This is a genomic window from Pseudomonas sp. WS 5010 (assembly GCF_012985565.1).
Classification (GTDB): Bacteria; Pseudomonadota; Gammaproteobacteria; order Pseudomonadales; family Pseudomonadaceae; genus Aquipseudomonas.
This window is the reverse complement of sequence record NZ_JAAQWQ010000003.1, coordinates 395,825-626,510: the sequence shown is the minus strand read 5'-3', so window position 1 is coordinate 626,510 and position 230,686 is coordinate 395,825. Positions and strand designations below refer to the sequence as shown.

At 61.5% G+C, this 230,686-nt stretch carries 190 protein-coding genes, 1 other RNA gene and 1 riboswitch (2 of these 192 cut by a window edge); of the genes, 90 read left to right on the top strand and 101 right to left on the bottom strand.

The features are described from left to right. Positions 1–588 carry the 3' portion of an ABC transporter ATP-binding protein gene (locus tag HBO11_RS11705; protein WP_169954449.1) on the top strand. 522 nt of this gene lie to the left of the window's left edge, so 588 of the gene's 1,110 nt are visible here — the last part of the coding sequence; the start codon falls outside the window, past its left edge; the stop codon is at positions 586–588. A gap of 157 nt (positions 589–745) precedes the next feature. Here HBO11_RS11705 and ybaK read toward each other — a convergent pair whose 3' ends face one another. Continuing rightward, entirely contained in the window at positions 746–1,216 is a 471-nt protein-coding gene (gene ybaK, locus HBO11_RS11700) for a Cys-tRNA(Pro) deacylase (protein WP_169954450.1), read from the bottom strand. Positions 1,217–1,587: 371 nt separating this feature from the next. Here ybaK and HBO11_RS11695 point away from each other — a divergent pair, with 371 nt between their 5' ends. The 11 genes from HBO11_RS11695 to HBO11_RS11645 all read left to right on the top strand — a co-directional run bounded on the left by HBO11_RS11695 (position 1,588) and on the right by HBO11_RS11645 (position 14,056). Continuing rightward, a complete protein-coding gene (locus tag HBO11_RS11695; RefSeq protein ID WP_169954451.1) occupies positions 1,588–2,442 on the top strand; it encodes an MIP/aquaporin family protein in 855 nt (284 codons plus the stop codon). A gap of 79 nt (positions 2,443–2,521) precedes the next feature. Then, the gene (gene glpK / locus HBO11_RS11690; RefSeq protein ID WP_169954452.1) at positions 2,522–4,027 is read left to right on the top strand and encodes a glycerol kinase GlpK; all 1,506 of its coding nucleotides are present in this window, start codon (positions 2,522–2,524) and stop codon (positions 4,025–4,027) included. 97 nt (positions 4,028–4,124) lie between these two features. Then, positions 4,125–4,880, top strand: a complete 756-nt coding sequence (locus HBO11_RS11685) for a DeoR/GlpR family transcriptional regulator (RefSeq protein WP_038443004.1) — start codon at positions 4,125–4,127, stop codon at positions 4,878–4,880. Positions 4,881–5,173: 293 nt separating this feature from the next. Continuing rightward, complete coding sequence (gene glpD, locus HBO11_RS11680) at positions 5,174–6,712, top strand: glycerol-3-phosphate dehydrogenase (RefSeq protein WP_169954453.1); 1,539 nt, start codon at positions 5,174–5,176, stop codon at positions 6,710–6,712. A 320-nt stretch (positions 6,713–7,032) separates the two neighbouring features. Continuing rightward, positions 7,033–7,965, top strand: a complete 933-nt coding sequence (locus HBO11_RS11675; RefSeq protein ID WP_169954454.1) for a glutamate/aspartate ABC transporter substrate-binding protein — start codon at positions 7,033–7,035, stop codon at positions 7,963–7,965. A 192-nt stretch (positions 7,966–8,157) separates the two neighbouring features. Continuing rightward, positions 8,158–8,904 carry an amino acid ABC transporter permease gene (locus HBO11_RS11670; protein WP_169954455.1) on the top strand — a complete coding sequence of 249 codons (747 nt, stop codon included), beginning with the start codon at positions 8,158–8,160 and terminating at the stop codon, positions 8,902–8,904. Then, the gene (locus HBO11_RS11665; RefSeq protein WP_169954456.1) at positions 8,904–9,575 is read left to right on the top strand and encodes an ABC transporter permease subunit; all 672 of its coding nucleotides are present in this window, start codon (positions 8,904–8,906) and stop codon (positions 9,573–9,575) included. Before HBO11_RS11670 ends, HBO11_RS11665 begins: the two co-directional genes overlap by 1 nt. Further along, a complete protein-coding gene (locus HBO11_RS11660; protein WP_169954457.1) occupies positions 9,572–10,306 on the top strand; it encodes an amino acid ABC transporter ATP-binding protein in 735 nt (244 codons plus the stop codon). The genes HBO11_RS11665 and HBO11_RS11660 overlap by 4 nt, the downstream gene beginning before the upstream one ends. Positions 10,307–10,468: 162 nt before the next feature. Next, on the top strand, positions 10,469–12,370 hold the full coding sequence (locus HBO11_RS11655; protein ID WP_169954458.1) for an ATP-binding protein: 1,902 nt from the start codon (positions 10,469–10,471) through the stop codon (positions 12,368–12,370). Beyond that, the gene (locus tag HBO11_RS11650) at positions 12,367–13,707 is read left to right on the top strand and encodes a sigma-54 dependent transcriptional regulator (protein ID WP_169954459.1); all 1,341 of its coding nucleotides are present in this window, start codon (positions 12,367–12,369) and stop codon (positions 13,705–13,707) included. The genes HBO11_RS11655 and HBO11_RS11650 overlap by 4 nt, the downstream gene beginning before the upstream one ends. A 19-nt stretch (positions 13,708–13,726) precedes the next feature. Continuing rightward, a complete protein-coding gene (locus HBO11_RS11645; RefSeq protein ID WP_169954564.1) occupies positions 13,727–14,056 on the top strand; it encodes a GlpM family protein in 330 nt (109 codons plus the stop codon). Positions 14,057–14,877: 821 nt separating this feature from the next. On the opposite strand, the gene HBO11_RS11640 is transcribed toward HBO11_RS11645, so the two are convergent. The 6 genes from HBO11_RS11640 to HBO11_RS11615 form a co-directional block, all read right to left on the bottom strand. Then, a complete protein-coding gene (locus HBO11_RS11640) occupies positions 14,878–16,275 on the bottom strand; it encodes a sigma-54 dependent transcriptional regulator (RefSeq protein ID WP_169954460.1) in 1,398 nt (465 codons plus the stop codon). Then, positions 16,265–18,043, bottom strand: coding sequence for an ATP-binding protein (locus HBO11_RS11635; RefSeq protein ID WP_169954461.1), 1,779 nt, complete (start codon positions 18,041–18,043; stop codon positions 16,265–16,267). Before HBO11_RS11635 ends, HBO11_RS11640 begins: the two co-directional genes overlap by 11 nt. Next, positions 18,040–19,167 (bottom strand): GNAT family N-acetyltransferase, encoded by a 1,128-nt coding sequence (locus HBO11_RS11630; protein ID WP_169954462.1) that lies wholly within the window; start codon positions 19,165–19,167, stop codon positions 18,040–18,042. Before HBO11_RS11630 ends, HBO11_RS11635 begins: the two co-directional genes overlap by 4 nt. Before the next feature lie 95 nt (positions 19,168–19,262). Beyond that, positions 19,263–20,117, bottom strand: a complete 855-nt coding sequence (locus HBO11_RS11625; protein WP_169954463.1) for an alpha/beta fold hydrolase — start codon at positions 20,115–20,117, stop codon at positions 19,263–19,265. Continuing rightward, positions 20,114–21,508, bottom strand: a complete 1,395-nt coding sequence (locus HBO11_RS11620; protein WP_057438348.1) for an aminotransferase class III-fold pyridoxal phosphate-dependent enzyme — start codon at positions 21,506–21,508, stop codon at positions 20,114–20,116. Before HBO11_RS11620 ends, HBO11_RS11625 begins: the two co-directional genes overlap by 4 nt. Then, positions 21,501–22,199 (bottom strand): MtnX-like HAD-IB family phosphatase, encoded by a 699-nt coding sequence (locus tag HBO11_RS11615; protein ID WP_169954464.1) that lies wholly within the window; start codon positions 22,197–22,199, stop codon positions 21,501–21,503. Before HBO11_RS11615 ends, HBO11_RS11620 begins: the two co-directional genes overlap by 8 nt. Positions 22,200–22,429: 230 nt before the next feature. Between HBO11_RS11615 and HBO11_RS11610 the strand changes: the two genes are divergently transcribed. Next, a complete protein-coding gene (locus tag HBO11_RS11610; RefSeq protein ID WP_169954465.1) occupies positions 22,430–23,194 on the top strand; it encodes a MipA/OmpV family protein in 765 nt (254 codons plus the stop codon). 154 nt (positions 23,195–23,348) lie between these two features. Here HBO11_RS11610 and HBO11_RS11605 read toward each other — a convergent pair whose 3' ends face one another. The 5 genes from HBO11_RS11605 to HBO11_RS11585 all read right to left on the bottom strand — a co-directional run bounded on the left by HBO11_RS11605 (position 23,349) and on the right by HBO11_RS11585 (position 26,982). After that, the gene (locus tag HBO11_RS11605) at positions 23,349–23,747 is read right to left on the bottom strand and encodes an EamA family transporter (protein ID WP_169954565.1); all 399 of its coding nucleotides are present in this window, start codon (positions 23,745–23,747) and stop codon (positions 23,349–23,351) included. A gap of 11 nt (positions 23,748–23,758) precedes the next feature. Beyond that, positions 23,759–24,139: a transporter gene (locus HBO11_RS11600; RefSeq protein WP_169954466.1), complete on the bottom strand. Its 381-nt coding sequence runs from the start codon at positions 24,137–24,139 to the stop codon at positions 23,759–23,761. Further along, positions 24,136–25,056: an arginase gene (locus HBO11_RS11595; RefSeq protein WP_170041821.1), complete on the bottom strand. Its 921-nt coding sequence runs from the start codon at positions 25,054–25,056 to the stop codon at positions 24,136–24,138. Before HBO11_RS11595 ends, HBO11_RS11600 begins: the two co-directional genes overlap by 4 nt. A 191-nt stretch (positions 25,057–25,247) precedes the next feature. Next, positions 25,248–25,901 (bottom strand): DsbA family oxidoreductase, encoded by a 654-nt coding sequence (locus tag HBO11_RS11590; RefSeq protein ID WP_169954468.1) that lies wholly within the window; start codon positions 25,899–25,901, stop codon positions 25,248–25,250. 61 nt (positions 25,902–25,962) lie between these two features. Next, positions 25,963–26,982 carry an alpha/beta hydrolase gene (locus tag HBO11_RS11585; RefSeq protein WP_169954469.1) on the bottom strand — a complete coding sequence of 340 codons (1,020 nt, stop codon included), beginning with the start codon at positions 26,980–26,982 and terminating at the stop codon, positions 25,963–25,965. Positions 26,983–27,164: 182 nt separating this feature from the next. Here HBO11_RS11585 and metR point away from each other — a divergent pair, with 182 nt between their 5' ends. Next, positions 27,165–28,082, top strand: coding sequence for a transcriptional regulator MetR (metR, locus tag HBO11_RS11580; protein ID WP_032859924.1), 918 nt, complete (start codon positions 27,165–27,167; stop codon positions 28,080–28,082). 4 nt (positions 28,083–28,086) lie between these two features. On the opposite strand, the gene HBO11_RS11575 is transcribed toward metR, so the two are convergent. From HBO11_RS11575 to HBO11_RS11560, 4 genes are all read right to left on the bottom strand, one after another. After that, positions 28,087–28,725 carry a LysE family translocator gene (locus HBO11_RS11575; RefSeq protein ID WP_169954470.1) on the bottom strand — a complete coding sequence of 213 codons (639 nt, stop codon included), beginning with the start codon at positions 28,723–28,725 and terminating at the stop codon, positions 28,087–28,089. Positions 28,726–28,750: 25 nt separating this feature from the next. Beyond that, positions 28,751–29,164 (bottom strand): NUDIX domain-containing protein, encoded by a 414-nt coding sequence (locus HBO11_RS11570; protein WP_169954471.1) that lies wholly within the window; start codon positions 29,162–29,164, stop codon positions 28,751–28,753. A 102-nt stretch (positions 29,165–29,266) separates the two neighbouring features. Further along, on the bottom strand, positions 29,267–30,595 hold the full coding sequence (locus HBO11_RS11565; RefSeq protein WP_169954472.1) for an HD domain-containing phosphohydrolase: 1,329 nt from the start codon (positions 30,593–30,595) through the stop codon (positions 29,267–29,269). Between the two features lie 142 nt (positions 30,596–30,737). After that, complete coding sequence (locus HBO11_RS11560) at positions 30,738–31,010, bottom strand: type B 50S ribosomal protein L31 (protein WP_169954473.1); 273 nt, start codon at positions 31,008–31,010, stop codon at positions 30,738–30,740. A gap of 278 nt (positions 31,011–31,288) precedes the next feature. Here HBO11_RS11560 and HBO11_RS11555 point away from each other — a divergent pair, with 278 nt between their 5' ends. Together HBO11_RS11555 and HBO11_RS11550 are read left to right on the top strand one after the other, a co-directional pair. After that, positions 31,289–32,908 carry an FMN-binding glutamate synthase family protein gene (locus tag HBO11_RS11555; protein WP_170058885.1) on the top strand — a complete coding sequence of 540 codons (1,620 nt, stop codon included), beginning with the start codon at positions 31,289–31,291 and terminating at the stop codon, positions 32,906–32,908. A 12-nt stretch (positions 32,909–32,920) separates the two neighbouring features. Then, positions 32,921–33,205, top strand: coding sequence for a putative quinol monooxygenase (locus tag HBO11_RS11550; RefSeq protein WP_169954475.1), 285 nt, complete (start codon positions 32,921–32,923; stop codon positions 33,203–33,205). Between the two features lie 38 nt (positions 33,206–33,243). Here the strand turns inward: HBO11_RS11550 and HBO11_RS11545 are convergent, their stop codons facing one another. From HBO11_RS11545 to HBO11_RS11535, 3 genes are read right to left on the bottom strand one after another with little or no spacing between them, the layout of a single operon-like run. Continuing rightward, positions 33,244–34,737 carry a glucosyltransferase domain-containing protein gene (locus tag HBO11_RS11545; RefSeq protein ID WP_169954476.1) on the bottom strand — a complete coding sequence of 498 codons (1,494 nt, stop codon included), beginning with the start codon at positions 34,735–34,737 and terminating at the stop codon, positions 33,244–33,246. 23 nt (positions 34,738–34,760) lie between these two features. Then, positions 34,761–35,696 (bottom strand): glycosyltransferase family 2 protein, encoded by a 936-nt coding sequence (locus HBO11_RS11540; RefSeq protein ID WP_169954477.1) that lies wholly within the window; start codon positions 35,694–35,696, stop codon positions 34,761–34,763. Further along, on the bottom strand, positions 35,693–36,067 hold the full coding sequence (locus HBO11_RS11535) for a GtrA family protein (protein ID WP_169954478.1): 375 nt from the start codon (positions 36,065–36,067) through the stop codon (positions 35,693–35,695). Before HBO11_RS11535 ends, HBO11_RS11540 begins: the two co-directional genes overlap by 4 nt. A 263-nt stretch (positions 36,068–36,330) precedes the next feature. On the opposite strand from HBO11_RS11535, the gene HBO11_RS11530 reads away from it, so the two are divergent. After that, a complete protein-coding gene (locus tag HBO11_RS11530) occupies positions 36,331–37,467 on the top strand; it encodes an OpgC domain-containing protein (RefSeq protein ID WP_169954479.1) in 1,137 nt (378 codons plus the stop codon). 62 nt (positions 37,468–37,529) lie between these two features. Continuing rightward, entirely contained in the window at positions 37,530–44,012 is a 6,483-nt protein-coding gene (locus tag HBO11_RS11525; protein ID WP_169954480.1) for an NEL-type E3 ubiquitin ligase domain-containing protein, read from the top strand. Between the two features lie 48 nt (positions 44,013–44,060). Here HBO11_RS11525 and HBO11_RS11520 read toward each other — a convergent pair whose 3' ends face one another. Then, positions 44,061–45,479: an amino acid permease gene (locus HBO11_RS11520; RefSeq protein WP_169954481.1), complete on the bottom strand. Its 1,419-nt coding sequence runs from the start codon at positions 45,477–45,479 to the stop codon at positions 44,061–44,063. Between the two features lie 601 nt (positions 45,480–46,080). On the opposite strand from HBO11_RS11520, the gene HBO11_RS11515 reads away from it, so the two are divergent. Together HBO11_RS11515 and HBO11_RS11510 are read left to right on the top strand one after the other, a co-directional pair. Next, on the top strand, positions 46,081–49,212 hold the full coding sequence (locus HBO11_RS11515) for a transglycosylase domain-containing protein (RefSeq protein WP_169954482.1): 3,132 nt from the start codon (positions 46,081–46,083) through the stop codon (positions 49,210–49,212). Between the two features lie 118 nt (positions 49,213–49,330). Continuing rightward, positions 49,331–54,343 (top strand): NEL-type E3 ubiquitin ligase domain-containing protein, encoded by a 5,013-nt coding sequence (locus tag HBO11_RS11510; RefSeq protein WP_170058884.1) that lies wholly within the window; start codon positions 49,331–49,333, stop codon positions 54,341–54,343. On the opposite strand, the gene HBO11_RS11505 is transcribed toward HBO11_RS11510, so the two are convergent. The 6 genes from HBO11_RS11505 to HBO11_RS11480 all read right to left on the bottom strand — a co-directional run bounded on the left by HBO11_RS11505 (position 54,333) and on the right by HBO11_RS11480 (position 60,775). Continuing rightward, complete coding sequence (locus HBO11_RS11505) at positions 54,333–55,076, bottom strand: molecular chaperone (RefSeq protein ID WP_169954484.1); 744 nt, start codon at positions 55,074–55,076, stop codon at positions 54,333–54,335. The two genes, HBO11_RS11510 and HBO11_RS11505, sit on opposite strands and share 11 nt — an antisense overlap. Before the next feature lie 14 nt (positions 55,077–55,090). Next, positions 55,091–55,618 carry a CS1 type fimbrial major subunit gene (locus tag HBO11_RS11500; protein WP_169954485.1) on the bottom strand — a complete coding sequence of 176 codons (528 nt, stop codon included), beginning with the start codon at positions 55,616–55,618 and terminating at the stop codon, positions 55,091–55,093. Continuing rightward, positions 55,618–56,355: a molecular chaperone gene (locus HBO11_RS11495; protein ID WP_169954486.1), complete on the bottom strand. Its 738-nt coding sequence runs from the start codon at positions 56,353–56,355 to the stop codon at positions 55,618–55,620. Before HBO11_RS11495 ends, HBO11_RS11500 begins: the two co-directional genes overlap by 1 nt. A 15-nt stretch (positions 56,356–56,370) precedes the next feature. Continuing rightward, entirely contained in the window at positions 56,371–57,630 is a 1,260-nt protein-coding gene (locus HBO11_RS11490; protein ID WP_262376935.1) for a hypothetical protein, read from the bottom strand. 5 nt (positions 57,631–57,635) lie between these two features. Next, the gene (locus HBO11_RS11485; protein ID WP_169954487.1) at positions 57,636–60,161 is read right to left on the bottom strand and encodes a TcfC E-set like domain-containing protein; all 2,526 of its coding nucleotides are present in this window, start codon (positions 60,159–60,161) and stop codon (positions 57,636–57,638) included. A 119-nt stretch (positions 60,162–60,280) separates the two neighbouring features. Next, positions 60,281–60,775: a CS1 type fimbrial major subunit gene (locus HBO11_RS11480; RefSeq protein ID WP_169954488.1), complete on the bottom strand. Its 495-nt coding sequence runs from the start codon at positions 60,773–60,775 to the stop codon at positions 60,281–60,283. Positions 60,776–61,297: 522 nt separating this feature from the next. Between HBO11_RS11480 and HBO11_RS11475 the strand changes: the two genes are divergently transcribed. Beyond that, entirely contained in the window at positions 61,298–61,870 is a 573-nt protein-coding gene (locus tag HBO11_RS11475) for a PadR family transcriptional regulator (RefSeq protein WP_169954489.1), read from the top strand. After that, entirely contained in the window at positions 61,867–62,634 is a 768-nt protein-coding gene (locus HBO11_RS11470; protein WP_169954490.1) for a siderophore-interacting protein, read from the top strand. The genes HBO11_RS11475 and HBO11_RS11470 overlap by 4 nt, the downstream gene beginning before the upstream one ends. 45 nt (positions 62,635–62,679) lie before the next feature. Here HBO11_RS11470 and HBO11_RS11465 read toward each other — a convergent pair whose 3' ends face one another. Together HBO11_RS11465 and HBO11_RS11460 are read right to left on the bottom strand one after the other, a co-directional pair. After that, positions 62,680–63,306: a Pr6Pr family membrane protein gene (locus tag HBO11_RS11465; RefSeq protein ID WP_170041803.1), complete on the bottom strand. Its 627-nt coding sequence runs from the start codon at positions 63,304–63,306 to the stop codon at positions 62,680–62,682. A 4-nt stretch (positions 63,307–63,310) separates the two neighbouring features. Further along, positions 63,311–63,544 carry a VF530 family protein gene (locus HBO11_RS11460; RefSeq protein WP_057438302.1) on the bottom strand — a complete coding sequence of 78 codons (234 nt, stop codon included), beginning with the start codon at positions 63,542–63,544 and terminating at the stop codon, positions 63,311–63,313. A gap of 296 nt (positions 63,545–63,840) precedes the next feature. On the opposite strand from HBO11_RS11460, the gene HBO11_RS11455 reads away from it, so the two are divergent. The 3 genes from HBO11_RS11455 (at position 63,841) to HBO11_RS11445 (ending at position 70,548) form a co-directional block, all read left to right on the top strand. Next, positions 63,841–65,859 (top strand): TonB-dependent receptor, encoded by a 2,019-nt coding sequence (locus HBO11_RS11455; RefSeq protein WP_169954492.1) that lies wholly within the window; start codon positions 63,841–63,843, stop codon positions 65,857–65,859. 839 nt (positions 65,860–66,698) lie between these two features. Beyond that, positions 66,699–68,036 (top strand): carbohydrate porin, encoded by a 1,338-nt coding sequence (locus HBO11_RS11450; protein WP_169954567.1) that lies wholly within the window; start codon positions 66,699–66,701, stop codon positions 68,034–68,036. 100 nt (positions 68,037–68,136) lie between these two features. Continuing rightward, positions 68,137–70,548: a glucose/quinate/shikimate family membrane-bound PQQ-dependent dehydrogenase gene (locus HBO11_RS11445; RefSeq protein ID WP_169954493.1), complete on the top strand. Its 2,412-nt coding sequence runs from the start codon at positions 68,137–68,139 to the stop codon at positions 70,546–70,548. Between the two features lie 186 nt (positions 70,549–70,734). On the opposite strand, the gene HBO11_RS11440 is transcribed toward HBO11_RS11445, so the two are convergent. After that, positions 70,735–73,071 (bottom strand): bifunctional diguanylate cyclase/phosphodiesterase, encoded by a 2,337-nt coding sequence (locus HBO11_RS11440; protein ID WP_169954494.1) that lies wholly within the window; start codon positions 73,069–73,071, stop codon positions 70,735–70,737. 400 nt (positions 73,072–73,471) lie between these two features. On the opposite strand from HBO11_RS11440, the gene lon reads away from it, so the two are divergent. From lon to cmoB, 5 genes are all read left to right on the top strand, one after another. After that, complete coding sequence (gene lon, locus HBO11_RS11435) at positions 73,472–75,892, top strand: endopeptidase La (protein WP_262376934.1); 2,421 nt, start codon at positions 73,472–73,474, stop codon at positions 75,890–75,892. Between the two features lie 183 nt (positions 75,893–76,075). Next, entirely contained in the window at positions 76,076–76,468 is a 393-nt protein-coding gene (locus tag HBO11_RS11430; protein ID WP_169954495.1) for a protease inhibitor I42 family protein, read from the top strand. A 1-nt stretch (position 76,469) separates the two neighbouring features. Next, positions 76,470–77,126, top strand: coding sequence for a lysoplasmalogenase (locus HBO11_RS11425; RefSeq protein WP_169954496.1), 657 nt, complete (start codon positions 76,470–76,472; stop codon positions 77,124–77,126). 36 nt (positions 77,127–77,162) lie between these two features. Further along, positions 77,163–77,906 (top strand): carboxy-S-adenosyl-L-methionine synthase CmoA, encoded by a 744-nt coding sequence (cmoA, locus tag HBO11_RS11420; protein ID WP_169954497.1) that lies wholly within the window; start codon positions 77,163–77,165, stop codon positions 77,904–77,906. Beyond that, on the top strand, positions 77,903–78,859 hold the full coding sequence (cmoB, locus tag HBO11_RS11415) for a tRNA 5-methoxyuridine(34)/uridine 5-oxyacetic acid(34) synthase CmoB (protein WP_169954498.1): 957 nt from the start codon (positions 77,903–77,905) through the stop codon (positions 78,857–78,859). Before cmoA ends, cmoB begins: the two co-directional genes overlap by 4 nt. A 146-nt stretch (positions 78,860–79,005) precedes the next feature. Here the strand turns inward: cmoB and tadA are convergent, their stop codons facing one another. From tadA to lptF, 10 genes are all read right to left on the bottom strand, one after another. Then, positions 79,006–79,503, bottom strand: a complete 498-nt coding sequence (tadA, locus tag HBO11_RS11410) for a tRNA adenosine(34) deaminase TadA (protein ID WP_169954499.1) — start codon at positions 79,501–79,503, stop codon at positions 79,006–79,008. After that, a complete protein-coding gene (locus HBO11_RS11405; protein ID WP_169954500.1) occupies positions 79,503–80,882 on the bottom strand; it encodes a multicopper oxidase family protein in 1,380 nt (459 codons plus the stop codon). The genes tadA and HBO11_RS11405 overlap by 1 nt, the downstream gene beginning before the upstream one ends. Positions 80,883–81,114: 232 nt before the next feature. Beyond that, the gene (pdxJ, locus tag HBO11_RS11400; RefSeq protein WP_169954501.1) at positions 81,115–81,858 is read right to left on the bottom strand and encodes a pyridoxine 5'-phosphate synthase; all 744 of its coding nucleotides are present in this window, start codon (positions 81,856–81,858) and stop codon (positions 81,115–81,117) included. 51 nt (positions 81,859–81,909) lie between these two features. Then, positions 81,910–82,599, bottom strand: coding sequence for a DNA repair protein RecO (recO, locus tag HBO11_RS11395; RefSeq protein WP_169954502.1), 690 nt, complete (start codon positions 82,597–82,599; stop codon positions 81,910–81,912). 189 nt (positions 82,600–82,788) lie between these two features. Next, positions 82,789–83,691 carry a GTPase Era gene (gene era / locus HBO11_RS11390; protein WP_029297473.1) on the bottom strand — a complete coding sequence of 301 codons (903 nt, stop codon included), beginning with the start codon at positions 83,689–83,691 and terminating at the stop codon, positions 82,789–82,791. Beyond that, positions 83,684–84,373, bottom strand: coding sequence for a ribonuclease III (gene rnc / locus HBO11_RS11385; RefSeq protein ID WP_029297476.1), 690 nt, complete (start codon positions 84,371–84,373; stop codon positions 83,684–83,686). The genes era and rnc overlap by 8 nt, the downstream gene beginning before the upstream one ends. Before the next feature lie 154 nt (positions 84,374–84,527). Beyond that, positions 84,528–85,382: a signal peptidase I gene (gene lepB, locus HBO11_RS11380; protein ID WP_032859965.1), complete on the bottom strand. Its 855-nt coding sequence runs from the start codon at positions 85,380–85,382 to the stop codon at positions 84,528–84,530. A gap of 5 nt (positions 85,383–85,387) precedes the next feature. Then, positions 85,388–87,187, bottom strand: a complete 1,800-nt coding sequence (gene lepA, locus HBO11_RS11375) for a translation elongation factor 4 (protein ID WP_003210439.1) — start codon at positions 87,185–87,187, stop codon at positions 85,388–85,390. A 152-nt stretch (positions 87,188–87,339) separates the two neighbouring features. Further along, on the bottom strand, positions 87,340–88,419 hold the full coding sequence (gene lptG, locus HBO11_RS11370) for an LPS export ABC transporter permease LptG (RefSeq protein WP_169954503.1): 1,080 nt from the start codon (positions 88,417–88,419) through the stop codon (positions 87,340–87,342). After that, positions 88,412–89,530 carry an LPS export ABC transporter permease LptF gene (lptF, locus tag HBO11_RS11365; protein ID WP_169954504.1) on the bottom strand — a complete coding sequence of 373 codons (1,119 nt, stop codon included), beginning with the start codon at positions 89,528–89,530 and terminating at the stop codon, positions 88,412–88,414. Before lptF ends, lptG begins: the two co-directional genes overlap by 8 nt. Positions 89,531–89,812: 282 nt before the next feature. On the opposite strand from lptF, the gene HBO11_RS11360 reads away from it, so the two are divergent. The 5 genes from HBO11_RS11360 to rlmF all read left to right on the top strand — a co-directional run bounded on the left by HBO11_RS11360 (position 89,813) and on the right by rlmF (position 96,509). Beyond that, the gene (locus HBO11_RS11360; RefSeq protein WP_169954505.1) at positions 89,813–91,303 is read left to right on the top strand and encodes a leucyl aminopeptidase; all 1,491 of its coding nucleotides are present in this window, start codon (positions 89,813–89,815) and stop codon (positions 91,301–91,303) included. A 155-nt stretch (positions 91,304–91,458) separates the two neighbouring features. Further along, positions 91,459–91,887: a DNA polymerase III subunit chi gene (locus tag HBO11_RS11355; protein ID WP_169954506.1), complete on the top strand. Its 429-nt coding sequence runs from the start codon at positions 91,459–91,461 to the stop codon at positions 91,885–91,887. A 7-nt stretch (positions 91,888–91,894) separates the two neighbouring features. Next, a complete protein-coding gene (locus HBO11_RS11350; RefSeq protein WP_169954507.1) occupies positions 91,895–92,287 on the top strand; it encodes a DNA polymerase III subunit chi in 393 nt (130 codons plus the stop codon). Between the two features lie 142 nt (positions 92,288–92,429). Then, positions 92,430–95,276 (top strand): valine--tRNA ligase, encoded by a 2,847-nt coding sequence (locus HBO11_RS11345; RefSeq protein ID WP_169954508.1) that lies wholly within the window; start codon positions 92,430–92,432, stop codon positions 95,274–95,276. A 216-nt stretch (positions 95,277–95,492) separates the two neighbouring features. Then, positions 95,493–96,509 (top strand): 23S rRNA (adenine(1618)-N(6))-methyltransferase RlmF, encoded by a 1,017-nt coding sequence (gene rlmF / locus HBO11_RS11340; protein ID WP_169954509.1) that lies wholly within the window; start codon positions 95,493–95,495, stop codon positions 96,507–96,509. Between the two features lie 67 nt (positions 96,510–96,576). Here rlmF and HBO11_RS11335 read toward each other — a convergent pair whose 3' ends face one another. After that, a complete protein-coding gene (locus tag HBO11_RS11335; RefSeq protein ID WP_169954510.1) occupies positions 96,577–96,858 on the bottom strand; it encodes an HU family DNA-binding protein in 282 nt (93 codons plus the stop codon). 396 nt (positions 96,859–97,254) lie between these two features. Here HBO11_RS11335 and yejK point away from each other — a divergent pair, with 396 nt between their 5' ends. Next, the gene (gene yejK, locus HBO11_RS11330) at positions 97,255–98,259 is read left to right on the top strand and encodes a nucleoid-associated protein YejK (RefSeq protein ID WP_169954511.1); all 1,005 of its coding nucleotides are present in this window, start codon (positions 97,255–97,257) and stop codon (positions 98,257–98,259) included. Next, positions 98,259–98,612, top strand: a complete 354-nt coding sequence (locus HBO11_RS11325) for a glutaredoxin family protein (RefSeq protein WP_169954512.1) — start codon at positions 98,259–98,261, stop codon at positions 98,610–98,612. Before yejK ends, HBO11_RS11325 begins: the two co-directional genes overlap by 1 nt. 115 nt (positions 98,613–98,727) lie before the next feature. Here the strand turns inward: HBO11_RS11325 and HBO11_RS11320 are convergent, their stop codons facing one another. The 5 genes from HBO11_RS11320 to HBO11_RS11300 form a co-directional block, all read right to left on the bottom strand. Beyond that, positions 98,728–99,657, bottom strand: a complete 930-nt coding sequence (locus HBO11_RS11320; RefSeq protein ID WP_169954513.1) for a glutathione S-transferase family protein — start codon at positions 99,655–99,657, stop codon at positions 98,728–98,730. An 81-nt stretch (positions 99,658–99,738) separates the two neighbouring features. Beyond that, a complete protein-coding gene (locus tag HBO11_RS11315) occupies positions 99,739–100,023 on the bottom strand; it encodes a GIY-YIG nuclease family protein (RefSeq protein WP_346266476.1) in 285 nt (94 codons plus the stop codon). Between the two features lie 36 nt (positions 100,024–100,059). Beyond that, positions 100,060–100,530: a nuclear transport factor 2 family protein gene (locus HBO11_RS11310; protein WP_169954515.1), complete on the bottom strand. Its 471-nt coding sequence runs from the start codon at positions 100,528–100,530 to the stop codon at positions 100,060–100,062. A 96-nt stretch (positions 100,531–100,626) separates the two neighbouring features. After that, a complete protein-coding gene (locus HBO11_RS11305; RefSeq protein ID WP_169954516.1) occupies positions 100,627–101,262 on the bottom strand; it encodes a response regulator transcription factor in 636 nt (211 codons plus the stop codon). A 194-nt stretch (positions 101,263–101,456) separates the two neighbouring features. Beyond that, complete coding sequence (locus tag HBO11_RS11300; protein ID WP_169954517.1) at positions 101,457–102,266, bottom strand: response regulator; 810 nt, start codon at positions 102,264–102,266, stop codon at positions 101,457–101,459. A 397-nt stretch (positions 102,267–102,663) separates the two neighbouring features. On the opposite strand from HBO11_RS11300, the gene HBO11_RS11295 reads away from it, so the two are divergent. From HBO11_RS11295 to HBO11_RS11260, 8 genes are all read left to right on the top strand, one after another. Further along, on the top strand, positions 102,664–103,284 hold the full coding sequence (locus HBO11_RS11295) for a DUF1120 domain-containing protein (RefSeq protein WP_169954518.1): 621 nt from the start codon (positions 102,664–102,666) through the stop codon (positions 103,282–103,284). Between the two features lie 32 nt (positions 103,285–103,316). Further along, positions 103,317–103,937, top strand: coding sequence for a DUF1120 domain-containing protein (locus HBO11_RS11290; RefSeq protein WP_169954519.1), 621 nt, complete (start codon positions 103,317–103,319; stop codon positions 103,935–103,937). A gap of 25 nt (positions 103,938–103,962) precedes the next feature. Next, positions 103,963–104,583, top strand: a complete 621-nt coding sequence (locus tag HBO11_RS11285) for a DUF1120 domain-containing protein (RefSeq protein ID WP_169954520.1) — start codon at positions 103,963–103,965, stop codon at positions 104,581–104,583. A gap of 90 nt (positions 104,584–104,673) precedes the next feature. After that, complete coding sequence (locus tag HBO11_RS11280; protein ID WP_169954521.1) at positions 104,674–105,300, top strand: DUF1120 domain-containing protein; 627 nt, start codon at positions 104,674–104,676, stop codon at positions 105,298–105,300. A gap of 33 nt (positions 105,301–105,333) precedes the next feature. Continuing rightward, positions 105,334–106,035, top strand: coding sequence for a fimbria/pilus chaperone family protein (locus tag HBO11_RS11275; protein ID WP_169954522.1), 702 nt, complete (start codon positions 105,334–105,336; stop codon positions 106,033–106,035). Positions 106,036–106,228: 193 nt separating this feature from the next. After that, complete coding sequence (locus HBO11_RS11270; RefSeq protein WP_169954523.1) at positions 106,229–108,652, top strand: fimbria/pilus outer membrane usher protein; 2,424 nt, start codon at positions 106,229–106,231, stop codon at positions 108,650–108,652. 11 nt (positions 108,653–108,663) lie between these two features. Beyond that, positions 108,664–109,806, top strand: coding sequence for a DUF1120 domain-containing protein (locus HBO11_RS11265; protein ID WP_169954524.1), 1,143 nt, complete (start codon positions 108,664–108,666; stop codon positions 109,804–109,806). A gap of 17 nt (positions 109,807–109,823) precedes the next feature. After that, the gene (locus HBO11_RS11260; RefSeq protein WP_169954525.1) at positions 109,824–110,471 is read left to right on the top strand and encodes a DUF1120 domain-containing protein; all 648 of its coding nucleotides are present in this window, start codon (positions 109,824–109,826) and stop codon (positions 110,469–110,471) included. On the opposite strand, the gene HBO11_RS11255 is transcribed toward HBO11_RS11260, so the two are convergent. After that, complete coding sequence (locus HBO11_RS11255) at positions 110,468–111,748, bottom strand: CynX/NimT family MFS transporter (protein WP_169954526.1); 1,281 nt, start codon at positions 111,746–111,748, stop codon at positions 110,468–110,470. The genes HBO11_RS11260 and HBO11_RS11255 overlap by 4 nt on opposite strands. Continuing rightward, positions 111,738–112,397 carry a FadR/GntR family transcriptional regulator gene (locus HBO11_RS11250; protein WP_169954527.1) on the bottom strand — a complete coding sequence of 220 codons (660 nt, stop codon included), beginning with the start codon at positions 112,395–112,397 and terminating at the stop codon, positions 111,738–111,740. Before HBO11_RS11250 ends, HBO11_RS11255 begins: the two co-directional genes overlap by 11 nt. A gap of 159 nt (positions 112,398–112,556) precedes the next feature. On the opposite strand from HBO11_RS11250, the gene HBO11_RS11245 reads away from it, so the two are divergent. Both HBO11_RS11245 and HBO11_RS11240 read left to right on the top strand, forming a co-directional pair. Beyond that, entirely contained in the window at positions 112,557–112,868 is a 312-nt protein-coding gene (locus HBO11_RS11245; protein WP_169954528.1) for a type II toxin-antitoxin system MqsR family toxin, read from the top strand. Beyond that, on the top strand, positions 112,865–113,359 hold the full coding sequence (locus tag HBO11_RS11240; protein ID WP_169954529.1) for a type II toxin-antitoxin system MqsA family antitoxin: 495 nt from the start codon (positions 112,865–112,867) through the stop codon (positions 113,357–113,359). The genes HBO11_RS11245 and HBO11_RS11240 overlap by 4 nt, the downstream gene beginning before the upstream one ends. A gap of 56 nt (positions 113,360–113,415) precedes the next feature. Here the strand turns inward: HBO11_RS11240 and HBO11_RS11235 are convergent, their stop codons facing one another. From HBO11_RS11235 to HBO11_RS11220, 4 genes are all read right to left on the bottom strand, one after another. Then, positions 113,416–114,180 (bottom strand): amino acid ABC transporter ATP-binding protein, encoded by a 765-nt coding sequence (locus HBO11_RS11235; protein WP_169954530.1) that lies wholly within the window; start codon positions 114,178–114,180, stop codon positions 113,416–113,418. An 11-nt stretch (positions 114,181–114,191) separates the two neighbouring features. After that, on the bottom strand, positions 114,192–115,289 hold the full coding sequence (locus HBO11_RS11230) for an amino acid ABC transporter permease (protein ID WP_169954531.1): 1,098 nt from the start codon (positions 115,287–115,289) through the stop codon (positions 114,192–114,194). Positions 115,290–115,299: 10 nt separating this feature from the next. Next, on the bottom strand, positions 115,300–116,481 hold the full coding sequence (locus HBO11_RS11225) for an amino acid ABC transporter permease (protein WP_169954532.1): 1,182 nt from the start codon (positions 116,479–116,481) through the stop codon (positions 115,300–115,302). A 72-nt stretch (positions 116,482–116,553) separates the two neighbouring features. After that, a complete protein-coding gene (locus tag HBO11_RS11220) occupies positions 116,554–117,585 on the bottom strand; it encodes an amino acid ABC transporter substrate-binding protein (RefSeq protein ID WP_169954533.1) in 1,032 nt (343 codons plus the stop codon). Positions 117,586–117,929: 344 nt separating this feature from the next. Between HBO11_RS11220 and HBO11_RS11215 the strand changes: the two genes are divergently transcribed. The 3 genes from HBO11_RS11215 (at position 117,930) to HBO11_RS11205 (ending at position 121,431) form a co-directional block, all read left to right on the top strand. Continuing rightward, positions 117,930–118,604, top strand: coding sequence for an alpha/beta fold hydrolase (locus HBO11_RS11215; RefSeq protein WP_169954534.1), 675 nt, complete (start codon positions 117,930–117,932; stop codon positions 118,602–118,604). Positions 118,605–118,682: 78 nt separating this feature from the next. Beyond that, the gene (gene rhlB, locus HBO11_RS11210; protein WP_169954535.1) at positions 118,683–120,158 is read left to right on the top strand and encodes an ATP-dependent RNA helicase RhlB; all 1,476 of its coding nucleotides are present in this window, start codon (positions 118,683–118,685) and stop codon (positions 120,156–120,158) included. A gap of 145 nt (positions 120,159–120,303) precedes the next feature. After that, a complete protein-coding gene (locus tag HBO11_RS11205) occupies positions 120,304–121,431 on the top strand; it encodes an FAD-binding oxidoreductase (protein WP_169954536.1) in 1,128 nt (375 codons plus the stop codon). Between the two features lie 17 nt (positions 121,432–121,448). Here HBO11_RS11205 and HBO11_RS11200 read toward each other — a convergent pair whose 3' ends face one another. The 7 genes from HBO11_RS11200 to HBO11_RS11170 all read right to left on the bottom strand — a co-directional run bounded on the left by HBO11_RS11200 (position 121,449) and on the right by HBO11_RS11170 (position 132,757). Next, entirely contained in the window at positions 121,449–126,332 is a 4,884-nt protein-coding gene (locus HBO11_RS11200) for an RHS repeat-associated core domain-containing protein (RefSeq protein WP_170058883.1), read from the bottom strand. A 90-nt stretch (positions 126,333–126,422) separates the two neighbouring features. Further along, positions 126,423–128,381 (bottom strand): hypothetical protein, encoded by a 1,959-nt coding sequence (locus tag HBO11_RS11195; protein ID WP_169954538.1) that lies wholly within the window; start codon positions 128,379–128,381, stop codon positions 126,423–126,425. A gap of 222 nt (positions 128,382–128,603) precedes the next feature. Then, positions 128,604–129,050 carry a molybdopterin synthase catalytic subunit MoaE gene (moaE, locus tag HBO11_RS11190; protein ID WP_169954539.1) on the bottom strand — a complete coding sequence of 149 codons (447 nt, stop codon included), beginning with the start codon at positions 129,048–129,050 and terminating at the stop codon, positions 128,604–128,606. Positions 129,051–129,052: 2 nt separating this feature from the next. Further along, positions 129,053–129,295: a molybdopterin converting factor subunit 1 gene (moaD, locus tag HBO11_RS11185; protein WP_169954540.1), complete on the bottom strand. Its 243-nt coding sequence runs from the start codon at positions 129,293–129,295 to the stop codon at positions 129,053–129,055. After that, the gene (moaC, locus tag HBO11_RS11180; protein WP_057438233.1) at positions 129,292–129,765 is read right to left on the bottom strand and encodes a cyclic pyranopterin monophosphate synthase MoaC; all 474 of its coding nucleotides are present in this window, start codon (positions 129,763–129,765) and stop codon (positions 129,292–129,294) included. Before moaC ends, moaD begins: the two co-directional genes overlap by 4 nt. A 149-nt stretch (positions 129,766–129,914) precedes the next feature. Continuing rightward, positions 129,915–131,309 carry a PhoH family protein gene (locus HBO11_RS11175; RefSeq protein WP_169954541.1) on the bottom strand — a complete coding sequence of 465 codons (1,395 nt, stop codon included), beginning with the start codon at positions 131,307–131,309 and terminating at the stop codon, positions 129,915–129,917. Between the two features lie 323 nt (positions 131,310–131,632). Further along, entirely contained in the window at positions 131,633–132,757 is a 1,125-nt protein-coding gene (locus HBO11_RS11170) for a polysaccharide deacetylase family protein (RefSeq protein WP_169954542.1), read from the bottom strand. 149 nt (positions 132,758–132,906) lie between these two features. Between HBO11_RS11170 and yaaA the strand changes: the two genes are divergently transcribed. From yaaA to HBO11_RS11105, 13 genes are all read left to right on the top strand, one after another. After that, on the top strand, positions 132,907–133,686 hold the full coding sequence (yaaA, locus tag HBO11_RS11165) for a peroxide stress protein YaaA (protein WP_170058882.1): 780 nt from the start codon (positions 132,907–132,909) through the stop codon (positions 133,684–133,686). Between the two features lie 813 nt (positions 133,687–134,499). Further along, the gene (locus HBO11_RS11160) at positions 134,500–135,816 is read left to right on the top strand and encodes a nucleotide sugar dehydrogenase (protein WP_169954544.1); all 1,317 of its coding nucleotides are present in this window, start codon (positions 134,500–134,502) and stop codon (positions 135,814–135,816) included. A gap of 145 nt (positions 135,817–135,961) precedes the next feature. Further along, complete coding sequence (alg8, locus tag HBO11_RS11155; protein ID WP_169954569.1) at positions 135,962–137,446, top strand: mannuronan synthase; 1,485 nt, start codon at positions 135,962–135,964, stop codon at positions 137,444–137,446. A 37-nt stretch (positions 137,447–137,483) separates the two neighbouring features. Further along, positions 137,484–138,653, top strand: a complete 1,170-nt coding sequence (locus HBO11_RS11150; RefSeq protein ID WP_169954545.1) for an alginate biosynthesis protein Alg44 — start codon at positions 137,484–137,486, stop codon at positions 138,651–138,653. A gap of 164 nt (positions 138,654–138,817) precedes the next feature. Beyond that, positions 138,818–140,197 (top strand): alginate biosynthesis TPR repeat lipoprotein AlgK, encoded by a 1,380-nt coding sequence (gene algK, locus HBO11_RS11145; protein ID WP_169954546.1) that lies wholly within the window; start codon positions 138,818–138,820, stop codon positions 140,195–140,197. After that, complete coding sequence (locus tag HBO11_RS11140) at positions 140,194–141,681, top strand: alginate export family protein (protein ID WP_169954547.1); 1,488 nt, start codon at positions 140,194–140,196, stop codon at positions 141,679–141,681. The genes algK and HBO11_RS11140 overlap by 4 nt, the downstream gene beginning before the upstream one ends. Continuing rightward, complete coding sequence (algG, locus tag HBO11_RS11135; RefSeq protein ID WP_169954548.1) at positions 141,681–143,270, top strand: mannuronan 5-epimerase AlgG; 1,590 nt, start codon at positions 141,681–141,683, stop codon at positions 143,268–143,270. Before HBO11_RS11140 ends, algG begins: the two co-directional genes overlap by 1 nt. Positions 143,271–143,281: 11 nt before the next feature. Further along, positions 143,282–144,730: an alginate O-acetyltransferase gene (locus tag HBO11_RS11130; protein WP_169954549.1), complete on the top strand. Its 1,449-nt coding sequence runs from the start codon at positions 143,282–143,284 to the stop codon at positions 144,728–144,730. Positions 144,731–144,738: 8 nt separating this feature from the next. Next, a complete protein-coding gene (locus HBO11_RS11125; protein WP_169954550.1) occupies positions 144,739–145,839 on the top strand; it encodes a mannuronate-specific alginate lyase in 1,101 nt (366 codons plus the stop codon). 215 nt (positions 145,840–146,054) lie between these two features. Next, a complete protein-coding gene (locus tag HBO11_RS11120) occupies positions 146,055–147,587 on the top strand; it encodes an MBOAT family protein (RefSeq protein ID WP_169954551.1) in 1,533 nt (510 codons plus the stop codon). Positions 147,588–147,598: 11 nt separating this feature from the next. Next, the gene (locus HBO11_RS11115) at positions 147,599–148,789 is read left to right on the top strand and encodes an alginate O-acetyltransferase (RefSeq protein ID WP_169954552.1); all 1,191 of its coding nucleotides are present in this window, start codon (positions 147,599–147,601) and stop codon (positions 148,787–148,789) included. Positions 148,790–148,805: 16 nt separating this feature from the next. Next, positions 148,806–149,459, top strand: coding sequence for an alginate O-acetyltransferase AlgF (locus HBO11_RS11110; RefSeq protein WP_169954553.1), 654 nt, complete (start codon positions 148,806–148,808; stop codon positions 149,457–149,459). 185 nt (positions 149,460–149,644) lie between these two features. Then, positions 149,645–151,096 (top strand): mannose-1-phosphate guanylyltransferase/mannose-6-phosphate isomerase, encoded by a 1,452-nt coding sequence (locus tag HBO11_RS11105; RefSeq protein ID WP_169954554.1) that lies wholly within the window; start codon positions 149,645–149,647, stop codon positions 151,094–151,096. A gap of 111 nt (positions 151,097–151,207) precedes the next feature. Here the strand turns inward: HBO11_RS11105 and HBO11_RS11100 are convergent, their stop codons facing one another. Further along, complete coding sequence (locus HBO11_RS11100; RefSeq protein ID WP_169954555.1) at positions 151,208–153,946, bottom strand: DUF6543 domain-containing protein; 2,739 nt, start codon at positions 153,944–153,946, stop codon at positions 151,208–151,210. Positions 153,947–154,149: 203 nt separating this feature from the next. On the opposite strand from HBO11_RS11100, the gene HBO11_RS11095 reads away from it, so the two are divergent. Further along, a complete protein-coding gene (locus HBO11_RS11095) occupies positions 154,150–154,614 on the top strand; it encodes a multidrug transporter (protein ID WP_169954556.1) in 465 nt (154 codons plus the stop codon). 20 nt (positions 154,615–154,634) lie between these two features. After that, on the top strand, positions 154,635–155,447 hold the full coding sequence (locus HBO11_RS11090; RefSeq protein ID WP_169954557.1) for an SDR family oxidoreductase: 813 nt from the start codon (positions 154,635–154,637) through the stop codon (positions 155,445–155,447). Positions 155,448–155,488: 41 nt separating this feature from the next. On the opposite strand, the gene HBO11_RS11085 is transcribed toward HBO11_RS11090, so the two are convergent. Further along, positions 155,489–156,343, bottom strand: coding sequence for a LysR family transcriptional regulator (locus HBO11_RS11085; RefSeq protein WP_169954558.1), 855 nt, complete (start codon positions 156,341–156,343; stop codon positions 155,489–155,491). 110 nt (positions 156,344–156,453) lie between these two features. Between HBO11_RS11085 and HBO11_RS11080 the strand changes: the two genes are divergently transcribed. Both HBO11_RS11080 and HBO11_RS11075 read left to right on the top strand, forming a co-directional pair. Continuing rightward, the gene (locus tag HBO11_RS11080) at positions 156,454–157,641 is read left to right on the top strand and encodes an MFS transporter (protein WP_169954559.1); all 1,188 of its coding nucleotides are present in this window, start codon (positions 156,454–156,456) and stop codon (positions 157,639–157,641) included. Then, positions 157,641–158,045 (top strand): DUF4440 domain-containing protein, encoded by a 405-nt coding sequence (locus HBO11_RS11075; protein WP_169954570.1) that lies wholly within the window; start codon positions 157,641–157,643, stop codon positions 158,043–158,045. Before HBO11_RS11080 ends, HBO11_RS11075 begins: the two co-directional genes overlap by 1 nt. A 100-nt stretch (positions 158,046–158,145) precedes the next feature. Here the strand turns inward: HBO11_RS11075 and HBO11_RS11070 are convergent, their stop codons facing one another. The 4 genes from HBO11_RS11070 to HBO11_RS11055 are packed head-to-tail and all read right to left on the bottom strand — an operon-like array spanning position 158,146 to position 162,913. Further along, a complete protein-coding gene (locus HBO11_RS11070; protein ID WP_169954560.1) occupies positions 158,146–159,006 on the bottom strand; it encodes an HlyD family secretion protein in 861 nt (286 codons plus the stop codon). 10 nt (positions 159,007–159,016) lie between these two features. Next, complete coding sequence (locus tag HBO11_RS11065; RefSeq protein WP_029297878.1) at positions 159,017–159,217, bottom strand: DUF1656 domain-containing protein; 201 nt, start codon at positions 159,215–159,217, stop codon at positions 159,017–159,019. After that, positions 159,207–161,390 carry an FUSC family protein gene (locus HBO11_RS11060; RefSeq protein WP_169954561.1) on the bottom strand — a complete coding sequence of 728 codons (2,184 nt, stop codon included), beginning with the start codon at positions 161,388–161,390 and terminating at the stop codon, positions 159,207–159,209. The genes HBO11_RS11065 and HBO11_RS11060 overlap by 11 nt, the downstream gene beginning before the upstream one ends. 11 nt (positions 161,391–161,401) lie before the next feature. Next, complete coding sequence (locus tag HBO11_RS11055) at positions 161,402–162,913, bottom strand: efflux transporter outer membrane subunit (protein WP_169954562.1); 1,512 nt, start codon at positions 162,911–162,913, stop codon at positions 161,402–161,404. A gap of 181 nt (positions 162,914–163,094) precedes the next feature. Between HBO11_RS11055 and HBO11_RS11050 the strand changes: the two genes are divergently transcribed. The 5 genes from HBO11_RS11050 (at position 163,095) to HBO11_RS11030 (ending at position 167,613) form a co-directional block, all read left to right on the top strand. Next, positions 163,095–164,063 carry a LysR family transcriptional regulator gene (locus HBO11_RS11050; RefSeq protein WP_169954563.1) on the top strand — a complete coding sequence of 323 codons (969 nt, stop codon included), beginning with the start codon at positions 163,095–163,097 and terminating at the stop codon, positions 164,061–164,063. Positions 164,064–164,299: 236 nt separating this feature from the next. Beyond that, positions 164,300–165,274, top strand: coding sequence for a D-glycerate dehydrogenase (locus tag HBO11_RS11045; RefSeq protein WP_169956325.1), 975 nt, complete (start codon positions 164,300–164,302; stop codon positions 165,272–165,274). A gap of 98 nt (positions 165,275–165,372) precedes the next feature. Beyond that, positions 165,373–166,275: a chemotaxis protein gene (locus HBO11_RS11040; protein WP_057438202.1), complete on the top strand. Its 903-nt coding sequence runs from the start codon at positions 165,373–165,375 to the stop codon at positions 166,273–166,275. Positions 166,276–166,278: 3 nt separating this feature from the next. Further along, on the top strand, positions 166,279–166,761 hold the full coding sequence (locus HBO11_RS11035) for a GNAT family N-acetyltransferase (protein WP_169956327.1): 483 nt from the start codon (positions 166,279–166,281) through the stop codon (positions 166,759–166,761). 108 nt (positions 166,762–166,869) lie between these two features. After that, positions 166,870–167,613: a YkgJ family cysteine cluster protein gene (locus HBO11_RS11030; protein WP_169956329.1), complete on the top strand. Its 744-nt coding sequence runs from the start codon at positions 166,870–166,872 to the stop codon at positions 167,611–167,613. Between the two features lie 71 nt (positions 167,614–167,684). Here the strand turns inward: HBO11_RS11030 and HBO11_RS11025 are convergent, their stop codons facing one another. From HBO11_RS11025 to HBO11_RS11015, 3 genes are all read right to left on the bottom strand, one after another. Continuing rightward, on the bottom strand, positions 167,685–169,259 hold the full coding sequence (locus tag HBO11_RS11025; protein WP_169956331.1) for a PAS domain-containing methyl-accepting chemotaxis protein: 1,575 nt from the start codon (positions 169,257–169,259) through the stop codon (positions 167,685–167,687). 97 nt (positions 169,260–169,356) lie between these two features. After that, positions 169,357–170,565, bottom strand: a complete 1,209-nt coding sequence (locus HBO11_RS11020) for a transporter substrate-binding domain-containing protein (protein WP_169956333.1) — start codon at positions 170,563–170,565, stop codon at positions 169,357–169,359. A 138-nt stretch (positions 170,566–170,703) separates the two neighbouring features. After that, the gene (locus HBO11_RS11015) at positions 170,704–170,937 is read right to left on the bottom strand and encodes a hypothetical protein (RefSeq protein WP_057438192.1); all 234 of its coding nucleotides are present in this window, start codon (positions 170,935–170,937) and stop codon (positions 170,704–170,706) included. A 215-nt stretch (positions 170,938–171,152) separates the two neighbouring features. On the opposite strand from HBO11_RS11015, the gene HBO11_RS11010 reads away from it, so the two are divergent. The 6 genes from HBO11_RS11010 (at position 171,153) to HBO11_RS10985 (ending at position 180,739) form a co-directional block, all read left to right on the top strand. After that, entirely contained in the window at positions 171,153–172,319 is a 1,167-nt protein-coding gene (locus HBO11_RS11010) for an efflux RND transporter periplasmic adaptor subunit (RefSeq protein WP_169956335.1), read from the top strand. Next, the gene (locus HBO11_RS11005) at positions 172,316–175,411 is read left to right on the top strand and encodes a multidrug efflux RND transporter permease subunit (RefSeq protein WP_169956337.1); all 3,096 of its coding nucleotides are present in this window, start codon (positions 172,316–172,318) and stop codon (positions 175,409–175,411) included. The genes HBO11_RS11010 and HBO11_RS11005 overlap by 4 nt, the downstream gene beginning before the upstream one ends. 9 nt (positions 175,412–175,420) lie before the next feature. Continuing rightward, complete coding sequence (locus HBO11_RS11000; protein ID WP_169956339.1) at positions 175,421–176,098, top strand: heavy metal response regulator transcription factor; 678 nt, start codon at positions 175,421–175,423, stop codon at positions 176,096–176,098. Then, positions 176,088–177,452 (top strand): heavy metal sensor histidine kinase, encoded by a 1,365-nt coding sequence (locus HBO11_RS10995; RefSeq protein WP_169956341.1) that lies wholly within the window; start codon positions 176,088–176,090, stop codon positions 177,450–177,452. The genes HBO11_RS11000 and HBO11_RS10995 overlap by 11 nt, the downstream gene beginning before the upstream one ends. A gap of 380 nt (positions 177,453–177,832) precedes the next feature. Beyond that, complete coding sequence (locus tag HBO11_RS10990) at positions 177,833–179,155, top strand: OprD family porin (protein WP_169956342.1); 1,323 nt, start codon at positions 177,833–177,835, stop codon at positions 179,153–179,155. Between the two features lie 84 nt (positions 179,156–179,239). Further along, positions 179,240–180,739, top strand: a complete 1,500-nt coding sequence (locus tag HBO11_RS10985) for a sensor domain-containing diguanylate cyclase (RefSeq protein ID WP_169956344.1) — start codon at positions 179,240–179,242, stop codon at positions 180,737–180,739. A 156-nt stretch (positions 180,740–180,895) separates the two neighbouring features. On the opposite strand, the gene lpxC is transcribed toward HBO11_RS10985, so the two are convergent. From lpxC to rsmI, 18 genes are all read right to left on the bottom strand, one after another. Then, the gene (gene lpxC / locus HBO11_RS10980) at positions 180,896–181,807 is read right to left on the bottom strand and encodes a UDP-3-O-acyl-N-acetylglucosamine deacetylase (RefSeq protein ID WP_029297841.1); all 912 of its coding nucleotides are present in this window, start codon (positions 181,805–181,807) and stop codon (positions 180,896–180,898) included. 112 nt (positions 181,808–181,919) lie between these two features. After that, positions 181,920–183,110: a cell division protein FtsZ gene (gene ftsZ, locus HBO11_RS10975; protein WP_057444456.1), complete on the bottom strand. Its 1,191-nt coding sequence runs from the start codon at positions 183,108–183,110 to the stop codon at positions 181,920–181,922. 64 nt (positions 183,111–183,174) lie between these two features. After that, positions 183,175–184,434, bottom strand: coding sequence for a cell division protein FtsA (gene ftsA / locus HBO11_RS10970; RefSeq protein ID WP_029297837.1), 1,260 nt, complete (start codon positions 184,432–184,434; stop codon positions 183,175–183,177). Between the two features lie 15 nt (positions 184,435–184,449). Continuing rightward, positions 184,450–185,316 carry a cell division protein FtsQ/DivIB gene (locus HBO11_RS10965; protein WP_169956346.1) on the bottom strand — a complete coding sequence of 289 codons (867 nt, stop codon included), beginning with the start codon at positions 185,314–185,316 and terminating at the stop codon, positions 184,450–184,452. A 4-nt stretch (positions 185,317–185,320) separates the two neighbouring features. Beyond that, positions 185,321–186,292, bottom strand: coding sequence for a D-alanine--D-alanine ligase (locus HBO11_RS10960; RefSeq protein ID WP_169956349.1), 972 nt, complete (start codon positions 186,290–186,292; stop codon positions 185,321–185,323). Continuing rightward, entirely contained in the window at positions 186,289–187,740 is a 1,452-nt protein-coding gene (gene murC / locus HBO11_RS10955) for a UDP-N-acetylmuramate--L-alanine ligase (protein ID WP_029297832.1), read from the bottom strand. The genes HBO11_RS10960 and murC overlap by 4 nt, the downstream gene beginning before the upstream one ends. Further along, complete coding sequence (gene murG, locus HBO11_RS10950; protein WP_169956351.1) at positions 187,733–188,803, bottom strand: undecaprenyldiphospho-muramoylpentapeptide beta-N-acetylglucosaminyltransferase; 1,071 nt, start codon at positions 188,801–188,803, stop codon at positions 187,733–187,735. Before murG ends, murC begins: the two co-directional genes overlap by 8 nt. Further along, positions 188,793–190,004 carry a putative lipid II flippase FtsW gene (gene ftsW / locus HBO11_RS10945; RefSeq protein WP_169956403.1) on the bottom strand — a complete coding sequence of 404 codons (1,212 nt, stop codon included), beginning with the start codon at positions 190,002–190,004 and terminating at the stop codon, positions 188,793–188,795. Before ftsW ends, murG begins: the two co-directional genes overlap by 11 nt. An 8-nt stretch (positions 190,005–190,012) precedes the next feature. Further along, a complete protein-coding gene (gene murD, locus HBO11_RS10940; RefSeq protein ID WP_076963501.1) occupies positions 190,013–191,359 on the bottom strand; it encodes a UDP-N-acetylmuramoyl-L-alanine--D-glutamate ligase in 1,347 nt (448 codons plus the stop codon). A gap of 6 nt (positions 191,360–191,365) precedes the next feature. Beyond that, entirely contained in the window at positions 191,366–192,448 is a 1,083-nt protein-coding gene (gene mraY / locus HBO11_RS10935) for a phospho-N-acetylmuramoyl-pentapeptide-transferase (RefSeq protein WP_029297824.1), read from the bottom strand. Continuing rightward, the gene (gene murF, locus HBO11_RS10930) at positions 192,448–193,818 is read right to left on the bottom strand and encodes a UDP-N-acetylmuramoyl-tripeptide--D-alanyl-D-alanine ligase (protein ID WP_169956353.1); all 1,371 of its coding nucleotides are present in this window, start codon (positions 193,816–193,818) and stop codon (positions 192,448–192,450) included. The genes mraY and murF overlap by 1 nt, the downstream gene beginning before the upstream one ends. Further along, complete coding sequence (locus HBO11_RS10925; RefSeq protein ID WP_169956355.1) at positions 193,811–195,274, bottom strand: UDP-N-acetylmuramoyl-L-alanyl-D-glutamate--2,6-diaminopimelate ligase; 1,464 nt, start codon at positions 195,272–195,274, stop codon at positions 193,811–193,813. Before HBO11_RS10925 ends, murF begins: the two co-directional genes overlap by 8 nt. After that, positions 195,274–197,016, bottom strand: a complete 1,743-nt coding sequence (locus HBO11_RS10920) for a penicillin-binding protein 2 (RefSeq protein ID WP_169956405.1) — start codon at positions 197,014–197,016, stop codon at positions 195,274–195,276. The genes HBO11_RS10925 and HBO11_RS10920 overlap by 1 nt, the downstream gene beginning before the upstream one ends. Beyond that, a complete protein-coding gene (gene ftsL / locus HBO11_RS10915; protein ID WP_169956357.1) occupies positions 197,016–197,309 on the bottom strand; it encodes a cell division protein FtsL in 294 nt (97 codons plus the stop codon). Before ftsL ends, HBO11_RS10920 begins: the two co-directional genes overlap by 1 nt. Next, positions 197,306–198,247 (bottom strand): 16S rRNA (cytosine(1402)-N(4))-methyltransferase RsmH, encoded by a 942-nt coding sequence (gene rsmH / locus HBO11_RS10910; RefSeq protein ID WP_169956407.1) that lies wholly within the window; start codon positions 198,245–198,247, stop codon positions 197,306–197,308. Before rsmH ends, ftsL begins: the two co-directional genes overlap by 4 nt. A 2-nt stretch (positions 198,248–198,249) precedes the next feature. Next, positions 198,250–198,705 carry a division/cell wall cluster transcriptional repressor MraZ gene (gene mraZ / locus HBO11_RS10905; protein WP_003171868.1) on the bottom strand — a complete coding sequence of 152 codons (456 nt, stop codon included), beginning with the start codon at positions 198,703–198,705 and terminating at the stop codon, positions 198,250–198,252. 355 nt (positions 198,706–199,060) lie between these two features. Then, positions 199,061–199,414, bottom strand: an RNA gene (gene rnpB / locus HBO11_RS10900) — RNase P RNA component class A. Positions 199,415–199,509: 95 nt separating this feature from the next. Then, a complete protein-coding gene (gene rsmI / locus HBO11_RS10895) occupies positions 199,510–200,382 on the bottom strand; it encodes a 16S rRNA (cytidine(1402)-2'-O)-methyltransferase (RefSeq protein WP_169956359.1) in 873 nt (290 codons plus the stop codon). A 219-nt stretch (positions 200,383–200,601) separates the two neighbouring features. On the opposite strand from rsmI, the gene HBO11_RS10890 reads away from it, so the two are divergent. The 4 genes from HBO11_RS10890 (at position 200,602) to HBO11_RS10875 (ending at position 204,060) form a co-directional block, all read left to right on the top strand. Further along, positions 200,602–202,413, top strand: coding sequence for a penicillin-binding protein activator (locus HBO11_RS10890; RefSeq protein WP_169956361.1), 1,812 nt, complete (start codon positions 200,602–200,604; stop codon positions 202,411–202,413). Then, positions 202,413–202,784, top strand: a complete 372-nt coding sequence (locus tag HBO11_RS10885; RefSeq protein WP_169956363.1) for a YraN family protein — start codon at positions 202,413–202,415, stop codon at positions 202,782–202,784. Before HBO11_RS10890 ends, HBO11_RS10885 begins: the two co-directional genes overlap by 1 nt. 104 nt (positions 202,785–202,888) lie before the next feature. Then, on the top strand, positions 202,889–203,482 hold the full coding sequence (locus tag HBO11_RS10880) for a phosphoheptose isomerase (protein ID WP_003171862.1): 594 nt from the start codon (positions 202,889–202,891) through the stop codon (positions 203,480–203,482). Continuing rightward, positions 203,479–204,060, top strand: coding sequence for a BON domain-containing protein (locus HBO11_RS10875; RefSeq protein WP_169956365.1), 582 nt, complete (start codon positions 203,479–203,481; stop codon positions 204,058–204,060). The genes HBO11_RS10880 and HBO11_RS10875 overlap by 4 nt, the downstream gene beginning before the upstream one ends. A gap of 68 nt (positions 204,061–204,128) precedes the next feature. On the opposite strand, the gene HBO11_RS10870 is transcribed toward HBO11_RS10875, so the two are convergent. The 8 genes from HBO11_RS10870 to HBO11_RS10835 all read right to left on the bottom strand — a co-directional run bounded on the left by HBO11_RS10870 (position 204,129) and on the right by HBO11_RS10835 (position 217,044). Continuing rightward, a complete protein-coding gene (locus HBO11_RS10870) occupies positions 204,129–204,890 on the bottom strand; it encodes an OmpA family protein (RefSeq protein ID WP_029297808.1) in 762 nt (253 codons plus the stop codon). 166 nt (positions 204,891–205,056) lie between these two features. Then, positions 205,057–205,701: an MBL fold metallo-hydrolase gene (locus HBO11_RS10865; RefSeq protein ID WP_169956366.1), complete on the bottom strand. Its 645-nt coding sequence runs from the start codon at positions 205,699–205,701 to the stop codon at positions 205,057–205,059. Between the two features lie 12 nt (positions 205,702–205,713). Beyond that, the gene (locus HBO11_RS10860; RefSeq protein WP_169956368.1) at positions 205,714–207,903 is read right to left on the bottom strand and encodes an OsmC domain/YcaO domain-containing protein; all 2,190 of its coding nucleotides are present in this window, start codon (positions 207,901–207,903) and stop codon (positions 205,714–205,716) included. Between the two features lie 72 nt (positions 207,904–207,975). Then, positions 207,976–210,714 carry a LuxR C-terminal-related transcriptional regulator gene (locus tag HBO11_RS10855; RefSeq protein ID WP_169956370.1) on the bottom strand — a complete coding sequence of 913 codons (2,739 nt, stop codon included), beginning with the start codon at positions 210,712–210,714 and terminating at the stop codon, positions 207,976–207,978. A gap of 257 nt (positions 210,715–210,971) precedes the next feature. Beyond that, on the bottom strand, positions 210,972–212,336 hold the full coding sequence (locus tag HBO11_RS10850) for a DUF1329 domain-containing protein (RefSeq protein WP_169956372.1): 1,365 nt from the start codon (positions 212,334–212,336) through the stop codon (positions 210,972–210,974). Positions 212,337–212,378: 42 nt separating this feature from the next. Next, entirely contained in the window at positions 212,379–214,250 is a 1,872-nt protein-coding gene (locus tag HBO11_RS10845; RefSeq protein ID WP_169956374.1) for a DUF1302 domain-containing protein, read from the bottom strand. A gap of 335 nt (positions 214,251–214,585) precedes the next feature. Further along, entirely contained in the window at positions 214,586–216,268 is a 1,683-nt protein-coding gene (locus tag HBO11_RS10840) for a fatty acid--CoA ligase (protein WP_169956376.1), read from the bottom strand. 146 nt (positions 216,269–216,414) lie between these two features. After that, positions 216,415–217,044 (bottom strand): LysE family transporter, encoded by a 630-nt coding sequence (locus HBO11_RS10835; RefSeq protein ID WP_169956378.1) that lies wholly within the window; start codon positions 217,042–217,044, stop codon positions 216,415–216,417. A gap of 84 nt (positions 217,045–217,128) precedes the next feature. Here HBO11_RS10835 and HBO11_RS10830 point away from each other — a divergent pair, with 84 nt between their 5' ends. The 3 genes from HBO11_RS10830 to HBO11_RS10820 all read left to right on the top strand — a co-directional run bounded on the left by HBO11_RS10830 (position 217,129) and on the right by HBO11_RS10820 (position 219,969). Continuing rightward, on the top strand, positions 217,129–218,094 hold the full coding sequence (locus HBO11_RS10830) for a 2-hydroxyacid dehydrogenase (RefSeq protein ID WP_169956380.1): 966 nt from the start codon (positions 217,129–217,131) through the stop codon (positions 218,092–218,094). 31 nt (positions 218,095–218,125) lie between these two features. After that, on the top strand, positions 218,126–219,124 hold the full coding sequence (locus HBO11_RS10825; protein ID WP_169956382.1) for a class I SAM-dependent methyltransferase: 999 nt from the start codon (positions 218,126–218,128) through the stop codon (positions 219,122–219,124). Positions 219,125–219,175: 51 nt separating this feature from the next. Beyond that, a riboswitch (yybP-ykoY riboswitch) is annotated at positions 219,176–219,295 on the top strand. Positions 219,296–219,384: 89 nt separating this feature from the next. Continuing rightward, a complete protein-coding gene (locus HBO11_RS10820) occupies positions 219,385–219,969 on the top strand; it encodes a TMEM165/GDT1 family protein (RefSeq protein ID WP_057438151.1) in 585 nt (194 codons plus the stop codon). A 126-nt stretch (positions 219,970–220,095) separates the two neighbouring features. On the opposite strand, the gene HBO11_RS10815 is transcribed toward HBO11_RS10820, so the two are convergent. After that, positions 220,096–220,914: a M48 family metallopeptidase gene (locus HBO11_RS10815; protein ID WP_169956384.1), complete on the bottom strand. Its 819-nt coding sequence runs from the start codon at positions 220,912–220,914 to the stop codon at positions 220,096–220,098. A gap of 217 nt (positions 220,915–221,131) precedes the next feature. Here HBO11_RS10815 and HBO11_RS10810 point away from each other — a divergent pair, with 217 nt between their 5' ends. After that, on the top strand, positions 221,132–223,273 hold the full coding sequence (locus tag HBO11_RS10810; protein ID WP_169956386.1) for a methyl-accepting chemotaxis protein: 2,142 nt from the start codon (positions 221,132–221,134) through the stop codon (positions 223,271–223,273). 130 nt (positions 223,274–223,403) lie between these two features. Here HBO11_RS10810 and HBO11_RS10805 read toward each other — a convergent pair whose 3' ends face one another. From HBO11_RS10805 to HBO11_RS10795, 3 genes are read right to left on the bottom strand one after another with little or no spacing between them, the layout of a single operon-like run. Further along, positions 223,404–224,024 carry an SOS response-associated peptidase gene (locus tag HBO11_RS10805; RefSeq protein WP_169956388.1) on the bottom strand — a complete coding sequence of 207 codons (621 nt, stop codon included), beginning with the start codon at positions 224,022–224,024 and terminating at the stop codon, positions 223,404–223,406. Between the two features lie 36 nt (positions 224,025–224,060). Beyond that, positions 224,061–224,321, bottom strand: a complete 261-nt coding sequence (locus HBO11_RS10800; protein ID WP_169956391.1) for a DUF2007 domain-containing protein — start codon at positions 224,319–224,321, stop codon at positions 224,061–224,063. An 18-nt stretch (positions 224,322–224,339) separates the two neighbouring features. Next, on the bottom strand, positions 224,340–224,522 hold the full coding sequence (locus HBO11_RS10795; protein ID WP_029297780.1) for a CPXCG motif-containing cysteine-rich protein: 183 nt from the start codon (positions 224,520–224,522) through the stop codon (positions 224,340–224,342). Between the two features lie 143 nt (positions 224,523–224,665). Between HBO11_RS10795 and HBO11_RS10790 the strand changes: the two genes are divergently transcribed. Next, positions 224,666–225,829: a 1-acyl-sn-glycerol-3-phosphate acyltransferase gene (locus HBO11_RS10790; RefSeq protein WP_169956393.1), complete on the top strand. Its 1,164-nt coding sequence runs from the start codon at positions 224,666–224,668 to the stop codon at positions 225,827–225,829. A gap of 134 nt (positions 225,830–225,963) precedes the next feature. On the opposite strand, the gene HBO11_RS10785 is transcribed toward HBO11_RS10790, so the two are convergent. After that, the gene (locus tag HBO11_RS10785; protein WP_169956395.1) at positions 225,964–226,221 is read right to left on the bottom strand and encodes a hypothetical protein; all 258 of its coding nucleotides are present in this window, start codon (positions 226,219–226,221) and stop codon (positions 225,964–225,966) included. A gap of 183 nt (positions 226,222–226,404) precedes the next feature. On the opposite strand from HBO11_RS10785, the gene HBO11_RS10780 reads away from it, so the two are divergent. Further along, entirely contained in the window at positions 226,405–226,614 is a 210-nt protein-coding gene (locus tag HBO11_RS10780) for a hypothetical protein (RefSeq protein WP_032860067.1), read from the top strand. A gap of 57 nt (positions 226,615–226,671) precedes the next feature. Here HBO11_RS10780 and HBO11_RS10775 read toward each other — a convergent pair whose 3' ends face one another. Beyond that, the gene (locus tag HBO11_RS10775) at positions 226,672–227,259 is read right to left on the bottom strand and encodes a YajG family lipoprotein (protein WP_032860068.1); all 588 of its coding nucleotides are present in this window, start codon (positions 227,257–227,259) and stop codon (positions 226,672–226,674) included. 170 nt (positions 227,260–227,429) lie between these two features. On the opposite strand from HBO11_RS10775, the gene HBO11_RS10770 reads away from it, so the two are divergent. Together HBO11_RS10770 and mqo are read left to right on the top strand one after the other, a co-directional pair. Next, on the top strand, positions 227,430–227,666 hold the full coding sequence (locus HBO11_RS10770; RefSeq protein WP_169956397.1) for a hypothetical protein: 237 nt from the start codon (positions 227,430–227,432) through the stop codon (positions 227,664–227,666). 733 nt (positions 227,667–228,399) lie between these two features. Further along, entirely contained in the window at positions 228,400–229,908 is a 1,509-nt protein-coding gene (gene mqo / locus HBO11_RS10765; RefSeq protein WP_169956399.1) for a malate dehydrogenase (quinone), read from the top strand. A 70-nt stretch (positions 229,909–229,978) separates the two neighbouring features. On the opposite strand, the gene HBO11_RS10760 is transcribed toward mqo, so the two are convergent. Both HBO11_RS10760 and HBO11_RS10755 read right to left on the bottom strand, forming a co-directional pair. Continuing rightward, on the bottom strand, positions 229,979–230,266 hold the full coding sequence (locus HBO11_RS10760; RefSeq protein WP_169956401.1) for a PA4642 family protein: 288 nt from the start codon (positions 230,264–230,266) through the stop codon (positions 229,979–229,981). A 231-nt stretch (positions 230,267–230,497) separates the two neighbouring features. Further along, positions 230,498–230,686, bottom strand: partial view of a WbuC family cupin fold metalloprotein gene (locus tag HBO11_RS10755; protein WP_169950856.1) — the final stretch only. The gene runs 279 nt beyond the window's last position; 189 of the gene's 468 nt are visible here — the last part of the coding sequence; its start codon lies beyond the right edge, outside the window; it ends in the stop codon at positions 230,498–230,500.

Sequence of the window (230,686 nt, the reverse complement as noted above, 5' to 3'; positions counted from 1 at the left end):
CTCAGCCATGAAGTGCGCGACATCCTCAAGGCGCGTGGCACCAGTGCGATTCTGGTCACCCATGACCAGGAAGAAGCGTTTGCCGTGAGCGATCACGTCGGCGTGTTCAAGGAAGGCCGGCTGGAGCAGTGGGATACGCCCTACAACCTATATCACGAACCGCTGACACCCTATGTCGCGAGCTTTATTGGCCAGGGTTATTTCATCCGTGGCCAGTTGAGCACGCCGGAGTCGGTCAGCACCGAGTTGGGCGAGTTGCGCGGTAATCGTGCCTATACCTGGCCGACTGGCTCTGCGGTAGACGTTTTGCTGCGCCCGGATGACATCGTGTATGCACCGGACAGCGCCTTGAAAGCGCAGATTGTCGGCAAGACCTTCCTGGGTGCCTCGACCTTGTACCGCTTACAGTTGCCGACCGGCGCCCAGCTGGAATCGATTTTCCCCAGCCATGCCGATCATCAGGTGGGTGCGCAGGTGGGGATCCGCGTGGCGGCCGAACACCTGGTGCTGTTCCAGGCCTCGGGGAGCACGGCGGCGCAGATTCCGCAGGTGGAGTCCGGCGTGCGGCGCTACAGCACTGCCAGCTGAAGAAACCGAATCCAAAATGTGTGCAGGCTTGTGTGGGAGCCTGGCTTGCCCGCGATGCAGGCGCCTCGGGCTGTCAGCTACAGCGAGGTGATGCTATCGCAGGCAAGCCAGCTCCCACAGAGGCTCGCTCCCACATTTGATCCTACCGTTCTTGAAATCAAGCCCGGCCAATCGGCGCGAATTTGCCCTGGGTGTGCTCGGCCAACACCGCCGCCGCCAACTCCACTTCCAAGCCCCTCCTACCCGCACTGACAAAAATTGTCGCAAAAGGCTGTGCGCTCTCATCGATGAAGGTGCGCAAGCGTTTCTTCTGCCCCAGCGGGCTGATCCCGCCCAACAAATAGCCGGTAGAACGCTGCGCCGCCGCGGGGTCGGCCATCTCGACTTTCTTCACCCCTGCCGCGTGCGCCAGGGCCTTCAAATCCAGACTTCCGACGACCGGCACCACCGCCACCAATAACTCGCTCTTTTCGCTGCTGGCGAGCAGGGTCTTGAACACCCGCGCCGGGTCGAGACTCAACTTCTCCGCGGCCTCCAGGCCATAAGAGGCGGCCTTGGGGTCATGTTCGTAACTGTGGATACGATGTTCGGCGCGAACTTTTTTCAACAAGTCCAATGCGGGTGTCATGGGGGCTCCAGGCTCGGGGGAAACGTGGAAAAGCAGGCCACCGATTCTAGGACAAACCCAGGCAAAACGCTCTAGTGCAGGGCGCAGTGCGACGAATCCGCGCAGATCCTGGCCACGCTCGCCGCCCATTGCGTCGCCTCGTTGCGGCGATCATTCACCGTGTTAATAGTTTGAAAATGACCGGCCGTTCACTTTCGACCTTTGACAGCGGTGTTTCTTGTCTATATTTTTTCGTTTCCGAATACTGTAGGAATCTATCCACAGTGTCCGAGCAGTAAGCCGTGACCAGGATGGGGATCCTCGTCACGGTGAAAATCGCGCACCGCCCGTTGTGGCACCGCGCCAGACAAGAAAAAAAATCGAGGTTTTCAATGACAACTGCTCTTCAACAGCCTTCTCTTTCAAGCCAATGCATGGCCGAGTTCCTCGGCACCGCGCTGCTGATCTTCTTCGGCACCGGCTGTGTCGCTGCGCTCAAGGTCGCGGGTGCCAGCTTTGGCTTGTGGGAAATCAGCATCATCTGGGGGATCGGCGTGAGCATGGCGATCTACCTGAGCGCCGGCATTTCCGGGGCTCATCTCAATCCAGCCGTCAGTATCGCGCTGTGCATCTTTGCCGATTTCGACAAGCGCAAACTGCCCTTCTACATCATTGCCCAGGTTGCCGGCGCCTTTTGCTCGGCCGCGCTGGTCTACACGCTCTACAGCAACCTGTTTTTCGATTACGAACAAACTCACCAGATGGTCCGTGGCTCCGCAGCCAGCCTGGAGCTGGCCTCGGTGTTCTCTACCTACCCCCACGCCTTGCTGAATACAGCCCAGGCGTTCCTGGTGGAAATGGTCATCACCGCCATCCTCATGGGCGTGATCATGGCCTTGACCGACGACAACAATGGCTTGCCCCGTGGCCCGCTGGCCCCGCTGCTGATCGGTTTGCTGATCGCGGTGATCGGCAGCGCCATGGGCCCGCTGACCGGGTTTGCGATGAACCCGGCACGGGATTTCGGCCCTAAACTGATGACGTTTTTCGCCGGTTGGGGTGAAATGGCCTTCACCGGCGGGCGCGATATTCCTTATTTCCTGATTCCGATCTTTGCACCGATTGTCGGTGCCTGCCTCGGCGCTGCGGCCTATCGCGGGTTGATTGCCCGCCATCTGCCCAACGCCACAGCGGCTACAACTGATGCAGCCGAAACCGCCGCCAGCGGTAACACCCGAACTTCCTGAAAGCGGTAGCCTGGGCCCTTCTGCCCCTTTGCGGCCCAGGCTACTTACCCATTCCCTTTTTCCGTCCAAGGCAATCGACATGACCGACACACAGAATAAGAACTACATCATTGCCCTCGATCAGGGCACCACCAGTTCCCGGGCGATCATCTTTGATCGTGACGCCAACGTGGTGTGCACCGCCCAACGCGAATTCGTCCAGCACTACCCGCAAGCCGGCTGGGTCGAGCATGATCCGATGGAAATCTTCGCCACCCAAAGTGCCGTGATGGTCGAGGCCCTGGCACAAGCCGGCCTGCATCACGACCAGGTTGCCGCCATCGGCATCACCAACCAGCGTGAAACCACGGTGGTCTGGGACAAGATCACCGGTCGCCCGATCTACAACGCCATCGTCTGGCAGTGCCGACGCAGCACCGAGATCTGCCAGCAGCTCAAGCGCGACGGCCATGAGCAATACATCAGCGACACCACCGGCCTGGTCACCGACCCGTACTTCTCCGGCACCAAGCTGAAGTGGATCCTCGATAACGTCGAAGGCAGCCGCGAACGCGCGCGCAACGGCGAACTGCTGTTCGGCACCATCGACAGCTGGCTGATCTGGAAATTTACCGGCGGCAAGACCCACGTCACCGACTACACCAACGCCTCGCGCACCATGCTCTTCAACATCCACACCCTGGAGTGGGATGCGAAGATGCTCGAGGTGCTGGACATCCCGCGGGAAATGCTGCCGCAAGTGAAGTCCTCCTCGGAAATCTATGGCCGCACCAAAAGCGGGATTGCCATCGGCGGCATTGCCGGTGACCAGCAAGCCGCCCTGTTCGGCCAGATGTGCGTCGAGCCGGGCCAGGCGAAAAATACCTACGGCACTGGCTGCTTCCTGCTGATGAACACCGGCGACAAGGCCGTCAAGTCCCAGCACGGCATGCTCACCACCATCGCCTGCGGCCCCCGTGGCGAAGTGGCCTACGCGCTCGAAGGCGCGGTGTTCAACGGCGGCTCCACCGTGCAGTGGCTGCGCGACGAGCTCAAGATCATCAACGACGCCCACGACACCGAATACTTCGCCAACAAGGTCAAGGACAGCAACGGCGTATACCTGGTGCCGGCGTTCACCGGCCTGGGCGCTCCGTACTGGGACCCCTATGCCCGTGGTGCGCTGTTCGGCCTGACCCGTGGCGTACGCGTGGATCACATTATTCGTGCAGCCCTGGAGTCGATTGCCTACCAGACCCGCGACGTGCTCGACGCCATGCAGCAGGACTCCGGCGAACGCCTCAAATCCCTGCGGGTGGACGGCGGTGCGGTGGCCAATAACTTCTTGATGCAGTTCCAGGCCGATATCCTCGGCACCCAGGTCGAGCGCCCGCAAATGCGCGAGACCACGGCGTTGGGCGCCGCCTACCTGGCCGGCCTGGCCTGTGGCTTCTGGGGCAGCCTGGATGAGTTGCGTGGCAAGGCGGTGATCGAGCGCGAATTCGAACCGCAACTGGACGAGGCCGCCAAAGAAAAACTCTACGCCGGCTGGAAAAAAGCGGTCAGCCGCACCCGCGACTGGGAACCCCACGAAGGCGCCGAATAAGCCACGCGCCGGACCCACTTAGGGTTGTAACTGGCAGGGAGCAGATTCCTGCGTCATCATGGGCCACTTTTTTGTACGGCAGCCCAAAGGACGCCCCATGAATCTGCCTCCCCGTCAGCAGCAAATCCTCGAACTGGTCCGCGAACGCGGCTACGTCAGTATCGAGGAAATGGCGCAGCTGTTCGTTGTGACCCCGCAAACCATCCGCCGCGACATCAACCAACTGGCCGAAGCCAACCTGCTGCGTCGCTACCACGGCGGCGCCGCCTATGACTCCAGCGTCGAAAACACCGAGTACGCCATGCGTGCCGACCAGATGCGCGATGAAAAACAGCGTATCGGCGAAGCCATTGCCGCACAGATCCCCGATCATGCCTCGCTGTTCATCAATATCGGCACCACCACCGAATCCATCGCCCGGGCGCTGCTCAACCACAGCCACCTGAAGATCATCACCAACAACCTCAACGTCGCCATGATGCTCAGCGCCAAGGACGACTTCGACGTGCTGCTGACTGGCGGCAATGTGCGCCGTGACGGCGGCGTGGTGGGCCAGGCCAGCGTGGACTTCATCAACCAGTTCAAGGTCGACTTCGCCCTGGTGGGTATCAGCGGCATCGATGAGGACGGCAGCCTGCTCGACTTCGATTACCAGGAAGTGCGGGTTTCCCAGGCGATCATTGCCAATGCACGCAAGGTGATCCTGGCGGCGGACTCGAGCAAATTCGGGCGCAATGCCATGATTCGCCTGGGGCCGATCAGCTTGATTGATTGCCTGGTCACCGATCAGCAGCCGGTGCCGGCGCTGGTGCAGTTGTTGAGCCAGAACAAGATTCGCCTGGAAGTCGTCTGATCTGGCCCTGAGATCTCTGGCGCCTGGACCACCTTCATCGCGGGCAAGCCCGCTCCCACAGTTGGAATGCGTTCAACCTGTGGGAGCGGGCTTGCCCGCGATGGCGGCCTAAAGAGCAACAACCCTCTTGAGCCAGCAGCAGGCTCAATGTTCACAATTTTTCCTTTCCCCGCCCTTCGATGAGTTTTTTCAATCGAAGTCGACTGGCTGTGCCCGCGTTTATAGGCTACCATTTTCGCAAATGAACATTAATGTTCGAATTCAAATATAAATAAAGATCGCGAGGCCAGCCGATGACCCCTTCTACCTTGCCTGCTCCACCCCTTGCCGAAGTCTATGATGTTGCCGTTATCGGTGGTGGGATCAATGGCGTGGGCATCGCGGCAGACGCGGCCGGTCGCGGCCTGTCGGTATTCCTTTGCGAAAAGGACGACCTGGCCAGCCACACCTCGTCCGCCAGCAGCAAGCTGATCCACGGCGGCCTGCGCTATCTTGAACATTACGAATTCCGCCTGGTGCGCGAGGCCCTGGCCGAACGCGAAGTGCTGCTGGCCAAGGCTCCGCACATCGTCAAGCAGATGCGCTTTGTGCTGCCCCATCGCCCGCACCTGCGCCCGGCCTGGATGATTCGTGCCGGCCTGTTCCTGTATGACCACCTCGGCAAGCGCGAAAAACTCGCAGGTTCCAAGAGCCTGAAGTTCGGTGCCGACAGCCCGCTGAAAAGCGAGATCACCAAGGGCTTCGAATACTCCGACTGCTGGGTCGACGACGCACGCCTGGTAGTACTCAATGCCATGGCCGCTCGGGAAAAAGGTGCGCATATCCACACCCAGACCCGCTGCGTCAGCGCCCGTCGCAGCAAGGGCCTGTGGCACCTGCACCTGGAACGCGCCGATGGCAGCCTGTTGTCGATCCGCGCCAAGGCCCTGGTGAATGCGGCCGGCCCGTGGGTCGCCAAATTCATCAAGGATGATTTGAAGCTCGATTCGCCCTACGGCATCCGCCTGATCCAGGGTAGCCACCTGATCGTGCCAAAACTGTACGAAGGCGCCCATGCGCACATCCTGCAGAACGAGGACGGGCGTATCGTCTTCACCATTCCGTACCTCAATCACCTGACCATCATCGGCACCACCGACCGTGAGTACACCGGCGACCCGGCGAAAGTGGCGATTACCGAAGGTGAAACGGACTACATGCTCAAGGTGGTCAATGCCCACTTCAAGCAGCAGTTGAGTCGCGACGATATCGTGCACACCTATTCCGGCGTGCGTCCGCTGTGCAACGACGAGTCGGATAACCCGTCGGCCATCACCCGCGACTACACCCTGGCGCTGTCCGGTACTGGCGAGGAAGCGCCGATCCTGTCGGTGTTCGGCGGCAAGCTGACCACCTACCGCAAGCTCGCCGAGTCGGCCCTGGCGCAACTGGCCCCGTACTTCCCGCATATCAAGCCAAGCTGGACGGCCAAGGCCAGCCTGCCCGGCGGCGAAGACATGAGCACCCCAGAAGCCCTGGCCTCGGACATTCGCGGCAAGTTCGAGTGGATCCCCAGCGAAATCGCCCGCCGCTGGTCGACCACCTATGGCAGCCGCACCTGGCGCCTGCTCGAAGGCGTGCAATCGCTGGCCGACCTGGGCGAGCACCTGGGTGGTGGCCTGTACACCCGGGAAGTCGACTACCTGTGCGCCGAGGAATGGGCGACCCAGGCCTACGACATCCTGTGGCGCCGCACCAAACTGGGGCTGTTCACCACCCCCGAGGAGCAGGAAAACCTGCAGCGCTACCTGGTCAAGGTCGAGCAGAACCGCAGCAAGATCGAAGCGGCCTGAATGACAAAGCCCCTGCACCGAAAGGTCCAGGGGCTTTTTTTGGCTCGCACATCGTAAGCAGACTCCTACAAATTCGGTTTTCCGAACGCGATACCTCCCCCTATTCGGTTTGCCGGACTTAAACACCGGATAAACATCGTCACATAAAGTTAATCACCATATAAATCATATAGTTAGATCTTTATTAGCAGTCTGGCACGACTCATGCTCTACACTTGGGACGTGTTTGCCTGAGATGCTTCAGGAGCCGTCACAGGCATTCGCTGTATCGAAAGAGCCGTCCAGGCTTCATAAAAAAAACAAATGTCGAGGAAGTATTGATGCGTATCGTTCCCCATATTTTGGGCGCAGCCATTGCTGCCGCTCTGATTAGCACTCCAGTCTTCGCCGCCGAACTGACCGGCACGCTGAAGAAAATCAAAGAGTCGGGCACCATCACCCTGGGCCACCGCGACGCCTCCATTCCGTTTTCCTACATTGCGGATGGTTCGGGCAAGCCAGTGGGCTACTCCCACGACATTCAACTGGCCATCGTCAAAGCTGTCGAGAAAGACCTCGGCATGAAGGAAGGCGAGCTGAAGGTCAAATACAACCTGGTCACTTCGCAAACTCGTATCCCGCTGGTGCAGAACGGCACCGTGGACGTTGAGTGTGGTTCCACCACCAACAACGTTGAACGTCAGCAACAAGTCGACTTCTCCGTCGGCATCTTCGAAATCGGTACCCGTCTGCTGTCCAAAAAGGACTCGACCTACAAGGATTTCGCTGACCTCAAGGGCAAGAACGTCGTGACCACCGCCGGCACCACGTCCGAGCGCATTCTCAAGTCCATGAACGCTGATAAGCAGATGGGCATGAACGTGATCTCCGCCAAGGACCACGGTGAGTCCTTCCAGATGCTGGAAAGCGGCCGCGCCGTTGCCTTCATGATGGACGATGCGCTGCTGGCCGGTGAGATGGCCAAGGCCAAGACGCCTACCGACTGGGCCGTGACCGGCACGCCGCAATCCTTCGAAATCTACGGCTGCATGGTTCGCAAAGGCGATGCACCGTTCAAGAAGGCTGTGGATGACGCCATCATCGCCACCTACAAGTCTGGCGCAATCAACGACATCTACACCAAGTGGTTCAGCTCGCCGATCCCACCAAAAGGCCTGAACCTGATGTTCCCGATGAGCGACGAACTCAAGGCCCTGATCGCCAATCCGACCGACAAAGCGGCGGACGACAAAACGGCTGAAAAAAAGTCCTGATTCCGAACTAACCTTATCCCCTGGGGGAGCCAACCCTCCCTCAGGTGCCTGTTACTACCTGCTGGCATTATTTGGAACACTCGACCTGGCGGTTTGCGAGCCGATCGTGTGTGTCTGACGTTCACCGTCAGGCGGGAATGGATCTTCCCCAAGCGGGTGCTTGTACATCGATCGATTTCGGGGGAGACCCTAATGAATTACAACTGGGACTGGGGCGTATTCTTCAAGTCCACCGGCGTGGGCAGCGAGACTTATCTCGACTGGTTCATCTCCGGTTTGGGCTGGACCATCGCCATCGCCGTCGTGGCATGGATCGTCGCCTTGCTACTGGGCTCGATGCTGGGTGTGATGCGCACGATGCCTAACCGCCTCGTAGCCGGTATCGCCACCTGCTACGTGGAACTGTTTCGTAACGTGCCGCTGCTGGTTCAGCTGTTCATCTGGTACTTCCTGGTACCTGACCTGCTGCCACAAAACCTGCAGGACTGGTACAAACAAGACTTGAACCCGACCACCTCGGCCTACCTGAGCGTTGTCGTGTGCCTGGGCCTGTTCACCGCCGCCCGCGTATGTGAACAAGTGCGTACCGGTATCCAGGCGCTGCCTCGCGGCCAGGAAGCCGCCGCGCGTGCCATGGGTTTCAGCCTGTCACAGATCTACTGGAACGTGCTGCTGCCCCAGGCCTACCGGATCATCATCCCGCCGCTTACCTCGGAATTCCTCAACGTGTTCAAGAACTCCTCCGTGGCGTCCTTGATCGGCCTGATGGAATTGCTGGCACAAACCAAGCAGACCGCCGAATTCTCGGCCAACCTGTTTGAAGCCTTCACCCTGGCTACGCTGATCTACTTCACCCTGAACATGAGCCTGATGCTGCTGATGCGCCTGGTCGAGAAGAAAGTCGCGGTGCCTGGCCTGATTTCCGTGGGGGGCAAATAATGGACTTCGATTTCAGCGGCATTATCCCAGCCATGCCCGGCCTGTGGAACGGCATGGTCATGACCTTGAAGCTGATGGTCATGGGCGTGGTCGGCGGTATCTTCCTCGGTACCATCCTGGCCTTGATGCGCCTGTCCTCCAGCAAACTGCTGTCGCGCGTGGCCGGCGCCTATGTGAACTACTTCCGCTCGATCCCGCTGCTGTTGGTGATCACCTGGTTCTACCTGGCGGTGCCATTCGTATTGCGCTGGATCACTGGCGAAGACACGCCAATCGGTGCATTCACCTCCTGCGTCGTGGCCTTCATGATGTTCGAGGCGGCGTACTTCTGCGAAATCGTGCGGGCCGGCGTGCAGTCGATCCCCAAGGGCCAGATGGCTGCGGCACAAGCGATGGGCATGACCTACAGCCAGACCATGCGCCTGATCATCCTGCCCCAGGCGTTTCGCAAGATGACCCCGCTGCTGCTGCAGCAGAGCATCATCCTGTTCCAGGACACCTCGCTGGTCTACACCGTGGGCCTGGTGGACTTCCTCAACTCCGCCCGCTCCAACGGCGACATTATCGGCCGCTCCAATGAGTTCCTGATCTTTGCCGGTGTCGTCTACTTCATCATCAGCTTTGCCGCCTCGCTGCTGGTCAAGCGTCTGCAAAAAAGGTTTGCCGTATGATCTCTATCAAGAACATCAACAAGTGGTATGGCGACTTCCAGGTGCTGACCGATTGCAGCACTGATGTCAAAAAAGGCGAAGTGATCGTGGTGTGCGGGCCATCCGGCTCGGGCAAGTCCACCCTGATCAAGTGCGTCAACGCCCTGGAACCGTTCCAGAAAGGTGACGTTGTGGTCGACGGCACCTCGATTGCCGACCCGAAGACCAACCTGCCGAAACTGCGCTCGCGCGTGGGCATGGTGTTCCAGCACTTCGAACTGTTCCCGCACATGACCATCATCAAGAACCTGACCGTCGCACAGGTGAAGGTGTTGGGCCGCAGCGAAGAAGAGGCCAAGAAGAAAGCCCTGCAATTGCTCGAACGCGTGGGCCTGTCGGCGCATAAGGACAAGCATCCAGGCCAGCTTTCCGGCGGCCAGCAACAGCGCGTGGCGATTGCCCGTGCCCTGGCCATGGACCCGATCGTCATGCTGTTCGACGAACCGACTTCGGCCCTGGACCCGGAGATGGTCAACGAAGTGCTGGACGTGATGGTGCAACTGGCCCAGGAAGGCATGACCATGATGTGCGTGACCCACGAAATGGGCTTCGCCCGCAAAGTGGCCGACCGCGTGATCTTCATGGATGCCGGCAAGATCATCGAAGACTGCCCTAAAGAAGAGTTCTTCGGCGATATCAGCGCCCGTTCCGAACGTGCGCAGCACTTCCTCGAGAAAATCCTGCAGCACTAAGCACAACACAGCGTCCACTGTAGAAACCGGGCCCTGTGGGAGCGGGCTTGCCCGCGATTGCGGCGTATCAGTCAACCTGTCTGTGGTTGACCTACCGTCATCGCGGGCAAGCCTGCTCCCACACCGGTCCAGGCAAGCGCTGGTTGACCCAAGGCATCTGTGATGAAATGCGACCCCACCCTCTATCGCGCCGCGCCGCCATCACTTGCCGTGAAGCCTCGTCTGATTCGCCAGTTGTTCCTGCCGCCCCTGATCATCCTGTTGATGATCGGCCTGGGTTTTATCGGCTTCTGGACCAGCGAGCACTACGGCATCCGCACCCTGGGCGAGAACGGCGAGCGTCAGTTGGAGCTGCATGCGCGCACGGTCGAGAGTGAGATCAGCAAATACACCTACCTGCCCAGCCTGCTGGAACTGGAATCCAGCGTCTCCAGGCTGTTGGCCGAGCCAAGCCCGGAACACCGGCAAGCCGTCAACGAATACCTCGAAGGCCTGAACCGGCGTAGCCGCAGTCGGGCGATTTATGTGATGGACACCACCGGCCGTGTGATGGCCACCAGCAACTGGCGCGATGTTGACAGCTACCTGGGTGAAGACCTGTCGTTCCGCGCCTATTTCCAGAATGCCGTGCGTGGCCAGCCCGGCCGTTTCTATGGCATCGGCAGCACCAATGGCGAACCCGGCTACTACCTGGCCCATGGCCTGGAAGAACGCGGCAAGATCATTGGCGTCGCGGTGGTCAAGGTGCGCCTCGAAGCGCTGGAAGAACGCTGGCAGCGCGCGCGCCTGGAAGCCTTTGTCAGCGATGAGAACGGCATCATCATCCTCTCCAGCGACCCGGCGCGCCGGCTCAAGGCCGTGCGCCCGCTGAGCGACGATACCAAGGAGCGCCTGGCTCGCAGCCTGCAATATTACTGGGCGACCCTCAACGAACTGCAACCCCTGGCCCGCGAACAGCTGGATGCTGGTACCGAGAAGCTGACGTTCCCGGCCAACAGTGAAGTGGTGACCGACGACCAGGAAGTCACCTACCTCGCCCAGACCCGACCGCTGAACGACACGCCGTGGAACTTCACCCTGCTCACCCCGCTCAACGACCTGCGCCAGGCGGCGATCAACCAGGGCATCCTCGTCGCCGTGGCCTTTGCCCTGGTGGCGTTCCTGCTGATTGCCTGGAACGAGCGACGCAAGGTGATCGCCACGCGCCTGGCTGCCCGCGAGGCCCTGCAAGAAGCCAACAACCAGCTGGAGCGGCGGATTGCCGAGCGCACCGCCGACCTGCGGGCCAGCAACGAACGGCTCAAGGCGCAGATCCGCGAACGCCGCCAGGCCGAAGAAACCCTGCGCCGGGCCCAGGACGAATTGGTCCAGGCCGGCAAACTGGCGGCCATCGGCCAGATGTCCACCAGCATCGCCCATGAACTGAACCAGCCCCTGGCGGCCCTGCGCACCTTGTCCGGCAACACCGTGCGCTTCCTGGAACGCGGGGCCCTGGATACTGCCAGCACCAATCTCAAGACCATCAACGAACTGATCGACCGCATGGGCCGCATCACCGCCAGCCTGCGCTCGTTTGCCCGACGCGGCGACGACCAGGGCGAAGCCAGCCTGGGCAAGGCCGTGGATGCGGCGTTCCAGGTCCTGGGCAGCCGCCTCGACAGCCTGCCGCTGACCGTCCACCGTGGTTTTAGCCAGGCCCTGTTGCAGATCGACCAGACACGCCTGGAGCAGATCCTGGTCAACCTGATCGGCAACGCCCTGGATGCGATGCACGCCCAACCCGCCCCCGAGTTGTGGCTGGAAAGCGATATCAGCGACGGAAAATATCGCCTGCGGGTGCGGGACAACGGGCATGGCATCGACCCTGAGACCCGCAAGCATCTGTTCGAACCCTTTTTTACCACCAAACCCGGCGAGCAAGGCCTGGGCCTGGGCCTGACCCTGTCGGCCAGCCTTGCAGCGGCCACCGGCGGCAACCTGGCCGTCGAGCACCCGGCCGTTGGTGGTACGGCCTTTGTCCTGAGCCTGCCCCTGGCAGGCCATCAACCCGGCGAATCGATATGAACAGCCAACCCAATACCGAACTGACCGTGCTGATCGTCGAAGACGATCCCCATGTGTTGCTCGGCTGCCAGCAAGCCCTGGCCCTGGAAGATATTCCCAGCGTCGGCGTGGCCAGCGCCGAAGAGGCTCTCAAACGTGTCGGCGAGAACTTTGCCGGCATTGTGATCAGCGATATCCGCCTGCCCGGTATCGACGGCCTGGAGCTGTTGACCCGCCTCAAGGCCCTGGATAAAAGCCTGCCGGTGGTGCTGATCACCGGCCACGGCGATATTTCCATGGCCGTGGGCGCGATGCGCAACGGTGCCTATGACTTCATGGAAAAACCCTTTTCCCCGGAGCGCCTGGTAGACGTGGTGCGCCGCGCCCTCGAACAGCGCGGCCTGGCCCGGGAGGTCTGGGCGCTACGCCGCCAACTGGCCGAGCGTGACTCCCTGGAAGGCCGGATCATCGGGCGCTCGCCGGCGATGCAGAACCTGCGCGAGCTGATCGCCAACGTCGCCGACACCTCGGCCAACGTGCTGATCGAAGGCGAGACCGGCACCGGCAAGGAGCTGGTCGCCCGCTGCCTGCACGACTTCAGCCGCCGCCACGCCCACCAGTTCGTCGCCCTGAACTGCGGTGGCCTGCCGGAAAACCTGTTTGAAAGCGAGATTTTCGGCCACGAAGCCAACGCCTTTACCGGCGCGGGCAAACGGCGGATCGGCAAGATCGAACATGCCCACGAGGGCACGCTGTTCCTCGACGAAGTGGAAAGCATGCCGATGAACCTGCAGATCAAACTGCTGCGGGTCTTGCAGGAGCGCACCCTGGAACGCCTGGGTTCGAACCAGAGCGTGGTCGTGGATTGCCGGGTGATCGCCGCCACCAAGTCCGACCTCGACGAATTGAGTCGCGCCAACCAGTTCCGCAGCGACCTGTACTACCGCCTGAACGTGGTCACCCTGGAACTGCCGCCGCTGCGCGAGCGTCGTGAAGATATCCTGCAACTGTTCGAACACTTCCTGCAGCAGTCCTCCCTGCGCTTTGACCGCATCGCCCCGGAACTGGACAACCAGACCCTGTCCAGCCTGATGAGCCATGACTGGCCTGGCAACGTACGTGAACTGCGCAACGTCGCCGAACGTTTTGCCCTGGGCCTGCCGGCCTTCAAGAAAAGCGGCACCAGCCCCGACAACCATGGCCTGGCCTTTACCGAGGCGGTGGAAGCCTTTGAACGCAACCTGCTCAGCGACGCCCTGCAACGCAGCGGCGGCAACCTGACCCAGGCCAGCCTGGAACTGGGAATGGCCAAGACCACCCTGTTCGACAAGGTCAAGAAATACGGGCTGAGCCATTAAGGAGTCGTGCGTGGACCTAATCTTCAAGGCCGCCCTCGGTGCGGCGGTGGTATTGCTCCTGGCGGTGCTGGCCAAAACCAAGAACTATTACATCGCCGGCCTGGTGCCGCTGTTTCCGACCTTTGCCCTGATCGCCCACTACATCGTCGGCAAGGGCCGCTCGGTAGACGATCTGAAGACCACCATTGTGTTCGGCATGTGGTCGATCATTCCGTACTTTGTGTACCTGGCGACGCTGTACGTGATGGTCGATCGCATGCGCCTGGAGGCCTCGCTGGCGGTGGCCGCAGTGGCGTGGTTGATGGCGGCGACGGTGCTGGTGAGTGTGTGGATTCGAATCCACGCCTGACACTCCACCGCTCCCCTGTGGGAACTGGACCAACTCGATACCCCCATAAAACCGAGCTGCCTGCATCGCAGCCTCGCTAAAGCTCGACAGCTCCCACACTTGCTCAGTGTCCTTCCCCAATCCCTTGTAGGAGCTGTCGAGCCCCGGCGAGGCTGCGATAGGATCAACTCGGTACACCTGCAAAACCGAGCTGCCTGCATCGCAGCCTCGCTAAAGCCCGACAGCTCCCACATTTGCTCCGTGTGCCTCCCCAATCCCTTGTAGGAGCTGTCGAGCCCCGGCGAGGCGGCGATAGGATCGACTCGGTACACCTGCAAAACCGAGCTGCCTGCATCGCAGCCTCGCTAAAGCTCGACAGCTCCTACATTTGCTCCGTGTCCTTCCCCAATCCCTTGTAGGAGCTGTCGAGCCCCGGCGAGGCTGCGATAGGATCGACTCGGTACACCTGCAAAACCCAGTTGCCTGCATCGCCACCTCGCTAAAGCTCGACAGCTCCTACATTTGCTCAGTGTGTATCCCAGATCCCTTGTAGGAGCTGTCGAGCCCCGGCGAGGCGGCGATGGGATCGACTCGGTACACCCATAAAACCCAGTTGCCCGCATCGCCGCCTCGCTAAAGCTCGACAGCTCCTACATTTGCTCAGTGTGTATCCCCGATCCCTTGTAGGAGCTGTCGAGCCCCGGCGAGGCGGCGATGGGATCGACTCGGTACACCCATAAAACCCAGCTGCCCGCATCGCAGCCTCGCTAAAGCTCGACCGCTCCCACATTTGCTCAGTGTGCTTCCCCGATCCCTTGTGGGAGCTGTGTGACTCCCAGGGCTCAGCGCACGATCTTGTCAATCTGGATGCCGAGCTTTTTCAAGCGGTACCAGAAGCTGCGCTCGGAGATCCCGATCCTTGACGCCGCAGCCGCCTGCACCCCATTGCTCTCCTGCAACGCCGCCAGGATGTACGCCTTCTCCACTTCTGCCAGCGCCGCATCCAGGTCCCGAGGCACGCCCGGGCCTTCGCTGAGAATCGTCGTCACATCACCCGCCGTCGGCTGGGACGCAAACAGATAGGCCGGCAGGTCAATGTCCTCGATCACCGGGCTGGCCGCCACAATAGTCGCGCGCTCCACGCAGTTTTGCAGCTCACGGATATTGCCCGGCCAGTTGTAGGCGGCCATGGCCTGCAAGGCATCTGCGCTGAAGCCGGTGATGCGTTTGCCGGCGGTGGCGCTCAGGCTGCGGGCAAAGTGCCGGGCCAGGGGGGCGATGTCTTCGACACGCTCGCGCAGGGCGGGCAGCGGGATCGGGAAGACGTTGAGACGGTAGTAGAGATCCTCGCGAAACTCCTTGTTCGCCACCGCGTCCAGAAGGTTCTTGTTGGTGGCGGCGATCACCCGCACATCCACCTTGCGTTCACGCGGGTCACCCACCGGCTCGATCACCCGCTCCTGCAAGGCGCGCAGGATCTTGGCCTGCAACGCCAAGGGCATATCGCCTACTTCGTCGAGAAACAGCGTGCCCTTGTCCGCCTGCATGAAGCGCCCTACCCGGTCAGCCACGGCGCCGGTAAACGCGCCTTTGCGATGACCGAACATTTCGCTTTCCAGCAAGCCTTCGGGGATCGCCGCGCAATTGACCGCCACAAAGGGTTTGTCTGCACGGTTGCCATGCTTGTGAATGGCGCGGGCGACCATTTCCTTGCCGGTGCCGCTTTCGCCGGTCAGCAAGATGGTGGCATTGCTCTCACGCACCGAATCCACCGCCTGTAACACCCGACGAAACGCCGGGCTGTCACCCACCAGGCTGTCGAACTGGGCGTGCTCATCAAGCTCGGCGCGCAGCCGTGCGTTGTCGCGCATGATGTCGCGAAACTGCAAGGCCTTGGCCACGGTGATGTCCAGCTCGTCGATATCGAAGGGCTTGGCAATGTAGTCGTAGGCACCATTGCGCATCGACTGCACGGCATTTTTCACCGTGCTGTAGGCCGTCATCACGATCACCGGCAACTGCGGGTAGCGCACCTTGATCTCGGCCAGCAGTTGCGGGCCGTCCATGCCGGGCATGCGCCAGTCGCTGATCACCAGGTCGATGTCTTCCTGCTCCAGCACCTTGAGGGCATGCAGGCCGTTGCCGGCGATAAACACCTGGATGTCGTTCTGGCTCAGGGCCGACGCCAGCAAGTCGCAGAGCTTGGGCTCGTCGTCGACCACCAATATGTTATGCGTCATGACTGTCCTCGTCGTCGCCGTCATCTTCACCGTTGGCCGGTATGTACAGGCTGAAGGTAGCACCCGCATCCTTCTCGCTGGTGCACTCGATGCGGCCATCGTGACTTTCCATGATTGAGTAGACTTTCGCCAGGCCCAGGCCGGTGCCCGAGGCCTTGGTGGTGACGAAGGGGGTAAAGATCCGCTCGATCATTTCCGGCGCGATGCCCGGGCCGCTGTCGCTGATGCTGATCACCGTGAAGTGTTCGACGCGGCTGATACCCAACGTCAGGCGCCCACCCTCGGGCATCGCATCGACGGCATTGAGGATCAGGTTCAGGCACGCCTGCTTGATTTGCTTGGCGTCCACATACAGGGTCGCGCCGGGCGCCTGGTCGTCGAGGTGCGCGTCGATGGCATGACTGGCCAGTTCCGGCGCGCAGAAACCGAGGATTTCTTGCGCCAGCGGCCGCGCCAGTTGCTGGCTGCGCAGCGGTTCGCTGGGCTTGGCAAAGTCGAGGAAGTCGGTGATCAGGTCATTGATCCGGCTGACTTCGCTGATCACGTATTCCAGGTGGCGCTTGTCGGTCTCCGGTAGATCGGCGCGGCGGTGCAGCAGTTGGGTCGCCGTCTTGATGATGCCCAGGGGGTTGCGGATTTCATGGGCCAGGCCCATCGCCACTTCGCCCAGGGCATGCAGGCGATCGCGGCGCCGCAGTTGCGCTTCGAGGTGATGCAACTCACCCAGGCGTTCGGTCATGTGGTTGAAAGTGCTGCTCAGTTGCGCCAGCTCGTCACCGCCGGTGACGGCCACGCGGTGCTGGTAGTTGCCGCTGATCACCGCGCTCACGCCCTGGGACAACTCGCGCAGCGGCCGCGTCAGGTGCCGGGAAACCAGCACCCCGGCGCCCAGGGACAAGGCAGAGCTGAGCAGGAAGATCAGCACGAACAGATTGCTCTGGTTCACCAGCCCCACCAGGCTGGTGTGGCGCAGCAGGCCACTGAAGATCACGCCCTGCAACTCGCCGGTGTCATTGAAGATCGGCCAATACAGGCCGCTGTAGTTGCTGGTGAACTGTTCGCTGGGCTGCTTGGTGCTGCGCAGCAGGGTTTCCACGGATTTCGGCACGCGGGTCGGGTGGTCTTCAAAACGCTGGGTAGAGAAGATCTCCGAGAAACCATCGGTATTGGCCAGGTACAGGCGCAAGTCCAGGGAATGCACCTCGGCGACACTGGTCAGGAAGCTGCTGTCCAGGTAGGTGCCGACCAGCAGTTCATAGTCGACGCCATCCTGGCTGGTCTCGAACGACGAAATCACGGCCCCGGTGGCCACGCCGCCGACCTGCACGGTTTGCAGTACGGCATTGGGGGCGAGGCTGATTTGTTTCACCACATCATCGCCCACGGTGCTGAACATCACCTTGCTGTCACTGCTGCGAATCAGCGTCACCACGTCAATATCAGTGGCGCTGGCAATGTCCGCGATCAAACGGTCATGACGCATCGCTTCATGGCTGGAGGGCGGACGCACATACCGCAGGAAGATCTGCGCGACACGGGCGTTGTCGTGCAGGATGTCGCTGACTTCATCCTTGACGATGCGGGTCGACTCTTGCAGCCAGATGCGCACGTTACTGTCGAAAATCTGCGACAGGGTGGTGGCTGCCAGCTCCGCGGCGATCATCGTCGGGATCACCGTCACCAGCCAGAACGCCAACACCAGCTTGCGCTGCAGGCTCCAGCGGGAAATGGCAAACGGGCGGGCTTTCTGGCGGGTTTTGGCAATCATCGGGTTTCGCTTATTGCAGCAGCCATGGCAGGGTCGGATCGGTCCGGGCGAATAAACATTCTTACCAGCTTGAGCAGGGTGTCGAGCAGACGGTTGCGATGCTGGAAGAACAGCGCATTACCCGCGAACTCGCAGCCCAGGCGTAGCTTACTGGCATACCCGGCCTGCCCGCACTCATACAACGCAATATTGTGCGCGATGCAGTAGTCGACGTTGGTCAGCCAACTGCGAAAGTACAGGTTATGTTCGCGGCTGTGGGCCAGGTCGTGGGCAAAGAACTTGTCGATCAGCCGGTGCTGGTCCAGCAGCACCAGGTTGAACGCCACCAGTTGCCCGTCCACCCAGTAAAGTACACAGCGCGCCCGTTGTTCAAGCTGGGCGAGCACCTGGCTGAAATACCCGGCGGGCAGGCGTTCGAATTGCAGGTCAGCGCGGGCCAGCGTGGCCTCGTAGAGGCGCATGATATCCGGCAGCACATCATCGATATTGTCCCGCCACTCCACCTGCGGCCCCGGCGCGCGCAGCTTGCGCCGCAAGTCCTTGCGCGTGGATTTGCCCAGGGAGCCCAGGTAGGCATCCACCGAACCGTAGGGCAGCGGCAACAGCCCGGTAGGCAGGCTCGGCATGCTGTGCAGGCCGGCAGCCTTGCAGCTGTCGGCCCAGTCCGGGTCCAGGGTCGGGGCGTCCTTGACGGCCAGCAAGCCGATGCCAAAGGCATCGGCATCCCCGCGCGCGGCGGCCAGCAGGTGTGCCAACAGCGCGCCACGGCGTGAAGCGGGCACGTGGCTGGCGACACCGGCATGGCATTGCTCGGCCACCGGCGAGCCGATCGCATACAGGCCCAGGCGCAAAACCCCGGGCCGCCAGCGCTCCAGGCGTTGGGTAAAGCGTTTGGCGATGCCCGACACGGTGGTGTCGAGGCGGTAATGGGTGATGAACGCCGGGGCAACGGCCAGCAGTTGCCCATCCTCATAAAGGGCCAGGTAGCGCCATTGGAAATCCTCGATGGCGGCGTTTTCCACGGCTACGTAGTAGTCCCAATCTTCCAGGGCCTGGGGAAAACAGTCATTCCAGGCACTGCGGTCGATGGCTTGGATAGTTGAATAGGCTTTAGTGCTGATCACAGCGTTTCCTTCATCTAAAAACACCGCGTAAACCGGGCCATATGCATCATCGTTCACGACCATCGCGGGCAAGCCCGCTCCCACAGGAGACGGTGTCAAGCCCGGAGATATTCGTCCACAGGGGTGGTGTGTTGTTCAATAAAGTCCGCACTCAGCTCGATCACCCGCCGGTATTGCAGGTCAACGGTGATCATGTGGTAGCAGTTGTCCAACAGGATCTTGGTCACCGGGCCGCCCAGGTGGCGTTCCACGTAGTCGGCGTTCCAGCGGCTGGTGATGTCGTCCTCGATGGAGTGCAGGACCAGCGCCGGGGTCTTGATCGACGGCATGCGTTTTTTCACCACCGCGTTCATCCAGTGCAGCTCGCGTACGGTGACGCCCTCCATGGTCAACAACCCGGCCTCGCTGCTCTCGCCCTCTTTCATCTGCCGCTCGACGATGGCCCGCAAGCGTTCGTTCTTGATGCCGTAGGGCGGCTTCTCGGTAAAACGGAACAGGCGCACGCCGAACGGAATACGGATCAGCAACGGCGTGATGAAGGCAAATTTGTTGATGCTCCAGCCGTCGTACTTGAGGGTCGTGGAGTACATCAGCAACCCGGCGACCTGGCCCGCAAACTCCGAAGCCAGGTACATCGACATCACCGCGCCCATGGACAAGCCACCGACGAACACCTGCGCATGGCGCTGCTGCACGCCGACAAAGGTCTTGCGCACACCCTCGTACCAGTCGCGCCAGCCGGTGGCCTGCAGGTCTTCGTTGCCCCCGCAGTGCCCGGCCAGGGTGGGCACGTACACCGTGCAGTTGCCCGCCTTGGCCAGGCCCTGGGCGACCCGACGCAACTCGGTCGGGGTGCCGGTCAGGCCGTGGATCAACAAGACCCCGACCGGACCGTTGCCGAGAACGAAGCCGGCGTTGCCTTCGCCGAGATCGATATCGGCCAGGCTCACCGCTTCATCGCTCGGGTCAGCAGTTGCTCCAGCAGCTTCAGGCCCAGGTCGATTTCCGGGTAGCTGATTTCCAGGGACGGCGCCAGGGTGATCACGTTCTTGTAGTAGCCGCCCACATCGAGGATCAACCCGAGTTTCTGGCCGTCGACCAGCATGTCGCCTTTCATGCCCTCGTCAACCATGTAGTCCAGGGTCGCCTTGTCCGGGGTGAAGCCATCGGGGCCGCAGATTTCGCAGCGCAGGGCCAGGCCCAGGCCATCGACGTCGCCGATGATCGGGAAGCGCTTTTGCAACTCTTGCAGGCCTTCCAGGAAGTATTTGCCCTTGGCCATGACCATCGCGCCGTAGTCGACTTCGCTGGTCATCTTGAACATTTCCAGGCCCACCGCCGTACCCAGCGGGTTGGAGGCAAAGGTTGAGTGGGTGGAACCCGGCGGGAAGATTTTCGGGTTGATCAACTCTTCCTTGGCCCAAATGCCGCCCAGGGGGTTGAGGCCATTGGTCAGGGCTTTACCGAACACGATCACGTCCGGCTGCACATCGAAGTGTTCGATCGACCACAACTTGCCGGTGCGCCAGAAGCCCATCTGGATTTCATCGACCACCATCAGGATGCCGTGCTGGTCGAGCACCTGCTTGAGTTCGCTGTAGAAGTTCATCGGCGGGATCACGTAGCCGCCGGTGCCCTGGATCGGCTCGACGTAGAACGCTGCGTACTCGCTCTGGCCGACTTTCGGGTCCCACACACCGTTGTATTCAGTCTCGAACAGGCGCGCGAACTGCTGCACGCAGTGGCTGCCGTATTCTTCCTTGGTCATGCCCTTGGGGCCACGGAAGTGGTACGGGAACGGGATGAAGTTGGCGCGTTCGCCGAAGTGGCCGTAGCGACGACGGTAGCGGTAGCTGGAGGTGATGGACGACGCGCCAAGGGTGCGCCCGTGGTAGCCGCCCTCGAAGGCGAACATCAGGCTCTTGCCGTTGGTGGCGTTACGTACGACCTTGAGCGAATCCTCGATGGACTGCGAACCGCCGACGTTGAAATGCACCCGGCCATCGAGGCCGAATTTTTTCTTGGCGTCCACCGCGATCATTTCCGACAGCTCGATCTTGCCCTTGTGCAGGTACTGGCTGGCGATTTGCGGCAGGGTGTCGATCTGCTGTTTCAGCGCATTGTTCAGGCGCGGGTTGGCGTAGCCGAAGTTGACCGCCGAGTACCACATTTGCAGGTCGAGGTAGGCCTGGTCTTCGGTGTCCCACACGTAGGAGCCTTCGCAACGGCTGAAGATACGCGGAGGGTCGATGTAGTGGACGGTGTCGCCGTAGGAGCAGTATTTGGCTTCTTTATCCAGCAGAACCTGGTCTTCGGCGGTAGCGATACGGATATCAGACATGATGAAAGAGTTCCTGATTTTCAAAAGTGAAATGGGTGGCGTTGGCGGCGATGCCCTGGGGCAGCTTGGCCAGCAAGGCCGGCAGTTCGGCAAAGGTGTCGAAGCGCAGATGGGGGATGTCGTGGGCCTGGCAGTACTGCGCCAGGCTGCCCTTGGCGAAGACAAAATCGGCGGTGGTCGAGACGCACATATCGGACTTGCCGTCGCCGATCACCAGCACCCGTTTGTTACGCGGGGTGGACTTGCATTTGCAGTTGCCCGAGGCCGCGCGGCAGGCGTCGCTGGCATGGGGGAAGTCGATGCGCCAGCTGTTCTGGTCGACCTGGCGCAGGCGGTTGGCGATGATCGGCAGCAAGGTCACATAGTTGCGCGAAAGGATCCGCGCGATGCCTTGCTCGATGCCGTCGCTGACCACCTCAAGGGACGCGCCCTGGCCCAGGACATGGTCGACGAAGTCCGGGAAGTCCGGGTCGATCTCGACGGTGTCGAAGTACGCCAGCAGTTCGGCCGGGCTCGCCTTGATCAGCGCCAGTTGGCGGCTCAGGCATTCGCGCGAACCGATATGGCCATCCAGCCATTGCTGCTCGATGGTTTCCCATTCGGGGCCGGCGAAGCGTTGGAGAACATTGTCGATGACATCGGTGGGTGTGATGGTCCCATCGAAGTCACACACGATATGCCAGTCATTCATCTGCGTTTACCTTGGAGATGACAGCGCGGATGCGCTTGTACCAGGGTTAGAGCAGGGACTGTGCCAAGTGTACAAAACCCAGCAGGGCTGGGGCTCGTGGGCATGGATGGGTGATAAAGGCTGCGGCGAAGCTACAAATTTTGTAGGTCGCTACAAACAACATGAGTGCTTGCACAAGCCCCCGCGCCTGCGCGTTCATGCGCGCATGTTTTGCAAGAGGAGCAAGCAATATGTTCAGGGTGACTTCGCTGGTATTCGCCGGCGTCCTGGGGCTGTGGATGGACTCGGCAGCGGCGGCCGGCATCAGCGGCGAGGTGGGCCTGGGCTTGAGCTATCAGCCACGGGAACCCGCCGCCAGTCGTTATCAGACCGTGCCTGTGCCTTACTTCGACCTGGATTGGGGAGATGTCAGCCTCGATACCGATGACGGCCTGACCTGGCGCGTGCTCGACAGCAATGGCTTGAGTGCCGGGCCGTACCTCAATTACCTGCCGGGACGCACGGCCAACGGGCCGCTACAGGGCTTGCGGGATGTGTCGGACATGGCCGAGGTCGGCGGGTTTATCCAGTACGCGCCTGCCGACTTCTGGCGTGTCTATGCGCAACTGGGCCGGGCTGTGGGCGGTGCCCGCGAGCAGAGCGGCGTGCTCGGCAAGTTGGGTGGGGAGTTGGGCTACCCGCTGGGCGGCGCAGTGATTGGCAGCACAGGCCTGGTCGCGCATTTTGCCGACGGCCGCCAGGCCCAGACGTTTTTCGGGGTGGATGAGCATGAGGCGACAGACTCCGGGATCCGTCCGTACAGCGCCAGCGGCGGGTTCCAGAACCTGACCCTGACCCAGAGCGTGCAGATCCCCCTGGCACCGAAGTGGACGTTACTGACCAGTGCCAGTTGGGTGCATCTGCTGGGATCGGCGGCCGACAGCAGCATCGTGCGCCAGACCGGCGAGGTCAACCAGGGACAGGTGCAGACGGCGATCAGCTATACCTTCGATTGATTGTCTCAAGGGCGACACCCATCAAAATGTGGGAGCTGGCTTGCCTGCGATAGCCTCACCGCGGTGTAACTGAGACACCGAGGCGCCTGCATCGCAGGCAAGCCAGCTCCCACACAAGCCCGCTCACACATTTAGTCCGTATTTCACAGGGCACTCAGTTTTCTTCGCCCTCGGCCAGCAGTGCAATCCCGCCAATAATCACCACCACGCCCACCCAATGCAGCAAGCTGATGTGCTCGCCCAACCCCAGCCAGGAGCCGAGCAACACCACCACAAACACCAGCGAGCTCAAGGGGAAGGCCAGGGACAGGCTGCTGCGTCGCAGGATTAGCATCCACACAAAGAACGCGCCGATATAGCAGGCAATCGCCGCCAGGATCCCCGGGTTGACCGCCACCGCCGCCAACCACTGCCAACTGAAATCCATCTGCCCTATCTGATCGCCGGCCACCTTGGTAAACAGCTGCCCGGCGCTTTCGGTGAGGATCAACAACGCCCATAACACGACCGTGCCCAGGCGCCCATGCAGCCAGCCAACCGGACGGATAGTCATCTCTTGCGCACTCATGATTGTGCTCCTGCTACAGCCACCAACATCACGCCGGCGGTAATCACCATCGTGCCCAACCAGCGCCGGCGGCTGACGGTTTCGCCCAGTACCACTTTGCCCGCCAGCACCACCCCGCAATAGGCCAGCGCGGCGGCCGGGAACAGCAGGCTCAACGGCGCACGGGACAAGGCTTCGAGCCAGACGAAAAATTCGATGACATAGGCGCCGATGCCCGCCCACAGCAACGGCGCATTGAACACCTGGCCCCAGAAGGCACTCAGGCGAAACCCGCCGGAAAGCTCCGGCAAGCGGTCCAGGCCCAGTTTGAAACACAACTGGCCGATCACGTCGAGCACGATGGAAATGGCCACCAACAACACCACGGTCAGGGTCACGGAAACAGCTCCTCGAACAGGTTGATCAACGCTTCATTGGTGGTCGCGTTACGCAGCAGGTCGTCGTCGCTCCAGCGTTCGGCCGGTGGCTGGTCGGACTTGGCTTCCCAGCGTTTGAACGCGTTGCTGAACGCAGGCCGGGCAAACTCGCCACACACGTCGATGCCAATAATCCGCTTGCTCGCCGCCAACGCACGCAGGGCTTGCAACAGGTGCGTCAGGCGCATGCCGCCCTGGTCCCAATTGGTGGCCGCGTCTTCGCTGGCCAGCACGTCCTTGTCGAGGGTGATCCATACCGCCTCGGTGGGCAGGCTGGCGATCATTTGCTCAAGGAATGCAGGCCAGTCGAGCTCAGCGAGGTTGCGCCAGTGCAGGTGGTTTTCCTGCTGTGCATGGCCGGCGCCATCCCCAACCCGGCCCCAGACTTTCGACGGCGCGTGCTGCCAGGGAAACAACTGCAGGTGCCCGCGCTTCAGGGCGCCAAGATTGCCGCCACGCAGTTGCGGGTTGTGCAGGTCATCGCTGCACGGGCCGAGGGTGACGATGCGCTTGATCGCCGGCATCTTCAGGGCCTGGTTGACCCACGAGCCGCAGTGCCGGCGCGGGGCCAGGCGTACCCAGTCGGGGTGGTTGTCGAAGTGGATCAGGCTGATCGGCTCTTGCACTTCGGCGAGAAAGGCCGGGGTCAGGTGGTGGTAGTCGCCGGAGCCGACAAAGAAGATTTCCGGCCGCGCCGTGCTCGGCCGGGGCCGTTGGGCCAGGCGCTGGGCAAAGCGTTTCCAGGTTTTTTCGGTGGACCACAGGCGCAGTTTCGGGCCCAGGTCGAGCAAATCCAGGCGCGTGGCCTGACCACTGGCCAGACGCCGGGCGATGGGTGCCTGGGCTGTGAGGCTGTGGTCGAGATCGAGAATATTCAAGGTAATGTTTCACCCCTTGGCAGTGCCCAACCGCACGCCGGCTGGGCTTTAGGGGGGTAATGCAAGGGATGGGCCAGGAGCCAATGTGGAAACGGGCTTGCTCGCGAAGGCGGTGGGTCAGTTAAGAGATACTTAGCTGATATACCGCTTTCGCGGGCAAGCCCGCTCCCACCTTTGGCCGGTGGTGTTTGTTAGCTTTTGGCTTCGTTGATGATCTGGCGGATCGCCCCCACAAACGCTTCAGCCGGCTGTCCGCCGCTGACCGCGTACTGGTCGTTGAACACGATGGTCGGCACCGAACTCACCCCGCGCGATACCCACAGTTGCTCCTGCTCGCGCACCTTTGCGGCGTACTCGTCCGAAGCCAGAATCTCGGCTGCGCGCTTGAGGTCCAGGCCAACGCTCTGGGCAATGATTGCCAGCGTGGCGTGGTCGGACGGGTCCTGGCCATCGCTGAAGTAAGCCTTGAACAACGCGTGCTTGAGGTTGTACTGCAAGCCCTCAAGCCCAGCCCAATGCAGCAGGCGATGGGCGTCGAAGGTGTTGTAGATACGACTTTGGCCATCGGTACGGAACGCAAAGCCCAACGCGGTGCCCAGGTCGCGGATGCGCGCGCGGTTGGCCTGGGACTCTTCGGCAGTGAAGCCGTATTTCTCGCTGATGTGCTCCACGATATTCTGCCCTTCGGCAGGCATGTTCGGGTTCAGTTCGAACGGCTGGAAGTGGATCTCGGCCTGCACTTCGGCGCCCAGCTGGTCCAGGGCCTCGGTCAGGCCGCGCAGGCCGATGACGCACCAGGGGCAGGACACGTCGCTGACGAAATCGATTTTCAGGGAAGTACTCATTCAGGCAACCTCGCAGGCATTACACGCCATAAAGGTCGCACCATACACCTCTACGCGGCCGTCATAAAACCTTGGCGGGGGCCAGCGGTTCAACCTGCGCCCAATGCGCCGCCTCTTCACGGTGGGCTTGCAGGTACGGCAACACCGCCGCCAGCAACGGCGCCTTGAACGCTTCCTGGAACCGATGGGCCAAACCCGGGATCAAGCGCAACTGGCTGCCCTGGATATGCGCCGCCAGGTGCACGCCGTGCATCACCGGCAGCAATGGGTCGGCCGTGCCATGCACTACCAGGGTTGGCACCCGCAGTTGGTTGAGCAATGGCACGCGGCTCGGTTCGGCAAGGATCGCCATGATCTGGCGCTTCACACCCTCGGGATTGAACGCCCGGTCATAGGACTGCGCAGCCTGCTGCAACAACGCCTGGCGATCATCCTTGACCTCGGGGCTGCCCAGGGCCGCCAGCAAGTCGGCCTGCTGCTCCAGGGCCACTTCGCGGTTGGGCGCACTGCGCCGTGACAACAGTTGTACCAGCGCGGCATTCGGTGCAGGCAGGCCTTCGGCACCGGAGCTGGTCATGATCAGGGTCAGGCTTTCCACGCGCTGCGGGGCCATGGCCGCCAGGTGCTGGGCGATCATCCCACCCATGCTCGCGCCCAGCACATGGAACTGGCGCACCTGCAACGCATCCATCAATCCCAGGGCGTCGTCGGCCATGTCGGTCAGGGTGTAGGGCGCGGCCACCGGCAGGCCGAGTTTGTAGCGCAACACTTCAAAGGTCAGGTTGGCGCTGGCCGGGGCCTGGCGCCATGTGGACAGGCCGACGTCGCGGTTGTCGTAGCGGATCACCCGAAAACCTTGTTGGCACAGGGCGACCACCACCTCGTCCGGCCAATGGATCAACTGCCCGCCCAAGCCCATCACCAGCAGCAACGCTGGGTCAGAAGCACGGCCAATGCTCTGGTACGCCAGGCTCACCTGGTCCAGGTCGACCCGCTCAGTCGGGACATTGACATCACATCGAGACGCCGCAAAAGACGGCAGGCCGACCAGTAAGGCAGCCAGTAAAAGCAACACGCGCATGAAAAACACCGAAACGCAGAACCCCAGTAGAGCGCGAGTCTGATGAAGTTTGTTCAAGCGCGCTGCCACAGTTACGTGACAGTTTGATGAAGAGCGCCCAGCGGTCATGGTCGACAGATTTGCCAACATGAGACAAACTCACGCTATCCGAACTTGTCACAAATTGTCTTCATGGAGAGCCCGTGCTCGAAATCCGTCATCTCAAGACCCTGCACGCCTTGCGCGAAGCCGACAGCCTGGTGGAAGCCGCCGAGCGCCTGCACCTGACCCAGTCGGCGTTGTCCCACCAGTTCAAGGAGCTGGAAGAGCGCATGGGCATGCCGCTGTTTGTGCGCAAGACCAAGCCGGTGCGCTTCACCAGCGCCGGCCTGCGCCTGCTGCAACTGGCGGATGCCACCCTGCCGCTGCTGCGCGGTGCCGAACGGGATATTGCGCGCCTGGCCGGCGGTACTGCCGGGCGCCTGCATATGGCGATCGAATGCCACAGCTGCTTCCAGTGGCTGATGCCGACCATCGACCAGTTCCGCGATGCCTGGCCGGAAGTCGAGCTGGACCTGGCCTCCGGCTTTGCCTTCGCCCCGCTGCCAGCCCTGGCCCGTGGCGACCTGGACCTGGTGGTGACCTCCGACCCGCTAGAGCTGGCGGGCATCACCTATGTGCCGTTGTTCACCTATGAAGCGATGCTCGCCGTGGCCAACCAGCACGCCCTGGCGAACAAGCCATACATCGTGCCCGAGGATTTGCTCAGCGAAACCTTGATTACCTACCCGGTGGAGCGCGACCGCCTGGACATCTTCACTCGCTTCCTGGAACCGGCCGACGTCGAACCCGCCCAGGTGCGCACCTCGGAGCTGACGGTGATGATGATGCAACTGGTGGCCAGCGGACGCGGCGTGTGTGGCATGCCCCACTGGGCGCTGCACGAGTACAGCTCGCGGGGTTATGTGAAGGCCAAGCGGCTGGGGGAGAAGGGTCTGTTTGCCACGCTGTACGCCGGGATCCGCGCAGATATGCTGGATGCGCCGTACATGCGCGACTTTTTGCTGACGGCCAAGGACACGTCGTTTTCGACCCTGGATGGGGTCAGCGCAGTGCGGTGACGGCTCACGCGCTACGCCGTTGCTCCAGCATCAGGCGCACCGCCAGGGCGGCCAGCACAAACCCCATGAAGTAACGCTGCACCGCCAACCACGTGGGGTTGTGGATAAACCAGGCGGCGATGCTGGCGGCGCACAGCGAGATCAGCAGGTTGACCACAAAGCTGACGCTGATCTGGGTAAAGCCCAGCATCAGGCTCTGGGTGAAGACCGAGCCGTGCTCCGGGGTGATGAACTGCGGGAATACCGACAGGTAGAACACCGCGATTTTCGGGTTCAGCGCACTGGTCAAAAAGCCCATGGTCACCAGCTTGCGCGGTGAGTCGGCGGGCAGTTGCTGGGCCTCGAACGGCGAACGCGCGCCCGGTTTCACCGCCTGCCAGGCCAGCCACAGCAGGTACAGCGCGCCGGCCCACTTCAGGACTTCATAGGCCACCGGCACCGTAAGAAACACCGCGGTCAAACCGGCAGCGGCGGCAAACAGGTGTACAAAAAACCCCGCGACCACCCCCAGCAACGACGTCACCCCGGCCTTGCGGCCCTGGCAGATCGAACGGGAGATCAAATAGATCATGTTCGGGCCGGGTGTCAGCACCAGTAGCAGCGAGGCGGCGGCAAAAATCAGCAGGTCATTGAGGGGGATCACGGCTCAGTCCTTTGCGCCTGACAGTTCAGGCTGTGGTAGTCAGCGATGCGCGATAGAACGGCAGGATCAGGTCACGTGTCAAGGGCGCCAACTGCAGGCCGCCATCGCCGGCCGGGTCGATCCAGCGCACTTCTTCGATCTCGGCGGCGGGTGTCACCGGCACATCGATCCGTACTTCAAACAACTCGGCCTCCACGGTAAACCCCGGCTCATTGGCCGCTGGCGCCGAGAAGTGGCCAAGGTACTGCGCCGCTGCCGGGTCGATCCGCAGACCAAGTTCTTCGTGCAGCTCACGCGCCAGGGCCTGCGCCGGTTGCTCGCCCGCGTCGATCTTGCCGCCCGGCTGCATGAAGGCCTGGGTGCCGCGCTTGCGCACCAGCAGAGTCTGGCCGTCGCTGCCGATCAACAGGGCGGCGGCGATACGGATGGTCTTGGACATGAAAAAAACGCCTTGGAGTAAAGGGCGCAAAGGATCACACGGCTGCCCTGTTCCTCGCAATGAATGTAGGAACCGGCTTGCCGGCTCCTACAGAGTTTCGGGTTACTCGGCTTCCTTGATGAACACGCTGTACTTGGCGCCCTCCATGGCTTCAAAGGCGATCAACTTGTCCACCAGCGGCAGGTTCAGCACCTTGCCGGCGTTGAGCAGCAGCATGCCGTTGTCGGCATTGAGGTTGCGCGCCAAGACCATGCCTTCGGCCAGCTCGCGAGTGCCGAGCACCTTGACCATCGGGTCGCCCAGGGTCACGTCGCTGAGGAAGGCCGCGCAGGCCTGGACGAAGTCTTCGACCATGTCCGGGTCATACAGGCGCCCGGCGTATTTGCGGATGTACAGCAGCGCCTCGTCGCTGTTCATCTGCCGCTCAAGGATCAGGCCGCGCTGCAGTTCGATAAAGTCCACCGCCAGCTTTAGCAGGCGCGAGCCAAAGGGAATTGCCTCGCCCTTGAGATGGTCGGGGAAACCACTGCCGTCCCAGCGTTCCTGGTGATGGCGGATCAGCCGCGCGGCGTCCTTCATCGGCTCCAGGGTCATCAACAGCGACTCGCTCTGTGTGGAGTACTCGCGAAAGCGCTCGCGGTCGGTGCTGTGCAGCAAGTCCGAGGGCGCGACCATCATGCTGTCGCTCCAGCTCAACTTGCCGATGTTGTACAGCGCCGCAGCCATGGTCAGGTCGCGGCTGCTGGCATCGTCCAGGCCATGGAGCACGCACCAGGTGCGGACCAGCTCGATGATCTGCCGATTGGTCTGCTTGCTGCGCGGCAGGCGCAGGTTGGCCAGCAGCGAGAACACCTCGGTGCCGGTGGCGTAGCTGTGCTTGAGTTCTTCGTAGGCCAGGTCGAGCATGTCGGCGGTCTGCTGCAATTCACTGGTGCGCGAAACCACGCGTTTTTCCAAGGATGCATTGAGTTGCTTGAGCTCCTCGTTCTGCTGGCGGATCAGTTGCTCAAGACGCAGGCGCTCCCGTTCGGAATGCTGGTGGGCCAGGGACTGACGCAGGGCCAGCAGCAGTTCTTCATCCTTCCAGGGTTTGCTCAGGTAGCGGTAGATCTGCCCTTCGTTGATCGCCTTGATGATCAGGGTCAGGTCAGTCTCGCCGGTCAACAACAGGCGCACCGTTTGGGGATAGGCGTGATGGATCTGCGCCAGCAGCGTGGCCCCGTCCATATCCGGCAGGCGTGCGGCACTCATCACCAGGTCCACGGGCTGGCGCGCCAGAATGGCCAGGGCCTCGGCCGCCGTGGTGGCGCTGCACAGTTCAAAGGGCTCCAGGCGCAGCAACTGCGCGAGGCGGTCATGCACGTCCGGGTGGGTGTCGATCAACAGCACCACGGGACGATCGGTTTCAGAAAAGGTAACTGACTCTCCCACGGGACACCTCGGATCTAGTCGCGTCGGTGTGCGCTTCCTACGGTCAAGGTAACAGCCTCCTGGCTATTACCTAGTAGTTTAGTCAGTTTTCAGTCGATAGTGGCTAAATGATGCCATTTGCCACCAGTGTGCCTTAAGCCCCTTAGGCCTCAGCTGCTTTGCCGGACGAACTGAACGAGGCGAAGCGCTTGTTGAAGCCAGCGATCCGTCCTTCGACCTGGGTCTTGCGCTGCTGGCCGGTGTAGATCGGGTGGGATGCGCTGGACACGTCGAGGGCCATATAGGGGTAAGTGTTGCCATCGCTGTGTTGGTAGGTGCGGTCCGTGTCGACTGTGGAGCCGATCAGGAAAAACACATCGGCGGCAGTATCGTGGAACAGCACGGTGCGGTAGTCGGGATGGATACCAGCTTTCATAGGGCCTCCGGGGCGTTTGAGCAGAATCAATACGTTATACAATAACACAAATAATGCACCTAAACGAGAACGTATTGCAATACCGATAGAAGCCCGGGTTCTATGTGGTTGCCCCGGCAAGGAACTCGCCCGTAAGCTGGGACTCCGTGAGAGCACAGGCATCCATAGCCTGGAGATCCTTGCAGGAGCTGGCTTGCCAGCGATAGCGCGATCGAAAACGCCATTGCCGGCCAGCCGGCTCCCGCAGGTTAGAAAGAGTCCGAACCCAAGGAAACCGTATGAGCCTGTCGTTGCTTAGCCGTTTTGCATTCTTTGCCGTGTGTGTGATTTTCACCCTCGCCAGCCTCCCCTTTATCCAACACGAATGGCTGTGGCCCTTTACCCTGGTGACCGGCGTGCTCAGCTTGATCGGCGTGTTCGACCTGCTGCAAAGCCCCCACGCGGTGCGCCGCAATTACCCGATCCTGGGCAATATCCGCTACCTGGTGGAAGGCATCCGCCCGGAAATCCGCCAGTACCTGCTGGAGTCCGACAGCGATGCCCTGCCCTTCTCCCGGGCCCAGCGTTCGCTGGTGTATTCGCGGGCCAAGAATGAAAGCGCCGACAAACCCTTCGGCACCCTGATCGACGTGTATCAGTCCGGCTTCGAATTTATCGGCCACTCCATGCGCCCGGCCCCGTTGAGCGACCCCAGCGCATTTCGCGTGATGGTCGGCGGCCCGCAGTGCACGCAGCCGTATTCGGCGTCGGTGTTCAATATCTCGGCGATGAGTTTCGGCTCGTTGAGCGCCAATGCCATCCGCGCCCTCAACCAGGGGGCCAAGCTCGGCAACTTCGCCCATGACACCGGCGAAGGCAGCATCAGTGCCTACCACCGGGAAAACGGCGGCGACCTGACTTGGGAGCTGGGCAGCGGCTACTTCGGCTGCCGCACCAGCGACGGCCGTTTCGACCCGCAACGCTTTGCCGTGCAGGCGCAAAACCCGCAAGTGCGGATGATCGAAATCAAGATGAGCCAGGGCGCCAAGCCCGGCCACGGGGGGATCCTGCCCAAGCACAAGGTGACCAAGGAAATCGCCGAGACCCGCGGCATTTTGATGGGCGAAGATTGCATCTCGCCATCCCGCCACAGCGCGTTTTCCACGCCGATTGAACTGATGCACTTTATCGCCCAGTTGCGTGAGCTGTCGGGCGGCAAGCCGGTGGGCTTCAAGTTCTGCCTGGGCCACCCGTGGGAGTTCATGGGCATTGCCAAGGCCATGCTGGAAACCGGGATCCTGCCGGACTTTATCGTGGTCGACGGCAAGGAAGGCGGCACTGGCGCTGCGCCCGTGGAATTCACCGACCACATCGGCGTGCCCCTGCGCGAAGGCCTGCTGTTTGTGCACAACACCCTGGTGGGCCTGAACCTGCGCGACAAGATCAAACTGGGCGCCAGCGGCAAGATCGTCAGCGCCTTCGATATCGCCAGCGTGCTGGCCATCGGCGCCGACTGGGCCAACTCGGCCCGGGGCTTTATGTTCGCCATCGGCTGTATCCAGTCGCAGTCTTGCCACACCAACAAATGCCCGACCGGCGTGGCCACCCAGGACCCTTTGCGCCAACGCGCACTGGTGGTGCCGGACAAGGCCCAGCGGGTGTTCAACTTCCACCGCAACACCCTCAAGGCCCTGGCGGAAATGCTCGCGGCGGCCGGCCTGGATCATCCGTCGCAATTGTCGGCCAAGCACCTGGTGCGGCGCATGTCGGCCACCGAGATCAAGCTGTTTTCGCAGTTGCATGTGTTCTTAAAACCGGGGGAACTGCTGACCGGCGAAGTGAACGGCGAGTTTTATTCGCGTATGTGGCAGATGGCGCGAGCCGACAGTTTCGAGCCCCATGAAGTAGAAGCTGCCTAAAGGACCGATCTGATGTTGAAAGTTATTGCTGAAGACTTTATCCAACCCGAACACCTGGACACCGTGCGCCCCTGGTACGCCGAACTGGTGGAAAAAACCCGCCAGGAACCGCTGTGCATTGCCTACGACTTGTTCATCGACCAGAAAGACCCGGGGCACTTTATCTTTATCGAGCAATGGCCCGACCAGGCCGCGCTGGATGCGCACTGCCAGACCGAACACTTCACCCGCCTGGTGCCGCAGATCAATGCGTATCAGGCCAGGCCGTGCCGGGTGTTGTTGATGGATGGGTTTTAAATAATCTCCCGCTGCCGATCATCGATTCGGCAGCGGCTCTAGGGGATGTCATTGTAGTTTTCGGAATCGCGTATTTCTTTCATGACAATGTATCCCCCTTCAGAGGTCACATAAATCGAATAGAACTTACTGTCCACCACAGGCGAACCCACGCCATTTAAAGCAACCAACTTGTTAAAAACATCACGCTTACCGCCAACAACATTATTGATTCCCAACCGAGGAAAAAAGTGAGGATGCAGCAAGACGTTAGCATTACTCAAAATATACCTCAGTGCTGGCATATAGGTCATGGCATCGTGCCCCCGAGGTAGCCAGTTACCCCCCGTTTGTGGACCTACAAAATAAAATACCGGTACCAATCCCAGCTGTTTTTCCGAAACAATGTCTTTTGCAATGTATTGAGCCATCGCCATCTCAAGCTCTTTTTTCGCGATAATTACCTGACCATAGGCATAACAAAAGGCAAACATGAACAACACCGGAACTACCAACACCCATCGAGCGGCTAGCCAAGCTCGCCCCAGCACCTCATAGTTCAAATACAAGACAAGAATCAAGACAGCGGAAAATCCGATGTAATTTCTTGCATCCAGATTTGGTTCCACGAGAAACAGCATGACGCCAGGGATACTTAACAGCAATATTGGAAAACCAAGCAAATACACAGCCAGCACTATAACTCTGCTGAGTACTCCTCCTGGCATATCAACGATATTTTTCATAAATAAAACAAACGCAAACGTCGCGACAACCAGCAACAAAACAGTAAAATAAATTGCCCCAGGGTTAACCAATAGACCAACCTGTTCCATAGCGAAGATCAGTTTTTGACCCGCTACCTCAAGCCATCTAGCGTCAAAAACACTCAAGTTTCCTCGTCCATCCACCGTCAACTGGTAGGCAGTCAGAGCATAGATCAGGCTTCCTACAGTCAGTTGCACAAACCTCTGCGTAGCTAATGACAAAGCTTTAACGGTAGAAATCCTATTTTTTACTCCACAGACGAATTCAACAATGCTCAAGCCAACAAACAGCGACAGGGTGGGCTGGTACAAGCTCAATGAAATAGCTATCAATAATGCGGATGCAAAACCCCGATAAACCACATGCTCAATAGTGCAGGTAATTGCATAAATGATCGCAACAACCGCCAACACCATGCCTGGACCATCAAACTGATAAGTCAGATTGCCCAAGAAAAAGGGGTTGCATAAAATGGGCAACACCACCAGGCAACTTAAAATACAGGGGCGAGTAAAATACCACAGGGTCAACCGCGTCATGGCCAATGCAAGTGCGAATACAGATATCAACAGCGGCAGAGGAAATATATTGGTTGTACCACCGGTAAACGTCAAGACCCTATGCAACACTTCAAGCAAGATCCGGCCTTGATTTTTCCACGCTTCTTGCGCCTGATGCAAAGCTCGCCAATTATCATCGACATAGGCATAGTCCGCATGAACAAGTGGATAAATATAAGCGAAGGAAAGCACTACAAACACTATCATTATTTCTTTTCGGCTCAACTCCCTTTGATTCCACATCGCACCTACCTCCGAGCCATGTTCCGAACTACTTCTTTCACTACATACCTCGGCCGATGCTTAGCCTCCATATAGATCCGCCCCACATACTCCCCCAATATGCCTATTCCGATCAGTTGCACACCCCCCAGAAACAGGATCGCCGTCATCAACGACGGATACCCCGGCACCTCATTGCCAAACAGCAACTTGTCGATGATCAAATACCCCGCATACCCCAGCGCCAGTAACGAAATACCGGCACCGATGTAACTCCATAACCGCAACGGCAAGGTACTGAACGAAGTGATGCCCTCCAGCGCCAGGTTCCACAACTTCCAGGCATTGAATTTGCTCTGGCCAGCCACCCGTGAGGCCCGGTCATATTCGACAATCGCCACGGTGAACCCTGCCCAGGACAACACGCCCTTCATGAACAGTTGCTGCTCTGGCAGCGCCTTGATCACGTCCACCACCTTGCGGTCCATCAGGCGGAAGTCGCCGACGTTTTCTTCGATATGGGTGTAAGCGATGCGATTGAGCAGGTGGTAGAACAGCGAGGCGCTGTGGCGTTTTAGGTAGCCATCGCTGGAGCGGTCGCGGCGTTTGGCCAGGACCACATCGGCGCCCTGCTGCCATTTCTCGATCAGGCAAGCAACCACCTCCACCGGGTCTTGCAGGTCGGCGTCCATCGGCACCACCGCCTCGCCACTGGCGTACTCAAGGCCGGCAAACAACGCCGGTTCCTTGCCGAAGTTGCGCGAAAAGTTGATCAGCACCACGTTGCGATCAAGCAGCGCGATATCCCTGGCGATCTCCAGCGTGCGGTCGGTGCTGCCATCGTTGATAAAGACGATCTCGACCTCATGCTCCAGCAGCGATGGCTCGCGGCGTATGGCCTGGTAGAACGGCTCGATCGCCAGTTCTTCATTGAACAACGGCACGATCAGAGAAAGCCTCATGATTCAGGCCTGCGAAACACCAGGTACTTGGACAGCAGGAAGCCACACAACAGGCTACTGAGGGAAAACACCGCCACCGTGGCCAGGCCGGGCAATCGCCAGTAGTCACCCATCCAGCCGACCACCAGACTCAAGCAGCCCAGGCACAGCATGAATAACAGGTAGCGGCCAAGCGAAGCGGATACCCCAAAGGTGAACGTGGCATTCACAAAAAACGAGAAGCTCGCCGCCACGCAAAACGCCAGGAAATTGCTCAAAGCCTGGCTCAGGTCAAGCGCTGCCCGGAGCACGAAAAAAAGCTGCCAGTGGATCACTGTGTTGGCGATGCCAATCACCGTATAGCTGGAGAACCCTATCCATAGTCTGCTCATGCCACCATCACGCCTCGTTGCCTATCGCAGCCGATAGGCAAGCAAGCCATGCTCACAAAAGCCCGTCTACTGTCAGAAATAACAGGTAGCAGCGCTTATACGACCAACGGCATGACCCTTTCGGGCAATTGAGACATTCAGTAATACCCAACCTTTGCAATTGCTTACAAATACCGCCAACCTGCGCCGGCCCGACGTACGGCGCGTACCATTGCCGACCATCCCGGGTCATTACTTAACGACTTGTTCAAGAGCCCGCAGCCATGCTTAACGGACGCGACCCGCGCATCGATTTTTTTCGGGGCCTGGCGTTGATCTTCATTTTTTGGGATCACGTGCCCCACAACCCGCTCGGTCAGATCACCCTGCGCAATTTCGGTTTCAGCGACGCCGCCGAGGTCTTTGTGTTCCTCGCCGGCTACGCCTCGGTACTGGCCTACAGCAAGGTGTTGCAGCGCGAAGGCTACCCGATGGCCTGCCTGAAAATCCTGCGCCGCGCCTGGGTGTTGTATGTGGTGCATATCTTTTTGCTGGCGATGCTGATGGGCATCGTGTTCTTCGCCAACAGCAAGGTAGAAACCCGCGACCTGGTGCAGGAAATGGGCCTGACCCACTTCATCACCAACCCACAACAAGCCCTGACCGATGAATTGCTGCTGCGCTTCAAGCCCAACCTGATGGACCCGTTGCCGCTGTATATCGTGTTGCTGCTGGGCTTGCCGCTGGTGCTGCCGGTGCTGGTACGCAAGCCCCTGGCGGTGGTAGTGGTGTCGATGGTGGTGTACCTGCTGGCGCCACGGCTGGGCTGGAACCTGGCGGCGATTGCCGATGGCGTGTGGTACTTCAATCCGGTGACCTGGCAGTTCCTGTTCGTCCTCGGCGGTGCGGCGGCGATCCGCGCAGGTATGCCCCGCACACCGCAAACCCGGCCATTGCACAGGCAGCCGCTGTTTCTTGGCGCGGCGGCCTATACGCTGCTGGCTGGGGTGATCACCCTGTCCTGGCGCTGGCCCGAAATCCACGATGCCGTGATGCCGGCCGTGTTGAGCGAGCTGCTGTACCCCATCAGCAAGACCGACCTGTCGCCGGTACGCCTGCTGCACTTCCTGGCCCTGGCCTATGTCACCGCCAAGCTGCTGCCCGGCCGGGGCTGGACGCAAAACTGGCTGGCGCAACAAAGCTGCCGCATGGGGCGCTACTCCCTGGAGGTGTTCTGCCTGGGAGTGCTGCTGGCGCCGCTGGCTGACATGCTCAACGCCCAGGTCGACGACGCCTGGCCGATGCAGATATTCAGTGCGCTGCTGGGCCTGGTGTTGATGGCCGGGCTGGCGGCGTGGCTGGAGTTCAACAAGCAGTTGAACCAGGCCCAACGCAGTGAGGGCCGCCCGTTAAATAGTTAGGCCCCGGGCGCGCATGCGCAGTGCTTCCATCTGCCTTCCACTTATCGTGAAAGGTAGAGCGCATGCCGACTCATCATTTACTCAACGGCCTGTCTGGCAATCTGCAATCGAGCACCTCCTGGGCCCAGCAACAGGCGCTGGAGCTGATCCAGCGCAATGTGACCCAAGCCCTACAGGGCCTGGACACCGAAGAACAACAGCGTTTCGTGCAACTGCAACGCCAGGCCCACGCGGCACTGGCGGCCGTTGAAAGCGAAAAAGAACGGGTGGTGCGTTCCTTCAAGGCCGATGGCCTGGCGCAGTTGCGCAGCCGGATCGGCGGGCGCGATCCCGAGCAGTACCGCTTCGACACCACCTACATTGAAAAAATCGAGCAACCCTTACCCTGGGATCGCCAGCCCGGCAGCCACATCCGCACGCCGCGCCGCTCCGATATCGATTACCGCGAAATCGAACACGTCAAGAGCATGTCCCTGTGGGAAGCAGCCTGTGTGAACTTCGGCTTCACCTCAGGCCTGCGCCAGGACTCCGGCTACAGCCTCGTCGACGCCAGCAAAGTAGTGGGCCCCGACGGCGATCGCAGTCTCAAGGCTCGGGAGTTTATCGCCATCGCCCGCGAGCTGGACCTGGGCCACCAACTGCAAGTGAAGATCAAGGCCACCCTCGATCAGCAGGGTACGCTGCGCCGCTTGATGGGGGTGGCAGCGCAGGCCCTGTTGCAGTTCGATGCCCTGGACGCCTGGCGCAACCGCGCCCATAACGGCCTGACGCAAACGGTGTACGCAAGCCTCACCGCCTCGCTCGATGGCAGCGGGCCGCCACTGGCGGTCGAGAGCCTGAGCCTGACCTCGGGCGTCACCCCGATTGCCGCCGTGCCCTTCGTGCCCTGGGAGAGCGCCATTCCCGTGCCGCTCCTGCTGATCCGCGTGGCCAGCCTCGGGGTGCTGTCGTATTTCCCTTTCCGCCCCGGCGGTGCGTTTCGCTACCACCCCGACGCGCGCGCGGCAGAAGCCGACTTTCGCCGGCAACTGTGCGACAGCCATCGCCAGGACGACCTCGGCTGGTTTGCCCGGCAACTGCCGCTGGTGGGGCTGTCGGTGTTCAAGCCGTTGCTGACCCTGGAGAAGCGCCCCGAAGGCCTGAACTGGCTGGCCGGCAAGCTGTACGACGGGTTTCACGCAGCCTTCCCCGAACGCACCCTCGACGACATCCGCTTCACCGTCGACCCACCCAGAGGCCCCGCCGAAACCCTGCTGCAAACCCTGACTTATCGGCAGGTCCAGCGCTGCCAGGCCGATATGGACACCCTGGCCAACACCCGCTCCGAAGCCGATTGGCAAGCACTCAAGGACGCCGCTGCGGCCATCGCCGCCGAAGTCCTGCAACTGCTGCTCACGCCCCTGCCCGGCGGAGTCACCGGAATGAACCGGGTGATGCAACTGGCGGTGCTGGGCAGCATGACCTACAGCGTCAGCGTGGGCCTGAATGAAGCAGCCAAGGGCGATGCCAGCAGCTTTGCCACGACCCTCAGCGATGTCGCCGACCTGGCCATCAGCGGGCGCCTGATCAGCATCGCCGGCAGGGTCCATCGCCAGCGCATGCTCGAACACCTGCAGCGCCTGGGCAACCCGCGCAAGGTGACGCGGCCCGACGGGGTCGATGAACTGTGGAAGCCTGACGCGCACCCCTACGCCCATGACGAGCCTTACCTGCTGGAGGGCAAGACTGCCGATGCCCTGTGCGTATTCGACGTGCAGGGCAAACAGTACGTCAAGCTGCACCATGAACAGCAGACCCAGGTCGCCGAAGTCACCCACGACCAGCAAACCCAGCGCTACGTGCTCAAGAACGGGCGCAGCAGCTACAAGCCACCCATCGTGTTCGACCCGGCGCTGCAAGCCTGGACCTTCGACCTGCATAACGCCCAGGCCCTGTCGGATACCCAGTTGCTGCAACAGATGCTGCCCGGCGACTCCTCGAACATCACCCAGCTCGACCTCGAGCAAATGTTGCTCTGCACCGCCACCTCCCGTGCAACCCTCGACAAGGTATGGCACGGCGAGCCGGCGCCGTTGAACCTGATCGAAGGTGTGCGGCGCCTGCAAGCCGACCAACTGATCCAGCACATCATCGGGCGCTTCCATCAAGCCGGTTATCTACCGCCCTATGGCGACAGCGTAGTGTTGTGCCTGCTGACCCAGTTGCCCGAATGGCCGGCCACCGCCCTGCTGAGCATCCGCGATCCGCAGCGCAGCGTGATCGAGACCTTCGGCAAAAGCACCCAGCCACTGCTCGAGCCGACGACCATTACGATCATCCGCAACGAAGACGGCAGCTACCAAAGCGAAGAGGATAGCGGCCAGGTGCCTTACCGCGCCGAACCGCTGTTGGGCCTGGTGATCAGCCTGCAACCCGGCACCTCGCAACTGGGCCTGAGCAACCAACCCGATGCCACACCGGCCCAGCGGATCATGGCGGTGCGCCAGGCCGTGGTCACCCTGGCACGCCAGGAGCGCCTGACGCTGTTTGCCGCGCTGGTCAGTTACGCCGGCTATGAAAAACCCGAGCAACTGCCGCCCGCCGCTGTGCGCCGCTTCCTGCCCGTCAAGGCCTCCGCGCCGCTGGTGGCCGTCACACCGCTGCTGAAAAAACTGCGCGACCTCAACCGCCCCTTGTCTGCAGCCCTGCTGGAACGGCTGCTGGAACAACAGCCGCTGACACCCCGCCAACAACGGGCCTACCTGCAAGGTGGGGAACTGCCCGGCGCCTTTCGTGAATTGCTGGACAACCACCGCACTTGCCTGCGCATCGACGCGGCCATCGATGGCCTGTACCACCCACGGTTATTCAACAACGACGCCGACCAATGGGCCAGGGAGTTCGCCTCGGCCCTGGTACGCCAGCGGCTCCAGCGCGGCTTCGTGATTACCGAGGTGCGCGACGGCGGGATCGCCAAACCCTATCGCTCCAGCGGTCCTGACGATCTCACCGTGGAGCTGCGCCACAGCGGCGACGGCCACTATGAAGCCTATGACATGCGCAACGCGGGCACGATCGCCGTAACACCGGCCGTCGACAGTTTCTACCTGGCCATCGGTTCGGTGTTGCAACCCCATGAGCGGGAACTGCTGGGCATGGCCAGCGTGACCGACGCCCCAGGCCTGCGAAACACCCTGGGCAAGTACATGAGCGACCAGCGCAACCCGCAAGGCTATGTGCGCCTGGCCGACGGTTCGCTGAAGCAATACGAGCACACCCTGTCTCTGCCGGCCAAACTGCTGCCCGATACCCAGGGGCTGTTTTCCCATGAGGGCGAGCATTACCTGCCGTTGTTTGGCTCGCTGTACCGCGTCATCTATGACCAGCGGGTTTTCCGGTGGCGGCTCAAGCACCCGGACAAGATTGGCGTCGATACGCCCACCCTGGAACACAACCGTGAAGGGGCCTGGCGTCTGTCCAGCGAGAACCCCATGGAATGGGACGAGCATCGACTGCTGTACCGCCTGGGGGGTGACCACCAACTGGTCGACGAGGGCGAAGCTGCGAAAATCATCGCCCTGACCGACACCCCGGCCCACGTGCTGCGCCAGGTCCACCGCAGCGGCCGGCCGGCCCCGCCGATGCTTGCCGATACCTGTAAGCGCTTCAGGATGGACCAGCAGATCACCCAGTTCATCGTCTCGCTCTATCAGGTGCCCAGCACCTCGGTCGCCAACCCGGACCTGCGCCTGCTGATCCTCACCAGCCTGCCAGGCTGGCCCGCCAGCCACGTGCTGGAGATTGTCGGCAGCGCCAGCCCCCTGCGCTACCCAACAAACCAAGCACCCGGGGCCAAGGTGGTACAAGTCACCGACCAGGACATCAGGAGCCCAGGGCTCCTGGAAAAACTCGTCACCGACGACGACCTTGCCCTGGCCCTGCTCGGCGAGCTGCCGCAAACCCTGGAACAGCGCCTGGTCCAACTGATCAACCGGATGGTCGAATACACTGAGCGCGAGCGTGGGCAAATCCTCGAATCCATGTACCAGCGCAGCGAGGCCGCAACCACCGCCCAGGAGCGCCCCGTCAAGACCCAGTACCCGGCGCTGCCGAACAACGCGGTCAAGGCGATTCTCGGCCATGCCTCGCCGCGGGAACTCAAGCAACTGCATGAAAAAAACCAACTGAGCCTGCGCCTGTCAGAACAGGCGCGCCTGACAACCCATGACTTGCGCCTCAACCGTGCCTTCGAAGGCTTGTATGTGGACGCCTGCGCCAATGCCGACAGCGACCGGATCACGCTGTACCTGCTGCGCCGGCTGCCGACCTGGCCGAAGAACCTGCGCGTCGATATCCGCGAATGGGACGACCAGGGACGCCTGCTGGAAACAGCGGGCCACCTGGCGGGTTCGTCACGCAAGACCGTGGCCAGGACCAACCGTGGATATCAGGCCTATGACGAACACGGCAAGACACTCGGCCAACCGTCGACCCGATTGCTGATGGTCATTCTCAGCACCTTGTCCGCTGCCGAGCAGGTGTTGCTGGAGGCTGACACCGACAGCGCGATTGCCGAGTTGCGCCGCCAGCTCGCCGAGCAGGCCCTGGCTCGCCGCGTGGAGATCAAGGGCCTGCTGGATATCCCGCACTTGCAGCCCTGGATGCAACCGCCCATGGGCCTGGATCGTTCGTTCCTGGTGTACCCGCTGTGGCAGCGCCTCTGGCCGTTTCACGGGCCACGGCCGCCGAACCTGGTAGCCAAGGTCCAGGAGCTGTACCCGCGCTTGGGCAATGCCGATGCACGCAGCTTCCTGAGCGCGTTGAACATGACCGACCCGGAAAAACTGCTCGAACTGGAACGGCTGAAAGCCGAGTACCAGGCCATGGATACGCAACTGACGCGCTGGAGCGAAACCCCTGTGGCGGCCGACAACCCTCTGATCGACCCGTTGGGCACCGGCCGGGGCAGGCGGCGCTATATCGCCTCCCAACTGTGTGCGGCATGGCGCCGGGAAACCTCCACGGTGTACATGGCCGGCCTGTTCAACGTACCGTCACTCGAGTTGCAACTGGACGACGAAGGCTTGCCACCGGCCTCGTTCATAACCGGGACCAGCGGTTTCAATCACATTCAATTCCTGCGGATTTCCGGTAACGCGTTTCCCGCTTCGGGGCCGGACTTTTTGACCAAGTTCACCGGGCTCGCAGTGCTGCGCCTGGATTGTTACCTGACGGAACTGCCCAGCGCGGTCACCGATATGACCACGCTCAACCACCTTGACCTGAACGACAACGACCTTCGCCTGACCGAAGACGCCGTGCAACGCCTGGCCGGCATGGTCAATCTGCAACACCTCGACCTCAACGATAATCCGGACCTGGACCTGACCCCGGATGTCAGCCAAATGAGCCGGCTACGCCGCCTGCGCCTGGCCAACACCGGCATCAGCCAATGGCCGATCGGCGCCGGCGCCCTGCCGGTTTTGGAGGAGTTGCACCTGCAGACCAACTCGATTAGCACCATTCCCGAAGAAGTGTTCACCAACCCGTGGCTGCAAGCCGCCAATCGCAACACCTTTTTGCATGAGAACCCGCTGACCGCCGAGACCCTGGCACGCATCGACCGCTACTACCTCGAGACCGGTATTCGCCTGGGTGGCCAACTGCGCACCCCCGCCCATGCCCCAGCGACGCCCAATGACTTCGACACCTGGCTGACCGACGTCGCCGAGAAGGACGTAACGCCGCGCCGACAATTGTGGGAACAACTCAAGGCCAATGAAACGGCGAGTGCCGATGATGTATTCCGCGTGCTGCGTGACCTGAAGAATACGCACGCCTACCGCAACAAAAAGTTGAGGCCAGGCCTGACCAAGCGAGTCTGGACCTTGTTGCAGGCCATGGGCGAGTCGACGCAACTGCGCAACGCGGTGTGCCTCAACACCTACGGCTCCGGCAACTGCGGCGACAGTGTGCTGCTGGCCTTTACCAACATGGAACTGCACCACCGGATCCATCAGGCCAAGTTGCAACCGCGCAGTTATCTGGCTGACCGGGCGTTGCTGGAATTGGCCGAGAGTTGCTTCTACCTCAACCAACTGGACCACTTTGCCGACCAGTTCATTCTCGAGCGCGAGCGTGCCGGGCTGCCTGTCGATCCGGCCGAGGTCACGGTATACCTGCGCAGCCAATTGGCCAGTGAATTCAAATTGCCGTTTTATCCGCTGGAGCTGCTGTACACCGTGGATGACTATGTCACCGATGAGGTGGTGGGCCGGGCACGCAGCACCCTGCGCAGACTCGGCCAATCACCGGCCGTGCAGGAGGCGATTTTGATGAGTGAGTTCTGGATTGAGTATTTGGCCAACAGTCATCCGGAGCCTTTTATCACGGTCAAGCAAGCCGTGAGCTACAAGGTCAGCCTGTTGAATCGGGAACTCCAGGACAAGCGTTCGCAGGTATTTCTGGAGCGCCGCCAGGCACTGGTTGACCTGGAAACCAGCGAACATAACCGCCTGGTCCGGCAGTTGACGGAGGGCACGCAACGGGCGCTGATGCGCACCTGAACCTGGGCCGGCCTGTCGCAGGTGACAGGCCGGCCAGGGCTCAAGGGTTTACGCCGAACGCTGTGAGCCGACGCCGACCTGGGTCGGTTGCAGCTTGAACACGTAGAACAGCACGGTCAGGAACAGCAGGAACACCGGCCCGACATACAGCGCGATACGGGTATCGGGGAAGTACGCCATCAGGCCCACCACCAGCACCAGGAACGCCAGGGCCAGGTACGAACTGACCGGGTACAGCCACATGCGGTACTTCAGGGCCTTCTGTTCGGCCGGGCTCAGGCTTTTGCGGAACTTGAGCTGGGCCAGCAGGATCATCACCCAGGTCCAGATTGCGCCGAAGGTGGCGATGGAAGTGACCCAGACGAAGACCTTGTCCGGCACCAGGTAGTTGAGCAGCACGCCCAGCAGCAGGGCGAAGATCGACAGCAGCAGCGCATTGCGGGGTACGCCGTTGCGCGAGGTGGTGCCGAAGGTCGCCGGGGCCTGGCCGTTCTGCGCCAGGCTGTAGAGCATGCGCCCGGTGCTGAAGATCCCGCCGTTGCACGACGACAGCGCGGCGGTGATCACCACGAAGTTGATGATGCCGGCGGCAGTCTTGATGCCCAGGCGCTCGAAGGTCATCACAAACGGGCTGCCCTGGGTGCCGATTTCATTCCATGGGTAGATCGACAGGATCACGAACAACGCACCGACGTAGAACAGCAGGATGCGCCAGAACACCGAGCCAATGGCATTGGGGATGGTTTTTTGCGGGTTCTTCGCTTCACCGGCGGTCAGGCCGATCATTTCCACGCCCAGGTAGGCGAACATCACCATCTGCAAGGACATCAACACACCCTGCACGCCATTGGGCATGAAGCCACCGTGGGCCCACAGGTTGGAAATCCCCAGCGCCACGCCGTCGTTGCCGAAACCAAAGGCAATGATACCGACGCCGCCAATCACCATGGCAATGATGGTGACGATCTTGATCAGGGCGAACCAGAACTCGAACTCACCGAAGGCCTTGACCGCGATCAGGTTGATGGTGCCCATGCTGATCAGGGCGGCCAGGGCCCAGATCCAGCGCGGTGTATCGGGGAACCAGACGCCCATGTACACGGCGACGGCGGTGATTTCTGCAACGCAGGTCACCAGCCACAGGAACCAGTAGTTCCAACCGGTCAAAAAGCCCGCCAACGGGCCGAGGTAGTCCTGGGCGTAACGGCTGAAGGAGCCGGCCACCGGGTTGTGTACGGCCATCTCACCGAGGGCGCGCATGATCACCAGGATCGCCAGGCCGCCGATGATGTACGAGAGCATGATTGCCGGGCCGGCCATTTCAATGGCCTTGGCCGAACCAAGGAACAGACCGACACCGATACAGGCGCCGAGCGCCATCAAGCGAATATGCCGTTCGCCGAGTTCGCGTTTGAGCGGGCCGCCGGAAGCGGTCTCGCCGTGGGGCTGATGGTTGCCAACAGGCATAGGGGTACAACCTCATTTTGTTATTGGATTGAACCACCGAGTCTCGGGCGTACCAGCGGGTGGGCTCGTACGCCTGGGTCACCGGGCCTACCTTGTGGGCAGATCCGTCTGACAGGAAAACCGGCCAGATCAGCGGGCGTGCAGTATAAAAAGCTCCCTATAGAGCTTTTCACTCAATAAACGGCAAAATTCAGCGAGAACTCTCGGCAAAAGCCGATATGACGGCGAGGCATCATCTGCCTGGAACGCCGTTCTCCCTGGAAAACGGCGGCGAGTATTGCACAGCATGGGTGCAGCGTCATGCCCCTACCCTGGTCGCATTTACCAATCGCAAAGGCTCTAGAACGGCACTTCGCCCTCAGGCCAGGGCGGCGCGTCAAAGAACAGCTCGCGCGCCATGCGCAAGTGGATTTCGCCGCGATGAATCGCCAGGGTCTGCGTCATGCGCCCGCTCTGTCCGGCCTGGATGCTGCGAAAGGCCGCGCCCGCTGCCGTCGGTGGTAGTCGGTCATCGCCGGCGCAGACAAATTCCTTGCGTGGACCAATCAGCGACTACGCTTGAAACAAGTCCGATCAATCTGCGTGAATGGATCAATCGACTATGGGTGTTTTATGGCAAACCGATTCGACCCAGGCTGCGGTGCCAACCGACAGTGCGGATGAACCGCCTTTGCCACAAAAAAACCGCCCACGCCGCTTCGGCTGGCGCATGTTCTGGCTGTTGCTGGTGATGCTGCTGATCGGCCTGGCCTATGCCGCGTCCCGGGAAATGCGCACCTCCAAGTGGCAGGCCCGGGAATTCAGCCGGATCGCCGCCACCCTCAGTTACCAGGTGCAGCCCGGCCCGAGCGCGGCGATTGTCTACCCCGGCGCCGGCCCCTTCGACAAACGCCTGGGCTACAGTGCCCTGAGTGATTTTCTGCCACGCCTGCTCAAGCGCAATTACCTGATCCAGAGCCAGGCGCAGTTCTCCCAGGCCTTGCTCGACTACAGCCGCCAGGGGCTGTTTGTGCCCTATGACGAGAAGATCCAGGCAGGCCTGTCGATCAGCGATTGCCGCGCCGAGCCGCTGTACCAGTTCAGCTACCCGCAGCAGTTCTATCCGACCTTTGCCGCGATCCCGCCGGTGGTGGTCAACAGCCTGCTGTTTATCGAGAACCGCGAGCTGCTCGACCCCGCCCAGCCCCAGGCCAACCCCGCCGTGGACTGGCCGCGTTTTGCCAAGGCCGCCTGGTCGCAGGTGGCCCGGCTGCTGCACCTGCCGGGCCAGACTGCAGGCGGCAGCACCCTGGCCACGCAGTTGGAGAAATATCGCCACTCGCCCGACGGGCTGACACTGTCGGGTGGCGAGAAGATCCGCCAGATGATTTCCGCCAGCGTGCGCACCTACCTGGACGGCCCCCAGACGCTGGTAGCGCGCCAGGCGATCGTGCGCGATTACCTCAACAGCGTGCCGCTGTCGGCGGTGCCCGGGCATGGTGAAGTGCATGGTATGGCCGAAGGCTTGCGGGTCTGGTACGGCGCCGACTTCAACCGGACCAACAGCCTGCTGGCCAGTGACGACCCCAAGGATCTTGCGCAAAAAGGCCTGGCCCTGCGTGAAGTGCTGTCGCTGACCATCGCCCAGCGCCGTCCTTCCCACTACCTGTCAAAGGGCCGCGACGAGCTGGCCAGCCTCACCGACAGCCATATCCGCCTGCTGGCGCAGAACGCGGTGATCGATCCGGCCTTGGCCAGCGCCGCACTGGCCAGCCAGGTCACTTACCGCAACTGGCAGCAGCAACCGACCCTGCAGCCCATAGAAACCAACAAGGGCATCAGTGTCGCGCGCAGCCGCCTGGCCGCCCTGCTCGATCGCCCGCTGTACGACCTCGACCGCCTCGACCTGGCCGCCACCAGCACCCTGCAAAGCGATCTGCAAAGCCAGGCCACCGCGTACCTCAAGCAATTGGCCGACCCGGCCTTCGCCGGCCAGCTCGGTCTGCTCGGGCCGCGTCTGCTGACCCCCGCCAGCACGGCCCAGGTGCGCTATAGCTTCACCCTCTACGAAATGACCGCCGACGGCGCCCGGGTGCGGGTGCAGACCGACAACACCGACCAGCCCTTCGATATCAATGAAAGCAGCAAGCTGGAACTGGGCTCCACCGCCAAGCTGCGGGTGCTGACCACCTACCTGCAAATCATCAGCGAACTGCACCAACGCTATGCCGACCAGAGCCCGGCGGCGCTGAAAAAAGTCGCCATCGACGAGCAGGACCGCCTGACACGCTGGGCCGTGGATTACCTGGCGCAGAACAGTGACCGCAACCTGCCGACGATGCTCGCCGCAGCCCTGGACCGGCACTACTCCGCCAGCCCCGGCGAAAGTTTTTTCACAGGGGGCGGCCTGCATCACTTCCATAACTTTCGCAACGAAGACAACGGCCGCAACCCGACCTTGCGCGAGGCGCTACGCGAGTCGATCAACCTGCCATTTATCCGCCTGATGCGCGACCTGGTGCGCTACAGCACCTACCAGGGCGCCAACAACAGCGCCGAACTGCTCAAGGACGACAGCGACCCGCGCCGCCAGGAATACCTGGCCAAATTCGCCGATCGCGAGGGCACCACCTTTTTGCTGCGGTTCTGGAAAAAGTACCGTAACAAGGACACCCAGGCGCGCCTCGACACCTTTCTCGACAGCCTGCACCCCACCGCCATCCGCCTGGCCGCCGTACACCGCTACCTGTTGCCGCAGGCCAGCCAGCAAAGTTTCAACAGTTTTGTGCGCGCCCACCTCAATGACCCCACGGCCCGCGCCAAACTCAGCGACGAACGCCTGGCCAACCTCTACCAGAACTACGGCCCCGGTGCCTACGACTTGCCGGACCAGGGCTATATCGCCAAGGTCCATCCCCTGGACCTGTGGTTGCTCGGCTACCTGCTGCAACACCCCGACGCCACCTTCACCCAGGCGGTGGCGGCCAGCACGCACGAGCGCCAGGAGGTCTACAGCTGGCTGTTCAAGAGCCGGCACAAGAGCGCGCGGGACAGCCGCATCCGCACCATGCTGGAGATCGAGGCCTTCCTGGATATCCACCAGCGCTGGCAACAGGTGGGCTACCCGTTCGACCATCTGGTACCGTCCCTCGCCACCGCCATCGGCAGTTCCGGCGATCGCCCGGCCGCGCTCGCCGAACTGGTGGGGATTATTCTCAACGACGGTATCCGCCAGCCGACACTGCGCATCGACAGCCTGCACTTTGCCGCCGGCACGCCTTACGACACACGCCTGGTCAACGACCCCGAGCGCGGCAAGCGGGTGATGCCCAGCGCCGTGGCCACGGCCCTGCGCGAGGCGCTGTCGCAAGTGGTGGATGCCGGTACCGCCAAGCGCGTGGCCGGCAGTTTCAAGCTGGCCGACGGCACACCACTGGCCATGGGTGGCAAGACTGGCACCGGCGACAACCGCATCGAAGCCATCGGGGCCGGCGGGCGCGTGCTCAGCTCCAAGGCCATCAACCGCACGGCGACGTTTGTGTTCTATATCGGCGAGCACCATTTCGGCACCTTGACCGCCTTCGTCCCCGGCGCCACGGCCCAGGGCTTCAGTTTCACCTCGGCCTTGCCGGTGCAGGTGCTCAAGGGCATGGCGCCGATCCTCACGCCTTATCTGCAACCGGGCAGCCACACCTTGTGTGCCCCCGCCTCAATGGCGCTGAACCAGGGCGGTAACCGGCTGTTTTCAAGGTGATGAATTTTGAACGGTTCGCCTGTGTAAGCGGCCTGTTGGACCCAGTATTCAAACTTATTCTCGGCCCCAGCCCAAAATAGACTGAAGCGCTTTCATGGCTCTTTTCAGGATCTGTTGCATGGCTGATTTACTCCCTTCCCCGCGCCCGGCCACGTTTCAAGGCCGGCACTACCCATTGCTTGAAAGTGCCTTGCCGCCGTGGCTGAAAACCACCGCCCCGCACCGCCTGGATGCCTTGCAGGCCGTCGGGCTCCAGGACCCGGCGCCCTACCCGAACGCCGCGCCGGCGCAGCACGCCAACCTGCGGCAGGCTATCGCCGGCCACTGGCAAGCCCTCAACACCCTGGATAAGCGCCTCCAGCCCCTCAATGATCTGTATGCCTACGCCGAGCGCATCCTGGGCGGCGCGCTAAGCGCCGACTATGGTCCGATTGATGTGCGCAACACCTATGTGCGCCTGTATGTCAAAGCGTCGACAGCCTGGTGGGTACATGACTTCAAGTCAGGCGTCACCAGCCATACGCTGTCGCTGCTGGATGCGGCGCTGCATAACTTTGCCGCCACCGACAGCTTTGTCGACTATGCCTTCCTGTCTGGCGCCGATGCCCGTGGGCAGCAGCGCAGCCTGACCTTCAAGCACAAGACCCGCGGCACGCCCCTGACCGCCGAGGGTTTCAAGCAACTGTGCCGCGCACTGAACATCGGCGGGCACTACCGTGAACATCTGAAGATTGTCATGGGTGTCTACAACCCCACGGTGGCCCGCGACCTGCGCCGCCAGGTGATCGCCCAGCACCAAGCCGCGTTGAAGGCCGCCGCCCACCTGGCCCTGGTCAAGGGCGACCTGGCCCAGGATGCCTGTGACGAAGTGCTCGCGCTGATCGCTGGCAACACCGCCCTGCGCCTGGATGGCCAGGTGCTTGCCGGCCACACCCTGGACCTGATGAACACGCGCCTGACCGGCATCCTGCTGTTCTGCGCCACACCCCACTCGGCGGCGCGGGTGATTGCCTATGTGCCGGACGACCCCGCGCACCCCCTCAAGCAATACCCCACGCCCCTGGCCTTCATTCGCGAACTGACCCGCCAGTTGCGTGACAGCGAACGCTATCAGGTGTTCTTCAGCCGCTTTGTCGACCATGATCAGCGCGGCTTTTTTTTCGCCAACCTCAATACCCGCCTGAGCCGGGTACAGTGGCGCGCCAAAGCCGCGACCGATAGCCAACCGACCTGGCAAGACACGCCCCTGGACCATCCCCACCTGCAATTCCATGTGCAGCCCATTGCCGACGACTACCAGAACCGCGCGCATTCAAGCGGCAACAATGACCTGTGGCACTACCGTTACCGGGTGCACCTGAACAAGGTGCTCAATGACGCCCAGGACATTGCCGTCTCGACCAGCCGCGTCGACCGCCTGGCCCGCCAGGCCTGGTGGGACAACCTGGGGCGAATCCTCGGCGATATCCTCAACGCCGCCCTGCAAGTGCTCACCCCGTTTGTGCCGGGGCTGGGGGAAGTGATGCTCGCCTACACCGCCTATCAGCTCACCGACCAGGTGTTCGAGGGGGTGCTCGACTGGGCCCAGGGCCGAGGCACAGAGGCGGCGCAGCATTTGATCGGGGTGGCCCAGGGCCTGGTGCAGTTCGGCCTGTTCGCCGCCGGCATCCAGGTGGCGGCGCCGCTGCGCCTCAAGCTGTCGGCGTTTGTCGAAGGGCTCACGCCAGTGACGCTCGCCGACGGCCGCCGGCGCCTATGGAACCCGGACCTGGCGCCCTATGTCGCCGACCCGGGCGCACCCGCAGATCAACCGTTAATGCGCCACGAGGGTGCGCAGTATCAGGTGCAACACGGGCGCATCGTCCACCCGCGCCGCGCGGATGCCTACCGGCCCCACGTGCATCGGCGCGGCAATGGCATCGTGGTGCATGAAGCCGAGCAGCCGCAAACCTGGGACAGCTCCACCCTGATGCGCCGCCTCGGGCCCAGGGCCGAGGCTTTCAGCGCCGCGCAACTGGAGCAGATCCGCCGCACCAGTGGCTGCGATGACGACCAGTTGCGCAGCCTGTACCTGCATGAGCAGCCTCTGCCGCCGTTGCTGGCCGACACCCTGAACCGCTTCGAGGCCTACGCCAGCGCACAACAGGCCAGCGCGCAGATCCGCGCAGGCATGCCCCTGGCTCCAGACTCCGCCTGGTTCGAGCAAACCGTCACCGAACTGGAGGGCTGGCCCCAGGACAAGGCCCTGCAAGTGTTCCTCAGCGCCAGCCTGAGCGGCGATTCGCACCGCTACGGTAACCTCGCTGCGGCGCCTGCCGACACCCTGCGCCTGAGTGTGGCGCAAGTCATGTCCGGCCAGTTGCCGGAACAGGTACTGGCTTTTCTCGATGAGCCGCAAACCCGTGCCCTGCTCGGCGCCCAGGTGCCCAAGGCCCAGCAAGTGCAACACCTGCGCGAGCAACTGGCGGCCTACGTCACCCGCCAGGCGCCAGAGATCGGCCAGTACGCCCATCATCTGCGCGAGCTGTCCGATGAGCCGGGTGTCCGCCTGCTGCGCGAGCATTTCGCGCAGATGGATTCGAGCGTGGCGCGGGCCTTGCTCGCCACTGCCGATGAAGCCGAGCGCAACCTGATGGCGACCCAGGGGCGCCTGCCGCTGCGCCTGAAAAACCTCGCCCGCGAATTGCACTTCAGCGCCGGCACCAGCCACGCCTATGAAGGTTTCTACTTCCCCTGGCGCCAGAGTATCGACAGCGAACGCATGCTGCTCGGCACCCTCAAACGCCACAGCGATTGGTTTGCCGACCTGCACCTGCAAATCCGCGAGCACAGCGCAGATGGCCGGCTGCGCTGCGAGGCAGGGCCGGCCAACGCCAGTACCCGGCGCATCCTGGTCAGGAAAGACCACCTGGGCTACGAAGTGCGCGATGCCGAGCACCGCAAGCTGCATGACCTCGACACCCTGTACGAAGCCCTGCTGCACGCCGCCCCCCTCGACAGCCGCCGGGCCCTGGGCCTTGGCCCCGGCCAGGGCGAAGGTTTGCGGCATTGGCTGCTGACCACCCTTGAGCCTCTGGCCGAACGCCGCGCCGCCCTGGCCCAACTGCCGGTCCCACGCCACGCCGACCCGCAAACGCTGAAGCTGCTCGGCAAACCCATACCCGTGCGCACTGCGGTACTCAGAAGTGCAGACGCGTTGATCCTGAACGCCTTGAAGACAGTCTTTGCGCACCAGAGCGAAGCGCGCATCCTGGCCTTTATGGACAAGGTCGGCCACGAGCAGATCGGCTCCCGGGTCAACCAGTTAATCGTTGAGCATTACCGTCTGGACGGCGATCTGGCGCACTGGTCGCGCCAGCCGGGGCATCATCCGCCCGCCATGGAACGGGAGTTGCGCAGTTTCATTCAGGGGCAAGTTCTCGAATGCTGGCAGGACCAGATCCGCGCCGCCACCGAGCCCCTCGGCTCGCGCCTGGACCTCAGCGGCGTGACACTGCCCGATACGCTGCCGCCGTTGCGCGCCGACTTCAGCCATGTCACGGAGCTGAACCTGATCCGCAGTCAGTTCGGCCCGGCCCACGGCCAGTTCCTGCAGCACTTCCCGCAACTGTCGGCCCTGTATCTGGCAGAGAACCCGCTGACCCGCCTGCCTGAGGCAATCCGCGAGCTGCGCCACCTGGAAGACCTCGACCTGGCCGGGTGCCCGCTGACGTTGCCGGTCGAAGACATCACCCGCCTGAAAAACCTGCGCTACCTGCGGCGCCTCAAGCTCAACAACACCCGCGCCCAGCAAGCGCCGGACATCGGGCGCATGCGCGACCTGATACACCTGGACCTCAGCCACAGCCCAATCAAGCGCTGGCCCGAGGGGCTGTTCGAGGTGCCGCGACCGGCGCCGTTTTTCTTGAACCTGCAAGGCACCGCGATCACCCGCCTGCCCGCGGTGGCCCTGGGCAGTCGCGAAGCCGCGCTGGTGGCCCGCACCTACCTCAACCGCTCGGCGCTGGACGCCCTGCAACGCGAACAGTTCAAAGCCTACCGCGCGTCGGTCGGCCTGGACCCGGAGCGCACCTATGAACCTCGCGGCGATTGCACGCCGTGGCTGAACTACCTGTCGCCGGCCGCCCGGGAAGAAGCCCGGCAAGTCTGGGACGCGCTGGAGCACGAACATGGCTCCCAGGGTTTGTTCGAGGTGCTCAAGGCCCTGGAGCAGCCGGAGGTGTTCCAGACCCCGCAAGATCAACAACGCTACGCCGCCAACCACCGCCAGTTGACGCAACAGGTGTGGCTCTTGCTGCAAGCGGCGGTGGTCGACACGCCGCTGCGCAAACGGTTGTTCGAGATGGCCAGCTTCCCCAGCAACTGCCCGGATGCGGGGACGCAGATTTTCAATGAACTGGGGGTCGAGGTGCTGCTCTACCAGATCGAGCACCAGGCGCAGACGCCAGAGGCGCATGAACTGCAACTGGCCACCCTGATCAGGGGCCGGGCGCGCCTGCAACAGCTCAACGATGTGATCCGCACCGATGTGCAACAACGCCTGGCGCCGGTCGCCGAGGGCGGCCTGGGCCTGCGGTTTCTCACCGAAGTGGTCGACGGCGTGGCCGGTCAGGTCGATGAGGTAGAAATCTACCTGGCCTACCAGACCGCACTTGCCGTGCGCCTGGACCTGCCGTGGATCGCCGAGCATATGCTGTACCGCAGCACCGCCCGGGTCAGCGCCGCGCAGATTGACGCGGCCTATGCCCGGGTGCAGGAGCTGGGAAACGGCGACGGTCTGGTCAACCGCATGCTGCTGGACCCGCACTGGCGCGCCTGGCTGCAAAAACGCTATGCCGGCCAATACGCCGAACAGCAGCAGTGGCTCAGGACCCAGCATGAGCAGTTGCTTGATCTGCAAGAGATGTGGGAACAGGTGCCGCAGAAAGTACCGTTACCCGCACAGATCGTTGCCCTGGCCAAGGCGCAGGGCATGACCGAGTCGAACCTGGCAGACCCGCTGAAATTCCAAGCTGCCTGCGAAAAACGTGAGGAGGAACTGGGCTACAACGCCGAGGAGTGGATGCGCCAGCGCACCCGCACCGCGTTGATGGCGGCGCGAGAGCTGCGTAATCGCCGGGCTAGCCGCTGATTTCAATCACCCTTTCGGCCGCGCCTTCCACCAGGAAAAACCGATAGATCCGCCCGGCCTGTTTGTCGAAGCTGAACACCCGGCCAGGGAAGATGTGGTTCTTGGTCACGGGCGCGCAGTCCAGGCGATCGGCCACGGCGCAGTCCTTGAACTCGTCTACCACCACCACGGTGTTACCGGCGTTGCGCAAGGTGTAGCGCTGGCCACCGTTCTCGACACGGGTGTCGAAGCGGCTCTGGCTGGGGCGTACGAAGAACACCGTGCCGTAGCCGGACATCACCCGCACCCCGCCCGCCAGCGAGGCCTCATAGGCGGCGCGTTCTTCGTCGCTGACACCGAATTCGTCGTCCTTCTCCGGCGCCACCGGCAGGTAGCGCACGCGGAAGTAACGCTCGCGGTCGCGCTCGCCCATAAACAGCAGGCGCGTGCTCTGCATGGCGTTGGCCGGCACGATCAGGCGCGCCGGGCTGGCCATCAGGCCATCGCGTACCAGGCCAGTGCCGGCCTGGTCCTTGAGCGGCACTTCGTCATAGCTGCCGTCGGGTTTGTAGAGCATTTCGGTGATGTCGACCTTGACGAACGCGGTGCTGGTGCCGCCATTGAACACGCGCTTGAGGTAAGTGTTCTTGTCGCCGTTCATGTAGTCGTAGAAGTCACCGACATTGATCGCCGGTCCCGCCTGGGCATTCAGCGACCACAGGCACATTCCCAGTGCTGCAAACAGGTATTTCATAAGCACCTCATTGATTACGGGCGCAGCGCGTCGAAGATCAGATGCACACTGCCAAAATAGTCGCCGGCCACATAACCGTCCTCGGGCTCGACGGCGGAAATTTCCAGCTGCACACGTTTGCCGGCCCGCGCTTGCTCGGCAGAGACCACTTGGGTATCGGTCAAATCCAGCAACTGGCCGTTGAACTCGACATTGAGCAGGATCAGGCGCCGGCCATTGGACAGGGTCGGCAACTGGCCCAGGCGCGCGACAATGCCGCCACCGCTGTTCTTCACGTCGAACTGTTCGCGCAGCGGCTTGAGCGTGCGGGTCACCAGGTTCCAGGTCATTTCCTGCTGGCGCTCAAGGAACGCGGGGCGGATCGGCAGCACATAAAAGTCTGCGGTGGGAATGCTCACCGTGACGTCAAACACCTGTTCTTCGCGAATCGCCAGGGCCTGGGTACTGAGCAGGGCCACGGCGAGCAGCAGCAGGGTTGCCGTCAGCACCTTGCACAATTTGCCCGAGCGGCGCGGGGGTTCGGGGGCGCGTTGAATGATCATCAGCCTTTGACCTCGTAGTGTTTTTTCGCGCGGCCCTCGACCAGCGTAAAGCGGTAGGTACGCCCGGCCTCTTTGGCAAAGCTGAAGCTGCGCCCCGGCAGGATGTGGTTCTTGGTCACGGGCAGGCACTCCTGGGTCTGGCCAGTGGGGCAGTCCTTGAACTGATCCACCACCACCACGCTGTTGCCGTCGTTGTGCAGGCCATAGGCGTCGTTGCGCTCATCGACACGGGTGGCGAAGCGGCTGTGTTTGGGCCGCACGAAAAACACCGTGCCAAACCCGGCCAGTACCGTGACCCCGGCCGACAGGCTATTTTTGTAGGTCTCGCGCTCTTCACTGGACACCACAAAGCCGTCTTCGGGCTCTGGCATCACCGGCACAAAACGCAGGCGGAAATAACGCTCCTTGTCGCGCTGGCCGAGGTACAGCAGGCGCGTGCCCTGCATGCCGTTGGCCGGTACGATCAGCCGCGCCGGGGTCGCCACCAAGCCGTCACGGGCGGTGTTTTCGGGGTTGCTTTTAAGTTCGACTTCTTCGGAAGTGCCGTCGGCGTTGTAGACAATCTCCATCACCGACACCTTGATAAACGCCGTGCTGTCGCCGCTGTTGAACACCCGCTTGAGGTAGGTGCTCTTGTCCTCAGCCAGGTAGTCGTAGAACACGCCGACATTGATGTTCGGCGCGCCCATCGACAGCGGCAGCCAGCAGAGCGTGCACAGCGCCAACAGATATTTCATACCCATACACCTCATTTAAAGCTCCGAATCCCAGACCACCGTGACCTGGCCCGCATAGGTGGTGCCGCCACGCTCCAGCATCTGGTCGGCGTACTCTTTCTTGACCTCGAAGTGCAACGTGCCGGGCCGGCGGTTGACGTAGAAAGTCGGTTGCAACATCTCGGTGCCGACGCCACTGAGCAACAGCGGTTGGCGGATCACCCCGGCGCCATCTTCACGGTTGAGGCCGTGGGGCAGGCTGACGGCGACATCCACCGGCACCTCGTGACCGTCGCTGGTGTTGCGCAAGGCACAGGTGTCGCCGATCACCCGCTCGCAGGTCATCTGCATTTTGAAGCGTGACGAGGCAGAGATATTGAAGGTCTGGTCGCGAAACAGCCGCGCCGGCTTGCGGCCCTGGTTGACCCAGGCTTGCCAGCCGCCCTGGGGCACCAACTCGACGCGGTTGCCGCCCGGCGGGACCTCCACCTGGAGTTGGTGCTGCACTTCTAGGTTGAAGTTGAAGGTCAATTGGTTGTCGGTGGGGATCAGCACATCACCAAAGTCATAGTCACCCCGTGGCCCCAGGGTGTAGGTCAGGCTGCCGGTGTACTCGCCACTGGACATACCCAAGGGGTTGGGCGTGCGGATCTCATAGGCGTACTCCATTTGGTAGATACGCATGTAGTCAAGGTCCTGGGACGGCTTGCGACTGCACACCCCGGCGCCTTCCGGGACGATCCAGAAGTAGGTCGCCGTTTGCCGACCCGCCGCAAGGTGGCCAGTACTGACGCAAGGGCTTGGGGCCCTGAGCCATTGAGTCGTCCAAAACACCCCCGGTTGGGCCCAGCCCGACACGCCCGGCGGATAGGAAACCTGCCACAGCCCACCGAAGCCGGCGATGCGCATCTGCACGGTCTCCACTTCCCCGGTGCGGGTGTGGGTGACTTGTGCATCACGCCAACTGGAGGGCACCTGCACCATAAAACCCTGGCGCTCATCTTCGTGGTTGGCCTGGATCGGCGCGTTGCTCAGGGCGTCGAACGCCGGGATCCGCAGGCTGAACAAGTTCAGCGCCTTGCACTGGCTGGGAATGTGCGACTGACAGATAGAACTGACCGGCGTGGTATTGCGAAACGTGTTCACAAAAGGGTTGCCAGGGTCCGGGGTAAATACCGCCGTGATGTCCTGGGTCAGGGCCAGCGCCGTGGAGCTGCACAACAGTGCTGCGCCCGCGGCCCCAAGCTGGGTGATCAAGGTGCTGATACGTCTCATGGTGCTAGGCAATCTCGTCATGACCCTCAACCTGCGGTCTGAGTGGTAAAGGTGGAATCGGCCAGGGTGTCCGGCGTGCAGCGCAGGTCGCCGATCATCAGCACGTCGTCGGCCTCCCGCGCGCCGCTGGTGTCGAGGCGGAACTGGCAGAGCAGGCGGTTATCGCGGCGCACTTCGAGGGTGGGCGAGCTGGCGTTCATTTCCAGGGAGAAGAACCCGTCGACCTCGCTCACCCCACGGCTGGCGTGGTTGATGATGTGATGGCCCTTGAGCGGCTTGCCCTCGGGGTCCACCAGGCGCCCGAGCACCGTGACACTGCGCATCACGCTGACCTTGCGGTAGTCCACGCCCCCCTTGTTCAGGTGGTAGGCAGCGCGCGGCGGCTGGATACTGGCCGCAGGCGCGTGGTTGCCGTCGAAGTCGAAGCTGACCGAGCTGCCCTTGTAGGCGGTGATCGGAATAAAGTTGCGCCCCGGACGCAGGACCGTGCTGCCACCGCTCAAGTCATCGGCGCGCAGGACGATGTCATCGACATCGGTTTCTACGTCGACAATCATTCCCGAGCCCGCGCCGGAGTATTGGCTGGTCAGCACCATCCGGTTGCCGCCTAAGGCGAAGGTGCTGTCCAGGTTCAGGCCACCGGTGAGGTCGTTGTTAAACGATGAGCGCTGGACAAAACCATCACCATTGACGCTGTCGGTCTGGAAGCTGGCCATGCCCGACAGGCCCACGCCATAGGTGTCGGCCAGCACCGTGCCCGAGACGCTTTGCAGCACGTGGTCTTGCAGGTCGCGGCGGTAGCTCAGCGAGGCATTGTTGTCACGTTCGCCCTCGCGGGAGGTGCGCGTGCCGATACTCGCCGCCCACTGCTCGCCTGGGCCGCCCAGGGCCAGGCTGACGCTCAGGTCGACCCCACGGTTACGCTTGTCGCCAGTGCTGGCACTGGCCGGGCGGTCGAACAGCGACAAGCGCCAGTTGGCGTCGCTGCCAAACAGATGGCTGCGTTCGTTCCAGCCCAGGTCCAGGCCGGTACCTTGCACATTGCCTTCGCTGTAGGACAGCCGCGCGCTGATGGAGCGCAGGTTGCTCAAGCGATGGCTGAGAGAGACCGACGACAGGCTGGTCTGGCCGACAAACACATCGCGCTGGCGAATGCGCGTACCGTCGGGCAGGGTTTCGTAGGTGTTGCGGGTATCCAGCCAACTGCGGGTGTGGCTGAACACCACGCTGCCCAGGCCGTAGTTATAGAGGCTGTTGAGGTCCACGCCGGTGCCGTAGTCATCGGTCTGGTAGACGTTGGCGTAGAGGCTGAAGTTATTGGCCAGGCTCCAGTCGATGGACGTGCCGTACTGCATGCTGTCCTTGACCTGGCGCCCGGACAGCCCAAGCACCACTCGTGGGTGCGCCAGGTAGTTGACCGAGGCTCCGGCGGTCAGGTCGCCGCTGGACTGGTTGTCCCAGTTGCTCAGCAGCTTGCTTTCCTGGCCGGCAAACACGTTATAGCGCCAGCGGTTGTCGAGGTTGCGCCAGTTGTTGGGCTTGTACACCAACTCCTGGGTGGTGTTGGTGACCTGGCCGTCTTCGAGCAGGCGCACTTCCACTTCATAGATCCCGCCGGGCAACGGCCGCGTATCCAGGCTTTGCAGGCCAGTGCCGACCGCCTGGGTGTTGATCAGCAGGCCGTTGCGGTAGATCTCCACCGAACCCTGGCGGTTGGCGGTGACGTAGATGGGGTAGATGCTCGGCTTGGGGTTGCTGATCATCAGGCTGTCGGAGCTGCCATACATCACGCCTACGGCGGTGTCGGGGCTGGCGCCGAAGGTTCGCAGTTGGCGGGTCAGGCCTTCGGCGTTGGGCGTGAAGTAACCCAGGCGCAGGAATTGCCCGTGCAATTCACGCTGGCCGTAGAGCGAGTACACCGCGTGGTTGAGGTCGTCATCATCCGGCCCGCCCAGGCGCGAGAACTGCATGTTCAAGACCTGGTTCCAGTTACCCAGGCTGCCGCTGGCATCCAGGCCCAGGCGTCCGCCGAGGTCCTGGCCCTGGCCGCCGCTGATATTGAGTTGGTTACGCACGATCAAGCCGCTGCTGCCTGCGGTGGGCAGGGTGTAGTACTGGGATTGGAGGCCATCGCGCTCGGCGTTCTCGGTCAGCAAGGTGACCAGGGACTTTTCCAGGTTGTAGTGCACTGCCAGCAATTGCTCCGGGCAATCAGTGGCGCAGGTGCCCAGGGACACGCCCTGCTTGAGGTAGTCACCCCAGCGGTCGCGGTCGATGTCCTTGATCACACTGCCTTCGTGGTCAGTGAAATCCAGCAGGGTCAGGCGGTCATCGCGGGTCAGGACGATCATCGCCTCGGACACAAACTCCTGGTCCAGTTCGACCCGTACCGCCAATGGCACATCAAAAAAATGTTCTTCAAAGTCCGCCGGTAAACCCTTGGCCTGGGACAGCAAACTTCTTGGGGTTGTGCCAGTTGCCGCGTCAGCTGCAAACGCCCCCGTACAAAACAACAAGGCAAGCGCTGCCGCGATGAGAATCATCGGGAACATGAACGGATACTCTGATTACGCTCAGGGGAAGACTTGAATACCGATCAACCGACAGCGGCTGCCTGTCGATCGGTAGAGGTCAAGCAACAAGCCAGGACTTATTGATCAACGCGCCGCGCTCAAGGGTTGGAGACGCGTGGCACGTGGTCGAACACCACGGTGAAGTCGGTGGTGAACAGGCCCGCATCGGTGTCGGCTGGCTTGGCAGCGGCGACCACCATGTCGGCCTGGGTGCCTGGGGTCGAGCTGGCGTCATCGACAACTTGCTGCGGGTTAGCGGTCAGAGTCACGCCGTTGAAGGTGGTGGTCAGGGGAATGGAGGAAGTGCCGTTAGTCAGGGAAGCCGGGCCACCCTGGATGTAGGCGTTGATCGAACCGTCGGTGTTTTTTACCGCATAAGTGGCCCGCAGCGAGCTCAACTGACCGGTGACGGTGTTGTAGGTCATGGTTTCGTCCTTACCGAAGTCCGGATCCAGCGGCTGGGCGTGGAACTGCTTGGTAGGAATCGAGGCCTTGATGTTGATCACGCTGGTGGCTTCACCGGCAGCAAACACGCTGGAGGAAGCGACGGCCAGCAAGGCCAGTGGCAGGGCGAGAGCAGTTTTTTTCAGCATCGTTAAATACCTGTTGGTGCTTTTTAAGTAAGTTAAAGATTCGAGTCGATCGAAACTTCACGCCGCGCAAAAAACCTAACTTTCAATGAAGAGGTCGAGTCCTAAGACGCAAGTAAATGATCAACCGAATTCAACTTCAGGTAAGCCAGCAAATTCCGTGTAACACGTAGTTTCCAGCCCTTATACACAGGCAGAAAAAAACCTTATTTCTCAATAAATCACGGACTAACTGTCATACATGGAAGACAACTGAAACCTGTTTAACTTACATACTGCAAACATCATTCCGTCAGAAATGTATTACATGCACCCGCACAACTAATCATCACTCGATTTAGAGCAAAGACTCCACGCCTTATTTAAGCCGAGAACTCGTTAGTTTGTAGTGGATATTGCAATTATTTGACGTGGCAGACCGGGTACCGCAGGCAGGAGTGCCAGCCTACCGTTCGTCAGAACACATTGCTCGATCCATAAGATATATCTTACGTTATGTCTTAGATAACCACAGAGAGCAGCACAATGAGAGACCATCATTCCCACCGTGAACCCGGTGACGGCCGCGACGGCTTCGAGAAACGCCCAGGCCGCGAGCGCGGTGGCCGAGGCCCGCGGGTCTTTGCCCCCGGCGACCTGAAAATCCTCCTGCCAGCGCTGATCGCCCAGCAGCCGTGCCACGGCTACGACCTGATCCGCCAGATCGAAGGGCTGTTCGACGGTGCCTACAGCCCCAGCCCCGGAGTGATCTACCCCACCCTGACCTTTCTCGAAGAGAGCGAATTGATCAGCGGCGACGCCGAGGGCGGGAAAAAACGCTACACAATCACCGACGCCGGACGTCTCTTCTTGAGCGAACAGAAAATTGCCCTGGACGGTGTGCGCATGCGCATCGACGTGAGCAAGCGTTCGCTGCGCGGCCATGACCGGCCACCAGAGATCCACGAGGCGGTGCATAACCTGCGCCATGCCTTGCAACTGCACCACGGGCGCTGGAGCCCGGCAGAAATCACGCGTGTCGCGGAGCTGCTCAACAGCACCGCCCAAGCCATTGTGGATGGCCCCGCCGTCCAACCTGTACAGGGGAAAAGTGAATGAACAAGCCCGTCATCCACCGCGTCACCCACGAGATTAAACGCCGCTGCCTGGACGTACTGCGGGTGGTCGATATCACCCCGCGCATGCGCCGCATCACCCTGGGTGGCGAGCAACTGGCCGGGTTTGTCAGCCTGGGCAGCGATGACCATATCAAGCTGCTGTTCCCGCAGAACGCCGCTGAACTGGCTGCGCTGCAAAGCCCGACCTTCGCCATCAAGGGCGAAGGCCCACAACCGGCGATGCGCGACTACACGCCACGGCGTTTCGACCTGGCCATTGGCGAGCTGGATATCGACTTTGTGCTGCATGGCGACGGCCCGGCGTCGACCTGGGCCGAACAGGCTGCCGTCGGCCAACACCTGTACATCGGCGGGCCACGGGGCTCGATGATCGTGCCGGATATCTTCGACAGCTACCTGCTGGTGGGCGACGAAACCGCGATCCCGGCCATTGCCCGACGCCTGGAAGAACTGCCGGCCGGGCGCACGGTGCTGGCGGTGATTGAAATTGCCGATGAGCATGAAAAGCAGGCGCTTGGCAGTGCGGCAAATGTCGAGGTGATCTGGGTGGTGCGCGGGGTCGATGACCTGCTGAGCACCGTGGAGAACCTGCAGCTACCGGGTGGATCGCTGTATGCCTGGGTCGCCACCGAGACCAAGCTGTCGCGCCAGGTTCGGCGGGTGCTGCTGGATAAACATCAGCTTAACGACGAGTTCGTCAAGGCGGTAGGCTACTGGCGGGCCGAGGGCAGCAGCGAAGAATAGGACTTACTCGGTCAAAATGTGGGAGTGGGCTTGCCCGCTCCCACATTAGTTCTTGGTTGCCCTGGGGAGCTTGTCCAGCCCTACTATCGCCAACGCCACCGCCACAAACCCCAGCAATATCCCCCCTGCATTCATAAACACCTGTGGATAACCCAAGGTGCCTACATCAATAAACGGGTACTGATACTGCCCCAGCACATGCCCGCGCAGCAGCACATAAACGAAATACACCAGCGGGTAAATCACCCAGTAGCCGATGTGCCCGAAGCGCAACGTGCCCTTGGGCACGCACCACCACCAATAGCCGAGGAACAGCAGCGGCATCACGTCGTGGAGCAGTTCGTCGGCGATGAACTGCCAGCCCTCGGGGCTCCACAAATGCCGCAGCAGCACACTATAGGCCAGCCCTACGACCACGATGCTCACGGTTACGCCGCTGCTGACCGCAGGCTGTAGGAAGAAACTGCGCCCGGCCGAAGGCCGACTCACCAGTGCATAACTCAGCACCACCGCCGCCAGGGTGTTGCTCAGCACCGTGAAGAAACTGAAGAAATTCACCAACCCGCCCAACAGGCTGGCATCGACCAGCCAGCGTGAGTAGAGGATCAAGTATTGCTGGATCGCCAGGCCTGCCCAACCGGCCAGCGCCGCTGCCGCCACATACCGCTTCATGGGATCAGTCCAGCGGGCGTTTGGTGCGCATTAGCTTGACGTACAGGCCTTCGACCTTCTCCCGCGCCCACGGGGTCTTGCGCAAGAAGGTGAGGCTGGACTTGATGCTCGGGTCGTTTTTGAAGCAGCGGATATCGATGCGCTCGGCCAGGCCTTCCCATTCGTAATGCGCCACCAGTGCGGTGAGCACCTGTTCCAGGGTAACGCCGTGCAGGGGGTTGTTGTTCGATGCGGTCATGCCGGGCCTTTGCCAAGTAAATAAAGAGGAAGCCGCGCACCTTAGCCGAGAGGCCAGGCAGGTGGAAGCATTGCCATGATTGTAGGCCCACTCCCGAACCAATGTAGGAGCAAGCTTGCTCGCGAAAAACGTAGGAGCACTGCGCGTATTCAGGCTGCCCGCGTCATCGTTGACGATCTTCGCGAGCAAGCTCGCTCCTACAGGGGTTTATGAAAAGTTCCGCTTCCCGGAGGAAAAAGAGATGTTATATTGTAACTATTCATATCCAACCTCTCTGCTTTGCCAAGGAACCCCCGATGTCCCTCTCCCCTCTCTGGCGCCTGACCCCGCTGGCCGCTGCCCTGCTGATCAGTACCCAGGCCCACGCCCTGGAACTGCAACCCCAAGTCATCACCGGCAACCCGCTGGGCAGCCAACAACTGGCCTCGCCAAGCACCGTGCTGGAAGGCGATGACCTGACCCTGCAACAAAAAGGCAGCCTGGGCGAAACCCTGAACAAGCAGCCTGGGGTGTCGTCGTCGTACTTCGGCCCCGGTGCCAGCCGCCCGATCATCCGTGGCCAGGATGGCGACCGCATTCGCATCCTGCGCAATGGTGTCGGCGCGCTGGATGCCTCGTCGTTGTCGTATGACCATGCGGTGCCGCTGGACCCGGTCAACGTCGAGCGCATCGAGATCGTCCGTGGCCCGGCCGCCCTGCTCTACGGCGGCAGCGCCATCGGCGGGGTGGTCAATACCTTCGACAACCGCATCCCCACCGAAGCCATCGAAGGCATCCATGGCGCGGGCGAACTGCGCTACGGCGGCGCCGATACCACCCGCAGCAGCGCGGGCAAACTGGAGGCCGGCAACGGCACCTTCGCCCTGCACCTGGATGCCAGCGCACGGCAATTCAACGACCTGAAAATCCCAGGTTACGCCCGCAGCCGCCACGCTGCGGAAAGCGAAAACGGCCCCGGAAAAAACGGCCGCCTGGGCAACAGCGACGGGCGTCAGGACAGTGGTGCAGTGGGCGGTTCCTACACGTGGGACGACGGTTACGCCGGGCTGTCCTACAGCAACTCCGACAGCAACTACGGCTCGCCCGCCGAACAGGACGTGCGCATCCGCATGCAGCAGGAGCACTACGCCTTCGCGTCCGAGATCCGCAACCTGCAAGGCCCGTTTACCTCGGTCAAACTCGACGCCGGCTACACCGACTACGAACACCGGGAAATCGAAGGCGGCGAAACCGGCACCACCTTCAAGAACAAGGGCTATGAAGCGCGCATCGAGGCGCGGCACCAGCCCTTGGGGCCGTTCGATGGCATCGTCGGTGCCCAGGTCAGCCGTAGCGAATTTTCCGCACTGGGCGAGGAAGCTTTCGTACCGCAAACCGATACCAATGCCGGCGCGCTGTTTATCCTTGAAGAAATGCAGGCCACCGAACGCCTGAAACTGAGCCTGGGCGGGCGCCTGGAACACACCACCGTCGACCCGGATGGCAAAGGCAACGAGCGGTTTGCCAATGCCAACAGCTCCAGCAGCTTCACTGCCGGCAGCCTGTCGTCGGGTGCGGTCTACACCCTGACCCCGATCTGGTCGCTGGCCGCGACCCTGGGCTACACCGAACGCGCGCCGACCTTCTACGAGTTGTATGCCAATGGCGCCCACGTCGCCACCGGCACCTATGAAGTGGGCGATGCCAAGCTGTCCAAGGAAAAAGCCGTGGCCAGCGACCTGGCGCTGCGCTTTGACAATGGCACGCACAAGGGCAGTGTTGGCGTGTTCTACAGCCACTTTTCCAACTACATCGGCCTGCTGAACAGCGGTCGCACCTTGAATGACGAGGGCGAAGAGGCTGCCGATGGCATCCCGGAATACACCTACTCGGGTGTGCGCGCACGTTTCGTCGGCTTCGAAGCCCAGGACCACTGGAAACTTGGCGAAAGTGCCTACGGCAAATTTGCCCTGGAACTGTCGGGCGACTACACCCGCGCCACCAACCTGGATACTGGCGAAGCCCTGCCACGGATTGCTCCACTGCGTCTGAACAGCGGCTTGCTGTGGGAACTGGATCGCTGGCAAGCGCGCATTGATGTTGAGCATGCTGCTGGCCAGGGCCGGGTGCCTAGCAACGAAAGCGGCACCGATGGCTACACCACGTTGGGCGCCAGTGCCGGCTATCGCTTCAACCTGGGCGGCAGCCAGTGGCTGGCGTTCGTCAACGGCGAGAACCTGACCAACCAGACCGTACGCTATGCCAGCTCGATCCTGCGCGATATCGCGCCGGCACCAGGCCGTAGTGTGCAGGTGGGCCTGCGCACGACCTTCTAACAGACAGTGATGTTCAGCCTGTGGGAGCTATGTGTTGTCTAGCCAAACCCGTGCTGCAAACGAGCCCCCTGTGGGAGCGGGCTTGCCCGCGATGGCGGTGGGTCAGCCAGCTTATCCGGTGCCGACACAACGCTATCGCTGGCAAGCCAGCTCCCACATTAAATTCTGTTGTCTAGCCAAACTCGTGCTGTAAACGAGCCCCATGTGGGAGCGGGCTTGCCCGCGATGGCGGTGGGTCAGCCAGCTTATCCGGTGCTGACACAACGCTATCGCTGGCAAGCCAGCTCCCACATTAAATTCTGTTGTCTAGCCAAACTCGTGCTGTAAACGAGATCCCCTGTGGGAGTGGGCTTGCCCGCGATGGCGGTGGCTCAGCCAGCTTATCCGGTGCTGACACAACGCTATCGCTGGCAAGCCAGCTCCCACATTAAATTGTGTTGTCTAGCCAAACTCGTGCTGTAAACGAGCCCCCCTGCGGGAGCGGGCTTGCCCGAGATGGCGGTGGGTCGGCCAGCTTATCCGGTGCTGACACAACGCTATCGCTGGCAAGCCAGCTCCCACATTAAATTGTGTTGTCTAGCCAAACCCGTGCTGCAAACGAGCCCCCCTGTGGGAGTGGGCAAGCCTGCTCCCACATCGCTCTGCGGTATCTGCGCCGACTGTTACCAAATCCGAAATAATCCATCTTGCGATTAGCCCTTTCTCTCCCCGAGCCGGCGCTTTATCCTTGCCTGCAACAAACTGAAACGTTTCATCATTCAGCCAGACCTGACGAGCGTCCATCCCCCGGCCGCCGTTTGCGTACTAAAACCAAAAACTATTAAGACCTGCCCTTGCCTATGCCTGCTTTCCCAACACTGCGCCTGTGCGCTGCGCTGCTGCCTTTGTGCCTGATCGACTGCGCCCAGGCCGTCCCTGCCTTTGACCATGAGTCCCCGTGGATGCTGGGTGATCTTGGCGGCTCCCGGACAGCGCTGTCTGAGCAAGGCTACGACTTCAAGATCGACTACACAGGCGAGATGGGCAGCAACCTGCACGGCGGCTCGGACCATGACCGCACCGCTCGCTATAGCGACCAGTGGGCCTTCGGCAGTCACCTGGATCTGCAGAAGATCCTCGGCTGGCACGACGCCGAGTTCCAACTGACGATCACCGAGCGCAGTGGCAATAACATCAGCAACGACCGCATCAACGACCCGCGGGTCGGCGGCTTTACCTCGTCCCAGGAAGTCTGGGGCCGTGGCCAGACCTGGCGCCTGACGCAGATGTGGTACCAGCAGAAATTCTTCGACCAAAAACTGGATATCAAAGCTGGGCGTTTTGGCGAAGGCGAAGACTTCAACAGCTTCCCCTGCGACTTCCAGAACCTGGCGTTCTGCGGCTCCCAGGTGGGCAATTGGGTCGGTGGCATCTGGTACAACTGGCCGGTGAGCCAATGGGCGCTGCGGGTCAAATACCACCTGACGCCCGAGCTGTACGCGCAAATCGGCGCCTTTGAGCAGAACCCGTCCAACCTCGATCGCGGCAATGGCTTCAAGCTCAGCGGCAGCGGCACCCAGGGCGCCCTATTACCGGTGGAGCTGGTGTGGACGCCAACGTTCCACGACCTGCCGGGCGAATACCGCGCCGGCTACTACTACAGCAGCGCCAAGGCCAGCGATGTGTACAAGGACCGCCACGACCAACCCGCCGCCGTCAGTGGCGAGGCCTATCGCAGCGCCTCCAGCAAGCATGGCGTGTGGCTGGGTGTGCAGCAGCAAGTCACCAGCCTGGCCAGTGACCACTCCCGTGGCTTGAGCGTGTTCGCCAACGCGACGATGCACGATAAGAAAACCAACGCTGTGGATAACTATGTGCAGGCAGGTGTGGTCTACAAAGGCCCCTTCGATGCCCGCGCCCGCGACGATATCGGCTTTGCCGTGGCCCGCGTGCACGTCAACCCGGCCTATCGCAAGAACGCCCAGGCCCGCAACCAGGCCCGTGCGCTCTACGATTTTGACGACGGCGCGTACCTGCCGGTGCAAGACACCGAATACAGCGCCGAGCTCTATTACGGCGTGCACGTCAGCAACTGGCTGACCGTGCGCCCGAACCTGCAATACATCCGTCATCCGGGGGCCGTCGCCCAGGTGGATGACGCGCTGGTCGGCGGGATCAAGCTGCAAGCGTCCTTCTGAATCGCAATAAACGCAATTAGCCCTGAACCAAGCCTGTGCGCAAACGTCATCTACAGTGAACAAGCGCGGGACTACCTTAAACGTCACGGAGAATCACACTATGAGCACTGATGGTGCTTCAAGTCCAAGCCGCCTGCTGCCCAGGTTGCTGGGGATCTTGCTGCTGATCATGGGCCTGGCCTTGTTGGCCGGGGGCATCAAGCTGAGCATGCTCGGCGGGTCGCTGTACTACCTGCTGGCCGGTATCGGCATCACCCTGACCGGCCTCCTGCTGCTGGCCACGCGCCGCGCGGCGCTGGGCCTGTACGCGGTGGTGCTGTTCGCCAGTACGGTGTGGGCCCTGTGGGAAGTCGGCCTGGACTGGTGGCAACTGGTGCCGCGCCTGGCCCTGCTGTTCGCCTTGGGCATCGTCATGCTGCTGCCGTGGTTGCGCCGTCCCCTGCTGCGTGGCCAACCCGCCCCGCTGGGCACCGGCGCGCTGAGCGTGGCCGTGGTGCTGGCCGGCGCAACCGCCATCGCCAGCCAGTTCACCAACCCCGGTGAAATCAAGGGCCAACTGGACCGCGACGCGGTACCGGGCATGACCAATGCCGCGCCGGCCCAGGCCGATGGCGACTGGAATTCCTATGGCCGCTCGGCCTTCGGTGACCGTTACTCGCCGCTGGCGCAGATCACCCCGCAAAATGCCCACAAGCTGGTACCGGCCTGGACTTATCGCACCGGCGACCTGCCTGGCCCGGGCGACCCCGGCGAAACCACTGCGGAAAACACCCCGCTGAAAGTCAACGGCATGCTCTACGTGTGCACCCCGCACAGCCAGGTGATTGCCCTTGACCCGGATACCGGCAAGGAAATCTGGCGTTTCGACCCCAAGCTCTCGACGCAAAAAGCCGCGAACTTCAAGGGTTGGGCACACATGACCTGCCGTGGCGTGTCGTATCACGATGACGCAGCCTATGCCGCCACCGAGCAAAGCCCGGCCACCGGCGCCGCTGCGCCAGCCGCCAATGCCTGCCCGCGCCGCATCTTCCTGCCGACTGCCGACACCCGCCTGATCGCCCTGAACGCCGACACCGGCAAGATGTGTGAAGACTTCGGCGACAAAGGCCAGGTCGACCTGGGCGCCAACATCGGCACGTTCGCCCCCGGTGGCTACTACTCCACCTCGCCGCCAGCCGTCACCAAGAACCTGGTGGTGATTGGCGGTCACGTCACCGATAACGTCTCCACCGACGAGCCGAGCGGCGTGATCCGCGCGTTCGACGTGCACACCGGCAAGCTGGTGTGGAACTGGGACAGCGGCAACCCGGACGACACCACGCCGATTGCCGAAGGCAAGACCTACACCCGCAACTCGCCCAACATGTGGTCGATGTTCGCGGTCGATGAAAAACTCGGCATGCTCTACCTGCCGATGGGCAACCAGACCCCGGACCAGTTCGGTGGCTACCGTACCCCGGCTTCCGAGCTGCATGCTGCCGGCCTGACTGCCCTGGATATCGACAGCGGTAAAGTGCGCTGGCATTTCCAGTTCACTCACCATGACCTGTGGGACATGGACGTGGGCGGCCAGCCAAGCCTGATCGACATCAAGACCGCCGCCGGCGTGAAGCAAGCCGTGATGGCCTCGACCAAGCAAGGCAGCATCTACGTGCTCGACCGCGCAACGGGCGAGCCGGTGGTGCCGATCAACGAAATCCCGGTACCGCAAGGCGCGGTCGCGGGCGATCACACCTCGCCAACCCAGCCCAAGTCCGACCTCAACTTCATGCCACCGCCCCTCAAGGAACGTGACATGTGGGGCGTGACCCCGTTCGACCAACTGCTGTGCCGGATCGACTTCAAGTCCCTGCGCTACGACGGCCCGTTCACCCCGCCATCGCTGCAAGGCTCGATCGTCTACCCAGGCAACTTCGGCGTGTTCGACTGGGGCGGCATCTCGGTTGACCCGGTACGCCAGATCGCGTTCGTCAACCCAAGCTACATGGCGTTCAAGTCGACCATGATCCCGGCGGAAAAAATCGCCGCCATGGGCCCGCGTGTCAGCGAGACCGAAGGCGTGCAGCCGAACAAAGGCACCCCTTATGGCGTGGTCCTGGAAGCGATGCTCTCGCCCATGGGCCTGCCGTGCCAGGCGCCGGCCTGGGGTTATGTGGCCGCTGTGGACTTGACCAACAACAAGACCATCTGGATGCACAAGAACGGCACCGTGCGTGACAGCTCGCCAGTGCCCATCCCCCTGAGCATGGGCGTGCCAAGCCTGGGCGGGACCTTCACCACGGCCGGTGGCGTGTCCTTCCTCAGCGGTACCCTCGACCAGTACCTGCGTGCCTATGATGTGAAAAACGGCAAGCAACTGTGGGAAGGCCGCCTGCCTGCGGGCGCGCAAACCACCCCGATGACCTACACCGGCAAGGACGGCAAGCAATACGTGCTGGTCGTGGCGGGCGGTCATGGTTCCCTGGGGACCAAGCAGGGTGACTATGTGATGGCGTTCAAGCTGGCGGATTAAGCGACAGCTGCAACAAAAAACCCCGGGATTCCGGGGTTTTTTATTTGAAATACCGTTCAAATGTGGGAGCTGGCTTGCCTGCGATAGCGCTGGATCAGTTGGCATATGTTGCACTGACCCACCGCTATCGCAGGCAAGCCAGCTCCCACACAAGCCCTCTCCCACATGTTGACCGCGCCGGGCCCGTCACACCGTGCTGCGATCGCGGCGCATCCACATCTCAAAGGCCATGGCATTCAATGGCCGGCTGATCAGGTAGCCCTGGGCGGTGTCGCAATTCCATTGTTTGAGCAGCCTCAGGCTGGGTTCGAACTCCACCCCTTCGGCCACCACCTTGAGCCCCAGGTTGTGGCTCATCTCGATGGTCGAACGCACGATCACCGCGTCGCCGCTGGTGCTGTCGAGGTTGCGCACGAACGACTGGTCGATCTTCAGTTCCTGCACCGGCAAGCGCTGCAATTGGGCCAGGGACGAGTAGCCGGTACCGAAGTCGTCCACCGACAGGCTGATGCCACAGCCGCGCAATTGCTCGAGAATGCGCAACGCCTGTTCCGGGTTGTGCATGATCGCGCTTTCGGTGATCTCGAAAATCAACTGCCCGGCCAGCACCCCGTGCAGTTCCAGCAGCTCGGTGACCCGTGGTGCCAGCCCTTCATCGCCCAGGTCGTCCACCGAAATATTCAGCGACAGCTGCACTTCCAGCCCACGCACGCTCCACTCTGCCAACTGGCGGATCGCCTCTTCGATCACCCAGTGCGTCAGGCTGGCCATGCTGCCGGAGCGTTCGGCCAGGGGGATGAATTCGGCGGGGGACACCAGGCCCAGGGTCGGGTGCTGCCAACGCAACAGCGCCTCGGCCTGGCGCACATAGCCGTGGCGCAGGTCGAGCTTGGGTTGATAACACAGGAACAGTTCGTCTTCGATGGCGGCGCGGCGCAGGTCGCGGATCAGGCTGATCTGGCGTTGATGGGCGAGGTCGCGGTCCTGTTGATAAATCTGTAAATAGCCAGGCAGCGCGGCCGCGTCGTGACGGGCAATGGCGGCGCGGCTGATCAGCTCTTCGACCTGCTGGCCATCCTCGGGGTAGGCGGCAATACCCATGCTCACTTCGTGGCGCAGTTCGTCGCCACCGACCCGCTGCGGCTCGGTCAACAGGCTGTACAGGCGGTCGGCGCGGGCCACGGCGCTGTCGAGCTTGGTGTTTTCCAGCAATACGAGGAATTCGCTGCCGGTAATGCGCGCCGCCGAATCCCCCGCCGCCAGGCTCGACAGCAGGCAGCGGCTGGCCTCACGCAGCATTTCCTCGACGCCCTGGGGGCCAAAGCCTTCGTTGATCACCCGGTAGTTTTCAATCCCCAGGTACAGCACCACCACCGGCCGCCGCGCACTGATCGCACTGCCCAGGCGTTCCATGGCCAGGGCGCGGTTGGGCAGGCCGGTCAGCGCATCGTGCAGGGCGTTGTGCGCCAACTGCCGCTCGCGTACGGCAATGCCGCTTTGCATCGCGTTGAAGGCCCGGGCCAGCAGGCCGAACTCATCTTTGCCGCGCACCGCCACCGGGGTGCGGTAATCCCCGCCGCCAATACGCTCGGCCGCCTGCACCAGGGCATCGAGCGGGCGGGACACGCGGCGCGCCATCAACAGCGCGCCCACCAGCGAGACCAACAGGGCTGCCAGGGCGATGCCGAGAAACTGCCGGTCCAGCGGCGCAAAGGATTGCAAGGCATGGTCCAGCGGGCTTTGCAGTAAGGCCATGACTTGCCCGCCATCACCGGTGTTGGCCAGGGGCACGACCTGGCTGAGAAAACGCTGGCCGTGCAATTCGCTCATCTGCGCCAGCTCGGCGGTACTCGATTCCTGCAGCGCCTGGACGATGGCCGGGCGGTCGGCCGAGGGCTGGGTGCTGAACAGGGTGCCCGGCTGCCCCTGGTCCATGCTCATGAACGACACCTCCAGATTGCTCAGGGAGCGCAATTCGGCGGCAAACACCTCATCCATGGAAAAGCCCATGACCACCCGCGCAATGGGCAGCGGGTCCAGCACCTCTTCCTGCACCAGCAAAAACGGCTGGCCGGCCAGGGCGACGATCAACATTTGCAGGGAGTTGCGCCGGGCATGGCGCAGTGCATCGGCATAGGGGAAGGCTTGCTGCGCCGGCACGCCGGCCAGAGTGCTGACGATGACCTGGCCATCGAGCCCCAGCACAAACACCTCGCTGGAACGGATCCCGCTGCCATGCCGGCGCAGGGCTGCGAGGATCGGTGCCGGCTGGCCCTCGGCGACCGCGCGGCGAAATTGCTCGTCCACCGTCAGCCAGTCCAGGCCGTATTGCAGGCGCCGTCCGCGCAGGTCCAGCAGGCGCTCGAACACCCGGCTGCCGGTCTCCAGTTGCACCTGGGCCTGGTTTTCCACGGCGCGGGTGGTGGCAACCTTCACGGCGAAGTACACCGCGCCCACCACCACTAGCAGCAATAACCCCAACACCCCGACCAGCCGCGTCTGGAAGGCGTGGCGCCACTTCATTCGCTTGCCTCCTGGCAGCGTGCCCGCGCCCCAGCTCAAGCGTCCTTTTGTCATACGCATCCCTCGCGACTGCAGACCCGGTGTCAAATAAATGCCCGTTCTCTAGGGGCATTTGGAAAACCCAGATTAGCCGCAGCCGGGCAGAAGTAAACCTAATAAATGCGGGCGCCTGGCTGACATTATTTTGACGACAGATCACCGTCTAAACCCCGCAGGCAGGCCTCAAATCGCCGTGTTTTTTTGCGCAAGAGAGTGCCGGTGCGCGGTGACTTACCCGTTCCCGCAGCGGCACCGCGCTGACGTCGAAATATCATGCAATTTGTTGCTAACCACCCGCCGCCATTGAAACCACCGCTCACCTGCCCCATCTAACCTCCATACTTCACTATGCAGGTGCCCCATGAGCGACCAGCAAGAATTCCCCGATATCGACCTCAACGACTACGCCGATCCCGAAAACGCACAAACCCCGTCGTCCAACACCGGCCTGGCCCTGCCTGGGCAAAACCTGCCGGACAAGGTCTATATCATCCCGATCCACAACCGCCCGTTCTTCCCGGCGCAAGTGTTGCCGGTGATCGTCAATGAAGAACCCTGGGCCGAGACCCTGGAGCTGGTGAGCAAATCCGACCATCACTCCCTTGCGCTGTTCTTCATGGACACGCCACCCGAAGACCCACGGCATTTCGATACCTCCGCCCTGCCGCTGTACGGCACCCTGGTCAAGGTGCATCACGCCAGCCGCGAAAACGGCAAGCTGCAGTTCGTTGCCCAGGGCCTGACCCGCGTGCGCATCAAGACCTGGCTCAAGCATCACCGCCCACCGTACCTGGTGGAAGTCGAATACCCGCACCAGCCCAGCGAGCCGACCGATGAGGTCAAGGCCTACGGCATGGCGCTGATCAATGCGATCAAGGAACTGCTGCCGCTCAACCCGCTGTACAGCGAAGAGCTGAAGAACTACCTCAACCGCTTCAGCCCCAACGACCCGTCGCCCCTGACCGACTTCGCCGCCGCACTGACCTCGGCCACCGGCAACGAGTTGCAGGAAGTGCTGGACTGCGTGCCGATGCTCAAGCGCATGGAAAAAGTCTTGCCGATGCTGCGCAAAGAGGTGGAAGTTGCGCGCCTGCAAAAGGAAATCTCCGCCGAGGTGAACCGCAAGATCGGCGAGCACCAGCGCGAGTTCTTCCTCAAGGAACAGCTCAAGGTGATCCAGCAGGAGCTGGGGTTGACCAAGGACGACCGCAGTGCCGACGTCGAGCAGTTCGAGCAACGCCTGGAAGGCAAGGTGCTGCCGGCCCAGGCGCAGAAGCGCATTGATGAAGAGCTGAACAAGCTGTCGATCCTCGAGACCGGGTCGCCGGAGTACGCGGTGACGCGCAATTACCTGGACTGGGCCACTTCGGTGCCGTGGGGCGTGTATGGGGAGGACAAGCTCGACCTCAAGCACGCACGCAAAGTCCTGGATAAACACCATGCGGGGCTGGACGACATCAAGAGTCGCATCCTCGAGTTCCTTGCCGTGGGCGCCTATAAAGGCGAAGTCGCCGGCTCCATCGTGCTGCTGGTGGGCCCGCCGGGCGTGGGCAAGACCAGCGTCGGCAAATCGATTGCCGAGTCCCTGGGGCGGCCGTTCTACCGCTTCAGCGTCGGCGGCATGCGCGACGAGGCCGAGATCAAGGGCCATCGCCGCACCTACATCGGCGCCCTGCCGGGCAAGCTGGTGCAGGCGCTCAAAGATGTAGAAGTGATGAACCCGGTGATCATGCTCGACGAGATCGACAAGATGGGCCAGAGCTACCAGGGCGACCCGGCGTCGGCCCTGCTGGAAACCCTCGACCCGGAACAGAACGTCGAATTCCTCGACCACTACCTGGACCTGCGCCTGGACCTGTCCAAAGTGCTGTTCGTGTGCACCGCCAACACCCTGGACTCGATCCCCGGCCCGTTGCTGGACCGCATGGAAGTGATTCGCCTGTCGGGCTACATCACCGAAGAAAAAGTCGCCATCGCCAAGCGTCACCTGTGGCCCAAGCAGCTGGAAAAAGCCGGTGTGGCAAAAACCAGCCTGAGCATCACCGACGGCGCCCTGCGCGCGTTGATCGACGGCTATGCCCGCGAAGCCGGGGTGCGCCAGTTGGAGAAGCAACTGGGCAAGCTGGTACGCAAGGCGGTGGTCAAGCTGCTGGATGAGCCGGACTCGGTGATCAAGATCGGCAACAAGGACCTGGAAAGCTCCCTGGGCATGCCGGTGTTCCGTAACGAGCAGGTACTGTCGGGCACGGGTGTCATCACCGGCCTGGCCTGGACCAGCATGGGTGGCGCCACCTTGCCGATCGAGGCGACGCGCATCCACACGCTCAATCGCGGCTTCAAGCTCACCGGGCAGTTGGGTGAAGTGATGAAGGAATCCGCCGAAATCGCCTACAGCTACATCAGCTCCAACCTGAAGTCGTTTGGCGGTGACCCGAAGTTCTTCGACGAAGCCTTCGTGCACCTGCACGTGCCGGAAGGTGCGACGCCCAAGGACGGCCCAAGTGCCGGGGTGACCATGGCCAGTGCGTTGCTCTCGCTGGCACGCAACCAGCCGCCGAAAAAAGGCGTGGCCATGACCGGCGAACTGACGCTGACTGGGCATGTACTGCCGATTGGCGGCGTGCGCGAGAAGGTAATTGCGGCGCGGCGCCAGAAGATCCATGAACTGATCCTGCCGGAGCCCAACCGCGGCAGCTTTGAAGAGTTGCCGGAGTACCTCAAGGAAGGCATGACGGTGCACTTTGCCAAGCGGTTTGCGGATGTGGCGAAGGTGTTGTTCTGATAGTTCTGTAGCGCCTGCACTGGCCTCATCGCGGGCAAGCACGCTCCTACAGTTGGAATGCGTACTCTGTAGGAGCGGGCTTGCCCGCGATAGGGCCAGCACGGCCAACATCAACCCCCTGCTGTAACACCTTGTCTCATCTTCGGTTATGCTCGCCCTTCGTCGCCAATAAACGGAGCCTTCATGACCGCTGCCCGCCTGCTTCTTGCACTAAGCCTCGCCCTGCTCGGGGCTTGCGCCAGTGCACCGAAGCAAAACGTCACCGTCGAAAAACAGAGCGCCTGCCCGCTCAAGCTCAAGGCCGGGCAAAACCTGACCCTGACCTTGCCGAGCAACCCCACCACCGGTTATCGCTGGGCGATCCAGGATTCGGCCGGCGGCGTGCTGCGCAGCCTCGGCCCCGAGGTCTACAGCAACCCCGAGGACGCCGGCGTGGTGGGTGCCGCCGGGCAATCCACCTGGCGCTTCCAGGCCTTTACCCCAGGTAGCGGCCGCCTGCGCCTGACCTCCCAACAACCCTGGGCCCCGGAAGTGAATCCGGTGGACACCTTTGACTGCGCCATTACGGTGAACTGATATGCCATGGATGATTCTTGCGTTGATGGGTGCCGGTACCTTTATCTACGGTCTGAGCACGCATGCCACCTTGCTTTGCCTGTTGGTCAAGCCGCTACCGGTGCTGGCGATGCTGGGCTGGCTGCATGACGCGCCGCCCAGCGACTATCGACGCTGGATCAGCCTGGGGTTGATTTTCTCCGTAGTGGGCGATGTGTTGCTGGCCTGGCCCGGCGACCTGTTTATCTTCGGCCTGGGCGCGTTTTTGTTCGCGCACCTGGCGTACCTCAAGGCCTACTTCAGCGACTGCCGCCGCCCGGCCCTGTTGCCACTGGCCCTGGCGCTGGGGGTTGGGGCAATTTTGTTGAGCATCCTGATTTCCCACGGCCTGGGCGATTTGCTGATTCCGGTGGTGGTGTACGCGTTGGTGATCAGCGCCATGCTCTGGCGTGCGCTGGCTCGCCTGGGCAGCGACGTGCCCAAGCGCTCGGCACAGCTGGCGGCCATCGGCGCGGCGTTGTTTGTGTTTTCCGACACGCTGATCGGCATCAACCGCTTTGTGGTGACCTTCGATGCCGCGCCGTATCTGTTGATCATCACCTACTGGTTGGGGCAATGGGGCATCACCGCATCGGCTTTCCATCAGACAACCCGCGCATCGCCTCGCCAACCTGGCTAAAATGCCGGCCTTTTCCACTTCGTCGCCGGAACAGCCGTGAGCAAAGAACCCGATCGCCTATTCGCCCAGCCCTTGCCCCAGGTGCCGGACTTCGCCTTTAACGAGGACGTGGTGCGGGTGTTCCCGGACATGATCAAGCGTTCGGTGCCCGGTTACCCGACCATTGTCGAGAACCTCGGCGTACTGGCAGCGCAGTTCGCCCAGCCGGGCAGTGTGCTGTATGACCTGGGTTCGTCCCTGGGCGCGGTGACCCAGGCCCTGCGGCGCCATGTGCGCACCGACGGCTGCCGGGTGATCGCTGTGGATAACTCGGCGGCGATGGTCGAGCGCTGCCGCGAATACCTCAACGGCCAGGACTCGATGTTCCAGGAGCTGCTGCCGGTGGAGGTAATCGAAGGCGATATCCTCGCCCTGCAGTTCCAGCCGGCCTCGGTGGTGGCGCTGAATTTCACCCTGCAATTTATCGCCCCCGAGGAGCGCCTGGCGCTGCTTGGGCGGATTCGCCAGGCGCTGCTGCCCGGTGGCGCGCTGATTCTCTCGGAAAAACTGCGTTTCAATGATCCCGAAGAACATGCATTGCTCACCGATCTGCACGTGGCGTTCAAGCGCGCCAACGGCTACAGCGAACTGGAAATCGCCCAGAAGCGCAGCGCCATCGAAAACGTCATGAAGCCCGACAGCCTCGAGGAACACCGTGAACGCCTGCTGGCGGCCGGGTTCTCGAAAGTCGTGCCGTGGTTCCAGTGTCTTAACTTTGCCTCGTTGATTGCCTTGCCATGATTGATCTGTCTCCCCTCGCCCGCCATCTGGTCGGCACTCCCCTGGCCGTATGGGCCCAGGGCCTGCAAGCACAACTCGATGCAAAGATGGAAAAGGGCCATGGCGACCTGGCCCGCTGGCAAAGTGCGCTGGACGCCTTGCCCAAGATCCAGCCAAGCAAAATCGACCTGCTGAACGGCCTGACCCTGGACACCGATTGCGATGACGCAACCCGTGAGCAGATGCATGCCGCGCTGATGGGCCTGAGCCCGTGGCGCAAGGGGCCGTTCAACCTGTTCGGGGTGCATGTGGACACCGAATGGCGCTCGGACTGGAAATGGTCGCGGGTCGCGCCGCACCTGAACCTCAAAGGCAAGCGCATCCTCGATGTGGGCTGTGGCAACGGTTATTACATGTGGCGCATGCTCGGCGCCGGCGCCGACAGTGTGATTGGCGTGGATCCCAACTGGCTGTTCTTCTGCCAGTTCCAGGCGGTGCAGCGCTACCTGTCGGCCCCCAACGCCTGGCACCTGCCGTTCCCGTTCGAGGACCTGCCGCCGAACATGGAAGGTTTCGACACAGTGTTCTCCATGGGCGTGTTCTACCACCGCCGCTCGCCGATCGAGCATTTGCTGGCGCTCAAGGATTGCCTGGTCAAGGGAGGCGAACTGGTGCTGGAGACGTTGGTGATCGAGGGTGATCAACAACAGGTACTGGTGCCAGAAGACCGTTACGCACAGATGCGTAATGTGTGGTTCCTGCCTTCGGTGCCGGCGTTGATGCTCTGGCTGCGGCGTGCCGGGTTCAGCGAAGTGCGTTGCGTGGATGTGAGCGTGACCACGGTCGAGGAACAGCGTGGGACAGAGTGGATGAAGTATCAGTCCTTGAGTGACTTCCTCGACCCTGAGGATCACAGCAAGACGATTGAAGGGCTGCCGGCGCCGATGCGCGCGGTGATTATCGCCAAGAAGTAACCCCCACTCTCCCAGAAAACATGAAGATCAAAAATGTGGGAGCTGGCTTGCCTGCGATAGCGGTGGGTCAGCTACACATTTGGCAACTGGCAGACCGCTATCGCAGGCAAGCCAGCTCCCACAGTGATTGGGTTTTCACATTGAGATCAGGTGCTGGGCTTGGCCCTTCTGGCCTTGAAGAACTCACTCAACACCGTCCCACACTCCTCGGCCAGTACCCCACCTTCATACAACACCCGGTGATTGAGAAAGCCCTGGCTGAAGAACTGCCCCTGGCTCTGCACAATCCCGGCCTTGGGCTCCAGCGCGCCGTACACCACCCGGGCGATGCGCGAGTGGACGATCAGCCCGGCGCACATGCTGCACGGCTCAAGGGTCACGTACAGCGTGCTGCCCGGCAGGCGGTAGTTGCTGACGGCCTGGGCCGCCGCGCGGATGGCGACCATCTCGGCATGGGCGCTGGGGTCGCTGCCGCTGATCGGGCAGTTGAAGCCGCGCCCGATGATTTCGCCGTCCTGCACCAGCACCGCGCCTACCGGTACTTCACCCAGGGCCGCGCCCTGGGCGGCAAGAGCCAGGGCTTCACGCATGAAGTCCTGGTCACGGCTGCGGTCGATGATCGCCGTGGGGCGAATCTGGCGCATCACGCCACCTCGATGGCGGCCATCAGGCCGGTTTCCATGTGGTCGATCACATGGCAATGGAACATCCACACCCCGGGGTTATCCGCCACCAACGCCACGCGGGCGCGCTCGTTCTTGCCCAACAGGTAGGTGTCGGTGAAGTACGGCGTCACTTTATGGCGGTTCGAGGCGATGACCTTGAAGCTCATGCCATGCAGGTGGATCGGGTGCTGGTACTGGGTCATGTTTTTCAATTCAAAGATGTAGCTCTTGCCCAACTCGAGCTTGGCAATCGGCCGGTCGGCGCAGGTCTTGTCGGTGATATCCCAGGCCTGGCCGTTGATCTGCCACAGGCTCGGCGGCCTGTTTTCGACGTTGACCGAGACCGAGCCGACCCATTCGAAATTGAAGTTGAGTTTCTCGGCATTGGCCAGGTCCGGCTCGGCAATCGGGTTGGCCGGCAACGCGGGCGGCCACTCGCCCGGCGCATCAGTATTAGCCACCGAGCGGAAGGTACCCAGACGCACCGGGCCATTGCGGATCGACAGCTCTTCGCCGGCCGGCGGAGCCTTGATTGCCAGGCAAATGCGCATGCCCGGGCCTAGCCAGTATTCCTTGCCCAAAGGCCGTGGCTCGATGGGGTTGCCGTCCAGCGCGTAGATCTGCGCCTGGGCGTTGGGAATGTTCAGGCGATAGGTCAGGGTGTTGTCGAGGTTGAGCAAGCGCACCCGGGTGATTTGCCCGGCAGGCAGGTCGATGACCGCCTGCGGCACACCGTTGATGGTCGACAGGCGCCCGGCCGTACCGCCACGGGCTGCTTCGCGGGGGATGCTGAACTCGACAAATTCACCCTGCTCGTCGATATGCCAGTTTTTCAGGCTCAGGGTGCGTTCGTGCTGGAAGCCGGTGGGCTCGCGCTCCTCGACAATCAATGGGCCGACCAGGCCACGGCCCAGTTCTTCGCTGCTGCTGACATGGGGGTGATACCAGTAGCTGCCGGCGTCGGGCACGCGGAACTGGTAGTCGAAATACTCGCCAGGCAGTACCGGCAATTGTGAGACGTACGGCACGCCGTCCATTTCCAGGGGCAGGCGGATGCCGTGCCAGTGGATGGTGGTGGCAACGGGCAGGTGGTTGATAAAGCGCACCCGCAGCCATTCGCCCTGGCGTACACGCAACTCGGTGCCCGGCGCCGAGGGGCCGAAAGCCCAGGCTTGGGTCTTGTGTCCCGGCACCAGTTCCACGTCCAACGGTGCGGCAATCAACTCGTAATCACGCCCGGCGCTGGCGTCCGCGACTTTCCCCAGCCAGTAGCGATAGGCGCCACCGGCACCGACACCCACCACTGCCAGGCCGGCGAGGCCACCAAGGATTTGTCGACGGGAAAAGGATCGGGACACAACAACCTCACGGATCTGCGCGGGCCCAGGGCCCGCAAAGGGCAAATACGATACACCCCTGCCGGCTAAACAGTAAGGCTTCGCATTGCCGCATGTGGGAAAGGGCTTGTGTAGGAGCGGGCTTGCCCGCGATAGCGCTGTGTCAGTCAATAGAGGTATCGACTGAAACTCCCTTATCGCGGGCAAGCCCGCTCCTACACAAGCCCGTCCCACGTTGGATCTTCAGCGTTGGTTAGGGCTTGGCGGCGGCCAGGATCAGCGCTTTCATCTCAGCGACCGCGCCCTTGAAGCCGACGAACAGCGCATGGGCGACCAGGGCGTGGCCGATGTTCAGTTCATTGATGCCCTTGATCGCCGCCACGGCTTCGACGTTGTGGTAGTGCAAGCCATGGCCGGCGTTGACGACCAGGCCCTCACGCAGGCCGCAGGCCACGCCATCGATGATGCGTTGCAGTTCGTCGGCGACTTCGGTCGGGGTTGTGGCATCGGCGTAGCGCCCGGTGTGCAACTCAATGGCCGGAGCGCCCACACGGCGCGAGGCTTCGATCTGCCGTTCGTCGGCATCGATGAACAGCGAGACTTCACTGCCGATCTGCGCCAGGCGCTCGACCGCAGCCTTGATCCGCGCTTCCTGTCCGGCCACATCCAGGCCGCCTTCGGTGGTCAGTTCCTGGCGGGTTTCCGGGACCAGGCAGATATGTGCCGGGCGGATGCGCTCGGCGAAGGCCATCATTTCTTCGGTGATGCCCATTTCGAAGTTCATGCGGGTTTGCAGCACGTCCTTGAGCACCAGTACGTCGCGCTCCTGGATGTGCCGGCGGTCTTCGCGCAGGTGCACGGTGATACCGTCGGCGCCTGCTTCTTCGGCATCCAGCGCAGCCTTCACCGGATCAGGGTAGCGAGTGCCCCGGGCCTGGCGCAGGGTGGCGACGTGGTCGATGTTGACGCCAAGAAGAATGCGATTGCTGGTGGTCACGGAAGCGCTCCTGAAAAGGGAAAGAATCGGTGCACAGCATACACGGGGATGTCAGGGCTTTCGAAACAACTCGCGACTGACCAATGGCCGACCGCCCAGATGCACGGCCAGGGCCTGGCGCATCAGGCGCTTGGCGGCAGACAGGGCGCCAGGCGCTGTCCAGTCAGCCTCGCTCATGGCCAGCAGTTCGGTGCCCTGGAACAGGCCCGGTTGCAGCAGATAGACGCGCTCCAGCCCGGCGTCCACTTGCAGGCGGTACATGCCGTCGCTGGCGATTGGCTCGCCGTGCAGGTCGTTGCTCAGTTCAAAACCGTAGCCCAGGTCGTCGAGCAGGCGCCACTCGAAAGCACGCAACAGCGGCTCCAGGGGACGGCCTTCAGCCAGGGCCAGCAAGGTGGCGGCGTAGTGATCGAACACCGCTGGGTGTGGGTCTTCGGCGGGCAGCAGGCGGATCAGCAGTTCGTTGAGGTACAGGCCACTGAACAGCGCCTCGCCATTGAGCCAGGCCGAAGTGCCGATGCTTTCCAGGCGGCCGACGTTTTTCAGCTCACCCTTGCCGCGAAATTCGACCTCCAGGGCCACGAATGGCCGCGCCAACGTGCCCGCCTTGCCCCGCGCGCTGCGCAGTACCGCGCGTAGCCGGCCTTGGGGCGTGAGGAAGTCCACCAGGGCGCTGGTCTCGCGGTAGGCGCGGCTGTGCAGGACGTAGGCGGGTTGGCTGGGGGGTGGGGATTGGGACATGAATGTCTCTTCGCAGAACTATAAGAACAGCGATAAACCAATGTGGGAGCTGTCTTGTGTGGGAGCTGGCTTGCCTGCGATGCAGACGCCTCGATGTGTCACGTAGACCGAGGCGATGCTATCGCAGGCAAGCCAGCTCCCACACAAGACAGCTCCCACATTTTGTCCTGCGATGTAACTGGTGACTGATTACAGGTCGCCGTAGCCCAGGGAGCGCAGTGCGCGCTCATCATCAGACCAGCCGCCCTTAACCTTCACCCACAGGTTAAGCATGATCTTGGAATCGAACAGCAATTCCATGTCCTTGCGCGCTTCGGTGCCGATGCGCTTGATGCGCTCGCCCTTGTCGCCAATGATGATTTTTTTCTGGCCGTCACGTTCGACGAGGATCAGCGCGTGGATATGCAGGGTCTTGCCCTGCTGCTTGAACTCTTCGATTTCCACGGTGATCTGGTACGGCAGCTCGGCACCCATCTGGCGCATGATTTTCTCGCGTACCAGTTCAGCGGCGAGGAAACGGCTGCTGCGGTCGGTGATCTGGTCTTCCGGGAAGAAGTGCTCGTTCTCCGGCAGGTAGCCGGCGATCACCCGCTCCAGGGCTTCGAGGTTGTGCCCGTGCTGGGCCGAGATCGGCATGATCTGGGCGTTCGGCAGTTGTTCCTGCAACCAGCTCAGGTGCGGCATCAACTCGGCTTTGTCTTCGATACGGTCGGTCTTGTTCAGCGCGACGATCAACGGGCCGGTGACATACTGCACACGCTCCAGCACCATCTGGTCCTCATCGGTCCATTTGGTGCGGTCAACCACGAAGATCACCACGTCGACGTCTTTCAACGCCGCCGAAGCGGTCTTGTTCATGTAGCGATTCAGGGCTTTCTCGCCGCCTTTGTGCATGCCCGGGGTGTCGACATAGACCGCTTGCACGTTGCCTTCGGTCTTGATGCCCAGCATGTTGTGGCGGGTGGTCTGCGGCTTGCGCGAGGTGATCGCCAGCTTCTGCCCCAGGATATGGTTGAGCAGCGTGGACTTGCCCACGTTGGGACGGCCGACGATGGCAACATAGCCACAGCGTGTTGCGGTTGAATCAGTCATGGCCATTCTCCACGCCCAGGGCAATCAGTGCTGCAGCGGCCGCTACCTGTTCGGCAATACGACGGCTCACACCCTGACCTCGGCTTTTTTCGTTCAATAAGGTGACTTCGCATTCGACGAAGAACACACGGCAATGCGGCTCACCCTGGATATCCACCACTTCGTAGCGTGGCAGTTCGCAGCCGCGCGACTGCAAAAATTCCTGCAGGCGGGTCTTGGGATCCTTGTTGGTATCCACCAGGGTCAGGCTGTCGATTTCCGACGCCAGCCAGGCCATGACCCGTTCCTTGGCCACTTCCATCCCGGCATCGAGATAGATCGCGCCGATCAGGGCTTCCAGGGCATCGGCCAGGATCGACTCACGGCGGAAACCGCCGCTTTTCAACTCGCCGGAACCCAGGCGCAGGTATTCGCCCAAGTCAAAACCACGGGCCAGGACGGCCAGGGTCTCGCCTTTCACCAGGCGCGCGCGCAGGCGCGACAACTGGCCTTCACGGGCCAGGGGGAAGCGGTTGAACAGGGCTTCGCCAGCGGCGAAGTTGAGAATGGCATCACCGAGGAATTCCAGGCGTTCGTTGTTGCGCCCGGCAAAACTGCGGTGTGTGAGGGCAAGGACCATCAATTCCTGGTCCTTGAAGGTGTAGCCGAGCTGACGCTCAAGACGACTCAAAGAAACGCTCACGGTTTACCTACTTTCAGTACGTGGCGGCAAAGGCCATCGACGATTAACGCTGTGTTCAAATTCAAATCCTGGCAATGCTGTGTGTTGCTCGAGGCCGGACCAATGTCCAAGCCCCAGAAAAGCATTCGGCGCTGTGTTCACAGCGCCGCATGGATTACTTGATCAGTCCCACCCGCGAGAAGTTCGGCAGGTGGCTGAGCTTGGGTTCGGGCCAGCTCATCCAGACCGCGAAGGCCTTGCCGACGATATTCTGGTCGGGAACCATGCCCAGCAGCTCCTTGGGAATGCTTGGATCATCCCAGTAGCGGCTGTCATTGGAGTTGTCGCGGTTGTCGCCCATCATGAAGTAGTGCCCGGCAGGCACGGTCCACTGGTTGTCGGGCGGCGAACGGTAGCGGCTCATTTCCTTGCGGATCTGGTGCTCTACCGCCCCGAGTTTTTCCTCGTACAGCTCGGCGCTGCCCAGGGTGTTCGGCTCGGAACCGATGAGTTTCTCGGCCACCGATTCGCCATTGACGAACAGGCGCTTGTCGCTGGTGTAGCGGATCACGTCACCCGGCAGGCCGACCACACGCTTGATGTAGTTGACGTTCGGGTCGCTTGGGTAGCGGAACACCATCACATCGCCGCGCTGCGGATCACCCACCTCGATGATTTTCTTGTCGATCACCGGCAAGCGGATCCCGTAGGAAAACTTGTTCACCAGGATGAAGTCGCCCACATCCAGGGTTGGTTTCATCGAGCCCGAAGGAATCTGGAACGGCTCTACCAGAAACGAGCGCAGCACCAGCACGATGAACAACACCGGGAAGAACGACTTGCCGTATTCAACCAGCAAAGGCTCTTTGTTCAGCTTCTCGATCACTACGCCATCGGGCTGGCTGACGCTGCCCTGATAGGACGCGATGGCCGCCCGACGACGCGGGGCGAAGAACAGCAGATCGAGCAGCGCCAGGAGACCACAGACGGCAACGGCGATGACCAGCAACAGCGGGAAATTTAGTGACATAGGACCTAACTATCCAACCTGAGCACCGCAAGGAAGGCTTCTTGTGGAATTTCCACGTTGCCCACTTGCTTCATGCGTTTTTTACCGGCCTTTTGCTTCTCGAGCAGCTTGCGCTTACGGCTCACGTCGCCGCCATAGCATTTGGCCAGTACGTTCTTTCTGAGTGCCTTGACGGAAGTCCGCGCAATGATCTGCCCGCCAATGGCGGCCTGGATCGCGACGTCGAACATCTGGCGCGGAATCAGTTCTTTCATCTTCTCGGTCAGTTGGCGACCTTTGTAGTGCGCATTGTCCTTGTGGACGATGAGCGCCAGGGCATCAACCTTGTCACCGTTGATCAATACATCGAGCTTCACCAGATTGGCCGATTGATAACGGTCGAAATGGTAATCCAGCGAAGCATAGCCGCGACTGGTGGATTTGAGACGGTCAAAGAAGTCCAGGACCACTTCGTTCATCGGCAAATCGTAGGTCACTTGGACCTGGGTACCGAGGAACAGCATGTCGTGCTGCACGCCACGCTTTTCGATACACAGGGTAATGACGTTGCCCAGGTGTTCCTGCGGCACGAGAATATTGGCGCGCACGATCGGTTCGCGCATGTCTTCGATGGACGACAGATCCGGCAACTTGGACGGGTTGTCGACGTAAATCGTTTCACCGGTTTTCAGCGCCAGCTCAAAAATAACGGTTGGCGCGGTGGTGATCAGGTCCAGGTCGTACTCGCGCTCCAGGCGCTCCTGGATGATCTCCATGTGCAGCATGCCCAGGAACCCGCAGCGGAAGCCGAAGCCCAGGGCATCGGAGCTTTCCGGGGTGTACTGCAACGACGAGTCGTTGAGGGTCAGCTTTTGCAGGGCTTCGCGAAAATCCTCGAAGTCGTCGGAGCTGACCGGGAACAGACCGGCATAAACCTGTGGCTGGATGCGCTTGAAACCTGGCAGCACGTCGACATCAGGCGTCGAGCTCAAGGTCAGGGTGTCACCGACCGGCGCACCGTGGATATCCTTGATACCGGCAATGATGAAGCCTACTTCACCGGCTTTCAGATCAGTGGTAGCGGTGTGCTTGGGGTTGAATACACCGACGCTGTCCACCAGGTGGATCTTGCCGGTGGACTTGACCAGAATCTTGTCGCCCTTCTTCACCCGGCCATGGCGCACGCGTACCAGGGACACAACGCCCAGGTAGTTGTCGAACCAGGAGTCGATGATCAACGCTTGCAGCGGATCTTCGTAGTTGCCGGTTGGCGCGGGAATGGTCTTGACCAGGCGCTCGAGCACTTCGTCGACACCCAGGCCAGTCTTGGCGCTGCACTCGACGGCGTCGGTGGCGTCAATGCCGATGATTTTTTCGATTTCTTCCTTCACGCGGTCCGGATCGGCCTGTGGCAGGTCGATCTTGTTCAGCACCGGCATGACTTCCAGGCCCTGCTCGATGGCGGTGTAGCAGTTGGCCACGGACTGGGCTTCTACGCCCTGGCCCGCATCCACTACCAGCAACGCGCCTTCACAGGCCGCCAGGGAACGGCTGACTTCATAGGTAAAGTCGACGTGGCCCGGGGTGTCAATGAAGTTCAGCTGGTACTTGATACCGTCTTTGGCGGTGTAGTACAGGGTAACGCTGTGGGCCTTGATGGTGATCCCGCGCTCGCGTTCGAGGTCCATGGAGTCCAGGACCTGGGCTTCCATTTCACGCTCGGCAAGGCCGCCGCACATCTGGATGAATCGATCGGCCAGCGTCGACTTACCATGGTCAATGTGGGCGATGATGGAGAAATTGCGGATATGACTCAAATCACTCACGGATCAACACTCAAAAAGGCTGCAGGCAGATTGCCCGCTGAAAAATAGCCGGGAATTGTACCTGATGCTCGGGCCAGACGTCATCTTTGGCGACCAATAACAAAAATGCCCCGTTCTTGCGAATGGGGCATTTTTTGTTCAACAAGCACGGATCAACCGGCCCGGCGCAGCAGCCAGAACCCGGCCAGGGCACAGATGGCGGTCGGCACCAGCACCGCAAACAGCGGCGAGAAGCCGAATACCAGGCTCGACGGCCCCAGAAGGTCCTGGGCAATGCGGAAGGTGAACCCTACCAAGACCCCGGTAAATACCCGCTGGCCCAGGGTTACCGAGCGCAACGGGCCGAAAATAAACGAAATCGCCATCAACACCAGCGCAGCGGTCACCACCGGCTGCAACACCTTGACCCAAAATGCCAGCCAGTAGCGGCCGTTGTTCAGGCCCTGGTCCTTGAGGTAGTGGATATAGCTCCACAAACCGGAGATCGGCAGGCTTTCCGGGATCATCACCACGGTATTGAGCAGTTCCGGCTTGAGCGCGATGTCCCAGGCCTGTGTCGGCTCGTTGATCACCTCGGTGCTGGCCTCGGTGCCTTTGCCGGGGTTGCGGAAATGAGTGGTGGTGACATCGCTCAACACCCACTGGTTGTCATTGAACTGTGCCCGTTTGGCAAAGCTCGACGACAGCATATGGCGCTCTTCATCAAAGCGATAGCGGGTGACACCCACCAGCAGGCCACCGGGTTGCACCGCGTTGATGTGGATGAATTCATCACCCTGGCGGTGCCACAGGCCTCGCTTGGAGCTCTGGGCGTCGCCCGAGCCCTGGGCCAGCGCACGGTTGGCCTGGGCGGTGGTTTCCGCCGGTGGCGCCACGTATTCGCCGATCAGCACGCTGGCGGCCATCAACAGCAGCATGGGTTTCATCACGGCCCAGACGATACGGGCGATGGACACCCCCGCCGCGCGCATGATGGTCAGCTCGCTGTTGCTGGCCAGGCTGCCCAGGCCGATCAGGCAGCCGATCAGCGCGGCCATTGGCATCATGTCGTAGAGGCGGCGCGGTGCGGTCAGCGCCACGTAGCTCAGCACGTCAGTGACCGTGTAGGTATCGGTGACGTTGCCCACCTCATCAATGAAGGCAAACAACGACGCCAACCCGAGGATGATGCCCAATACCGCCAGGATGGCGACCAGTACGCTGCTACCGATGTAGCGATCCAACTTACCCACGAGCCATCTCCTTCATGCCGCGACGGCTCTGCATTTTCAAGCGAATCGGTTCCCAATACAGCAGGCCCAGGCCAATCACCAGGAAGATGCCGTGGACCCACCACAGCCCCAGGGTCGGCGACAGCTTGCCCTTCTCCAGGGAGCCACGGGCGGAAATCAGGATGGTCAGGTAGGCCATGTACAGCAGGATCGCCGGCAGCAGCTTGAGGAAGCGGCCCTGGCGCGGGTTGACCCGGGACAGCGGCACCGCCATCAGCGTGACGATAAACACCAGCAGTGGCAGGGAAATACGCCATTGCAGTTCGGCAATCGAGCGCAACTCCTTGCTGCCGATCAGGGCCGGGGTCGGGATCGCGTCGCGGTCGGTGACCTCGTTGCTCACATCCGGCCGGGCCAGCATCACCCCGTAGGTGTCGTACTTGATGGCGCGGTAGTCGGCCTGGCCGGGGCTGCCGTCGTAGCGATAGCCGTTCTCCAGGATCAGGTAGCGGCTGCCGTCCGGACGCACTTCCTGGCGCCCGCTATCGGCCACCAGTACGGAAATGCCACGGTCTTTCTTGTCCTGGCCCAGGCGCTTCTCGGAGATGAACACGCCGCCGAGGTTGGCCCGATCGTCGGTCATGCGCTCGGTGTAGGTCACGCGGGTGCCGTCGTTGAGCGCCTGGAAACGGCCCGGCTCGAGGGTGTCGAACTCGGTCATCGCGTCCTGTTTGTTGAGCACCAGCTGGAACTGCATGGCGCCCTGGGGGGCCAGGCTCAGGCTCAACCAGGCCACCACCAGCGCCACGCCAGTGGCCGGGACCATGGTCATGGCCAGCAGGCGCTGCTGGCTCATGCCGGTGGCCGACAGCACGGTCATCTCGCTTTCGAGGTAGAGCCGGCCATAGGCCAGCAGGATCCCGAGAAACAGGCCCAGGGGCAGGATCAGTTGCAGGAACCCCGGCAGGCGAAAGCCCATGATCAGGAACAGCGAACCCGGATCCAGGGCCCCAGAGGCAGCCTGGGCCAGGTATTTGACGAAACGACCACTCATGATGATGACCAGCAACACCGCACTCACGGCACTCAGGGTCAGCAGGACTTCGCGGGACAGATAACGGAAGACAATCAAACCAGACACTCCAGGGTTGTCAGGCTAAGGCGGCCAAACAAGCAAGCATATCAAGTCGCCCCGTTGACACGGGCCGGCGAAAAAGATGGCGCATTATCCTGTGATTGTCGGCGCCTGTCACGGAGCTTGCTCACAGCCGTGCACAAAGCTGGCGTCAAGGGTTGTCAGGCTCGGGCGGCGCGGTACAAACTGCGGGCCTTGTCGGGCTCGCCTACAGGCGGCCCAGCCTACAGGCCGGAGTACAGACTCCAGGCTCTTTGACCTTATATAAGGGACCCGAACATGGAATTGGTTGTAAAAAGCGTTAGCCCCGAAACGTTGAAGACCGCCACCCTCGTGGTCGCCATCGGCGAAGGCCGCAAGCTCGGCGCGGCCGCCAAACAAGTCGATGAACTGAGCGGTGGCGCCATCAGCGCCGTGCTCAAGCGTGGCGACCTGGCCGGCAAGGTCGGCCAAAGCCTGCTGCTGCAAAGCCTGCCCAACCTCAAGGCCGACCGCGTATTGCTGGTGGGCGTGGGCAAGGACGCCGAACTGGGCGACCGCCCGTTCCGCAAGATCATCAGCGCCATCCTCAACACCCTCAAGGGCCTGGGCGGCAGCGATGCGGCACTGGCGCTGGACGAAATCGTGGTCAAGGGCCGCGACAGCTATGGCAAGACCCGCCTGCTGGCCGAAACCCTGCTGGATGGCGGCTACACCTTCGACCAGTTCAAGAGCCAGAAAGCCGAACCCCGCGCCCTGAAGAAAATCACCCTGCTGACCATCAAGGCCGCCCAGGCTGAAGTACAGCGCGCCACTACCCACGCCCAGGCCATCGCCGCCGGCATGGCGTTCACCCGCGACCTGGGCAATATGCCACCCAACATCTGCCACCCGACCTACCTCGGCGAACAGGCCAAGGCCTTGGGTAAAGAGTTCAAGGGCCTGAAAGTCGAAGTGCTCGACGAGAAGAAGATCAAGGAACTGGGCATGGGCTCGTTCTATGCCGTGGGCCAGGGCAGCGACCAGCCACCCCGCCTGATCGTCATGCAATACAACGGCGGCAAGAAGGCCGACAAGCCGTTCGCCCTGGTCGGTAAAGGCATCACCTTCGACACTGGCGGCATCAGCCTCAAGCCGGGCGCCGGCATGGACGAGATGAAGTACGACATGGGCGGCGCCGCCAGTGTCTTCGGCACCCTGCGTGCCGTGCTCGAACTCAAGCTGCCGATCAACCTGGTGTGCATCCTGGCCTGTGCCGAGAACATGCCGAGCGGCGGGGCTGCGCGCCCAGGTGACATCGTCACCACTATGAGCGGCCAGACCGTGGAAATCCTCAACACCGACGCCGAAGGTCGCCTGGTGCTGTGCGATGCCCTGACCTACGCCGAGCGCTTCAAGCCACAGGCGGTGATCGATATCGCGACCCTGACCGGTGCCTGCATCGTCGCCCTCGGTTCCCATACCTCGGGCCTGTTGGGCAACAGCGACGAGCTGGTCGAGCAACTGCTCAGCGCCGGCAAGGCCGCCGACGACCGTGCGTGGCAACTGCCGTTGTTCGATGAGTACCAGGAGCAACTGGACAGCCCGTTCGCCGACATCGCCAACATCGGCGGACCAAAGGCCGGCACCATCACCGCCGCCTGCTTCCTGTCGCGCTTTGCCAAGAACTTCAACTGGGCCCACCTGGACATCGCCGGCACCGCCTGGACCAGCGGTGGCAAAGACAAGGGCGCTACCGGTCGTCCGGTGCCGCTGCTGACCCAATACCTGCTGGATCGCGCCAAGGCCTAAACATCACGGCCCCTGCTTGACCCTGTAGGAGCGAGCTTACTCGCGAAAAACCTGAGGACAACGCGTTCATTCAGAATGAACGCGTCATCGTTAACGATTTTCGCGAGCAAGCTCGCTCCTACAGGTAAAGCATGCAGGCCGCTGCAGGACATGTAATGACCCAAGTCGACTTCTATATATTGCCCAGCGCCGATCCGTCGGCGCGCCTGGACTTTGCCTGCAAGCTCACGGAAAAAGCCTGGCGCATGGGCCATCGCATCTACCTGCATTGCAGCGACAGCGCCCAGCGTGACGACCTCGATGCCCGCCTGTGGCGCTTCAAGGGCGAGAGCTTCGTGCCCCACGGCCCCGCAGAATCGGAGCCTGAGAGCCTGGTGGTACTGGGTGTGGGCGACAGTTGTGGTGATCACCATGACCTGTTGGTCAACCTGGACCTGAAAGTGCCGGCGTTCGCCAAGGGTTTCGCCCGCGTGGCGGAAGTGGTGGTGGAAGATCCGGCTATTCGTCAGGCCGCGCGGGAGAGTTTCCGTTTCTACCGCGAACAGGGCTATTCTCTGCAAGATCACCGATTACAGCGACTCTGAGCACATGATGGACACTTCAAACCCGCTAAAACCGTCTGACCACCTGCTGGACGACCTTGAGTCGATCCGCCAGTTGCTGGGTGATGACAACCTGCAACCACCGCTGCTGACCGATACTGTCGCAGAAGAGGTACAGATCCCCCTGCTGTTCGACCAGGTCGGCGCCAAGCCTGGCGTAGCCGAGCCTGTCGAGCCGCCCGTCGTACAAGCGGCGCCCACGCAACCTGCCGCCGAAAAAGCCCCCGACGCCTTGCTGCTGCACCTGGACAACGAACTGCGCGCCGCTGCGCAATTGATCATGCAGGACGTGATCGACGACTTTGCCCCGCACATCGAAACCGAGATCAAGCGCCGGATGGATGCGCGCATGGAGCGGTTGCTCAGCCAGTACCAGTCCTGAGATCCCCTGTAGGAGCGGGCAAGCCCGCTCCTACATTTGACCCGCGCCAGCCGTAGCCCTTCTCTTCGTCTCGCCCTCTCCCCTATCCCTCGTTATACTTGTCGGCTTTCCTGAATAAATGCCAACTAGGGTCCCGCCGCGCATGGATAAGACCTACCAGCCGCACGCTATTGAAACTTCCTGGTACCAGACCTGGGAGTCCGAGAACTATTTCGCTCCGCAAGGTGCGGGCGAGTCCTACACCATCATGATCCCGCCACCGAACGTCACCGGCAGCCTGCACATGGGTCACGGTTTCAACAACGCGATCATGGACGCCCTGATCCGTTTCCGCCGCATGCAGGGTCGCAACACCCTGTGGCAGCCGGGCACCGACCATGCCGGCATTGCCACCCAGATGCTGGTGGAACGCCAACTGGAAGCCACCGGCCAGAGCCGTCACGACCTGGGCCGCGAGAAATTCCTGGAAAAAATCTGGGAATGGAAGGACCAGTCCGGCGGCAATATCAGCCGTCAGATCCGTCGCCTCGGCTCGTCCGTAGACTGGAGCCGCGAGCGTTTCACCATGGACGACGGCCTGTCGGAAGCGGTCAAGGAAGCTTTCGTGCGCCTGCACGAAGATGGCCTGATCTACCGCGGCAAGCGCCTGGTGAACTGGGATACCAAGCTGCACACGGCGATTTCCGACCTTGAAGTGGAAAACCACGACGAGAAAGGTTTCCTGTGGAATCTCAAGTACCCGCTGGCCGATGGCGCCAAGACCGCCGAAGGCAACGACTACCTGATCGTCGCCACCACCCGTCCGGAAACCATGCTCGGCGACGCCGCCGTGGCCGTTAACCCGCAAGACGAACGCTACCAGGCCCTGATCGGTAAATTCGTCGAGCTGCCATTGGTCGGCCGCCGCATCCCGATCATCGCCGATGATTACTGCGACCCTGAATTCGGCACCGGCTGCGTGAAAATCACCCCGGCCCACGATTTCAACGACTACGAAGTCGGCAAGCGCCATAACCTGCCGCTGCTGAACATCTTCGACAAGAACGCCGCCGTTCTGCCGGCCTGCCAGGTGTTCAACCTCGACGGTACGCTGAACGACAGCATCGACGGCAAGATCCCGGCCGAATACGCCGGCCTCGACCGCTTTGAAGCACGCAAGCAGATCGTTGCCGCGTTCGATGCCGCCGGCCTGTTGGTCAGCGTGGATGACCACGCCCTGAAAGTACCGAAAGGCGACCGCTCCGGCACGGTGATCGAGCCGTGGCTGACCGACCAGTGGTACGTCTCCACCAAGCCGTTGGCAGAACCTGCGATTGCTGCCGTGGAAGATGGCCGTATCCAGTTCGTGCCCAAACAGTACGAAAACATGTACTTCTCGTGGATGCGCGATATCCAGGATTGGTGCATCAGCCGTCAGTTGTGGTGGGGCCACCGCATTCCGGCCTGGTACGACGAGTCGGGCAAGGTCTACGTCGGCCGCGATGAAGCCGAAGTGCGCGCCAAGCACAACCTCGGTGCGGACGTGGCGCTGCAACAGGACAACGACGTACTGGACACCTGGTTCAGTTCGGGCCTGTGGACCTTCTCGACCCTGGGCTGGCCGCAGCAGACTGAGTTCCTGAAGAAATTCCACTCCACCGACGTGCTGGTCACCGGTTTCGACATCATTTTCTTCTGGGTTGCCCGGATGATCATGCTCACCATGCATTTGGTGAAGAACGAGGATGGCACCCCGCAGGTGCCGTTCAAGACCGTGTACGTACACGGCCTGGTGCGTGATGGCCAGGGCCAGAAGATGTCCAAGTCCAAGGGCAACGTGCTGGACCCGCTGGACATCATCGACGGCATCGACCTGGAAACCCTGGTGCAAAAGCGCACCTCGGGCCTGATGCAGCCGAAACTGGCGAAAAAGATCGAGAAGCAGACCCGCGACGAGTTCGCCGACGGCATCGCCAGCTACGGCACCGATGCCCTGCGCTTCACCTTCTGCTCGCTGGCGTCCACCGGTCGCGACATTAAGTTCGACATGGGCCGCGTCGAAGGCTATCGCAACTTCTGCAACAAAATCTGGAACGCGGCGCGCTACGTGCTGGACAAGGGCGAAGACTGCGGCCAGAACGGCGAAGCCTTTGAGCTGTCCCTGGCTGATCGCTGGATCATCTCGCAGTTGCAGCGCACCGAAGCCGAAGTGACCCGCCAACTCGACCAGTTCCGTTTCGACCTGGCCGCACAAGCGCTGTACGAGTTCATCTGGAACCAGTATTGCGACTGGTACCTGGAACTGTCCAAGCCGGTGCTGTGGGACGAGAACGCACCGATCGAGCGCCAGCGCGGCACCCGTCGCACCCTGGTGCGCGTGCTGGAAGTGGCGTTGCGCCTGGCGCATCCGTTCATGCCGTTCATCACCGAAGAAATCTGGCAGCGCCTGGCGCCGCTGGCCGGTATCGAAGGCAAGACCATCATGCTGCAACCTTGGCCGGTGGCCAATGAAGCCCGCATCGACGAGGCCGCCGAAAGCGATATCGAATGGCTCAAGGCCCTGATGCTCGGCACGCGCAACATCCGCGCCGAGATGAACATCGGCCCGGGCAAGCCTTTGGCAGTGTTCGTGAAGAACGCCAGTGCCGAAGACCTGCGCCGTCTCACCGAGAACGACGCCTTGCTCAAGAAGCTGGCGAAGCTGGAGTCAATCACCGTATTGGCTGATGGCGCCGAAGCACCGCTGTCTGCCACCGCACTGGTTGGCGAGATGGAAGTGCTGGTGCCGATGGCCGGCCTGATCGACAAAGGCGCCGAACTGGCACGCCTGGACAAGGAAATCCTGCGTTTGCAGGGCGAAGTGCAGCGCGTCGGCGGCAAGCTGTCCAATGCGGCGTTCGTGGACAAGGCCCCGGCCGAAGTCATCGACAAGGAACGCGCCAAGCTGGCCGAGGCCGAACAGGCGTTGGGCAAGCTGGCGGAGCAACATGCGCGGATTTCCAGCCTGTAAAGGCCGGCCTGCGTAAAAAAGAGACCCTCGGGTCTCTTTTTTTTGGCCCTGCAAACCCAATCAATGTAGGAGCCGGCTTGCCGGCAATAGCATCACCTCGGTCTGCCCGATACACCGAGTCACCCGCATCGCCGGCAAGCCGGCTCCTACAGTTGAACGGGTTGGGCTCAGGATGTGTGACAATGGCCGCCACTTTGAGCCAACACCAGAATCATCATGACCGCCCCCAGCACACCCAAACCGCCCCGCAAGAAGCCGAAAACCGCCGCCACGGCCAAGCCCGTCGCGCCGCGCAAGGAAGCGACCCTGCACCCGCGCAACCGCCACCAGGGCCGTTACGACTTCCCCGCGCTGATCAAGACCACGCCAGAACTAGCCCAGTATGTGATCCTCAACCCCTACGGCAAGGAAAGCATCGACTTCGCCAGCCCGGACGCGGTGCGGGTGTTCAACCGGGCGCTGCTCAAGGCGTTCTATGGCGTGCAGCACTGGGATATCCCGGCTGACTACCTGTGCCCACCGGTGCCGGGCCGTGCCGATTACGTGCACTTCCTCGCCGACCTGCTGGCCAGCGTCAACGACGGCAAGATTCCCCGTGGCTCGATCGTCAAGGTGCTGGACATCGGCATGGGCGCCAACTGCGTCTATCCGCTGATCGGCTACATGGACTACCGCTGGAACTTCCTCGGCTCCGAGATCGACCCGACCGCCGTGGCCGCCGCCAAGGCCATTGTGCAGTCCAACGACCTGAGCAAGGTCATCCAACTGCGCCAGCAAACCAATCCCAAGCATATTCTGCTGGGGCTGCTGGAGCCGGGTGAGCGTTTTGACCTGACCATGTGCAACCCGCCCTTCCATGCCTCCATGGATGAAGCGACCAAAGGCAGCGAGCGCAAGTGGCGTGCCCTGGGCAAGGCCGATCCCAAGCGCAAATTGCCGGTATTGAACTTCGGCGGCCAATCGGCAGAGCTGTGGTGCGAGGGCGGTGAGGCGCGGTTTGTCACGCAATTGATCGCCGAAAGCGCGCATTTTGCGCATAAAGTGCTGTGGTTCAGCACCCTGGTATCAAAAGCATCCAACCTGCCTGCCATCGAGACCGCGCTGAAAAAGGCCGGGGTCCTGGAAAGCCAGGTGGTGGAGATGTCCCAGGGCCAGAAACAGAGCCGTTTTGTGGCATGGACCTTCCAGACCAAGAACGAGCAGCAGATCTGGCGCCAGCGCTGGGTGCGCTAGAGGCAAATCGCAGGCAACAAAAAACCGTGCCCGGATCGCTCCGATGCACGGTTTTTTTTGCTGCGTCTTACTTGTTGATCGAGTCGGTCAGGCCTTTGGCCACAACCAGCTTGATCACTTTCTTCGCAGCGATTTCGATGGCAGCGCCAGTCGAAGGGTTACGGCCGGTACGGGCTGGACGCTCGGCCACTTTCAGCTTGCCAACACCTGGCAGAGTGATTTCGCCGCCGTTGTCCAGCTGGTCACCAACGATCTGAGCCAGTTGCTCCAGTACTGCACGTACTTGAACCTTGGTGGTGTCAGTGGATTCGGCGATATCAGCGATCAGTTGGTCTTTAGTCAAAGCCATTGTGGTGTTCCTTCCCTATCAAATTCATTTGGATTGCAGAGTGCAGTGTCAGCCATCGAGCCCGACCGTCAAGGCCTGGCACCCCTGGCCATAACCGCGAGAGATCGGGGTTATAGATGCTTGAAACGGGGTTTGGTTCGACCTGACAAATGCTGAATGCACGCTTAACGCCGATACATCGCGTAAGACGGGGCAAAACTAGCACAGAGACGGGGAAATATCCGCTTCTACCTACCCATTTGGTCAGCTTTATCGCTCTAAACCGTGAAAAAAAGGCATATGGGCCGTCAGAGGCCTGCCAAAACCGCTGCAAACGACGCCGCGACCAACGGGTGCGGTACACTGGCGACTTTTTCCGGGAGGCCAACCGCTCCCGCCCAACCAGCCGAGAAGCCCATGCCGATCCGTCACTGCATCGTCCACCTGATCGACAAAAAACCCGACGGCACGCCCGCAGTTCTCCACGCCCGTGACTCCGAACTGGCCGAGTCCGCCGCCATCGAGAACATGCTCGCCGACCTCAACGAGAGCTATAACGCCAAGCAAGGCAAGGCCTGGGGTTTGTTCCATGCCGAGTCCGGCGCGCACCCGTTCAGCGGCTGGTTGAAGGAATATTTCGACGGCGCCAAGGATTTCACCGCCTTCAGCCGGATTGCCGTGGAACACCTGCAGAAGCTGATGGAGGAATCCAACCTCTCTGTCGGCGGCCACGTGCTGTTTGCCCACTATCAACAGGGCATGACCGACTACCTGGCCATCGCCCTGCTGCACCACAGCGAAGGCGTGGCGGTGACCGACGAGCTGGACGTGACGCCCTCGCGCCACCTGGACCTGGGCCAGTTGCACCTGGCGGCACGGATCAACGTGTCCGAATGGCAGAACAACAAGCAGTCCAAGCAGTACATCTCGTTTATCAAGGGTAAGAACGGCAAGAAGGTCTCGGAGTACTTCCGCGACTTTATCGGCTGCCAGGAAGGCGTCGACGGCCCGGGCGAGACGCGCACCCTGCTCAAGGCCTTCAGCGACTTCGTCGAGAGCGAAGACCTGCCGGACGAGTCCGCCCGCGAGAAGACCAAGACCCTGGTGGACTACGCCAGCAGCCAGGCCAAGCTCGGCGAGCCGATGGGCCTGGAAGAACTGTCGGGCTTGATCGATGAAGATCGGCCAAAGGCGTTCTACGACCATATCCGCAACAAGGACTACGGCCTGTCACCGGAAATCCCCGCCGATAAGCGCACCCTCAACCAGTTCCGCCGCTTCACCGGGCGCGCCGAAGGCTTGTCCATCAGCTTTGAAGCGCACCTGCTGGGCGACAAGATCGAGTATGACGAAGCCGCCGGCACCCTGATCATCAAGGGCTTGCCGACCCAACTGACCGACCAGCTCAAGCGCCGTAACTGATGCTCGGCGGGGTCCTGAAGAAAGTCCTGCTGGTGCTGCTGGTGGTGGTGGCGATCCAGAACTGGGGCAAGATCGAGCGGTTGTTCAACCCCTCGCAGGTGGTGCCGGAGCAGGTGCGGGCCACCGCCCGGGTGACGCTGTACACCACCGAGTGGTGCGGGTACTGCAAGCAGACCCAGCGGTTCCTCGATCAGAAAGGCATTCCCTACAAGAGCGTGGATATCGAAAAGGATACCCAGGGGCGCAAGGCCTATGAGGCCCTGGGAGGCGGCGGGATTCCATTTGTGGACGTGAATGGCACGCAGATTCGCGACTACAACCCGGATGCCATCCTGTCCGCCCTGAACCTGTAGGCGCGAGCAAGCCCTAATGCCGATCAGTTAAGCGCAGATCAAATGTGGGAGCGGGGTTGCCCGCTCCCACAGGCGATCTGCGCATTAGAGCAAACCCGCGCCTACAGCGGTTTGATTAACGGATTAAGAAGCCCAGGCGCGGAAAGTGCACATGCACAGTGCCGCCGCGCTCATCCTCGCGACGCAGGATCAGTTCTTCACGGCCGGCAAACATCAACTCCCCCGCCACCGGGTCGACGCCGTAGTCGGTCGCGGCGATGGTCACTTGCTGGCCGACCTTGAACCCGTTGGGCTCTGCAAACACTTCATCCGGCAACGCTGCAGGCGCGCTATCGCGGGCGATTTCCAGGGCCTGCTTGGCACTCATCTCGCTGGCAGTGCCATGCCCAAAGCCCAGGACCCGCGTCAGCCAGGCGCTGGCAGCCGGATAGTTATCCACCAGCGGCGAGGTCACCGACGAGCCTTTGAGGAACCACAACGGATGGGCCATGGCAAAGTCGGCAATCGATGGCTCGCCAAACAGGAAATCCCCCGACTGGCGCTGCAATTGCTGCTCAAGGCGCGCAATGATTGCCGGCCACTGGTGCCGCGCCACGTCCAGTTGCACGCGGCTGGCGCTGCCGTCGCCGAACATCTTGCTGCGGTCGGCCACCAGCACCTGCAGCAACTGCGGCGGCACCTTGGCAAATTTCACGGCCAGGGATTCGGGCTGGAACACCAAGGCCACGGCATGGGAAAACACCACCGAATCGGCCCAGGCGGCAAAGCTCTGGCTGACCAGTTCCTGGCCTTCGGGAAACAGCGGCGGCGTGGCCTTTTCCTGTTCCAGGCGGCGTGCGATCAGCGCAGTGTCGCAGTAAATATCTGCACCCACTTGCAGCACCGGGGTTTTACGGTAGCCGCCGGTCAGGGCCGTCAGGTCGGGCTTGGGCATCACCGGGGGAATGGTCACCGAATGCCAGGACAGTCCTTTGTAGCCCAGGAGCAGGCGGGCTTTTTCCGCGAAAGGGGATTGGGGGTAGTGGTGCAGGATCAACTCAGACATGCCGGACTCCGCCAGATGAAGGAGCGGCCAGATTATCGTGCAAAAACCCTGCGGCCTAGCCATTGGCCTGATGGGAACTGATCAGTCAGATTGATAAGCCCGGGCCAGACACTCCTTGGCGCTTTTCTTGAGCTTTTTTATCAGGCGTTCCTGGCGCAGCGCCTCGCCCTTGCTCGCGCAGGCCTCGGTATACACCAGCGCGACCGCCGGGCTGGACAGGAAAAACCGCGCGCCCTTGCCGCTCTGATGCATCGCAAAGCGGCGCAGCGGATCGTTGCTGATCCCGCAATAGAGCGAGCCATTGGCCGCCCGCACTAGGTAGACAAACCAGGGCTTGGGCGCGATGGGTTCAGGTGGATTGTTCACAAAAGGTTCTGGCAAACGAAAAGAGCGCCAATCTTATCAACGACTGGCCTGGAACGCCTTCAACCCTTTCAACGCCTGGGCGCGCACCGCGTTGCGCACCAGCGGCGTCCAGCCCAGCAGCAGGCCCTTCGCACCCAGGGCCTGGCGCGACCAACGCCACAGGTCGAAATGGTCGTGGTGCTCGCAGATCTTGCCGTCGCGAAACACAAAACGGGCCTGGATATCGTTGACCACGGTGTTGCCGGTCTGGCTGAACAGATACGTCGCCACCCAATGGGCGCTGCCGAGGGTGTCGTCGCTGCGCACCTGGTCGAAGGTCAGGGAAAAGTCCTTGGCCCGGGTGGTGAGCATGCGCCACATGTCGCCGGCATCGCGCCCGCGCAGTTCACCGAACGCCGGGTCGCTGAACCGCACATCCTCGGTGTAGCAGGCACTCATGGCCTCGGCATCCAGGCGCTGGAAGGCGCTGTAGAACTCGCTGATCAGGGCGTTGTGGGCGTCGCTCATGGGTTGCATCCGGCAAAGGTGGGAAGTCAGTCACGGTAGTGTGCAATGGCCTGCAACGCCATCGGCATCAATCCCGGGAATGCCAGGGGTAAACCCCTAAGGCACCATGCCGCAGCTACGGGCATAGGCGAACAGATCCACGTCGGTGGAAATACACAGGCGGTTCATGGCCGTGCTTTTCTGTTTGCTAATGGTGGAGATACTGCGATTGACCCGAGCAGCGATCTGGCTGACCGTCATGCCGCTGGCGAGCATGCGCACCACTTCCCGTTCCTTGCCGGACAATTGCGGTTGTTGCGACTGATCGCCGGTGCCTGCCTCCACCAGTTGCACCCGCAGGCATTCACTGACAAAGGTCTGGCCGGCGCTCACCGTCTTGATCGCCTGGGGCAACTCCTTGGCCGAAGCACTCTTGGCGACAATGGCCTGGGCGCCATGGGCAAAAGAAGCCCGTAGGGTGGCGACGTTGGCAAACATGGTCACCAGGATCACCGGCAACTGTGGATACTGGCGGTGCAACAGGCTGAGCAAGCCGTAGCCATCGGCCTGCTGCCCGCCGGGCATGGCGAAGTCGGTCACCAGCACATCGCACGCAGTGGTTTGCAGTAACCGCAGCAGCTCATCGGGCCCGTCAGCCTCCCCCACCACTTTGCACCGACCGTTCGCCTCGATCACCACTCTCTGCCCGATACGCACAATGGGATGATCGTCAGCAATAATTACGCGAAGCATAAATCCCCACGGATGATGGCAACTGAGCCCGCAAAATACCCTCGCCGGCGGCCCTCAACAACCGTCCATACCCCAGGCTTTTGCGTGGCGATCAGTGTTTTGTAGTGATTTTTTTAAAGCCTACAAAGTAAACAGAAATTACCTACATACATAACCCGCAGTACAGATTGGCAATGACCTACAAGCCCCCCTGATCACAACGCCCCCAAGTAACGAAGGTACGCCAGCAAGTCCTCCTGGAAGGCGTCCAACTGCTGTTTGCTCAGCACTATGCCCTGGGTGTGGATGCGCTCGATCAGGCTCATCCCGCGCAGCTCCAGTTCGGCGACGCCGAGGAACGCCAGGCTGCCCACCAGGCGGTGCAGGCGCTCGGCGGTCAACGGCGCATCCAGGGCTTGGCGCGCGTGAGCCAGGGCGGCGCTGTCTTCCCGGGCTTCGCACAGCAGGCTGGTGAGCATCTGGTCCACTACGCGGGCATCGCCAAAGGTCTCGATCAGGCCGGCACGGGTCGGCCAGGGCACCGGCGCGATGGCACTCGGGGCGATGGTGGCCGGGCCGGGTAGCCATAGCGCCAGCACGCCATGCAGTTGCTCGAGGCTCAGCGGCTTGAGCAACCAGGCGTCCATGCCGGCATCACGACAGCGTTGGGGATCGTCGTGGACCAGGTTGCCGGTCAAGGCAATGATCGGTACACGCCGCTGTGCGTTGGTGTGTTCGCGCAGGCGGATCGCCCGGCTCATGGTGTAGCCGTCCATCAGTGGCATCTGGCAATCGCTGATCACCAGATCGAACGGACGTTCGGCCAGGGCAGCCAGGCCGTGTTGCCCGTCGCCAACCAAGTGATGGCCCAGCCCCAGTTTTTTCAGGAACCAGCCCATCAGCGCGCGGTAGGTGGAGTGGTCTTCCACCACCAATACGGTCAGGTGCTGCCAATGCAGTGGGGGGGCGCTCGAGGGTGTCAATTCACGGGAAAGCACTGCGCTCAACGATACGTCAGTCTCCATGTTCACCTCATTGTGACGATCCGTCCTGCAGCGCACGAGGGCGCTGACGCAACAGCCAAACCCTAATGACTGCTATCGCCGCCTGAAAATAGCCTTATGGATGGCGGCATGACGATGCAACAACTACGAAAAACCCAACTTTCCTACATATCCAGCAACCTATTCCGACACAAACAAAACTGATTTCCGCCTCCCGGTGATTGTCGTAATAGTTGTATTTCCCCCGCTCCCCCCCGTCGCTAAATTGCGCTCCACCCCAATCAGAGGGAACGGGCAGGCTGCACTGCGGCCACCCCGAAACAGATACGCCAAGCCGCCTTGCAACCCGCCCCCTCCAAGGGACAGGCACTGCCGGCTGCACGCATCAATCGCCGAACTTGCACTGGAACAACCTGAAATGAACAAGTCGCTAAACCTGGTGGGCACCGCCCTGTTGCTCGCCAGCGCTACCTCCGCCTTCGCCGCCAGCAGCGTGGACCTGGCCGTCAAAGGCCTGATCACCCCGAATGCCTGTACTCCCGCGCTTTCCGCCGGGGGCGTGGTGGACCACGGAAAAATCGCCGCCAAGGACCTGCTCCAGAACAATCCCACCTCATTGCCCCGGGTGACGCTGCAATTGACCATCGATTGCGACGCAACCATTCCCTTCGCCCTCAACCCCATCGACAACCGCAGTGGCACCTCCACCAGCGGCAGCGACTTCGGCCTGGGCCTGGTCAATGGCGACAAGCGGTTGGGCCGGTTTTACCTGACCCCGCTGAACATGCTCGCCGACGGCGTGAGTGTGCAACCTATCGCCTCCGGTGACGGTGGCCGCACCTGGTACAACGAGCGCAACTGGGAACTGCAGACCCTATGGGGCGCCGGCGCCCTAGACGACGCCACCACCCTGCTGCCGGTCAAGAGCCTGGTGATGGACCTGGAAGTCGGCGCCAGCATCGCCCGTGCCGACCAGTTCGACTTCAGTCAAGAGACGCCCATCGACGGCTCCGCGACCCTGGAAGTGCTGTACCTGTAACTAAAACCCCGTCCACACGGAAGGTTCCAATCATGCATTTTTCCACCGCTATTCCATTGGCCGTGTTGTGGCTTGCCGCCTCGCCACTGGCCCTGGCCGCCAGCAGCACCGACCTCGCCGTCAAAGGCACCATTACCCCCAGCGCCTGTGCGCCGCTGATCTCCGGCGGTGGCATGGTCGACTACGGAAAAATGGCCGCCAGGGATCTCCAGGCCGAGCAGTACACCGCACTGCCCAGCCAATCCATGCAGTTGAGCGTGCGCTGCGAGGCGCCGACGTTCTTCACCCTGACCACGGTCGACAACCGCGCCGGTTCCTCGGCCAACCACGCCAGCTGGCATGGCCTGGGCATGACGGCAGAAGGGGAAAAACTCGGCGGTGCCGCGTTCCATCTGTATGCCCCCGTGGCCGATGGTGTGGCGGTGCGCACCATCACTTCCGTGGACGGCGGCGTGACCTGGCTACCCACCAGCCTGCTCACCCACAACATGCTGACGGCCGTCGCCCTGGGCAACCAACTGGTGCCGATTGCGGTACGGGACTTCGACGCACAGATCCGCCTGTACACCCACATCGCCCCCGCCGATGGCCTGACCCTGACCGACGAAGTCCCCGTCGATGGGCACGCCACGGTCCAAGTCACCTATCTATAAACCTAATCGAAAGGAATTCGTCCCCATGAAGCCCCTGTTTACCGCCCTCGCCACCAGCCTGATGCTGCTCGGTTGCGCCACCACCTACGCCGCATCGACCGTCGACCTCACCGTCAAGGGATTGATTGTGCCCAGCGCCTGCACCCCCAACCTGTCCGGCGGCGGGGTGATCGACCACGGCAAGATTTCCGCCAAGGACTTGCGCCCCGACAACCCGACGCATATCGGCAGCCACGTCATCACCCTGGCTGTGCTGTGCGATGCGCCGATTCAGTTTGCCCTGCACTCCATCGATAACCGTGCCGGATCCTCCACCGTGGCCTCCGACTACGGCCTGGGCCTGATCAACGGCACCCAGAAGCTGGGCTGGTATCAACTGACCTTGCGCAATCCCGTGGCCGATGGCGTGGCGATGCAACCGATTGCTTCCGGGGACGGCGGCAACACCTGGTACAGCGAGAAGTTCTGGGACGCGGGCTTGTACATGGCAGTCGCCGCCCTGGACGACGCCACCCAGCCCGCCTCCGTCAAGGAAATGGTCACCGAGCTGCTGGTCGTCACCAGCATCGCCCGTACCGACAGCCTGGACCTGAGCAACGAGGTCACCCTCGACGGCTCGGCAACCCTTGAAGTGAAATACCTGTAACGCCATGGGCGCCCATGCCTGGCAACCCCTCTGCGGCATGGGCGTTGTTTTTGTATCGCCCGCATTCACCCCGACCCGTGGCGCCCACTGATGAACACGCTCCCTCGCCTCCTGACAGTATTGCTTTTGTTGACGACCACTGCGGCGACCTTAGCCGCTTCCTTTGTCGACCTTGTAGTGACCGGCCGCCTGACACCGGATGCCTGCCACGTCACGCTGTCTGACGACGGCACGGTCGATCACGGGAAGATTCCTGCCCATACATTGATCTCCAACGAGTTCACCGTGCTGCCCAGCCGATTGCTGGAGCTCAACGTGCAGTGCAACAGGCCGATGCTGTTTGCCCTGGTGGGGCTGGACAACCGCGCCGAGTCCTCACTGGCGCCCGGTTTTTTCTACGGCCTGGGCCGCAACATTCACGTCCCGGCCGAGCGCCTGGGATCGGTGGCGCTGTCTTACCGCAACCCGGTGGGTGACGCGCAACCCATGCAAACCCTGGCCTCCAGCGACAACGGTGAAACCTGGTCGCCGGAACCCAATGCCTACCCCAAATCCTATGTCGGCTTTGCCCCGCCCGGTGACCGCCAACCCGACTTTATCGGCCAGTTGAGCGCCCAGTTGCGCATCGACACGTCCATCAACTTCGCCCAGTACCTGACCCTCAATCAGGAAGTGCCGCTCGATGGCTCCATCGTGCTGGACTTGCGCTACCTCTGACCTCTTCACGCAGCCCCCATGGAAAACCCCGTCATGACGACGACATTGTTCAACACCAGGGCCTGCATCGTGGCCCTGACACTGCTGTTTGGCGCCCCTGCGCAGGCCGACGGCATGGTCCCGGATACCTCCGTGGTCATCGTCTACGAAGCCGAAGGTGAGGCCGCTGTTTCGGTCACCAACACCGACAGCCAACTGGCCCTGCTGCACGTCACCTTGCAAGACATTCCCGAAGACAGCGAACCGCTGCTGGTGGTCACGCCGCCGCTGTCGCGGGTGGAGGCGGGCAAATCGCAACTGGTGCGGTTTATCCTGCAAAGCCCGCAACCGCTGCTGACCCAACGGCTGAAGCGGGCGATCTTCGAAGGTATGCCCCAGGGCCGCCCGGCCACCGAAGCGGGGCATGCCCGTGTGGGGGTGACGGTCCGCCAGAACCTGCCGGTGATCATTCATCCAAAAGGCCTGGCGCCCAATCGCACGCCCTGGACCGGCCTCACCTGGTCGCAGCACGGCAACACCCTGCAGGTGCGCAACGACAGCCCGTATGTAGTGCGCCTGGCCCAGGAACTGCGCCTGCTGCCCGGCGATGGCAAGGCCATGCTGCCACGCACCTACGTGTTGCCGGGGGAAACCCTGAGTGTGCCGGCCACCGGCGGCCCTGCCAGCAAAGTGCGGCTGCAACCGGCCACCGTCTATGGCTTTGCCGTGGCCGCCTACGAAGCCCCTATCACCTGACGAAAAAACCAAGAGCCAGGCGTCCTGCCCCCCTGTAGGCGCCGGCTTGCCGGCGAAAAAACCGAGAGCAACGCGAGGCACCAGGCCCCCCGCGCAATCGTCGACGGCTTTCGCTGGTCAGCCGGCGCCCACAGTGGGCCTGCTCGAAGACCGTCGCCAGGGCGCACAGACGCCCATCACTCGAGTGCCTTTCGTGAAAACAGTATTGAGCTGCCGTGCCGGCAACGCCGTGCCCACACGGTTCACCTTCCCCACCCTGCTGCTGGCGGGAGTCCTATTGCCCGCCACTGGCTGGGCCCAGGAGCAGCCGGGCTTCGACGCCACCACCCTGCACCAGCGCGGTATCGACCCGCAGTTGGCCAGCCTGCTACTGGACGCCCCGCGTTTTACCGCAGGCCAGCACGCCGTGACCTTGCGGGTCAATGGCCAGCACCGCGGGCGCCTGGAAGTGCGCTTCGATGCACAGGGCCGCCTGTGCTTTGACCAGGCCTTGCTGGACGCCGCCAACCTGGTGGTACCCGATGACAGCGGCCCCTGTCACGATGTGCTCGCGCAGTATCCGCAAAGCCTGGTAGAACCCGATCCGGCCAACCTCAGCGTATCGCTGGTGGTGCCGACCGAGGCGCTGCGGCCGTTGCAACAGGACGTCTCGGGCTATCGGACCGGGGGGTTTGCCGGCCTGCTCAATTACGATCTCACCGGGTTCTACAACCGCTTCGGTGACGACGACAGCCGGTTCGGCTCGGCCAACACCGAAGTGGGTTTCAACGCCGGTGACTGGATCGTGCGCAGCCGCCAGGTACAGACCTGGCAGGATGGCCTGTCGCGCAGCACCCACCTGGAAGCCTACGCCCAGCGCACCTTTGCCAACCATCAGGCAGTGCTGCAGACGGGGCAGATCAACCTCTACAACCCGGTACTGGCCGGCGCGCAGATCACCGGGGTGCAAGTGCTCACCGAACAGGCCCTGCAGGAGCAAGGCCAGGGCGCAACCATCGAAGGCATCGCCAACAGTCCGGCCCAGGTCGAGGTGCGGCAGAACGGCGCGTTGATTCACTCCACAGTGGTGCCAGCCGGGCCGTTTTCCCTGACCGATGTGCGCCGCCTGAACTCACGCTCGGACGTCGAAGTCACGGTCAAGGAAAGCAGCGGTGGCGAACGCCGCTTTACGGTCCCCGCCGCCATGCTCGGCCTTGGGTTGCCCGCGCCGGGGTACTCGGTGGCGGCAGGCCGCGTGCGCAATATCGGCGATGCCCAGGGCGACGATCCGTGGGTGGTCAGCGCGGGCTGGACCGGCGCTGTACATCCGCAGCTGTCCCTGGGCAGTGGCGTGCTGGCGTCCAGCGAATACCGGGCGGCGGGGCTGAGCCTGGGGTGGCTGCCGTGGCTCGACAGCCAGGTGCAATTGGCCACCCAAGTGGCCGACACCCAGGCCCCGGACAAAGTGCGGGGGGTGCAGACCGACCTGTCATGGTCCCAGCGCCTGAATGAACAATGGGCGTTCAGCGTGGCCAACTCCTGGCGCACACCGGGCTACCGGGAACTGGAAGAAGCCACCTATGAACCGCAATCCACCCAGCAGCGCCGCTCCCGTTATCGCGATCAACAGAGCGCCACGGTGGGCTGGTCCCACCCGTGGCTGGGGGCGTTCAGTGCCGGGGTGTCGCGCTCCAGCAGCTTTGATGGCGACAGCAGCAGCCGCGGCCTGGCGTCCTGGGGCACCAGCGTCGGTAGCGTGTCGTTGTCGGCCAGTGCCGAGTGGCAGATGGGCGGGCACCAGCAGCAGGACAACGCGGTGTACCTGAATGTCAGCCTGCCGTTGGGTGAGAACCGTCGGGTGCGGGGCTGGGTCCGCAATTCGGGCGGCGAACATCGCACGGGGCTGGGACTGAACGAACAGATCGACGATCAACTGAGTTATCGCGTCAGCGCCGAACACGACACCCGTGACCAACAAGTGGAAACCACCCTCGGCGTCTCCGCCCTGCCCCGCTACAGCCAGCTGGACTTCAGTTACAGCCGCTCCGACGCCGAGCGTTCAAGCTACCAGGGCAGCGCCCGCGGCGGCGTGGTGGTGCACGACGGTGGCGTGACGTTTTCCCCTTATCCGGTGCGCGACACCTTTGCCGTGGTCGCGGTGGGCGACATGGGCGGGATCAAGCTGAGCACCCCCAGCGGCCCGGTATGGACCGACTGGCAAGGCCAGGCCGTCGTCCCCCAGGTGAGCGCCTATGGCCGCAGCCCGGTGGAAGTGCAGACCCGCTCGCTGCCGCGCAATGCCGATATCAACAATGGCCTGACGATGATCTCGGCCGGGCGCGGGGCGGTGGATCGGGTGGACTTCGCAGTGACGTTGACCCGCCGGGTGTTGCTCACCGCACGCACCGAACAGGGCGTGCTGTTGCCCCGCGGGGCCTCGGTCAGTACCGCCAGCGGCGAGTTCGTGACCCTGGTCCAGGACAGCGGCCAGGTGTTTCTGCCCAACGTGCTGGAGCCATCGGGATTGTGGGTCAGCGCGCCAGGTCTGGCGCGTTGCCGGCTGCAGTTCGAACTGCCGGCCAAGGGCGATCCCCAGGTGTATTTCGAAACCGCGCCCGCGCGCTGCAACCCCTTATGAGGAAGATCACCATGCCCCTTCTGCGCGCCCTGCGGCGACTGACCGCTGCAGTGCTGAGCGTCGGCCTCGCCGGCAACGCCCAGGCCAATGACGAGTGCCAGTTGAATATCAGCGAGTCGCTGCTGGACTTCGGCCAGATGAGCCGTCTTGCACAAAACGACAGTGCCCCCCAGCGTCTGCTCGGCGAACGCCGCTTGAGCCTGAACCTCAATTGCCCGCAACCGTCGGACATGAGCGTGTTCTATAGCGCCCTGGCTGCAAATGCACACCGCCTGCAATTTACCGAGCACGGCACCTATGCCTTGCATGTCAGCGATGGCGTGCTGGATGGCCAGGCCGTGGAGCTGGGGTTGTTGCCTGGCGCCGGCCAGCCACCGGCCAGCGTCGCTAGCGCATTGAGCTGGCGGCCAGGCCATGGCGTCGCACCGGTACAAGGTGCCAGCGTGGTCCAGGGCCGGCAGTTTTCCCTGCAACTGAGCCTCAGCGCCTGGGCCGATGTGGCCGCCACCCACGTACGTGAGGCAACCACCTGGGAAGTGTCCGGGACATTCGACGCACGCCAGAGCGGGCGCTACCGGGAACTGACCCTGCACGCCCACTTCGCCCCAGCCGCCTGCACCCCATTGCTGTCCAATGGCGGCCTGGTGGACTACGGCACGTTGCTGGCCAAGGACCTGAGCGCCACCCAAGAAAACCCACTGCCCACCCGCACCTTGCAGTTTTCCGTGAGCTGCGATGCGCCCGCACGCTTTGCCTTGCTGATGCATGACAACCGCTTCGGCTCGGCTACCGGCGGCACCGATGAAACCGCCTACGGCCTGGACCTGGACGCCAGCCGGAACAAGATCGGACGCTACTACCTGAACATCGACCCCGCAGACTTCAGCGCCGATAGTTTCGGCACGCTGTATCGCACCGACTCCACCAGCAATGGCCGGGCGTGGAGCAGCTCCAGTGCCCGGCAAATCCCAATCGCCGCCAACAGCCTGATGGGCTTCACCAACAGCGTCGGCAACACCCAGGGCCCGATTGCCATCCAGCACCTGGCCGGCACGGTACGCGTCAAGGCCTACCTGGCTCCGATCCAGTCCCTGGACCTGCGCAACGTGGTGCATATCAACGGCTCCGGCACCCTCGAAATCATCTACCTCTGACCTCTGGAACCTGTCTTATGAACAACTTGAGCCTGGCTGTTTCTTCCCTGCTGCTATGGGCCGCCCTCCCTGCGGCAGCAGCCTCGACCGTCGACCTGAGCGTCACGGGCCGGATCACGCCCACCGCCTGCACCCCACTGCTGTCCAGTGGCGGGCTGATCGACTACGGCAAGATTTCCCAGCAGGACCTGAACCTCGAACGCGGCACGCGCCTGCCAATCAAGCAACTGCAAGTCAGTATCGGCTGCAACGCCCCGAGTCGCTTTGCCTTGCGCATGCGCGACAATCGCGATGGCACGGCCACGGTCAACAGCGAGATTTACTACGGGCTGGGGCTGGACCACAGCGGCAATCGCATCGGCCTCTACTCCATGAGCTTCGACCCGCGCCACACCCTGGTGGACAGCACCGCAACGGTCTTTGGCACCGAGTCCACCACAGGCGGCCTGGCCTGGCGCACGGCCAACCTCAACCCCATCGATATCGGCGCCAACAGCTACTTGGGGTTCACCGACATTCAGGGCAGCACCGCCGGGCCGTCGGCGATCCAGGAGCTGGTCAGCACGGTCAAGGTCGAAGCGGTGATCAATGCCCGGCAGAACCTGGACCTGAGCCGCGACACCCCGCTCGACGGCTCGGCGACCCTGGAAGTGCTGTACCTCTAGAGTTTTTCGCTGCTGACCTGCACATACAGCGCACGCCCGGCGCCGAGCCCGGCGGCGATTGCGCCAAGGCCGATCAGCGCGAAAATCCAGCCGATGGCAGTCCAGCCGCCGGTCCAGTCGTGTACCAGGCCGACCGCGAACGGGCCGAGGGAAGCCAGGGTGTAGCCGATGCCCTGGGCCATGCTCGACAGGTTGGCGGCCACGTGGGAGTCGCGCGAGCGCAGCACGATCAGGGTCAGCGCCAGGCTGAACGTGCCACCCTGGCCCAGGCCCAGCAGGATCGCCCAGCCCCACAAACCGTCCAGCGGTGCGTACAGGCACCCGAACAAACCGCCGAGGGTCAGCAGCATGACCACCACGATTGCCAGGCGCTGGTCCTTGCCACGGGTGGCCAACCAGGGTGCCGCCAGGGAACTGGCCAACTGCACGATGATCGAGCCGGACAGGGCCAACCCGGCTTCGGTGGCACTCAGGCCACGGCCGATGAGGATCGACGGCAACCAGCCGAACACGATGTAGGCCAGGGAGGATTGCAGGCCCATATACAAGGTCACCTGCCAGGCCAGCGGATCACGCAACAGCCCCTTGACCCGATAAGCCACCTGGTGCGCACCGTGTTTGTGCCCCACTTGCGGCAACCAGAACAGCGCCGCCACCAGTGCCGGCAGCATCCAGAAGCCCAGGCCGATGTTCCAGCTGTCGGCGAAATAGTGGCTCAACGGCACGCTGGCACCGGCCGCCAACGCCGCGCCCAGGCACAGGGCCATGGTGTAGACACCGGTCATGGCCCCGGCCTGCCTGGCAAAGTCACGCTTGACGATACCCGGCAACAACACCCCGATGATGCCGATACTGGCCCCGGCCAGCAGGCTGCCGGCGAACAGCCCGACCTCACCGAACGAGCTGCGCAGAATGATCCCGGCGGCCAGGGTCAATAAAATCCCCAGCACCACCCGCTCGGCGCCAAAACGGCGGGCCAGGATCGGCGCCATGGGCGCAAACAGGCCCAGGCACAGTACCGGCAAGGTAGTCAGCAGCCCGGCCTGGGCCGCCGACAGCCCCAGGCTGCTGGACACTTCGCTGAGCAACGGCGCCATGCTCGACAGCGCCGGACGCAGGTTCAACGCCACCAGGATCAGGCCCAGCAACAACAGCCACGGGCGATGCACCTGCACCGGGCTGTGCTGGACCACCGCATCATCGGCTTCGGCGTCGATCAGCAATTCTTCAAGGGCGTTGTCTGCACGGGGCATGGCGTTCTCGGGTTCAAGGTTCATTGATCAACTGCCGGGACAGCGCCTTGGCACGCTCCGGGTCCTGCTGTTCCACGGCCTCGAGCAGTTCGACATGCAGGTCGAATACCGCCTGGCGGCGCGGCTTGATATTCAGGGTTTGGCGCAACTGGGCGCCGACAATGCTCGAAAAGTACTGGTACAGCTCACTCAGGGCCGGGTTGTGGGCCGCATCCACCAGGCGCTTGTGGAACACCAGGTCGCACTGGATGTAGTGCTCCAGGTCACCGTGGTAGTGCTCGCCACTGGCCTGCAGCGCCTGGCGCAGCTGTAGCAAATCCTCCGGCGTACGGCGCAAGGCCGCCAGGCCAATGGCCTCGACTTCGAGAATCTGCCGCGTCTCCTGGGCCTGGACCAGGGTGCAATGGGACATGGCATTCATCACCCCCAGCGGGTCGGTCATCGAGCGTAGGTAGCTGCCGTCCCCTTGGCGGATCTCGATCAACCCGGAAAACGCCAGCACGCGCATCGCCTCGCGCACCGTATTGCGGCTGATGCCCAGCTCGGCAGACAGCTCCGGCTCGGTGGGCAGGCGTTCACCAATGGCCCACTTGCCCTGGGTGATGCGCTGGCGCAGTTGATCGAGGGCCAGATCGACCAGGGAGCGTTTGATAAGCGGGGCGATTTTTGGCATGGGCCTGGTGCTTTCGTCCAATCATAGGATGAATTTTCGTACAGCCTATTCGGAGTTGCCTACGGAAGCAACGCACTAGGGTTTTCAGGCGGGCAAAAGAACCGAATTTTCGATTAGTAAAATTACCCTCTGAGGGTAATTATTGAACGCAGGTGTCTTATGGAAAAGTACACACCTCATTACGATTTGGCGGTGATAAAGGCGGATGTCAGGCGGCTTGGGAGGAACGCATTTACCAAGACAGCGCAGCAATGTGCCTGGAACCTGCGCTTGAGCATCGAGGAAATGCAGGAAGTGATCTATGCGTTGGAAAACTGGATGTTGTACAAGTCGATGACCACTTATGGAGACCATCGAGTCTGGCAGGACGTGTACCACACTCACTCAAAAGACCGGGAGATTTACATCAAGGTCACTTACCGCACAGACGGAAGGCCTCCGGTAATCTCCTTCAAGGAGAAAAATCCATGAAAAAAACCGAGCTGTGCTACATCTGTGGCGCCCCTGATGCCTTGAGCTATTTCGAGGGCCGCAGCGAAACCATCAGTGTCCACGGCATGGAGCGTCGGGTCGACAATCTTTCAGGCTGGGAATGCAAAGCCTGCGGCGACGGCTTTTGGGACCCCGAGACCGATAGTGCCGATCGCTATGGAGAAGCAGGTGACGAGTTGGTTCTGGCAGCTCGGAAAATGATCGGCACCGAGATGAAACGCATCCGTCGAAAACTTCACCTTACACAAAAGGAAGCGGTGCAATGGTTGTCCGGGGGCGGCCACAACGCGTTCTCTCGATATGAGCGCGGTGAGCTTATGGCGCCCAAACCCTTGGTGCTGTTGATGCGGTTGTTGGACCGTCACCCGCACTTGCTGGCGGAGGCAAAAGTCCTCGCCGAAGGTGCTGATTTGCGCGCAGCCTTCACGTATGCCGTAAACAACGACGCTGAAGCACTCAAAGCTTCCTAGCTCGCAAAAACAAACCCGGCGCCAGGCCGGGTTTGCTTTTGAACATCACATCGCAATCAATGCAAAATCTGACTCAAGAACAACTGGGTCCGCTCATTCTGCGGGTTGTCGAAGAAGTCATTGGGCGCCGCCTGTTCCACGATCTCGCCTTTGTCCATAAAGATCACGCGGTTGGCCACGGTGCGCGCAAAGCCCATTTCGTGGGTTACGCACAACATGGTCATGCCGTCCTCAGCCAAGCCGATCATGGTGTCCAGCACCTCCTTGACCATCTCCGGGTCGAGGGCCGAGGTTGGCTCGTCGAACAGCATGATTTTCGGCTTCATGCACAAGGCACGGGCAATGGCCACGCGCTGTTGCTGGCCGCCGGACAATTGCCCCGGAAACTTGTGGGCCTGCTCCGGGATGCGCACGCGCTCCAGGTAGTGCATGGCAATTTCCTCAGCCTTGCGCTTGGGCATCTTGCGCACCCACATCGGCGCCAGCGTGCAGTTCTGCAGGATGGTCAGGTGCGGGAACAGGTTGAAGTGCTGGAACACCATGCCCACTTCGCGGCGCACGCTTTCGATCTGCTTGAGGTCGTTGGTCAGCTCCACGCCATCGACCACGATGCGCCCCTGCTGGTGTTCTTCCAGGCGGTTGAGGCAGCGGATGGTGGTGGATTTGCCCGAGCCCGACGGGCCGCACAGCACGATACGCTCGCCCTGCTTGACGTTGAGGTTGATGTCTTTCAACACATGGAACTGGCCGTACCACTTGTTGACGCCCTGCATCTGGATAATGCCTTCAGGGCTCACAGGCTGTTTGATTGCTTCGCTCATCAAAAGAACTCCTAACGCTTGTGGCCAGTGTCGAGCTTGTGTTCCAAATGAATGGAATAGCGCGACATACCAAAACAGAAAATCCAGAACACCAGGGCCGCGAACACATAGCCCTCAGTGGCCATGCCCAGCCATTTCGGGTCGGAGGCGGCTTGCTTGACGCTGTTGAGCAGGTCGAACAGACCGATGATGATCACCAGGCTCGTGTCCTTGAACAGCGCGATAAAAGTGTTGACGATGCCGGGGATCACCAGCTTCAACGCTTGCGGCAGGATCACCAGGCCCATGCTGCGCCAGTAGCCCAGGCCCATCGCGGCGGCGGCTTCGTATTGCCCCTTGGGAATCGCCTGTAGGCCACCGCGCACCACTTCCGCCACGTAGGCCGACTGGAACAGGATTACGCCGATCAACGCCCGCAGCAGCTTGTCGAAGTTCATGCCTTCTGGCAGGAACAGCGGCAGCATCACAGACGCCATGAACAGCACCGTGATCAACGGCACGCCGCGCCAGAACTCGATAAAGGTCACACAAATCACGCGAATCGCCGGCATCTTGGAGCGCCGCCCCAACGCCAGCACGATGCCCAGCGGCAAGGCGCCAGCGATACCGACGGTGGCGATCACCAGGGTCAGCATCAGCCCGCCCCATTGGCTGGTCGCGACGTTGGCCAGGCCAAGGATTCCGCCGTGCAGCAGGTAGAAGGCGATGATCGGGTACACCACCAGAAAGCCCAGGCCGTAGATCGCCTTGGGTTTAAAACGCGAGATGAACAACGGCGCCACGCCGACTATGGCCAACCACACGGTCAGGTCCACGCGCCAGCGCAGGTCGCCGGGGTAATAGCCGTACATGAATTGCCCGAAGCGCTGCTGGACAAACACCCAGCAGGCGCCCTCCTTGGTGCAATCGGCCTGGGTAGTGCCGACCCAGTTCGCGTCGAGGATCGCCCACTGCACAATCGGCGGCACCACCAAGTAGACCAGGTAGATCGCCAGCAACGTCAGCAGGGTGTTGAACCCACTGGAGAACAGGTTGGCGCGCATCCATGCCATCGGCCCGAACACTTTGTTCGGTGGAGGCATGTCAGGTTTGAAAGTATGGGAAGTCATGCTGGTTTCCTCACCGCTCGATCAGCGCAATGCGCTTGTTGTACCAGTTCATCAGCAGGGAAATGCTGATGCTGATCGCCAGGTACACGCTCATGGTGATGGCAATGACCTCGATGGCCTGGCCGGTCTGGTTGAGCACCGTGCCGGCAAACAGCGACACCATCTCCGGGTAGCCGATGCCGGCGGCCAGGGATGAGTTTTTCGCCAGGTTCAGGTATTGGCTGGTCAAAGGCGGAATGATCACCCGCAGGGCTTGCGGGATAATGACCTTGCGCAGCGTCGGCCCCGGGCGCAGGCCCAGGGAGCGCGCAGCTTCGGTCTGGCCGTGGCTCACCGACTCAATGCCCGAGCGCACGATTTCGGCGATAAACGCGGCGGTGTAGACGGTCAGTGCCAAGGTCAGCGCCAGCAGCTCGGGGATCAATACCCAGCCGCCGACAAAGTTGAAACCCGAAAGCCTGGGTATTTCCCAGTGCAGCGGCACACCGAAGATCAAGGTGCACAACGTCGGAATCACGATGAACAGCGCCAGGCCCGCCCAGAATTTATGGAACGGTACGCCGGTGGCTTCAAAGCGCTTGTTGGCCCAACGCGCCATCAGCACGACTGCCACGATGGCCACCACCACACTGGCCACAAACGGCCAAAAACCGTCGGCCGCCAGCGCCGCCGGCATATTCAGGCCCCGGGCGCTCATAAAGAAGGTGTCGCCCAGGTTATGGCTGTTGCGCGGCAACGGCATGGTCAGGAACACCGCGAAATACCAGAACAGGATCTGCAACAACGGCGGAATGTTGCGGAACACTTCCACATACACGGTCGCCAGTTTGTTGATCATCCAGTTCGGTGACAGCCGCGCCACCCCAATGACGAAACCGAGCAGCGTCGCCAGGACCACACCGATCACGGTCACCAGCAAGGTGTTGAGCAGGCCGATCACAAAGACCCGGGCATAACTGTCCGATTCGGTGTAGTCGATCAAATGCTGAGCGATGCCAAACCCGGCACTGCGCTCCAGGAAGTCGAAACCGGAGGTAATGCCCCGGTGCTGAAGATTGGTTTGCGTGTTGTTAAACAGGTACCAGCCCAACGAGACCACCGCCACGATGGTGATGATCTGGAACAGCCACCCACGCACTTTTGGATCACTGAAGCTGAGCTTCTGTTTTGGTGCGCCGATTTGAGTTTGCATTAAGTGCCCCAGGAATAATGGAACAGAACATCACCCGGCGGTTGGCCCACCGGGTGATAGAACCATCAGCTATCAGCGCACTGGTGGTGCGTATTGAATGCCACCGTTGTTCCACAGCGCGTTCAGGCCACGGTCGATTTCCAGTGGGGTGCTCTTGCCCAGGTTGCGCTCGAACACTTCGCCGTAGTTGCCGACCTGCTTGACGATCTGTACCACCCAGTCCTTCTTCACTTTCAGGTCTTTGCCGTATTCGCCGTCAGCCCCCAGCAGACGCGCAACGTCCGGGTTCTTGGTGGACTTGGCTTGGTCCTCGACGTTTTTCGAGGTGACGCCGGCTTCTTCAGCATTGAGCATGGCGTAGCCTACCCAACGCACGATGGCCAGCCACTCGTCGTCGCCGTTGCGCACGACCGGGCCCAGGGGCTCCTTGGAAATGGTTTCCGGCAATACCACGTAGTCTTTCGGCGCGGCCAGCTTGCTGCGCTGGGCGAACAGTTGCGACTTGTCGGAGGTCAGCACGTCGCAGCGCCCGGACTCCAGGGACTTGGCGCTTTCGTCGGAGGTATCGAAGGTGATCGGGGTGTACTTGAGGTTATTGCCACGGAAGTAGTCGGAAACGTTCAGCTCAGTGGTAGTACCGGCCTGGATGCAGATGGTTGCACCGTCCAGTTCCTTGGCACTTTTTACCCCCAGCTTGCTGTTGACCAAAAAGCCGATGCCGTCGTAGTAGGTGATGAACCCTGGGAATTTCAGGCCCATGCCCGCATCACGGGAGCTGGTCATGGTGGTGTTGCGCGAGAGGATGTCGACTTCGCCAGACTGCAGCGCGGTGAAACGCTCCTTGGCATTCAACTGGCTGAACTTGACCTTGGTCGCGTCACCGAACACGGCAGCGGCCACGGCGCGGCAGTAGTCAGCGTCGATCCCGAGGATCTTGCCGCTGGCATCCGGCACCGAGAACCCCGGTAAACCATCACTGACGCCACATTGCACAAAACCTTTCTTCTGTACCGCATCCAGGGTGGCACCGGCCTGGGCCAGGCCACTGATGCCCAGGACGGTCGCCGCGGTCACGATGGCCAGGGTAGACTTCAATACCTTCATTCAAACCTCCAATTGCTCTTGTTGTGTCGGAGCTCCAACCTCTGCGCACCCTTATGAGGCGATATCGACCCGTGTTGGCTTTTTTTTGGGTCAAGCGACAGAGACTTTCGCTGTAATTGCAGCGGCTATCCCAGAGGCGGCAGTCACTGATAGTGTTACCGTCCTCAGATAGTTCTGACATCGACCTACACATAGCAAGCGGCGTACCAGAGTGTCTGCTGAGCCGTTTCAGCCCAGGATCCATCGCAAAACAGTCAACCATGCGACATCTTGTTAACTGAGCCACCGTCCACGCACCGCCCCGACGCCCCCCATCGGCGCGCACGCACATTTTTGGAGCAAACATGACCGAACCCTTGATTCTTCAGCCCGCCAAGCCCGCAGACGCCTGCGTAATCTGGTTGCATGGCCTGGGTGCCGATCGCTACGACTTCCTGCCAGTGGCCGAAGCGTTGCAGGAAACCTTGCTGTCCACGCGCTTTGTATTGCCCCAGGCGCCGACCCGTGCTGTGACCATCAATGGTGGCTACGAGATGCCAAGCTGGTACGACATATTGGCCATGAGTCCGGCACGGGCCATCAGCCGCGAACAGCTGGATGAGTCGGCAGACATGGTCATCGATTTGATCGAACAACAAAAAGCCAGCGGGATAGACGCCTCGCGAATTTTCCTTGCCGGCTTTTCCCAGGGTGGCGCCGTGGTCCTGCACGCCGCGTTTGTGAAATGGCAGGGTGCCTTGGGTGGCGTGCTTGCCCTCTCCACTTATGCGCCGACTTTCAGCGATGAGCTGGAACTGTCCGCCAGCCAGCAGCGAATTCCAGCCCTGTGCCTGCATGGCCAGTACGATGAAGTGGTGCAGAACGCCATGGGCCGCAGCGCCTACGAGCATTTAAAGCTGCGTGGTGTCACCGTGACATGGCAGGAATACCCAATGGGTCACGAGGTGTTACCCGAAGAAATCCGCGACATCGGCACCTGGTTGTCCGGCCGCCTGGGCTCAAAGCCCGCCATTATGTAGCCGCATGACCAACGCACTACGCCGCGCCCGATTCTTGCATTACACTGGCCGGCGTACATTCCTTAACCAATTGATGAGATGACCGTGCTCAAAGCACTCAAGAAGATGTTCGGTAAAAGCGAGGCTGAACCACTCGCCCCTGTTCCCAGCGCCCCTGTCCAAACGTCCGGCAGCCGCAATGATGGTAAACAGCCTGGCCGAACCGCGCCTGTTGCCTCGCCAAAACCGCCGCCCGCCACGCCTGCTGTCCCGGCCCCTGTCGCCGCCCAGCCCGCAGAAGAACCGCCGCGCGCAGAAAAACCGCGCCGCGAACGCGCGCCAAAACCTGTGGTAAAGCCGTGGAAGCTGGAAGACTTCGTGGTCGAGCCCCAAGAGGGCAAGACTCGCTTTCATGACTTCAAGCTGGCTCCGGAACTGATGCACGCCATCCAGGACCTGGGGTTTCCGTATTGCACACCGATCCAGGCCCAGGTCCTGGGCTTTACCCTGGCCGGCAAAGACGCCATCGGCCGCGCCCAGACCGGCACCGGCAAGACCGCTGCGTTCCTGATCTCGATCATTACCCAGTTGCTGCAGACCCCACCGCCCAAAGAGCGCTACATGGGTGAGCCACGGGCGCTGATCATCGCCCCGACCCGCGAACTGGTGGTGCAGATCGCCAAGGACGCCGCCGACCTGACCAAGTACACCGGCCTCAACGTCATGACGTTCGTCGGTGGCATGGACTTCGACAAACAGCTCAAGCACCTGGAAGCGCGGCACTGCGACATCCTGGTCGCCACTCCGGGCCGTTTGCTGGACTTCAACCAGCGCGGCGACGTGCACCTGGACATGGTCGAAGTGATGGTGCTGGACGAAGCCGACCGGATGCTCGACATGGGTTTTATCCCACAAGTGCGTCAGATCATTCGCCAGACCCCACCGAAAAACGAGCGCCAGACCCTGCTGTTCTCCGCGACCTTCACCGAAGACGTGATGAACCTTGCCAAGCAATGGACCACCGACCCGTCCATCGTCGAGATCGAGGCACTGAACGTTGCCAGCGAGAACGTCGAGCAGCATATCTATGCCGTGGCCGGTGCCGACAAATACAAGCTGCTCTACAACCTGGTCAACGACAACGGCTGGGAGCGGGTCATGGTGTTTGCCAACCGCAAGGACGAAGTCCGGCGCATCGAAGAACGCCTGGTACGCGATGGCGTCAACGCCGCGCAGTTGTCGGGCGATGTGCCGCAGCACAAGCGCATCAAGACCCTGGAAGGCTTTCGCGAGGGCAAGATCCGCGTGCTGGTGGCCACCGATGTGGCGGGCCGCGGGATTCATATCGATGGCATCAGCCACGTGATCAACTTCACCCTGCCGGAAGTGCCGGACGACTACGTACACCGCATCGGCCGTACCGGCCGGGCGGGCGCTGCGGGTGTATCGATCAGCTTTGCCGGGGAAGACGATTCGTATCAATTGCCGTCGATTGAAACCCTGCTGGGCCGCAAGATCAGCTGCGAGACGCCGCCGACGCACTTGCTGCGCCCCGTAGAGCGTAAACGCCCTTAAGCTGGAATGCGGTAAACCATGTGGGAGCGGGCTTGCTCGCGAATGCAGTGGATCAGTCAATATATCCAGAGACTGACACCCCGCATTCGCGAGCAAGCCCGCTCCCACATTGGCTTTCAGCGCTTTTATATTCAAGGAGGAACCCATGAACCAGGCCGACTACCTCATCATCGGCGGCGGCATCGCCGGTGCCAGCGCCGGTTACTGGCTGTCCCGACACGCCCGCGTCATCGTGCTGGAGCGTGAGTCCATGCCGGGCTATCACGCAACCGGCCGCTCCGCCGCCCTGTACATCGCGGCCTACGGCACGCCGCAAGTGCGCGCCCTGACCCTGGGCAGCCGCGACTTTTTCGATCATCCGCCCGCAGGTTTCAGCGAACACCCCTTGCTCACGCCCCGTGGCGAACTGCTGGTGGACCTGGTGGGCGATCCTGACGAGTTGCAGCGCCAATACCTGAGCGCCAAGGCCCTGGTGCCCGAGACGCGGCTGCTGAGTGCCGAGCAGGCGCTGCGCATGCTGCCGATCCTGCGCGCGGAAAAAGTCCACGGCGCGATCTACGACCCGACGGTCTGCGATATCGACACCGATGCGCTGTACCAGGGCTACTTGCGTGGCATTCGGCGCAATGGCGGGCAAATCCACACCGACAACGAGGTGCAGAAACTGGCCCGTGACGATCAAGGCCAGTGGCAAGTGCGCACCGCGCAACAGCGCTTCAGTGCCCCAGTGATCATCAACGCCGCCGGGGCCTGGGCCGACCAAGTCGCGGAACTGGCCGGCGCCGAAAAAATCGGCCTGCAACCCAAGCGCCGCAGTGCCTTTATCTTCGCCCCGCCGGCAGACGTGAATATCCATGCCTGGCCGGAGCTGGCCGCCCTCGACGGCTCGTTCTACATGAAGCCCGACGCCGGCATGTTCCTCGGCTCCCCGGCCAATGCCGACCCGGTCGAGCCCCACGACGTGCAGCCCGAAGAACTGGACATCGCCACGGGGATTTATCACATCGAACAGGCCACCACCCTGAGCATCCGCCGCCCCACGCGCACCTGGGCCGGGCTGCGCAGTTTTGTCAGCGATGGCGACCTGGTGTGTGGCTTTGATCCGCAGGTAGAGGGCTTGTTCTGGGTCGCGGCCCAGGGTGGCTACGGCATCCAGACCTCACCGGCGATGGGCCAGGCCAGCGCGGCGCTGGTGCGTGGGCTGGCGTTACCCGAAGCGTTGGTGGGTGCGGGGTTGACCGAGGCGATGTTGTCGCCCCGGCGTCTGGGTTAATGCGGCGTTTGCCAAGACTACCCTCGATACAATTCCCCCAGGATGGGCTGGCGAATGCGCGAGGCTTCCTCTCTGAATGACTGGTAGAAGCCGGCGCTGCTGCCGGGCATATCGACCACTCGACGGGCAGTGGGTTGTGACTGGGATTGGGCTGGAGCAGGGCCGCCGCCTTCCGGTCGAGGTGTGGCCGGTGAGCCGACTCTCGCTTGAATCGAGCGCCCCAGATTGGTAAATCTCAATACAGCCCGTGTAGCCCCAAAAAGCTGGCTGTATGGGGTGATGCCCCATTTATCGGTGAATTTGTAGGATAAGCCCAACATGCGTTTGCCCCCCGCGATTAACCCCAAGGCGGCGGGGCTTTCCAGCAGTTTTCCGGTTCCGGCCGCCTTTGAGGCCGCAGAGGTGTAGGTCATGTGCCACGAGGTATAAGCCCCCCCAATACCCACTACCAACGAGGCAATTGAAAACCCGAGGGAGGCCCACCCCAGCCTACGGATGATGTGCGAACGGTCCCACCCCATGGCTTTATCGACCTCGGCAGTAGCCAGCCCCGCGACACTCAACGTCCCGCCGACAACACCGAGCCCCGCTCCGACGGTGATCGCTGCCTTGGAGGCGATAACCCACCCTGTGGCGGCAGCGGCGGCAGCGGCGGCAGCGGCAATCGTAGCGCCAGCCGCAGTCGCAGTGGCTGCCGCGCCCGCAAAAACCCCCGCAACGACCGGCGCCCCCACAGCGGTCATCGCCACTGTTGCCGCAGCTAACCCCGCAGCAACTGACGTTGCCGAAGCTGCAGCAGCTGATACCGTGGCCGCAAGACCGACAGCCCCAAACCCAAGCGTTACCACCGACAACGCCAGTGCTACCCCGGTCAATACCCACTTCACCCAGCCAGGCCACATCCCACTAGGATCGCGCATGTTGATCGGGTTGCCGGCACAGTAGGCATAGCAATTGATCCCCCCCTCATCAAATGGGCCCAACAGATCAGGCTGCAAGAACATCCTCAGGCTAGGACTGTAGGCCCGCAGACCATTACCGAGGAAATACAGGTTGGTCGGCACATCCAGACGCTCGCCATTGAACGCCGGCAGTTGCAGGTCGGCCATGCTGCGGACCTTGCCATCATCCAGGGGGATATATGCATCACCATAGGGCGTGTAGTGCCGGCGGACATGGGGCTGACCGGGAGTTGACAGGCCGCGCACACTACCGCTGGCATCGTTCATATGCAGTTGTGGGCCGTCCACGCCACCACTGCGCGCCATCACCTCATCCCCACCGTCAGCGAAACGGATCTTTTTACTGCCTTCAACCAGCAGATCCAGACGCCTACCGGCGTATGCCAGCATCACGGGCGGTTCAGCGCCCCGGGATGCATGTACCTGGCGCGCCTCGGCATCGTACTTATAGCTGTAGTTGAGGGAGCCGGCCTTCACCGCCGTGAGTTGTTCAAAGCCATTGTACGTATAGGCGTGGCCCTCCGGGCTCGCCTGCAAATTGCCCGCTGCATCATATGCCAGGGTGACATCCTGCACCGGGCGGGTATGGGTCAGGCGGGTCAACTGCGTGGGGTCGGTACCGGTAAAATAACGTTGGCAGGTGTCTTGTGTGCCATCGGCAAATGCAGTGACGACCCGCGTGATGTTATTGAGGCTGTCGAAGGTGTAATCCTCCCCGACAATGCCCCGGCCCAGGTGATCCTTGGGATGTTCAGGCCCCTCACAGCGATAGGTCTTGAGCCGCAGGTAGGCGTCGTAGGTGAAGGTCTCGCCAATGACCACCTGTGAACTCGCATTGCGAAGAAACCGAGTCGCCAACATACCGTTGACGTAATACGTACTGGCCAACACCTGGAACAATGCACCGTTTTGCTCAAAGCGGCGCTCAGCTTCCCGACCCAGCGAGTCGTAGGTCACGCGTGTGAGAATCTTCGTGCTTTCATAGGTGGTGGTCAGGTTCTGCGGCCGGCCCAGGGTATCGTAAGTCTGTTCGATCACCAGGGGGCCGGTGGTCATCTTGGAAAATCGCCCGAGGGTATCGTATGCAAGCGCACTGCGCTGGCCATCGGCTGAGGTCTGATGCAGCAGGCGCCCTGCGGGGGAGTAGCCATACTGGGAAGTCAGCGACGTACCGCTGGCGGTTTGAATGTCCTTCTCGGGATGGCCGATGGCATCCTGGAAAAGCTCATGGATCAGGCCATTGGCCTCCGAACGCGTCAATGCTCCGCCCACCGGATCATACCGGTAGGTGCTCACCGGCAGTCCTGTCATCTCAATCCGAGTCGGCACATCGAGTTGCTTGTCATAGGTCATGACCTGGCGCCCACCCCGGGGGGAAACCATGGCAATAGGTTCAAACCAACCGGCCTCGTACTCCCAGGTCGTAGCCTGTCCCGTCCCACGCACCTGGCTGGTCATCCGGCCCAGGCTGTCGTAAGTACGGGCCCCCAACCGCTTGCCGTCGACGGTGATGGCACTGGCCAACTCACTGCTGGTTCCTGGGACGTAGTCAGTTTTACTCAGCCGCTGCGGGGTACCGTCGACCGGTTTCTGCAGGGTCGTCACCAGCCGGTCAAACCCGTCGTAAGTCAACTCAGTGAGGGTTTTATTGATATCCAATACCGTCAGGCATCGCCCCAGGCCATCGTAGGTGTACGACTCCACTTCAACTTTATTGTTGCTGGCATCCAGGCGCTCGACCTTGATCGGCTGGTTGTAGGCATTGAAATAGGTGATACGGCGTTCCCCGCCCACAACGCCCTCTTCCGTGAGATTGAGCAGCGGGTCGTACTCATTGATCACTACGCGGCCATCGGCGTGGGTGACACGGCTCGCGTTGCCCCAGCGGTTGTAGGTGTGGGTGCTTTTCAACAAGCGTTGCCCTTCGGTCACGTAATCCATATCGACCACTTCGACGGTTTGCCCGAGCGCGTCATAACGCCAGGTACAAGTGGGTCGCTCCTGATTCGAGCCGATCACCTGTGCTTCGGCCACCTGGCGACCAGCACCATCATAGTAAGTAATGGCCTTGATCCCTTGCGCATCCGTGGTGATCAAATGGGCACGCGTCACCCCCTGCGCAAAATGGTAGGCGTATTGCCGCGTGGCTTTTTGCGGTGTGCCGGGAGCAACCGTTTCCACCGTCAACCGGCCACTGACGTCGTAAGCCAGATCCAGAGTGCTTTCGCCGTCTCGCGTCATCGACAACAGGCGTCGATTGACCAGCGAAAGCGTGCGCTTGGCCTCGAGCCATTGCCCCTCGCGCCCCTTCAGCCGCCGGGTTTCGAGCACATTATCGCCTTGAATCACGTAACTGAACTCACTGGTCAGCGCCTGCCCGCCGACCGTACTGGTGGCGCTCTTCAACCGGCCAGCCAGCTCGACAGGGGTTTGGTAATAAGTCTGCTGCATGGCCAGCACACCAGCCTGGTTGATGGATTGCTGCAGCACAAAATAGCTACTGCCCGTCTGCGGGACACGTGTATGGGTATATTCCGTGAGCCGCGCGGCAGGCGCGCCTCCTACGGGCACGAATCGCTCTTCTTTGAGGTAGCGCTGGAACAAACCGTGGGGGTCGGCAGGGCACTTGCCGCTTTCTCCCGCAATCGGGTAATAGCTGTATTCGGTACGGATACCGGAAGGCTCAGTGCGACTGAGTTCGTTGCCGTAGTCGTCAGTTTCTATCTGCTGGATCTCTTCCCTCGGGGTACCACCAGCCACTAGCTCATAGCGTTTGGTGATGGTTTTGGCAAGGTGGAGATTGGCTGGCTGGGCGGGAAACAGGCCGGGGACCGTGTTGTACGTGATGTTCATTTGGGTCCGCGTCCCCTCACGCGTAACCCGTTCTTCGGTCAACAGGTGAAACTTGTTATAGGTGGTGCGGCTGACGCTCAGCACCGCATTATTAGCACTGCGGCTGGTCTCTTCGGTCCAGTAGTCATAAGCGCTGCCTACCAAGTACAGGTTGTCTTCGCCTTCGCGAAAACCGCCGGAGAACGGGTAACCGGTAAAATTCTTGCCCTGACTGTAGGCATAGGTCCGGATCATGTCCGGCTGACTGGCCCCTGGTGTCTGCACCCAACGGACGACCCGTGGAATGTATTGGTTGTTGGCATATTGGTGCCCGTTCTCCTCATAACTAATCAGTTCCTCCCCACCCATCGGCGAATAAACTCGCTTAAGAGGGACCAGGCCGTTGCGAAACTCCGGCCAGTATTCAAACGCATAAGCCGCAGCGCCGGGCGGTTCATTACGATCATAGGGGGCCGTCACTCTCGTCAAAAGATTATTGATCTGTGTAAATTGAATGCGGGCATAACGCCCTCCTTCGACCCGAGCATCTACGTACGACAAACGCCCGGTGGAGTAGGTCAGAATAAGTAGATCTTCTTGCTTATGGTTGAGGATCCGCTCCAAAAAACCTGTAGTGCCGTACCGGAAAGTCAAGCGCTCGCCATTCTCGAACAATATAGCGTCTATCCGGTACGGCACAGTACTGCTTGTGCGACGTAAAACTTCTACAGATCCATCTTTGTAAATTACATGCAGCGTATTGGTATCCGGCCGTTTGACGACTAGATCTTTTAACTTGTAATCCTTGAATATCATCGTGCCGCCTACCGAAGGCAGACCACTGGTTTGATATCTTCCGCCATTGAGCAAGGTAAAATTCAGGCTGACCAAATCAAATGAAGTATTACTGAGCTGCCATCCGATACCGTAAGGGCTATTAATTGAATTAAGCATAGAAAACGACAGCATAATATCCCGACTCACCTCTTGTGGGCCTTCAGGATACAAAGTGGCCAAGCGAATTTGTCCACCATACTGCCCCGTGCGCGGATCAACTGAACCGTTGAGATACGAACTGAAATTAAAAGCATTAGAATAGACATTCATTTTTAACTCCTTAACTGTACAGACAACCAGCAAAATAGTTAAATCCAAACGAACACTACATACCCGAACTCGCGATCAGAAATCGCACACTCACGCATCTCTCAGTTCTAAACTACGCCCACTGTCCGCCTTCTCTATAAAAAATCTATGCTCACATCCAAAATTATCCCAGACACGCAATGTACTTTTTGTATCACCTTCAACAATTGGATTTTTTGTCCAAATTTTCACTACACGAAAAATAGTAGACACAACATTGTATTCAATATAAGGATTAAGAAAGTTAGCATTTCTCTGAACATCATGAGTCCGCAGCTTCAAGCCTGGCACATCTTTTTGCAAGACAACACCGGCCTTACAATACCGATATCCATCTCTGTTGATTTTTTGCGAAAATGACGTTTGAAAGTAATCACCCTCATCATTGACTTGCAAAGGGTTGTCAAGCCCCATCGTGGAGACAATCCTCAGTCCCGCCGGTGGATTATAATAAAAAACATCTGCGTCACTATTAGCATCATGCTGCGCATCAAAATCATGATAAACTGTCAAATCGCGCACGCTTAGACGGTATGGTCTAATCGGAAGAATATCAATTGAACTACCACCTGGAGTAGATATCGGATTAGTTGTATAAACAACCCCATCTATTATGATTCTGGCCATGAATTTTTGAGTTTCGATCGGAGTGGTCGAGTCGAAACGCATATACCGATCAATTATTTCTGAAAACGGTACCGAACCATTATCATCCGGGCCTATGTTGCGTTGCTCATCTTCCATGATGCCATCTCTCACCCAGCGTCCCGTGTCAAACATGTTTTTTTCAACATCACAAGACCATCCAGGCGGCAATACTTCGTGTACATTTGTTGAGTAACGTGTAATCGTCACACTAGCACGCTGCTCTGCAGTCAGTGGAACAGGACCTGCACCCTCGCGCTCCAATAGCACCTCGACCTGGACCTTGCACTGATGACGACCGTTGCTATAAAGAGCATCCGTCCAAGTTTGATTATTAGGAAGCTTTATCTTGAAATAGGTCAAGTTTAGGTTTGGCCCCTTATCTTTTATACGCAAGCCTTCATAGTTAGCACCGGCCGACTCCAATACAAACTGATGTAAGTTTCCAAAATTATCTATTAAACTCCATGTGCTATTCGAGTCGTGCGTAACATCAACTTTCAAAGCAAGAGATCGTGCCGTTATTGCCCTCATGATTGTCGGCCGCATATCAGTCCGCACATAATGATTGTAAACCGGAATACCGTAAGGCTTGAATATATCCGACCGCATAACGGGAGAGTTCCCTTTATTAACAACTACCCCCCCCTTATGGGGAGTGTTATTGCCCTGTTTTGCATAAGCGTAACCAGTCTGAAAATGGTCACCCTCGTAGTCCATATCCAACGGCCGGTCAAGACCTTCTTGCGCAACGAACACCACCCCAGCAGGAGGAGTCCAATAATATACCGTCGCATAGAACGTTGTATCCGAAACTGCTGCATGTTTATACTCAACCAAATCTTTCACAGAGAGTCTAAATGGAACCACTGGCTGGAGGGTAACCGACGAATCAAAACTGCTATCTTCCGCCAACGACTTGGTTTTATAAACCTGACCATTCAAAACCATACATGCTACAAGTCTGACTGACTCCATAGAGCCTTGCGAACTGAAACGCAAGTAACGAGAAACCCTCTGAACCAGGGGACCCGGATTATAATCAGTTGGTTTCAGTTCTACTTTTTTATCACCTTCCCAAAGCCCTTCACTGTAAATATTTTTTCTCTCATCACAACTCCAACCACTAGGTAAAAATCCTCCATCCTCTGAAAAAAACGAAACAACTCTGATACTTTCAATTTCTTCATCAGTTAATTCAGTACGCTCCCATACCCCAATTCTATTTGGGCACTCTTTTATTACTTCAACAACAACCTCACATTGATGGCGCCCGTTGGCATAAAGATTATCCGTAAAGTTCGACCCATCCGGGCATGTAACCCTGAAATGGGAAAGCCTGGACAGTTTATTTTCCTCAGTCATTTTTTCTCCCTGAAACTTTCATCTTCGATGAAGTACAATCGGAGGCATAACTACTTAATACAGCCTGGTTATCTCTAAAGGAAAACCCAATGCCCGTGAGTGTAATTAAGTATTAAATGAGAATGACGAACAACTGTCAGAATTGACAGTTGTGCAGAACCTTTTGGCCTAAACCAAAGGCTTTATAGGTCAAATAGAGCTAGTAGTGGGTGCTGCTCGCCACTACCAGCGATCCGCCGCCGCATGATCACTGTCGCGCCCCTCCACCCAGCGCGGCCCCTCACTGGTGTTTTCCTTCTTCCAGAACGGCGCGCGGGTCTTGAGGTAGTCCATCACAAACGCACAGGCATCAAACGCCGCCTGGCGATGGGCACTGGCAGCCGCTACGAACACGATGGGCTCGCCAGGCTCCAGGGCGCCGATGCGGTGCAGCACTTCCAGCTTGAGCAGCGGCCAGCGCTGCTCAGCCTCGACAGCGATCTTGGCCAGGGCCTTTTCGGTCATGCCGGGGTAGTGTTCGAGGAACATCCCCGCCACATCGAGGCCGTCGTTGAAATCGCGTACATAGCCGACAAAGCTCACCACCGCGCCCACGCCTACATTGGCGGCGTGCATGGCGTTGACTTCGGCGCCGGGGTCAAAGGGTTGGGCTTGCACACGAATGGCCATGGTCAGCCTCCGGTCACGGGCGGGAAGAAGGCCACTTCATCGCCGGCCTGCAAAGGCTCGTCGAGGGCGCACAGTTCCTGGTTGCGCGCGCACATCAGGCTGGCCTCATTGAGCACCTCGAAGCCAGGATCTGCGGCCAGAGCCTGGCGCACGGCATCGACGGTGGCGAAGTCGCCTTCGACCTCCAGGGAGTCCAGGCCTACCGCCTCGCTGTAGCGCGCAAAAAACAGTACGTGGATGCTCATGCCTGGTCCGCCTTGAAATGCCCGCTCTTGCCGCCAAGCTTTTCCAGCAGGCGGATGTTCTCGATGGTCATGCCACGGTCCACCGCCTTGCACATATCGTAGATGGTCAGCGCGGCGACACTGGCGGCCGTCAGCGCTTCCATTTCCACGCCGGTCTGCCCGGACAGTTTGCAGCGGGCGATGATGTGTACGGTATTTTCCCCTTCGGCGGCCAGCTCAACCTTGACGCCCGTCAACATCAGCGGATGGCACAGGGGGATCAGGTCGCTGGTTTTCTTCGCCGCCTGGATCCCGGCGATGCGGGCCACGGCGAACACATCGCCCTTGGGGTGGGCGCCGTCGACGATCATTTGCAGGGTCTGGGGCAGCATGCGCACCCGCGCTTCGGCCACGGCTTCACGGAACGTCACGGTTTTGTCGGTGACGTCGACCATATGGGCACGGCCCTGGGAATCGAGATGAGTCAGCACGGGGATACTCCTGATCAGAAGCCCCCGATTGTAAACCCAACGCAGATCAAAAGGTGGGAGCTGGCTTACCTGCGATAGGAGCGCGTCAGTCAACTTATCATCGACTGACCCACCGCTATCGCGGGCAACCCCGCTCCCACACTGGGCGGTTACAGGTGGGATTCGGCGTATTCAGCCAGAATCGAGCGAGGGACGCCCTGCAAGGCGATGTGCACGCCGTTCGGGAAATCCTTGAAGCGTTCCGTCAGGTAGGTCAGCCCGGAGCTGGTCGCGGACAGGTAAGGGGTGTCGATCTGCGCCAGGTTGCCCAGGCACACCACTTTGGAACCGGCGCCGGCACGGGTGATGATGGTTTTCATCTGGTGCGGGGTGAGGTTCTGGCATTCATCGATCAAAATCAGGCTCTGCTGGAAGCTGCGACCTCGAATGTAGTTGAGGGATTTGAACTGCAACGGCACTTTGCTGAGGATGTAGTCGACGCTGCCATGGGTGTTTTCGTCATCCATGTGCAAGGCTTCGAGGTTGTCGGTGATCGCTCCCAGCCACGGTTCCATTTTTTCCGCTTCGGTGCCGGGCAAAAAGCCGATCTCCTGGTCCAGGCCCTGCACGCTGCGGGTGGCGATGATGCGGCGATAACGCTTGGTGACCATGGTCTGCTCGATGGCCGCCGCCAGGGCGAGGATGGTCTTGCCCGAACCCGCCGCGCCGGTCAGGTTGACCAGGTGGATGTCCGGGTCGAGCAACGCGTACAGCGCCAGGCTCTGGTAAATATCACGCGGTTTCAGGCCCCAGGCTTCCTGGTGCAACAGGGGTTCCTGATGCAGGTCGAGGATCAGCAGCTTGTCGACCTGGATCTCTTTGATCCAGCCTACAAAACCCTGTTCGTCGATGATGAATTCATTGATATGCACCGCCGGCAAGTTGTCGGTCAGCTGTACCTGATGCCAGGTGCGGCCATGGTCCTGGCGGGTCTCGACCTTGCTGACGCGGTCCCAGAACGAGCCGGTCATGGTGTGATAACCACGGGACAGCATCGATACGTCGTCGACCAGTTGGTCGGTACTGTAGTCCTCGGCGGCGATCCCACACGCTCGTGCCTTGAGGCGCATATTGATGTCTTTGGTCACCAGCACCAGGCGCAGGTCCTTGTCACGTGCGTGCAGGTCGATCAGTTGGTTGATGATCTTGTTGTCGTTGAGGTTTTCCGGCAGCAGGCTGTTGGGTTCGCTGCGCTTGCTCATCAGGATCGACAGCAAGCCCTTGGGCCCGCTCTTGCCACGCTGGATCGGTACGCCGACTTCCACATCCTCGGGCGAGGCTTCGCCCAGGGTCTTGTCGATCAGGCGGATCGCCTGGCGACATTCGGCGGCAACGCTGTGGTGCCCGCTTTTGAGTTTGTCGAGTTCCTCGAGCACGATCATTGGGATGGCGACGTGGTGTTCTTCGAAATTGAGCAAAGCGTTTGGATCGTGGATCAATACATTGGTATCAAGCACATAAAGGATTGGCTGGTCGGAAGAAGGGTTACGTCCATGATCATCCATACTCGGTCACCTTTGTGGGAGCCAGTCGACGCAATACCACAACAGTGCTGCGCCTCGATTCGACCGCCGAACACACCGCAAAGGGAGTCTGGGAAGACGCCACCTGTGGTGCAGGTTTCGGCGATCTGCCTTCGTAATACCGCAAAACCCATGACAGGAAAAAGCACTTTGACGCTTTTTTGAAGTTTATTTTTCAGGATGACGAATAGCACTGGCGGGCCGCCACACACACCGCTAAAGTCGGAAGTCCGCCTGCATCGAAATGTCGCAGCAAATCACCCCGAAACGCCATCATCCCCAACAGGGCCGGGCCTTTGCGCTTTTCAGCGAAACGCCTCCCGACAGTCCTGCCAGCCCAGCCCACTTTGCGCCGTTGCCTGGAGCAACAGCGGCAATGCGACCCGCGCCTTGTCCTGGGTGTCGTGGAACACAATCACCCCTTTGCGCCACAACAGCATCAGCGTCAGCACCCGCTGGGCCGACTCGTCGGCCTTGAGCTGGCCGGGCTCGTCCTGGGAGTCGATATCCCATAGCGCCACTTGCAGGCCCTGGCCCTGGAAGAAGCCCTGGCTGTCAGCCCGCCGCTGGCCGTAGGGCGGGCGAAACAGCGGCACGTAGTTTTCCGGCAACAGGTTCTGGGTCAGTGATGCCGTGCGGGTGATCGAACTTTGCCAGTCGACCCAATGGCTATGGGAGCGGTACTGCCAGCCCTGGATGCCCACGCACTGGCCCTGGTACAACGCCTGCATATCGGCGGGCGAGGTCTTTTCCAGGCGGGTTTGCAGGCTATTGCCGAGGGCAAAAAAGGTCGCGGTCATTTTTTGCTTGCGCAGGTAGTCGGCCAGCCAGTCGGTATTACCGCTGATCGGTGACGGGCCGCCATCGAAGGTCAGTAAAAACAGGCGGTCATTGAGTTCATCACCGTTGCGCTCGAAATCGCCAAAACGTGCGACTTCGCTGCTGATCTGTGGAAACAGGGCGGCCTTGCGCAACAGCTCGTCCAGGTAGCGCTGGTGAAACGCGCGGCTGGGGCCGGCCCAGCCTATATAGAAGGACTGCTCGCCCACCGCGAACTTGCCGGCCTGCTCGCGCAGGTCGTCCATGTTGTCCACCAGGTAGCAGAACGAGGCGTCCTGCTCGCAGCTTTGCTGGGCAAATCCGTAGTTTTCCAGCAACCGTTGCCAGAGGTGGCGACGCAGGTCGTCGATGGCCCCCTGATTGATGATCTTCAGCCCCAGGCGCTGCTTGAGGGCCGGCTCATCCAGGGCCTCGCTGGCCAGCAGCGCGTTGGCGAACATGAGGATTTCAGCGCGTGACGCCACATCGAACAGCGCCGGGCTGCTGAGTTTTTCCGGCCAGGTGCCGCGGTCCAGGCTCGCGACATCCACACTGGCCGCCTGGGCACCCAGGCAGGTCAGCCAGGCGCACAACAAAAGCGCAATTCGCACAACGGGTCTCCCCCTCCAGAGTCGTCGGCCACTATAGCCGATGAGCCGGCTTGCCGGTGCCGACAGAGAATGGGTGGCTATTGACGCGATAGGTGGAGTCGAAGGCCCCAACCCCCTAGAATCCCCCGACGATTACAGGAGACGACTTCATGCTGATGGTGATTTCCCCAGCCAAAACCCTCGATTTCGAGAGCCCGCCTGCGACCCAGCGCTTTACCCAGCCGCAATACCTGGACCACTCCCAAGAGTTGATCGAGCAGTTGCGCGAGCTGAGCCCGGCGCAGATCAGTGAACTGATGCATGTTTCCGACAAGATCGGCGGCCTCAACGCCGCGCGTTTCGGCAGTTGTACCCCCGCCTTCACCCCGGCCAATGCCAAGCAGGCGTTGCTGGCCTTCAAGGGCGACGTCTATACCGGCCTCAACGCCCAGACCTTCAACGACGCCGACTTCGCCTACGCCCAGGATCACCTGCGCATGCTCTCGGGCCTGTACGGCCTGCTGCGCCCGCTGGACCTGATGATGCCGTACCGCCTGGAGATGGGCACCAAACTGGCCAATGCCCGTGGCAAGGACCTGTACGCCTTCTGGGGCACACGCATCAGCGAATGGCTCAACGAAGCCCTGGCCGAGCAAGGCGATGACGTGCTGTTGAACCTGGCCTCCAACGAATACTTCTCGGCGGTCAAGCGCCCGGCCCTCAACGCGCGGATCATCAACACCGAGTTCAAGGACCTGAAGAACGGCCAGTACAAGATCATCAGCTTCTACGCCAAGAAAGCCCGGGGCATGATGAGCCGCTTCGTCATCGAAGAACGCATCAACGACCCGGCGCAGCTCAAGCAGTTCGATGTACAGGGCTATCGCTTCAGTGCCGAACAGTCCAAGCCGGACAACCTGGTGTTTTTGCGCGACCACGCACCGCAATAGGTCACCAATACAGCGCAAATCTAATGTGGGAGCTGGCTTGCCTGCTCCCACATTTTTATCTGCATTTCCCCAATGAAATAGTCATTAATTTGACGTCAAAAATATTTCTTCAGAATTCCTAACGTTTCTTTCACTCGACATTCGTCAGTTTTTTTCGTAGTGGCACCACTTTTTTAAAACAGTAGTGGCATAAAACTATATCCCCGCGCCAACTCCCTATAACCACTAGCCCAATCCGCAAGTGCTATCAATATAGTACCAGTGCCATCTTTCCTAATATTTCAAGAAATTTCGAGAAACAGGATGAGCGGCCCGGAACTATGTCTTCCAGGGCCGCTCATACCACCGGTAACGATTATCTCTGTTCATGTGCGATATGACTTACACAGCGACCAAAAGAAGTAGTGAAGTTGTCACATACAACTATGACTCTTCGGTCTAATTACCAACTGTTTAGTTGAGGGCGGGCGATAAGGTTGCATGACCATCCCCTACAAGGCCAAGGCTAAGCCTACCCGAATGGGCCAGTGAGACAACCCAAGGCATTGATAGATAAGGGTTTCATGTCCATATCAAGGCATTGCGGCACTGGCGCCAGACCCTTCTCACCGAAGGCTGGCTGCATTTCAGGGCAAGCCCCAACAACAAGGCCAAGTTGCGCACAACTTGAGTGCATTAGTTAGTCACTCGACTTTTAACATGCCTGCACATGGCAATGCAGTGTCTATTCACGGCATTACCTAGTGCATGAGTGACGCTTGAAAACATGAACTCCGGCCATCTAATGGCGTGATAAAGATAGAGGTAAATGCGATGCGCATCAGCATATTTGGTTTGGGTTACGTGGGTGCAGTATGTGCCGGTTGCCTGTCTGCACGGGGCCACGAAGTGGTCGGCGTGGATATTTCCAAGGATAAGATCGACCTGATCAACGCGGGTAAATCCCCCATCGTTGAACCCGGCCTGGGCGAACTGTTGAGCCAGGGCATTGCCACCGGCCGGTTGCGCGGTACCACCAACTTCGCCGACGCCATCCGCGATACCGACCTGTCGATGATCTGTGTGGGCACGCCGAGCAAGAAAAACGGCGACCTGGAACTCAACTACATCGAAGCGGTATGCCGCGAGATTGGTTTTGTCCTGCGTGACAAGACCACCCGCCACACCATCGTGGTACGCAGCACCGTGTTGCCCGGCACCGTGGCCAACGTCGTGATCCCGATCCTCGAAGACTGCTCGGGCAAGAAAGCCGGGGTCGACTTCGGTGTCGCGGTCAACCCCGAGTTCCTGCGCGAATCCACCGCCATCGCCGACTACGACCAGCCGCCGATGACCGTGATCGGCGAACTGGACAAAGCCTCGGGCGACGTCCTGCAGTCGCTGTACGAAGAACTCGACGCACCGATCATCCGCAAGGACATCGCCGTTGCCGAGATGATCAAGTACACCTGCAACGTGTGGCACGCCACCAAGGTCACCTTCGCCAACGAGATCGGCAACATCGCCAAGGCGGTCGGCGTGGATGGTCGCGAAGTGATGGAAGTGGTCTGCCAGGACAAGACCCTCAACCTGTCCCAGTACTACATGCGCCCAGGCTTTGCGTTCGGCGGCTCGTGCCTGCCAAAAGACGTGCGCGCCCTGACCTACCGCGCCAGCACCCTGGACGTGGAGGCGCCGCTGCTCAACTCGCTGATGCGCAGCAACGAATCCCAGGTGCAGAACGCCTTCGACATCGTCTCCAGCCACGACAAGCGCAAGGTCGCCCTGCTGGGCCTGAGCTTCAAGGCCGGCACCGATGACCTGCGCGAAAGCCCACTGGTGGAACTGGCGGAAATGCTGATCGGCAAGGGCTTTGACCTGAGCATCTACGACAGCAACGTCGAATACGCCCGTGTGCATGGGGCCAACAAGGACTACATCGAAGGCAAGATCCCCCACGTGTCGTCCCTGCTCAACTCGGACTTCGACGATGTGATCAACAACAGCGACGTGATCATTCTCGGCAACCGCGACGAGAAATTCCGCGCCCTGGCCCAACAAGCCCCGCACGGTAAGCAAGTGATCGACCTGGTGGGCTTCATGTCCCAGGCCACCAGCGTCAATGGGCGTACCGAAGGCATTTGCTGGTAACCGCGCTGATCGCCGGCAAGCCGGCTCCTACAGGTCGCGCATGTCATGTAGGAGCCGGCTCGCCGGCGATGGCGCCCCACTGTAAGCCTGCCACAACCCCATCGGGCCACCCCACAGGCTCGCCCGAGACTCCAGACGGATGCAGATTATGCACAGGCTAAAGCACGGCCTCCTTCAGGCCGCCGGTTGGCTGTTGTTTTTAAGCGTGTTGATGTGCCTGGCCCTGGCGTTGCCGGCGAGCACATTCGACTCGCAGTCGAAGAATTTCATTTTCCTGATTGGCGCCGTTGGCATCTGGCGCTACTCCATGGGCGCTACGCACTTTGTGCGCGGCATGCTGTTCCTGTACGTGGTCTACCCGCACCTGCGGCGCAAAGTGCGCAAGCTGGGCAAGGCGGCGGACCCCTCCCACGTGTTCCTGATGGTCACCAGCTTTCGCATCGACGCGCTGACCACCGCCCAGGTCTACAGCTCGGTGATTCGCGAGGCCATCGAGTGCGGCTTCCCCACCACCGTGGTCTGCTCGCTGGTGGAAATGTCCGATGAGCTGCTGGTCAAGAGCCTCTGGGAAAAGATGAACCCACCGGCTCACGTCAAGCTCGACTTCGTGCGCATCGCCGGCACCGGCAAGCGCGATGGCCTGGCCTTTGGTTTCCGCGCCATCTCCCGCCACCTGCCGGACGACCGCGCCGTGGTGGCGGTGATCGATGGCGACACCGTGCTCGCCGAAGGCGTGGTACGCAAGACCGTGCCGTGGTTCCAGCTGTTCGGCAATGTCGGCGGCTTGACCACCAACGAGTTCTGCGAAGTGCGCGGCGGCTACATCATGAGCGAGTGGCACAAACTGCGCTTCGCCCAGCGCCACATCAACATGTGCTCCATGGCCCTGTCCAAGCGCGTGCTGACCATGACCGGACGCATGTCGGTGTTCCGTGCCAGCGTGGTCACCGACCCCGGCTTTATCGCCGACGTGGAAAGCGACTCGCTGCAACACTGGCGCCTGGGCCGCTTCAAGTTCCTCACCGGCGATGACAAGTCCAGCTGGTTCAGCCTGATGCGCCTGGGCTACGACACCTTCTACGTGCCCGATGCAGCGATCAACACCGTCGAGCATCCACCGGAAAAGAGCTTTATCAAGGCCAGCCGCAAGCTGATGTTCCGCTGGTACGGCAACAACCTGCGCCAGAACTCCCGGGCCCTGGGCCTGGGTATGGGCCGACTGGGCCTGTTCACCAGCGTGGTGCTGTTCGACCAGCGCGTGTCGATGTGGACCTCCCTGCTCGGCCTGACCGTGGCGATCATCGCCACCTTCAAGTACGGCGGCGCGTTCATCCTCGCTTACCTTTTGTGGATTGGTATCACCCGCCTGATCCTGACCCTGTTGCTGTCGTGCTCGGGCCACAAGATCGGCCCCGCCTACCCGGTGATTCTCTATTACAACCAGATCATGGGCGCGCTGGTGAAGATCTACGTGTTCTTCCGCCTCGATCAACAATCCTGGACCCGCCAGGACACCAAACTGACCCGTGATTTGGAAAGCGCACAGCGTTGGTTCAACACCTGGTCGTCTCGGACCATGACCTTCTCCGCCGGCAGCATTTTCGTCGCCGTGTTGCTGATGATGGTCTGACCCTGCCAAGCCTGAATTAACTTAAGGAAATGCCCTGATGAACAGTCAAGTAAACGCCAATGTTGTCCACGAATCCGAAGCCCAGCGCCAACACGCCCGGGTCAAAATCCCGGCCAAGCTGCGCTTCTTCGGCGCCGACCGCACCCCCATGGAAGTACGGGTCATCGACCTGTCCGCCGGCGGCCTGGCCTTCAATGCCGCCCAGCAACCGCTGAAGGTTGGCGATGTGCATAAGGCGCGCCTGCAATTTGTCATCGACAACCTCGGCCTGGCGATGGACGTGGAGCTGTTGATCCGCTCCCACGACCGCCAGACCGGCCGCACCGGCTGCCAGTTCCAGAACCTGGATGCCCAGGATATTTCCACCCTGCGCCACCTGATCACTTCGCACCTGTCCGGCGATATCGTGACCATGGGCGATGTACTGGCGACCTTGCAGCGCGACAACTTCACCAAGGCACGCAAGGTCAAGGACAGCGGCAGCGGCATGACCGCCTTTGGCCGCCTGCGCGCCGTGACCTTCAGCCTGGCGATCTTCCTGGTGGGCCTGGCGGCATTCGGTTTTGTGTTCAAGTCGGTGTACGGCATGTACTTCGTCAGCCACGCCCAGGCCGGCCTGGTCAGCGTGCCAGGCATGAACGTCACGATGCCCCGCGACGGCACCGTGCAAAGCCTGATCAAAGACAACGGGGTTGCCGCCAAAGGCGCGCCACTGGCGACCTTCAGCACCAGCATGCTGGATGTGCTCAAGGGCCACCTGGACGAAGACCAGCTGCAACCGGCCAAGGTCGAAGAGCTGTTCGGCAAGCAAATGACCGGCACCCTGACCTCGCCCTGCGATTGCATCGTCGCCCAGCAACTGGTGGCCGACGGTCAATACGCGAGCAAGGGTGATGTGATCTTCCAACTGGTGCCGCGCGGCAGCCAGGCGAATGTCGAGGCGCGTTTCTCCTATCGCCAGTTCGGTGATGTGCGCCCAGGCACCCCGGTGAGCTTCCAGGTCGCCGATGAGGAACAGACCCGCACCGGCACCATCGTCAGCAGCACCAGCCTCAACAGCGCCGACCTGTCCTCGGATATCCGCGTGCAGATCAAGCCCGATGCCCCGCTGGACAGCGCCTATGCCGGCCGCCCGGTAGAAGTGACGAGCGACCGTGGCCCGTCCCTGAACTGGCTGATTGATAAAGCCATGGCTGCTGGTTTGTAAGCGAGGATTTGCCTGTGAACCCTATCTCAAGAACAACACAACCCTTGTGGGAGCCCACTTCTGTGGGAGCCGGGCTTGCCCGCGATAGCATCGACTCGGTGCAGCAGGCACACCGAGTCGCGCGCATCGCAGGCAAGCCAGCTCCTACAAAAGCTCGCTCCCCCATGCGACCTGTGGCGCTGCTGGCATTGGCCGTCACACTGGCCGGTTGCGCCGGCCTGCCCGACCAGCGCCTGGCCAATGAAGCCCTCAAGCGTGGCGACACCGCCACCGCCGCGCACAATTACCAGCAACTGGCAGAACTGGGCTACAGCGAAGCCCAGGTCGGCCTGGCCGATATCCAGGTCGGCAGCCGCGACCCGGCGCAGATCAAGCAAGCCGAAGCCACCTACCGCGCGGCCGCCGATATCTCGCCCCGCGCCCAGGCCCGTCTCGGCCGCCTGCTGGTGGCCAAGCCCGGCGCCACCGAAGCCGAGCACCGTGAAGCCGAAGGCCTGTTGAAAAAAGCCTTTGCCAATGGCGAAGGCAACACCCTGATCCCCCTGGCCATGCTGTACCTGCAATACCCCCACGATTTCCCCAGCGTCAACGCGCAGCAGCAGATCGATACCTGGCGCACCGCCGGCTATCCGGAAGCCGGCCTGGCGCAGGTGCTGCTGTACCGCACCCAGGGCACCTACGACCAGCACCTGGATGACATCGAAAAAATCTGCAAGGCCGCGCTCAGCAGCACCGATATCTGCTACGTCGAACTGGCCACCGTCTACCAGAAGCGCGAGCAGCCGCAGCCACAGGCCGAACTGCTCAAGCAGATGCAAGCCGGCTACAGCCGTGGCACCGTCAGCGCCCAGCGGGTCGACAGTGTGGCCCGTGTGCTGGGTGATGCCTCACTCGGCAAGACGGACGAAAAGACCGCCCAGGCCCTGCTGGAAAAAATCGCCCCCGGCTACCCGGCGTCCTGGGTCAGCCTCGCGCAGCTGCTCTACGACTTCCCGGAACTGGGCGACGTCGAGCAAATGATGAAGTACCTCGACAACGGCCGCGCCGCCGACCAGCCCCGCGCCGAACTGCTGCTGGGCAAGCTCTACTACGAAGGCAAGTGGGTGCCGGCCGATGCCAAGGCCGCGCAAGCGCACTTTCAGAAAGCCCAGGGCCGGGAAGTGGCCGCCGATTACTACCTCGGCCAGATCTACCGCCGTGGCTACCTGGGCCAGGTCTACCCGCAAAAAGCCCTGGATCACTTGCTGACCGCCGCGCGCAACGGCCAGAACAGCGCCGACTTTGCTATCGCCCAACTGTTTTCCCAAGGCAAGGGCACCCAGCCCGACCCGCTCAACGCCTATGTGTTCAGCCAACTGGCCAAAGCCCAAAACACGCCGCAAGCCAATGAACTGGCCGCGCAACTCGAACAACAACTGCCGCCTGCCCAGCGCGCCGAGGGCCAGCGCCTGCTGCAACAAGAGCTGGCCGCCCGTGGCGCCTTGAGCCAAAGCGCGCTGCAACTGCACGCCCTGCAAGAAGAAGACGGCGAGGAAACCCTATGAAACTCAATCCATTCGTCAAGGCCGGTATTGGCCTGACCTTCGCCCTGCTGTGGTCGTGCCCGACCCTGGCCGCGCTGACCGAAGACAAGAACTTCGGCCTGGAAGTGAAAGTCACCGGCCAGTCCGAAGATGACCGCGACCTCGGCACCCAGCGCGGCGGCGACGTCAACGGCATCGGTCTGGATGTGCGCCCGTGGATCTATGGTGAGCGCGGCGCGTGGAGCGCCTACGCCATGGGCCAGGCGGTGGCGTCCAGCGACATCATCGAGACCGACACCCTGCAACAGTCCGATGGCGACACCACCGAGCAATCGAGCAACAACGACCGCAAGACCAAGAAAAACTACCTGGCCCTGCGCGAGTTCTGGGTCGGCTACAGCGGCTTCACCCCCTACCCTGGCGAGATCCTCAAGCTGGGCCGCCAACGCCTGCGCAATGACGACGGGCAATGGCGCGACACCAATATCGAAGCGCTGAACTGGACCTTCGACACCACCCTGCTCAAGGCCAATGTCGGCGCCGCCGAGCGCTTCAGCGAGTACCGCACCGACCTCAAGGAACTGTCCCCCGAAGACAAGGACCGCCAGCACTTCTACGCCGACGCGGCCTACCAGTGGACCCCGGGCCACTGGGTTGGCGTGCGCGGCCATCACAGCCATGACGACGGCAAGCTCGACTACCCGCAACCGGGCGTGGCCGCCGACTCATTGGACAAGCGCCAGAACGGCGACCTGACCTGGCTCGGCCTGGAGGCCAACAGCGACGCCTATAACTGGCGCAACACCAACAGCGTCAACTACTGGGCCAGCGTCACCGGCATGCAGGGCGAGCGCAGCAACGTCAACGCGTTGAACGCCGACGGCAGCCGCCCGGCCAACGCCAAGCGCAATACCGATGTGGATGGCTGGGCCACCGACCTCGGTGTGCGCCTGCGCCTCGACCCGCAGTGGCAAGTGGGTGCGGCCTATGCCCGCGCCAGCGCCGACTACGAACAGAACGGCCTGCAAAGCAACCGCTCGAACTTCACCGGCACGCAATCGCGGGTGCATCGTTTTGGCGAGGCGTTTCGCGGCGAGATGAACAACATGCAGTCCATGAGCCTGTTCGGTTCCTGGCAGTTGCGCGACGACTACGACGCCAGCCTGGTCTACCACAAGTTCTGGCGTGTCGACGGTAACAAGCCGGTGGGCAGCAATGGCATCGACGCGGTGCAGAACAACTACGACGACGTCACCGGCGCCGTGCTGTCCAGCGCCTCCCTGCCTTTGGAAGACGGCAAGAAAGACCTCGGCCAGGAGATGGACCTGGTGGTCACCAAGTACTTCAAGAAGGGCCTGCTGCCCGCCGCCCTCAGCCAGTCGATCGACGAACCGTCGGCCCTGGTGCGCTTTCGTGGCGGCGTGTTCAAACCGGGCGACGCCTATGGCAAGCAAGTCGACTCGTACATGCACCGCGCCTTTGTCGATGTGATCTGGCGTTTCTGATGGGAGCCTGCGCAATGAATCCTCACGCCCTCAAAGGCTCGGCCCTGCTCGCTGCGGCAATGCTGCTGGCGTGCGCCCCGGCCTTTGCCAATGTCGAGCCGCAGGTCAAGGCGCCCACCATCGCCAAGGAACTGCAACAGGCCAAGACCTACACCATCACCAGCCCGCCCACCGCGCCGCTGGAGCTGGCCAAGCCGACACTGCCGGACCTCTCGGGCTACACCGCACAAGCCGTGGCGAAGAAAATCGTGCGCAGCAAGGCCGGCAAGGTCAGCGTGCGCCGGATGATGCAGGAAAACGCCCTCAAGGACTTTATCGGCGGCGACAACAAGATGGCCGAATGGGTGGTGCGCCAGCACGGCATTCCCCAGGCGATCTTTATCGACGACGGCTACATGAACCTCAAGGACCTGCTCCAGAAAGTGCCCAAGCAATACCTGAGCGAAACCTCGCCCGGCGTGTTCCTGGCCAAGCTACCGATTGTGGTCGGCGAAAAAGGCATCCTCGAAATCGATCAACAGACCCAGGAACTGCGCCTGTCCCAGGAGGCCGGCGCGTTCCTGGTCAACGACGGCCAGCTGTTTGTGCGCGACACCAAGATCACCGGCTGGCGCGAGAAAACCAACGGCCCGGCGACCTTCCGCTCGCCCAAGGAATTCCGCCCGTTCCTGCTGGCCTGGGGCGGCACCCAGACCTACATCGTCAACAGCAAGATGGCCAGCTTCGGCTATGCCAACAGCAAGTCCTATGGCGTGAGTATTTCCCAGTACACGCCGAACATGGCCAAGGTCCTCAAGCGCCCGGAGCCCACCGGCTGGATCGTCGATTCCGAGTTCTCGGACATGTGGTACGGCTTCTACTGCTACGAAACCACCGGCTTTGTGATCAAGGGCAGCACCTACAAAGACAACATCGTCTACGGCATCGACCCCCACGACCGTTCCCACGGCCTGATCATTGCCGACAACACCGTGTACGGCACCAAGAAGAAGCACGGCATCATTATTTCCCGTGAGGTCAACGACAGCTTCATCTTCAACAACCGCAGCTACGACAACAAGCTTTCGGGCCTGGTGATCGACCGTAACAGCGTGAACAACCTGATCGCCGACAACGAGATCTACCGCAACCACACCGACGGCATCACCCTCTATGAGAGCGGCGATAACCTGCTGTGGGGCAACAAGGTGATCAGCAACCGCCGCCACGGTATTCGTATCCGTAACAGCGTGAACATCCGCCTGTACGAGAACCTCGCCATGGCCAACGGCCTGACCGGCGTCTACGGCCATATCAAGGACCTGACCGACACCGACCGCGACATCGAGCTCGACCCGTTCGACACCAAGGTCTCGCTGATCGTGGTCGGCGGCGAGCTGGCGGCCAATGGCAGCGGGCCGCTGTCCATCGACTCGCCGCTGAGCATCGAGCTGTACCGCGTGTCGATGCTCGCGCCGACCAAATCCAGTGGCATCAGCTTCTCCGGCGTTCTGGGCGAGCGCCAGGAAGAGATTCTCGACTTGCTGGTACGCCAGAAAAAAGCCGTGCTGATCGACCCTGTCGAACGCCAGACCCCATTGCAGGACTGAGGATGACCTTTATGCACCCACACATGATCAAGCTGCTCAGCCTCTCGGGTTTGACCCTCGGCATCCTGGCCGCCAGCAGCGGCGTGCGCGCCGATGAAGCCAAGGCGCCGAGCTTTACCGCCGAGCCGTGCTGCAACCTGTGCCCCGAGGCTCATGACGCAAAGAACTACACCACCCGCTACCAGCAGAATTTCACCACCCTGGTACAGGCCCAGGGCGACTGGCTGTTCCGTACCCAGGAAGACCTGCGCACCGAATTCGACACCACCCCGGCCGGCTACAAACGCATGCAGCAACTGCACGACGCGTTCAAGAGCAAGGGCGTGGAACTGGTGGTGGTCTACCAGCCGACCCGTGGCCTGGTGAACCGCAACAAGCTCAACCCGGCAGAGAAAGCGCGCTTTGACTTCGACAAAGCCCTGGGCAACTACAAGAGCATGCTCGGGCGTTTTGCCAAGATGGGCTATGTGGTGCCGGACCTGTCGCCGCTGACCAACGAGCAATTGCCGGACGAACTGCCGGCCCACGATTTCTACTTCCGTGGCGACCAGCACTGGACCCCCTATGGCGCCCAGCGCACTGCGAAAATCGTCGGCGCCAAAGTGCGCGCCATGCCCGAATTCGCCGGGATCCCCCAGCGCGAATTCGAGACCAAGAAATCCGGGCGCATGGGCAAGACCGGCACCCTGCACAACATGGCCGGGCAACTGTGCGGCACCAGCTACGCGATCCAGTACATGGACCAGTTCAGCACCGAGCCCAAGGGCGAAGCGGCGGACGGCGACCTGTTCGGCGACTCCGGCAACCCGCAGATCACCCTGGTGGGCACCAGCCACAGCGGCAAGAACTACAACTTCGCCGGTTTCCTGGAACAGGAAATCGGTGCCGACATCCTTAACGTCGCCTTCCCCGGCGGCGGCCTGGAAGGCTCGATGATCCAGTACCTGGGCAGCGAAGAGTTCCAGAAAAGCCCACCGAAGATTCTGATCTGGGAATTCTCGCCGCTGTATCGCCTGGACCAGGAAACCATCTACCGCCAGATGATGGCCCTGCTCGACAACGGCTGCGAAGGCAAGCCGGCGCAGATGAGCGCCAGCACCACTCTCAAGCCGGGCAAGAACGAGTTGATGGTCAACAGCAAGAACATGGACCTGCGCAACAGCCGTCACCAGGTCGACATTCGCTTCGCCGATCCCTCGGTGAAAACCCTGCAAGCCACCCTCTGGTACATGAACGGGCGCCACGAGGACATCAAGATCGACAAACCCGAGACATCCGAGACAGACGGGCGTTTCGCCTTTGAACTGCGCACCGATGAAGACTGGGCCTCGCAGAACCTGCTGGCCGTGGAAGTGCAGGGCCCCGAAGCGGGTGCTGCGGCGCAGAAAGTCGAAGCGAAAATTTGCACACGCAACGTATTCCCAGCGGGTGGTCAACAGACTGCCTCTGCCGGGCAATGAGGTTACCTATGCAGAAGTTATTGATTCCAACGTTGCTCGGCCTGGCGATGTTTGCCGGCCACGTCAACGCCGCCGCACCGCTGCGTCCGCCCCAGGGCTACTTCGCGCCGATTGAAGCGTTCAAGACCGGCGACTTCAAGAACGACTGCGACGCCATGCCCACGCCCTACACCGGCTCGCTGCAGTTTCGCAGCAAATACGAAGGCTCCGACAAAGCCCGCTCGACCCTGAATGTGCAGTCGGAAAAAGCCTTTCGCGACAGCACCGCCGATATCACCAAGCTGGAAAAAGACACCAGCAAGCGGGTGATGCAGTTCATGCGCGACGGTCGCCCGGAGCAATTGCAATGCACGTTGAACTGGCTGGTGAGCTGGGCCAAGGCCGATGCGTTGATGTCCAAGGACTTCAACCACACCGGCAAGTCGATGCGCAAATGGGCGCTGGGCAGCATGGCGTCGGCCTATGTGCGCCTGAAGTTTTCCGAGTCGCAACCGCTGGCCAAGTACCCGCAGCAATCGCAGCTGATCGAAGCCTGGTTCAACAAACTGGCCGAGCAAGTGGTCAGCGACTGGGACAACCTGCCCCTGGAAAAAACCAACAACCACTCGTACTGGGCCGCCTGGTCGGTGATGGCCACGTCCGTCGCCACCAACCGTCGCGACCTGTTCGATTGGGCAGTGAAGGAATACAAGGTCGGCGCCAACCAGGTTGACGCCCAGGGCTACCTGCCCAATGAACTCAAGCGCCAGCAACGGGCCTTGGCCTACCACAACTATGCGCTGCCGCCACTGGCGATGATCGCCAGTTTCGCCTTGGTCAACGGCGTGGACGTACGCCCGGAAAACAACGGCGCGCTCAAGCGCCTGGGCGACAAGGTGCTGGCCGGGGTCAAGGATCCGCAGCTGTTCGAGCAGAAGAACGGCAAGGAACAGGACATGCAGGATCTGGAGCAGGACTCGAAATTCGCCTGGCTCGAGCCCTTCTGCACCCTCTACACCTGCGCCCCGGAGGTACTGGAGCGCAAGCACAAGATGCAGCCGTTCAAGACCTTCCGCCTGGGTGGCGACCTGACCAAGGTCTACGACCCGGCGCATGAAAAAGGCAGTTGATGGAACGGGTTACACATGTGGGAGCGGGCTTGCCCGCGATAGCGGTCTGACATTCAGCATTGATTTCAACTGACACACCGTTATCGCAGGCAAGCCAGCTCCCACAGAGACCCCGTTTCGTCAGTGCAAATGTAGTACCACCCTCCCCGGTTTTTCGTGGGGGGTTTGGGGGGGCCGTTGGCCCTTGACTGTTGGTTAAACATGGAGAGATCGGGATGGTTTTCTCGTCCAATGTGTTCCTGTTTCTGTTCTTGCCGATCTTTCTCGGCTTGTACTATTTGAGCGGGCAACGCTATCGCAATCTGCTGCTGCTGATTGCCAGCTACGTGTTCTACGCCTGGTGGCGAGTGGACTTCCTGGCGCTGTTCGCCGCCGTGACCCTGTGGAACTACTGGATCGGCCTCAAGGTCGGTGCCGCGGGCGTGCGCACCAAACCGGCCCAGCGCTGGCTGCTGCTCGGCGTGGCGGTCGACCTGTGCATCCTCGGCTACTTCAAGTACGCCAACTTCGGTGTCGACAGCATCAACCTGATGATGAAATCGGCGGGCCTGGAGCCGTTTATCCTGACCCATGTGCTGTTGCCGATCGGGATCTCGTTCTACATCTTCGAGTCCATCAGCTACATCATCGACGTGTACCGCGGCGATACCCCGGCCACCCGCAACCTCATCGACTTTGCGGCGTTCGTGGCGATCTTCCCGCACCTGATTGCCGGCCCCGTGCTGCGTTTTCGCGACCTGGCCGACCAGTTCAACAACCGTACCCACACCCTGGATAAGTTCTCCGAGGGCTGCACGCGGTTCATGCAGGGTTTTATCAAGAAGGTGTTTATCGCCGACACCCTGGCGGTGGTGGCCGATCATTGCTTTGCCCTGCAAAACCCCACCACCGGTGACGCCTGGCTCGGCGCGCTGGCGTATACCGCACAGCTGTACTTCGACTTCTCCGGCTACAGCGACATGGCCATCGGCCTGGGCTTGATGATGGGCTTCCGCTTTATGGAGAACTTCAAGCAGCCGTATATCAGCCAGTCGATCACCGAGTTCTGGCGGCGCTGGCATATCAGCCTGTCCACCTGGCTGCGTGATTACCTGTACATCACCCTGGGCGGCAACCGCAAAGGCACCCTGACCACCTATCGCAACCTGTTCCTGACCATGCTGCTGGGTGGCCTGTGGCACGGCGCGAACATCACCTACATCGTCTGGGGCGCCTGGCACGGCATGTGGCTGGCGATTGAAAAAGCCATCGGCCTCAACACCTCGCCACGCAGCTTCAACCCGGTGCGCTGGGCCTTCACCTTCCTGCTGGTGGTGATGGGCTGGGTGATCTTCCGTGCCGAAAACCTGCACGTCGCCGGGCGCATGTACGGCGCGATGTTCAGCTTTGGCGAGTGGTCGCTGTCGGAACTCAACCGCGCCAACCTGACGGGCCTGCAAGTGGCGACCATGGTGGTGGCCTACGCCACGCTGGCGTTCTTCGGCCTGCGCGACTTCTACAGCAATCGCCCGGCCGACAAGGCCAAGCCGGCTGATCCGAGCCTGATCAAGGCAGTGCCTGGGGATAACCCCGGCAGCATCCAGGAGCCCGGTTTCAGCGTCGGCAGCAACGCCGCCGTGCAACCGGCCTACTGGACCGCTGACTGGCCCCGCTACGCCATGCGCGCCCTGATCCTGCTGCTGTTCGTGGCGTCGATTCTCAAACTCTCGGCGCAAAGCTTCTCGCCGTTCCTTTACTTCCAATTCTGAGGGAGCCGACCATGACCCGTTCATTCCGCATCCTCTACGCCGCGCTGTTCATGACCCTGCTCATGGCCCTGGGCGCGTGGTCGGTGCGCAGTTTCTTCGGTTTCAATACCAACGCCGACGCCACCGTGCTCAACGGGCGCTGGGCCAAGGCGGTCGAAACCCATTACGACGATGAGTTCCCGATCAAGCGCCTGGGCACCAACCTCTGGGCGGCGCTGGACTACAAGCTGTTCAACGAAGGCCGCCCCGGCGTGGTGCTGGGTCGCGATCACTGGCTGTACAGCGACGAAGAGTTCAACCCCGCCGTCAACGAAGAGCAGAACCTGCAAGACAACTACGCCCTGGTCGAAGGCGTGCGCCAGACCCTCAAGGCCAAGGGCGTGCAGTTGGTGATGGCGATTGTCCCGGCCAAGGTGCGCCTGTACCCCGAGCACCTGGGTGAAGTGCAGCCGGCGAGCATTCATGCCGGGCTCTACCAGGACTTCCATGCCCAGGTGGCCGCCGACAAGATCCTCGCTCCCGACCTGCTGGGCCCGCTGCAACAGGCCAAGCTCCATGGCCAGCAAGTGTTCCTGCGCACCGACACCCACTGGACCCCGGATGGCGCCGAAGTTGCCGCCAAGCAATTGGCCCGTGTGATCAACGCCAAGACCCTGCTCAGCGGCGAACCCCAGCGTTTTGTCACCGACGCCGAGGGCATCGCCCCCCACAGCGGTGACCTGCGCCTGTTCCTGCCCCTGGACCCGTTGTTCGAAAACCTGATGCCGCCCAAGGAGCCCCTGCAAAAACGCGTGACCCACGCGGTGCAGGCCCAGGCCGCAGGCGACGACGCGCTGTTTGCCGACAGCGAAATGCCGGTGGCCCTGGTGGGCACCAGCTACAGCGCCAACCCCAACTGGAACTTCGTCGGTGCCCTGAAGCAAGCCCTGGGCAGCGAAGTGGTGAACTACTCCGAAGACGGCCACGGCCCGATCCTGCCGATGCTCAGCTACCTGAAAAGCGCTGACTTCAAGAACAGCCCGCCGCAAGTGCTGATCTGGGAGTTTCCTGAACGCTATCTACCGGTGAACAACGAAATCGGCGAGGCCGACCCCAAGTGGGTCGCGCAGCTCAAACACGCCGGTACGCGCCAACAGAACATGGCAAGCAACACCCCTGTTAAAACCGAAAAATCCGAGACGCCCGACCGGGCGCAAAACTGAAAGAGAGGTAACTCACATGACTTTCACTACTAATCCGCGTCGTCTCGCCAAGACCCTGGCCCTGGCTGCCGGCATGAGCTTCGTATCAATGTCCGTCTTCGCCGGTGACGCCGCCCTCTACGGCCCCGTTGCGCCAAAAGGCTCCAGTTTCGTGCGCCTGTTCAACGCCAGCAACCAGGAAGTCAGCGCCAGCGTCGGCAACACCGCGCTGAGCGATGTGGCACCGCTGGCCAGCAGCGACTTCAGCTTCCTGCCGGGCGGCGACTACAGCGCCAAGGTCGGTAGCCAGAACGTCACGGTCAAGCTGGCCGCCGATCACTACTACACCCTGGTCAACAGCAGCACTGGCCAGCCGCAACTGATCGAAGAACCGCCGTTCAAGAACAAGCAGAAATCCCTGGTGCGCGTGCAGAACCTCAGCGACAAGGCCCTGACCCTCAAGACCGCCGACGGCAAGACCGACGTGGTCAAGGCCGTGGCCGCCAAGGGCCGTGGCGAGCGCGAGATCAACCCGGTGAAGGTCAGCCTGGCGCTGTACGACGGCGACAAGAAGGTTGGCGACGTGAAGCCGGTGGCCCTGGAACGTGGTGAGGCGGCGGTGCTGTATGTCACCGGCTCCGGCAGCAACCTGTCGCCAGTGTGGGTCAAGCGCCCCGTGTCGACCCGTTGATGATTTCCCTGAGTTGAGACGCCCCCTTGTGGGAGCTGGCTTGCCAGCGATGGCGGTCTTGAAGGCGCTATCGCAGGCAAGCCAGCTCCCACACTGTCCGCGTGTCGACTCAGGACCGAGACAAAAACAAGAGTGAAACGACAAACCTTCGTAGCTCTGACCCAAATCGATTCAAGGAGAAACACATGATCCCAGTAATCCTTTCCGGTGGTAGCGGCTCACGTCTTTGGCCGCTTTCCCGTAAACAGTTCCCTAAACAGTTCCTCGCCCTGACCGGCGAGCACACGCTGTTCCAGCAAACCCTGGAGCGCCTGGTGTTCGAAGGCATGGACGCACCGATCATCGTCTGCAACAAGGACCACCGCTTTATCGTCAATGAGCAACTGAGCACTCGCAAGCTCGACAGTCAGCGCATCCTGATGGAACCGTTCGGGCGCAACACCGCGCCGGCCGTGGCCCTGACCGCGATGATGCTGGTCAACGAAGGCCGTGACGAGCTGATGCTGGTCCTGCCTGCCGACCACGTACTGGACGATCAAAAAGCCCTGCAACGCGCCCTGGCCCTGGCCACCGTGGCCGCCGAGCGTGGCGAGATGGTGCTGTTCGGCGTGCCGGCCACCCGCCCGGAAACCGGCTACGGCTACATCAAGTCCACCAACGATTCACTGCTGCCCGAAGGCGTCAGCCGCGTGCAGCAGTTCGTCGAAAAACCCGATGAAAAACGCGCCGTCGAGTTCGTCAAGAGCGGCGGTTACTTCTGGAACAGCGGCATGTTCCTGTTTCGCGCCAGCCGCTTCCTCGAAGAGCTGAAAAAGCACGACCCGGACATCTACGACACCTGCGTGCTGACCCTGGAGCGCAGCGAACACACCGCCGACACCGTGACCTTCGACGAAGCCACCTTCGCCTGCTGCCCGGACAATTCCATCGACTACGCGGTGATGGAAAAAACCCAGCGCGCCTGCGTGGTGCCGCTGAGCGCCGGCTGGAGCGACGTGGGTTGCTGGGCTTCGCTGTGGGCGGTCAACGACAAGGACGCCAACGGCAACGTGACCAAGGGCGACGTGGTGATCCAGGACAGCAAGAACTGCATGATCCACGGCAACGGCAAGCTGGTGTCGGTGATCGGCCTGGAAAACATCGTGGTGGTGGAAACCAAGGACGCGATGATGATTGCCCACAAGGACAAGGTCCAGGGCGTCAAGCAGATGGTCAACACCCTCAACGAACAGGGGCGCAGCGAGACCCAGAACCACTGCGAGGTGTACCGCCCGTGGGGCTCCTACGACTCGGTGGACATGGGCGGGCGTTTCCAGGTCAAGCACATCTCGGTCAAGCCCGGCGCGTGCCTGTCGCTACAGATGCACCACCACCGCGCCGAACACTGGATCGTGGTCAGCGGCACCGCCGAAGTGACCTGCGACGAAAACGTGTTCCTGCTCTGCGAGAACCAGTCCACCTACATCCCGATTGCCTCGGTGCATCGCTTGCGCAACCCGGGCAAGATCCCGTTGGAGATCATCGAAGTGCAATCGGGCAGTTACCTGGGCGAGGACGATATCGAGCGGTTTGAAGATATCTACGGGCGCTCGACCCCGATCGAGCGTGGCGTTTCGGTAAAAACCATCGCGCAGTAATACCGCAGAACAAAAAGCCCTCGCCCGGCCCATTGCGTCCCCTATCCGCAGTGGGTTGAGTGGGGGCTTTTTCTGAGTGCGGCATTGATCACCCTCCCAGGGTGGCAGCCTTCATTGGAAATAGTCCTTGAACGTGTTCGTCCCCAGATACAGGAAGTTCGACGGCGTCAGCTTGATTTCCTTGGGCATCTTAAGCTCAACAAACGGACTGCCTGCGGTGACCGGGCCTAGATCCGTGGGCGCCTGCTCAGAGCTGAATATCACCATGTAGTCGCCACTGCCCACGTAGCGTTCATTGCCTAGGAACAGCAGGTTCTCAACGTTTTCACTGTTGAATTGCTGGCCTGGAGGGTTAACGTACACCCCGCCCTTGGAACCCGCGCGCCGTTCACCACGCGCCAGATCGTTGATACTGTGCTCGCGGGCGATGGCTTCTGAACCTGCCTTGCTGGTGTAGTGAATGTAAACGGGCTTGCCGTTGTAGGTGCCCGAGTCGACGATCGATTGCCAATCCTGATGATTGACCAATGCTTGATTCGCCGCTGAGCTTGATGCCAGCGGGCCGGACCCGGCCGGGCGTTCTCGGGAAGCGTTGACACCCTTGGCTTGTTTGTTCCCCCCAAGCATCCTGCTCGAACGCCATTCGCCATTCGCCCCCGCTTCGACGGTCAGTACGGGTTTACCCGTCAGAGGGTCAACAATCTGGACGTAACCGTCACTGAGTTTGAAATCACTTTTGATCTCATACGTATTGGCAATACCTGACTGATCGGTGTAACGGATAAACCACCGATCGGCTCCCGCCTCGTCCTTGAATTGATAAATCCCTTTGCTATTGAGGGTGCTCCTGGCGAGCAATGCCTCGCCATCCGCGACGACATAGGCGCTCAGATTGCCCGCTTGTGACGGTCGCAACAGATTGGGCACATCGACACCCGCGTTGGCGAGTTCAAGGACTGCCGGCTCTTCAGTGGGCAGTGCAAAGGGGTCTTCGGCTGCCGAGCCGGTACCCACGGAAGAGAACAAGGTGTTGAGCATTGCGTCGAACGTCTTCGACGCCCCATCACGGCGCTCGGCCTGGGTGTCGCCCGACGCCTCCTTTTCGCTGCCCAGTACAATTTCCGTGAGGCCTGCGACCACGGCGGCAGCGGCGACCGGTGCGCCCAACGGCGCCAGTTTGAGCAGCAATTGTGCTCCGACCGAAATGTCGTTGAGCCAGGTGTCACGCGTGACTTGGCTGTTGGATTTGATCGCGGTGTCTGCATCGTTGTTCATGCGCTGCTGGCTCAGGTCCGCCATGTGGCTGAACACATCGCCCTTGATCGCGAAGTTGCCGCGGTCAATGACGCTGCCCTCCTGATCGCTGACACTTGCCGTACCGAGGTACTCCAACGTGGTATCCAGGCCATCTTTGGGACGGATATCAGGCACCAGGGAGCTCAGCGGTACTATTGCGTTGAGCAAGGTGCTGCCAAATCCCCCGGTATCGCTGTTCTGCCGATCAGCCAGGGAAAAGTGCGACTCCAGGGCGGTGCGCGACTGGGGCGTCCTGGCCTGCTCGCTGACCCATTGATCCATTTTTTCCAGCGAGGCGAACTTGAGAAAAGCCGGCTGGGCATCAGGGATATAGAGAATCTGCACGCCGTCCAGCCGACCGTTGACATATTTTGGGGAGCCCTCCCCGGGCAGGGTAAAACGCACAATGTCACTGGATTGAAAACCATTGATATCGAAGGTATGGACCTGGACGTCGCCACTTACCGGGGACTTCGCCTGCAATTTGTCGACGGTCAGGGGCTGGTCTTCAGCCAATGCCTCACCGGTAACAGCCTTCATCAGCCGTTGATAGTCGCTGTGGGTGAACTCATGCTCGGCCGGCTGCAGCGCTCGCTCAGCCGGTAGCCTGGCCTCCTGGGCCTTGAGTTGCTCGCCGGCCTTATAGATGAATATGCCTTTCTGAACGGTGCGGTAGTCGTCGGCGTGGTCTTTCCAGAAGCTGTGGATTTTTTCGGACATGCTTGTCTGGAAATCGGACTTCCACAGGGCCGTCATGAAGTCCGAAGGCTTCAGGGGGATTTGGTTATGAGCACCGTAGCCGGCTTTTTGGCTTTGCCCGGGGCCGTCTTTATACAAACCTGCTTCCGAGTCCAGAGTGCCGGGAATCCCGTCGTGCTCGGAAAAGTTCTTCAATACCGCGTCGGTCAACGTGATGGATGAAGTGGGCTCTTCCTTCAAGTGTTCCCAACCGGTAACGGTGGCCGCAGATTGTGATGCGTCAAACCGATTCAAATAGGTCTTGTCGGCGTCCACATGGGTTCCGGTCAACTGGAACACAATAGCTTGCGCCAGCTTTTTGGCTTCTTGGCGCACATCGGGAAATGCCACCGCGGTATCCAGCGCAATGGACTTGAACTTGGCTTTCTCCAGATTGGCCCTGGCCACCTGCTCGGTAATGACTGCGTAGGCATTGGAGGTGGCTGTGGGCTCTAGGGACGATACGGTCTGCCTGAGTTGGCTGAGCTCTTCGCGGTTTTGCGGAACGCTCCAGCCATTGGCGGTGATGTATTGCGCAAGGCTGATGTGTAGGGTCGGGCCTGAGTGTGGCGCATCCGGCGCCAACTGGATCTTGGCCGTCTGCAAGGCTGGAAAAATCCGCTTATTGGATATACGGCCCGTGGTAATGCCTTGCTCCAGGCCGGCCAGTGTCAGGATCAGCGAATTACGGTGGTCCAGGTCACTGCTGCCGGAGGGTGATTGGGTATTGGATGCAGGTTTTGTTGGACTGCTCTCTTGGGTGGCATCGACGAGGTGGTAAGCGGGAGGAGAGAAGTTTCGTATGGGAAAGCTCATGGGGTGTGTGCTCCGCACGTCTATAGAAGACCGCAGATCAACGGTTGTCGCTCTGTGGCTGTATATATTTAAGTGAGGCGAACGCCGCCCATGATTCCAGCGCCAAGGTATCGGGGCGTGTCCGCGTGCGGGCAACCGCAAGCCGATAGGCAACCGCCTGCTGTCAACGGTACGATGGTTCACCTATCCGCGAGGCTGCCCCCATGTTCTTCGGTGTTCTACTGATCATCACCTGGCTGATCCTGCTGCTGCGCTACCCGGCCAGGGCGTTGCCGGTATCCCTCGCCGCCGCTGTGGGCCTGGGCTGTGTGGCGATGTGGGTGGTCTGGCTGGACAATCGCGAAGCCGCGCAACTGGCGCGCCTGGAGCTGCGCATCAGCTACGCCCCCGAGCAGTGCCCCGCCGACCGCCCCTTGCAGCTCAAGCTGAACAACGGCAACGACGTCCCCCTGACCGAACTGCGCTGGCGCGTCGGCGCCTATGCGCCGGGTGATACGGTGAACCTGGCTGATAACGTCTATGCTGCCCCGCGCTATCGCGGCCCCGGCGAGCTGCAGGCCGGCGCCACCTGGGAAGATTGCCTGCCGGTGCCGCCACTGCGCCCCGGCTACCGCCCGCAAACCCTGGAGTTTCGCGCCGAACACCTGCAAGGCAGCTTCTCCGACTAACAACCGCACAGGATTGATCCATGCCCAACGTGCTTATCACCGGTTGCTCCAGCGGCATTGGCCGGGCCCTGGCCGATGCCTTCAAAACCGCCGGCTACAACGTATGGGCCAGCGCCCGCCGCCCCGAAGACGTCGCCGCACTCACAACTGCCGGCTTGCAGGCCGTGCAACTGGACGTCAACGATGGCGCGGCCCTGGCGCAACTGGCTGGACAGGTAGGCGAGCTGGATGTGTTGATCAACAACGCCGGCTACGGCGCCATGGGCCCGCTGCTCGACGGTGGCACCGAGGCCATGCAGCGCCAGTTCGAGACCAACGTGTTCGCCATCGTCGGCGTGACCCAGGCGCTGTTCCCCGCCCTGCGCGCACGCAAAGGGCTGGTGGTGAATATCGGCAGTGTGTCCGGGGTGCTGGTCACGCCATTTGCCGGCGCCTACTGCGCTTCCAAGGCCGCCGTGCATGCCTTGAGCGACGCGTTGCGCATGGAGCTCGCACCGTTTGGCGTGCGGGTCATGGAAGTGCAGCCAGGGGCGATCAACACCCACTTTGCCAAGAACGCCGGCACCCAGGCCGAATTGCTGATCAATGAACAATCGCCATGGTGGCCACTGCGCGAAAACATCCGCGCCCGCTCCCAGGCCTCCCAGGACAAACCGACCCCGGCCAGCGTGCTTGCAGCGGATGTGCTCAAGGCCGTGCAACAGGGTCAACCACCCCGCCTGCTGCGCTCGGGCAATGGCAGCCGGGCGTTGCCCTTGATGGCGGCGCTGCTGCCCAAAGGGTTGTTGGAGAAGGTGTTGAAGAAGCGGTTCGGGCTCAGTGGAGCGCTTTGATCATTGTGGCGAGCGGGCTTGCCCTCTGCACAGGGGCTTCGCTATTTCATGAAATCAATAAACGCCCGCACCTTCAGCGGTAAATGCCGCGTGTCCGGATACAGCGCATACACCCCCTGGGGCGCGAAGCGATGATCCGGCAACAGGCGTACCAGCCGCCCCGCGTCCAGATCCGCCTGCACCAGCCACTGCGGCAGGACCGCCACGCCATGGCCGCGCACGGCAAATGCCTGCAGCACGGCAGCACTGTCAACCACCAGCGCACTGGGGCCCGAGCGATATTGATGCTCGCCACCTGCCGGGTCGGTCACGCTCAACTCGGTCAAGCGGCCATGCCCCAGCTTGGGCAGTTGTTCCAGTTCATCCAGCGTTTGGGCGGTACCCAAACCAGGCGCCGCGACGGCAAATACCTGGTAAGTGGATAACTGCACCGCACGATGATTGGAGTCCACCAGGCGCCCCAGCCGGATCGCCACGTCAAACCTTTCGCAGATCAGGTCGGCATGGGTCGAGGATGTGGATAAGTGGATGTTGAGGTCCGGGTGCAGGCGGCGAAAACCTTCCACTGCGGGCGCGACCACCGCCAGCGCATATTCAACAGTCGTGGTGATGCGCAACGTGCCCTTGAGCTGGGCGTGTTCAGAGCGTGCCTCTTCCACCGCCAGCCGTGCTTCTTCGAGCATGCGTGTACAACGCAGGTAGAAACGCTCACCGGCATCGGTGAGCGCCAGTTGGCGGGTACTGCGGGTGAGCAGGGTGACGCCCAGTTCGGCTTCCAAACGTTTGAGATTGAAGCTGACCACCGCGCGGGTCTGGCCCAGCAGATCGGCGGCGGCCGTCAGCGAGCCGGCCTCGACCACAGCCTTGAAAGTGTCGAATCGGTCCAGGCTAACCATGGCCATCGCCCCCGTTGTCAAAATATTTTTGACAAACTAACAGGCAAACCCGTGTATCCCAAGCTCTGCGACCGGCCTACCCTGCCAGCCTCAAACGCTGGATCACCCCTATGACCTACCGCTCGAAAGTCGCCTGGATCTTTTTACTGGGGTTCGCCCTGGACCTGGGGAACATGTTTGTCGCCACCGTCGCCTACCCGGATATCGCCCACGAACTGCAGGCCTCGGTCACGCAATTGGCGTGGATCAGCAACGCGTACCTGCTCGGCCTGACCCTGATTATCCCGCTGAGCGTCTGGCTCGCCGCAGTGCTGGGCGAGCGGCGGTTGATCGCCGCGAGCCTGGGGCTGTTTGGCATGGCATCGGTGCTGGTGGGCCAGGCCGAATCGATCCAGGCCTTGATCGGCTGGCGGCTGTTGCAAGGCTTGGGGGGCGGATTGCTGATACCGGTGGGCCAGGCCTTGGCGTACCGACACTTTGCCCCTGGGCAGCGTCACCAACTGACGGCCCGAGTGATGTCGGTGGCGCTGCTGGTGCCGGCGCTCTCCCCGGCGCTGGGCGGCTTGCTGGTGGACACGGTGTCGTGGCGCTGGATTTTCTACGCCAACCTGCCATTGGTCCTCCTGACCCTGCTGCTGGCACTGCTGTGGATAAAACCCGATGTGCCCGCCACCACGCGACCGGCCCTGGCTTTGGGGAGTCTGTTCAACCAGATCCGCCACCCGATGCTGCGAGTGGCGATGCTGGTGTATCTGTTCATCCCCGGCGTATTTATCGGCACCAGCCTGATCGCCATCCTCTACCTGCGAGACCTTGGATACGACGCGACACGCACCGGGGCCTTGATGCTGCCGTGGGCCCTGGCTTCGGCCCTGGCCATCTACCTGAGCAAGCAGTGGTTCAGCCGGTGCGGGCCCAAGCCATTGCTGCTGGCCGGCATGGCCTTGCAATGCGCCGGCATCCTGCTGCTCAATGCGGCCCAACCCGCCCTGCTGGTGGGCGCCTATGCCCTGATGGGCCTGGGTGGCAGCCTGTGCAGCAGCACCGCGCAGACCCTGGCCTTTCTGGATATTCCTGCCGAACGCATGGGCCACGCCAGCGCGCTGTGGAATATCAATCGGCAAGTGAGCTTTTGCCTGGGTGCAGCGGCACTCAGCGCCGTGCTATCGGCCTCGGATTCCTTCACCATGACCTTCTTGATTGCGGCAGCCCTGACACTGCTGCCGCTCTTGGCAGTGCCAAGCCTGGATACCTCCAGGGTTCGCGCACTGCTTCACCCTGCCTGCGAGCCTCAATGATGATTGATTACAGCGACTTTTTCGAAGAAGTGATCCAGACCCACATCGAGATCGAGCAATGGTTTGCCGGCACAGCCCCCGAAGGCACCCTGCAGAACCTGCTGGCGCGCTTCTCCCCCGAGTTCAGCATGATCGCCCCCGCCACCGGCGCACGGGTCAATACCGCCGGGGTCAAGGCCCTGTTCACGCGCCTGGGTGGTATGCGGCCCGGCTTGAAAATCACCTTGAGTGAACTGGCGGGCATCGACCGCCATGCACGCGGGGCCACGGTGACCTACCGCGAACACCAGATCGATGCCAGCGGCACGCAAACGGACCGCCGCGCCACCGTGGTGTTCGAGAAGCAGGCCAGCGGCGCGCTGCTGTGGCGGCACCTGCACGAGACCTATATCCAGGGCCAATAACCCTCCCCTGTAGGAGCCGGCTTGCCGGCGATAACGGTGTGTCAGTCAACTGGTGGATGGCTGACAGGCCGCTATCGCCGGCAAGCCAACGCCTACAAGTTTAGTTTTGTGCCTGGTTGACGATCACCGTGCAGGTGATCCCCGCCGCCAACAACACACCCTGCGGCACTTCATCAATATGAATGCGCACCGGCACTCGCTGGGCCAGGCGTACCCAGTTGAAGGTCGGGTTCACGTCGGCGATCAGTTCGCGGCTCTCGGGGTTGTCGCGGTCGTAGATGCCACGGGAGATGCTTTCTACGTGGCCCTTGAGGGTCTCGCCGCTCATCAGTTGCATGTCGGCTTTATCACCGACCTTCACATGGGGCAGCTTGGTTTCTTCGAAGAAGCCGTAGACCCAGAACGAGTTCATATCGACTACGGCCATCTTGGCTTCGCCAATGCGTGCGTAGTCGCCGCGATGCACGTTGAGGTTGGTGACATAGCCGTCTACGGCCGCCAGCACTTGCGTGCGTTTCAAATTCAGCTCTGCCGCTTCCAGTTGCGCCAGGGCATGTTGGTAGTCGGCCAGGGCCGAGTCGGCGATGTTGCTGGCGTCGTCGCGGTTCTCTTTGGAGATCACCAGGGCGTCGAGGTCGGCGCGGCGGTGGGCGTTGACCTTGCGCATCTCCCAGGTGGCTTTGCGTGAGGCAACCAAAGATTGCGCCTGCTTGACCGCGATGCGGTAGTGCTCGGGGTCGATCTGCATCAGTAGGTCGCCCTTTTTCACCAACTGGTTGTCACGCACCGGCACGTCCACCACTTCGCCGGTGACATCCGCGGCCACGTTGATGATATCGGCGCGCACCCGGCCATCGCGGGTCCATGGGGTCTGCATGTAATGGACCCATAGGGTACGGCCAATCCAGATCGCCAGGGCCAACACCAGCAGGGTTGCGAGCAAGCTGAAAAACTTTTTCATCGGGGCATTCTCAACGGTAGACGGTCAGCGCCATGGCGCCGAAAAGACAGGTGAACAGGCTCAGGCGCAGCAGCGCCGGGTGCCAGAAAAAACGGTACAGGTCAAAGCCTGCGAGGAACCGATCCAGGGCCCAGGCCAGTCCCGCAGCGATGAAGAACATCAGGGTCATGGTCGGCATGTAGATGCCGTGGAACGCGATTTCACGAGGCATGGGCGACTCCGGAAGGCTTGAAGGCAGCCAGGGGCGATTGCGGGTCCAGCAGGGAGGTGCGGATAAAGTGCAGGTAGCTTTTCACCCGGCGCAGGGCCGAGGTATCGAAGTGGGGGGCGAAGGGTTCGTCGGTGGCCTGCACGCGGCTGATGGCGTGATCGACCGCCACCAGCGCGCGCTCCAGGTTGCTCTGGCTCGGTTGCAAAAACAGCCGCACCAGCGAGCGCCCCATCACCCGGATTGCCTGGCGCCAGGGCTGGGATTGGGCATAGGCCGGGTGCACCGGCAGGATCGCCTGTTCCTTGCGCAATTCGATGATCGCGTGGCCGACCTCCAGCACCACGAACATCCAGCGCAACAGGTTGCGTTGCACCAGGGGCTGGCCGGCGGCCAGGCCGTAGGCCTGGTGCAGCAGGTCGCGGGTGCGGCTTTCAAAACCCGAGGCCAGGCCCTTGAGCTTGCCGCTGATGGCATATACCACTTGCTCGCGCAGGTCGCGCTCCAGGCGGCGCCACAGCCACGGGCTGTTGGGCGGCAGGATGATCGCCCCGGCCGCTGCACACACCAGCATGCCGATGATCATGGCGATGTAGTCGTTGATAAAGGTGTAGGGGTTGTAGATCGTCAGGTTATCCGGCACCGAACCGGTGCTGAAGAAAATCAGCAAGCCAAGGCCAACCCCGGCGTATTGCGGGCGCGACGAGAGGAACGCGCCGAGCACAATTACCGGGGCGAGCATCACGCAGAGCAAGGGAAAGCCGTCGATCCAGGGAAACACGAAGAACATTTCGACAAACCCCACCAGCGCGCCGATCAATGTCCCACAGGCCATCTGGAAGGCCATGCGCTTGGGGTTTGGCGTGGCGGCCGACAGGCCCACGGTGGCCGCGGCAATCAAGGTCATGGTCGCGCCGCTGGGCCAGGCCGTGGCCACCCAGTAGCTGCCCAGTACCAGCAGAATGAATGACGCGCGAATCCCCGAGGCAGCGCAGGCCAGCCAGTTGGTTTTCGGGGTGTAGGGCTCGTCCCAGTGCTCGCGTTCGTGGCTGTGCTCGGCCAGGGAGGCGTGGGTTTGCGCGTAGTTGTGCAGGTCATCGACAAAGCGGTACAGCAGCTCATAAGCGGTGTGAAAATCCAACTGCTCGGCATCGCTGGGGCTGCTCTCCTGGAACATCGCCCGCAGGCTGCGGACCTTGGCCGGCAGGCTCTCCTTGTAGGCCGTCAGTTGGCTCACCAGGCGCGCAGCATCGGGGCTGGTCAAGGCGCGCCCGCTGAAGCCATCGAGCAATTCGGCCAGGTCCTGCAGGCCGGGCTTGATCGCGGCCACCACATGGTCGGCGGCATCGCTGCGCAGGCGCTCAAGCAACTGGTGCAGGGCGTTGAACCGGGTGGTGATGCCCATGAATTCGCTGTTCAAGCGACTGAGCCGGCCATTGCGCCGACGCATATGCGGGTCTTCGAATACGGTGACGCTGCGCAGCCCTTCCAGGCCCACGGCTTCGGCGATAAAGCGCACGTTGCTGCTTTCAAAACCTTCACGCTGGCTGCGCCCGCGCAGGCCATCGGTGACAAACAACGCAAAGGTGCCGAAGCGCTGGTACAAGGCGTTGCGCATCGCCGCGCTGCTGGTTTGCGGCAGGATCGCGGCACTGACCAAGGTCGCACACAGAATCCCCAGGGAGATTTCCAGCACCCGCCATACCGCCGCCATAAAGGCGCCGTCCGGGTGGGCGAGCGCCGGCAGGCCGACCATCGCCGCCGTATAGCCGGCCAGTACAAAACCATAGGCGCGAAAGTTACGGTTGCGGGTCGCGCCAGCCGTACACACGCCAACCCAGATCGCCAGCGCGCCCAGGAACAGCTCGGTGTTTTGCGCAAACAGGGCGATCAGCAACACCATCACCGCCGACCCCGCCAAGGTGCCGAGGAAGCGGTAGAAGCTCTTGGCAAACACCTGGCCGCTTTGCGGTTGCATCACGATAAACACGGTGATCATCGCGGTACGCGGTTGCGGCAGCTCCAGGCGCATGGCCAGCCACAGGGTGAGGAACGCGGCGATCAGTACTTTGAAGATATACACCCAGGTCACGCCGTCACTGCGCGCCCAGTCGAAAAAGCCACGGCGCCATTCCAGGGAATGCAGCCAACGCAGCGGTGCAGGCAAGGGAGTCATGGGCAACCTGATCAGTGATCGAACACGGCCAAGGCCGCCGGGGTCTTGCTCGGGAGTGTCTTATCGGGTGCCGGCCCATCGTTGCCCGCGCCAAGGCCGCCGCCCAGGGCGGTCACCAGTTCGGCATGGGCGCTCAAGCGCGCGGCCTGGACCTGTTGCTCGACCTGTTGCTGGCGAAACAGCAAGGTCTGGGCATTGAGCACATTGAGGTAATCGGTCAGCCCGCGCTGGTAGGCGATCATGGCGATGTCATAGGTTTTCTGCGCCGAGGCCACCGACTCGGCGGCGAAGGTTTGCTGCTTGGCCATGGATTCACGGCGGATCAGTTGGTCGCTGATGCCCTTGAGCGCATTGACCAGGGTCTGGTTGTAGCGGGCCACGGCAATGTCGTAGCCGGCGCTGGCCGCGCCCAATTGCGCGCGCAGGCGGCCACCGTCGAAAATCGGCAGGGTGATCGCCGGGCCGACGTTGTAGTTGAGTTTCTTGCCAGCGAGAAACTCCAGCATGCCGCCGCCGGTGGCAACGTAGCCGAGGCTGCCCACCAGGTCGACATTGGGATAGAAGCCAGCGTGGGCCACGTCGATGCCCCGGGCCTGGGCCGCGACTTGCCAGCGGCTGGCGACCACGTCCGGGCGCTGGCCGAGCAATTGCGCGGGCAGTGCCGAGGGCAATTTCAATGGTACGCCGAGAGCCAGGGTTGGCCGCTGCAATCTCGCACCCTCCCCCGGGCCCTTGCCGGCCAGGGCGGCCAGTTGGTTGCGGGTCAGGGCGATTTCTTCGTCGAGGGCGTCCAGTTGCCGATGGGTTTCGGGCAACGGCGTCTGGGCCTGGCTGACTTCAAAGTGCGTGCCGATCCCACCCTCCAGGCGCTTTTGCGCCAGGTCGAGGATCTGCTGTTGCTGGGCCAGGGTGGCGGCGACGATATCGCGCTGGGCGTAATGCAGCGACAGCTGGATATAGGCGCGCACCACGTTGTTCTGCAGCTCCAACTGGGCCTGGCGCGCCTGGGCGACACTCCGATGCGCCAGGTCGAGGGCGCGCTCGCTGGCATTGCGCTCGCGGCCCCACAGGTCGAGGGCGTAGCTCAGGCCCAGGGCAGCGTTGTTGTCCCAAGTGGTGGAATTGTCCAGTTTACCGGGGCCGTAGAACTGATCGCTGGGCCAGTTGTGGCGCTTGAGGGTGGCGTCGCCGTTGATCTGCACGGCCTCGGCCGACTCGGCCAACCCCGCCATGGCCCGCGCTTCACGCACCCGGGCGGCGGCTTCGGCGATGCTTGGGCTGCCTTGTACGGCGAGGTCGATCCAACGGTCGAGTTGCGGGTCGCCATAGGCCTGCCACCACTGGCTGGTCGGCCAGTGGGCATCCCGGGCGGCGCTCTGGATCGCGTCGTCGGTGGCCAGGGTATTGGCGGCGAGGTGCTTGCCTTGGGGGGCAATCCCTCCGGTTCCGATGCAGCCGCTGATTGCTAACGATAAAGCCCAAACACTGAGAGTCTTCAGCTCTCTGCTGATGCGACGCGGCACTGCTGCGAATTCCTGAGGTGGTGGTGCGGGGACGGTGCGGCAATTCTAGGGGGCGCGGGGAATGGCGATAAGGTGGGATTCCTGTGAATCTTTGTTACCGTTCAGGCGATAATCCATTGGTAGGGATCACTGGTAGTCGTAACTTTCTGTCACAATTTGTCATCTCCCTTGAGAGCACCCCATGGACACTTTGCAAAACATGCGCGCCTTCAGTTGTGTCGCCGAGGCCGGCAGCTTCACCGCCGCCGCCGTACAACTGGACACCACCACGGCCAACGTCTCGCGCGCGGTCTCCAATCTGGAGGCCCATCTGCAAACCCGCTTGCTCAACCGCACCACCCGCCGCATCGCCTTGACCGAGGCCGGCAAGCGCTATTTATTACGCTGCGAGCAAATCCTCGCCTATGTCGAGGAAGCCGAGGCCGAGGCCAGCGACGCCCACGCGCGCCCCGCCGGGCAGCTCAAAGTGCATACCATGACCGGCATCGGCCAGCATTTCGTGATTGATGCGATTGCCCGCTATCGCCGCACCCACCCCGACGTGACCTTCGACCTGACCCTGGCCAACCGCGTGCCAGACCTGCTGGACGAGGGTTATGACGTGTCCATCGTGCTCGCCAGCGAGCTGCCGGACTCGGGGTTTGTCTCCCAGCGCCTGGGGATCACCTACAGCATCGTCTGTGCCTCGCCGGCCTACGTTAAAGCCAATGGTTGCGCGCAGCGGCCCAGCGATCTGCTCAACCATGCCTGCCTGCGCTTGGTCAGCCCGGTGATCCAACTGGACAAATGGGCCTTCAACGGCCCGGACGGCCAGGAAAGCGTGAGCATCAACAGCTCGCCGTTCCTGGTGAACTCCGCCGACGCGATGAAAACCGCGATCATCAGCGGCATGGGCGTCGGCCTGCTGCCGGTGTACGCGGCCATCGAGGGCCTGCGCAACGGCACCCTGGTGCGGATGATGCCGACGTATCGCTCCCAGGAGCTGAACCTGTACGCCATCTACCCGTCGCGCCAGTACCTGGATGCGAAGATCAAGACCTGGGTGGAGTACCTGCGCGGCTCGCTGCCGGAGATCCTCGCGGCGCACCAGGCGGAACTCGCGGCGTATGAGTTGAGCGGCAGTTTGGGTGGGGTGCGGCTGGGTAGCTGATTTAGAAAACGGACTCCCAACTATTGGAGATCCCCTGTGGGAGCGGGCTTGTCGGGTCGCCGCATCGCCGCGATAGCGGTATATCAGTGCCAGATGTAGTGCCTGACACACCGCTATCGCGGCGATGCGGCGACCCGACAAGCCCGCTCCCACATTGGTGATGCGGTGTCCTGACAAGTGTGGGCAGGAATGTTAGCGTGCTTGGCATTCTTCCCCGTCGATGAGCCTCACTTGCGATGAAAAAGACTGTCCTCGCCTTCAGCCGTGTCACCCCCCAGATGATCGAACGCCTGCAACAGGACTTCGAGGTCATCGTCCCCAACCCCAAGCAGGGCGATATCAACGCGCAGTTCAATGAAGCCCTGCCCCACGCCCACGGCCTGATCGGCGTCGGCCGCAAGCTGGGCCGGGCGCAGCTCGAAGGGGCGAACAAGCTGCAAGTGGTGTCCAGCGTCTCCGTGGGTTACGACAACTACGACGTGGACTACTTCAACGAACGCGGGATCATGCTCACCAACACCCCCGATGTGTTGACCGAAAGCACCGCCGACCTGGCCTTTGCCCTGCTGATGAGTAGCGCCCGCCGTGTGGCCGAGCTGGACGCCTGGACCAAGGCCGGGCAGTGGAAAGCCAGCGTCGGCGCGCCGTTGTTTGGCTGTGATGTACATGGCAAGACCCTGGGTATCGTCGGCATGGGCAATATCGGCGCAGCCATCGCCCGCCGTGGGCGCCTGGGCTTCAATATGCCGATTATCTACAGCGGCAACAGCCGCAAGACCGCGCTGGAACAAGAGCTGGGCGCGCAGTTGCGAAGCCTGGACCAGTTGCTGGCCGAGGCAGATTTCGTGTGCCTGGTGGTGCCGTTGAGTGAAAAGACCAAGCACCTGATCAGCCATCGCGAATTGGCCCTGATGAAACCCAGTGCAATCTTGGTGAACATCTCCCGTGGCCCGGTGGTAGACGAACCCGCACTGATCGAAGCCCTGCAAACCCAGCGCATTCGCGGCGCCGGGCTGGATGTGTATGAGCGCGAGCCCCTGGCCGAGTCGCCGCTGTTCCAACTGAGCAATGCGGTGACCTTGCCGCATATCGGTTCGGCCACCCATGAAACCCGTGAAGCCATGGCCAACCGTGCCCTGGACAACCTGCGCAGCGCACTGCTGGGCCAGCGCCCGCAGGACCTGGTGAACCCGCAGGTGTGGAAAGGCTGATCGGCATTGTAGGAGCCGGCCAGCCAGCCCCTACAGTTTTTGGCGCGAACGTCGATAACCCGCTATAGATTGTTATCGCTGATCCACAGAAGGTTTTTATGTCCACCACCAAAGCCCGCGCAGATTCACTCTCGCTTCTGCTCTTTACCTTGCGCAGCGGCAAGCTGATGGCCATCAACCTGCTGAAAGTCAGCGAAATCATTCCCTGCCCGCCGCTGACCAAGCTCCCGGAGTCCCACCCGCACGTCAAAGGCATCGCCACCCTGCGTGGCGCGGCCTTGTCGGTGATCGACCTCAGCCGCGCGCTGGGCGAGATGCCCCTGCAAGACCCCGACGGCGGTTGCCTGATTGTCACCGATGTCAGCCGTTCCAAGCAGGGCCTGCATGTGCAGGCGGTGAGCCGGATCGTGCATTGCCTGACCACCGATATCCGCCCGCCGCCCTTTGGCTCTGGCGGCACGCGCTCGTTTATCACCGGCGTGACCCAGGTCGACGGGGTGCTGGTGCAGGTGCTGGACATCGAAAAAGTCATCCACGCCATCGCCCCCGCGCAGATCGAAGTGGCGCCGACTGACCTGACCATGGAAGAAGCCGAAGTGCTCGGCCATGCACGCATCCTGGTGGTGGACGACAGCCAGGTGGCCCTGCAGCAATCGGTGCACACCCTGCGCAACCTCGGCCTGACCTGCCACACCGCACGTAGCGCCAAAGAGGCCATCGACGTGCTGCTGGAACTGCAAGGCAGCGCCGGGCAGATCAATGTGGTGGTGTCTGACATCGAAATGTCGGAAATGGACGGCTACGCCCTCACCCGCACCCTGCGTGAAACACCGGATTTCCAGGATTTGTACGTGCTGTTACACACCTCCCTGGACAGCGCGATGAACAGCGAAAAAGCCCGCCTGGCGGGTGCCGACTCGGTACTGACGAAGTTTTCGTCACCCGAGCTGACCAAATGCCTGGTGGTCGCCGCCCAGACCGTGGCGCAAAAAGGCCTGTAAATAGTGACAGCGTATTACCAACTGCTACGCCGCGACCTCACCGGCAGCCTGCCTGCACCGCAGTGGCCAGCCGATACCCACCTGGATCATTACCGCCCTGCACTGGCCCCGGCGATCCATGCGGTATTGCGCATGACCCAGGAACAGGGCGGCGGCCGCGTGGCCAACCTGGAGGCCTGGCAGCAGCAATTTCTCAGCGACGCAGAGTTCGACCCCACGCTATGCCTGGTCGCAAGTAACGCCGAGGGCATTCTTGGCGTGGCCCAATGCTGGACCAGTGCCTTTATCCATCACCTCAGCGTCCACCCCTGCGCCCAGGGCCAGGGGCTGGGTCGTGCCTTGTTGCTGCACAGCTTCCAGGTGTTCAAGCAACGCGGCGAGCCCTATGTGGACCTCAAGGTGCTGGAGAGCAATCTGCGCGCACGCCAGTTGTATGAAAGTGCCGGCATGGTGTTTGTGCTGCGCGACGTGGTCAGCGAGGGCTGAGCGGCACTGGCGCATAACTTGCTTCCAGAGTCTCTGAACGGCGGATAGAGGTAAAAACCCGTCACCGTTCAAGAGAGCCCTCTGACCTGGCCTGGTAGCAGATCCTCCATGAATACCCATTTTTCCTGCGTTGGTTGCGGTAAATGCTGCACCGACCATCATGTACCCCTGACCCTCGACGAAGCCCGCCAGTGGGCGGCGGACGGCGGCAATGTCATCGTGCTGGTGGAAGGTTTCCTGGGCAATGGCCTGGGCCTGCCTGTGCAACAACGCGAGCATGCCGAACGGCGTTCGGTGGTGGTGCCCAGCGGCAATACCCAGGCGTTCGTGGCGATCACCTTTGCCGCTTACAACGCCGGGCGCTGCCGGAATCTTGACGAAGACAACCGCTGCGGCATCTATGAACGGCGGCCGCTGGTCTGTCGTATCTACCCGATGGAGATCAATCCGCATATCCCGCTGAACCCGGCCGCCAAGGATTGCCCGCCGCAATCCTGGGAACAGGGCCCGGCGCTGATCGTCGGCGGCGAGCTGATGGACCGGGAACTGGCCGAGCTGATCCACCGCTCACGCCAGGCCGACCGTGACGATGTACAGACCAAGGAGGCGGTGTGCGCCCTGCTGGGGATTCGCACCACGGCGCTCAAGGGCGATGGTTTTACCGCGTACCTTCCGGACATGGGCGCCTTTGCCCAGGCCATAGCGCTGGCGGTGGAGCAACCGACCATGGCCAATGAGTGGGTGTTTCATGTGTCCGGGATGGACATTGCCGAACAGTTGCTGGATGCCGGGGCGCAGATCGCCACCGAAGTGCCGGCCAACTATGCGTTTATCTCGCTGCGCGCTGCCTGAACCTTTTGGGAGCCGGCTTGCCGGCGATGGCGTGCGCGAAATCGCCATTGCCGGCAAGTCGGTTGCGAAGATTAGCGGCGTTTGCCCCAGAACTCTTCAGCCAGCCGCCGCAGGTCCTCCGCCAGGGCCGCTACGTCGCCCGAGCTGAGCTGGCTCTGCTGGCCGGCGCTGACGGTGGCCTCGCCGGCATCGCGAATGCCGACAATATTGCGATTGATGTCCTCGCTCACCGCGCTCTGTTCCTCCACCGCCGTGGCAATCTGCACGCTCATAGCGGTGATCTGGTTGACCCGCTGGCTGATGCCATCCAGGGCCGACGCCGCGCGCTGGGCATGCTCGACGCTGACTTCGACGTGCTGGCTGCTTTGCTTCATCGCCATCACCGCATCGCGGGCGCCGCCCTGCAGGGTACTGATCATGCGCTGGATTTCATTGGTCGATTGCTGGGTGCGCTGGGCCAGGCCGCGGACTTCATCTGCCACCACCGCAAAGCCACGGCCCTGCTCGCCCGCCCGCGCCGCCTCGATGGCCGCGTTGAGGGCCAGCAGGTTGGTCTGCTCGGCAATCGCCCGGATCACCTCCAGTACGCTGGAGATATCCCCGCTGTGGCTTTCCAATTGATGGATCACACTGGTGGCCCTGGCCAGCTCCTGGGACAGACGCAGCACCGCATCACGGCTTTCGTCCACCCGCTGATGGCCTTCGCGGGTCTCGCTGCCGGCCTGGTCGGCCGCTTTCGAGGCTTGCTGGGCATGGTTGGCGACTTGCGCCACGCTGGCCGCCATCTCCTGGATCGCGGTGGCCACCTGGTCGGTCTGGGTCTGCTGGCCCAGGGTACTGGCGTGACTGCTGTCCAGTTGCTGGACCAGAGCGGCGGCGTGCCCGGATAAACGCTGCGACGCATCGCCAATCCGGCCGACCACCGCGCCCACCTGGGCTTCGAGCATCTGCATGGCAAATTCGATTTGCCCCAGCTCATCGGCACGCCCGGTGTAGATCGCCTGGCTGACGGGGTTATCGGCAATCTGCCGGGCCCGCTCGCTCAATTGCCTCAAGGGGCGCAACAACAGGTTGATACCCAATACCCCCGCTGCGCCCACCGCAGCCAGGCCCAGCACCTGCAAGGCCCACGAGTAGCTCGCCAACCCGGCCCCCACTCCCCAGGTCAGGGCGCAGGTTGCACCGGTGACCAGCGACAACTTCATGGGCATCTCCAGCACTGGCCGCAAGCGCCGACTACCCGCGCGCAGGCGGGCGTAAGCGCGCTCCGCCGCCATCACCCGCCGCGCATCGGGCTTGGTGCGTACCGACTGGTATTCCACCGCGACACCGTCGCGCGTGACCGGCGAGGCATAGGCGCTGACCCAATAGTGATCGCCGTTCTTGCAGCGATTTTTCACCATGCCCATCCACGAGCGGCCGCTTTTGAGGGTCTGCCACATATGGGCAAAGGCCGCCGACGGCATGTCCGGGTGACGCAGCAGGTTATGTGGCGCGCCCAGCAATTCCTCGCGGTTGTAGCCGCTGACGTCGATAAAGTCCTGGTTGGCGTAGGTAATCGAACTGCCTAAGTCAGTGGTCGAGAGGATGTTGGCGTCTGGGGCAATGTCAACACTTCGACCCGTGACCGGGAGATTGATCTTCATGGAAAGCGCGCTCGGGGGTTATTGAGGGAGTCGGCAGGGGCACCGACTCTAAGCGCACCGGTTGAGCAAATACTGATCCAGCTCATGTTCCACGCATTTAGTTGGGCACCGCTGCCTCCGGCTCGCGGTACTCCTCGGTCAGGGCCACGCACTCCAGCGCTACCCGCGCGCTGCGCGGTAGGCGGCGCACCGCCAGTACGCTGCGGGCGGGCAACCGGCTACGGTCGAAGTAGCCCAGGTACACCTCGTTGACCAGGGCCAGGTCATCCAGGTCGGCCAGCATCAAGGTGCACTTGACCACCCGGTCCAACGACGAATGATGACGCTCCAACAGGTCGTGCAGGGTCTTCATCACCTGCTTCATCTGCGCGCCAGTGCCACCCTTCACCGGGTTGCCGCGAACATCCAGCCCCGCAATATTGGAAATGTACAGCGTGTTGCCAACCCGTACTGCCTCGGAAAAAGGCAGCGCAATTTCAGTGGGGTAAAAGTGTGGTCCGTCGCCGTCCGGCGCCGCTGCCGTCTCGGGCTCCTCCTGCAGATAGCGCTGGAGAATGCGCTGGTGCTCGCCGCTCTGCTTGAGCTGCTCCAGCGCCCGGTTGAGGTCACCGCGCAATTGCGGGTCGGACTTGCGCACACCGATGGCCACGGCGGTGCCCATCTGTTGGCCGGTGACCGGCCGGCCGACAAAATCAAATGGCTGCCCCTGCTCGGTGTCGAGCAGCTCCTGGCGGATTTCGGCGGTGCCTTGCAGCGTCGCGTCGATATCACCGGCCACCAGGCTGCGGATTAACTGGTCGTTGAGCCAGTAGCTCTTGATGATCACGCCCGCCGGCGCCCATTGCGCCAGGGCAAAGGCTTCGCGATTGCTGCCGGTAAGTACTCCCACGCGCTTGCCCTTGAGGGCACGCACCGTGGGCAGCAGGCCGGAATACTTGCGGGCTACCAGGTGTGTGGTGAGGGGGTACAGGTCGTCGGTAAAGTCGATCAACTGCCGGCGCTGGGGGGTTGAAGCCATGCCCATGATTGCATCGAAACGCCGGCTTTCCAGGGCGTCGATGCTAAGGGTGAAAATCTGGTCGACCCAGGTGCAACGGGCGTCGAGTTGGGCGCACAGGGCATTGCCCAACTCGATGTTCAGGCCTACCAACTGCCCTTGGGCATCGCGGCTTTCATAGGGGGGAAACAGTGGGGAGATTGCGAAGCGGATTTCGCTGCGCGCTGCAGCAGCTGTCGCTGCGCCTATAAACAAACCACCCGACAGCAGCGACCCAACGGATAAAACGAAGATCTTTGCCAAAGCCATGAAGAAGTCCCTTTCTTGAAAGACCCGCTCCCTCAACCGGTACTTCTGCCAACCAGACGCGGCGAAGGGGAATCGAGAAAGCTTTCAAGAAAAGGTCATGGGCCGACAAGGCGAAAAGTCAGCAAGAGCTGTAGGCAGTCAGCGTTTGCCCATCGAACGACGGGTGCCCGGAGGCGCCATGCCGGGGGTCTTGGTGTGGCCGTTCTTCGCGCCGTTTTTGTACCACGGCTGATTGCTGTCTTTCGCCCCGGCCAGTTCACCCGGTTTGAAAGGGAACTTGAAGGCCGGGATCACCGGTTTGGCTTCACTGTCGAGGCTGTCTGGATCAGCGAGTTCGGCGCTTTCAACAGGCGGTTGTGTCGGGGAATTCATGGAAGCTCCGGGGCGTGCAAAAAATGACGCGGGCCCGACTTGCGGGCCACACTGGCGCGCAGTATACCTGCGCGCCCTGGATCTTTAACCACCGCCAGTACGAATGGTCGACCTTTGCTGACAGCGCTGTCAGTTAACAGTCACTTTGCTGACCGGGTTTGCAGGCTATAAAGAACCTCCACTCTTCCCATTCTCTGTCCGGACGCCGCGAGCCCATGCACATTCAACGCAAAACCACCTTGATTGTGCTCGCCGTCGTGGCCCTGGCGATCGTGGCCTGGGTCTCGACCCGGCCGGCCAAGACCAAGCTGTCTGCCTCGACTGCGATCCCGGTGCGGGTGGTCAGCGTCACGCAGCAGGACATCCCGCGATTTGTCAGCGGCATCGGCTCGGTGCTGTCGCTGCACAGTGTGGTAATTCGCCCGCAGGTCGACGGCATCCTCACCAAACTGCTGGTCAAGGAAGGGCAATTGGTAAAAACCGGTGACCTGCTGGCAAGCATCGATGACCGGGCGATCCGCGCCAGCCTCGACCAGGCCAAGGCCCAACTGGGCGAAAGCCAGGCGCAGCTGCAGGTGGCGCAGGTCAATCTCAAGCGCTACAAGGAGTTGAGCATCGACGACGGCGTGTCGAAGCAGACTTACGACCAGCAGCAAGCCCTGGTCAACCAGCTCAAGGCCACCGCCCTGGGCAACCAGGCGGCGATTGATGCAGCTCAGGTCCAGCTTTCCTACACGCAGATTCGCTCCCCCGTCAGCGGTCGGGTGGGGATTCGCAATGTGGATGAAGGCAACTTCCTGCGTACCAGCGATGCCCAAGGCCTGTTCTCGGTGACGCAGATCGACCCGATCGCCGTGGAGTTTTCCCTGCCGCAACAGATGCTGCCGACCCTGCAAGGCCTGATCGCCGCGCAGCACCCGGCCAGTGTCGATGCCTTCCTCGGCGCCGACACCGATAGCCCGGCGGCGGTGCTGCTCGGTGAAGGCCGCCTGAGCCTGATCGATAACCAGATCAGCGCCACCACCGGCACCATCCGCGCCAAGGCCGAGTTCAGCAATGCCACGCAAACGCTGTGGCCGGGGCAACTGGTCACGGTGAAGATTCAGACCGCCCTCGACAAGGCCGCCCTGGTGGTGCCGCCGACCGTGGTCCAGCGCGGCATGGACTCGCACTTCGTGTACCGCCTCAATGGCGACAAGGTGGACGTGGTGCCGGTGCACGTGGCCTATCAGAACAGCGCATTGACGATTGTCACCGGCGTGCAGGCCGGTGATGTGCTGGTCAGCGACGGCCAGTCACGCCTCAAGGCCGGCGCCCAGGTGGAGGTGCTCAAGGAGCCGCCGCAAGTGATCCAGACCGCCCAAGCGCAGGCCCAGCCATGAAGGGCCGTGGCTCGGTATCGGCGTGGTGCGTCGACCATCCGGTCGCGACCCTGCTGCTGACCTTTGCCCTGGTGCTGCTGGGCTTGATCGCCTTTCCGCGCCTGCCCGTCGCGCCCTTGCCGGAGGCGGAGTTCCCGACAATCCAGGTCACCGCCCAACTGCCCGGCGCCAGCCCCGATACCATGGCGTCCTCGGTGGCAACGCCCCTGGAAGTGCAATTCAGCGCCATCCCCGGCATGACCCAGATGACCTCAAGCAGCGCCTTGGGCTCCAGCCTCCTGACCCTGCAATTTACTCTCGACAAGAGCATCGATACCGCCGCCCAGGAAGTACAGGCGGCGATCAACACCGCAGCCGGCAAGTTGCCCAGCGATATGCCCAACCTGCCGACGTGGCGCAAGGTCAACCCGGCGGACAGCCCGGTGCTGATCCTCAGTATCAGCTCCAACAATATGCCCGGCACCGAACTGAGCGACTACGTGGAAACCCTGCTGGCCCGGCAGATCAGCCAGATCGACGGGGTCGGCCAGATCAGCATCACCGGCCAGCAACGCCCGGCGATTCGCGTGCAGGCCTCGCCGGACAAACTCGCCGCCATCGGCCTGACCCTGGCCGACATCCGCCTGGTCCTCCAGCAATCGAGCCTGAACCTGGCCAAGGGCGCGCTGTATGGGCGCGATAGCGTGTCGACGCTGTCGACCAACGACCAACTGTTCCACCCCGAGGAATACGGCGACCTGATTGTTTCCTACAAGGACGGCGCGCCGGTGCAGTTGCGCGACGTGGCACGGGTGATCAACGGTTCGGAAAACGCCTACGTGCAAGCCTGGTCCGGTGATACGCCGGGGGTCAACCTGGTGATTTTCCGTCAGCCGGGGGCCAATATCGTCGACACCGTGGACCGCATCCAGGCCGAGCTGCCGCGCTTGCAGGCGATGCTGCCGGCGTCGGTGGACGTCAGCTCGTTGTCGGATCGCACCAAGACCATTCGTGCCTCGCTGCATGAAGTGGAAATCACCTTGTTGATCGCGGTGTTGCTGGTGGTGGCGGTGATGGCGCTGTTCCTGCGCCAGTGGTCGGCGACCCTGATTGTCTCCAGTGTGCTCGGGGTCTCGCTGGTAGCCAGTTTTGCCTTGATGTACGTGATGGGTTTCAGCTTGAACAACCTGACCCTGGTGGCCATCGTGATTGCCGTGGGGTTTGTGGTGGACGACGCGATTGTGGTGGTGGAGAACATCCACCGTCACCTTGAGGCCGGCCTGGACAAGCGTGAAGCAGCGATCAAGGGCGCCGGCGAGATCGGTTTTACCGTGGTGTCCATCAGCTTCTCGCTGGTGGCGGCGTTTATCCCGTTGCTGTTCATGGGCGGCGTGGTCGGGCGCCTGTTCAAGGAATTTGCCTTGACCGCGACCTCGACCATCCTGATTTCGGTGGTGGTGTCCCTGACCCTGGCGCCGATGCTGGCCGGGCAGTTTATGCGCGCCCCGACCCACCACCCCCATGACAAGCCAGGGTTTGGCGAACGCCTGCTGGCCGGTTACGCGAGGAACCTGCGCCGGGCGCTGGCCCATCCACGCACGATGCTCGGTATCTTCGTCGTGACCCTGGGCCTGGCCGTGGCCGGCTACGTGTTTATCCCCAAGGGGTTTTTCCCGGTACAAGACACCGGTTTCATTCTTGGCACCAGCGAGGCGGCGGCCGATGTGTCCTACCCGGATATGGTGGCCAAGCACCAGGCGTTGGCCGAGATCATCAAGGCTGACCCGGCGGTGGAAAACTTTTCTCACTCGGTGGGCGTGACCGGCAGCAACCAGACCATCGCCAACGGCCGCTTCTGGATTGCCTTGAAAGATCGCGGTGATCGCGACGTGTCCGCCAGCCAGTTTATCGACCGGATCCGCGCCAAGCTGGCCCAGGTCCCGGGGATCGTGCTGTACCTGCGCGCCGGCCAGGACATCAACCTCAGCTCCGGACCCAGCCGCAGCCAGTACCAGTACGTGCTCAAGAGCAACGATGGTGCGACCCTGAACACCTGGACCCAGCGCCTCACCGAAAAACTGCGCGCCAACCCGGCCTTTCGCGACCTGTCCAACGACCTGCAACTGGGCGGCAGCATCACCCACATCAGCATCGACCGCCAAGCCGCCGCGCGTTTCGGCCTGACCGCCACCGATGTCGACCAGGCGCTGTACGATGCGTTCGGCCAACGCCAGGTCAATGAGTTCCAGACCGAGACCAACCAGTACCAGGTGGTGCTGGAGCTGGACAGCCAGCAACGGGGCAAGGCCGAGAGCCTGAACTACTTCTACCTGCGCTCGCCCCTGAGCGGCGAAATGGTGCCGCTGTCGGCGCTGGCCAAGGTCGATCCGCCGACGGTCGGGCCGTTGTCCATCAGCCATGACGGTATGTTCCCGGCGGCCAACCTGTCGTTCAACCTGGCGCCGGGCGTGGCCCTGGGTGACGCGGTGATCATGCTCGACCAGGCGAAGAACGAGATCGGCATGCCGAGCACCATCATCGGCAATTTCCAGGGCGCGGCGCAGGCGTTCCAGAGTTCATTGGCCAGCCAGCCGTGGCTGATCCTCGCGGCGCTGGTGGCGGTCTATATCATCCTCGGCGTGCTGTATGAGAGTTTCGTGCACCCGCTGACCATCATCTCGACCCTGCCCTCTGCCGGCCTGGGTGCGTTGATCATGCTGTGGCTGCTGGGCCAGGACTTTTCCATCATGGCCTTGATCGGGCTGGTGCTGTTGATCGGCATCGTCAAGAAAAACGGCATCCTGATGATCGACTTTGCCCTGGAGGCCCAGCGCGTTCGCGGGCTGGCGCCTGGCGATGCGATTTACGAGGCCTGTATCACGCGCTTTCGGCCGATCATCATGACCACCCTCGCCGCCCTGCTGGGCGCGGTGCCGCTGATGCTCGGCGCAGGTCCCGGCGCGGAATTGCGCCAGCCGTTGGGCATCGCGGTGGTCGGCGGGTTGCTGGTGAGCCAGGCGCTGACCCTGTTCACCACGCCGGTCATATACTTGTACCTTGAGAAACTTTTCCATAGACCCACACCGGCCCCTGGGCTGGCGACCACACATTGAGGCGGGGTCATGCGCGTCCTGATTATTGAAGACGAAGAAAAAACCGCCGACTACCTGCATCGCGGGCTGACGGAACAAGGCTACACCGTGGACGTGGCCCGCGACGGCATCGAGGGCCTGCACCTGGCCCTGGAGAGCGACTACGCAGTGATCGTGCTCGATGTGATGCTGCCCGGCCTCGACGGTTTTGGCGTGCTGCGCGCACTGCGGGCACGCAAGCAGACCCCGGTGATCATGCTCACCGCCCGCGAGCGTGTGGAAGACCGCATTCGTGGCCTGCGCGAGGGGGCCGACGATTACCTGGGCAAGCCGTTTTCCTTCCTCGAACTGGTGGCACGCCTGCAAGCCCTGACCCGCCGCAGCGGCGGGCATGAACCGGTGCAGGTGACCATCGCCGACCTGTGGATCGACCTGATCAGCCGCAAGGCCAGCCGCGCCGGCCTGCGCCTGGACCTGACCGCCAAGGAGTTCTCGCTGCTCAGCGTCCTGGCCCGGCGCCAGGGCGAGATCCTGTCCAAGACGGCGATTGCAGAAATGGTCTGGGACATCAATTTCGACAGCGATGCCAATGTGGTCGAAGTGGCGATCAAGCGCCTGCGGGCCAAGCTCGATGGGCCCTTCGAACACAAGCTGCTGCACACTATTCGTGGCATGGGCTATGTGCTGGAGAACCGCAGTGTCGAGTAACTCGATTGCCCTGCGCCTGAGCGGCATGTTCACCCTGGTCGCGCTGGTGATTTTCCTGCTGATCGGCGGCGCGCTGTACCAGCAGGTGGACCGTGGCCTGGGCTTGTTGCCGGGGGCCGAGCTGGATGCGCGCTACAGTGTGCTGGAGTCGTCGATCACGCGTTTCGGCACTCCGGATCACTGGGTGAAGATGACCAGCAAACTCAAGCTGCTGGGGGAAGAGGACACACGGATTCGTTTCTGGGTGGTGAGCAGTGACCCGACCTACGAATACGGCAACCCGGACGCACGCATCCGCGAATTCGCCGCCGGCCCCACGGGCAAGCGTGATTTGTACCTGCCGGGGCATGCGTATCCGTTCAAGGTGCTGGTCAGCCAGTTCCCGGCCAAAGACCAGCGCCCGCCGCTGCGCTTTATGATCGCCATCGACACCGCCAACTTCCGCGCCACCCAGCACCATCTGCTGATGGCGTTGATCAGCCTGGCGTTTGTCGGCGTGGTGCTGGCTTCGCTGCTGGGCTTTTGGGTCGCGCGCATCGGTCTCAAGCCTTTGATCAAACTCTCGGACGAAGCGCAAAAACTGGCACCGCCAAAACTGTCCGGGCGCTTGCAGTTGTCACCGTTGCCGCCGGAGCTCAAGCAGTTCGTCAACTCCTTCAACTCGACCCTGGAGCGCGTGGAAACCGCGTACTCGCGCCTGGAATCCTTTAATGCCGACGTAGCCCACGAACTGCGCTCGCCGCTGACCAACCTGATCGGCCAGACCCAGGTTGCGCTGACCCGTGGCCGCTCGGCCGAGCATTACTTCGAGGTCCTGCAATCGAACCTGGAAGAGTTGGAGCGCCTGCGCTCGATCATCAATGACATGCTGTTCCTGGCCAGCGCCGACCAGGGCAGCAAGGCCACCAAGCTGATCGAAAGCTCCCTGGCCGATGAGGTGGCGACCACCCTCGACTACCTGGATTTCATCCTCGAAGACGCCCAGGTGCAGGTCACGGTGGTCGGCGATGCCTTGGTCCGGATCGAAAAAGCCCATTTGCGCCGGGCCCTGATCAACCTGCTGAACAATGCCGTGCAGCACACCTCGCCGGGGCAGGTGATCGAGGTGCGGATTGAAGCGCAGGAGCAACAGGTGCTGATTGGCGTGACCAATCCAGGTGAGCTGATTGCCAGCGAGCATCTGCCCCGCTTGTTCGAGCGCTTCTACCGCGTCGACGCCTCGCGCAGCAACAGCGGGGCCAATCATGGGTTGGGGCTGGCGATCGTCAAGGCAATTGCGTTGATGCATGGCGGGGATGTGTTTGTGCGCAGTGAGCACGGGGGCAATACGTTTGGCATCAGCCTGCCCGTATAAACACCTCGGCCTACTGTAGGAGCCGGCTTGCCGGCGATGGCGGCCAGTCAGTCGACTTATTCATCACTAATCCACTGCTATCGCCGGCAAGCCGGCTCCTACAGTTGATCTTCGCTGTCTTGACTGTTGCGGTTTGGGCAACAGTCATTATCTTGTTACACTCTGTACCGTACCGCTCGCCTGCGCCAATATGTCGCATCGACGAGCGAGACGGCAAAGACAGCCGACCCGCCCTGCCATTTCCCTCGACTTATTTCCAGGGCTCTACACTGGGAATCTGTCTTAAAGCCGCTGACTTCAGCGGCTTTTTTTTGCCGTAAAAAAGGCCAGGAACACCCCACGACATTGGCCGTTCAGACTTACCCAAAGGAGCTCCCCCGGTGAAACCCGCGCTGACATTCACCCCGTTATTCCTCGCGATTGCAGCAACTATCTCCCCGCTCGCCCTTGCAGCAGATGCCCCTCCCGCCGACGGATTCGTCGAAGGCTCAAGCCTCACCATCAACACCCGCAACTACTACATGAATCGCGACCGCCGCGACATTCACATCAACGACAGCAAAGAGTGGGGCCAAGGCTTCCTCGGCATCTTCGAATCCGGCTACACCCAGGGCACCGTGGGTTTGGGCCTGGATGTGCATGGCATGCTCGGCCTGAAGCTGGACGGCGGTGGCGGTACCGACGGCTCCAGCATCCTGCCGTACGGCAGCGGCAGCGGCAAAGCGCCGGGCTCGTTTTCTACCGGTGGCGGCACCCTGAAAATCCGCGCCTTGGATACCGAGCTGAAGGCCGGCGACCTGTTCCTCAACAACCCGGTGATTGCTGGCGGCATGACGCGCATGCTGCCCGAGACCTTTCGTGGCGTCAGCCTGACCAACCACAGCCTTGACGGCTGGATGTTCGAAGGCGGCCAGGCCAGTTTTGCCAAGCTCTACAACCAGAGTGGCCATGGGCGCATCGGCACCAGCTATGGCGCACTGCCCAAGGGCCAGGACAGCCAGCACATGAACTGGGCCGGCGTGGCGTGGAGCGGTCTGCCAGGGCTGACCAGCAACCTGTACGCCTCCGAACTCAAGGACGTGTGGAACCAGTACTACTACGACCTGGACTACACCTACGCGCTCAACGACCTGGTCAGCCTCAACCCGGGCCTGCACTTCTACCACACCCAAGACACCGGCAATGCCCTGCTGGGGGATATCGACAACAACACCTACAGCCTGCATTTCACCGTGGGCGTGGGCAATCACAGCGTCACGGCCGCGTACCAGCGGGTCAATGGCAACACGCCGTTCGACTACATCGCCCAGGGCGACAGCGTGTACCTGGACAACTCCCAGCAATACTCGGACTTCAACGGCCCCAACGAGCGCTCGTGGAAACTCAAGTACGCCTATGACTTCGCTGGTCTTGGCGTACCCGGCCTGACCTCGGCGGTGTCCTACATCAGCGGCAAGACCGACCTGACCAAAGTCGACCCCAACAGCCGCGGCTACTCGGCCTGGTACAGCGCCGATGGCAAGAACGCCAAGCACTGGGAGCGCGATATCGACCTCAAGTACGTGGTGCAGGGCGGCAAGGCCAAGGACCTGGCGGTGCGCCTGCAATGGGCTACCAACCGAGGCAGCAATGGCTACTCGGCGGTGGACCGCGATGTGGATGAGTATCGGGTGATCATCGACTACCCGATCAATGTGTTCTGACGGCCAATTATCTTTTTCGCCAATGACTTAATTTAATGCGCGCGGAACTAAACTGCCATCATCGTCACCGCCGAAGTCAGTCCGATGAGTCAACGCCGCGCCCTTAACCTGCCTGCACGCCCGGAGCTTTTGCTGATTCTGGGCAGTGGTCTCACAGTTACCCTGATCCTGATCATCGTTGCCGTGCTGCTGATCCGCGAACATGCCAGCACACTGCAGACCGCCCAGCGCTCCACCAGCAATATCACCCAGTTGATCAATGCCGATGTGCTGCGCAACGTCGAGCTCTATGACCTGGCGTTGCAAGGCCTGATTGCGGCAGCCGGCAAGGACATGTCAGGGCTGCCGGGCGATGTGCGGCACCAACTGCAATTCGACCAGTCCACTGCGGCGCCGTACAAAGGCGAAGTCTTGCTGCTGGACGCCCAGGGCGCGGTGCTTGCCGACTCATCCACACTGGCACCCACGCGGCGCAACTTCGCCAACCGCGACTATTTCCAGGTCCATCAACAGAACCCCGACGCCGGGCTGTTTATCAGCCGCCCGTTCAAGATCCGCTGTGATTGCGAGCAGATCTGGCGCATCGCCTTCAGCCGCCGCGTGACCGGGCCCGACGGTGAGTTTGCCGGGGTGGCCGTGGCGACCATGCGCCTGGCATATTTCGACCAATTGTTCAGCAGCCTGACCATCGGCAGCGGTAACACCATCAATCTGCTGAACAACCAGGGCATCCTGCTGGCCCAGCAACCCCTGCTCGAGAGGGACATGATCGACAAGGATCTGAGCTCACGCCCCAACTTCAAGCGCATGCTGCAAGAAGGCAGCGGCAGCTTCCGGGCCATCTCTGCGATCAGTGGCACCCCACGGCTCTACACCTTTACCAATGTGGGCCGGTTGCCATTGATCGTGGTAGTGGCCTTGGCCAGCGACGATGTATTCGCCGCCTGGCAACGCGCCGCGTGGCTGACGGCGGGGGCCACCGGGGTGTTGTGTGTGGGCCTGCTGTGGCTGAGCTGGATGTTGCGCCTGGAACTGCGGCGTCGCTACCGGGCCGAGAAAGTACTGTCAGAACTGGCAGCCACCGACGGCCTGACCGGCCTGGCCAACCGCCGCATCCTCGACCAGCGCCTGGCCCTGGAATGGGAGCGCGCGCGCCGCTCGACCGAGCCCTTGGCCCTGTTGATGATCGACGTCGACCACTTCAAGGCCTTCAACGACCGCCACGGCCACCAGGGCGGCGACGAAGCGTTGCGCAGCGTGGCACAGGTGATCGGCAGCCACATCCGCCGCCCGGCCGACCTCGCGGCGCGCTATGGCGGTGAAGAGTTTGCGGTGATCCTGCCGCATACCGACGCCAGCGGTGCCCGGGCGATTGCTGAGCGTATCCGCCAGGGGATCCAGCACTTGCCGCCGGTTGCGGGTGATAGTGAGCCAGTTACGGTGAGTATCGGCTTGAGCACCTGGGACAAACGCAGCAGCGCGTCATTGGAGCAGTTGCTGCTCAGTGCTGACCGGGCGTTGTATGAGGCGAAAAATAGTGGGCGCAACCGTGTGGTCGATGCGGCCACACTGCTGGCGCCTTGAATGTAGGAGCCGGCTGGCCGGCGATGGCGGCCGGATGGTCAGTGCAAGGTTCAGGGGCCTCATCGCCGGCAAGCCGGCTCCTACAGGGGGATGTTTGCCAATAAAAAAAGGCCACCCGAAGGCAGCCTTTAAAAACTAAAGAAAGAGAGTTGTTACTTACACCGCCGCAACGGGACGCATGTAAGAGATCGGTGCGGTGCTGGCATCTTCGAAGGTCACGACTTCCCAAGCGTCTTTCTGCTCAATCAACTTGCGCAGGAGCTGGTTGTTCAGTGCATGGCCCGACTTGAAGCCTTTGAACTCGCCTATCAGGCTATTGCCCAACAGGTAGAGGTCACCAATTGCATCGAGGATCTTGTGCTTCACGAATTCGTCTTCATAGCGAAGGCCGTCTTCGTTCAGTACACCATCCGCGTCGACCACGATGGCGTTTTCCACGCTGCCGCCGAGTGCGAGGTTGTGCTTGCGCAGGTACTCGATGTCACTCATGAAACCAAAGGTACGGGCGCGGCTGACTTCTTTTACAAACGAAGTGCTGGAAAAATCCACGCTTGCACTTTGGGTGCGGTCACGGAATACCGGGTGATCGAAATCGATCTCAAAGCTCACTTTAAAGCCTTCGAACGGGACGAAGGTGGCGCGCTTGTCGCCGTCTTCTACTGTCACTTCCCGCAGAATGCGAATGAACTTCTTGGCTGCGTCCTGTTCTTCCAGGCCGGCAGATTGAATCAGGAATACGAAAGGTCCAGCGCTACCATCCATGATCGGGACTTCAGACGCGGAGAGCTCGACGTAGGCGTTATCGATGCCCAGGCCAGCCATGGCCGAGAGCAAGTGCTCCACCGTGTCCACTTTGACGTCACCGTTGACCAATGTGGTCGACATGGTGGTTTCGCCAACGTTTTCCGCGCGAGCAGGAATCTGCACCACAGGGTCCAGGTCGGCACGAACAAACACGATGCCGGTGTCGACAGGTGCGGGCTTGAGAGTCAGATATACCTTCTCCCCGGAGTGCAGACCTACACCTGTGGCACGGATAATATTCTTCAGGGTGCGTTGTTTAATCATGGCTTGGACCGCTTCAGCGCAAATTGCGAACTGGTATCAACAAAGGCTGGCGATAATAGCAGACCAGACCTTTGCTGAACACCAATCACCTTCATAGCCCTGATACATTCCATTAATCGGCCTGACGACGCAGGAAAGCCGGGATGTCCAGGTAGTCCAGATCATCTTGCGGATTCGGGCTACGGGACGCCGCAGCACCGGCCTGGGCCTGGTTGCGCATCACGGTCGGACGATCCAGATCACGGTAGTTCACCGACGGCAGTTCCTGGCGAGCAGGTGCTGGAGCGGCGGCCGAGGCCTGGCTGGTGTGCACGGTATTGTCGATAACCTTCACAGGTTTCTCGATTTTTGCGCCCAGACCTGTGGCAACCACGGTCACATGCAGTTCGTCGCGCATGTCCGGATCGATAACGGTACCGACCTTGACCATCGCGTGCTCGGAAGCGAAGGCTTCGATGATGCTACCCACGTCGGAGTACTCGCCCAGGGACAGGTCGGGACCGGCGGTGATGTTCACCAGGATGCCGCGTGCACCTTGCAGGTTCACGTCTTCCAGCAACGGGTTGCGGATGGCCGCTTCGGTCGCTTCACGTGCACGGTTAGGACCGCTGGCGCAGCCAGTGCCCATCATCGCCATGCCCATTTCGCTCATGACCGTACGTACGTCGGCAAAGTCGACGTTGATCATGCCCGGACGCTTGATGATGTCGGAGATACCGCGAACGGCACCGGCCAGGACGTCGTCAGCCTTGGCGAAAGCCGACAGCAGGCTTGCGTCTTTACCGAGGATGGTCAGCAGTTTTTCGTTGGGGATGGTGATCAACGAGTCAACGCTTTCAGACAGCAGACGGATACCTTCGTCGGCGATCTGCATGCGCTTGCGGCCTTCGAACGGGAACGGACGGGTCACGACTGCGACGGTCAGGATCCCCATTTCCTTGGCCACTTCGGCAATGATTGGCGCCGCACCGGTACCGGTACCGCCGCCCATGCCGGTGGTGATGAACACCATGTTGGTGCCTTGCAGCACTTCGGCAATACGCTCGCGGTCTTCCAGGGCGGCTTGACGGCCGACTTCCGGATTGGCGCCAGCGCCCAGGCCCTTGGTCACGGCTGTGCCCAATTGCAGGATGGTCCGCGCGCCGATGCTTTTGAGCGCCTGGGCATCAGTGTTGGCGCAGATGAATTCAACGCCTTCAATGTTGCTCTTGACCATATGGTTGACAGCGTTGCCGCCGCCACCGCCGACACCGATTACTTTAATAACCGGGCTTGCGGGGATGTTGTCTACGAGTTCGAACATTTTCCCTCTCCTTCATTTCTCTAGTTTTTTCGCCTACTACTTGAAACGGTGTTGCGGTAAATCTTTAGAAATTGCCCTTCACCCAAGCCTGCAGACGCTCCAGCAACGGCGCTTTGGGCTCGTCACTGCTATAGCTTTCGCGGCTGCCAATGCCCGACAGGGAAATGCCGTCGGTCTGCTTTTGCAGGCCATACAACAGCAAGCCCACACCGGTGGAATAAATCGGGTTGCGCACCACGTCGCCCAGGCCCTTGACGCCATGGGGCACGCCCAGGCGGACCGGCATGTGGAAGATTTCCTCGGCCAGTTCGACCGCGCCTTCCATCTTCGAGGTGCCACCGGTCAGCACGATGCCGGCCGGGATTAAATCTTCGTAGCCACTGCGGCGCAGTTCAGCCTGGATCAGGGTGAACAGTTCGTCATAGCGCGGCTCGACCACTTCGGCCAGGGCCTGGCGCGACAGTTCGCGCGGTGGGCGGTCGCCCACGCTCGGCACCTTGATGGTTTCACCGGCACCGGCCAGCTTGGCCAGGGCGCAGGCGTAGCGGATCTTGATTTCTTCGGCGTACTGGGTCGGTGTACGCAGCGCCATGGCGATGTCGTTGGTCACCTGGTCACCGGCAATCGGGATCACGGCGGTGTGACGGATCGCACCCTCGGTGAAGATCGCGATATCGGTGGTGCCACCGCCGATGTCCACCAGGCACACGCCCAGCTCTTTTTCGTCGTCGGTCAGGACCGAGTAGGCCGAAGCCAGTTGCTCGAGAATGATGTCGTCGATTTCCAGGCCGCAGCGGCGCACGCATTTTTCAATGTTCTGTGCCGCATTCACCGCGCAAGTCACGACGTGGACCTTGGCTTCCAGGCGTACGCCCGACATGCCCAGGGGCTCACGCACGCCTTCCTGGTTATCGATCACGTAGTCCTGCGGCAAGGTGTGCAGCACACGCTGGTCAGCCGGGATCGCCACAGCCTGGGCGGCGTCGAGGACGCGCTCAAGGTCGGCCGAGCTGACTTCACGGTCGCGAATCGCCACGATGCCGTGGGAGTTCAGGCTGCGGATGTGATTGCCCGCCACACCGACGAACGCCGAGTGAATCCGGCAGCCGGCCATCAGTTGCGCTTCTTCGATGGCGCGCTGGATCGATTGCACGGTGGATTCAATGTTGACCACCACGCCCTTCTTCAGGCCCCGGGACGGATGCGTGCCGATTCCGACGATTTCCAGCGTGCCGTCGTCCGCGACCTCGCCTACCAGCGCCACCACCTTGGAGGTGCCGATATCGAGACCGACGATCATTTTGCCGCTTTGCACGTTTGCCATGGGTCCTGCCTCTTCTTAATTCTTCGCGACAGCGGGCTGCGCTGTCGTGGGCGCAGCCGGTTCGCGCCAGCTAACGGCAAGGCCGTTGGCGTAACGCAGGTCGATGCTCGCAATGTTCGTAATCTGTTCTTTCAAGGTTTTGTCGTAGATGGCGATAAAGCGGCGCATCTTCTCCACCAAGTGGTCGCGTCCCAGCAACAACTCGATGCCCGGGCCGGAACTGCCTGCCCCGGTGGTCAAAAACCAACTGCCCCGTTCGCGCAATTCCAGGCGCGCAATGGAGAAGCCCAGTGGCCGCAGCATCTGGCTCAACGCCTGGTACTGCTGCATCACTTGCTGCTGTGCCCGTTGTGGTCCGAACAACTGCGGCAAATGCTCGTAGTTGGCCAGCTCACGCGGGTTGAACGCCTGGCCCTGGTTGTTCAACAGCGCTTCGTCGCCCCAACGGGCCACGGGCAGTTGTTCTTCCAGGCGGATCGTCACTTGATCCGGCCACACGCGCCGTACTTCGGCGTGGGCAATCCACGGCATCTGTTCCAGTTCGGCACGCATGCCGGCCAGGTCGATGGTGAAGAAGCTCGCCGCGACAAAAGGCGCGATCCGCTGCTGCACCGCTTGCTGGCTGATGTAGCTCAAGTCGCCCTGCACGCTGATCTTGGTGATCGGGCGGTCGGCATACGGCAACAGGCGCTGTGCACCTTCATAGGTGCCAAAGCCCAACGCCACCAACAGCACCGGCCAGAACAGGGCCTTGAGAAAACCAAAGTTGGCTTTCGGCAGGCGCGCCGACATCGGCTCTTTAGCCACCATTCGACTGGCACCACGCGGCACCGGCTTGCGGCCGGGAGCGGGTTGCTGATGACGAAGCGATGCGCCTTGCATGGTCTTAACCTCGTGCCTCTTCATTACTGGCCACATAACTGGCCGCCAGGATCGCCAGCACCAATTGCTGGAAGTCCAAGCCGGCCGCACGTGCAGCCATGGGCACCAGGCTGTGGTCGGTCATACCCGGCGCGGTATTGACTTCCAGGAACCAGAAGTTCCCCTGGTCATCCTGCATCACGTCTGCCCGCGCCCAACCGGCGATACCCAACGCCTCACAGGCTTTCGCCGTGAGGTCCATCAATTCCTGCTCTTTGGTTGCATCGAGCCCGCACGGGATCCGGTACTGGGTATCGGAGGCCAGGTACTTGGCGTCGTAGTCGTAAAAGGTGTGGGGCGTGCCCAATGCGATGGGCGGCAATACCTGGCCACGCAGGGTGGCGATGGTGTACTCGGGACCCTGGATCCACTGTTCCACCAACACTTGCGAATCGTAGGTACTTGCCGCTTTCCATGCGTCGATCAATTCGGCGGCCGAGTTCACTTTAGCCATGCCGATACTGGAGCCTTCATGGGCTGGTTTGACGATCAAAGGCAGGCCCAGTTCCTTGGCTGCAGAAATACAATCGTCTTCACTGCACAGAACGCTGTGACGCGGCGTCGGAATGCCCAGGCTGTGCCACACCTGCTTGGTGCGCAACTTGTCCATGGCCAGGGCCGAAGCGAGGATGCCACTGCCTGTGTAGGGAATGCCGGCGCACTCCAGCAGGCCCTGCATGCTGCCGTCTTCACCACCACGGCCGTGCAGGATGATGAAGGCGCGGTCGATCTTCTCGGCCTGCAGGCGGGCGAGGAAGTCATCGCCCACGTCGATACCAAAGGCATTCACACCGGCACTTTGCAGCGCCTGGAGCACGGCATTGCCGGACTTGAGCGAGACTTCACGCTCAGCACTCTTGCCGCCGAACAACACGGCCACGCGACCGAAGTCGGCAGGTGCGATGGTGGAGAACAGGGAGGCGTAATTCGCAGTCATTTCGACTTCCCCTGTACAGCGGCGGCAGCAAACAGCGGGCTCGCCAGCAATTTAGGGGCAAGGCCGCCGATATCACCGGCACCCTGGCACAGCAGGATGTCGCCGGCGCGCAGCAGCGGCTTGACGATCGGCGCCAGGTCCACGCCTCGCTCGATATAGATCGGGTCCAGTTGCCCGCGCTGGCGGATGCTGTTGCACAGCTTGCGACTATCGGCACCGGGGATCGGTTCTTCACCGGCCGGGTAGACTTCCATCAGCAGCAATACGTTGGCATCGGCCAATACATTTACGAAGTCGTCGTACAGGTCGCGGGTACGGCTGTAGCGGTGCGGCTGGTAGACCATCACCAGGCGACGCTCTGGCCAGCCACCACGCACAGCCTTGATCACGGCCGCGACTTCGGTCGGGTGGTGACCGTAGTCGTCCACCAGCATCACGTCGCCGCCGTCTACCGGCAACTGGCCGTAGACCTGGAAGCGCCGACCCACGCCGGCAAAGCCCGACAGGCCTTCGACGATGGCTTCATCGCTGACGCCTTCGTCGGTGGCGATGCAGATGGTCGCCAGGGAATTGAGCACATTGTGGTTGCCCGGCATGTTCACCGACACATCCAAGGGCTCGCGATCCGGACGCAGCACGGTGAAGAACGTCTGCATGCCTTGCTGGCGAACATTGATCGCGCGCACGTCAGCGTCTTCGCTGAAGCCATAGGTCACGGTCGGGCGCTTGACCAGCGGCAGGATTTCGCGCACTACCGGATCGTCCAGGCACACCACGGCCAGACCGTAGAACGGCAGGTTGTGCAGGAACTCGACGAAGGTTTTCTTCAACTTGTTGAAGTCGCCGTCGTAGGTCGCCATATGGTCGGCGTCGATGTTGGTGACCACGGCCACCAGCGGCTGCAGGTGCAGGAAGCTGGCATCGCTTTCATCGGCTTCGGCAATCAGGTAACGGCTGGTACCCAGTTGTGCATTGGTACCTGCTGCATTCAGCCGCCCACCGATCACGAAGGTCGGATCCAGGCCGCCGGCGGCGAACACCGAGGCGATCAGGCTGGTGGTGGTGGTCTTGCCGTGGGTACCGGCGACGGCGATGCCGTGGCGATAGCGCATCAGCTCGGCCAGCATCTCGGCGCGGGGCACCACGGGAATGCGCCGCTCAAGGGCGGTGGCCACTTCCGGGTTGGAGGTGTTCACAGCGCTGGAGACCACCAATACATCAGCCTGCGCGGCGTTCTCGGCACGGTGGCCGATAAAGATCTGCGCGCCGAAGGATTCCAGGCGCTCGGTGACCGGCGAAGTCTTGAGGTCGGAGCCGGAGACCTGATAACCCAGGTTCAGCAACACCTCGGCAATCCCGCACATGCCCACGCCGCCGATACCGACGAAGTGGATGCGACGGATGCGGCGCATTTCCGGTTGCGGCATGGCTTTTTGATTCTCAACCATGGGCCACCTCCAGGCAGATATCGACCACGCTGCGGGTGGCGTCGGGTTTGGCCAGGCGGCTTGCGGTGCTCGCCATGCTGTTCAGTCGTTCGGGTTGCATCAAAACCTCAGTCAGGCGTGCGGCCAGATCGGCGGCGCCAGTCGTTCTTTGCGGCAGCAGGAAGGCAGCGCCCTCCCCGGCCAAATATTCGGCGTTGCGGGTCTGGTGATCGTCGATCGCATGGGGCAAGGGCACCAGCAAGGACGGCAGACCGGCGGCGGCCAGTTCACTGACGGTCAACGCACCTGCGCGACAGACCACCAGGTCGGCCCAGCCATAGGCATGGGCCATGTCTTTGATGAAGGGCTCTACGGTCGCCTCGACACCGGCCTCGCGATAGCGGGCGGCGGTCACTTCATCGTGATTCTTGCCTGCCTGATGGAAGATCTCGGGACGCAGCTCCACAGGCAGCTGCGCCAATGCCTGCGGCAGCAGTTTGTTCAGCGGCTCGGCGCCCAGGCTTCCACCGAGGATCAGCAGATGCGCCTTGCGCCCGGCCAGGGCCTGGCGGGCAATGTCCATGAACAGTTCGGTACGCACCGGGTTGCCGGTGGTGCGGCGCTTGTCCATGGCCGCAAACGTATTCGGGAACGCCTCGCAGACCCGTGCCGCCAACGGCGCCAACAGCCTGTTGGCAGTACCGGCCACAGCGTTTTGCTCGTGGACGATCACCGGCACACCGGCCAAGCGCGCGGCCACACCGCCGGGACCGGTGACATAGCCACCAAAGCCCAGCACGCAGACCGGCTTCAATTCGCGAATGACCTTGCGCGCCTGCCACACAGCCTTGAGCAACACGAACGGCGCCTTGAGCAGGGACAATTTGCTCTTGCCGCGCAGGCCGCTGACGTTGATCAGATGCAGGCGCAAACCGGCCGCCGGGACCAGTTCATTTTCAATGCCACGGGGCGTGCCCAGCCAATGCACGGTGTAGCCACGGGCCTGGAACTCACGGGCACAGGCCAGCGCCGGGAACACGTGGCCGCCGGTGCCGCCGGCCATGATCAGCACGTTAGCGCCCATGGGTCGGCTCCTCGGCAAAATCGCTCTCGCTGAATTCCATTTCTTCGCTGCCCAAATGGGTTCGACTCTCCCACTCGATACGCAGTAACAAGCCGAGACAGGCACAGCAGATCACCAACGAGCTGCCACCGTAGCTGAGGAACGGCAAGGTCAGGCCCTTGGTCGGCAGCAAGCCAACGTTCACGCCAATGTTGATCAAGAACTGGCCGATCCACAGGAAGGCCAGGCCGTACGCCACATAGGCGGCAAAGAATTGTTTGGCTTTCTCGGCCCACAGGCCGATGTACATGGCCCGCACACAGACGAACACGAACAGCCCGACGGTGACCAGGGAGCCAACCACGCCCAGCTCTTCGGCCAGTACCGAGAACACGAAGTCGGTATGGGCTTCCGGCAGGTAGAACTGCTTCTGCACACTGTTGCCCAGGCCCACGCCCAGCCACTCGCCGCGACCGAAGGCAATCAGCGCCTGGGTCAACTGGTAGCCGGAACCGAACTGGTCGGACCAGGGGTCGGTAAAGGTGATCAGACGCGCCATCCGATAGGGTTGCGCCTGCACCAGGATCGTTACGGCCGCCACGGCGAGCCCGACCATCAGGGCAAAGCGGAACAAGCCCACCCCACCGAGGAACAGCATCGCGGCGGCGGCGCCCATCATCACCACGGTGGCGCCGAAGTCCGGCTCCATCAGCAGCAGGCCAGCCATGGGCAGCAGCACGATGAAGGGCTTGAAGAAGCCCATCCAGCTTTCCCGCACTTCTTTCTGGCGGCGCACCAGGTAGCCCGCCAGGTAAATCACCACGAAGACCTTGGCGATTTCCGACGGCTGCACGTTGAACGCGCCGAAGCCGATCCAGCGCATCGACCCATTCACCTCGCGACCGATGCCGGGGACGATCACCATCACCAGCAGGCCGAAGGCGCCAATCAGCATCAGCCAACCCAGGCGCTGCCAGGTGGCGATGGGAATCATCATGGTGACGATGCACGCACCGAGGCCGATCACCAGGTAAATCAGGTGGCGGATCATGTGGTACAGGGTGTTGCCCGACTGTACGGCGGCCACTTCCGAGGACGCCGAGGTGATCATCACCAGGCCCAGGCCCAGCAGCGCCAGGCAACCGGCGAGCATTGGGAAGTCGAGGTCGATCCCGCGCCCAGTAATGATCGGCGATGGGTACGGCTTGATAATGTTCTTCAGGTCCAGACTCATGCCAAGCCCTCCACGGCGCGGGCGAACAACTGGCCGCGCTCTTCGTAGTTCTTGAACATGTCGAAACTGGCGCAGGCCGGCGACAGCAGCACGGCATCGCCGGGCTGGGCCAGGGCGCGGCACTGAGCGATGGCATCGTCCAGGGAAGTGGCGCGCACTTGCGGCACCGCGTCGCCCAGGGCGGCGGCGATCAAGTCGCTGTCACGACCCATCAGCACCACGGCGCGGCAATGAGCAGCCACCGGGCCCTTGAGGTCCTTGAAGTCGGCACCCTTGCCATCGCCACCGGCGATCAGCAGCAGTTTGCCGTCGATATCGGCACCCAGGCCTTCGATGGCGGCCAGCGCGGCGCCGACATTGGTGGCCTTGGAATCGTTGTAGTAGCTCACGCCATCCAGGTCGCGCACCCACTGGCAGCGGTGTTCGAGGCCGGCGAAGGTGCGCAGGCTCGACAGCATCGCGTCGAACGGCAAGCCGACCGCATGCCCCAACGCCAACGCCGCTAGGGCATTGGACTGGTTGTGGGCGCCACGGATTTTCAGTTCACGCACCGGCATCAGGTTCTGGAATTCGAAGGCCAGGTATTTCTCGCCATTCTCTTCACGGATACCAAAGGCCTTGAAGTCGGGTTTGCTCAGGCCGAAGGTCCAGCATGGCAGGCCCTCGCCCATCAACGGACGGCTCAGGGCATCCTGGCGGTTGACCACTACCTGCCGCGCACCACGGAAGATCCGGTGCTTGGCCAGGTGATAAGCCGGCAGGCCGCTGTAGCGGTCCATATGGTCTTCGCTGACGTTCAACACGGTGGCCACTTCGGCGCCGAGTTGATCGGTGGTCTCCAGTTGGAAGCTCGACAACTCCATGACGTACAGCTCGATATCGTCGCTGAGCAAATCCAGCGCCGGCGTGCCGAGGTTACCGCCCACGGCCACGCGCTTGCCGGCCGCAGCCGCCATTTCGCCAACCAGGGTGGTGACGGTGCTCTTGGCGTTGGAACCGCTGATCGCCACGATGGGCGCCTTGGCGTTACGCGCAAACAGTTCGATATCGCCGGACAACTTCACGCCACGCGCCGCTGCCGCTTGCAGGGCCGGGGTCGCCAGGGCCAGGCCGGGGCTCACGTAGAGCTCGTCGGCACGGCACAGAAACTCGACATCCAACTCGCCACAACGCACTTCCACGTGCGGGTAGTCACGGCGCAGCGTGACCAGCTCCGGTGGATTTTCCCGCGTATCGGCCACGGCAAACGACGTGCCCCGGTTCGCCAGGAAGCGAACCAGGGACATGCCGCTCTTGCCGAGGCCGACAACGATGCGGAAGTGGTCTGAAGCGATCAGGGACACTCGTTTCTACCTCAGTTTCAGGGTGGCAAGGCCAACCAGCACAAGAATCACGGTGATGATCCAGAAACGGACGATCACCCGTGGCTCCGGCCAGCCCTTGAGTTCAAAGTGGTGATGAATCGGCGCCATGCGAAACACGCGGCGGCCGGTCAACTTGAAGGACGCAACCTGGATCACCACCGACAGGGTCTCCATCACGAACACGCCGCCCATGATGAACAGGACGATTTCCTGGCGCACGATCACGGCAATGGTGCCCAGGGCCGCACCCAGCGCCAGGGCGCCGACGTCGCCCATGAACACCTGGGCCGGATAGGTGTTGAACCACAGGAAGCCCAGCCCGGCACCGATCAGCGCGCCGCAGAACACAATCAATTCACCCGCGCCCGGTACATACGGGATCAGCAGGTATTCAGCGAATTTCACGTTACCCGACAGGTAGCAGAAGATGCCCAGGGCGCCGCCCACCATGACGGTCGGCATGATCGCCAGGCCATCAAGGCCATCGGTCAGGTTGACCGCGTTGCTGGAGCCGACGATCACAAAGTAGGTCAGTACCACGAAGCCAATGCCCAGCGGGATGCTGGCGTCCTTGAGCATCGGGAAAATCAGGGTGGTTTCCACCGCGCTTGGCGCAGTCATATAAAGGAAGATCGCCGCGCCCAGGCCGAACACCGACTGCCAGAAGTACTTCCAGCGGCTTGGCAGGCCCTTGGAGTTCTTCTCGATCACCTTGCGGTAATCATCGACCCAGCCGATGGCGCCGAACAGCAGGGTCACCAGCAACACCACCCAGACGTAGCGGTTGGCCAGGTCGGCCCAGAGCAAGGTGCTGATACCGATGGACGACAGGATCAACGCACCGCCCATGGTCGGTGTGCCGGACTTGGACAGGTGCGACTGCGGGCCGTCATTACGCACGGACTGGCCGATCTGCAGGTTTTGCAGGGTACGGATCATCCATGGCCCGAGAAACAGCGACAAACACAGCGCGGTCAGCACACCCAGGATCCCGCGCAGGGTCAGGTACTGAAAGACCGCGAAGCCTTTGTGGAACTGTTGCAGATACTCAGCCAGCAGCAGCAGCATTAATGTTTCTCCGTACTTGAGCCACACAAGGCCGCGACGACGTTTTCCATCACCGCGCTGCGCGATCCCTTGATCAAAATAGTTGTGTGTTTGTCTTGTTCGGCCGCGCCCAGCGCCTGGATCAACTCGGCCTGGCTCGCGAAATGCCGCGCGCCCAAACCGAAAGCGGCGACGGCATGGGCCATGTTCGGACCGACGGCGTAGAGGGCGTCGACTTTGCCACTGGCGTAGGCACCGACTTCACGGTGGGACTGTTCGGCCCATTCGCCCAGCTCGGCGATATCCCCCAGCACCAGCACCTTGCGACCGTCGAAGCCTTTGAGCAGGTCAATGGCCGCGCAGATCGAGGACTGGTTGGCGTTGTAAGTGTCGTCAATCACGCGCATGCCGTTGCTCGCCAGTTGCGCCACGGTACGGCCCTTGACCGGTTGCACTGCGCCAAGGCCGGTGGCAATGCCGAACAGCGACACGCCCAGGGCGTAAGCAGCGGCGGCGGCGGCCAGGGCATTGGCAACGTTATGGTTGCCCAGCAGGTTCAGTTGCACGTGCTCATCACCTTGCGGGCTGTGCAGGGTGAAGGCCGGGCAGCCACGGGCGTCGAGCGTGATGTTCGAGGCATGGAAATCGGCCGCGGCGTTGTGCACGGCGAAGCTCAGGACCTTGCGCCCGGCGGTACGTACACGCCAGGTTTCGAAGGCCTTGTCATCGAGGTTCAATACGGCGATGCCGGAAGCGTCCAGCCCCTCAAGGATTTCACCCTTGGCCTGGACGATCTTCTCGGGACCGCCAAACTCGCCAACGTGGGCGGTACCGGCGTTGTTGATAATCGCAACGTGTGGCCGGGTCATGGCCACCGTGTAGGCAATTTCGCCAATGCGCGACGCGCCCAGCTCGATCACGGCGGCGGTGTGTTCCGGGGCCAGTTCCAGCAGGGTCAGCGGTGCGCCAAAATCATTGTTGAGGTTGCCACGGGTCGCCAGCACCGGCCCGCGCGTGCGCAGGATACCGGCGAGCAGTTCCTTGACCGTGGTCTTGCCGCTGGAACCGGTGATCGCCGCCACCGGGTTGGTGAACGCTGCGCGATTCAGTGCACCCAGCTGGCCAAGGGCCAGGCGGGTGTCGGCCACCAGCAACTGCGGCAGTGTCGAGTCAGTGACTTCACGCTGCACCAGGGCGCCGACCGCGCCTTTGGCGGCCACCTCATTCAAATAGTCATGCCCGTCGAAGCGCGGGCCGGCCAGGGCGACGAACAGTTGCCCCGGCTTGATGTTGCGACTGTCGATACTGACGCCGTCGAAGCTGCAATCACTCGACAACACACGGGCCGACAAAGCCTGGGTCAGTTCGCTGAACTGCATGGCCTTAAGCATGGGCCACCTCCCATGCGGTCAAGGCGCGATCGGCCTCGACCAGATCGGAGAAGGCATGGCGCTCGCCGTTGATTTCCTGGTAGTCCTCATGGCCTTTACCGGCCAGGACTACCACGTCGTCGGCGCTGGCGCTGGCAATCAACTGGGCAATGGCGTCGGCGCGGCCGGCAACAAAAGTCACTTGGGAGGCGTCTTTGAAGCCTGCGCGGATATCGTCGAAAATCTGGCTCGGCGCTTCGCTGCGCGGGTTGTCATCGGTGACCAGCACGCCGTCGGCCAGGCGCTCGACGATCTCGGCCATCAGCGGGCGTTTGCCGCGATCGCGGTCGCCGCCGCAGCCGAACAGGCACAACAACTTGCCCCTGGCATGAGGACGCAAGGCTTCGAGGACTTTTTCCAGGGCATCCGGGGTGTGGGCGTAATCGACCACCACCAGCGGTTGCGTCCCGCCACCCAGGCGCTGCATGCGCCCGGCCGGGCCTTCGAGCTTGGGCAATACGCGCAGGATTTCATCCAGGGCATAATCCAGGCCCAGCAAGGCGCCGATGGCTGCGAGCACGTTGCTCAGGTTGAAGCGACCGAGCAAGGTGCTGCGCAGATGGTGTTCGCCCTGGGGCGTAACCAGCGTTGCGAGTACGCCTTCATCGTTGAACTGGGCTTCGCGGCAATACAGGTAGGCGCTGGAATCTTCCAGGCTGTAGCTGATCAGGCGCGCTTCGCTTTTTTCGGCGGCCAGTTGGCGACCGAATGCATCATCGAGGTTCACGACGCGGCACTTCAGATCGGTCCAGCCGAACAGCTTGGCCTTGGCGGCGGCGTACGCCTCCATGCTGCCGTGGTAGTCCAGGTGGTCGCGGGACAGGTTGGTCATCACCGCCACGTCGAACGCCAGCGCAGTCACCCGGCCCTGGTCCAGGCCGTGGGACGACACTTCCATGGCGACGGCCTTGGCCCCGGCCTTTTTCAGGTCGGCCAGGGTCGCCTGCACGGCGATCGGGTTCGGCGTGGTATGCAGGCCGCTTTGCAGCGCGCCGTAGAAACCGGTGCCCAGGGTGCCGACGATGCCGCAGTGCTGTCCTAGCAGGTCCAGCGCCTGGGCCACCAGTTGGGTGACGCTGGTCTTGCCGTTGGTGCCGGTGACGCCGACCAGGTTGAGTTGACGGCTCGGGTCGCCATAAAAACGCCCGGCGATATCCGACAACTGCGCCGCCAGGCCCTTGACCGGAATCAACGGCACATCGGTAATCGGCAATACGGTGGCGCCTTCTACTTCATAGGCCACGGCCGCCGCGCCGCGCTGCAAGGCGTCGGCGATATGCGCACGGCCATCGAACTTGCCGCCCGGCACAGCCAGGAACAGGTCGCCGGCGCGTACGTTACGGCTGTCCAGGCTCAGTTCACGAATCAATAGGTCGCGACCAGCGTGGGCGAAAATCTTGTTCAGGCTAAGAGACATCAGCCGCGCCCTCCATTGGCTTTTACAGCAGCGGCCGGTGGTCCGGCGTTGGCTTGTTGGGTCGGCGGCAGGTTGTCCGGCGTGATGTTCATCAAGCGCAGGGTGCCGGACATGACTTTGCTGAATACGGGAGCCGAGACCAGGCCACCGAAGTAACCGGCCTTGCTCGGTTCGTCGATGACCACCACGATGGCGTAGCGCGGATCGCTCATCGGGCCGAAGCCGGCGAACAGCGAACGGTAGGAGTTTTCGGCATAGCCCTTGGTGCCCACCGAAGTCTTACGCGCCGTACCGGACTTGCCGGCCACGTGATAGGCCGGCACCTGGGCACGGAACACGCCGCGCGGCGCCTCGATCACTTGTTGCAGCATGGTCTGCATGGTCTTGGCGACGTTTTCCGGGATGACCTGTTCGGATTTCGGCGCTTCGTCAACGTGGATCAGGCTCAATGGCGTCATGCGGCCATTGTTGGCCAGCACGGAAAAGGCATGGGCCAGCTGGATCGCGGTCACCGACAGGCCATAGCCGTAGGACAGGGTCGCGGTCTCGGCCTTGCGCCACTCACGGTAGTTGGGCAGGTTGCCGACGCGCTCGCCCGGGAAGTCCAGGCCCGTGGGCTGGCCGAGGCCGATCTTCTGCGCCAGGTGGTAGATGGTCTCGCCGCCGATATCAAAGGCGACTTTACTCATGCCCACGTTACTGGAGTTGATCAGGATGCCGGTCAGGTCCAGCACCGGGCCTTCGCTACGGGATACGTCGCGGATGGTGTATTTGCCCAGTTGCAGGGTGCCGGGATAGACCTCGACCTTGTCGGTCGGCTTCCAGCGCCCGGACTCCAGGGCCGCACTCATGGAGATGGCTTTCATGGTCGAACCCGGCTCGAACACGTCGATCATCGCGCGGTTGCGCATCATCGCCGGTTGCAGGTTGCGACGGTTATTCGGGTTGTAGGTCGGCTGGTTGACCATGGCGAGGATCTCACCGGTCTTCACGTCCATGATCACCAGGCTGCCGGCCTTGGCGCCGTTCTCAATGATGGCGTTACGCAGCTCACGGTTGGCCAGGTATTGCAGGCGCAGGTCAATCGACAACGCCAAGGGCTTACCGGCCTTGGCGTTTTTGGTGACCTGGACATCCTTGATCAGTCTGCCGCGTCGATCCTTGATGACCTGCCGTTTGCCGGGAACCCCGGCCAGCCATTCGTCGTAGGCAAGTTCCACCCCTTCGCGGCCATGGTCATCAATGTCGGTGAAGCCGACCATATGGGCAGTGGTCTCGCCGGCCGGGTAGAAACGCCGGAATTCCTCGATGCCGTAGACACCGGGGATTTTCAGGTCGAGCACGCCTTGCCCCTGTTCAGGGGTGAGGCCGCGAACCAGATAGATGAATTCTTTATTGGCCTGGGCTTCAAGGCGCTCTTTAAGGGCCTTGGGATCCTGGCCAAGGGCGTGGGCCAGTTCGGTCCACTTGTCCTTGGCCACTTGCAGCTCCTTGGCGTTGGCCCACAGGGTGGTCACCGGGGTACTGACAGCCAGGGGCTCGCCATTACGGTCGGTAATCAGGCCGCGGTGCGCAGGAATCGGGATATGACGCAGGCTACGGGCATCGCCCTGGCCGATCAGGAAGTCGCGGTCCACCACCTGCAGGTCGACGATGCGCCAGGCAATCGCGCCCACCATCAGTGCGAGCAAGCCCAGCACGACACGGAAGCGCCATGGGTAGAGTGCGCCTTCGAGTTTCATCATGGCGCCACCATGCGGACTTCAGCCGCGCCAGGAATGTGCATCTTCAGCTGTTCGGCGGCCAGCACTTCGATGCGGCTGTGGGCCGTCCAGGTACTTTGTTCCAGGATCAACCGGCCCCACTCCGCCTGCGCCTTGTCGCGCACGCTCAACTCGCCGTACAGGCTATTGAGCAACTGGCGATTCCAGTGGGCGCTGTAGGACACCGCAATCGCGGACACCAGCACGCCGACAAACAGCAGCAACATAAAGAAGCTGCCGCCCGGCAGAGGCTTGGCGAAAAGCTTGCTCACCGCAGCTTCTCCGCAACGCGCATGACGGCGCTGCGAGCACGGGGGTTGGCCTTGAGTTCGGCTTCGGAGGCGAACTGCGCTTTGCCATGGATTTTGATTTTCGGCACAAAGGCTTCGAAACGTACCGGCAGGTTGCGCGGCAGGTTATCGCTCTCGCCCTTGACCAGGCGACGCATGAACAATTTGACGATGCGGTCTTCCAGGGAGTGGAAGCTGATCACCACCAGGCGACCGCCCACTTCCAGGGATTCCAGGGCAGCCTCGAGGCCGGCCTCAAGGTCACCCAATTCGTTGTTGACGTGAATGCGCAGGCCCTGGAACGCACGGGTTGCCGGGTTCTTGCCCTTTTCCCACGCCGGGTTGGCGACTTTCAGCACTTCGGCCAGGTCGGCAGTGCGTTCGAACGGCTGGATTTCCCGGCGCTCGACCACGGCACGCGCCATGCGGCCGGCGAATCGCTCTTCGCCGTATTCCTTGAACACACGGGTGATTTCTTCGTGAGGTGCGGTGGCGATGAACTGCGCGGCGCTAATGCCACGGCTCGGGTCCATGCGCATGTCCAGCGGGCCATCATTCATGAAACTGAAGCCGCGCTCAGGGTCGTCCAACTGCGGCGACGACACGCCCAGGTCCAGCAAGACCCCGGCCACCTTGCCCGCCATGCCCCGCTCGGCGACTTCAGCGCCCAGCTCGGCAAAGCTGCGCTGCACAACGACAAAGCGGCCGTCTTCGGCCGCTAGCGCTTGCCCGGTGGCAATCGCCTGGGGATCCTTGTCGAACCCGAGGAGCTTGCCCTGCGGGCCGAGCTGGCTGAGGATCAACCGACTGTGCCCGCCGCGCCCGAACGTGCCATCCAGATAGCAGCCATCAGGGCGCACGGCGAGAGCCTCGACGGCTTCGTCAAGCAGCACGGTGATGTGGTTAAAGCCGCTATCAATAGTCACAGGATCAAATCACGCAGTTCATCAGGCATGGCGCCCGGTTGTTGAATAGCAGCCAGGTCAGCTGCAGACACAGCATCCCAGGCATCTTCGTCCCACAATTGGAACTTGTTCAGTTGGCCTACCAGCATCGCGCGCTTATCGAGCTTGGCGTATTCGCGCAGACGCGGTGGAACCAGGAAACGACCACTGCCATCGAGTTCGAGATCGACGGCATTACCAATCAGCAAACGTTGCAGGCGACGGTTTTCTTCACGCAACGAAGGCAGAGCGCGCAACTTGGTTTCAATCAACTCCCACTCATCGAGGGGGTAAACACACAAACAGGGATCAACGGCATCAATCGTGATGATTAATTGCCCGGAACTTCGCGAAATGAGCTCGTCACGATACCGGCTCGGCATGGCGAGACGGCCTTTTGCATCGAGACTTATAGCGTTAGCTCCGCGAAACACAGATGCGTTTCTCCAAATTTTAGCGTTTTACGTTCAAAAAACCCACTTTGTGCCACTTTCCGCCACTTGCGCACACTATAGGAATGCGCCCACCACACCGTCAAGGCGCGGATTAAAGGAAAAGCCTTACAGAACGGAGATTTAGGAGCGCAAAAGGAGGAGAAACGAGAGTTCGGCGATGTTTTTGACTCAACAACCCCAAATAGCTCAAAGAGCTAGAGCTTGAACTTAAAGTAATTTATTAAGAGTAAGATTTTTTCGGTATTACGAAGACGCATCTGCCAATGATTTGGCAGGGAGGGATTCTTGCGTTACTACCTGGTTTCTGCCCGAGACTCGTGCAGAAGGAAAAAAGGTGGAGAGTCGATCTATAAGCCGGGTTCTGTCTTGAACAGTCATTCGTCTACGATGGCCATCACTGGACATCTTTAGCAACCTACCCGGTTCCAGCGCGGGCCACGCCTTGGAACCCTATTTGGTCTTGCTCCAAGTGGGGTTTACCTAGCCACGAACTGTTGCCAGTCGCGCGGTGCGCTCTTACCGCACCTTTTCACCCTTACCGGCACCGAAGTGCTTAGGCGGTTATTTTCTGTGGCACTTTCCGTAGGCTCACGCCCCCCAGGCATTACCTGGCACTTCGCCCTATGGAGCCCGGACTTTCCTCCCCCCCCTAATTTTCATAGAGGGCAGCGACTGTCCAATCGACTCTCCGCCGCGAAGGTTAACGGCACGGACGTCTTAGAACAAGTATTAAAAGACAGCATTGCCATCATGTTCCGACGTCGTGCACGTTAAACCCAGGAACTATTCGCTCTTTTGTTTATCAAGTGCGGCCTGATACAACACGTTCTTGCGCACACCGGTGATTTCTGCGGCCAGGGCTGCGGCACGCTTGAGCGGCATTTCCTTGAGCAACAGGTCCAGCACGCGCATGGCCTCGCTACCCACGGCATCTTCACTTTCCGGCGCCGTCCAGCCCGCAACCAACACCACGCACTCGCCACGCTGCTGATTGCTGTCGCCCTCGACAAACCCACGCAGCTCTTCCAGCGGCAGGCCCTTGAGGGTTTCAAAGGTCTTGGTCAGCTCCCGCGCCAGCAAGGCCAGGCGTTCGCCACCGAAGACCAGCTCCATGTCTTGCAGGCACTCAAGGATACGGTGCGGCGCCTCATAGAAGATCAGGGTGCGCGGCTCTTCCTTTAACAACTCCAGGCGCGCCCGGCGCCCTACGGCCTTGGCCGGCAGGAAACCTTCGAAGATAAAACGATCCGACGGTAAGCCCGCCGCCGAAAGGGCTGCAATCAACGCGCACGCCCCGGGAACCGGGACTACATTGATACCTGCGGCCCGCGCCTGGCGGACCAGGTGATAACCAGGATCGGAGATCAGCGGGGTACCGGCATCGGAGATCAACGCCACGTCATCGCCCGCGAGCAGGCGGGTAATAAAGCGGCTGCCTTCGTCACGTTCGTTGTGCTCATGGCAGGCCGCCAGGGGCGTGGCGATACCGAAGTGCTGCATCAGGCGCAGCGAGTGCCGGGTGTCTTCGGCCGCAATCAACTTGGCTTCACGCAACACTTTCAGCGCCCGCGCACTGATGTCGTCCAGGTTGCCAATGGGCGTCGCCACCACAAAAAGCGAGCCAGCAGTGGAATTCAAAGGACCTGGAGCAGTCAAAGCGCACACCTCGATGATTGGCAAAAGCCATATTGTAGCGCGTAGACGTCAAGAAAATGCGCCGACGGGGTCGCGTCCAGACGGTCTGTTTGCGGCGGTTACTGACGCCCTGCAACATTTAAACGATCTAAATAGACGGTTTCACGCCAGTAACATCGCGCCCCGGCCAGTGCTTGGGTACAATTCCACGCTAATTTGATCGGTATCAGGAACACTTACATGATCGCTTGCCTGCGGCTGTTCTCTGCCCTTTGCCTGGCTGCCCTGTTGGCGGCTTGCGCAAGCTCGCCCTCGTCAAGCCTTGGCGAACTCCCACGGACCCCGGATGCCACCATCGAGCAACTGCTCGAACAGGCGACCTCGGCCAAGACCCCGGAAAAAGCTGCACTGCTGCGCCTGAGCGCGGCAGACATGGCCTTCCACCAGAACAATCCAGGACGCTCCGCGCAGATCCTCGCGCAAGTGCCACTGGACAGCCTCAAGCCTGCCGCCCAGGTTTTTGCCAGCACCCTGTCGGCAGAACTGGCCATGACCCGCAACCAGCCCAAGGCTGCGTTGACGGCGCTAAGCCATCCGAGCCTGCAAAGCCTCAAGGAGTTGCCGCCCGAGCAGCAGGTCCGCACCGGCACCGTGCATGCCCGCGCCTATGAAGCCGACGGCCAGACCCTGGCCGCCGCCCGCGAACGCGTGGCCATGGCCCCGTTGCTCACGGGCGATGCCGCCACCAGCAACCATGAAGCCATCTGGAGCCTGATTGCCGCCGTGCCTGGCGAGCAGTTGCAGGCCAGCGGCAACCCGGTCCTCGACGGCTGGATCAGCCTGGCCCAGGCCGTGAAGAACGCCGGCACCCTGGAGCAGCAGCAAGCCGCCATCGACACCTGGCGTGCGCAGAACCCTGCGCACCCGGCGGCAGTGCAACTGCCGATGCCGCTGACCCGGCTCAAGGAACTGGCCAGCCAGCCATTGAACAAGATCGCCCTGCTGTTGCCGCAACAAGGCCCGCTGGCCAGCGTGGCCAAGGCCCTGCGTGAAGGCTTCATGGCCGCGCACTACCAGGCGCAACAGGCCGGGCAGAAGCCGCCGGTCATCGAGTTCTATGACAGCTCGCGCGTCAGCTCCATCGATGAGTTCTACAAAAAGGCCCAGGCTGACGGCGTGCAATTGGTCATCGGCCCGTTGGAGAAGCCGCTGGTCAAACAACTCAGCGCCCGCCCGCAACTGCCCATCACCACCCTGGCCCTGAACTACAGCGAAGGCGACCAAGCCCCCGCGCAACTGTTCCAGTTCGGCCTGGCTGCCGAGGACGAAGCCCGCGAAGTGTCGCGTCGCGCCCGCGCCGACGGCCTGCACCGCGCGGCGGCCATGGTGCCGAAAGGCGAATGGGGCGACCGCGTGCTCAAGGCCTTCCGCCAGGACTGGGAAGCCAATGGCGGCACCCTGATTGGGGTCGAACATGTCGACCAGCCTGTGGCCTTGGCCCAGCAAATCGCCGACCTGTTCAAGCTGCGCCAGAGCGAAGGTCGCGCCAAGAGCCTGCAAAGCACGGTTGGCGCGGATGTCGCGGCACAGCCATCGCGTCGCCAGGACATCGAGTTCATCTTCCTCGCCGTGACGCCGCAACAGGCCCAGCAGATCAAGCCAACGCTGAACTTCCAGTACGCAGGCGATGTGCCGGTGTATGCCACTTCCCACGTGTTCAGTGCCAGCGGCGACAAGAACCAGTACAACGACATGAACGGCATCATGTTCTGTGAAACGCCGTGGCTGCTCAACACCACCGATCCACTGCGCAACCAGGTCACCGCCCAATGGCCACAAGCCAATGGCAGCCTGGGCCGCCTGTACGCCATGGGCGTGGATGCCTACCGCCTGGCGCCGCGCCTGGGTCAGCTCAAGGCACTGCCTGATACCCGTATCGATGGTCTTTCCGGCAACCTGGGCATGAGCCCGAGCCAGCGGATCGAACGCCAGATGCCGTGGGCCAAGTTTGTCAGTGGCCAGGTCGAACGCCTGCCCGATACCCCGCGCTGATGCCCCCACGCTCCAGCGCACAAAGCGGCAAGGATGCCGAACAACAAGCTCTTGAACACTTGCAGCAACAGGGTCTGCGCCTGCTGGCGCAGAACTGGTTGTGTAAACGCGGCGAGCTTGATCTGGTCATGCTTGACGGCGATACAGTAGTATTTGTCGAAGTCCGCTACAGAAAATACGCACAATGGGGTGGTGCGCTCGCCAGTATCGACGAGCGCAAACGTCAAAAGCTGATACTCGCCGCGCAGTTTTTCCTGCTCAGTGAGGGTCGCTGGGCTGACTCCCCCTGCCGTTTCGATGTGGTTGCCATACAAAGCACCCCCCACGGAACCGCTGATCTGCACTGGCTGCGCAACGCCTTCGACGGCTGAGTGTTACCGGTACCGATCAGACATCTTCACCGCACACTTTTGCTCTTTGCTTTGCGGGCTGCACATTCGTGTGCCATACAGCCGCGCTACTTAAGGTCACACAGATGGACATGCAATCCCGAATTCGCCAGCTTTTCCAGGCCAGTATCGATACCAAGCAACAGGCGATGGACGTACTTGCACCGCACATCGAGCAAGCCAGCCAGGTCATGGTCAACGCCCTGCTCAACGAAGGCAAAATGCTTTCGTGCGGCAACGGTGGTTCGGCCGGCGACGCCCAGCACTTTTCCTCCGAACTACTCAACCGCTTTGAGCGCGAGCGGCCGAGCCTGCCGGCTATCGCCTTGACCACCGATTCGTCGACGATCACCTCGATCGCCAACGACTACAGCTACAACGAAATTTTTTCCAAACAAATTCGTGCCCTCGGCCAACCGGGCGATGTGTTGCTGGCTATTTCCACCAGCGGCAACTCGGCGAACATTATTCAGGCGATCCAGGCCGCACATGATCGCGAAATGATTGTCGTAGCATTGACCGGGCGCGACGGCGGTGGCATGGCTTCGCTGCTGCTACCCGAGGATGTGGAGATCCGCGTCCCGGCCAATGTCACTGCACGTATTCAGGAAGTCCATCTGCTGACGATCCACTGCCTGTGCGATCTGATCGACAGCCAACTGTTCGGGAGTGAAGAATGACCGTTAACCGCCTCAGCCTTATAGCCATCACGCTGTGCCTCGCTATCAGCGGCTGCACCTCGGCCATCACTGCGACCCGCGACACCCCTATCCAGGACGACCGTGGCACACGCACTTTTGGCAGCAAGATCGATGACTCGCTGATCGAGACCAAGGTCGGCGTCAACGTCGCCAAGGCCGCCCCCGACCTGGGCAACGGCGCATCGCGTATCGTCGTGACCAGCTTCAACGGCATCGTGCTGCTCGCCGGGCAAACCCCGCGCGCCGACCTCAAGACCCAAGCCGAACAGGCAGCCTCAACCGTGCAACGGGTGAAAAAGGTCCACAACGAACTGCAGGTCGCGCAGCCCATCACCCTGCTGGCAATCAGCAATGACGCCGTGCTGACCACCAAGATCAAGGCCCAGATGCTCACCGACAGCGCAATTCCCGGCTCGCGGATCAAGGTTGTGACGGACAACGGCATCGTCTACCTCATGGGCCTGCTGACCCAGCAGGAAGCAACCCGCGCCACCAACTTGGTACAGGGTGTGTCCGGGGTACAGAAAATTGTGAAACTGTTCGAATACATCGACTGACGTAATCGCCAGCCACAAAAAAGGGCGCCGTGCATTGACTGCACGGCGCCCTTTTTATTGGCTGACGGTTACTGGTACTGCTGGTACGGATTGCCTTGGAACTGGTTGTTCTGCTGCTGTTGCTGCGCAGGCTGGCCATACTGCTGGCCGGGGATCGGGCCGAGGTTGACCTCCACGCGACGGTTCTGCGCACGACCGTTGACGTCGGCGTTGCTGGCAATCGGGTTATCCGGGCCGGCACCACGGGTGGTCAGGTTGGTCGGGCTGACACCTTGGGACGTCAGGTAATTGGCCACGCTTTGCGCACGACGCTGGGACAGGTCCATGTTCAGTTGGCGGCTGCCGGTGCTGTCGGTGTAGCCGACGATCTGGATGGTGTTCTGGTTGAACTGCTTGAGTGACCCAGCCAGGTTGTTCAGCGGGGTGTAGAAGCTGCTGGCGATAGCATCGGAGTTGGTCGCAAACGTGATGTTGCCCGGCATGATCAACTTGATCTGGTCACCCTGGCGCTGCACCTCGACGCCGGTGTTGGCCATGCTTTCACGCAGTTTCTTTTCCTGCTGGTCAGCGTAATAGCCATAACCCGCAGCGCCGATACCGGCTACCGCTGCGCCGATCAGCGCGCCTTTGCCACGGTTGTTATGGTCAATGGCGGCACCGGCCAACGCACCCGCCAGCGCGCCGAGGCCGCCGTATTTGGCGGTTTTGCTCATGCCTTGCGAACCGTTGTCCGCCTGTCCCTGGCTGCCATCGTAAGGGTTAGGGGAAGCACAGCCCGACAATAGGGCTACCGCGGTAGCAACAACAAGCAGACGACGCGAAGTGAACATGAAAGAAGCTCCTACTTTTGCATTCTGTGATGCAGAGGACATTGGCAATGGACCTGTGCCGAGTTTGGAACGCGACAAACGGTAAAAATTCCGTACTCCGCCGCGCACCTGTGACAAAAGATAAACGCCGGCACGCTCACCTAAACCCTAGCAGAGCCTCGCGCTGTCAGGCCCTGACAAACGGATTTTCGCGCATTTCATCCCCCAGGCGCGTATCCGGGCCATGCCCGGTCACCACGGTCGCCCCTTCGTCCAGGGTATAAAGCCGCTGCTTGATCGACCGCACGATGGTCGCCTGGTCGCCGCCCCACAAATCCGTGCGCCCTACCCCGCGCCGGAACAAGGTATCGCCGGCGATCAGCAGCTTGGCATCGGCAAACCAGAAACTCATCGAGCCCGGCGTATGCCCAGGCGTGTGCAAGGCGACGCCGCAGCCACAGGCCAGCTCTTCATCATCGGCCAGCCAGCGATCCGGCGACGGCACCGGGGTGTAGGGCACACCGAACATCTGGCACTGCATTTCGAGGTTATCCCACAGGAACTGATCCTCCTTGTGCAGGTGCAGCGTGGCGCCGGTCTTTTCTTTCAACTGGCCGGAGGCCAGGAAGTGATCCAGGTGCGCATGGGTGTGGATGATGCTCACCACCTTCAAGCCCAGTGCGTCGAGGCGTGCCAGGATCAGCTCATGGTTGCCGCCCGGATCGACCACGATGGCCTTCTTGCTGATCGGGTCGCCGATGATCGTGCAGTTGCACTGCAACGGGCCGACGGGGAAGGTTTCGCGGATCAGTCCAGGGGTTGCGATTTGCATAAGGAATCCCTTCTAGCTGTTGGCCCGTGCCGCGTGCAGTTTTTTGTAGCTGTCGATCAACCGCAGGTGCCGGTCCAGCCCTTCCAGCTTCATACTGGTTGGGGTCAGGCCATAAAAGCGCACGCTGCCATCCACCGAACCAATGGCGGCGTCCATGCGCTCGTTGCCAAACATCCGGCGGAAATTGGCCTCGTAGTCTTCCAGTTCCAAATCCTCGTCCAACTGCATCTCCAGCACTGCATTCACCGCCTGGTAGAACAGGCCGCGTTCGACGGTGTTGTCGTTGTATTGCAGGAACATCTCCACCGCTTCCTTCGCCTCTTCAAACTGCTGCAAGGCGAGATAGATCAGCAGCTTCAGCTCCAGGATCGTCAACTGGCCCCAGGCGGTGTTGTCGTCGAACTCGATGCCGATCAGGGTGGTGATATCGGTGTAGTCATCCAGTTCGCTTTCCACCAGGCGCTCGACCAGCGCTTGCAGGCCCTCTTCATCCAGGCTGTGCAGGTTCAAGATATCGGCGCGGAAGAACAGCGCCTTGTTGGTGTTATCCCAGATCAGGTCGTCCACCGGATAGATTTCCGAATAGTCCGGTACCAGGATCCGGCAAGCCTTGGCGCCGATATGCTCGTACACCGCCATGTAGACCTGCTTGCCCATGCCTTCGAGAATGCCGAACAGGGTGGCAGCCTCCTCGGCGTTGGAGTCTTCGCCCTGGCCGGAGAAATCCCACTCCACGAACGCGTAATCGGACTTGGCACTGAAGAAACGCCACGACACCACGCCGCTGGAGTCGATGAAGTGTTCGACAAAGTTGTTCGGCTCGGTCACCGCATGCCCCTCAAAGGTCGGCTGCGGCAAGTCGTTCAAACCTTCGAAACTACGGCCCTGGAGCAACTCGGTCAGGCTGCGCTCCAGCGCCACTTCCAGGCTTGGGTGGGCGCCAAACGAGGCAAATACGCCGCCGGTGCGCGGGTTCATCAGGGTCACGCACATCACCGGGAACTCGCCGCCCAGGGACGCATCCTTGACCAGCACTGGGAAGCCCTGCTCTTCGAGGGCCTGGATACCGGCGAGGATGCTTGGGTATTTGGCCAGCACGTCGGCCGGTACATCCGGCAGGGCAAATTCACCTTCGATGATTTCGCGCTTTACCGCGCGCTCGAAGATCTCCGACAGGCACTGCACCTGCGCCTCGGCCAGGGTATTACCGGCACTCATGCCGTTGCTCAGGTACAGGTTTTCGATCAGGTTGGAGGGGAAATACACCACCTCGCCGTCAGACTGGCGCACAAACGGCAGTGAGACGATGCCACGCTCTTCATTGCCGGAGTTGGTGTCGATCAGGTGCGAACCGCGCAACTCGCCATCGCGGTTGTAGATCTTCAGGCAGTACTCATCGAGAATTTCAGTCGGCAGCGCGTCTTTGCGGCCCGGCTTGAACCAGCGCTCGTCCGGGTAGTGCACAAACGCCGCGTTGGCGATGTCTTCGCCCCAGAATTGATCGTTGTAGAAGAAGTTGCAGTTCAGGCGCTCGATAAACTCGCCCAACGCCGACGCCAGTGCGCCTTCCTTGGTCGCGCCCTTGCCGTTGGTAAAGCACATCGGCGAATGGGCATCGCGGATATGCAGCGACCAGACATTGGGCACGATATTGCGCCACGAAGCGATTTCAATCTTCATGCCCAGGCCCGCCAGAATGGCCGACATGTTGGCGATGGTCTGCTCCAGCGGCAGGTCCTTGCCCGCAATATAGGTACCCGCGTCTGACGCAGAAGCCGGCATCAGCAACGCCTGGGCGTCGGCGTCGAGGTTTTCTACCTCTTCGATGACAAACTCAGGCCCGGCCTGTACCACTTTCTTTACCGTACAGCGGTCGATGGAGCGCAGGATGCCCTGGCGATCCTTATCGGAAATATCGGCAGGCAACTCGACTTGAATCTTGAAGATCTGGTTGTAGCGGTTTTCCGGGTCGACAATATTGTTCTGCGACAGGCGGATATTGTCCGTGGGGATATTGCGCGTGCTGCAGTACAACTTCACAAAGTAAGCCGCACACAACGCCGACGAAGCCAGGAAGTAGTCGAACGGACCGGGGGCCGAGCCATCGCCCTTGTAGCGAATCGGCTGGTCGGCCACCACGGTGAAGTCGTCGAACTTGGCTTCAAGCCGGAGGTTGTCGAGAAAATTGACCTTGATTTCCATGCGGGATTACCAGAATAGCGGAGCAAACGAATTGGCCGCCATTATCCGGCTTTTGCGGCGCAAGTCTCCCCCTTACCCCAACAACCCCATCTCCTGCGCCCGCGCGACGGCCTGGGTACGGCGTTCCACTCCCAGTTTGCTGTTGATATGGCTGGCGTGGGTCTTGACGGTGTGCAGCGAGATAAACAGCTGGTTGCTGATTTCCTGGTTGGAACACCCTTGGGCGATCAACTGCAGCACCGCCAGCTCACGGGCGCTCAAGGTTTCGCCGGTGTGGGTGATTTCGATCGGCTCGCGCAGGGCAACTACCGGCAGCAAGGCCCACAAGCTTTGCCGCAGCAGGTCATTCGGCGCGTGGCCCAGTTGCTCACGCATCCAGTCCGGATAACGTTCCAGCAAACGTTGGAAGGGTTGCAACGCACCGCCGCTCGCCACTTGCAGGGCGCGGGCAAAAACCGGGCGGGCCGACGCAGCCTGACCGTCATCCAGCAACAACAGCACATACTGGTTCAGGGCCATCACTGCGATCATCTGCTGGCCTTTGCCTTCAGCTTGCCGGGCGAGTACATCGAGCCGGCGCAGGGCGTTTTCGGCTTGGCCACGAATGGCATCCAGGGCCGCCTGCTGCAATTCGATATGTTGCGGCAGATGTGGATGAAACTCCGGGGCGGCGGCAGCCTGGTCGCCGTTGTAGGTTTGCCCCAGCCGCGCCAGCCAGGCATCGGCCAGGTCCGTACGGCCCTGGGCCAGCCACAACTCGCATTTGATCAATGTGATCATGGCCAGGTAGTAAATCGGCGGCACATCCCAGATATGCATCAGCCGCTCGGCTTCGGCCAGCTCGGCAAAGGCCTTGGGGAAATCGCCACGGCGCCCCTCGAGGTTGGCGATGACACAGTGGCCGATCAACACGCTGATATCCCGGCAGGCGCGAGCCTCGGCTAACCCGGCACGCAGGCGCAACAGCCCGGCTTCGGGCTGGCAACGCATTAGCAGCAGGAACCCTTCGTACAGCGACAGGCGCGCACGCACCGCATACAGGCGCTGGGGCGCCAGGCCCTGCAAGCGTTGCAGGCCCTCGCGTACCTCGTCCAGGGAGCGCAGGATTTCCCCGCGCGCCTGCAGCACCCGTGCCCGATCGTAATGGGCCAGGGCCTCGAACAGCGGGTTGCCGACACGTTGCGCCAGCTCCAGGGAGTCGCGATTCAAGCCGCGTGCGCGCCACAGGTCGGCGTCGACGATGGCCAGGTTCGACAGGGTCGAAAGGCACATCAAGCGCTGGCCGTAACGCTTGAGCGGCAGGCTTTCCAGGGCTTCGCTGCAATACAGCTGGGTCAGCTCGCGGTTGCCGCGCCCACGGGCAATGATGCCACTGAGGGCCAGCCACTGGGCGAGCATCGACTTCTGCGCCGTGGCCGACGGTGCCGGCAGGAAGCGGCTTAGATGGCTGGACAGTTCTTCTGCGGCGTCCAACTGACAGGCCAGCCCCAGCGCCCAGCTGTAGAGCACGATCAAGCGGGGCGTGCTGATCAATAGGCTGTCGGGCAAGTCCATCTTCCAGCGTAGGAGCATGCCGACATTCTGTTCAGCCAGCAGTTGCTCTTCAGACAGGTTCTGCACCAGGTTCGCCGCTACATCCAGATGTCCGGCGCGCAGGGCCTGTTCCACGGCTTCATCGAGCAAGCCCTGGGCATTGAACCAGCGACAGGCGCGCAAGTGCAGGCTGGCGGCCGGCAGCATCGCATTCGGCGAGCGCCGGGTGCGCAGCAAATCGGAAAACAAGTGGTGATAGCGGTACCAGTGACCCTGTTCGTCCAGCGGCACCAGGAATACCTGATGAGCTTGCAGGTAACGCAGGATTTCCGCGCTGTCATGGGCCTCGCGCACCGCATCGCAGAGCTCGCTGCAAAAACGCTCCTGGGAGGCGGTGTCGTATAAGAACGCCTGGACTTCCGGCGGCAGGCAATCGATCACCTCTTCCAGCAGATAGTCACGGATCAGCCCTTCGCCACCATGCAGGCCTGGGGGCAGGTTGGCCTCGCTGCCGGCTTCGGCGGCCGCCAGCAACCAGAAGCGCAGGCCGGCCACCCAGCCTTCGCTGCGGCGGATCAGGTTGTCCAGTGCCTCACCGCGCAACGAACTGCTGTGGCGGTCAAGCAAGGCCAGGGATTCGTCGTTGGTCAGGCGCAGGTCTTGCTCATGCAACTCCAGCAAATGCCGGGACAAACGCAACCGCGCCAAATGCCAGTCGGGACGCTGGCGGCTGGTGACCAGCACCAACAAGCCATCAGGCAAATGATTGAGGAAAAATTGCAGGCAGCGATCCAGCACCGGCCCCTGGGCCAGGTGGTAGTCATCCAGCACCAGTAATAACGGCGTGCGTGTGGATAGATGGACGGTCAATTCGTCGAGCAAGCCATCGAGCCATTCTTCAAAGGCAAACGGTTGGTGGCGCTGACGCATTTTCAGCAGGCCCAGGGCCTGGCTGCCTACCTGCGGGAAATACTGTTGCAGACCCTCCAGCAGGCGTTCAAGGAAACGCCCCGGATCACTGTCCCGCGCACTGAGGCCCAGCCACAGGCTTTGCCAGTGATCCGGCAGGCTTTGGCAGAACTCCACCGCCAGCGAGCTCTTGCCGAACCCGGCTGGCGCGCTAACCAGCAGTAAACGGCCCTCCAGGCCCGCGCTCAGGCGCTCGCAAAGGCGTGGGCGCAGCACATAGCCATCAGGCAGTGGGGGTCGATAGAAGCGCCCTTCCAGCGTGGGGATTACCGCACTGGCAGGCCCTTGGATTGGGGACAGATCAGTCATCGCCGGGCTCTTGTAGTAGGCTGTGGTCGGCATTGCAGATGTCCGCAGACTAGCGTTAAAACCCGTCGCTTTGTAGATCTTTGCAACATTTGTCTGAAAAAGACTACAACAAGAAATAACCAGCGATGTTCAGCCCCCCCAAACAAATGTAGGAGCTGGCTTGCCTGCGATGGCATCGCCTCGGTATGTCAGATAGACCGAGGTGATGCCATCGCTGGCAAGCCAGCTCCTACAGAGGCCAACGTGTTTACTGCACGTTAGCGAACACCGTCCTGGCGCAGGGCCGCCGGGGTGAAGTCTTTGGTGGTGGCGGTGAAGCCGAAGTCATAGGCCTTTTTCTCTTCGTTCTTCATGCCCAGTGCCAGGTAGCGGCCGGACTGCAGGTCGTAGAGGGTTTCCAGGGCGTACCACGGCACTTGCTTGTCGTAGTAGTTCTCGCCATGGGCTTCAGCCACGCGCCACAGCTGGCCACGACCGTCGTAGTGGTCGATCACCGCCGCTTGCCAGGTGTCTTCATCGATGTAGAAGTCACGTTTGGCGTAGATATGGCGCTGGCCCTCCTTCAGGGTTGCGACCACGTGCCAGACGCGGCGCAGTTCATAGCGTGCCAGGTCCTGGTTGATGTGGCCGGCCTTAATGATGTCGGAGTACTTGAGCTTCGGATCGTCGAGCTTGTAGCTGTTGGACGCGATGTAGATTTCCTTCTTGCCTTCGAGCTTCCAGTCGTAGCGATCCGGCGCACCGTTGTACATGTCGAGGTTGTCGGAGGTACGCAGGCCATCGGCAGCGGTACCCGGCCCGTCATAGGACACTTGCGGCGCCCGGCGCACACGGCGCTGGCCGGCGTTGTAGACCCACGCCGCGCGCGGTTCCTTCACCTGGTCCAGGGTCTCGTGCACCAGCAATACACCACCGGCCAGGCGCGCCGGGGCGGTCACTTGCTGCTTGAAGTAGAACAGGATGTTGCCCGGGTTTTTCGGGTCGTAGTCCTTCATCTTGTCGCGGAACACGAACTGATCCTGGAAGTACACCAGGCTGTACGAGCCGTTGGCCTGTGGCGTGGCCTGGGTCACCAGGCGCGTGACGCTGCCGCCGCGATAACGGGTGATGTGGTTCCAGATCACCTCGACCCCGCTTTTCGGGATCGGGAACGGAATCGCGGTCTCGAAGTTTTCCAGGCCGTTGCCGCCACCTACCAGGTTGGTGCTGGTGGCGTTTTTCTTGATGGCGGCGAACACTTCCGGCGGCACGGTGGCGCCGCGATGGGTGGTGTACACCGGCATCTTGAAGGTTTCGGGGTAGCGCTTGAACATCGCGTACTGCCCCGGGGCCAGCTTGTCTTTGTACTGCTCGACGTTCTGCGCGGTGATGGTGAACTGCGGCTGCTCGCTGGCATACGGGTTGGCCAGGAAGCCCTTGGCATCCACGGCGCCGGCGTTGGTCGGCAGGGCTTTCCAGGCCGGGATGGTGCCGGCAGCGTTGCCGGCCATTTCCGCGCCCATCGGGGTCAGCGTGGTGCCCAGCTTGGCGGCTTCATCCGCCGAGACCGCCGCCATGACGCTGCTGGCCATGATCGACAGTCCCAGCACACCCACGTGCAACAGACTTTTGGTTATTTTCATGTTCTGGTCTTCCTGAAAATACTGACTGCTTAAAGAGTGTGCTTAGAAGTTCACGCCGGCGCTCAAGGCGACAAAATCGCGGTCATCCACCGTGCTGAAGTCGCCACCAAAGAAGTTGGTGTAGTTCAGGCTGACGGTGTAGGTGTTCTGGTATTCAGCATCCACACCCAGGCTGACGGCCTTGCGGCCCTCTTCAAAGTTGCCGCCAGGGCCTGGCGAGTAACCTTTGACGTCATGGGACCAGGCCACGCTTGGTTTGAGGTTGACACCGGCGAAGACGTCCGGGTATTCCCAGATCGCACGGGCGCGGTAACCCCAGGAAGTGGCGGTGGTGTAGCCGTCCTGGTTGCAATTGGTGTTCAAGCCGGCAGTACTGCCTCCCAGCCCGGCACCAGCGGAGGTCGAAGCATTGAGACGGTTACAGAAACCGCCGGGCAAGCTGCCTGGCCCAGCCACCGGGTCACGCCCATAACGCACCTCAGACTTACTCTCAAGCCCCCCGACATGCGTCACACCAATCTCACCCACGGTCGTCAGGCGGCTTGCCCCCATGACCTGATCGAAGAAGTGCGTAAAGGTAGTTTGGAATTGGCTGACTTCTTTGCGGCGATAGCCATGCAAGTCCTGCCCAGGCTGCCCCTTGAGTACCGAGGCGTTGTTATACCCATTAACCCCAGTAACACCTGCAAACAGGATATCCGTGGTGTTGAGTTGTACAGGCGCATTCGGACGGTAGCTCAACTCACCACTCCACGCCGTGCCCGTAGGCAAGGTGGTGGAGAAACTCAAACCGTAGAGGCGAATGTCTTCCGGGTATTCAACAAAATAGTTGGAATTACCCGCGACAATAACCGGCGCCAGGCCGGCCAACGGGGCTGGAAGGTTATTGGCAAGGTTGAACACGCGCTGGGAGGCGCCCTGGCCACTGAAAATCGGCGCACGGCTGTGATAGTTCATGAAGTACGCACCGAACTCGGTATCCAGCGGTTCAAAGTTGTAGTGAAACGCAAAACCGAACTGCCCACTGTCACGTGCATCGCGGTCAGGTCCACGGGCGACTTTCACACCCTCTTCGTTCATGTCGACCCCTTGGGACGTCAGGAACGGGATCGCTGTTGCCGGGAATTGCGAACGCTTGTTCAGCACCCGCAGGTTGTCGTTGCAACCATCGGAAATAACATCCGGCTGCGAGAAAAAAGTCCCACAGTTGTCGGTAACCGTCTGGTCCCACTCCAACTGATAGAACGCTTCCGCCGAAAGGTTATCGGTCAACGATTGCGACACGTAGAACATGTTGACCGGGATCAGGCCTTCCTTGATCTCGGCACCCGGACGACGGAACGCAGACACGTCGATCGGGTTGATGGAGTTGATACCGCCACCGATGAAGGTACTTTCACCCCAGCTCACGACTTGCTTGCCAAAACGCACCGAACCCGGGGCATCGGCAATGGAATAGTTGTGGTAGATGAACGCATCGAGGATCTGCCCGCCAGAAGACTTGGCGCCCTCTTTGCGATTGTGGTCGCTGATGTCCTTGAACTCGCGGCTTTCGTCCTTGAGTTCAAAGTCATACCAATACTTGCCACGCACAAACACACCGGTATCGCCGTACTTCAGTTCCAGGTCATGGATACCCTTGAAGATCTTCGAGAACGTCTCCCCACGCTTGAAGTTCAAGTGGCCGTCATCGGAGGTCTGCGACAGCCCCCTGCCGCCGTTGTTGGCACCGATCAGGTCCTTGTTGGGCTTGGACGTGCCCCAACTGGCCCCCACCGACAGGGACGAGTCGAAGCTGCCTTCGACCTCACCAATGTTGAAACTGACGCCGAATGCGGGCCCGGCGAGGGTCGAGGCAAGACTGACCGCCAGGGGCAATCTCGCCCGGCGCCAGAACTGATTTACTGAGGTCATCGACGCTACTCCATGTGCATTTTATTGTTATGGCAGTGAGCCTTTTCAAACACGCTTGTAACGGCCGGAATACAACGATTCCAATGCCAGACTGCCGCCGGACCACCCAGGACCGCAGCGCCGCATCCTTGAAAAACTCTGGGAGGGACTATAGCCAGCAGGGGGTAGCGCTTGATCCCTCTAAAGTGTGATTTGCATCACCAACCCGTCTGCGACAGCCCTTTCGCCATGTCAGCGAGGGCTGACGCGAAAGAGAATGGCTCAAATTACGCAAATAACAAGGCGAAGGCCTGTAATAGAGCATTGCCGTGCCCGAACGGGCACGGCAGGAGGGGTCAGAGCGTGGAGAGGAAGGTGCTGTTATTGGCCTGCCATTCGATGATGTCGATCCGGATACGCTTCTTGTCCAGCTTGCCGACGCTGGTCTTGGGAATTTCCGTAACAATGGCAATCTGACTTGGAATCGCCCACTTGCTCAGGTGGCCCTGCTCGACATACGGCTTGAGGTGCTCCTTGAGTTCGCGCGCACCAATCCCGTGGCCTTCGCGCACCACCAGCAGGGCAAACGGGCGCTCGCCCCACTGCGGGTCGGCAATCCCGACCACCGCTACTTCACGTACCGCCGGGTGACGGCTGACCAGGTCTTCCAGCGCCAGGGACGAGATCCACTCGCCGCCGGTCTTGATCACGTCCTTGATACGGTCGCGAATATCGATCACGCCGAAGGCATCAAGGGTGGCCACGTCGCCGGTGTGCATCCAGCCGCCTTCCCAAAGCTCGGCGCCTTTGTGCGGCTCGTTGAAATAGCCTTCGCTGAGCCATGGCGCGCGCAGCACCAGTTCGCCCTGGGACTCGCCATCGGCCGGCAGGAAGTTACCGTTGCCGTCGATGATCGCGGCTTCCACCAACGGCCCCGGCACACCGGCCTTGATCCGGTAGGTGGTGCGTTCGTCTTCGCTGCCGGCCATCAGTTCTTCATTGAGGTGGGCACAGGACACCAGCGGTCCGGTCTCGGACATGCCGTAGGCCGCCGTCAGCTGGATGCCACGGGCCTTGGCCGCTTCGTACAGCGAACGGTTGAGGGCACTGCCGCCGATGACGATCTTCCAGCCGCCAAAATCCACACCCTGGGCGGCCTTGGCGTTGAGCAGCAGCTGCAGGATGGTCGGCACGCAGTGGGAGAACGTGACCTTTTCCTTGCGCCACAACTCCACCAGGTATTCCGGATCGTAGCGGCCGGGATAAACCTGCTTCAGCCCGAGCATGGTCGCCACATACGGCAAGCCCCAGGCATGCACGTGGAACATCGGCGTGATCGGCATGTACACATCGTTGGTGCCGAGCAGGCGCACACTGTCGACGCTGCCCATGATGGTCGCCACGCCGATGGTGTGCAGCACCAGTTGGCGGTGGGTGAAATACACACCCTTGGGGTTACCGGTGGTGCCAGTGGTATAGAAAGTGGTGGCCACCGAGTGCTCGTTGAAGTCCTCGAAGGTGTACTGGGTACTGGCAGCGGCCAACAGGGTTTCGTACTCGCCTACCAGGTTGGGCAGGTCAGCGGTTTTTTCGTCGCCATCGGTCAGCAATAGGGTCTTGTCGACGGTGGTCAACTGCCCGGCAATGGCCTGGTACAGGCCGACGAACTCGCTGTTGACCAGCACAAAGCGGTCTTCGGCGTGGTTCATCGTGTACAGGATCTGCTCTGGCGACAGGCGCACGTTGATGGTGTGGATCACCGCACCAATCATCGGGATGGCGAACATGCACTCCAGATAACGGTGGCTGTCCCAGTCCATCACGGCCACGGTATCACCGGCTTTGACTCCCGCTGCGGTCAGCACATTGGCCAGGCGGGCGACGCGTTCGGTCAGGGTTGGGTAGGTGTAGCGCAGTTTGTCGCGGTAGACGATTTCCCGGGTTTTCTCGTAGCGGGCGCCCGACATCAACAGGCGTTTGATCAACAGCGGGTATTGGTACGCGCCTTCGGCGGGCGGGATAACACGAGTCTGCAACATACGAATCCCTTTTTATGACTGCACGGTCTTGGCTAAAGGATTTGCACTGTAGAGACCTTGCACGCCGGCCAAATCAGCCGAAGGAATGATTTGCAGAATCGGATGAATGCTAGCTTTGCGCCAGCATTCATTCACGAATGACGCACTCAGCGGTCGGTGAAAGCCACTTTCACACCGATGGCAATCAGCACCACGCCCATGCTCCGATCAAACCAGTGGCCCATGCGCGCAAAGCCTGCGCGCACGCGCTGCTGGCTGAACAACATGGCCACCATGCAGAACCACAGGGCGGTGGCCACGGCCAGGTACAGGCCATAACCGGCCTGGATCGCCAGCGGCGTGTGGGGGTTGATCACCACGGTGAACAGCGACAGGAAAAACAGCGTGGCCTTGGGGTTCAGGCCATTGGTCACAAAGCCCGAGGTAAAGGCGCCGCGAGCGCTGCGCTCGCCCACTTCACGGTGCAGCTCTTCTGCACCGGCAGGCTTGGCCGGCTGCGCCCGCAGGGCTTTGAAGCCGATGTACAACAGGTAGGCCGCCGCCGCCCATTTCAAGGCGTTGAACAGCACGATGGACTGGGACACGATCAAGCCGATACCAAGCAGCGAGTAGCCAACGTGAAGAAAAATCGCCGAGCCGACGCCCAGCGCCGTCCAGGTACCGGCGCGCCGGCCATGGGTCACGCTCTCGCGTACCACCACGGCAAAGTCAGGCCCGGGACTGGCCACGGCCAGCAGGTGAATCAACGCCACGGTCAAAAACTCGGTGAGGTACATGCACACTCCAAGAAGTAACTGATTATTTCATCTGGTAGGCTCGGCAGATTACGCCTTCGAACTCTGTCGCAAAAGGTACAGTTGATGACGAACAATCGCCGCGCCGTCTTCCTTGATCATCCTTCCCTGGACCAGGGAGACCTCGACCTCAGCGAATTGCGCGAGACGTTCAGCGAATTGCAGCTGTGTGAGCAGACCTCGGCCGATCAGGTGGTCGAACGCCTGCAAGGTGCCCAGGTAGCGATCAGTAACAAGATCCTGCTCAACGCCCAGACTCTGGCCGCCTGCCCCGAGCTGAAGCTGATCCTGATCGCTGCTACCGGCACCAACAACGTCGACCTGGCCGCTGCCCGCGCCCAGGGCATTACCGTTAGTAACTGCCAGGGTTACGGCACGCCATCGGTGGCGCAACACACGATCATGCTGCTGCTCAACCTCGCCACACGCCTGAAGGACTATCAAAAAGACGTCGACGCCGGCCTGTGGCAGCAAGCCAAGCAGTTCTGCCTGCTGGATTATCCGATTGTCGAGCTGGAAGGCAAAACCCTGGGCTTGCTGGGCCATGGCGAGCTGGGCGGCGCCGTCGCGCGCCTGGCCCAAGCGTTTGGCATGCGCGTGCTACTGGGCGCTATCCCCGGCCGCCCGGCCCGTGCAGACCGGGTGCCGCTGGACGAACTGCTGCCGCAGATCGATGCGCTGACCCTGCATTGCCCACTCAACGAACACACGCGCCACTTTATCGGGGCCCGTGAGTTGGCGCTGCTCAAGCCGGGCGCGTTCGTGGTCAACACTGCACGCGGCGGCCTGATCGATGAACAGGCCCTGGCAGACGCCTTGCGCGGCGGTCATCTGGGGGGGGCGGCCAGCGATGTGCTGAGCGTCGAACCGCCGACCACCGGCAACCCGCTACTGGCCAGCGACATCCCACGGCTGATCATCACGCCACACAGTGCCTGGGGCAGCCGCGAAGCACGGCAACGGATCGTCGGCCAATTGACTGAAAACGCCCGGGGCTTTTTCAGCGGAGCACCGCAGCGCGTCGTCAGTTGATAAACTGCGCTCCTTTTTCAGGGAGCAGACCATGGATCCGCGCAGTGAAGTACTGCTTCGTCAGGCCGAACTTTTTCAAGGCAACGTGTTGCTGGCCGGCCTGCCCGCCGATGACCTGCTGGGCCGCCTGCCCAATGCCCATGGCTGGTGCTGGCATGCGGGCGACCAGGCAGCGCTGGATGCGCGGTTTGCCGAGCGCAGCCATTTCGGGGTCGATGTGCCGCAACGCGCATTCGACACGGCGGTGGTGTTCCTGCCCAAGTCCAAGGATCTGGCCGACTACATCCTCAAGGCCGTCGCGGCACGGCTGCCGGGCGCCGAGCTATACCTGGTGGGTGAAAAACGCGGCGGCATCGAAAGCGCCGCCAAGCAACTGAACGCCTTCGGCAAGCCACGCAAGCTCGACAACGCACGGCACTGCCAGCTGTGGCTGGCCACCGTGGCCGATGCTCCGGCGGCGCCGGAACTGGCGAGCCTGGCCCAGGTGTTTGAAGTGCCACTGGCCGACGGACCGCTCAAGGTCGTCAGTCTGCCGGGCGTGTTCAGCCATGGCCGCCTGGATCGCGGTACCGCGCTGTTGCTCGAACACCTGGACAAACTGCCCAGCGGTCATCTGCTGGACTTCGGCTGTGGCGCCGGCGTGTTGGGCGCGGCGGTCAAGCGGCGCTACCCGCACAACACCGTGACCCTGCTTGATGTGGACGCCTTTGCTACCGCCAGCAGTCGCCTGACGCTGGAGGCCAATGGCCTGGAAGGCGAAGTGCTGACCGGTGATGGCATCGACGCCGCGCCCATGGGCCTGGATGCGATTCTGAGTAACCCGCCGTTCCATGTCGGGGTACACACGGATTATTTCGCCACGGAAAACCTGCTGCGAAAAGCACGCCAACATCTGAAAAACGGCGGCGAACTTCGGCTAGTCGCCAATAGCTTCCTGAAGTATCAACCGCTGATCGAAGAGCACCTGGGCGTGTGCGCAGTCAAGGCCGAGGGCCAGGGTTTTCGCATCTATCGGGCCAAGCGCGGCTGACGGGCGTTTGAAAAAGAAGGCTTGCCGAATGGATTTTGCCAAGGCAGAATCCGCTCCGTCCTAGGGGAGTAGTCTCCCACGAGCAACATGCTCGTCCGGCATACGTCAACATACTTGGTCAGCAGACCATGGCGTATGCGACCCAGGAGTCCGCACAGACGGACCTGGGTTTGACAAGACCTATGACACGCACACCTTACCCGGGGCGGGAAGGCTGTACGTGTCATAGCCGTGTCGACCCGCCCCTGGAAACCTACCTGATGCTGGATTCACTTCTCGTTCCTACCGCAATCGTTGCCTTGGCCGAAATCGGCGACAAGACGCAATTGCTCGCGCTCATCCTCGCCGCACGCTTTCGCAAACCCTGGCCAATCATCGCCGGCATCATCGCCGCGACCCTGGCCAACCACGCCGCTGCCGGTGCCGTGGGTGCCTGGTTTGGCAGTTTCTTCTCGGATGCGGTGCTGCACTGGATCCTCGCCGCGAGCTTCTGCGCCACGGCCCTGTGGACCCTGGTGCCAGACAAGCTCGACGATGATGAAGCCAGCACCTCGCGCAAGTTCGGGCCGTTCCTGACCACCCTGATTGCGTTCTTTATCGCTGAAATCGGTGACAAGACGCAGATCGCCACGGTGATGCTGGCGGCGCAATACCCCGAGTTGTGGCTGGTGATTATCGGCACCACCCTGGGCATGTTGATTGCCAACGTACCGGTGGTTCTGGCGGGGAATTTCGCGGCGGAGAAACTGCCGTTGACCTTGATTCGGCGCCTGGCGGCTTCGGCGTTCTTCATCCTGGCGTTGGTGGCGGTGTACAAGGCCATGCAAAGCAGCGGCTGGTTGTAACCCTTTACAAATGTGGGAGCTGGCTTGCCTGCGATAGCGCTGTATCAGTCACGTATTAATTAACTGAACCACCGCTATCGCGAGCAAGCCCGCTCCCACCTTTGGATCTTCACAAGGCCTGGATTATCAGGACTTCTTGGCCTGCTGGTACAACGGCATCACCTTGGGAATCGCCGCCTGCAACGAGGCGATCCGGCTGCTGGAGGCCGGGTGGGTGCTCATGAATTCAGGCGGTGCGCCTTCGGAAGCCTTGGCCATTTTGTTCCACAGCGTGATCGCCGCGTTCGGGTCGTAACCGGCGCGGGCCGAGAGCTCCAGGCCGATCAGGTCGGCTTCGTTCTCATTGCTGCGGCTGTTAGGCAAGGTCATGCCGTAGTTGGCCACGGTGTCGGCCAGCGCCATGCTGTCCTGGCCCAGGCCCAACAATGCGCCAGCGCCCTGCTTGGCCATTTCGATGCCGTAAGCCTTGGACATGGCTTCGCGGCCATGTTCACGCAGGGCGTGGGCAATTTCATGGCCCATGACCGCCGCCAGCTCGTCATCGGTCAACTTGAGCGTGTCGATCAAGCCACTGTAGACAAAGATCTTGCCGCCAGGCCCACAGTTGGCGTTCATCTCGTCGCTCTTGATCAGGTTCACTTCCCACTTCCACTGCGCCGCATCCGGACGGAAGGTGGGGGCCTGGGCGATAAGGCGCTTGGCGATGGCCTGCACACGCTTGGCGTTGGCACTGGTCTTGTCTACCAGGCCCTTGCCACTGGCTTCGCCCAGGGTCTGCTGGTACGACTGCGCGTACATCTGGTCGACTTCCTGGCTCGACAGCATGCTGAACATGTACTGCTTGCGTTCCACACCCACGGCACCGCCGCTGGTGGTGTTGACCGACTGGCAACCGGCGAGCAGCAAGGCTGCGCTCAATGCCGTTACCGCCAATGATTTTTTCATGCACATTCTCCCTGAAAACATGGCGCGTATCGTAGGCCCTCTCATGTATCGGCGCCAGATACACCTGACGCTTAACCGCTAATTTCAGAGACCACCGACGCCCACGACCATTCTATAAACGACATGCCTGGTTCTTTTGCAGGGCAGCGCCTCATGTCTGCGTGGCCTGTGGCCGATACACAAAGGCAGATCATGCCCCCAAGCGCCAGGAGCCTTCATGAAATTCAAGTCGATTCAGTTTTCTGTCGCGGCGTTGGCCGGGGCCATTGTCCTGAGTGTCGTGGCGGCCCTGGTGCTATACGCGCTGTTCGCCGGCGCCCGGACCCAAGAGATGGTGCAGGACCGCACCCAGGCGCAATTCGAGCAAATCATCGAGCAACGCCTTACGGCGTTGGCGCAAACCCAGGCCACGCTGATCCAGCGCGAGCTGGAAGCGCCGCTGGTGACCGCCAAAGGCCTGGCCACCACCAATGCGCTGATGGGCATGAAGGACGCAAACGGCGCGGCCCCGCTGCAGGTCAGCCGTGAACAACTGATCAACCTGCTGCACGAAACGGTGGTACGCAACCCGAAAATCCTCGGTTCCTATATCGCCTGGGAACCCAATGCCATCGACCACAATGACGCCAACTACCTGAACACCGCCGTCGTCGGCGTAGAACCTGCCAACGGGCGCTTCATGCCCTGGTGGTTCCGCAATCAGGATGGCAGCCTGGGCCTGGAAAAACTCGCCGACCTGACCGACCAGAAAATCCTCGCCACCGGCATTCGCGCCAGCGAGTACTACCTCTGCTCCAAGGAAACCCAGAAGCCCTGCGCCATCGACCCGGCGCCCTATCGCGTGGGCAACACCACGGTGATGCTGGCCTCGTTTATCGAACCGATCATGATCGACGGCGCGTTCCAGGGCATTGTCGGCGCCGACCTGTCGGTCAATTTCATCCAGGAAATGCTCACCGCCGCCGACCAGAAGCTTTACAACGGCGCTGGCGAAATGGCGCTGATTTCCAGCAACGGCCGCCTGGTGGCCTACACCAAGGACCCGAGCAAACTGGGGGAAAAGGCCAGCGACCTGCTCGACCAGAATGAACTGGAGAACCTCGGCCAGTTGAAGGTCGGCGACGTGCGTTACGACATCGACCAGGCAAACGGGCATATCGAGTTGTTCCTGCCCTTCAATATCGGCCAGACCGATGCGCGCTGGACCCTGATGCTGCAACTGCCCCTGGGCGCGGTAATGGCCGACCTGCACACCCTGCAAGGCGACCTGGACGCCCAGCGCAAGACCGATATCTTCGGCATGACCATGGTCGGCCTGCTGATTGCCGGTATCGGCCTGCTGGTGATCTGGCTGGTGGGCCACGGCATTGCCCGCCCACTCAAGCAAATGGTGGCGATGCTCAATGACATCGCCCAGGGCGAAGGCGACCTGACGCGTCGCCTGACCAGTGACCGCGCCGATGAACTGGGCGCGATTGCCGCCGGCTTCAATACCTTCCTGATCAAGCTGCAGGGCATGATTAGCCAGGTGGTCAGCTCGGTACAGAAGGTCAGCGACTCGTCGGAACACACCGCCGACATTGCCATCCGCACCAACCAGGGCGTGCACAAGCAAATGGTCGAGATCGACCAGGTCGCCACGGCCGTGCACGAAATGACCGCCACCGCCCAGGACGTGGCGCGTAATGCCACCCAGGCAGCCCAGGCCGCCACCCATGCCGACCAGGCTGCAAGCCAGGGCATGCAGATCGTGCGCGACACCTCCACCTCCATCGGCGCCCTGGCCCTGGAGATCGGCAAGGCGGTGACCGTAGTCCAGGCCCTGGCCAAGGACAGCGAGAACATCAACGCGATCCTGATTGCCATTCGCGGCATTGCCGAGCAAACCAACCTACTGGCCCTCAACGCCGCCATCGAAGCCGCCCGGGCCGGCGAACAGGGCCGAGGTTTTGCGGTGGTGGCCGACGAAGTACGCAACCTGGCGCAGAAAACCCAGAAGGCCACCGAAGAAATCCAGGCCATGATCCAGCAATTGCAGCAAGGCACGCGGGATGTGGTGCAGGTCATGGAAGACAGCCAGCAGCGCACCGATGAAAGCGTGCAACACGCCGCCAAGGCCGCGCAGGCCCTGGAGACCATCACCCAGGCCGTGTCGGTGATCAATGACATGAATACGCAGATTGCCAGTGCGGCGGAGGAACAGAGCGCGGTGGCCGAGGACATCAACCGCAATGTGATCAATATCGGCCAGGTGGCCAATGAGGTGGCGGGCGGGGCGGATGAGTCCAGTGCCGCCAGTGCGGGGCTGACCCAGTTGGCGGAGCAGCAGCGGCGGCTGATCAATCAGTTCAAGGTCTGAAGGTTTCAGTGGCGTTTGGGGCCGTATCGCAGGCAAGCCAGGTCCCACATTTGAAGGTATTCACAAATCAAAATGTGGGGGCTGGCTTGCCTGCGATGGCGCCAGCGAATCCCCCACACAACTCCCAGTCTCAACCCGGGGTCAAACACTCCGGCCCATTGAGCTTCGGATCATTGACCATGTTAGCCAGCACCCGCTCACGCAACGCCGCCGGCTCGCTGGCCAGCAAGCCCTGCAACACATGCAACGGCGTCTCGGGATCCAGCCAGGCCGCTTGCCCCGCCGCGTCCAGAATCAACGGCCGGCGCTGGCTCTGCGCCGCCTGGGTCACCACCGCCGCGCTCAGCCACACTTGCTCCTGCACCGGGTAGGCCTCCCAGATCGCTGCGAAAAACAGGGTCGAGCCCTCCCCCGGCGTGAGCCAGTACGGCCGCTTGCGCTGGGTGCCGCGCCATTCATAAAAGCCATTGGCCGGCAGCAGGCACCGGCGCAGGCGAAAGGCCTCGCGAAACATCGGCTGTTCGGCCAGGGTTTCGGCGCGGGCGTGGGCCGGCGTGCGGGACAGATCGGTCAGCCACGGCGGCGTCAGCCCCCAACGTGCCCGCGCCAGGGTGCGCTGGCCATCGGTGGCGCGCTGGATCAGCACTGAATCATTGGGGGAGATATTCCACTGGGCCTGTTGATCCGCCGGGAACCCCGGCAAGGCAGCAAAGGCGGGATTCCAGCGAAACAGGGCATAACGTCCACACATGGCGCAACACGACTCTTGGGTAAACCGGCCGACAGCCTAACAGACCAGCACGTCGGGGTAGCTGTCGGGTTCATCGCCGGGCAGCGGTTGCGCACCGATATAGGCGGTGATCAACTCGTGGGCGTAGGTGGCCTGATCGTTCTCCACCTCCAGGCCCAACAGGCCGAAGATCGGCAGTTCACCCGTGCCACCGAGCAGATGGCGCCCCACCAGATGGGCGTCGATGCCTTCGCTGGCGAGCATTTGTTGCAGCAACTCGCCTTCCATCAGGTTTTCCGGCTCGTAGATTCGTTGCATGGCCGCTCCCCCCCCCCTTTATTCATTCTCGCTGCGCACTTCGAGCATCCATTCATCGCCGTGGACCTGCAGGTCGAAAATGATCGGCCGACAGCACACCTGGCAGTCTTCTATATAGTTCTGGTCGCCACCGGACAAATCCACGCTTGTCTCGATCCGTTCACCACAATAAGGACAATCGTACAGCGCACTTTCGAGCATCGCGGTCTCCCAGGTGACTTGTGCGTATAATCGCCGGTCTATTTGCAGGGCTTTTTCGTTTGATGCCATTTGTTCAGACCTCGCCCTGTCACTTATCGATCCAAACCTTTACTTACCCTAGCCGTTTCTAACAAGAGAGCATGATGGGCGAATTCGATACCATCCGACCTTACAACGACAGCGAAGTCCCGGCAGTGCTGGCCCGGCTGTTCAGTGACAAGGCCTTTCTGGACATCCTGACCCACTTTCGCTTCCCGCGCTTTGCCGGCGCCTTTGGCTGGCTGCTCAAGCCGCTGATCGCCCAGAAGCTGCGCCGTGAGTTCGCCGGTGTCACCACCGTCGCCACCTTGCAGGACAAAGTCGAGTTTTACGTCGACCACACCATCGATCGGGCGACCGACGGCGTCACCTATACCGGGGTCGAGCAACTCAAGTCCGGCACGGCCTATGTTTTCCTGGCCAACCACCGCGATATCGTGATGGACCCGGCCTTCGTCAACTACGCGGTGTACCACGCCGGCCTGCCAACACCGCGGATAGCCATCGGTGACAACCTGCTGCAAAAGCCGTTTGTCAGCGACCTGATGCGCCTGAACAAGAGTTTTATCGTGCATCGCTCCATCACCGGGCGACGCGAGAAGATGGCGGCGTATCAGCTGCTGTCGGCCTACATCAACCATTCGATCCGCAATGACTGCCAGTCGATCTGGATCGCCCAGGCCGAAGGCCGCGCCAAGGATGGGGATGATCGCACCGAGTCGGCGATCCTCAAGATGTTCCATATGAGCCGCAAGGAAGAGCCGTTCGCCGACGTCATCCTGTCGCTGAACCTGACGCCGGTGTCCATCAGCTACGAATACGACCCGTGCGACGCGGCCAAGGCTCGCGAGCTGTATATCCGCGCCACCACCGGCACCTACACCAAGGCGCCCGGTGAAGATGACGTGAGCATTGCCCTGGGCATCACCGGTTACAAGGGCCGGGTCCATATCAACTTTGCGCCACCGATTACCGAACGTTTTGAAGACACCAAGCTGTTGGCCACCGAGATGGACCGGCAGATTCTCGGCGGGTATCGGTTGTTCCCGGTGCATTACCTGGCATACGCACAGTGGAGCGACGCCGACCCGCAATTGCAGGTGCCGACGGCTGCCGAGGTGTTCCCGGCGGATGAGTTGGCCAAGGCGAAAGCGGAGTGGGAGCGACGACTGAATGCCTGCCCGGCGGAGCACCGACCGTACCTGGTGCTGCAATATGCGACGCCGGTGCGTAATCAGTATCGGGTCAAGGCCGGGATCCCCCTGTAACCCACCAGCTTGAATAACACACAACACAACGTGGGAGCGGGCTTGCCCGCGATAGCGGTGGGTCAGTTGATAACTATTTGACTGCCCCACTGCTATCGCGGGCAAGCCCGCTCCCACATTGGTTTTGGGTATTTTTACAATTGAGTGCTGAGCCAAGAGACGACAAGCGCCAGCCCGATACAGGCAAACCCTAGGCGGTAGCCAAGGCGATGACTGCGCTCGGTACGCACATCCAGGAACAACATCGGTTGATCAATCGCTCGATCTTCACTTTGCGCGGTGAGTCGAGCCATCGCCCGCTGCTCGCGCAGGCGGGTCACAAACAACAGCCCGGCGCCTGGGCAGGCGATCAACAAGGCAGCGGTATTTAGCAATAATGCCGGCAGCGACATCAAAAACCTCGGTGTAACAGTGACCAGGTATCCATTCAGATACAAACCTGAACGAATTGCGCCCTCCTGCGCCTCACAGCTCCCTCCCCCATTGACGACTAATGTATCGAGTAATTTACAGCGTCACCTGAACGTCACCTTAACAAGCCACTCTGTTGCCCTTCGCACACCCGGGAGCTTGTCATGTTGCACGCGCAGAACCAGGATCGGCTGTACCTGATCGCCCCTACCGATGAGCAAGAGGCGCTGGTCGGCGGCCTGGCGTTCAATGTCCAGGACCGGCACTGGCTGGTGTATTGCGCCCTCGGCGGGCATCAGCATGCCGACCTGCCGGAGCTGGATCTGCTGACGGGAGTGAGTGTGCTGGACTTTTATGTCGAAACGGCGGCATGACCGCAGCAGACACAAAAAAGCCGGGCCCTTGGCGGGGCCCGGCTTTTTTACAACCGATTACTGCGAGCTGAGGATCTGGCCGATGCTTGGATCCTTGAACAGACGCGTCAGGGCATCACTCAACACGTCGCTGACCAGCTTGGTGTTGGTTTCCTGGTTCGGCGCCATACCAAAGCGCTGGTCCAGGGACGCAGCGTAACGGCCGTTGTAGCGGCGGTTGCCGGCCGACACATCAGAGCGGAAGGTCGCGCCGATGGTGGCTTCGGTCACGTACAGGCCTTCCTTGGGCGACTGATACTTCAGCTCGGCCAGGGTCACCGTCAGTTGCGGTGCGCCTGGCGAGTTGCTGGTCGGGGTAAAGCCCAGCAGGCGCACAGCCGCTTCGGCCTGGGCTTGCAGCTTGGGCAGCACGTCGGCACCGGTCACCGTGATGGCGCTGGTTTCCGGGTACAGGCCACCACGGGTACCCAGGGTTGGCGACGGACGGCCATCAACCACACGCACCGAGACCGGCTGGCCATGGCCCACAGGCGCCAACTGGGTGGTGAGCTTGGGTTGCGGGCTGAGTTGCTGCGGGCTGTGGGCGCAGCCAACCAGGGTCAAGCTGGTCACAGTGATCAAACCGAACAACAGGCGTTGCAACATGCTTTTCTCTCCAGAATTCAGGTACCGACAGTGCGCCAGTATAGCGGCGCGTCACCGCCTGGAACTAGCGCCAGTTACAACCTCAGGTCCAGGCCTGCGTGCAGCGACTCAGTGTCACCCAGATGTCATTCTTGACAGATATGCTTGGCGTCATTCTCAGGAGGCCCGCCATGCTCAATCTTCTCTGGCGCTTTTTCGCGCGCACGCCCGCCCATCGCAACTTTGCCCTGCTCGACTCGCAAGGTCGCTGCCAGGCCTTCAAGCAATGCAGCCAGCCGCCCGTGGGCGAAGGCTGGGTCGAAGTCCAGGAGATCCGCCTGAGCTGGATGCACCATCCTCTGCCCGCCCGCGCCCGTGTCAGCCCGCGCCGCGCACGGTCATCACACCGCCTGCCGTTGACCGCCTGACCGAAGCGCTAATAAAAGTCATAAAACACGTCCATTTCCCGACAGTTCTTCGCTACAATCTCCCCCCGATTATAAGGACGTCTCCTGATCGGGCCTCGCAGCATCGCTAATGCCCTGGTATTAGCTCCCCCGCACCGCCCACAGAGAGCCGCCCACACAGATCGAGTGAAGCTGGCGAGCTGGCTGTTTTGTCTGCAAACCTGCGCCTTTACCGAATCTGCCAGAGCTGCCATTGCGCTCGGCCACTTGAGTTGTTTGCCCGTTATGCCGCGTGTCGGCAGTGATTTCGGGCCAGGTGCCAGGCTGGGGCAGCCCTTTTTTGAGGTTCACGTCTTCAAAAGAGCGTGAAAAAAACGGGTTTTCACAACTTCACAAGAGTGTGGCGAGCAAATGAATAGTTTTGCGTTTGTACAAGCACCATCAACGTCTGGCACTGCCCAACCACACAGGACCGAGTACTCCTCAAAAACCGGAGCTTGAAGCCTGTCCGCTACGGATTTGGTTGCACGATCGGACGTACTTGACCATAAGTCGAATTGCCACAGGGCCCCTTAAATGCGTTCATATGCAGATAAGGCCTGGTCGGCAGCGTCCGCTGAAGTTGCAAAAAAATTGCGAAGAATCGGACATGGCGATCCTGGCCATGGGTAACCTGGGGCATCACGTGAACCGCCCCGTCACTCCTGGCAGCCATGCCGTCAATTTGGTGCTGCAGATTTTGGAGACGCGTTAAATGGCGCATAACGAAGCAGTCGACGTAGTACTGGTAGGTGCGGGCATCATGAGTGCCACCCTTGCCGTGCTGCTCAAGGAGCTCGACCCCGGCCTCAAGCTGGAAGTCGTTGAGCTGATGGATTCGGGTGCCGCGGAGAGTTCCAACCCGTGGAACAACGCCGGTACCGGCCACGCCGGCCTGTGCGAGCTGAACTACACCCCGCAGGCGGGTGATGGCTCCATCGACATCAAAAAAGCCGTGCACATCAACACCCAGTTCGAGGTGTCGAAGCAGTTCTGGGCGTACCTGACCAAAAAAGGCACCTTTGGCTCGTCCAAGTCCTTTATCAGCCCAGTGCCGCACCTGAGCTTCGTGCAGGGCGAAAAAGGCGTGTCGTTCCTCAAGAAGCGCTTTGAAACCCTCAGCCAGCACCACGCGTTCTCGGATATGCACTACACCGAAGACCGTGCCGAAATGGCCGAATGGATGCCGCTGATGATGCCGGGCCGCCCGGCTGACGAAAAAATCGCCGCGACCCGCGTGATGAACGGCACCGACGTCAACTTCGGCGCCCTGACCAACCAATTGCTCGCGCACCTGAGCAGTTCGGCCGATGCCCAGGTCAAGTACAGCAAGCGCGTCACCGGCCTCAAGCGCAATGGTGCTGGCTGGACCGTGAGCATCAAGGACGTCAACAGCGGCAACACGCGCCATGTCGACGCCAAGTTCGTGTTCCTCGGCGCCGGCGGCGCGGCCCTGCCGCTGCTGCAAGCCTCAGGTATCGAAGAGAGCAAGGGCTTTGGCGGTTTCCCGGTCAGCGGCCAGTGGCTGCGTTGCGACAACCCGCAAGTAGTCAAGCAGCACCAGGCCAAGGTCTACAGCCAGGCCGCCGTGGGTTCGCCGCCGATGTCGGTGCCGCACCTGGACACCCGCGTGGTGGATGGCAAGAAATCCCTGCTGTTCGGGCCATATGCCGGCTTCACCACCAAGTTCCTCAAGTTCGGTTCGTTCCTTGACCTGCCCATGTCGATTCGCCTGGGCAACATCGGCCCAATGCTGGCCGTAGCCCGAGACAACATGGACCTGACCAAGTACCTGGTCAGCGAAGTGATGCAGTCCATGGAGCAGCGCCTGGAATCCCTGCGCCGCTTCTACCCCGAGGCCAAAGCCGAGGACTGGCGCCTGGAAGTGGCCGGCCAACGGGTGCAGATCATCAAGAAAGACCCGAAGAAAGGCGGCGTGCTGCAATTCGGCACCGAGCTGGTCGCGGCCAAAGACGGTTCGCTGGCGGCACTGCTGGGCGCCTCTCCAGGTGCTTCGGTGACTGTTTCGATCATGCTGGATCTGATCGAACGCTGCTTCCCGACCCAGGCGGCCGGCGAGTGGGCGGCCAAGCTGCAGGAGATCTTCCCGGCCCGGGAAAAAGTCCTGGAAACCGATGCCGAGCTGTATCGCAAGATCAGCGTGCAGAACAACATCAGCCTGGAGCTGGTTGAGCAAGGTAGCGAGGCCGCAAGCTACGCCTGACGCCTACAAAAAGGCAAAAAAACGCCCCGCTCTCGTGATGAGAACGGGGCGTTTTTGTATGTCTTGGAAATCAGCCGCGGGCTTGTTCGATCAGCTCGAGGTACTCGTCCGCGTTGCGCTGGTCCTTGATCAGATCGACGAAGGTCTGGCCATGCTCATCCTTGCCGTCGAGGTCCAGCCCGGCCTCTTTGAAAAAGGTCAGGAAACGTCCGAAGTCATCGATGCGCAGGCCGCGATAGGCTTTGATCAGTTTGTGCAGGGACGGTGAAGTGGCGTCGACCGGTTCAAAATCCAGGAACAGCTTGATCTGATCGTCGCCGATCTCGTCACCAATCACTTGTTTCTTATCTTTACGCATTGCCGACTCCAGCCTGCAGACATTTACACGGGAGTGGAAGTCTACCTGCGGGACACAAGGTTCGGAAGCCACGAGGCTCTATGTGGGAGCGGGCTTGTCGGGTCGCCGCATCGCCGCGATGGCGGTGGGTCAGTCGAATATATCTAACCTGACACTCCGCTATCGCGGCGATGCGGCGACCCGACAAGCCCGCTCCCACACAAGCCCACCTGTTGTTTTTTGCTGCCAGGTTCAATCGAACTGGGCCAGCATCCAGCGATGATACTCAGCCATGCCAGCCTCGCCTTCCCGGGGCGCCCAGGTGGCCAGTTCGCCCTCGCCCACCGGGCGATAGGGGCCAGCCTTGCACTCGAACATCATCGTGTCGGGCTCAAGCACCACCAGGCCATGGAAAACGCCGGGCGATAGGTCGACACCCAG

Bases quoted from the DNA above. Each gene is read 5' to 3' on its own strand.
- ybaK (WP_169954450.1), bottom strand. From the start codon at position 1,216: ATGACACCCGCATTGGACTTGTTGAAAAAAGTTCGCGCCGAACATCGT.
- HBO11_RS11695 (WP_169954451.1), top strand. From the start codon at position 1,588: ATGACAACTGCTCTTCAACAGCCTTCTCTTTCAAGCCAATGCATGGCC.
- glpK (WP_169954452.1), top strand. From the start codon at position 2,522: ATGACCGACACACAGAATAAGAACTACATCATTGCCCTCGATCAGGGC.
- HBO11_RS11685 (WP_038443004.1), top strand. From the start codon at position 4,125: ATGAATCTGCCTCCCCGTCAGCAGCAAATCCTCGAACTGGTCCGCGAA.
- glpD (WP_169954453.1), top strand. From the start codon at position 5,174: ATGACCCCTTCTACCTTGCCTGCTCCACCCCTTGCCGAAGTCTATGAT.
- HBO11_RS11675 (WP_169954454.1), top strand. From the start codon at position 7,033: ATGCGTATCGTTCCCCATATTTTGGGCGCAGCCATTGCTGCCGCTCTG.
- HBO11_RS11670 (WP_169954455.1), top strand. From the start codon at position 8,158: ATGAATTACAACTGGGACTGGGGCGTATTCTTCAAGTCCACCGGCGTG.
- HBO11_RS11665 (WP_169954456.1), top strand. From the start codon at position 8,904: ATGGACTTCGATTTCAGCGGCATTATCCCAGCCATGCCCGGCCTGTGG.
- HBO11_RS11660 (WP_169954457.1), top strand. From the start codon at position 9,572: ATGATCTCTATCAAGAACATCAACAAGTGGTATGGCGACTTCCAGGTG.
- HBO11_RS11655 (WP_169954458.1), top strand. From the start codon at position 10,469: ATGAAATGCGACCCCACCCTCTATCGCGCCGCGCCGCCATCACTTGCC.
- HBO11_RS11650 (WP_169954459.1), top strand. From the start codon at position 12,367: ATGAACAGCCAACCCAATACCGAACTGACCGTGCTGATCGTCGAAGAC.
- HBO11_RS11640 (WP_169954460.1), bottom strand. From the start codon at position 16,275: ATGACGCATAACATATTGGTGGTCGACGACGAGCCCAAGCTCTGCGAC.
- HBO11_RS11635 (WP_169954461.1), bottom strand. From the start codon at position 18,043: ATGATTGCCAAAACCCGCCAGAAAGCCCGCCCGTTTGCCATTTCCCGC.
- HBO11_RS11620 (WP_057438348.1), bottom strand. From the start codon at position 21,508: ATGTCTGATATCCGTATCGCTACCGCCGAAGACCAGGTTCTGCTGGAT.
- HBO11_RS11615 (WP_169954464.1), bottom strand. From the start codon at position 22,199: ATGAATGACTGGCATATCGTGTGTGACTTCGATGGGACCATCACACCC.
- HBO11_RS11610 (WP_169954465.1), top strand. From the start codon at position 22,430: ATGTTCAGGGTGACTTCGCTGGTATTCGCCGGCGTCCTGGGGCTGTGG.
- HBO11_RS11605 (WP_169954565.1), bottom strand. From the start codon at position 23,747: ATGACTATCCGTCCGGTTGGCTGGCTGCATGGGCGCCTGGGCACGGTC.
- HBO11_RS11590 (WP_169954468.1), bottom strand. From the start codon at position 25,901: ATGAGTACTTCCCTGAAAATCGATTTCGTCAGCGACGTGTCCTGCCCC.
- HBO11_RS11585 (WP_169954469.1), bottom strand. From the start codon at position 26,982: ATGCGCGTGTTGCTTTTACTGGCTGCCTTACTGGTCGGCCTGCCGTCT.
- HBO11_RS11570 (WP_169954471.1), bottom strand. From the start codon at position 29,164: ATGTCCAAGACCATCCGTATCGCCGCCGCCCTGTTGATCGGCAGCGAC.
- HBO11_RS11560 (WP_169954473.1), bottom strand. From the start codon at position 31,010: ATGAAAGCTGGTATCCATCCCGACTACCGCACCGTGCTGTTCCACGAT.
- HBO11_RS11555 (WP_170058885.1), top strand. From the start codon at position 31,289: ATGAGCCTGTCGTTGCTTAGCCGTTTTGCATTCTTTGCCGTGTGTGTG.
- HBO11_RS11550 (WP_169954475.1), top strand. From the start codon at position 32,921: ATGTTGAAAGTTATTGCTGAAGACTTTATCCAACCCGAACACCTGGAC.
- HBO11_RS11540 (WP_169954477.1), bottom strand. From the start codon at position 35,696: ATGAGGCTTTCTCTGATCGTGCCGTTGTTCAATGAAGAACTGGCGATC.
- HBO11_RS11535 (WP_169954478.1), bottom strand. From the start codon at position 36,067: ATGAGCAGACTATGGATAGGGTTCTCCAGCTATACGGTGATTGGCATC.
- HBO11_RS11530 (WP_169954479.1), top strand. From the start codon at position 36,331: ATGCTTAACGGACGCGACCCGCGCATCGATTTTTTTCGGGGCCTGGCG.
- HBO11_RS11525 (WP_169954480.1), top strand. From the start codon at position 37,530: ATGCCGACTCATCATTTACTCAACGGCCTGTCTGGCAATCTGCAATCG.
- HBO11_RS11520 (WP_169954481.1), bottom strand. From the start codon at position 45,479: ATGCCTGTTGGCAACCATCAGCCCCACGGCGAGACCGCTTCCGGCGGC.
- HBO11_RS11515 (WP_169954482.1), top strand. From the start codon at position 46,081: ATGGGTGTTTTATGGCAAACCGATTCGACCCAGGCTGCGGTGCCAACC.
- HBO11_RS11510 (WP_170058884.1), top strand. From the start codon at position 49,331: ATGGCTGATTTACTCCCTTCCCCGCGCCCGGCCACGTTTCAAGGCCGG.
- HBO11_RS11505 (WP_169954484.1), bottom strand. From the start codon at position 55,076: ATGAAATACCTGTTTGCAGCACTGGGAATGTGCCTGTGGTCGCTGAAT.
- HBO11_RS11500 (WP_169954485.1), bottom strand. From the start codon at position 55,618: ATGATCATTCAACGCGCCCCCGAACCCCCGCGCCGCTCGGGCAAATTG.
- HBO11_RS11495 (WP_169954486.1), bottom strand. From the start codon at position 56,355: ATGAAATATCTGTTGGCGCTGTGCACGCTCTGCTGGCTGCCGCTGTCG.
- HBO11_RS11490 (WP_262376935.1), bottom strand. From the start codon at position 57,630: ATGACGAGATTGCCTAGCACCATGAGACGTATCAGCACCTTGATCACC.
- HBO11_RS11485 (WP_169954487.1), bottom strand. From the start codon at position 60,161: ATGTTCCCGATGATTCTCATCGCGGCAGCGCTTGCCTTGTTGTTTTGT.
- HBO11_RS11480 (WP_169954488.1), bottom strand. From the start codon at position 60,775: ATGCTGAAAAAAACTGCTCTCGCCCTGCCACTGGCCTTGCTGGCCGTC.
- HBO11_RS11475 (WP_169954489.1), top strand. From the start codon at position 61,298: ATGAGAGACCATCATTCCCACCGTGAACCCGGTGACGGCCGCGACGGC.
- HBO11_RS11470 (WP_169954490.1), top strand. From the start codon at position 61,867: ATGAACAAGCCCGTCATCCACCGCGTCACCCACGAGATTAAACGCCGC.
- HBO11_RS11465 (WP_170041803.1), bottom strand. From the start codon at position 63,306: ATGAAGCGGTATGTGGCGGCAGCGGCGCTGGCCGGTTGGGCAGGCCTG.
- HBO11_RS11460 (WP_057438302.1), bottom strand. From the start codon at position 63,544: ATGACCGCATCGAACAACAACCCCCTGCACGGCGTTACCCTGGAACAG.
- HBO11_RS11455 (WP_169954492.1), top strand. From the start codon at position 63,841: ATGTCCCTCTCCCCTCTCTGGCGCCTGACCCCGCTGGCCGCTGCCCTG.
- HBO11_RS11450 (WP_169954567.1), top strand. From the start codon at position 66,699: ATGCCTGCTTTCCCAACACTGCGCCTGTGCGCTGCGCTGCTGCCTTTG.
- HBO11_RS11445 (WP_169954493.1), top strand. From the start codon at position 68,137: ATGAGCACTGATGGTGCTTCAAGTCCAAGCCGCCTGCTGCCCAGGTTG.
- HBO11_RS11440 (WP_169954494.1), bottom strand. From the start codon at position 73,071: ATGAAGTGGCGCCACGCCTTCCAGACGCGGCTGGTCGGGGTGTTGGGG.
- lon (WP_262376934.1), top strand. From the start codon at position 73,472: ATGAGCGACCAGCAAGAATTCCCCGATATCGACCTCAACGACTACGCC.
- HBO11_RS11430 (WP_169954495.1), top strand. From the start codon at position 76,076: ATGACCGCTGCCCGCCTGCTTCTTGCACTAAGCCTCGCCCTGCTCGGG.
- HBO11_RS11425 (WP_169954496.1), top strand. From the start codon at position 76,470: ATGCCATGGATGATTCTTGCGTTGATGGGTGCCGGTACCTTTATCTAC.
- cmoB (WP_169954498.1), top strand. From the start codon at position 77,903: ATGATTGATCTGTCTCCCCTCGCCCGCCATCTGGTCGGCACTCCCCTG.
- tadA (WP_169954499.1), bottom strand. From the start codon at position 79,503: ATGCGCCAGATTCGCCCCACGGCGATCATCGACCGCAGCCGTGACCAG.
- recO (WP_169954502.1), bottom strand. From the start codon at position 82,599: ATGTCCCAATCCCCACCCCCCAGCCAACCCGCCTACGTCCTGCACAGC.
- era (WP_029297473.1), bottom strand. From the start codon at position 83,691: ATGACTGATTCAACCGCAACACGCTGTGGCTATGTTGCCATCGTCGGC.
- lepB (WP_032859965.1), bottom strand. From the start codon at position 85,382: ATGTCACTAAATTTCCCGCTGTTGCTGGTCATCGCCGTTGCCGTCTGT.
- HBO11_RS11360 (WP_169954505.1), top strand. From the start codon at position 89,813: ATGGAATTGGTTGTAAAAAGCGTTAGCCCCGAAACGTTGAAGACCGCC.
- HBO11_RS11355 (WP_169954506.1), top strand. From the start codon at position 91,459: ATGACCCAAGTCGACTTCTATATATTGCCCAGCGCCGATCCGTCGGCG.
- HBO11_RS11350 (WP_169954507.1), top strand. From the start codon at position 91,895: ATGGACACTTCAAACCCGCTAAAACCGTCTGACCACCTGCTGGACGAC.
- HBO11_RS11345 (WP_169954508.1), top strand. From the start codon at position 92,430: ATGGATAAGACCTACCAGCCGCACGCTATTGAAACTTCCTGGTACCAG.
- rlmF (WP_169954509.1), top strand. From the start codon at position 95,493: ATGACCGCCCCCAGCACACCCAAACCGCCCCGCAAGAAGCCGAAAACC.
- HBO11_RS11335 (WP_169954510.1), bottom strand. From the start codon at position 96,858: ATGGCTTTGACTAAAGACCAACTGATCGCTGATATCGCCGAATCCACT.
- yejK (WP_169954511.1), top strand. From the start codon at position 97,255: ATGCCGATCCGTCACTGCATCGTCCACCTGATCGACAAAAAACCCGAC.
- HBO11_RS11325 (WP_169954512.1), top strand. From the start codon at position 98,259: ATGCTCGGCGGGGTCCTGAAGAAAGTCCTGCTGGTGCTGCTGGTGGTG.
- HBO11_RS11320 (WP_169954513.1), bottom strand. From the start codon at position 99,657: ATGTCTGAGTTGATCCTGCACCACTACCCCCAATCCCCTTTCGCGGAA.
- HBO11_RS11310 (WP_169954515.1), bottom strand. From the start codon at position 100,530: ATGAGCGACGCCCACAACGCCCTGATCAGCGAGTTCTACAGCGCCTTC.
- HBO11_RS11305 (WP_169954516.1), bottom strand. From the start codon at position 101,262: ATGCTTCGCGTAATTATTGCTGACGATCATCCCATTGTGCGTATCGGG.
- HBO11_RS11300 (WP_169954517.1), bottom strand. From the start codon at position 102,266: ATGGAGACTGACGTATCGTTGAGCGCAGTGCTTTCCCGTGAATTGACA.
- HBO11_RS11295 (WP_169954518.1), top strand. From the start codon at position 102,664: ATGAACAAGTCGCTAAACCTGGTGGGCACCGCCCTGTTGCTCGCCAGC.
- HBO11_RS11290 (WP_169954519.1), top strand. From the start codon at position 103,317: ATGCATTTTTCCACCGCTATTCCATTGGCCGTGTTGTGGCTTGCCGCC.
- HBO11_RS11285 (WP_169954520.1), top strand. From the start codon at position 103,963: ATGAAGCCCCTGTTTACCGCCCTCGCCACCAGCCTGATGCTGCTCGGT.
- HBO11_RS11280 (WP_169954521.1), top strand. From the start codon at position 104,674: ATGAACACGCTCCCTCGCCTCCTGACAGTATTGCTTTTGTTGACGACC.
- HBO11_RS11275 (WP_169954522.1), top strand. From the start codon at position 105,334: ATGACGACGACATTGTTCAACACCAGGGCCTGCATCGTGGCCCTGACA.
- HBO11_RS11265 (WP_169954524.1), top strand. From the start codon at position 108,664: ATGCCCCTTCTGCGCGCCCTGCGGCGACTGACCGCTGCAGTGCTGAGC.
- HBO11_RS11260 (WP_169954525.1), top strand. From the start codon at position 109,824: ATGAACAACTTGAGCCTGGCTGTTTCTTCCCTGCTGCTATGGGCCGCC.
- HBO11_RS11255 (WP_169954526.1), bottom strand. From the start codon at position 111,748: ATGAACCTTGAACCCGAGAACGCCATGCCCCGTGCAGACAACGCCCTT.
- HBO11_RS11250 (WP_169954527.1), bottom strand. From the start codon at position 112,397: ATGCCAAAAATCGCCCCGCTTATCAAACGCTCCCTGGTCGATCTGGCC.
- HBO11_RS11245 (WP_169954528.1), top strand. From the start codon at position 112,557: ATGGAAAAGTACACACCTCATTACGATTTGGCGGTGATAAAGGCGGAT.
- HBO11_RS11240 (WP_169954529.1), top strand. From the start codon at position 112,865: ATGAAAAAAACCGAGCTGTGCTACATCTGTGGCGCCCCTGATGCCTTG.
- HBO11_RS11235 (WP_169954530.1), bottom strand. From the start codon at position 114,180: ATGAGCGAAGCAATCAAACAGCCTGTGAGCCCTGAAGGCATTATCCAG.
- HBO11_RS11230 (WP_169954531.1), bottom strand. From the start codon at position 115,289: ATGACTTCCCATACTTTCAAACCTGACATGCCTCCACCGAACAAAGTG.
- HBO11_RS11225 (WP_169954532.1), bottom strand. From the start codon at position 116,481: ATGCAAACTCAAATCGGCGCACCAAAACAGAAGCTCAGCTTCAGTGAT.
- HBO11_RS11220 (WP_169954533.1), bottom strand. From the start codon at position 117,585: ATGAAGGTATTGAAGTCTACCCTGGCCATCGTGACCGCGGCGACCGTC.
- HBO11_RS11215 (WP_169954534.1), top strand. From the start codon at position 117,930: ATGACCGAACCCTTGATTCTTCAGCCCGCCAAGCCCGCAGACGCCTGC.
- rhlB (WP_169954535.1), top strand. From the start codon at position 118,683: ATGACCGTGCTCAAAGCACTCAAGAAGATGTTCGGTAAAAGCGAGGCT.
- HBO11_RS11205 (WP_169954536.1), top strand. From the start codon at position 120,304: ATGAACCAGGCCGACTACCTCATCATCGGCGGCGGCATCGCCGGTGCC.
- HBO11_RS11200 (WP_170058883.1), bottom strand. From the start codon at position 126,332: ATGAATGTCTATTCTAATGCTTTTAATTTCAGTTCGTATCTCAACGGT.
- HBO11_RS11195 (WP_169954538.1), bottom strand. From the start codon at position 128,381: ATGACTGAGGAAAATAAACTGTCCAGGCTTTCCCATTTCAGGGTTACA.
- moaE (WP_169954539.1), bottom strand. From the start codon at position 129,050: ATGGCCATTCGTGTGCAAGCCCAACCCTTTGACCCCGGCGCCGAAGTC.
- moaD (WP_169954540.1), bottom strand. From the start codon at position 129,295: ATGAGCATCCACGTACTGTTTTTTGCGCGCTACAGCGAGGCGGTAGGC.
- HBO11_RS11175 (WP_169954541.1), bottom strand. From the start codon at position 131,309: ATGGATGATCATGGACGTAACCCTTCTTCCGACCAGCCAATCCTTTAT.
- yaaA (WP_170058882.1), top strand. From the start codon at position 132,907: ATGCTGATGGTGATTTCCCCAGCCAAAACCCTCGATTTCGAGAGCCCG.
- HBO11_RS11160 (WP_169954544.1), top strand. From the start codon at position 134,500: ATGCGCATCAGCATATTTGGTTTGGGTTACGTGGGTGCAGTATGTGCC.
- HBO11_RS11150 (WP_169954545.1), top strand. From the start codon at position 137,484: ATGAACAGTCAAGTAAACGCCAATGTTGTCCACGAATCCGAAGCCCAG.
- algK (WP_169954546.1), top strand. From the start codon at position 138,818: ATGCGACCTGTGGCGCTGCTGGCATTGGCCGTCACACTGGCCGGTTGC.
- HBO11_RS11140 (WP_169954547.1), top strand. From the start codon at position 140,194: ATGAAACTCAATCCATTCGTCAAGGCCGGTATTGGCCTGACCTTCGCC.
- algG (WP_169954548.1), top strand. From the start codon at position 141,681: ATGGGAGCCTGCGCAATGAATCCTCACGCCCTCAAAGGCTCGGCCCTG.
- HBO11_RS11130 (WP_169954549.1), top strand. From the start codon at position 143,282: ATGCACCCACACATGATCAAGCTGCTCAGCCTCTCGGGTTTGACCCTC.
- HBO11_RS11125 (WP_169954550.1), top strand. From the start codon at position 144,739: ATGCAGAAGTTATTGATTCCAACGTTGCTCGGCCTGGCGATGTTTGCC.
- HBO11_RS11120 (WP_169954551.1), top strand. From the start codon at position 146,055: ATGGTTTTCTCGTCCAATGTGTTCCTGTTTCTGTTCTTGCCGATCTTT.
- HBO11_RS11115 (WP_169954552.1), top strand. From the start codon at position 147,599: ATGACCCGTTCATTCCGCATCCTCTACGCCGCGCTGTTCATGACCCTG.
- HBO11_RS11110 (WP_169954553.1), top strand. From the start codon at position 148,806: ATGACTTTCACTACTAATCCGCGTCGTCTCGCCAAGACCCTGGCCCTG.
- HBO11_RS11105 (WP_169954554.1), top strand. From the start codon at position 149,645: ATGATCCCAGTAATCCTTTCCGGTGGTAGCGGCTCACGTCTTTGGCCG.
- HBO11_RS11100 (WP_169954555.1), bottom strand. From the start codon at position 153,946: ATGAGCTTTCCCATACGAAACTTCTCTCCTCCCGCTTACCACCTCGTC.
- HBO11_RS11095 (WP_169954556.1), top strand. From the start codon at position 154,150: ATGTTCTTCGGTGTTCTACTGATCATCACCTGGCTGATCCTGCTGCTG.
- HBO11_RS11090 (WP_169954557.1), top strand. From the start codon at position 154,635: ATGCCCAACGTGCTTATCACCGGTTGCTCCAGCGGCATTGGCCGGGCC.
- HBO11_RS11085 (WP_169954558.1), bottom strand. From the start codon at position 156,343: ATGGTTAGCCTGGACCGATTCGACACTTTCAAGGCTGTGGTCGAGGCC.
- HBO11_RS11080 (WP_169954559.1), top strand. From the start codon at position 156,454: ATGACCTACCGCTCGAAAGTCGCCTGGATCTTTTTACTGGGGTTCGCC.
- HBO11_RS11075 (WP_169954570.1), top strand. From the start codon at position 157,641: ATGATTGATTACAGCGACTTTTTCGAAGAAGTGATCCAGACCCACATC.
- HBO11_RS11070 (WP_169954560.1), bottom strand. From the start codon at position 159,006: ATGAAAAAGTTTTTCAGCTTGCTCGCAACCCTGCTGGTGTTGGCCCTG.
- HBO11_RS11065 (WP_029297878.1), bottom strand. From the start codon at position 159,217: ATGCCTCGTGAAATCGCGTTCCACGGCATCTACATGCCGACCATGACC.
- HBO11_RS11060 (WP_169954561.1), bottom strand. From the start codon at position 161,390: ATGACTCCCTTGCCTGCACCGCTGCGTTGGCTGCATTCCCTGGAATGG.
- HBO11_RS11050 (WP_169954563.1), top strand. From the start codon at position 163,095: ATGGACACTTTGCAAAACATGCGCGCCTTCAGTTGTGTCGCCGAGGCC.
- HBO11_RS11045 (WP_169956325.1), top strand. From the start codon at position 164,300: ATGAAAAAGACTGTCCTCGCCTTCAGCCGTGTCACCCCCCAGATGATC.
- HBO11_RS11040 (WP_057438202.1), top strand. From the start codon at position 165,373: ATGTCCACCACCAAAGCCCGCGCAGATTCACTCTCGCTTCTGCTCTTT.
- HBO11_RS11030 (WP_169956329.1), top strand. From the start codon at position 166,870: ATGAATACCCATTTTTCCTGCGTTGGTTGCGGTAAATGCTGCACCGAC.
- HBO11_RS11025 (WP_169956331.1), bottom strand. From the start codon at position 169,259: ATGAAGATCAATCTCCCGGTCACGGGTCGAAGTGTTGACATTGCCCCA.
- HBO11_RS11020 (WP_169956333.1), bottom strand. From the start codon at position 170,565: ATGGCTTTGGCAAAGATCTTCGTTTTATCCGTTGGGTCGCTGCTGTCG.
- HBO11_RS11015 (WP_057438192.1), bottom strand. From the start codon at position 170,937: ATGAATTCCCCGACACAACCGCCTGTTGAAAGCGCCGAACTCGCTGAT.
- HBO11_RS11010 (WP_169956335.1), top strand. From the start codon at position 171,153: ATGCACATTCAACGCAAAACCACCTTGATTGTGCTCGCCGTCGTGGCC.
- HBO11_RS11005 (WP_169956337.1), top strand. From the start codon at position 172,316: ATGAAGGGCCGTGGCTCGGTATCGGCGTGGTGCGTCGACCATCCGGTC.
- HBO11_RS11000 (WP_169956339.1), top strand. From the start codon at position 175,421: ATGCGCGTCCTGATTATTGAAGACGAAGAAAAAACCGCCGACTACCTG.
- HBO11_RS10985 (WP_169956344.1), top strand. From the start codon at position 179,240: ATGAGTCAACGCCGCGCCCTTAACCTGCCTGCACGCCCGGAGCTTTTG.
- lpxC (WP_029297841.1), bottom strand. From the start codon at position 181,807: ATGATTAAACAACGCACCCTGAAGAATATTATCCGTGCCACAGGTGTA.
- ftsZ (WP_057444456.1), bottom strand. From the start codon at position 183,110: ATGTTCGAACTCGTAGACAACATCCCCGCAAGCCCGGTTATTAAAGTA.
- ftsA (WP_029297837.1), bottom strand. From the start codon at position 184,434: ATGGCAAACGTGCAAAGCGGCAAAATGATCGTCGGTCTCGATATCGGC.
- HBO11_RS10965 (WP_169956346.1), bottom strand. From the start codon at position 185,316: ATGCAAGGCGCATCGCTTCGTCATCAGCAACCCGCTCCCGGCCGCAAG.
- HBO11_RS10960 (WP_169956349.1), bottom strand. From the start codon at position 186,292: ATGACTGCGAATTACGCCTCCCTGTTCTCCACCATCGCACCTGCCGAC.
- murC (WP_029297832.1), bottom strand. From the start codon at position 187,740: ATGGTTGAGAATCAAAAAGCCATGCCGCAACCGGAAATGCGCCGCATC.
- murG (WP_169956351.1), bottom strand. From the start codon at position 188,803: ATGGGCGCTAACGTGCTGATCATGGCCGGCGGCACCGGCGGCCACGTG.
- mraY (WP_029297824.1), bottom strand. From the start codon at position 192,448: ATGCTGCTGCTGCTGGCTGAGTATCTGCAACAGTTCCACAAAGGCTTC.
- murF (WP_169956353.1), bottom strand. From the start codon at position 193,818: ATGCTTAAGGCCATGCAGTTCAGCGAACTGACCCAGGCTTTGTCGGCC.
- HBO11_RS10925 (WP_169956355.1), bottom strand. From the start codon at position 195,274: ATGTCTCTTAGCCTGAACAAGATTTTCGCCCACGCTGGTCGCGACCTA.
- HBO11_RS10920 (WP_169956405.1), bottom strand. From the start codon at position 197,016: ATGAAACTCGAAGGCGCACTCTACCCATGGCGCTTCCGTGTCGTGCTG.
- HBO11_RS10890 (WP_169956361.1), top strand. From the start codon at position 200,602: ATGATCGCTTGCCTGCGGCTGTTCTCTGCCCTTTGCCTGGCTGCCCTG.
- HBO11_RS10885 (WP_169956363.1), top strand. From the start codon at position 202,413: ATGCCCCCACGCTCCAGCGCACAAAGCGGCAAGGATGCCGAACAACAA.
- HBO11_RS10880 (WP_003171862.1), top strand. From the start codon at position 202,889: ATGGACATGCAATCCCGAATTCGCCAGCTTTTCCAGGCCAGTATCGAT.
- HBO11_RS10875 (WP_169956365.1), top strand. From the start codon at position 203,479: ATGACCGTTAACCGCCTCAGCCTTATAGCCATCACGCTGTGCCTCGCT.
- HBO11_RS10870 (WP_029297808.1), bottom strand. From the start codon at position 204,890: ATGTTCACTTCGCGTCGTCTGCTTGTTGTTGCTACCGCGGTAGCCCTA.
- HBO11_RS10865 (WP_169956366.1), bottom strand. From the start codon at position 205,701: ATGCAAATCGCAACCCCTGGACTGATCCGCGAAACCTTCCCCGTCGGC.
- HBO11_RS10860 (WP_169956368.1), bottom strand. From the start codon at position 207,903: ATGGAAATCAAGGTCAATTTTCTCGACAACCTCCGGCTTGAAGCCAAG.
- HBO11_RS10855 (WP_169956370.1), bottom strand. From the start codon at position 210,714: ATGACTGATCTGTCCCCAATCCAAGGGCCTGCCAGTGCGGTAATCCCC.
- HBO11_RS10850 (WP_169956372.1), bottom strand. From the start codon at position 212,336: ATGAAAATAACCAAAAGTCTGTTGCACGTGGGTGTGCTGGGACTGTCG.
- HBO11_RS10845 (WP_169956374.1), bottom strand. From the start codon at position 214,250: ATGACCTCAGTAAATCAGTTCTGGCGCCGGGCGAGATTGCCCCTGGCG.
- HBO11_RS10840 (WP_169956376.1), bottom strand. From the start codon at position 216,268: ATGTTGCAGACTCGTGTTATCCCGCCCGCCGAAGGCGCGTACCAATAC.
- HBO11_RS10835 (WP_169956378.1), bottom strand. From the start codon at position 217,044: ATGTACCTCACCGAGTTTTTGACCGTGGCGTTGATTCACCTGCTGGCC.
- HBO11_RS10830 (WP_169956380.1), top strand. From the start codon at position 217,129: ATGACGAACAATCGCCGCGCCGTCTTCCTTGATCATCCTTCCCTGGAC.
- HBO11_RS10825 (WP_169956382.1), top strand. From the start codon at position 218,126: ATGGATCCGCGCAGTGAAGTACTGCTTCGTCAGGCCGAACTTTTTCAA.
- HBO11_RS10820 (WP_057438151.1), top strand. From the start codon at position 219,385: ATGCTGGATTCACTTCTCGTTCCTACCGCAATCGTTGCCTTGGCCGAA.
- HBO11_RS10815 (WP_169956384.1), bottom strand. From the start codon at position 220,914: ATGAAAAAATCATTGGCGGTAACGGCATTGAGCGCAGCCTTGCTGCTC.
- HBO11_RS10810 (WP_169956386.1), top strand. From the start codon at position 221,132: ATGAAATTCAAGTCGATTCAGTTTTCTGTCGCGGCGTTGGCCGGGGCC.
- HBO11_RS10805 (WP_169956388.1), bottom strand. From the start codon at position 224,024: ATGTGTGGACGTTATGCCCTGTTTCGCTGGAATCCCGCCTTTGCTGCC.
- HBO11_RS10800 (WP_169956391.1), bottom strand. From the start codon at position 224,321: ATGCAACGAATCTACGAGCCGGAAAACCTGATGGAAGGCGAGTTGCTG.
- HBO11_RS10795 (WP_029297780.1), bottom strand. From the start codon at position 224,522: ATGCTCGAAAGTGCGCTGTACGATTGTCCTTATTGTGGTGAACGGATC.
- HBO11_RS10790 (WP_169956393.1), top strand. From the start codon at position 224,666: ATGGGCGAATTCGATACCATCCGACCTTACAACGACAGCGAAGTCCCG.
- HBO11_RS10785 (WP_169956395.1), bottom strand. From the start codon at position 226,221: ATGTCGCTGCCGGCATTATTGCTAAATACCGCTGCCTTGTTGATCGCC.
- HBO11_RS10780 (WP_032860067.1), top strand. From the start codon at position 226,405: ATGTTGCACGCGCAGAACCAGGATCGGCTGTACCTGATCGCCCCTACC.
- HBO11_RS10775 (WP_032860068.1), bottom strand. From the start codon at position 227,259: ATGTTGCAACGCCTGTTGTTCGGTTTGATCACTGTGACCAGCTTGACC.
- HBO11_RS10770 (WP_169956397.1), top strand. From the start codon at position 227,430: ATGCTCAATCTTCTCTGGCGCTTTTTCGCGCGCACGCCCGCCCATCGC.
- mqo (WP_169956399.1), top strand. From the start codon at position 228,400: ATGGCGCATAACGAAGCAGTCGACGTAGTACTGGTAGGTGCGGGCATC.
- HBO11_RS10760 (WP_169956401.1), bottom strand. From the start codon at position 230,266: ATGCGTAAAGATAAGAAACAAGTGATTGGTGACGAGATCGGCGACGAT.